Genomic DNA, 221,137 nt, shown 5'->3' with positions numbered 1-221,137 from the left:
ACAATGCCGGCATCGACGGCGTCGGCCTCGGCAAGCTCCTCGATACCCGCCAGGTGCGGAAGATGATCTCGTCCTATGTCGGCGAGAACAAGGAATTCGCCCGCCAGTATCTCGGCGGCGAGCTGGAGATCGAGTTCAACCCGCAGGGGACGCTGGCCGAGCGGATCCGCGCCGGCGGCGCCGGCATCCCGGCGTTCTTCACCAAGACCGGGGTCGGCACCAAGGTTGCCGAGGGCAAGGAGGTCCGCGAGTTCGACGGCGAGCCCTACGTGATGGAGCGCGGCCTGTTCGCCGACATCGCTCTGGTCCACGCCCATACCGGCGACACCGAGGGCAATCTCCGCTACCGGATGACAGCTCGTAACTTCAATCCGATGATGGCCACCGCGGCCAAGATGACGGTGGCGCAGGTCGAGCACCTCGTAAAGCCGGGCGAGATCGATCCGGACACGATCCACACGCCGGGCATCTTCGTGAAGCGCATCATCGACGTGGGCGTGCGCGACAAGCGCATCGAGCAGCGCACCACGCGCAAGCGCGGCGACAGCACCCCGGCCGCGGCGGCCGGCGGCGGCACGCACTGATCGGACGGGAAGGGAGCGAACGATATGGCCTGGACCCGCGAGCAGATGGCGGCGCGCGCCGCCAAGGAGCTGGAGGACGGCTTCTACGTGAACCTCGGCATCGGCATCCCGACGCTGGTGTCGAACTACATTCCCGAGGGGATGTCGGTGCAGCTCCAGTCGGAGAACGGCATGCTCGGCATGGGCCCCTTCCCCTATGAGGGCGAGGAAGACCCGGACCTGATCAACGCCGGCAAGCAGACCATCACCGCGCTGCCGACGACGAGCTACTTCTCCTCAGCCGATTCGTTCGGGATGATCCGCGGCGGACACATCAACCTGTCGATTCTCGGCGCCATGCAGGTGGCCGGCAACGGCGACCTCGCCAACTGGATGATCCCCGGCAAGATGGTGAAGGGGATGGGCGGCGCCATGGACTTGGTGGCGGGCGTCAAGCGCGTCGTCGTGGTCATGGAGCACGTCGCCAAGAACAAGGACGGCACCGAGAGCCCGAAGCTTCTGAAGGCCTGCGACCTGCCGCTCACCGGCACTCAGGTGGTCGATCTGGTGATCACCGATCTCGGCGTGTTCGAGATCGACAAGAAGGGCAACGGCGGCATGAAGCTCATCGAGCTCGCCGACGGCGTCACCGAGGACGAGATCCGGTCGAAGACCGAGGCGGATTTCACGACCGCCCTTAAGGGATGACCGATTTCGGACCGGGGCCGCGCGTCGGCGGCTCCCGTCCGGGGATGCCCGCCGATCAGGCCGCACGCACGCTATCGAGGAAACGGATCACCTCGGATCTCAGTCGATCGGCCTGACTCGACATCTCCGAGGCGGCGCCAAGGACTTGCGTGGCAGCCGTCCCCGTCTGACCCGAGGCCTCGGCAACAGCGGCGATGTTGGTCGTCACCTCTCCGGTACCGGCTGATGCTTCGCTGACGTTGCGCACAATCTCGCTGGTCGCGGCGCCCTGTTGCTCGACCGCAGCGGCGATCGTCGCCGCCACACCGTTGATCTCGCCGATCCGCGCCGTGATCGTGCCGATCGCCGCGACGGCCTGTCCGGTGGCGCACCGAACCTCGTCGATCTGCCCGGTGATCGCCGCGGTGACCTTGGCGGTCTGCTCAGCCAGAGCCTTCACCTCGGCGGCGACCACCGCGAAGCCGCGCCCGGCCGCTCCCGCCCTGGCAGCCTCAATCGTCGCGTTCAGCGCCAGGAGATTGGTCTGGCTCGCGATATCGGCAATCAACCCGACCATCTCGCCGATCCGGTGCGAGGATTCGTGCAGGGTGTTGACGAACTGCGTTGTTGCGCCGGCCTCGTCGACCGCGTTCCGGGCGAGGCCGACTGAAGCTGCGATCTGGCGCCCAATCTCCTGGATGGATGAACCGAGTTCCTCGGCAGCGGCCGCGACCGTCTCGACGTTGGCCGCCGCCTGCCCGGCCGCCGCCGCAACAGTATTGGATTGCTCGGCCGAGTCCGCGGCCGTGGCCGTCAACATCTCGGCCGTCGCGTACAGCTGCGTAGCGGAGGACGAGACCACGTCCACGACCCCGCCGATCGTCTGCTCGAACGCGTCCGCAAGTTCGCTCATGGCACGCTTGCGCCCCGCTTCGGCTGCGGCGGCGGCTCGTTGACGCATCTCGGCCTGCTCCTCGGCCTGCTGGGAAACCAACTGCTTGATATCGTCGACGGCCCGGCCCACCGCCCCGATCTCGTCGGCACGGGCCGCCTGTGGGATCGCGATCTCCACATCCCCCTGAGCCATACGCTGCAGGACCCCACGCAAGCCACGCAGCGGACCGGTGACCCCGACGCGGACGACGAGGCCGGCGACACCGATCGCAGAGAGGAGACCGAGGACGGTGGCAATGACCAGCATGGTAACGGACCGCTCGACTTCATGATCGGATTGATCACGCATTGCCTGCAGCGCGCTTTCCAGCGTTTCGAGTTGCGCACGCACGATACTGTTCATCTCGATACTGATCGGAACCGCTTCGTTGATCAGGATATTTCTAGCCGTCACGTTGTCGTTCACGAGAGCACGCGCGGACACGTGATCGAGTGCAGATAAGAAGTCAGCGAATTTTGCCCGAAGACGCACATCCGCAGCGTGTTGCGCGTCATCATCCGGCAAGGCAATCAATTGATGCAGCAATGTGTCTGCACGCGCTCGACTTTGATCGGACCGCGCCTTGTAGGCAGCCATTTCCTTATCGCCGGTCTCAATAATCAGATCCCGAACGTGCGTGGCTAGATCGCCGACCACGACCCGGAATCGCAACATCAGGTTGAGGTGCTGAGCCTCGACGTCGACGATCCGACGCATCTGAGAGGATAAGCTCAACATGTTCAGCCGCGCGTATGCGATCAGACCGCCGGAGATCACGGCGACCAGCAGAATAGGCAGCATAACCTTGAAAAATATCTTGGCGTCGCGAAGCATAGACATGACACGTCTCGCATTATGGGCTCAAACGCGCGGACACTTATGCTTCTAACAACTAGATGTCCAGCATACCTAAAAGAAATACCGCAAACTATGAGTTAAATATATTTGAATTTACTTCTCAAGTCAGGCGCATAACGAAAACAATCGGGCTTATACGATGCCCGAGTCTGTGAAATAATTTTGCACACTGGTTCAGTCGCGAGACGGCAGGTCGTGATGTCAACACAAGCGGCACGTCGTGGCGGCCGCCGTGCCTCAACGGGAAGCATGGCGGCCGCCGAACGTTGGGATTGGGTTGAGAGGGCGTCCTGCGTTCCTGCCTACATCGGCGGGGTCAGGCCATCCTTGCCGACCGCCACGAGCTTACCCTCGGCCTTGCTGCCGTCCTTGGCGACCACGGCGAAGACCTTCGAGCCGGGGGTCAGGATCGCCTTGTCGGCCGGCTCGAAGGCGACGATCGGCGCCGAGGACGGCACCACGATCTCCTTGGAGCCGTCCTTGCCGTAACTTACCGTCAAGGTGCGCTCGCCGCCCGAGGCCGCCTTGTCGGCCTTCACCGTGCCGTTGGTCATGGCGCTCTTGACCTTGGGCGCGTTCGACGTCTCGGCCTTTACGGTGCCATTGGTCATGGCGCTCTTCACCTTGGCGCCGGCGCCAGCGGTCTGGTCGGTGATCGTGTCCCAGCCGTAATGGCCCTCGCCGGTGCCGCGCATCGACTCGGGAAAGAGGACCACCTCCAGGGCAGTCATCGGGTTCTCGCCCTTGGTGGCGGTGCCGATGAAGACGCCGTCCTTGATCTGGTCGAGGCTCGACGGGACCACCCAGGCGAACTTCGCGCCGCTCACATCGACGGTCTCGGACTTCCCGTCGTCGGTCTTGATCGTGACGGTGCTGCCGTCGGCCTTGTCGACCGTGCCGCGGACGCGCTCGACCTGCGCGGCGAACGCTGCACTCGACAGAAGGGCCGTCAGGCCGGCGGCGACGAGGGTCTTGCTGAGGTGCTTCATCGAGGTCCCATCCTGGCTTCAGGAGCCGGGTTATGGGGCGCCGCGCACGGCAAACAAGGTTGTGCGCAAACGAAATACACGATCTGAAAAGCAAATGAGGCGGCGCCCGGTTGAGCGCCACCTCATGCTGTCCGGGCTGGGCCGGCGCCTCGCACCGTCATTCCCGAGCGCCGAAGGCGAGCCCGGAAATCAGAACCGCAACGGTGCCCATTCTGACACCGCGGCGGATCTGGATCCCGGGCTCCGCTGCGCGGCCCCGGGATGACGGATCGGCAGCAATCGCCTCTCCGAAAGGACCCGACCTGATCAGGCCGCGAGCGAGCGCAGCACGTAAGGAAGGATGCCGCCGTTGCGGAAGTACTCCAGCTCGTCGAGGGTATCGATCCGGCAGGTCAGCGGGACCTGCTTCACCGAACCGTCGGCGGACTTGATCTCCGCAATCAGCGTCTGGCGGGGCTTCAGCTCGCCGGCGAGGCCCTTGATGGTGACGGTCTCGTCACCCTTCAGGCCCAGCGACTGCCAGCTCGTGTCACCCTGGAAGACCAGCGGCACCACGCCCATCCCGACGAGGTTCGAGCGGTGGATGCGCTCGAAGCTCTCGGCCACCACGGCGCGCACACCGAGTAGCTTCGTGCCCTTCGCCGCCCAGTCGCGCGACGAGCCGGTGCCGTACTCCTTGCCGGCGAAGATGACGAGCGGCGTGTGCTGCTCGGCGTACTTCTGCGCCGCATCGTAGATGAACATCTTCTCGCCCGAGGGCTGGAAGAGCGTCCACCCGCCCTCGACCACGGTGCCGGTTTCGTCCCGCACCATCTGGTTCTTGATGCGGATGTTGGCGAAGGTGCCCCGCATCATCACCTCGTGGTTGCCGCGTCGCGTGCCATACTGGTTGAAGTCCTGCACGCGCACCTGATGCGACTGCAGGTAGGCGCCGGCCGGTGACGCCGCGCGGATGTTGCCCGCCGGCGAGATGTGGTCGGTGGTGATCGAGTCGAGGAACAGGCCGAGGATGCGCGCATCCGCGATGTCCTCCACCGGCTTCGGGGTCTTCTCCATGCCGACGAAGTAGGGCGGGTTCTGCACGTAGGTGGAGCCCGGGTTCCACGCGAAGGTCTCGGCCTCGGTAACCTGGACGTCCTTCCAGTTCTGGTCGCCGCCGAACACGTCGGCGTAGCGCGACTTGAACAGCGCCGAGGTGATGTTCTCCTCAATGAACTGCTGAACCTCGGCCGAGGTCGGCCAGATGTCCTTCAGGTAGACCGGCTTGCCGTCGGAACCCTGGCCTAGCGGCTCCGTGGTGATGTCGATCTGGAGCGAGCCGGCGAGCGCGTAGGCGACGACCAGCGGCGGCGAGGCGAGGTAGTTCGCCCGCACGTCGGGGTTCACGCGGCCCTCGAAGTTGCGGTTGCCCGAGAGCACCGCCGCGGCGACGACGTCGTTGTCGTTGATCGCCTTGGAGATCGCCTCCGGCAGCGGGCCGGAATTGCCGATGCAGGTCGTGCAGCCGAAGCCCACGAGGTTGAAGCCGAGCGCGTCCAGCGGCTCCTGCAGGCCGGACTTCTCCAGGTACTCGCCGACCACCTGCGATCCGGGCGCCAGCGAGGTCTTCACCCACGGCTTGGAGCGCAGGCCCTTGGCAACGGCGTTGCGGGCGAGCAGCCCGGCGCCGATCATCACCGAGGGGTTCGACGTGTTGGTGCAGCTCGTGATCGCGGCGATCACCACGTCACCGTGCCCGATGTCGAAGTTGGTGCCCTCGACCGGGTAGCGGCGCGCGAGGTCGGCGGCCTTCTTGAACTCGGTCTCCATGGAGGCCGCGAAGCCGGGCTTGGCGCCGTCGAGGAGCACGCGGTCCTGTGGGCGCTTCGGGCCGGCCAGCGACGGACGGACCTCGCCCATGTCGAGCTCCAGCGTGTCGGTGAAGACCGGGTCGGGCGTGCTGGCGTCGCGCCACATGCCCTGCGCCTTCGCGTAGGCCTCGACCAGGGCGATCCGGTCGTCCGAGCGGCCGGTGACCTTCAGGAAGTCGATGGTCTTCTGGTCGACCGGGAAGAAGCCGCAGGTCGCGCCGTACTCGGGGGCCATGTTGGAGATCGTGGCCCGGTCGGCGACCGCCATGTCGTCGAGGCCGGGGCCGTAGAACTCCACGAACTTGCCGACCACGCCCTTCTTGCGCAGCATCTGGGTGACGGTGAGCACGAGGTCGGTGGCGGTGGTGCCCTCGGGCAGCTTGCCCGACAGCCTGAAGCCCACGACCTCGGGGATCAGCATCGACAGCGGCTGGCCGAGCATGGCCGCCTCGGCCTCGATGCCGCCGACGCCCCAGCCCAGCACCGCCATGCCGTTGACCATGGTGGTGTGCGAATCGGTGCCGACCAGCGAATCCGGGTAGGCCACGTCGGAGCCATTCTCGGACTTGGTCCAGACGGTCTGCGACAGGTATTCCAGATTGACTTGGTGGCAGATGCCGGTGCCCGGGGGCACCACCGAGAAGTTGTCGAAGGCCGATTGGCCCCATTTCAGGAAGGTGTAGCGCTCACCGTTGCGCTCGTATTCCAGGGCGACGTTGTCGGCCAGCGCCTTCGGGGTGCCGAACTCATCGACGATCACCGAGTGGTCGATGACGAGGTCCACCGGCACCAGCGGGTTGATCTTCTGCGGGTCGCCGCCGAGCGCCACCATGGCGTCGCGCATCGCCGCGAGATCGACCACCGCCGGCACGCCGGTGAAGTCCTGCATCAGCACGCGCGAGGGGCGGAACGCGATCTCGACCTCGGCCTTGCCCTTCTGGTCGAGCCAGCCGACGGCGGCCTCGATATCGGCCTTCTTGACCGAGCGATCGTCCTCGTAGCGAAGCAGGTTCTCCAGAATGACCTTCATGGAGAAGGGCAGCGCGGCTGCGGAGGCGAGGCCGTTCTTCTCGGCCGCGGGAATGGAATAGTAGGTGTAGGTCTTGCCGCCGGCTTCGAGCGTCTGGCGGGCCTTGAAGCTGTCGAGTGAGGGCACGGCTGGTTCTATCCTCGCTGCGGGTTGTCGAACACGCGCAGGCAAGACCTGCGCTACGAAGTTGTGTTCGGCCTGTGTAGCGCCCGACGGGCGCGCGCCGCCCCGGGAGTGCCCGGGCAGGAGACGATGCGCGGGGGCGATTTGGACGCCCGTGGAGCCGCGCGGCGCAGCCAGGGAGGGATATAGAACTTTTCGAATCTGGCCGCTACCGGGTCGCGATGACAGGCGCGTTTTCCTGTCGGAGATACGATGGACGAGCGGAGGCGGCCGGCTGTGACACCCGTTCAGGTCTGCCGCACGATCTCGGAGCCGCATCAGCCGGTCATCCCGGGGCCGCGCAGCGGAGCCCGGGATCCAGACCCACCGAGTCGCCACAACCCGGCACCGAAAGCGGTTCTGGATTGCCAGCCTCCAGCGTGCCCCTTCGGGTCCGGGCTCGCCCGGGGCGACCCGGAATGACGGTGCGGCTGCCCTGGATTGCTTCGCTCTGCTCCAAGGACGATGGGGCCGGAGCAATCCAGCCGAAGCTATCGCGACCCTAGCCCGGGATGCTTCCCCCCGGCAGCACCTTGGACCGGTTCGGCTGGGCCGCGAGCTTGCGCAGGGATGCGACATTGGCGGCCGCCTCCTCGGGGCTCATGTCGCGGCGCAGGAGCGCCTCGGCATCGGCGAAGCGGCCTTTGAGACCCAGCACCATGGCGAGATTCGCCCGCACCCGCGCATCGGCGCCGGGCTGGTCGGCGGCGAGCCGCAGGGTCTGCTCGGCCTGGTCGAGGTTTCGCGACAGCGCGTAGGACAGGCCGAGATTGGACAGGAGCGAGGGCTCGTTCGGTCGGATCTTGAGGGCGGCCTCGTAGAAGCTCTGTGCGCGGGTCTGCTCGCCGAGCTGCGCGGAGGCCGAGCCCTGCGCCGACAGGATCCGCCAATCGGGCGCGGCCGGCGAATGGGCGTTGGCGAGCACGTCGATCGCCTCCCGGAAGCGGCCGGCCTCGACCAGCGACTTGCCGTAGGCGCCGAGGAGCGCCGTATCGCGCGGGTTGCGCAGGGCGGCCTGCTGCAGGACCGCCGAGGCCTGGCTGATCTGGTCGTTCGCCCGCAGGGCGCGGGCATAGGCGATCGCCACGCGAGCGTCGCCGGGATTGGCGTTGAAGCGCTCGGCCAGGGACGCCGTCTCCTGACGCGCGGCCGGCGGCCGTCCACCGAGCTCGCCGATCGAGCCAGTGGTCTCGGGGGAGCGGGTGTTGCAGCCGGCGAGCCCGAGGGCGACGAACATCGCCAAGAGCGTTACGCGGCGTCCGGCGGATGCCGCAGGTCCCGGGACCCGGATCAGGGCCGTCATCATCGTGCGCTCCGCCGCCAGCTCAGCCCAGGGCTCTGGCGCGTGCTTCACGCCCCCGGCCGGCCGGTGATAGAGCGTTAACCCTAATCACCGGTTAAGCCGCCGGTCTCGACGGCGCATGAGAGGCACATGACCCAGGCCGATACCCAGGCATCGACGCCCGCTCTGCTGCCCGGCGACACGCCGGCCGTGCCGGTCACCTTGGTGACCACGGCGAACTGGGCGGAGACCGAGGCTGCCCTGCCGCCGCTCCAGCGCAGCTTCGCGAACGCCGTCGGGTTCAAGCCGAAGGCGGGCAGCCTCGCCCTGCTGCCCGGCCCGGATGGCACCCTCGCCCGGGTGCTGTTCGGCCTCGGTGATCCCGAGGCGGGAGCCTACGACCGGCTGCTCGCCGGCAAGCTGCCCGGCCTGCTGCCCGAGGGCACCTTCCGCCTGGAGAACGCGCCCGAACCCGCCGAGGCCGCCCTCGCCTGGCTGATGGGAAGCTACCGGTTCGGCCGCTATCGCTCCGCGGGCGGAACCAAGGCGCGCATCGTGGCGCCGGCCGGCATCGATGCCGCCGAGGTGGAGCGGGTCGCCGCCGCGATGGCGCTGGGCCGCGATCTCGTCAACACGCCGGCCAACGATCTCGGGCCCGACGAGATCGAGGCCGCCGCGCGGGCGCTCGCCGCGCGCCACGGCGCCGCCGTCAGCGTCACGCAGGGCGATGCCCTGGAACGGGAGTTTCCGCTGATCCACGCGGTCGGCGCCGCCTCGCCGCGGGCGCCCCGTCTGATCGACCTGACCTGGGGACCGGCCGAGGCGCCGCGTGTGACCCTGGTCGGCAAGGGCGTCGCCTTCGATACCGGTGGTCTCGACATCAAGCCGTCGGCCGCGATGCTGCTGATGAAGAAGGACATGGGCGGCGCCGCCGCGGCGCTGGCCGCCGCCGACATGGTGATGGGCGCCGGCCTGAACCTGCGCCTGCGCGTGCTGATCCCCGCCGTGGAGAACGCGGTGTCCGGGAACGCCTTCCGCCCGGGCGACGTGCTGCCGAGCCGGGCCGGCCTCAGCGTCGAGATCGGCAACACCGACGCGGAGGGCCGGCTGATCCTCGCCGACGCGCTGACCCTGGCGGACGCGGAGGGCCCGGAGCTGATCCTCGACTTCTCGACGCTCACGGGTGCTGCGCGCGTGGCGCTCGGGCCGGACCTCCCGGCCTTCTTCACCGAGGACGAGGCTCTGGCCGGCGCCGTGACGGAGGCCGGGCTGCGGGCGATCGACCCGGTCTGGCGCATGCCGCTGCACGCGCCCTACGCGAGCCTGCTCGAGTCCAAGGTGGCCGATCTCAACAACGTCTCGGGCGGCCCGTTCGCGGGTGCCATCACTGCCGCCCTGTTCCTGCGCCGCTTCGCGCCGAAGACCAAGGCCCACGGCCATTTCGACCTCTACGGCTGGAATCCGTCCACCAAGCCCGGTCGCCCCGAAGGCGGCGAGGTCCAGACCGCGCGGCTGACCTACGCGCTGCTGAAGGCGCGCTACGGCGGCTGATCCGGCCTCGGCGCCGCGCGCGGGGGCATCGGTCGAGTCGTATCAGGGCCCGTGTGCGAGACGGATCACCATCGTCGTTCCGGGGCGCCGAAAGCGAGCCCGAAACCCAGAGACTCCGTGGCCCATAATCCGGCGCCTCGGCGGCTCTGGATCCCGGGCTCCGCTGCGCGTCTCCGGGATGACGGGCTGTGATGGCGAGCTTTGGGTCCTTTCGGGTATCGCATTATCGGATCGCCGCGCGCGATGACGGCGCGGCTCAGGCGAGCCCCGCCTGCCGCAGCAGCATCCCGGCCCCGGCGCACAGCGCGAGGGTCTGCAGCGTGCCGAGCTCGAAGCGGAACACCGCCAGGATGGCGGCGAGCGTCAGCGCCAGGGCGGCCGGGTCGAGGCTCGTCGGCACCGGCAGGTCGAGGCGCAGCGGCCCGAGCGGAACCGTCTCCACCTGGGCAAACAGCGTCCGCAATCCGAACCACACCGCGAGGTTGAGGATCACCCCGGCCACCGCGGCGGTGATCGCCGAGAGCGCGCCCGCGAGCCGGCGGCTGCCGCGCAGGCGCCCGATCAGCGGCGCGCCGGCGAAGATCCACAGGAAGCACGGCACGAAGGTGACCCAGGTGGTGAGGAGCCCCGCGAGCGTCCCGGAGACGAGCGGCGGCAGGGTGCCGGGCGCCCGGAAGCCCGCCAGGAAGCCCACGAACTGGAGCACCATGATCAGCGGGCCGGGGGTGGTCTCGGCGAGTCCGAGCCCGTCGAGCATCTCGCCGGGCTGCAGCCAGCCGTAATGCTCCACCGCCTGCTGGGCCACGTAGGCCAGGGCCGCGTAGGCGCCCCCGAAGGTGACGAGCGCCATCTTGGAGAAGAACAGGGCCGTCTGCCCGAAGACCGGCGGCACGCCGGGCAGGACGAGCAGCGCCGCCACTGGCAGGAGCCAGATCGCCAGCCACAGGGCGGCCACGCGCAGCGAGGCCGCGGCGCCGACGCGCTCCCGCGGCAGCGCCGCCTCGCCGATGACCACGTCCGCCTCGTCCGCGGGCGCCGCATTGGTCTCGGCGGCCGGGCGCCGGCCGCGGGCGAGGCCCAGCAGGCCGGCCGCGATGACCACCAGCGGGAACGGCACGGCCAGCGCGAAGATCGCCACGAAGGCCGCGAGGGCGACGAGCCGGTCCGTCCGGTCGCGCAGGGCGCGGCCGCCGAGCCGCCAGAGGGCGTGCAGCACGATCGCCAGCACCGCCGCCTTCAGCCCGAAGAACAGGCCGGCGACGACATCGACATGGCCGTACAGCACGTAGAGCCAGCTCAGCGCCATCAGGGCAAGAAGCCCCGGCAGGACGAACAGCCCGCCCGCCACGAGGCCGCCTGCGGGCCCGTGCATCAGCCAGCCGATATAGGTCGCGAGCTGCTGCGCCTCCGGCCCGGGCAGGAGCGTGCAGAAGCCGAGCCCGTGCAGGAAGCGGCGCTCCGAGATCCAGCGCCGCTCCTCCACCAGGATGCGGTGCATCACGGCGATCTGCCCGGCCGGGCCGCCGAACGATAGGGCCGCCACCCGCAGCCAGACCGGGACGGCCTCGGCGAGGGTCGGCAGGCGTTTCAGGCCGTGAGCGGCAGCCCCGTCTCGATCAGGCGCGCCCACAGGGAAGCCCCGTACGGCGCGGCCGCGTCGTTGAAGTCGTAATGCGGGTGGTGGAGTGAGGCACTGTCGCCGTTGCCGATGAACATGTAGGCGCCGGGGCGGCGCTCGAGCATGTAGGAGAAGTCCTCGGCGGTCATCATCGGCGCCACCGCGCGGTCGACGTTCTCCCCACCGACCACAGCCTCGGCGACGTCGGCCATGAAAACCGTCTCGGCCGGATGGTTCTCGGTGACCGGGTAGCTGCCGCCGAACTCGGTGACGCCGGTGGCGCCGAAGCCCGCGGCGATCTCGGCCACCAGGGTCTCGATCCGCGTCCGGACCTGCGTCCGCACCGCCTGGGACAGGGTGCGCACGGTGCCCCGCAGGGTCACGGTCTGCGGCAGCACGTTGAAGGCCTCGCCGGCTTCGAGGGTACAGACCGAGACCACCGCGGACTGCACCGGGTCGAGGTTGCGCGACACGATGCTCTGCAGGGCGATGATCACGTGGCTCGACACCAGCACGCTGTCGACGGCGTTCTGCGGCAGGGCCGCGTGGCCACCCCGGCCCTCGATGGTGATGGTGAAGCGGTCGGTGGACGCCATGATCGGCCCGGGCCGGACCGCGAAGGTGCCGATCTTCATGCCGGGGATGTTGTGCATCCCATAGACCGACTCGACGCCGAACCGCTCCATCAGCCCGTCCTCGACCATGGCCTCGCCGCCACCGCCGCCTTCCTCGGCGGGCTGGAAGATCAGCACGGCGGCGCCGTCGAAATCGCGGGTCTCGGCGAGGTACTTGGCGGCCCCGAGGAGCATGGTCGTGTGCCCGTCATGGCCGCAGGCATGCATCATGCCCGGGACGGTGGAGCGGTAGGGCAGGTCCCGCACCTCCTGGATGGGCAGGGCGTCCATGTCGGCGCGCAGGCCGATGGCGCGGTTGGAGCTGTGGCCCCTGCCGCGGATCACGCCCACCACACCGGTGCGGCCGATGCCGGTCACCACCTCGTCGCAGCCGAAGGTCCGGAGTTTCTCGGCGACGAATCCGGCCGTCCGCTCCACGTCGTAGAGCAGCTCGGGATGGGCGTGCAGGTCGTGGCGCCACGCCTGCATCGTGTCGGCGAAGTCGCGGATCCGTTCGAGGACGGGCATTGGGTTGGGGCTCTCGTGGCCTTCGGGTTTCGGCCTCCAGCAAAGCCGGGGCCAGAGCCGGCGTCAACGGCCGCGCTCGGCGAGTCTGCGGGGCGTCCTGTGCTGGGGTTGAGATCGGGATCCGCTTTCGCTCGACCGGCCCGTCGGAGCGGCAGCGCGGGAACCGACGCCCTCCCTCCCGGACATCCGTCGACAGGGAAAGGTGATCCGGCGCCCGACACAGGCCGCACCGTCCAGGGCCGCCTGCCGCGCCGGGCCACGTCAATCAGACAGCCCTGGACGCGCTCGATTGTCCAACCGCTGCGTTACGTATGTTGCCCAACTCGACTTACGGCATAGGGATCCGGTCTACAGCGCGCCGTAAATCGAAGTTCGGCCCGCAACCCGCGAAGGCAGACTGGGACCGACTGCAGAATGTCGGCTTCATGAGTCACCGACACCTTCGACGAGTACCCTCGGTGTACTCACCCGATCAGAGCAGTCGGAAGTCGACCTTTCAGGTCACGTCATCCCTCCGTGATGATCCGCTCCAGCGGAATGTCGTGCGACTGCGGGCAGATTGTTTCCAGGCGTCCGAGTTCGAAGCCGACACCAACGGTGCGCGGCCTCTCCGGCATTGCGGCAATGGTCCGGTCATAAAAGCCGCCGCCATAGCCGAGCCGGTAGCCCTGCCTGTCGAACCCGACCAGCGGCACCACGAGGAGGTCCGGGAAGACTGCCTCGCCCGATTCAGGCATCGGGATCTTCCAAGTTCCTTGCACCATCAGGCTGCCAGGGGACCACTCCCGGAAGACGAGCGGCTGCCCGCGTTCGACGATCACCGGCAGAGCTAGGCGTGAGCCGCGCTCCCGCATCGCGGTGAGAACGGCTCGTGGATCATACTCGCCCCGGAACGGCCAGTAGAAGCCGATCAGTCTGCCGGCGTACGGCTCGAGAGCCGCTTCCAGGGTCCGGCTGATCCTCTCGCTCCAAGCGGACCGATCCTCGGCCGAGATGCTGGTACGCCGCGCGATCAGTCGCTCCCGGGTTTCCTTGCGCCAGTCACGGATCGTCGGCCAATCCGCATTGGCGGCTGGCCATGCCGGTCCGGGGCCGGTGACCTCACACACCTCATTCACGGAACTCATGGTCTCGCTCCCGCCGCTCCCGTGTTGCTGCCTGTGAAACGCCATTGGTCAGTGCAGGTGCATCCCGTGTCGCATCGGCTATTGCCCGCCGAAGGCGCGCAAGGGTCGCCCCGCTTCCGACCGGTGCATCATCACGGCCGTTCCTGCAGCATCATCGATCGCGGCAAGCCGAGGCCCCACGGCTGCATGGAGGGACATCTCGCTGCGATCCAGAACGAGGTTGACGCGCTCGCACCATTCACTGTCCGGGCTGTTCGCTGCTTCTGCTTCCCGAAGCGCCTCGGCGATCACCTGACGGACCTCCGTCACGAGTTGGCGCGTCAAGGGCGGCCGTGTTTTAGCAGCATACGCCTCGCTGATGATGCCGGCCCACTCGTCTGCCGTTCGACCAGAGTGTGTGCCCATATGCCCTCCCTCGCGGCGCGAAATGTACTCAATATTCAAATCGAGTCCGATTGATCACACCTGCATTGAGCATCTAATACACTCATCGAGAACCGGAACCAGCTTTTGGCTACAAGAGCGATTTCACGACGAGAATAGGCCGAGGGAAGAACCGCACAGCTCGTCGTAATCCTCGAGAGGCGATTCACACAGCGGGGGCAGTCGACCCGCGCCTGTCCTCGGAACGGTTGCGGTGAGGGGAAGCCGATCTTTGTCGGCAATCGATGCGCCGACCGCGCGTCGCCTCGATTTCTCCTCCCGTTCCTCAGAACAAGATCGAGGAGGGACGAGGCTCTGCCTTTATGAACAGGCGTTCTCGACCTTTGAGAAGATGGTCGTTTCGAGCGCGATGTGACCGTCCACGGCCTTCGGCTGCGAACACCGTTCGACGGCATGGAAGACCGCGTGGATCTCCTCGGCCGTTTTTTCGTCGGCCCGGACGAGACGCCCGGTCCAGGCCGTGATTTCCTGTGGCGACGACGTGCTGGTCACGAAGCCGATGATGTCGCCCTCGGCCGTGCCGACGAGGATGCGGCTTCGACTCGTCTGCGCAAAGCCGGGATTGGCGGCGGTGTAGGTCCCGGAGACGGCCTCACCCATCTGGAGGAGGCGAAGTTCCGCGCCTGCTTGGCTCCGCCAGACACCATCGAACATCGTTGCCCAAGCCCGCCGATCGAGCGGCCGTTCGCACGGCCAATCACAAGCGATATAGCAGAATTGATATAACGGAAGCCCGAGCCCGGCAATGCTCCAGCGCGGTCTGTGTCTGGCGAGGCTCTGAGTACGGCTTCGCTACCAGAGGGCTTCGTGCGGATGGAACCGCACGACGTCGCCCGGCACGACCTCGATCCGGCCCTCCTCCAGCTCCACGAGGCCGTCGGTATCGGTGAGCGATGACAGCATGCCCGCGCCGTCGCGCTGGAACTTCCGGGCTTCCCAGGTGCCGTCGGCGTCCTGAGCGAGGCTGGCCCTGACGAACTCCCTGCGGCCCGCGCGCTTCCGATAGGAGAAGGCCGCCCTGACGGTGAATCCGCGCGGCGGCGCGTAAGCCTCGCCGGCGAGCCGGGCGAGGAGCGGCCGCACGACGAACACCAGGGTGACGTAGACAGCCACCGGGTTGCCCGGCAGGCCCAGGAACGGCTTGCCGTCGATCATGCCCATCGCGACCGGCCGTCCCGGCTTGATCCCCAGCCTCCAGAACACGAGGCGCCCGACGGTCTCGACGGCGGTCTTCACATGATCCTCGTCGCCGGTCGACACGCCGCCCGACGTCAGGATCACGTCATGCTCGGCGGCCGCCGCCGAGAGCCTCGCCGCGAGTGCCGCCGGGTCGTCACGGATGACCCCGAGGTCACGCGCCGTGACGCCCATCCGCCGGAGAAGGGCAAGCAGCAGGATGCGGTTCGAGTCGTAGATCGCGCCTGGCCTCAAGGGCGCACCCGGCTCGACGAGCTCGTTGCCCGTCGAGAACACGCCGACCCGCAGGGTGCGGCGGACCTTCAACGTGCGCAGGCCGACCGCGGTCGCCAGAGCCAAGTCCTGCGGCCGGAGACGCCGGCCGGCCGGGATGATCGACGAGCCCTTCGCCGCATCCTCGCCGGCGTCGCGGCTGTTGGCGCCGCGCTTCAGCCCGAGCGGCAAGGACACCCGGCCGTCGGGCAGGACGTGGACGTCCTCCTGCATGAAGACGGTGTCGGCCTCCACCGGCATCGGGGCCCCGGTGAAGATCCGGGCGGCCGAGCCCGCCACCGACACGCCTTCGGAGGAGCCGCCGGCCGCGACGACCGCCCCGACCGGCAGAATCGTCGCATCGGAGGCGCGCAGGTCCGCGAAACGGACCGCGTAGCCGTCGACGGCCGAGTTGGGGAACGGCGGGACGTCGATGGGCGCGACGCAATCCTCGGCCAGGATGCGTCCGTCGGCCTCCAGAACGGGAACGTCCTCGGTGCCGACGACCGCGACGAGCCGCTCGCCGAACAGCGCGTGCGCGTCCTCAATGGTCATCAAAGGACCGCCGAACGCGAAGCAGTCGTCGCTGAGCTGGGCCATCCGGCTAGAGCCTCCCGAGGACGTCTTCGAAGGAAACGGCCACCCCGAGCATCAGCCCCGTCACCGCCTCCGCGTCGTTCAAATCTACGACGGGAATGACCGATGCCGGAAATGCGACGTCGCTCGCGATGCCCACGATGGTGGTGTCCAGAGGATGGATGGGCGGGCGGCCGTTGTCGGCGCGATGGACCTCGATCTTGGGGATCGGCTCCCGCTTGTACCCTTCCACGACGATGAGGTCGCAGGGGCTGATCCGCCGCAGGAGCTGACCCAGGGTCGCTTCCTCCTCATCCCGCAGCTCGTGGACCTGGGCCCACCGGCGACCCGACGACACGAGAACCTCGCTCGCCCCCGCCCTGCGGTGCTCGTACGAGTCCTTCCCGGGCCAGTCGGTGTCGAAGTCGTGGTGCGCGTGCTTGATGGTCGCCACCTTCACCCCGCGGGCGACGAGCAAGGGGATGGCACGAACCAGCAGGTTGGTCTTGCCAGCCCCGCTCCACCCGGCAAGTCCGATTACGCGCATGCCGGACACCACTGCCCCCCCTCGTGACGTTTCCACTGCCCCGCTCGACGGCTCAGGGCAAGCATCAGCCACGCCCCGGGACGCGTGACTGCGGCCCCGCGCAAATTGAAACGCCTTCAAAAACGATATAACACCTGCGCTATAACGGCTGCCATTTGGTATGCCACGAGCGAACGCCACGCCAACGGACCCGAACGGGCACGCCATGCACGACTTCAACCTTCCCTCGATCGCGCAGGCATGAGCATGGGCGACGCATCCCCTGCGGCGGACTGGGCCGACATCGTGACGGACGCCTACTGCGCCGACGCGAAACCGCCGCTCACGCAGGAGCTCACCGACCAGGTCCGCGACGCGCTCGCGAAAGCTGTCGCTTCCCCGGCCGGAGACGCCCCGAATTCCCTGATGGACCGCCTGAACGACGCCCTCGACGCGTTCGAGACCGAGCTCCGGTCCGTCGTTGGGCCCAGGATCACGTCCCTGGACGAGGCGACAGGAGCCGTCGCGATGAAACACCGGTCCGAGGCCGGCCAGCCGCTCCGGGCCTTCGGCGGCCAGTAGATCCGATCGGACCGCGGGACGCCGCGACCACCCGCCCCAGCAGTTGAGAACCAGATACCGCAATGAGTGAGGCACCGGGGACAGTCAGGACCTTCTCGCATCCCGGCCGGGGGCGGAACAAGGCGCGCAGCGTACCCAAGGGGCGCCAGGTCGAGCCGCGGGCGAAGGTCGAGATCGAGGAGCTTCTCGGCTCCCGCTCGCGCCAGCGCGACCTGCTCATCGAGCACCTCCACCTGATCCAGGACACCTACGGCCAGATCAGCGCCGAGCACTTGGCGGCGCTGGCCGACGAGATGGCCCTGGCCTTCGCCGAGGTGTTCGAGACCGCGACTTTCTACGCGCATTTCGACGTGGTGAAGGAGGGTGACGCCTCCATCCCGAGGCTGACCGTCCGGGTCTGCGACAGCATCACCTGCGCGATGTTCGGCGCCGACGCGTTGCTGGAGACGCTCCAGCGGGAACTCGCCTCCGACGCCGTCCGCGTCGTGCGCGCGCCCTGCGTCGGCCTGTGCGACCACGCGCCCGCCGTCGAGGTCGGGCACAACTTCCTGCACAAGGCCGACCTCGCGTCCGTGCGGGCCGCGGTCGAGGCCGGCGACACGCACGCCCACGTCCCGGACTATGTCGACTACGACGCCTATCGGGCCGCCGGCGGGTACGCGACCCTCGACCGGCTCCGCAGCGGCGACCTTCCGGTCGACGACATCCTGAAGGTGCTCGACGACGGCGGCCTGCGCGGCCTCGGCGGCGCAGGATTCCCGACGGGACGCAAGTGGCGCTCGGTGCGCGGCGAGCCCGGGCCCCGGCTGATGGCGGTCAACGGGGACGAGGGCGAGCCCGGCACCTTCAAGGACCAGCTCTACCTCAACACCGACCCGCACCGCTTCCTCGAAGGCATGCTGATCGGCGCCCACGTTGTCGAGGCGCCGGAGGTCTACATCTACCTGCGGGACGAGTACCCCATCTCCCGCGAGATCCTGACGCGGGAGATCGCGAAGCTCCCCGAGGGTGGCCCGCGCATCCACCTGCGCCGCGGCGCCGGCGCCTACATCTGCGGTGAGGAATCCTCGCTGATCGAGTCCCTCGAGGGCAAGCGCGGGCTGCCGCGGCACAAGCCGCCATTCCCGTTCCAGGTCGGCCTGTTCAACCGTCCGACGCTGATCAACAACATCGAGACGCTGTTCTGGGTCCGTGACCTGATCGAGCGGGGCGGCGATTGGTGGAAGAGCCACGGCCGCAACGACCGCGTCGGGCTGCGGTCCTACTCGGTCTCGGGGCGGGTGAAGGAACCGGGGGTGAAGCTCGGCCCGGCCGGCCTCACCATCCAGGAACTCATCGACGAGTATTGCGGCGGCATGGCAGACGGCCACACCTTCGCGGCCTATCTGCCGGGCGGCGCGTCGGGCGGCATCCTGCCGGCGTCGATGAACGACATCCCGCTCGATTTCGGGACGCTGGAGAAGTACGGCTGCTTCATCGGGTCCGCCGCCGTCGTAATCCTGTCGGACCGGGACGATGTGCGCGGCGCCGCGTTGAACCTGATGAAGTTCTTCGAGGACGAGAGCTGCGGGCAGTGCACCCCCTGCCGTTCCGGGACCCAGAAGGCCCGCATCCTGATGGAGCAGGGCGTCTGGGACACCGAGCTCCTGGGCGAGCTGTCCCAGTGCATGCGGGACGCCTCGATCTGCGGCCTCGGCCAGGCCGCCTCGAACCCGCTCAGCAGCGTCATCAAGTATTTCCCCGACCTGTTCCCCGCCCCGCGCGCCGCGGCTGCCGAGTGAGGCAACCGATGGCGCCGGCGAACCCTACCCCGATGTCCGAGCCAGGAGCGGCCGCATGAGCAACGCCCCCGAACAGCACGGCAACAAGACCGAGAAGTCCGAGATCCGGGCCGACGGGCTGCAGGATGCAGGCGGCCCCGCGCAGGGTCCGAAGCCGGGGGCCGGCGGCTCCTACTCGGAAGGCGCGAAGGCGGGCGGCCAGGCGGCACCGGAGCCGTCGGGACTGCACGATCTGAAGGAGCGGCCGACCGCACCCCCGACCATCGCGTTTGAGCTCGACGGACAGCAGGTCGAGGCTGGCCCCGGCGAGACGATCTGGGCCGTCGCCAAGCGCCTCGGCACCCACATCCCGCACCTCTGCCACAAGCCCGAGCCCGGCTACCGTCCGGACGGCAATTGCCGCGCCTGCATGGTCGAGATCGAGGGCGAGCGCGTGCTGGCCGCCTCGTGCAAGCGCACGCCGGCCGTGGGCATGAAGGTCAAGACCGCGACCGAGCGCGCCACCAAGGCGCGCGCCATGGTGCTCGAACTGCTCGTGGCCGACCAGCCCGAGCGCGAGACCTCGCACGACCCGACATCGCACTTCTGGGTGCAGGCCGACTTCCTCGACGTATCCGAGAGCCGGTTTCCAGCGGCCGAGCGCTGGACCGGCGACTTCAGCCACCCGGCCATGAGCGTCAATCTCGACGCCTGCATCCAGTGCAATCTCTGCATCCGAGCCTGTCGCGAGGTCCAGGTCAACGACGTCATCGGCATGGCCTACCGCTCGGCGGGCACCAAGGTGGTGTTCGACTTCGACGACCCGATGGGCGGCTCGACCTGCGTGGCCTGCGGCGAGTGCGTCCAGGCCTGTCCGACCGGCGCGCTGATGCCGTCCGCCTATCTTGACGCCGAGCACAACACCCGGACGGTTTATCCCGACCGCGAGGTGACCTCGCTGTGCCCCTATTGCGGTGTCGGCTGCCAGGTCTCCTACAAGGTGAAGGACGAGAAGATCGTCTACGCCGAGGGCGTGGACGGCCCGGCCAACCACAACCGGCTCTGCGTGAAGGGGCGCTTCGGCTTCGACTACGTCCACCACCCCCACCGCCTGACGGCGCCGCTGATCCGCCTGGACAACGTTCGGAAGGACGCCAACGACCAAGTCGACCCGGCCAACCCGTGGACGCACTTCCGCGAGGCGACCTGGGAGGAGGCGCTCGACCGCGCCGCCGGCGGCCTCAAGACGGTCCGCGACACGCACGGCCGCAAGGCGCTCGCCGGCTTCGGCTCCGCGAAGGGCTCGAACGAGGAGGCCTACCTCTTCCAGAAGCTGGTGCGGCTCGGGTTCGGCTCGAACAACGTCGACCACTGCACCCGGCTGTGCCACGCCTCGTCGGTGGCCGCCCTCATGGAGGGGTTGAACTCGGGCGCCGTGTCGGCGCCGTTCTCGGCGGCGCTCGACGCCGAGGTCATCATCGTGATCGGCGCCAACCCGACCGTGAACCACCCGGTCGCGGCGACCTTCCTCAAGAACGCCGTGAAGCAGCGCGGCGCCAAGCTGATCGTCATGGACCCGCGCCGGCAGGTGCTGTCGCGGCACGCCTATAAGCACCTCGCGTTCAAGCCCGGCTCGGACGTGGCGATGCTCAACGCGATGCTCAACGTGATCATCGAGGAGCGGCTCTACGACGAGCAGTACATCGCCGGCTACACCGAGAACTTCGAGGCGCTCAAGGAGAAGATCGTCGAGTTCACGCCGGAGAAGATGGCCTCGGTCTGCGGCATCGACGCGGAGACGTTGCGCGAGGTCGCCCGGCTCTACGCCCGCGCCAAGTCCTCGATCATCTTCTGGGGCATGGGCATCAGCCAGCACGTCCACGGCACGGACAACTCGCGCTGCCTGATCGCTCTGGCCCTCGTCACGGGGCAGATCGGGCGCCCCGGCACCGGCCTGCATCCGCTGCGCGGCCAGAACAACGTCCAGGGCGCGTCCGACGCCGGCCTGATCCCGATGGTCTATCCGGACTACCAGTCGGTCGAGAAGGCCGCGGTGCGGGAGATGTTCGAGGAGTTCTGGGGTCAGAAGCTCGACCCGCAGAGGGGCCTCACTGTCGTCGAGATCATGCGGGCGATCCACGCCGGCGAGATCAAGGGCATGTTCGTCGAGGGCGAGAACCCGGCGATGTCGGACCCCGACCTGAACCACGCCCGTCACGCCCTGGCGATGCTCGACCACCTCGTCGTGCAGGACCTGTTCCTGACGGAGACCGCCTTCCACGCCGACGTGGTGCTGCCGGCCTCCGCCTTCGCCGAGAAGGCCGGCACCTTCACCAACACCGACCGTCGCGTGCAGATCTCGCAGCCGGTGGTGTCCCCGCCGGGCGACGCGCGGCAGGATTGGTGGATCATCCAGGAACTGGGGAAGCGCCTCGGCCTGCCCTGGAACTACGGCGGCCCGGCCGACATCTTCCGCGAGATGGCCATGGTGATGCCGTCGTTCAACAACATCACCTGGGAGCGCCTGGAGCGCGAGGGCGCCGTGACCTACCCGGTCGACGCGCCGGACAAGCCCGGCAACGAGATCATCTTCTATGCCGGCTTCCCCACGGAGAGCGGGCGCGCGAAGATCGTCCCGGCCGCCGTGGTGCCCCCGGACGAGCTGCCGGACGAGGACTACCCGATGGTCCTGTCGACCGGCCGCGTGCTGGAGCACTGGCACACCGGGTCGATGACCCGGCGCGCTGGCGTCCTCGACGCGCTGGAGCCCGAGGCGGTCGCCTTCATGGCCCCGAAGGAGCTCTACCGGCTCGGGCTGGAGCCCGGCGACACGATGAAGCTGGAGACGCGCCGCGGCGCCGTCCACCTGAAGGTGCGCTCCGACCGCGACGTGCCGGTCGGCATGATCTTCATGCCGTTCTGCTACGCCGAGGCCGCGGCCAACCTGCTGACGAACCCGGCGCTGGACCCGATGGGCAAGATCCCCGAGTTCAAGTTCTGCGCGGCCCGGGCCTCCGCCGTCCACGCGACGCCCATGGCCGCCGAGTAGGCGACGAGACCTCCGGCGGCGCGCTCAGGCGTGCCGCCGGACTTGGACAGCGGATCACAGGAAGATTCGGCGGGCAGCGCCGGAAGCAGCCGGCACCGAGCAGCAGGCTACCGGGCCGACGCACAACCTCAGGACTCTGCGCCCGATGGATGCGCGCCTCCGCGCGGTCCTCGATCCTAGGAGTCGGGCTTCATCAGCGAAGCGAGAAGATCGAGTTCGGCCGCCACGGCCTCCGAGGCGAGCCGCTCCATGCGTAGGTAACTTTCGAGGATGGTGTCGCCCGTGCTCGTCAGGACCGCCCCGCCGCCTCGGCGGCCCCCCTTGCTCGCGGAGACGAGCGGCTCCTGGAACGCCTTGTTCAACGTATCGATGAGGTACCAGGCTCGCTTGTAGCTCATGCCCATCCGGCGCCCTGCGGCGGCGATGGAGCCGGTGTCGCGGATGCCGCTCAGAAGGGCGGCCTTGCCCGGTCCCAGCAAGGTGTCCGAGCCGAGCTCGATCCGCAAACTGATGCCCGTGTCCTCGCCCAACGCACACCGCCGCTTCGCCGGAGGCCCCAGCGCCTCGCAGGCGTCCCTACGCGAAACGGCCTCGTCGATCATCCCGGCGGGCGACAGGATCGTCCGTTTCGTTCCACTGAGGTGGGTCCACCTCATCGCGGGTCGGGGGCACGCCGCCTGCGGCAAGGGCGGCAGGCCACGCGCGCGTCACGCGGTTTCTGCGGCGGGCGAGAAGCCCAGATCGCGCAGCGCGGCGGCCGTCCCGGGCTCGCCGAGCAGACTCAGGAAGGCCGCGAGCGCCGGCATCCCCTGGGCGTCCTCGCGATATGCCAGGTCGTAAGCCTCTTCCGTCAGCGGACGGAAGCCCAGCCCGTAGGCATCCGCGACGCTCGCTATGGCCACGCCCCAGTCCGCCCTGCCTTGCGAGACCGCCGCGGCGACGGCGTTATGCGAGCGCGGCTGGTTCCAGAACCCCGCCGGCCGGGCACCGTTCAGCAGCCCGTCGACAAGCAGGCGCGTGCCCGATCCGGCGTTGCGGTTGACCATCACGGCGTCGGGGTCGGCGAGCACGGCGGCGACCGCGTCCGCGGCGTCCCTACCTTCGAACCTGACGTCGCCGCGGCGAAACACGACGCCCTGGAGGCGGCGCCAGCCGGGCACGAGGGACATCCCTTCGGCGAGGAACGGGGCATTGTACCGGCCCGTCTCGGGATCGAAGAGGTGCATGGCGGCGACATCGCATTCGCCGCGTCGCAGGGCGGCAAGGCCGCCGGCCGACCCGACCCAGATGGTGCGGGCGCGGTACCCTCGCTCGGCGAGCAGGCCGACCACCCGGTCCAGACCGATGCAATGGCTGCCGACGATCGTCAGGTCGGGCGCCCGCACGCCGGCCCCCAGGCGGACCACGGCGACGCCCTCTCCGGCTTCAATGCCTGCGCGCGCGGCTGGAACCGCGAAGAACCCGTCCGCCTGCGAGAAGGCGGTGACCGAACCCGAGCCCTTCGGCAGCGGCAGAGCCATCGTCCCCTCTGGACCGAGGGCGAGCGAGGTCATCACGAACTCGGTGCGACCGAGCTCGGAGGGTACCCGCTGGGACACGCGCGCCTCGATCGTCTCGTCCTCCCGCGGCGGCAGCCCGGCAAGCGCCCGCACGAACGGGACGACGAAGTCGTGGAAGGTGAACATCGCGGAGGTGGGGAATCCCGGCAGGACAATGATCGGCTTTCCCTGAGACACCGCCACGCAGAGCGGCTTCCCGGGCTTCAGGGCCACGCCGTGGAACAGGATTCCCGGCTCGCCGAGGCGGGACAGCACACGGTGCGAGACGTCGCCGGCGCCTTTGGACGTGCCTCCCGACAGCACGACGAGGTCGCTGTCCCGGAGGGCGGACCGGAGCGCTGCCTCGAGGACGGCAGCATCGTCGCGCACGATCCCGAGCCGGATCGGCTCCCCGCCGTTCTCGGTCACCGCGGCCGCGATGATCGCGCCGTTCGAGTCGTAGATCGCGCCTTCGGGCAGGTGCTCGCCCGGTGCGACCAGTTCGTCTCCCGTGGACAGGACCGCAACGCGCGGGCGTCTGGTGACATCGACGGCCGCCAGGCCGCACGCCGCCAGCATGCCGATTTCGCGGGCGGTGATCCGCGCTCCCTTGCGCAGCACCGTCTCGCCGCGGGCCATGTCGGCCCCGGCATAGCCCACGAACTGCGCGGGCCGAACCGCGGTCAGGACATCGACGGCGAGGCTCCGGGCGTCGAACTCCGAGTGCTCGACCATCACCACCGCGTCGGCGCCACGAGGGACCATGCCGCCGGTGGAGATCGGCGTCGCCGTTCCCGGCCAGACGACGACGGTCGGCGCGACGCCGCAGGCAAGGATCTCGCGGTTCAGCGTGAGACGCCGCGGGCTCGCCGGCCCGGCTCCTTCCGTATCGGCCGCGCGCAGGGCGAACCCGTCGACCAGGGAACGGTCGAAGGGCGGAACGTCCATCGGCGAGGCGACGTCGCGGGCGAGCACGCGCCCGAGCGCGTCTTCCAAGGGCACCGTCTCGGAAGGCAGGCGCGTATGCGGGACGGCCGCCCGGAACGTTGCGAGCGCATCGTCCCGGCTCATCACCCTGAGAAACTGCTCCTGGCTCGAGGCCGCGGCGAGACGCTCGGCGAAATCCGCGTCGTCACGGTCTGCATCGCCGCTCACAGGGGCCAAACCTTCGCCTCCTCTCCAGCCCGGAAGCCTTCGCTTTCCGGCTCGACCACGATGATGCCGTCCGCCTGCACCAACCGACTGAGCGGAAGGCCGACTCCGCCGAGTGGCTCGATGCCATCCGGGCCGCTCCGGACGAAGACGACCTCGGAAAGACCGATCGACGAGACGATCTTCCGTACGAGGACGTGCTGCCGCGGCAAGCAATCCTGCGCGCCGGCGAGCCGCGCGATGAGAGGACGGCCGAGGGCCAAGAATGCGGCGAGTGCCGCCTCGGGACGCCCGGGCACCAGAAGAACCGGCCTGCCGGCTGCGGAGCCGACGGCGGTGGTTTCCCCGGGCCGCATTGCGATGCCGTGCGCGCGGACTTCCCCGGCGATGGCGAGGGCCGCAGCGCTATGGTCCGAGCGGCCGAAACCGCTTCCCCCGACCACCAGCACCGCGTCCGCTGCGCCGCCGCGGATGGCCTCGGCGATGTCCCGGACTCCCTGGGCGCGAACGGCCTCGGTCGCCCCGCCTGCCCGCGCGATCAGACGCCCGAGCAGGGGCGACACGGTATCGAGGCTGGACGACCCCGCGGTGACGACGCGCAGGAGCGGCTGACGGACGTTCACCACCTTGAGACCGACCGATTCCAAGATGAGCAGGTGAAGCGGCTCGATCCGGGTGCCCGCCTCGATCAGCCTCTCGCTGCCAGCGACGTCGTCGCCCGCTCCACACACACCTTCCCGCGGGGCGATATCCGCGACGACCATGCCGTCCACAAAGCCTTCCGGAGGCAAGACCGCATCGGTGCCGGACGGCAGCGGCTGTCCGGCTTCGACCCATGGCGGTGGCCGCCCCAGGAAGATCGGCGCGTAGGCCGATGCGCCGCCCACCGAAGCGGCATCGACCGCGAAGCCGTCCCGCATTGCCGTCAAACCCACGGGCACATCGGAGCCCGCGACGACCGCTCCTGCGGCTACGCGTCCGAGCGCCGCTGCGAGCGGAACCGTCGCGGGGGCGACAGGAGCAGCTTCGCCGCTGAGCAGGTTCGCCGCCTCCCGAAGCGGGATCAGCGCCGAGGACGCATTTCGGATCATCATGGCGGCGATGCGCCATCCGGGTTCGATGATCAAGGGCCGGCATCGTGAACCCCTGTCACCCCCGTTTCATCACATCGGCGACCGGTGCTTCCATGCCTGCTCGCGCGCTAGACGAACACGATGTCGGCGGCCACTGCCTTCAATCGATCCGGCGCGCGCTGCTTCCGCTCGGCGCAGCGGTCGACCCGGCGTGCGCCGCGTTCGAATACCGAAAGAAGCCGCGTCGGCGAGAATACGTGCGGCTCTGCCTGGAATGCGGCACGACGATGCTCCCGTGGCGAGCATGTTCCCCCGCGAAGGGTGACTGCTCGCTTCCCTGACGGACAGCGATGGCCTCGTCGAACGTCCCGACGCCACGACAACGGTCGCCTCGGGCGATATGATCACTGACTATCCGCACGCGTTTCCCTGGTAGGCATGACAGGTCCATTCCGCCGAACCTGCGTCTCGAGGTCGGACTCATCGGCTGATCGCGCCATCCGCGTCGTCCCGTTCCTGAGGACGGGCCCGGGCGCATGATGCAGACGCTTCAGGAAATCCTGTCCCGCCTGTGCAGTCTGGATCGCGACGTGCTGGCGATCGCGTGGCTGTCGCTGCGTGTCAGCTTCACCGCCGTCGGCATCGGTCTCGTGCTCGGCATACCCCTGGGTGCGTGCGTGGCTGTCGCCCGCTTTCCCGGACGCGGCGCTGTGGTCGGCCTGCTGAACGCCTTTATGGGGCTGCCGCCGGTGCTCGTCGGCCTCGCCCTCTACCTCGTCCTCTCCCGCTCCGGTCCGCTCGGACCGCTCGGCCTGCTGTTCACCCCCGGCGCGATGATCGCCGCACAGGCGACGCTCGCGACCCCGCTCGTCGCCGCCCTGACGCAGCAGGTCGTCGCCGACGCCCGGGTGCATCTCGGGGAGCAGCTGCGCTCCCTCGGGCTCTCCGCGCCGCGTCAGGCCGGGGCGATGATCTACGACGTGCGCTTCTCCCTCGTGACCGCGGCGCTCGCCGCGTTCGGCCGGGCGATCTCGGAGATCGGCGCGGTCCTCGTCGTCGGGGGGAACATCGACGGCTATACCCGCACGATGACGACGTCGATCTCGCTGGAGACCCAGAAGGGCGATCTCAGCCTCGCCCTGGCGCTCGGCCTCGTGCTGATCGGCCTCGTTCTGGTGGTGAATGTCGCCGTGGCCCTGCTCCGCCGGCACGCCGCACGGGTGTATGGATGAGCGCGACGCCGGCCATCCGCCTCGAAGACGTGGCTCTGTCCCTCGACGGGCGAACGGTGCTCGACCATCTCTGCCTGGAGGTCGCCTCGGGCAGCGTCACGGCCATCATCGGCCCGAACGGAGCGGGCAAGAGCGTCACCCTCAGGGTCATCGACGGGCTCCTGCGACCCGACAGCGGAACGGTACGGGTCGGCCCGCACCGGCGGGCCTTCGTGTTTCAGCGGCCCGCGCTGATCCGCGCAACCGCGGCCGCGAACGTCGCGCTGGCTCTCGGGGGCCTCCCTCGTCCTGCGCGCGCCGCGCGGGTGCAGGAGGCGCTCGCCCGGGTCCGCCTCGCCGAGCGTGCACGCGATGCCGCGACGCGGTTCTCCGGCGGCGAGCAGCAGCGGCTGGCGCTGGCCCGCGCCTGGGCGGTCGAACCGGACCTGCTCCTCCTCGACGAGCCGACCGCGAACCTCGACCCGGCTTCGACCGAGATCGTCGAGGGGCTGGTGTCCGCGATGGCGCGGGCGGGCACCACCGTGGTGCTCGTCTCACACAATCTCGGGCAGGTGGCGCGCCTCGCCGACACGGCGATCGTGCTGGCCTCCGGCCGCGCCGTCGAGCATGGTCCATCCCGCCAGATCCTGTTCTCGCCGCGCACCTCCGAGGCGCGGGCCTACCTCGCTGGGGAGTTGCCGTGGACCCCTTCCGTCGTCGCATCCTGACCCTGGGATTGGCTGCCCTCCTGAGCGCGGCTGGCCTCCTGCCGTCGGCTGACGCCGAACCGACCTCGATCGTCGTCGCCTCGACAACCTCGACCGAGCAGTCCGGTCTGTTCAAGCACATCCTCCCGCTCTTCCGGGAGACATCCAAGATTGACGTGAAGGTCGTCGCTCTGGGCACGGGCCAGGCGCTCGACGCAGCGCGCCGCGGCGATGCCGACGTGGTGCTGGTCCACGACCGTCCCGCCGAGGACAAGTTCCTCGCCGAGGGCTTCGCGAAAACGCGCTACGACGTGATGTACAACGATTTCGTGCTGATCGGCCCGGCCTCCGATCCGGCCGGCGTGCGCGGCCTGGGCGTGCGCGAGGCCTTCGCCAAGCTCGCGGCCAGCAAGGCGGCCTTCGTGTCGCGCGGTGACCGCTCGGGCACCCACAGCGCCGAGCTGCGCGGCTGGAAGGAGGCGGGCGTCGATCTCGCGGCCGTGCGCGGACCCTGGTACCGGGATGTCGGCCAGGGCATGGGCCCCGCGCTCAACGCGGCCTCAGCGCTCGGCGCCTACATCCTCGCCGACCGGGGGACCTGGCTCGCGTTCAAGAACCGCGCCGACTTGGTCATCCTGGTTCAGGGGGACCCGAGCCTGTTCAACCCCTACGGCGTGATGCTGGTCAATCCCGACAAGCACCCTGGCGTGAAGGCGAAAGTGGGGCAGGCCTTCATCGACTGGCTTGTCTCGCCGGCGGGGCAGCAGGCGATCGCGGGCTACAAGGTCGGCGGCGAACAGCTGTTCTTCCCGAGCGCCGGCGCGCCTGTGCCGCGCTGACCCGGTATCCGTGCGTCGGAGGGCCGGACTGGCATCGACGCGCGGCCCCGCGGGCTGACACGCGGCGACCAGGTATGTTGTGCGCTTTCCAAGGTTCGTCGTCGAAAACACCAACTCAGCAGCTCACGGCCCGATAGGCGCTCTGGCATCGCGCTCGCGGGCCGCGACAGCACCGCCGCGATGTCAGCGTCCCAGGGATCACCAGGGGACGCATTCCGGTTCCGCAACGTTCTTCTCAAGGCGCAGCGCGCGCATGTCCGCGCCAGCTCAATCGTCGACATGGCTGGGCGGCTGGGAGAACGCCTATGCCCACGACGATCAGACGCGTTGAACTCGCGCAAGCCGCTCTCGACGCTTACCTCCACGCCGAAGGCGCTGACCGGCGTTGGACCGGTGGTGTGCCCGCCTGCGAGATCGTAGACTTGATCACCGACCTGCTGCTTCTCGCGAGAACCAGAGGGTATGATCCCTGCTCAGTCCTCAGCAAGGCGCGGCATCACGTGGAAGCTGAGACTGGCGTGCGCTGCTGAATGCGCCCTGCTGCCTCTGGCCGCTCAGCGGACTGAAGGTGTCTGCTGTTCTCCGACGCGGCAGACCTGATTACTGCCTAGCCCTTATCACGCGAGACTCTGAGCCAAGCGGCGTCACCTGCGTTGCTGTCCGTCGCTTCAAATCTCGGATAAACTCGGTCCTGACGGCAAGATTTGAGACGCAGGATGGGTAGCAATACCAGCTCGCCTGTGTGGAGACCCGGCCAGGGAGAGATGGCCGAGCGCATTCGTGCTCATGATTGGGCGGCAACACCGCTCGGATCGGTCGAGCACTGGTCGCCGCGCCTCAAGCTCGCTGTCGAGATGGTGGTGGCCAACCCGCTGGTGGCCAGCCTTGTCTGCGGGCCCGATCACATCCTGATCTACAACGATGCCGCCGCCGCGCTCTACGGTGCGCACCATCCCGCAGCTCTCGGCCAGCCTCTGCCAAAAGCCTTTCCGGCCGGTTGGGTTACGACTGAACCCTTCTACCGGCGGGCGTTCGCGGGCGAGGTCGTGCAAGTCCACGGTCAGCCGCTCGACACACGCGGCGAAGGCACTCCGCAGGCCGCCGCATTCGACGCCATTCTCACGCCCGTGCGCGAGGAGGCGGGACATGTGGCTTACGTCCACATGGTGGGCACCGAGATCGGCAGGCGCACGCGCGCCGAGACGGCTCTGCGTGCGAGTGACGAGCAACTCGCCGCGATCTTCGGCAATGCAGCTGTCGGGTTGTCGGAGCTCGCGCAGGATGGCCGCTTCCTGCGGGCCAACAATGAACTCTGCCGAATCCTGGGGCGCACCCGTGACGAGGTTCTGCGCCTGACGGTCATGGATGTCACGTACCCGGACGATGTCCCACCGAGCCTGAAGGCCGTCTCCGAGGCACTCCGGACGAATCAGCCCGCTTCCCTCGACAAGCGCTATATGCGCCCGGACAGCACGTTCGTGTGGGCCAACAGCCGCGTACAGCCGCTGCACCATGGACCAGATCAGCCGAGCACGCTGCTGGCGGTCACAGCCGATCTCACAGACCGGCACGGCGCCGAGGAGCGTCTCCGGGAAAGCGAAGAGCGGTTCCGGGCCCTGGCGAGCCTTGTGCCCGTCATCCTGTGGCGCTCGGACGCAAGCGGCACGAACTTCTCGGAGAACCGGTCCTTCCTCGACTACACCGGCCAGCTGACAGGTGAGGTGGACGATTTCGGTTGGCTTGAGCCGATTCATGCCCACGACCGAAAGGCCGCCCGTGAGCTCTTCCGAAGCGGGATCGAGAGCCGGCAGCCGATCAGCATGCAGCTCCGCTTGCGCGGCCGAGACGGGCAGTACCGCTGGTTTCTGGCGCGACAGGTGCCGATCTTCGACGCGCAGGGCCAGGTGACGGAATGGTTTGGCGCGGCCATGGACATTCACGAGCTGCGCGAGTTGCAGGAGCGTCAGGCCGTGATGGTCGGTGAGCTGCAGCACCGCACCCGCAACCTGATCACGGTGGTGCGCGCCATCGCGCAGAAGACCATGGTGCAGACCGGCCCGACAGAGACGTTTTGCGAGCAGTTCAACGACCGGCTCTCAGCTCTGGCCCGCGTGCAGGGGCTGCTCTCGCGCTCCGACCAGGAGCCCATCACGCTCAGGGGGTTGATCCGCACGGAACTCGACGCCTTCGGGGTGTCTGCGATGCAGAACCGCGTGGCGCTGGAGGGGCCGCGCGTGGTTCTGCGCAAGGCCAGCGTGCAGACACTGGCTCTGGCCCTGCATGAACTGGCCACCAACGCGCATAAATACGGGGCTCTGGCCAGCGCGCAGGGCGAGCTATGGGTCAGTTGGAACACCTATACCGCCAAGGCCGGGGAGCAGCGGCTCTCCTTGCTGTGGCTTGAGGAGGGGATCCGGAAGCCTGAGGCGCAGAGCGCGGTCCAGCGCGGCTACGGGCGCGAACTGATCGAGAAGGCGCTGCCCTACGCGCTCAAGGCGCACACGAGCTACGAACTGGGTGAGGACGAGCTACGCTGCTCGATCGACCTGCCGCTTGCTGACACGCACGAGCGGACTGTCCGCTGAGGCGCGCCTCAACGGGCAAATGCGGCTACCGGACAGCATCTGACCTGAACGGCTGTCCATTTCCCCGATCAGCCCCAAGGCGCCCTCAGGCCCGGATGAGCGCGCAAAAGTCGACTGACGGTGGACGAACGCCAAAGCCGGGAGAAGCAGGCAGGTCTGCTACCCACCACCATCAATCCTCGACGTTCGTCTCGGGCCGGTCACCGCCCCGGGCGGTCTCGTCGTGCCACCGGTACTTCTCATCTTCGTAGCTGATCACAGTGTCATCGTCCGGTGCACGCTGCTCCGCTGCCGCACGTTCCGCAGCCGCATGCGCATCCTTCCGAGTTGGGAACGTCTCGGAGAACACATCACCGACTTTATACGCCCAACCTCCATCGTGCTCGACCACTTGGTACGTGACGCTTGCCATGGCGGAACCTCGCGCTTGCACGAGGCAACGCGGCACTCCACTCTTCTGTTCTAGCGGGATGCAACTCTCTGCGCATTCTGGTCGGGGGTGGCCGTCAAGCAGGCTTACCGCCGATTGTTGCCGTCCAGCGGAACCCGGCAGGATCCCGCAAGCGGACGGCGTCCGCTTGTCCGAGCGGCGGTCTGAACCGATCTACAGAGAGGCGCTTTGGGAAAGCTGCTGCGGGGGTTCAGCTGCGTTGCTCCGCGGCCGGATTGGCCGGTCCCGGGTCGCGCGCTAGGTTCGGGCACCGCGCCCCTTTGGCAGCCGTGGAGCGCACGAAATGGGTATTGCCAACCTCTCGCCACTTTCCTTCGAGGCGCTTCCACACGGGATCCGCGCGCGCTTCGTCGACGGCGTCAACGGGCTGCGCATGCACGTGCTGGAGGCCGGCCACGGCGAGCCCGGCCGCCCCCTTATCCTTCTGGTACATGGCTTCCCAGAGATCGCCTTTTCCTGGCGCAAGATCATGCCGGCCCTGGCTGCGGCCGGCTACCACGTCGTAGCCCCCGACCTGCGCGGCTATGGCCGCACGTCGAACGGCCCGGTCGGCTACGACGATGACCTCGCGCCCTACCGCCTACACAATCACCTTCTCGATCTGCTGTGTCTGGCGAGCGCACTTGGCCGGCACCGAGCCGCCGCCATCATCGGGCACGATTTTGGGTCCTGGATCGCCGGCTACTGCGCGCTGGCCCGGCCTGACGTGTTCGGAGCAGTCGTGCTGATGAGCGCGCCGTTTGCCGGTGCCCCGACGTTCGACGCGCTGGAGCGAAGTCTGCATGCCCCCGCCGACGACCCGATCCACACCGCGCTCGCGGCCCTGCCGCGCCCGCGCGAGCACTACCACCTCTACTATGCGTCACGATCGGCCGCGCCCGACATGGATGGCAGCCCGCAGGGCCTGACGGCCTTCCTGCGCGCCTATTTCCACCACAAGAGTGCGGACTGGCCGGACAACCGCCCGCACGCGCTCGCGCGTTGGACCGCCGAGACGCTGGCGGAGCTACCGACCTACTACATCATGGATCTCGGACGGAGCATGCCGGCGACGGTCGCCCCCGAGATGCCCGCCGACGCGGGTGTCAACTGCGCGTGGCTGACCGATCGGGAACTTGCAGTCTACGTCGACGCGTACGCGCGGACCGGTTTCCAGGGGGCGCTCCAGGGCTACCGCTGCCGAATGGATGGGAGCCTGGCCCGCGACCTGGCGCGGTTCGCCGGTCGGCGGATCGAGGTTCCCGCGCTGTTCGTGGCCGGGCGGAGTGACTGGGGTCCGTTCCAAGCCCCCGGCGCGCTGGAGCGCATGCAGGGGAAAGCCTGCGCGCGCATGCTCGGCTGCCACTTCGTCGAGGGGGCCGGCCACTGGGTACAGCAAGAACAACCCAAGGCCGTGATCGAGTTGATCCTCGAAGCCCTTGCGCGCGCCGCTGCATGATCCGCGCCTCGCGGGGCCCTACATCCGCCCTTGGCCTGAGACATCATCGCGAAGGATCACGAAGGCCAGACGCGGCTGGTGCGCGCCGGTTCCGGAAGCCGCCAGCGCACCGCGACGTGAGGTGCTGAAGACCGGATGCTACCGACCGTAGAATTTCGGATCGAGCGCGGCGAGCGCGAGGAGCGGTGGCGGGAGGGCAACACCGTGCATCCGCATTGTCCGCGCGGCGGAACGGCATCCGAGCTGGTCGTCGGCTGCGGCCGCGGCCTCGACCGCCGCGATGGTGGCGGCGTCCGGGTGAGGTGCCGATGCCGGCTTGGTGGCAGCCGGCGCATCCTTCGCCTGATTCGCCGGCCCGCGCTGAGCATCGGTGCCCGCCTGATTTGGCGAACCTCCCGGGGTCGGGCCACTCAGCCCGGATTTCTGCTGGACGTCGCCGCCTGCGGAAGAGGCCGTACCCTGGCTTGCCCCCGAGGGATTTGAAACAGCGGTCGCCTGTTGCGGAGGCGTCGCGGCGGCCTCCTTCGCCGGCTCCGGCTGCTTCACGAAGGCCAGAAGCTCCTGGCAGAGATTGGCTGGACGCCCGGACCGGGCGGCTGTGCCGCTCTCCTGCGCGAGCGCGTTGTCCGCTACGAGCAGGGCCCCTGCCAGACCGATTGCCTGGGCGAAAGTGCTCAGTCGCCGCTTCATCGGATGCGCTCCTCCTGAAAGCTTGGTCTCGTCGCTGCTGGCGCTCGAATGCCGGGCCTCAGGAGCGCTTCGGCTGCGAGGCGGCGCCCTCGGCTTTCCCATGCGGCTCGCCGGCGAACTCATCGGGGGACGGGTCGCCGTTCCAACGTGGGCCGACCAGGTTGGTGCCCGGCTCGGAGACCCGCGCACCCGAGGTGGCGAATGCCTGGTAGGCGAACTTCTGATTGCTCGTGAGCGCCAGCATGGCCGCGACGCCCAGGAGAACGGCGGCAAGGACGGCGGCGATGAAAGCTTTCATGTCAGCTTGTCCTGATCTGAGCCCGGCCCATCACTCGGCCGGTGCCGGGCGGGATCCGAGCTGCGGGCCGCTCGCGGTGCGAGCCTGCTCCTGCTCGACCCAGAGGTCGTGGTGCGCGCGAGCCCAGGCCAGATCGACCTGACCGCTGCCCATCGCGTCGTAGGCGCCCTTCATCCCCAGCGTGCCGATGTAGATGTGGGCCAGGATACCGGCGATGAAGACGATGCCGATCAGGGAATGGATCACCTGCATAATCTGCATCCCGTTGACGTCGAAGAGCGCGAACGGGAAGAGCATCATCAGGCCGGTGGCGCCCATGGCGGCGCCGAAGCCGGCCACCATCCAGAACACGCCCTTCTGGCCCGCGTTGAAGCGGCCCGCATGCGGGTGCTTGCTGCCGATGAAGCCGCCCCCCGCCTTCAGCCACTCCCAGTCGATCCGGTTCGGGATGTTGTCCCGGATCCAGACGACGATCATGAAGGCGACGCCCAGCATGAAGGGCCAGGCGAGATAGACGTGGCTGTACTTCGCATACTGGGCCAGCGCACCGAAGGCATCCGGCCCGATCAGCGGCATCAGCAGCCGCTTGCCGAAGATGTAGTTCAGGCCGGACAGGGACAGGATGATGAAGCACACGGCCGTCATCCAGTGCGTGAAGCGCTCGAACGCGTTGAACCGGAGGATCTTCTTGCCGGATTCCTGGCTGTGATCCGTGATGATCCGGCCGCGCCAGAGGAAGAAGAGCGCCAGGGCTGCGAGCATGCCGAGGATCACGAGCGCCCCGATCCAGGGCAGCCATCCCTCGCGGAACATCTGGTACGCGCGGCCCTGCGGCTGGATCAGGTTGGCGGCCTTGCCGTCCGGGATGCTGATGCGCCCGCTGATCTTGGGGGCCTGCCGGAACAGAAGCTCCTCATTGATCGAATCCGCCGTGGGATTCGCACCCATCGGGTTCTGCCCATCGGCCTGGATCGGGTTCTGCGCCTGCGCGGCCCCGTAGACACCCGGTGCCGTCCAGAGCGCCGCTGCCAGGACGAGAGTGCTGAGAAGCGTCCATGCCCGCCGCATCGGCGTTCCTTTCAGATCGGTCGAGCGGTCCGCGGACGCTGCCGCGGTCCCTGTTCCTGCGCGCCCCTCAGCGGAGGAGCAGCCCCACATCAGATCGCGATCGTCTCGCGATAGGCCGTCTTCCAGCCCCAGGCCCCCGAGCCGTACCCGCGCTTGATCACCCGCTGCTTGTAGATCTCGGCGATCATCTCGCCGTCGCCCGCGAGCAGAGCCTTGGTCGAGCACATCTCGGCGCAGAGCGGCAACTTGCCCTCCGCGAGCCGGTTCGAACCGTACTTCTCGTATTCGGCGGTCGAGAGATCGGGCTCGGGGCCACCCGAGCAGTAGGTGCACTTGTCCATCTTGCCCCGGGACCCGAAGTTCCCGACGCGCGGGTACTGCGGTGCGCCGAACGGGCAGGCGTAGAAGCAGTAGCCGCAGCCGATGCAGATGTCCTTGGAGTGCAGCACCACCGCGTCGGCGGTGGTGTAGAAGCAGTTGACCGGGCACACGGCCGCGCAGGGCGCGTCGGTGCAGTGCATGCAGGCCATCGAGACCGAGCGCTCGCCGGGCTTTCCGTCGTTGAGCGTCACCACCCGCCGCCGGTTGATGCCCCACGGCACTTCGTGCTCGTTCTTGCAGGCGGTGACGCAGGCGTTGCACTCGATGCAACGATCCGCGTCGCAGAGAAACTTCATGCGCGCCATGATCAGGTCGCTCCTCTCAGGCCGCTCGGATCTGACACAGGGTGGCTTTCGTCTCCTGCATGCCGGTGACGGGATCGAAGCCGTAGGTCGTGACGGTGTTGACGCTCTCGCCGAGCACGACCGGGTCGGTGCCCTTCGGGTAGTAGTCGCGCATGTCCTTGCCTTGGTACCAGCCGGAGAAATGGAACGGCATGAACGCGACGCCTTTCCCCACGCGGTCGGTCACGAGGGCCTTCACCTTCGTCTTAGAGTTGTTCTCCGCGCCCGTGACCCAGACCCACTGACCATCCTTGATGCCGCGCTCGGCCGCGTCACCGGTGTTGATCTCGACGAACATGTCCTGCTGCAGCTCGGCGAGCCACGGGTTGGAGCGGGTCTCCTCGCCGCCGCCCTCGTACTCGACGAGGCGGCCCGAGGTGAGGATGATCGGGAAATCCCGGGCGACGTTGCGCTCGACGGCCGCCTTCTGCACCGAGAACCCGATATTGGGCATGCGGAACTGACGCTCATCGGGCCGGGTCGGGTACTTGGCCACGAGATCCGGGCGCGGTGAGTAGATCGGCTCGCGGTGGACCGGCACCGGGTCGGGCAGGTTCCAGGCATTCGCGCGCGCCTTGCCGTTGCCGAACGGCGAGACGCCGTGCTCGAGACAGACGCGCTGGATGCCGCCCGAGAGGTCGGTCGCCCAGCTCACCGTGTCGGGCTTGTCGCCGCCGATCTTCAGGATCGTCGCCAGCTCGTCCGCCGTGAGATCCTTGTCCCACCCGAGCTTCTTGAACACGCCGAGGGTGAATTCCGGATAGCCGTCGGTCAGGTCCGAGCCGTTTGAGTAGGAATCCTCGGCCAGCAGGGTCTCGCCGTTGCGTTCGGTGCCGAAGCGCGCGCGGAACGTGCCGCCGCCCTCCTTTACGTGCAAAGCCGTGTTGTACAGGATGGCCGAGCCCGGATGGCGGATCTCCGGCTTGCCCCAGCAGGGCCACGGCAGGCCGTAATAATCCCCGCCGACCTCCGGGTCGTCCTTCGGCGCCCGCAGGGTGACGAGGTCGAACTTCTGCTGGTTGCGCATATGCGCCTTCAGGCGCTCGGGCGACTGCCCGCAATAGCCCGTCGACCAGCCGCCGCGGTTGATCTCCCGCAGGATGTCCTCCGCCAAGGGGACGTTATTCTCGACCTTGATGTTCTTGAACATCGGGTCGGCGAAGCCGAGCTTCTTCGAGAGCAGGTAGAGGAACTCGTAGTCGTTCTTGGACTCGAAGGCGGGCTTCACGATCTGCTCGCCCCATTGCAGGGACCGGTTCGAGGCCGTGCGGCAGCCGTCCATCTCCAGCGAGGTGCAGATCGGGAGCAGGTAGGTGTTGTCCTGCCGGGCGTCGAGCGCCGCGAAGGTGGTCGGATGCGGGTCCGCGACGACCATCAGGTCAAGCTTGTTCAGGCCTTCGAGGGCCTCGGGCAGGCGCGTGACGGTGTTGCCGCCATGGCCCGAGATCATCATCGCCCGCGTGGGGCTGCGCTGATCGATCTGGTCGGGCGGGAGGTTCACGGAGTCGAACCAGCGGGTCGAGGTGATGCCCGGGGTCTCCATGTTCTCCTTGCGGGACCGCGCCTTGCGGCCGGCAGCCGCGGGAACCTCATCGAAGCGCGATTGCAGCCACGCGTAGTCCACCTCCCAGACGCGGGCCCAGTGCCGCCAGCCGCCCTCGACGAGGCCGTAGTAGAGCGGCAGGGTCGTCACATCGAGGCCGAGGTCGGTCGCGCCCTGCACGTTCGTGTGCCCGCGGAAGATGTTGGCGCCCGTGCCCGGCTTGCCGACATTGCCCGTGGCCAAGCACAGGATGCAGAGGGCGCGCACATTGGCGGTGCCGACCGTGTGCTGCGTGTTGCCCATGCACCAGATCATGGTGGCGGGCTTCTCCTTGGCGAACTTCTCCGCCACGCGGCGGAGCTGCTCGCCCGGCACGCCGGACACGCGCTCCACTTCCTCGGGCGTCCACTTGGCGACCTCCTTGCGGACGTCGTCCATCGCGTAGACGCGCTGGCGGATGAATTCCTTGTCCTCCCAGCCGTTCTGGAAGATGTGCCAGAGCATGCCCCACGCGACCGGGATGTCGGTCCCTGAGCGGATGCGCACATAGTCGGTGGCGTGCGCCGCCGTGCGGGTGAAACGGGGGTCGATGACGATCAGGTTGGCGCGGTTGATCTCCTTCCCGGACAGCACGTGCTGCATCGAGATCGGGTGCGCCTCGGCGGGATTGCCGCCCATGATGATCATGGTCTTGGCGTTGCGGATGTCGTTGTACGAGTTGGTCTGGGCGCCGTAACCCCAGGTATTCGCCACGCCGGCCACGGTGGTCGAGTGGCAGATGCGCGCCTGATGGTCGACGTTGTTGGTGCCCCAGAAGGCCCCGAATTTCCGCAGCAGGTACGCGGCCTCGTTCGTGTACTTGGCCGAGCCGAGCCAGTAGACGGAATCGGAACCCCACTTCTCGCGGATCTGCAGCAGCTTATCGCCGATCTCGTCGATCGCCTGATCCCAGGAGATCCGCTGCCACTGGCCCCCGACGAGCTTCATCGGGTATTTCAGGCGGCGGTCCGACGAGACCAGCTCGCGGATGGCGGCCCCCTTGGCACAATGGGTGCCGCGGTTGATGGGACTCGCCCAGGACGGCTCCTGGCCGACCCACACGCCGTTCACCACTTCGGCGGTCACCGTGCAGCCGACCGAGCAATGCGTGCAGATGTTCTTCTTGATGACCGTCCCCGGCCCGACCGCCGACGAGCCGGCGGCCTCGACCTTGCGGACGGCGCCGAGCTGGATCGAGCCCGCGGCGGCGAGCGCTCCGGCCGTGAGCCCAGACTTGCGCAGGAACGCACGCCGGTCGAGCACGCCCGCCGCGAGACCGGCCGCGACCGCCTGATGCTTGCTGCGGCTGGCCTCGCCGCTCTTCCGCTTCGTCAGCATGGCAGCCTCACTTCGTCCCCGGCGCAGGTTCGGGATTTTTCAGGAGCGTCTCGTAGCCGTTGGTCCGGTAGAACGCCTTCACGTGATCGCTCAGGCGGTACCGGCTGCGCGTCTCGTCCTGGCCCGGGTCGTAGGCCTGGGCCTCCGTCGCAGCCATCGGCGACGCGACCGCGGCGGCGGCCGCCACGGTGCTTCCGCCGAGCGCCCGGAAAAACTGGCGACGACCGAGCGTCTTCGGATCCTGCCGCATCATCCAACTCCCTCAGCGACACCCGCTTGATAGCAAACCCACGTCACGCCTTTCGGTCACGCTCCGACCACCGGGCACCGCATCCCCGTCACGCATCCATCGCGAAGGCTTCCGCCTCCACCTCCATGAAGATCCGTCCCAGGCTGCCCACCGCCCGGTAGAAGCGCGCGTTCTTCGCCCGCTCAAGATCCCCGAAGAAGCGGTCCGCCCAGGGGACGAGGTGTCGGCCGAAGAAGCGCGCCTGTACATCGGGCTCGGCCGCGAACCGCCCGCCGGCGAACCCCGCCATCACCTCCATGAGGAAGGCCAGGTGGTCCTCCGGCTCGCTCATAGCCTCGGCTCGCGAGAGGCCGAGGGCCGCGAGATCCTCTCGGACCAGCGCGAGCGGGCGCTCGTTGAGGAAGCCGGTGAGATAGTAGGAGGCGTAGGGAAGCAGCTCGCCCCTGCCCACGCCGATGAACAGCGCGAAGAACTCGCGCTCGACCCCCGCGCCCGTAGCCTCTGCCGCCGCGCGGCTCAGATCCGCGACGTGCTGGCCGAGGATCCCTTCGCCGCCCGAGAGGCCGGCGAGCGTATCGAGCAGGGCCTGGCCGGGTGGACGTCCGAGCAGGACGGCCAGGAGATCGTAGTGCCGCGCGCGGAGACTGTCGACGTCGTCCACGCGGGCGCCGCCCAGCGCCTCCGATTCCACAGGTCCGAACGCCGACGCCACTGGAGTTTTCTACTCGCCCGAGATCGGACGGATCTCGCTCTCTGGAACGACAATAAGAAGGGCTCTTATCTCCCGCAATCCAAAACTCCTAGCTCGTATTGGGCATCGCGCCGCCGTGCCGCCGCAGGCGCGGTCCCGGACTCGTCTCCTTTCCGTCGACCACGGGCCCGGGATCGCGCGCGGGCGTCGGATCGGGGAAGGCCGGAGCGGCTTGCTGGACCGTGGCCGCGGGGGCCGGGAGGGCCGGCGCATGGTCCTGCGGATCGGGTCCGGGCGGAGCGGCATCGGCCACAAGGGGACATTCCGGCGCCCTACCGGGCTCCGGCGAACCTTCGGGCTGGCTATCGCGGGTCTCACCCGACGCCGGCGTCGCTTTGGCGGCCCCGCCCAGCAGACGCCGGAGCATTGCCTCGACGTCGTCGCTGGGCAGAAGCGGACCGAGACCAGGGACGCCACCCGGGCTGTTCCAGTCGTAAGCGTATTCCCGCGCCTCGCTGACGAAGTCGCGGATGGCAGGGTCGAGCGACCACATCCGGCGCAGGGCCGCGTTGCGCAGGGCCGTCGGAACGCCGGCCCGCAGGAACGGGGCGAGATCGGTCTCCGGGGTCAGGGCTTCGAGGGGCGGGAGATCCACAACCGGATCGTCCGCCAGCTCCGGTTCCGGCGGCCGCGCCTCGGATCCGGGCTGCGGCGCGATGAGATCCGTCTCGGCGGCCCCCGCGTCCGGCGCCGGGCGAGGCGCCGCGTCGGGGGCGGTCGGCGCGCCGCGTTCCGCCAGGGCGGCGGCGCGCACGGCGAGCTTGCGCCGCGTCCACCGCGAGAGAAACCCCTCGCTCATTCGCGCCGCTCCCGGGCCCCGTGCGCCCGGCGGGCCAGCGCCTCGGGATCGGCGCGATCGCGCTTGCGCTTCTCGAACTTGCGCTCGACGTGGAAGGCCTCGAAGAAGGCCAGAAGCTTCGCCTGCACCTCCGGCGGCATCGGCACCGGCTCGACGATCTCGCCGACCCCTTCGGCCATGGATTCACCCTCATACGGGTCGGCCGTGACGCTCGCGACCTCGTAGGTCTCGTCGCCGCTGTTGCGCAGGGCGACCCAGAGGGAGGGGCGCCCGGAGACGAGATTGTCGCGGTAGTGCCCGGTCTCGCCCGGATGCAGCGCGACTTCGTACGAGCCGGCATAGAAGGTCGCCTCGTCCTCGGTCTCGGAAAGCTTCGTCCAGGGCGACGCGGCGGCCGCCGCCGGCAGGGCGCCGACCGGGAGCCAGGCATGGCTCGCCCAGGGGCCGGTCAGGCGCCGCCGCGCGACGATGATGCCGACCTCGAAACGATGCTCGGGCGTCGTGGACATGTCAGGCGGCCTCCCGGCCTTCGGCGAGGGGCAATCCGACGACGAGATTATGCGGCTTGAGCTGCACGCTTCGATCCGGCGCCGCCGCGAGCAGGAGATAGACCGGGCGCTCCCCTACTGTCGGCAGGACCTGCGCGGGGTCGTCGAAGGTCAGGCTGAATACGGCGAGCACTCGCTCGCGTGTTCCGGCATCGAGCGTGTCGCCGCGCCAGAGCGCGTTGCCGATGCGCGTCCCCTCCTGGTCGAGACCGACGAACCAGCGCCAGTCGGGGTCGTCCAGCCAGTCGAGAGGTGTCACGCGCACCGCGACGTTCAGCAGGTGGCCGACGAAGGTCTCGATCACCCGCGCCAATCCCGCGCGGCTGCGGGGATCGGAGCCGAGATTGAGCGCCATCGTGAAGGCGTCCGACCGGCTCCAGTACGTCCAGGCATTCTCGGCCGTCAGCACGTCCAGCTCGTTCGCCGCCTCCTTGCCCAGCATCGTCAGCAGGGGCGAGAGCGGCGCGCTTCCCTCGCGGGCGGCGATCACCTCGGCGTCGGCCAGGAGCACGGCGCCCTCGTGGAAGCTCACGCGTTGAGGGCGGAAGAACAGCTCGGCCGCGCGCAGGACGAAGGGGTCGTCGCAGCCGTCGAGGGCGTTGCGCAGGATCAGGTGGACGAGCTGGTTCAGGAACAGGGACGGCACGCCCTGAAGGTCGCCGCGCACGAGCGACAGATATCCCGCCTCGACGGAGCGGGCCGCGAGCAGCCGGTCGCGGAAGGCGAGGATCACCGCCCAGTTCTCCCGGGCGTCGGCGTCGGCGATGGCGGCGATCTCGGCCGGCTCCACAGGCCGCCGGGGCGCGTCCAGGAGGGCGGCGTGGAGTGCGACCTCGGATGCGCAGGCGTCGTCCGGCGGCACGAGTTCGGGCCGCGCCAGATACGCGAGGATCAGTTCGTCCGTGACCGTGAGGCCGCCTCCGGCCGTGCGCTGCGTGAGGTGATGGCCGCTTGAGACCCAGAACTCGGTCATCCGGTCAGCCTCCCGCCGTCGTATCACGCAGAAGGCCGACGAGGTCGGCCTGTTCCTCCGGCTCGTCCGCGTCGGCCTCGACGAAGTGGAACGCGCGCCCGTGGGACCGGTCGATGCCGGGCCGTTGGTGCAGCGTCCGAAAATCCTCCCGGATCGCCCCGTCCGTCTCGACGCGGTGCATCGCGACGACGCTGCCGACCGGCAGATCGCAGAGGGACGCGGCGACGTCGAGTTCCTCGCGGGCGGCCGCACGGGCGGACTCCCGGTCGGGAGCCCCGAAGCGCGCGTGGATGTGGATGGCGAGGTGCTCCTCGGCCTGCGCGCGCTCCTCTTCGCGCGCCTCGCTCACCACCACCAGGGTGGAGAAGCCGAGCGAGCGGACGCCGATAAACCCCGAGCGGAAGGCCGCCAGGGCCTTGCCGGTCAGCCGCGACGGATCCCCATCGAGGAACAGGAAGGTCCCGGTGACGGCCCATTCTCCGGGTTCGGCGGCCTGCGCGAAGACGAAGGTGTCGGAGGGATCGAGCCGCAGGGTTCGGGGGAGCTTGAGCGTCACAGCCGGACCCCGCCGGTCTTCGGATCGCGCCAGTCCGGCGCCTCCAGGCTCGCGCGCAGCGGGAGGTGCTCGACCCGCCCGTCGGGCCAGGTCAGCCTCCCGTCGCCCTCAGGCTCGATCGCGGCCCGCACACCGGATTGCCGCGGCAGATGGGCGAGGTAGAGCGCCGCGACATGGCCGAAGCCGTCCTCGCGCCAGATCTCGAAGGTCTTGGTCAGGTGACGCGCGAAGCACTCGACCAGGGGCGCGCGCAGGTCCGTGCCGAAACCTTCCTCCTCCAGGGCGGTGGAATCCGGCGTGTGGCCAGGGTCGCCCGCCGCCAGCTTCGAGGCGAGCAGCATCCCCGAGAAGACCAGCCAGTCCGGCTCCTCGTCCTCGCGGCACGCTTCAGGCCAACTGAGGCGCCCCCCTCCGAGGCGCGCGCCGTTGAACAGCAGCGTCCCGGGCCATTCGAACGTCACCGGGATCTCCGGCGGTCCGAAGACGCCGACGGCATTCGCCAGGGCGACCATCCCGGCGAAATGCGCGCGGCGCGCGGTGGCGAGCGGCTCGGCCGGGGCGAGCACCACGGCGAGGTCGATCAGGTCGTCGCGCCGGCTCAGGACGAGCGTCGCCGCCTCCGCCTCGCCCGACGCGGCGAGCCGGCAGGCTTCCGCGTGCGCGTCGGAATGCGGCTCCGCTGCGCGCTCGCTGAAGCCGGGGGGCAGGACCAGCCTCGACGGGCTGGCATCGACAAGGATGGTCATGGAGCGGCTTTGGCGAGGGGCCGATAAGAGTGCGGGCCAGGGTTGCGGCCTGCGCCCGCATGCCGGATCGTTGTTTCGAATGGTTCGAGTATAAGGGACGGGCCCCGCCACGCGAAGGGGCTATCCATTCGCAGTTGTATTCGGGTCCGATCTTGTCCGACCGCCTCGTACTCGCCTGCTCCTGCGAGCGGACGATGTCCCTCGATACTGCCGCCATGGGCCAGGCCTGCGGCGGCGAGCTTCGCACCGCCGATCAGCTCTGCGGCCGCGAACTCGACCGCTTCCGGGAGGCCCTGGCCACCGGGCGGCCCGTCACGGTGTCCTGCACGCTGCAGGCGCCGCTGTTCGACGAGGTGGCCGAGGAGGCGGGCGGAGAGGACCGGGTCGCCTACGTCAAGATCCGGGAGACGGCCGGCTGGTCGTCCGACGCCGCGGCGGCCGGACCGAAGATGGCCGCCCTGCTCGCCGCGGCGGCGGAGCCGCTCCCCGACGCCGCCACCGTCTCCCTGGAAAGCCGCGGCGTGGCCCTGATCTACGGGCGGGACGAGGTGGCCCTCGAGGCCGGCCGGCGCCTCGCCGAGCATCTGGACATCACCGTCCTGCTGACCCGCCCCCGCGAGATCCCGCCGCTTCACCGCAACGCCTTCCCGGTCCTGCAGGGCACGATCCGGACCGCGAAAGGGTACCTCGGAGCGTTCGAGCTCGGCGTCGACGATTACGCCCTCCCGGCCCCGTCCTCGCGCACGCACCTCGTCTTCGGCGCACCGCGAAACGGCGCCGTATCGACCTGCGATCTCGTCATCGACCTCTCGGGCGGCGCGCCGCTGTTTCCGGCACACGCGGTGCGGAGCGGTTATCTGCGCGCGGACCCGGGCGATCCGGCCGCCGTCGAGCGCGTGCTGGCGGACGCGTCCCATCTGGTCGGCACGTTCGACAAGCCGCGCTTCATCGCCTTCCACGGCGAATTGTGCGCGCACAGCCGCTCCCGCATCACGGGCTGCACGCGCTGCCTCGAAATCTGCCCGACCGGCGCGATCGCGCCCGCGGGCGACACCGTGCACATCGACCCTTACGTCTGCGCGGGATGCGGCTCTTGTGCCGCGGTCTGCCCGACAGGGGCCGCCGCCTACACGCTGCCGACCTCCGACGCGCTGATGCGCCGGCTGCGCAGCCTGATGCGCGCCTACCGGGTGGCGGGCGGACAGAACGGCCTCGTCCTGTTCCACGACGGCGACCACGGCGAACCCCTCGTCGACGCGCTCGGCCGCTACGGCGACGGCCTTCCCGCACACGTGCTGCCGGTGCAGGTCAACGAGGTGACGCAGATCGGACCCGAAGTGATCGCGGCCCTGTTTGCCTACGGCGCGGCCGGAATTCGGGTCCTGGTCCGGGCCCGTGCCAAGCACGACCTCGAACCCCTGTACCGAACCCTGTCCCTCGGGGAGACGCTGGCGCAGGCGCTGGGCTACGGTGCGGAAGGCGGCGGGCGCGTGGTCGAAACCATCGAGACCGATGATCCGGATCTCCTGGGCGCCGCCCTCCGGCAGGCCACGCCGGGGCGGCAGGCCGCGGCGCCGGCCGGTTTGCTGTTCCTGGGGAACAAGCGCGAGGTGCTGCGCCACGCCTTCCGCGACATGCACAGCGCCGCACCGGCACCCGTGAGCCGGGTTCCGCTCGCGGCCGGCGCCCCCTTCGGCGGCCTCGATTTCCGGGTCGCGGACTGCACCCTGTGCCTGGCCTGCGTCAGCGCCTGTCCGACCCACGCGCTCTCCGACAGCGCCGAGCAGCCGCTTCTCGGCTTCGAGGAGAGCCTCTGCGTGCAGTGCGGCCTCTGCGCCGCGACCTGTCCGGAGGACGTCATCGCCTTGCGCCCGCAGGTGGATTTCGAGGCCTGGGCGGCGCCCCGTCGGGTCGTCAAGGAGGAAGAGCCCTTCTGCTGTACGCAGTGCGCCAAGCCCTTCGGCACGCGCTCGACGATCGAGCGCATCGTCGAGCGGCTGCGCGAGCGGCACTGGATGTTCAGCGGGGCGGGCGGCGAGGCACGCCTGCAAGCGCTAACGATGTGCGAGGATTGCCGCGTCGAAGTCGCGATGAATCAGGGCTTCGATCCGCACGCGGCACCGGAACGCGACAAGCCCCGTACGACCGAGGATTACCTGCGCGAACGCGCGAGCGGCTGACGGCCGCCTCAGTCAGTGGGGCGCGGTGGCGCGTTCGAGAAATTCGATGAGGGCCGCGCGGTCCGCTTGGCTGCCGATCGTCTGCTCGGGCATCTTCGTCCCGGGCGTGTAGCGGGCGGGACCGATCTCGAAGAGACGCGAGACGGTCTCGGGTGTCCAGACGAGGTCCATGCGCTTCAGCGCGTCCGAGTACCGGTAACCGGGCACGCTCGCGATCCGGCGGCCGAACAGGCCGGCCAGCGTCGGCCCGGCCCGCTCGCCCTCGTCGGACGTCAGGGTGTGGCAGGCGGTGCACGCCCCGAACACCTCGGCGCCCCGGCCGCCCTGCCGGACAGCGAGGGGATCTGCCGGGCGCCGCATGATCAGCGCGCCGATCGGTGCGCCGCTCTTCGCGTCCCAGCGCCGGATGAGGCGGTCGCCGCCGCCCGTGACGAGTTCGGCCCCGTCCGGACGCCACGCGAGCGACCAGACCGGCAGGCCGGGTCCGACGAGCCGCAGCTGGACTCGGCCGCTCGCCCGGTCGACCACCGCGATGGTCCCGCCCGCCGTCGCAGCCGCCACCCTGGCCCCGTCCGGAGACAGGGCCAGGGCGATCACCGGGTTCGGGCCGAGCTCGGCGGCGGCCCGGACCGTGCCGTCGGCGCGGACGAAGCGGAGGATCGCATCGGCCCCGGCGACCGCGATCTCGCCGTCCGCCGCGGCCGCGACGGCGTTGAGGCCCGTGGGCGCGGTGACGAGGACCTGGGATGCGCCCTCCGGGGGCCAGATCCGCACCGTCCCGTCGGCACCGGCCGTGACCGGCGCGCCGCCCGGCAGGAAGGCCACCGCGTTCACCGGCCCGCGCTGCGGATCGAGCAGCCGGCTGTCCCCTCCGGCGAGCGGCCAGATTCGCGCCGTGCCGTCCCAGGAAGCGGAGGCGAGCGACAGGCCGTCCGGCGAAACCGCGAGCGCGACGATCGGGCCCGTATGACCGTCAAGCACCCGTTCCGGCTCCGCGCGCCCGAGGCGCCAGAGAGCAATCCGTCCGTCCTCGGAGGCCGTGGCGAAACGGCCGTCCGGAAGCGCGGCGACCGCATTCACGGCGCCGTCGTGGAAGCGCAGCACGCGGAGCGCGGCACCGGTCTCGATGCTCCACACGATGGCGGATTGGTCGAAGCCGCCCGAGATTGCGAGGCGACCGTCGGCAGTCACGGCGAGCGCCCGGACCGGGCCGCCGTGGCCGCGCATCTGCGCGCGGGCCGGGGCGCCGCAGAGCAGCAGGAGGGCGGTCACGCCCAGGATCCGCGCAAAGCTGGTCATCGAGGCTCGGCTCCGAAGGGGCCGTCCACCATAGCGGAGCGCCGACCGGCCTGTCGCGGCGACTCCGGCGGTCATCGATCGCCTTCCGGGCGCGGATACAAAGCGCGCGGCATTGCCGGGGCGGCGCACAGGTCGAATCCTGATCATCAATCCGGGATGACGCATCGCTCCAGCGATGATCCGAACCGCCTCCGCGGCCCTGCTGCCGCTCCGGGACGCGCTGCCCCTGCTGTGCGGCGCCGGCGCGCCCGTGACGCGCGGGCCGGGGATCAGCGGGGTGGCGGACCGGACTGACGTCGACGCGCGATGTACCAGAGGGCAAGAACCACGACGGCCACGACCAGACTCAGCCAGACCCAGTTGAAGTCGACCGCCGCGGCCGTGGCCGCGCCCGAGCTGGATTGCGCGGGGCCCGACTCCGAGATCGGGGGTGCCGGGTGGGTCTGCTGTGCCAGCGCGCCCTGAAGGCTCGAAGCCCAGATCAGGCCGGTGAGAACGGCGCTTCGCATGACTCTCTCCCGGGCGAGGCGTGAACGCTAGAGGCGGGACTTCCCGGAGCGGAACGCCGGCGCTGCATCCAGTTGCGCCCGCGTCACGCGGACTTCGGCGCGCCAGAGCTTCTCGCCGACGAGGACCGTCGCCGGCGTGCCGCTGGGTCGCTCGGCTTCCACGGAGCCAGTCGCTTCGGTCACGCGCCCGCTATGCTGGTTCTGAACCGCACCGAGGGTATCGCGGGTGGTCCGCGCGCCCGGCATCGTGTCCGGCCCCGCCCGCGCGGCCGCCTCGGCGCCGGGCGCGGTCTTGGGCGTCACGATCGAGCTCGGGCCGCTTGTCAGCGACACATCGCTGAAATTCCAGGCGATCTGGTCGAAGGGCAGCGCAACGGATTTCTCGCCCAGTCCCAGGAAGCCGCCGACCCCGATGATCACGGCCCGGACCTGACCACCTCCGTCGACCAACACGTCCTCGATCTTGCCAACCCCCACGTGGTCCATTCCAATCACTGGAACCCCGATCATCTGCGAGGCCGGTATGGTTCCGGGCTCGGGGCCTTCGATGAACCGGGCCGCGGGTGCATCCGACGGCGCGGACGGCGATGCCGCCGCAGGCAGCGCGGCGGTGACGAGGAGGACACCCAGCATCCTGGCTTTGAGAAGGGCACCGCGCATCCCAGGCTCTCTGAACTCGTGCCAAAACAGACACGACGAGAACGATGGATTGTGCCCTTGGGTTCATCGACGGTGCGGCCGGCGGCCCGGCGATCGTGTCGTCCGCGCTCAGAGCCTTTGGAAGGCCTGCTGTGACGAACGCCCGATCAGGCATTTTCAGCTGACACCAGCGATAATTGCCGTGCACAAATATTGTCTCGCGGATACCTTGTAGTGGGGCGGCTTTGCCCGGTCCAAGCAGGGGGTCGACCAGCAATTCAATCCGAAGAAAGATTCTCGCTTTCTAAATCTTGTGCTCATTGAATGGCGACTACCACAATGTTTGGTGCCCCATCCGTCATCGGAAGCATGATTGAGGGCAGCCGGCCTAACCCGCGCTGTCATCGATCGAGCGGCGCTCCTGCGGGATCATGGCGCTGCGTTCCGGCTGTCTGGCGACCGTTCTGATCGGTTGGATGTAGCTTTGCAGCACGGTCAGGCCATCCTCGGTGATGGCCCATCGGCGCGTGCCATCTGCGGACGGATCGGGAAGAGGCGCGATCAGGCCACGACGGGACAGAGCTTTACACTGATAATCCTCAGGGCCGTACTGCCGAGGCCCCCGGGAGAGGAGCTTGAGTCGATAACGCGCGCTCACGGTGAGATGTAATCGTTCCGCTGCCACGACGGCACTCCCTCTCCCGAACGCAACTCTTCGGATGCGCTTGTTGGTCAGGATGCCTGATTGCTCGCAGCTTTGTCGACCTTGATCAGCCACTTAACTCGCAAACACATGTTGCGAAATGCACTCGGAAGCAGCGGTCTCTCCGAAGATCCCAAAACCGCAGCCGGTATGGTCAGCCGCGCCCAGTATAGCACGGACCCGCAGCCACCGTGTCACACTTCGAGGCGGAGTCCTGGAAGTGTCCCGATTTTCACCTCCGGGCTTAGTTTTGGCGCGCCGAAGCCGACGAACAGGTCACGAATGATTTACAATCAACATTTTTACGAAGATGCCGCCGATCATCCGGATCACTTCTGGCTTGTCGCTTCATCGCCGTTAATCGTCGACATCGTACGCGGTGGCGGCGTTGCTGTTCCGCCCGTCTTACCCAATCCCGCAGCTACGTTACGGCCTGTGCACGAGGGAAGGTTTCGGGCGGCATGGGATACACTAACCTCAACCGGCCAAGCTTTGAGTCGAGCGGTTTGAGCACGGCGAGGCCCGATGCCGACGGGACCCATTCGCAAGCAAATTGACCATTGATTTGAGTAAAGCATCTATAAAAGCAAGATGACCCTAAAATGCATCGCATGGCAAGCCGCCATCCGGATGTGCTTTCAACGTCAAATCGCGGGTGTCGATTTGCGCCTGGGGGCTCGCTTCAGAGAGAGGTGGCGTCGTCAACATCGTCAGCCAGAACACGCTCGTCGCGAGCCCGAGAGCGGCCAGAAACATACTTATTTTGCGCATTGATCGCCTCCGTCAGGACCCAGGCTCCGCTCAATGAATTGATTTAACGACCAATCAAATGTGTCGATCGGGATCATATCAGCACGGAATGCAGAGGTGCGCAATATAGAGATCTATTTCTGGAATCGGATAAATTATTCCTATAATACCCTGGTCGATGGACTTTACGCGCCTGCGTCTGCATAGGAGCGAAGCGTTGATTGCCTTCCCGAGCATCAGCGATCTGAGACAATCTGAATGCTAGCGCTTCCGCAACAATATCGCTTCAGCACAGCGCTGGGAGGGCAACGTCGTACGGCCGCCTGAGCGGCGAACGAGCGCTTCTCAAGCCGAGCCTCTCCAGCGCAGTGCGGCTGAAGCCGCGTCGCCGTAACGTTGAGAGGTCTTCCGGGTCGGAGCGATTCAGATCTTCATCGCTGCGGAGGACCATCCTCCGCCACACGTTCACGCACGGCACACGACGCAGGGCGGGGTCGCTCGGTTTCGCTTCTCGTTCCTCTCGGACGTGGCGGCGCTCGACAGGTTCGAGCAGCGGGGTCGAAACCCAACCGCGTAACCGCTGGATGAATTAGAGGAAGCGATCGTGCGGGCTCTGCCAGCTTGCGGCGCAGAGTGGTGCGCCACCCATGGAGATCGTCACGGGATCGGCCTGGTCAACCGCCGCATCGTAACCCGCCCGGATGCGAATGCGGACGGGGTGTTGGCGAAGCCCTGCGTGAACCCAAACCGTCCAACTCAGCTCGTTCCGAAAACGCTCAAGCGTCTGAACGACGGCCCAGACCGGCCTGTTCCAGGGACGTGGCGACCTCCCTCCGAAGAGAAGCCGCCGCGCTCACCCGGCTCTGCGCGCAGCCCCGCGTCCGGAGAGCCCGCGGCGCGATGGCCGAGGCGTAGGCGGACGGTCCGCCGCGGCGAGGTCGTCCAGGATCGGGCAGTCCGGCCGCTCGTCGCCGCAGCAGGCGCCCGCCAGATGCTCCAGCGTCCGCGCCATACCCTCCAGCTCGGTGATGCGGCGGCGCAGATCCGCGATCTGCTCCTGCGCGATCGCCTTCACGCCGGCGCTCGGCCGATCCCGGTCACGCCAGAGCGCCAGCAGGTCGGCGATCGCGTCGACGCTGAAACCGAGGTCGCGGGCGCGACGGATGAAGCGCAGCGTGTGCAGGTCGGCCTCGCCGTAATGGCGGTAGCCGGACTCGGACCGCGCGGCCGGCGGCAGCAGACCGGTCGCCTCGTACCAGCGGATCATCTTGGCCGAGACGCCGGTACGCCGCGCCGCCTCGCCGATCGTCAGGAGCGCCGCGCTCATGCGGTCCTCGGGGTGAGCGCCGCCGCCTCGGCATGGGTCGGCCGCCCGCCGGCCCGGCGCAGCCGCAGCGCGTTGCCGAGAACGAAGACACTCGAGAACGCCATGGCGCCCGCAGCCAGGATCGGCGACAGGGCCGGGCCGCCGAACGGTACCAGCACGCCCGCCGCGACCGGGATCAGCGCGGCGTTGTAGGCGAAGGCCCAGAACAGGTTCTGTCGGATATCGGCCATGACCGCCCGCGAGAGCGCCAGCGCCTCCACGAGGGCGTCCAGGCTCCCCGACATCAGCACCACGTCGGCGCTGTCCACGGCGATGTCTGTGCCGGTCCCGATGGCCAGCCCGACATCGGCCTCGGCGAGCGCCGGCGCGTCGTTGATGCCGTCGCCCACGAAGGCCACCGGCCCGTGCGCCGCCCGGAACCGCTGGACTGCCTCGACCTTCCCGCCGGGCAAAACCCCGGCGGCCACGTGGTCGATGCCGAGGCGTTCGGCGACACAAGCGGCGACGCGGGGATCGTCGCCCGTCACCATCGCGACGGTGAGGCCGCGCGCCTTGAGCGCCGCCACCGCCTCGCGGGCGCCGGCCTTCACGGGATCGGCCAGAGCCAGCACGGCGGCGTGTCGGCCGTCGAGGACCAGATGGACCGGGCTCCGTCCCGCCCCGGCCAGCCGTTCGGCGCGGTCGGCGAGCGCCGGATCCAGCACGACACCGAGCCGGTCGAGATAGCGCGGCGCGCCGAGCGCCACGGCCCGGCCGGCCACGCGGCCAGCGATGCCGAACCCGTCCATCGCCTCGAAGCTGTCCGGTTCGGGCACCCGGAGGCCGCGCTCGCGGGCGGCCGCCACGACGGCGCCGGCCAGCGGGTGTTCCGAGCGGGTCTCGAGGCCGGCCGCCAGGGCCAGAGCCTCGTCCGCCGCGACGCGGTCGGCCGGGGCGACATCCGTGACCCGGGGCCGCCCCTCCGTCAGGGTGCCGGTCTTGTCGAGGGCGACGACCCGCACGTCGCGCAGGCGCTGCAGCGCGGCGCCGTCGCGGAACAGGACGCCCCGCGCCGCCGCGCGCCCGGTCCCGACCATGATGGCGGTCGGCGTCGCCAGGCCCATGGCGCAGGGGCAGGCGATGATCAGCACCGCCACCGCGTTGACCAGCGCCGTCCCCAGCGCGGGCGCCGGCGCGAGCAGCAGCCAGGCCAGAAAGGTCACCGCGGCGATCCCGATCACCGCCGGCACGAACCGCCCTGTGACCCGGTCGACCAGCGCCTGGATCGGCAGCTTGCCGCCCTGGGCCCGCTCGACCATGGCGGCGATCTGCGCGAGCACGGTGGCGGCCCCGACCGCGTCGACGCGCAGGTCGAGGCTGCCGCGACCGTTGAGGGTGCCGCCGACCATCCGGTCGCCCGGCGCCTTGCGCACCGGCGCCGGTTCCCCGGTGATCATGCTCTCGTCGACGTGGCTGGTGCCGGAGGCCACGACACCGTCAGCGGCGACACGCTCGCCCGGGCGCACCCGGACCACATCGCCGACGCGCAGAGCGGCGAGCGGCACCTCGGCCTCCGCGCCGTCCCGGACGACCCGGGCGGTCTTCGGCGCGAGGTCCATCAGCCGGGCGATGGCCTGCCCGGTTCGCAGCTTGGCGCGAGCCTCCAGGGTCCGGCCGAGCAGGATCAGCGTGACGATCAGCACGCTGGCCTCGAAGTAGAGATGGGCCGCGCCCGCCGGCAGCAAGCCCGGCGCCAGCGTCGAGACCAGCGAGTAGAGGTAGGCGGCCCCGGCCCCGAGGGCGACGAGGGCGTTCATGTCCGGGCGGCCGCGCAGCAGCCCCGGAATCCCCTTCAGGAAGAATCGCCGGCCGGGCCCGGCCAGGATCGCGGTGGCCAGGACGGCTTGGACCAGGGCCGTCACCACGCCGCCGTGCAGGCCCGGCAGGACGTGGCCGCCCATGTCGAGGATCACCACGGGTGCGCAGAGGAGCGTCGCGGCGATCAGGTCGCGGCGCAGGGTTCGGCCCTCGGCGTCCTGTCGGGCCGCCGGGTCGACCGGCTGGGCCGCATCGATAGATCGGGCCGCGTAGCCCGCCGCCTCAACGGCCGCCACCAGATCGGCCATCGCCACGACGCCCTCGGGATGGCGGACCACGGCGCGCCCGGCGGCCAGGTTGACGCTGGCGCCGGTCACGCCCGGCACGGCGGCGAGCGCCCGCTCGACGCGGCCGACACAGCTCGCGCAGGACAGGCCCTCCAGCGCCAGCAGGCTCTGCGTCTCGGGAACGGGGTAGCCGGCATCCGCCAGCGCCGCCGCGGCGTCGGATGGCCGCGCGCCGCCGCCCAGGACGAAGCTGGCGCGGTTGGTGGCGAGGTTCACTGCCACGTCGCGGGCGCCGGGCAATGCCGCGAGGACGCGCTCGACGCGGCCGACGCAGGAGGCGCAGGACATGCCCTCGACGGGGAGGGTCAGGGCGACGGGGTCCGACATGGCGGCGGTTCCGTTCGAAGCTTCCAGGCCGAGTGAGATGGGGGTTCCCATCATGGGAAGGTCAAGGGGCGGGACTGACGCCAGAGCGATGCGCGGCAGCGCGCAGGGATTACCCAAGGCAACGGTTGTGGAATCGGCCATGTCCGGCCAGGGTCCGTCAGCAATCTTGCGGAGAACAGGGATGACCGAGCCGCTCACGATCTACGGCGATCCGGGATCCGGGAACTGTCTCAAGGTCAAATGGGTCGCGGCCCATCTCGGCATTCCCGCGACGTGGCGCGATGTGGACGTGCCGGGCGGCGGGACGCGCACGCCCGAGTTCCTGGCGCTGAACCCGGCCGGGCGCGTGCCGGTCGTGGTCCTCCCCGACGGCGCGGTGCTGTCGGAATCGAACGCGATCATCGTCTACCTGGCGGAGGGCTCCCCGCTCGTCCCGGAGACACCGCTCGACCGCGCCCGCATGCTGCAATGGATGTTCTGGGAGCAGTACAGCCACGAACCCTACATCGCGGTCCGTCGCTACCAGCTCCACTACCTCAGGCGCGCGCCCGAGGATCTGGATCCGAAGCTTGCCGAACGCGGCGCGGACGCGCTGCGGCTGATGGACGGGACGCTCGCGCGCTCCGCCTTCATGGCAGGGGACGCCCTGACGCTCGCCGATGTGGCGCTCGTCGCCTACACCCGCATGGCGCATGAGGGCGGCTTCGATCTCGGGCCGTATCCGGCTGTCCGCGGCTGGGTCGGGCGCGTCGAGGCGCAGCTCGGGATCGGCGCCTATGCCTGATCGGCCGCCGCCGGGAGCGGCGCGGCGGCGTTGTATTCCGGCAGGCTGACCCGCACGATCGTCCCCTGCCCCACCGCGCTCTCGATGGCGAGGCGGCCGCGATGGCGGTTGAGGCTGTGCTTGACGATGGCGAGCCCCAGCCCCGTGCCGCCCCGCGCCCGGCTCGACGCGACATCGATGCGGTAGAAGCGCTCGGTCAGGCGCGGAATGTGCTCGGGCGGGATGCCCGGCCCGTCATCGGAGACCGACAGGATGATGCGGCGGCCGAGCCGGGCATCCTCCTCCCGGGCCAGCCCGACACTGACTTGGCCACCGCCGTACTTCACCGCGTTCTCGATCAGGTTCTCGATCACCCGGGCAAGCTCATCGGCATCACCGGGCACCGGATAGGGGCCGGCCCCGTCCTCGAACCGGATCGACGCGCCGCGGGCCTCGGCGGGCGGCCCCTGGGCGTCGACCATCTGCCGCGCGAGGGCTCCGAGATCGACCACGGCGGTCGGCGCCACGTGCTCGCGCAACTCGATCCGCGACAGCGAGAGCAGGTCGTCAATCAGCCGCGTCATGCGCAGTGCCTGAACGCGCATGATCTCCAGGAAGCGCGCACGCGCCTGCGCATCGTCGCGGGCCGGCCCCTGCAGGGTCTCGATGAAGCCGATCAGGGTCGCGAGCGGCGTGCGCAGCTCGTGGCTGGCATTGGCGACGAAATCGACCCGCATCGCCTCCAGGCGCCGGGCCGAGGTCAGGTCGCGCAGGAACAGCACGGCGCTGACGCCGGACCCGTCGGGCATCGGCAGGGCGCCGATCTGGACCTCGAAGGTCCGCTCCAGGGGGATCCGGGTCGAGAAGGCGATCCGGCGGGGCATGCCGGAACTCAGCACCGCCTCCACGCCGTCGAGGACCTCCGGGTCGCGCAGGGCGAAGGACAGCGGCCGGGCCTGGTGCAGAGCCGGCAGGAGCGCCCGGGCGGCAGGATTGGCTTCCACCACCAGGGTCCGGCGATCGACGAGGATCACCGGGTCCGGCACATGGGCGAGCAGCGCCTCGGCGACCGCGCTGCGCGGCGCGGCCGCGGCCGGCCGCGGCGGCGACAGCGCCCGGTCGCGGCCGGCCAGCCAGCCGCCGAGGCAGACCGCGCCGAGGCCCGCGAGGATCAGCGGCAGGTCGAGGCGCCCGGCCAGGGCGGCCGCGAGCCCGAACAGCCCGGCCGCGATCGCGGCGCCCGTCCAGGCCGGGGAACCGCGCAGGCGCTCCGGCAACGGGCGGTCGGGCAGCGGGCGGTCGGGCAGCGGGCGGTCGGGCATGGCGGGCCGGCCGATCCGGTCAGCGGGGGCCGGACCCGTCGTGCCACGCCCGGCCGGACGGGCCGGCGGTGCCCTCCGGCGGTCCCGGATCGCGCGCGCCGCCCGCGCGCTTGACGATCTCGTACAGGCCGAGCATCGCCAGGGCGGTCACGAACGGAACCACGTAGTAGCAGCCCCGGAACAGGAGCAGCGAGGTCAGCACCTCGTTGCGCGGCAGGCTCGACAGGGCGAGCAGGATCGTCGCCTCGAACACACCGATGCCGCCCGGCGCGTTCGACGCGATGCCCAGCATGGCGGCGAGCACGTAGATCGCCAGGAAGGTGGTGAAGGCCAGCGTCGTCTCCTGCGGCAGCAGGACGTAGAGCACGGCCGCCGCCGCGCAGACGTCGCCGATCCCGACGATCATCTGGCCGATGGACACCGAGGCGCCGGGCAGCTCCAGGCGCCAGTGCTTGACCGTGATGCTGCGCTTCTTGGCCGAGACCCAGGCGAGATAGCCGAGCACAAGGGCGAGCGCCGCAAGGCCCACGCTCTGGTTGATCCGGATTGACGTGAAGGCGAGCCCGGCGAGCTGGCCCGCCTCGATGATCAGGCTCAGGCCCAGCACCACACCCATGCCGAGCCAGAAGGTGAATCCGGCGATCACCGTGAGCGCCGCGATCTTGGCGGTGGACAGGCCCTGCCGGGCGTAGATCCAGTAGCGGATGGTGCCGGCGGTCAGCAGGGGAAAGCCGAGGGTGAAGCTCACCGCGTAGCTCGTGAACGAGGCGAGCGCGGTGATCCGGTACGGCACCTTGATCCGGAGCTGGCGCAAGGCCAGCGCGTCGTAGCCGGTGAGGAACAGGTAGCTGATGCCGACGAACAGGAAGGCCAGGCTGAGTTGCTCGAACGTCGCCGCCTTGATGGCCGCGTGGACCTCGGCCCAGCTCACGCTCTGGACGAGCTTCCACAGCACGCCGAGGGAGACCGCGAACAGCACGATGCTGGCGCCCGTGCCGATCCAGGCATAGCGGCTGCGCCGGCTTTTCCGCGGTACGGCCGCGGGGTCGTGCTGGACCGGCTCGGCCTTCTCGGCCGCGCTCCGGTGCTGTCCCTGAAAATTCATGCCGTTCGGCGTCCGCCCTTCCGGCTGCGCGGCCCGGCCGCCGGGCATCAGCCCGTGCCGGAGTCTCCCGGACCGCGGCCCGTTGCCCCGCATGTAGGCCGAACGGGCGCGCAAGGCCAGGGAAGGCGCCGCCCGGACAGACGTTCTATCCTCAACTGGCCGGCCGACCGAGGATCGCGGCGGCCTCGGCGAGGCCGTTCCGGATCCGGGCCGGGACGTCCGGTGAGGTGCAGACGTAGGTCGGGCTCGGGTGCGGCACCCGGATTACCGGCAGGTCCGGCCGGAGCGCCGCGACAGCCGGCGCCGCCTCGCCCGCGAAGCGGCCGGCCAGCACCGCGACGGCGAGGAGCGGCAGCAGGTCGAGGAGCGGGGCCAGATAGGGCGCGGCGGCCGCGACCTCGGCCCGGCGGGGGGCGCGGTTGAGGGCGCCCGCTTCGTGGATCAGCCAAGGCACGACATTCCAGATCAGCGTGTCGGCCCGGGCGATCCCGGCCTCGGCGAGGAAACGGAACAGGTTGGCGGCGGTGCCGTTCGCGCTGTCGCGGGTGACGAAGCCGGTGCGCAGCACGGCCGGGCCGGGCGTCTCGAGGAGGAGGAGCATCCGCGCACCGACGCCGCCATCCAGGGGGTCCGGCACGGGGACCGGCGCCCCGCGTTCCGCCGCAATCCGGTCCGCGAGCGCCCGGATCGGCGCGATGTGCGGCGCCCCGATCAGGGCGCGGCGCGCCGCGAGGGCATCGGGATCGGCCAGCGCCTTCGGCGCCTGCGGCTCAGCCCTCATCGAGGCCTGGGATCGCCGCGCCGAGCCGGCCCGAGAGGCGGAAGCGCTCGATCCCCGCCTCGCGGGCCAGGCGCGCGTTCAGTCCGGCCTCGCCGCCGAACTGGAAGCCGATCTGGCTGGCATAGTCCGCGCAGGCCGCGCGCTTCCGAGCCTGCGCGTCCGGATCCAGGCGCATTTTCGCCTCGGCGAGGGTGGCGAACAGGCCGACGAGGGGCTCCTTCGGTGCGGCCTCCCGCACCGTATAGGGGAAGTCGCGCCACCACAGGACCGGCGCCGCGACGTCCAGGCTGCGGAGCGCCCGGACCACCTGCACGTGATCGACATGGCCGCCGATCGCCTGGGGCGCGAGGAGGAGATCGGGGCTCTCCGCGGCGATCAGGCCCGCGAGCGCGGGTGCGAGCTCGGCCGCGACGCCGTCGTCGGCGCGGGTGTCCGAAAAAAGCTCCGGCGCCGAGCCGTAGCCCCGGTGCGGCGCCTCCCGGAACGGTAGGTGCACGGGCGGAGCGATGCCGAGCGCGGCGGCGGCGCGAACATCCTCGTCCCGGCGCAGGGCCATGTAGTCGACATCCGGCGCCAGACCCTTGTCGAGCTGGCAGGCCAGCGCAAAGCCTTGCGGGTCGGCGACGCTGCCGGTGAACAGGGTCGCCATCACCACGCGCCAACCGGCCTGCGCGAGACTCGCCAAAAGGCCGCCACAGGAGAAGGCCGCATCGTCGAGATGGGGCGAGAGGGCGAGCGCGGTGGGCATGGTTCAGGATCTATCGGCTGGTGCGAGCTCCAACCCGTCACCTCACCCTGAGGCGCCGGAGCGAAGCGGAGGCCGCGGGTTGGATATCCAAGACTGAAGCGCCTTCAGAGCAGATGCGGCTCGGCGCGGAACCGGCAGGTCGGATCGTGGGGCAGGTCCGTCGCGAAGTCGGTGGCGGGCCGTTCGTCGCGCACCCGGGCGTAGACGTCCATGATCTGCCGCCCGACAGCATGCCAGGAATAGACCCGCCGGCATTCCTCCAGGCCGGCGGTCGCCAGACGGCGGCGCAGATCCGCATCCGTGATCACCCGGGTGAGCGCGGCGGCCTGCGCGGGCACGTCGCCGGGATCGACAAGCAGCCCGTTCTCGCCGTCGCGCAGGCAGTCCGAGACGCCGACCGCGTGGCACGACACCGTGGCGAGCCCGGCCGCAAGCGCCTCCAAGATCGTGTTGGAAAACCCCTCCGCGTAGGTCGGCGAGACGAACACGTCGGCGCGCCGGTACAGGTCGGGCACGGAGCCGTATTCGGCGTAGCCCGTGAAGGCGATCTCGCGCTCCGAGAAGGCCAGCTCCGCGGCCAGTGCCTGCGCGGGCTCCACGTCGGGACCGATGCCCGAGATGGTGGCGGCAAACGGCGTGCCCTGCTCGCGCAGGATCGCCAGGGCGTTGATGAAGTCGAGCACGCCTTTCCGGCGGTCGACCCGGCCATGGTAGAACAGCCGCACCGGCCCGGCATGAGGCGCGGGCAGCCCGTCGGGCGTGCCTTGCGCGAAGCGGTCGGTGTCCACCGCGCCGGGCACGATGGTGAAGCGGGCGGGATCCGATCCCAGCCGCTCGCAGACCTCGTCCACGAAGGAGGCGCCGCCGATCAGCAGCGCGTTGGCGTGGGCCAGGACCTCGCACATGGCGACGCGGTGCGTCTCGCAGCACGATCCGACCCAGTGACCGTCGCCGCCCTGGATCGAGACGACGCTCGGCACCCCGAGCTTGCGCGCCGCAAGCAGCACTGCCCAGCCGGTCGGGTAGCCGTACTGCGCGTGCAGGATATCGAAGGGCTTTTCGGCATGCTCTCGGGCGATGGCGTCCACCATCGTGTCGATGTCGCGCTCGAAATCGCCGGAGGTCTGCTCACCGAGCTGCTCCAGGCCGATCACCCGCACGCCCGGCACCGGCGGCGGCGGCCCGCCGCCGTAGACGCGGGTGCCGAAGGCGTCGCCTCGGTACTGCGAGATCATCGTCACGTCGTGGCCGTCATCGACCAGCTCGCGCAGCAGGTTCTGCGCGTAGACGCTCATGCCGGATATTGCCGGGAAGTAGCGACGGCTGAGGAAGAGAATTCTCATCGTTGCACGCGATGCGGAGTGCGGGCCGGTCGGAATCCCCTCTCCCTTGCGGGGAGGGGTAGAGGTGGGGGTGGTGCAGGAGGCACCCGATCGCTCGATCCTGCACCACCCCCACCTCCGGCTCCTCCCCGCAAGGGAGAGGAGAGGCGGGCCGCCATCCTCACTGCCACTGCCGCCGCGTCTCCTGCTCGCCCGCCAGCACCGGGCCGGCACGGCGGCAGCCGCGGAGGTAATCCAGCGCCTGGGGGATCATCACGTCGGCCCGGTGGCTCTCGCGGGACAGCTCGACGCAGATCAGCTTGCCGAAGCCGACTTCCTCCAGGGCCTCCAGCACGCCCGGCACGTCCATGTCGCCCTCGCCGAAGGGCAGATGAATGTGGCTGCCGCGCTTCATATCCTCGATCGCCACGGTGCCGATCCGGTCTGAAAATTCGCGCACCGCCGCCGCGGGCTCGCGCTCGCCCGTGACGAGGCAGTGGCCGGTGTCGAGGGCGAGCTTGAGCCCCGGCACGTCGAGGCCCGCATAGTCGTCGAGCGTCTCGATCAGCATGCCGGGTTCCGGCTCCAGACACGGCACGACCCCGGACTCGGTGGCGAAGGTCGCGACCTCGTGCAGCCCCTCGACCAGCCAGCGCCGGGCCTCGCCGTGATCGACGCCGGGCTTCGGCACGCCGGCCCAGAACGACACCGCCTCGGCGGAGAGCATGGCGCCGATCTCAACGGCCCGCTTGAGGAAGCCGACCCGGCGGGCGCGGCCAGAGGCATCGGCCGTCACCAGCGTCGGCTCGTGCTTGGCGTTGGGGTCGAGCAGGAATCGGGCGCCGGTCTCGATGACGCAGGTCAGCTCCAGCTTCTCCAAGAGACTCGCCACCCGGCCGGCCTCGGCCGCCCAGGTCTCAGCGAACGGATCGAGGTGGTGGATGTCGAGCGTCAGGGCCACGCCATCGTAGCCCGCCGCCTTGATCAGATGGAGCGCGTCGTCGAGGCGGTGGTTGGCCGCGCCGTTGGTGTTGTAGGCGAACCGGAGCGTCACGCCGCCCTCCCCTGCCGTTGGGCGAGGCGGAACGGCGCATGGTGCGATTCCGGCTCGCGGTACAGCGGATAGTGCCGCCCGACGATCGTCTCGGCCAGGGCCGTGTCGAACAGCGGCTGGCCGCCGAACCGCTCCAGGGCCTCCGGCGTGAGCCGCACCGGCCGCAGGGTCTCGCTCTCGGTGCCGAAGCGGATCAGGGGGTGATCGCGGTCGAGGAGCTTTCGCGTGTTGCGCTCGCCGATCCGGTAGTAGCTCATGGTCTCGACCTCGAGCCCCGGCACGATCGCCTTGACCACGCCGACCCGGCCGCCCGGCGGCGTGCAATCGACGTAGAGCACGTCGAACCCGGCCTCCAGCAGCCGGTCGCAGGCGATCTTGCCCCGCGCATGGCCGTCGGCGGCCGAGGTCGAGGGCAGCTCCGAGAACCGCTTGGTGCTCCGCTCCGAATAGACCGTGTCGGCCAGCACGCCGCGCAGGTCGGCCGCCGGCATCTCGATCCACCCGAGCATCGCCTGCAGGGCGCGGCTCTCCTCCAGGTCCAGGCTGGGGAGCGCCTTCTGGATGAACGCATCGACGTAGCCGGGCGGCGTCACCGTGGCGGCCATGTCGAGGGGGCCGTGGCCGAAGGTCTTGCGCACCCGCGCCGCCTGGAACTCCAGCAACGCCTTGCGGAGCGCCCGCTCCCGGTCCGGATCGCAGGCCTCGCCGCAGGCCGAGAGGGCGATCGGTGCCGGGGTCCGCGCCGGATCCTCGTCGTAGCCGACGACGTAGAGGTTGGTCAGCCCGAACTGGTCGGTGGCGAATTTCGGGAGCGCCCGGATCCCGAGCTCCTTCAGCTGGGCCAGCATCGCAGCGTTCTCCGGGCCGATGCCGTCGAGGTCGAGCATCACGCCCTGGTCGAGCGCCCGGAACAGCAGGCCGTTGCCGTCCCGCTGCAGCAGCTCCAGCACGCCGTGGCCCAGGGCGAAGGGCACGTCGGGCCCTGCGCCGAGCCCGTTTGTGATCAGGTTGGTGAAGGGTTTGTAGCCTTCCGACAGCTCGAAATAGTCGGTGGCGGCGATATCGAGCGGCATCAGCACGATCTCGCCCGTGGCGTGCCGGACGCTGGGCGTCCATTCGAGGACCGTGTCGCGACCGACCGGAGAGCCGGCCGGGAGGCAAAGGGTCAGCGGGTCGGCGACGGATTTGGTGCCGTAGACGCGCACGAGGTCGGCGTAGCTCGCCCGCTCCTTCGCCCGCGGGAGCACCGCGAGCGACGGCATCAGGTTCTCGGCGATCTCCGCCACGGCGCCGATCAGCGCCTCGTCGTCGGTGGCGCCGTAGCCGATGCCCGACGGCATCGCGCCGACGAAGAACGGGTCGTCGAGGAACAGGGCCACGAACCAGACCGGGATGCCGGTGCGGTCGAGGGGCGCCAGCGGGAAGCCGACGATGCGGCCCTCCGGCAGGACGTCGAGATAGGCCCTGACCGGTTCGGGCAGGCTCTCGGGCAGGCCCTCGATCGGCCGCTTGGCGCCGAAGCGGTAGGGGCGCGGCGCCTTGATCCGCTCGTGGCGGGCGCGGTCGTCCTGGTGGTTGAAGGCGTCTGCTTGGGTCAAGTCGTGTTCCCGTCTGCCGCGAGCCGTGCCCCTGTCCCATCCACCCACCTCATCCTGAGGTGTCGAAGCGCAGCGGAGGCCTCGAAGGAGGGCTCCGTGAGAGCGCCGTGATCTCTGGAACCCTCCTTCGAGGCTGCTGCGCAGCACCTCAGGATGCGGGCGCGGGTGAGATGGATCGGGTCGCGGCTCGATGTTGTGTCATCCTGTCCGGCGGTCGTTACCCCTGCCCGTAGGCGCGGGCGACGAGCCGCATCGTGTGAAGGTCCCGCGCCGCCGAGTACGCGGCCCGCTCCTCGGGCCGGCGCAGGGCCGAGCCGAAGGCGCGCACCTGCTCGGTGAAGGGCGAGCTGTCAGCGTCGAAGGCGAGCGGTTCGGCGCGCCCGCTGGCGCCGTCGACGAAGGTCAGCGACCCGCCGGCCGTCTGGCCCATCGTGTTCTCGGCGACGAGCAGGCCCTTCGTGCCGACCACCTCCAGGCGGCGGCGGGGCAGCGCGTCGGGGCAATTATAGGCAACGTGCAGGCTCGCCAGGGCACCGCCCGCGGTCTGCCCGATCAGCAGGGCGCCGTCGTCGACCGCGTAATCCTGGGCCTTGATCTGGGTCAGGGCCGCGATGGTGGTGATCGGCTCGCCGAGCAGAAAGTCCACGAGGTCGAGCCCGTGCGGGGCGAGGTCCATCAGGGCGCCGCCCCCGGCCTGGGCGGCGTCGATCCGCCAGTTCGGCTGGCCGGCCTCCGACCAGTCGCGCCCGAGCCAGCAGGCATAGACGATCCGCACCGCCGTCACGGTGCCGAGCCGGCCGGCCTCGACCTGCGCGCGGATCGCCCGGTGGGCCGGGTGATGCCGCTGGTCGAAGGCCGTCCCATAGAAGATGTTTTGCGCCTCGACGGCGTGGGTAATGGCCTCGGCGTCCTTCAGCGTCGCCGCCATGGGCTTCTCGCACAGCACCGCCTTGCCGGCAGCCGCCAGCGCTTCGACGGCGCCGCGGTGGAGATGGTTCGGCGTCGCCACATAGACCGCCTCGACCGCGGGCTCGGCGATCAGGCCGGCGAGATCGGCGTGCCCGCGAGCGCCGGCCCGCTCGGCGGCCGCGCGGCTCTCCGGGTTCGGATCGCTGACCGCCACCAGCCGGTGCCCGGCCGCGCGGATGCCCGGCTCCATGTAGTCGCGAGCGACCCAGCCGTAGCCGACGATGCCCCAGCCGACCGCATCCATTACCACCGCTCCGGGAGGTCGACGAACTCGCGCACCCGCACGCGCTGCGTCTCCGACGCATCGAGGCTTTCGTCGAAGGTCAGCGTCTCGGGTCCCGGCGAGTGCAGCGGGTAGGTGGCGCGGGGGCGGTATTCCGCCTCGTAGCGCTCCGAGGGCCAGCGGATGACGTAACCGTCGCCTTCTGGCGCGTAGAGCGGGTTGAGCCGCAGCACGGTCCCCGGCTTCGGCAGGGTCAGGCCATCGACCAGCGCGCGCGGCGCCGGGCGCATGCCGGGGCCGCACACCACCGAGAACGCCTCGCAGCTCCGCAGGGCCGCAGGCTCCTGCGGGCCCGGGGCCCGCGCCTCAACTAGCGCGCGGGTCAGCTCCGCATCGTCGTAGACCAGGGCGTCGGGAAACAGCTCGGCGATGTCCTCGGCCGTCACCGCGCGGCCGGCCGAGAAGCCCGGGCAGTCGCGGTTGTGGATGTGGCTCAGCGCCAGCCAGCCGTCGTCGCCGGCATTCTGGCGGAGGCAGTCGAGCAGCGCCGCCTTGTCGTCGAGGAAGTAGAAGGCGTCGTTGCAGACAACGAGATCGACCGGCGCCCCAGGGATCGGCCAGTGGGCTGAGCCAGCGTCGAAGCAGACGAGCTGGGCCTTCTCGGCCACGACCCAGTGGCGCGCCACCCAGAGCTTGGCGAAGACCACGTCGGCCCCGGCGACCTTGCAGCCGCGCCGCTGCAGCTCCCGCAGGTAGTGGCCGATGCCGCAGGCGAACTCGAAGACGCAAACGGGCTCGTTCCAGTGCGCTTCCAAGAGAGACAGGCCAGCCAGGAAGGTCGGGTCGCTCCACCGGTGCAGGAAGTAGTCGCCGACGCGGCCCCAGCCGAGGAGCTCGACCGCATCGCGCAGGGTCGCGGTGCGGCGTTCCTTGATCAGGCGGATGATCCCGGCGGGATCGGCCGGCGGCCCGTTCCACCAATCGTCCTGATCGACCAGCAGCGCGGCCAGCGCCTCGTCGGGCTCGCCGGCGTCGAGATGGGCGAGCACCCGCTCGACCAGGGCCGCGCGGTTGATTCGCAGGTACGGGATGCCGTCGATCACGGGCCAGCGCGCGCCGGTCTCCGCATCGCGCAGGGCGTGCGGGCCGTCGGCCTTCAGCGGGTTGCCGGTTTCCGGCGATCTGAGTTCGAACGGGATCATGGTTCTCGGAGCCGCCCGGGCAGATGGGCGACCGGGCCCGGCGATCAAGGGATGCGCATGTCGGCGAGGACACGATCGTGGAAGCCCTTCACCGGGCCGGCATGGACCAGCTCCCACTCGTCGAGCACCATCCCCATCGTGGTCGAGGCCCCGCGGAGATGCTGGGCGATCTGAAGGACCCGGTCGATGCAGTCGGCCGCGTGGAAGGCGCGGCCCTCCGCGGTGGCGTCGTCGGGCAGGATCGCACGGGCACGCTCGACCTGACCGCGCAAGGGTTCGTCGAGCTCGGCGAGCGCCCAGGCGGTGGTGGTCGCCATGATCGGGCCGAGATGGCCGCCGAGCAGCATCTCGCCGGTGAAGCCGGCATCCGGCATCGCGGCATTGTGGAAGTGGTGGGCCATCGCGGCCAGGAACACGGTGCCGGGATCGGCCCGGTAGAACGGGCTGAGGCAGACGCCGTAGACCGCTACGATCAGGCAATGCTCGGCATGGTTCTCGGGCGGCTCCAGCAGGATCCGGGCGCGGCCGGGACAGGTGACGCCCGCCCGCGGCTGCTGCGCCAGGGCGGCGACGAAGCCCGGCAGCGGCCCGGGCCGGCCCGCCGGACGCGGCGCGAGCCGCGCACGCAGGCGGTCGCGGAGTTCCGGATCGAGGTCTCCGGTGACAGCGTCGAAGCCCGCCACCAGCACCGCGGAGGCGTCCGCGTCGGAGAGCCCCGCCGCGGTCAGGAAGGCCGCGTCGAGGTCGCAGAGGCGCGTCGCCGCGAGGGTGGTCGCGGTGATATCGAGGGCGACGTCATCGGGCGCGCCGCCGCCGGTGAGGAGTCCCCATCCCTGCGCGAACAGCCGCTCGGCGATCGACCCCTGGCGGCCCGCCGAGCGGACCCGCTTAAGGTCGTTCATCTCGACCAGAAGGTCGCGCAACGCCTCCGGCGCGGCGGCGCCGGAGGGGGACGGGTGGTTCTCGCTCGGCATCGTTTCTTTCAGACGGCGTGCAGCAGTTCGGGTGCGGCCTGCACCGGACGCCCCAAGGACCCTTCCGGCTCGCCAACCGACGAAGGTTAAAGCGCGCGTCTCCTCCCCTGTGCGGGGAGGAGCGTATATTGTGGTGCGTCAGCGCCCGTTCAGTGCACGCCCAGCCAGTCGTGGAGCATCTTCTCCTGCTTGCCGAAGGCGTGCTCCGGCCCATGGCCGTTCTTGACCATCGGCGCCTTGAAGAAGGTCGAGAGCTGCTCCTGCACGCCGCCGTCGCCGCGCTTGTTGGCGAGGTCGAGGACGCGGGCGATCTCGATGACCAGCGGGGCGGCCAGGATCGAGTCCTTGCAGAGGAAGTTCACCTTGATCTGCATTCGCTGGCCCATGAAGCCGGTGACGTCAATGTTGTCCCAGGCTTCCTTGTCGTCGCCGCGCGGCCGATAATAGTGGATGTGCACAAGGTGGTCCTCGACCGGGTAGCCGAGGATCGAATCGAGCACTGTGCCCTTGGTGTTGAGCTTGGACTGCAGCGAGTTCGGGTCGTTCAGCGCTAGGCCGTCGCGGTTGCCCAGGATATTGGTCGAGAACCAGCCGTCGACGTGCAGGGCGCGCGCCTTGAAGGCGGGGGCCAGCACCGTCTTCATCATGGTCTGGCCGGTCTTGCCGTCCTTGCCGGCCACCGGGACGTTCAGCTCCTTGGCGAGGTCCAGGAGCGCCGGGACGTCCGCGGCCACGCTCGGGGTGAAGTTGGCGTAGGGGATGCCGCTCTTGATCGCCGCGTAGGCGTAGAGCATCGCCGGCGAGATCGCCTCGTCGCTCGAATCCAGGCCCTTCTCGAAGGCCGCGGTCGAGTTCAGGGTCGGGTCGTTCAGGTCGGGCCAGCGCTCGGTGGAGGCGAGGTTCACCACGACCACATCGTCGAGGTTGCTCTCCTTCTGGAAGCGGCGAAGGTCGTTGGCGATCACCGAGACCGCCTCGCGGTGGTCCTTGGCGACGATGCGGTTCTGGCCGTCGATGTTCTTGCAGAACTTGGCGCTGCCCACCGCCGGCCAGGGGGTGATGCCCTTCAGGACCTGGGCGCCGTTCTCGATGTCGTCCTTCGAGAGCACGCCGTGCCCGCTCGCCGCCGCGGCGAGGTCGTCGCCGTTCAGGTCCCAGCCGCCGAAGACGAGATCCTTGTAATCGGCCAGGCCCGCCACGGAGAGGCCGGCGAGCGGCAGCCCGTCGAGCCGGTTCGAGCCGGATTTGATCATCTCGATGCCGGCGATGGCGGTGGTGGCGACGGCGCCCCCCATCCCAACGAAGGCGACACCGACGCGGCGACCGGACTGCATGCTCATCGGAAACTGATGTCCTTGTGGGGACGCGGGTGGCGTCTTGGGACGGAAAGTTCGGCCCCCCCGGGCGGTACCTAACTGGCTCGGACGTGCAGCGTTCCAAGCCGAATGCGACAACTTTGCGCCTCCGTTCCTCGGAGCGCGGCGCGATCACGGCGTTACGGCGGCCTTAAAAAGCAGGGTTAACCCTTCGTTGACCGTGCCACGCTTGGATCACGGAGCCGTCCCATTCTGGTCACGGCCGGCGCCGATACGGCCGCCGCTTCCAAGGACCTGGCCGCCAGACGCCGGGCCGACAAAGGAAAAATCTGAAGAGGACCAGTGATGGGGGTTTTCCCGGAGCCGGCGCGTTGCGCCGACGACGTGAGCCGACTCGCGCCGACCGCGAGCCAGATCGAGGATGAAACCGTGGCGTGGCTGCCGCGGGCCGGACGCGGAACGGAGCGCCGGTCACTTCGCCGCACAGGCCAGAATGGGATCCGCCGGCTCTCCGGAACGCTGGTCCTGGGCCTGATCGCCGGGTTCGGCCTGCCGCAGGCGGCCTTCGCGCCGGCCTATTTCGCGCCCGCCGCGCAGGCTCACGACCGGGTGGACACCAGCCCGCGTGCCGCGCAGGCGCTCGCACGCTCCGCGATGGACGCCGCGCCGATCGAGGCCTCTTCCGAAGCCTACGCCGCCTGGAGCGGACTGCCCGTTCCGGAGCAGGAGCCGGCCACCACGGCGCTGATCCAGGACAACCTCGCCGCTCTGCCGCGCGTGACCCAGGAGCAGGGCGAGGCCGCCGTCCGGTTCGGCCAGCGCAGCGTGCCGGGCAAGGTGGTCGACACGATCGTGAAGGCTTCCGACGAGGCCGGTGTCGATCCCGTCTACATGATGGCGCTGGCCGACAAGGAATCGAGCTTCGACACCGACGCGAAGGCTGCGACCTCCTCGGCGCAGGGCCTGTTTCAGTTCGTCGCCCGCACCTGGCTGGAGATGATCCGCGATTACGGCGCCCGCTACGGGCTCGCCAACGAAGCCGCCGCCGTGAAGGGCCGCGGCTCCGCAATCACCGTCACGGCCGGAATGCGCACCCGGGTCCTCGGGCTGCGCAACGATCCGCGCGTGGCGGCGCTGATGGCGGCCGAGTTGATCAAGCGCGATCGCGAGCGGATCGAGGCGCGGGTCGGTCGGGCCCTCTCCACCACCGAGCTCTACCTCGCGCATTTCCTCGGCACGGCCAGCGCCGGACGCTTCCTGTCGCTCTCCTCCGAGAGGCCCGACGAGGTCGCGGGGCGGGAGTTCCGCAGCGCGGCGCGGGCCAATCGCAGCCTGTTCACCGAGAAGGCCGGCGGCAAGCGCCGCAGCCTGACCGTGGCCGAACTGCACGGGCGGATCGAGGACATGATCGACCGGCGGCTGACGCGCTACAAGGGCGTCGCGGCAGTGGCCGAGGCCCTGGATAAAACGCCGGCTCAGACCGAGGTCGCCGCCGACGAGGCAGGGCAGGCTGCGGGCAACCGCCGCGTGCAGGTCACGGAAGCGCTGCCGCCGGACGGGGTGTGAGGACCGGGTCTCCATCCTGGCGCGCAAGGGTATCGTGATTGAGGCGTCGCAGGCATCACCCCGTCATTCGGGGGCCGCGCAGCGGAACCCGGAATCCAGAGCCGCCGATGCGTCAGGTCCTGGCACGCGCGGTGTTTCTGGATTCCGGGCTCGCCTGCGGCGCTCCGGAACGGCGGAGCCGGGAGCGCGGTGCTTCCCGAGGCTGATCGTCCGCCTCAATGCCCGCCGGCCGGCGCACCGCCGCCGAGCTTGACGCTCTTCAGGCTCAGCGCCAGCGGCACCGCGCAGGCGGCGACCATGCCCAGTACCCAGAACACGTCGATATAGGCCCAGTAGGCGACCTCCGTGCTCAGCACGCTGCCGATCCAGGCCGTCGCCTGGTTCTGGGCCTCGACGCCGACATAGCCGTGCTCGGAAAAGTACTGCGTCGCCCGCCGCATCGCCTCCTGGTAGGCGGGCTCGGCCGGATTGATGCTCTCGACCAGCCGGCTCTGATGGAACTGGCTGCGATAGGCCAGGATGTTCTGGGCGAGCGAGACGCCCATCGAGCCGCCGACGTTGCGGGCGACGTTGATCAGGGCCGAGGCCTGGTCGGTCTGGTCCTTGCGGATGCCCTCGTAAGAGGCCGAGGTGATCGACAGGAACACCATCGGCAGGCCGATGCCGATCCAGACGCGCGACCACGCGAAGAACGCGAAGGTGGTCGTGCCGTTGAGCCGCGTCAGGTCGTACATCCCGAGCGCCACGATGGTCATGCCGGCGGCGATCAGCCATTTCGGCTGCACGTAGGCCGAGACCCGGCCGGTGAGGAACATCATCACCACCGTGACGATGCCGCCGGGACCGAGCACGAGGCCCGACAGGGTGGCGGTGTAGCCGTAATATTCCTGCGTGATCTGCGGAATGAACTGCGTGGTCGAGATCAGGATCGCGCCGGTGAACATCATCACCAGGAAGCACGAGCCGAACTGGCGATTGCCCAGCAGGCTCAGGTCCACGACCGGATTCTTCTTGTTCAGGAGCCACGGGATCATGGCCACGAACGAGACCACCATCAGCACGCCCGACACGTTCATCAGCGTCGAGGTGCCGAACCAGTCCTTCCGCTGCCCCTCGTCGAGGATCACCTCCAGCGAGCCGAGGAACAGGGCGACCAGAACGAAGCCGACGATGTCGAAGCGGATCCCCTTCCGGACCAGGGCGCGGCGCTCCTTCTTGGCCGCCTCGCTGTCCTCGATGAGCCAGTACATCAGCCCCAGCGCGATCACGCCCACGGGGCCGTTGATCAGGAAGCACCAGTGCCAAGAGGCGTTGTCGGAAAGCCAGCCGCCGAGCGTCGGCCCGATCACCGGCGCCACGACGATGGCGACGCCGTAGAGCGCGAAAGCCTGACCGCGCTTCGCCGGCGGGAACGAATCGGCCAGGATCGACTGGGCGAGCGGGGCCATGCCGCCGCCGCCGAGCCCCTGCAGGACCCGGAACAGCAGCAGCGATTCGAGGCTCCAGGCGAAGCCGCACAGGATCGACGAGATCGTGAACAGCCCCACCGACCACATGAAGAACGCCTTGCGGCCGTAGCGCTTGGCCAGGAAGCTTGAGGCCGTGAGCGTGATCGCGTTGGCCACGAGGTAGCTCGTCACCACCCAGGCCGCCTCGTCGGGCCCGACCGCGAGGCCGCCCGAGATGTAGCGGAGCGCCACGTTGGCGATGGTGGTGTCGAGCACCTCCATGAAGGTCGCCAGCGCCACCACGCCGGCGATCAGCCAGGGATTGTGGCCGCCCGGCGCCTTGCCCGAAGCGGACTTGCCCATCCGTGGCTTGTCCGCATTCGGCTTCCGCCCGGGCGCGGCCGACCCGCCCTCGGCGGCCATCGCGCTCACCGGACCGTTACGGTCGGAACGATCGACATGCCCGGGCCGATCGAGACGTCCGTCGGCCAGTCGCTGACGACGATCTTCACCGGGATGCGCTGCGTCACCTTCACGTAATTGCCGGTAGCGTTCTGCGCCGGCAACAGGCTGAAGGCGGTGCCGGAGCCCGGCTGCACCGAGGCCACCGTGCCGTGGATCTTGCGGTTCGGGTAGGCATCGATCGCAATGTCGACCGGCTGGCCCGGACGCATGTCGGTGATCTGCGTCTCCTTGTAGTTCGCCGTCACCCAGATGTCGTCCGGCACGAAGGTCGAGAGGGTCTGCCCGGCCTGGGCAAGCTGACCGATGCCGCCGGTCAACCGGACGACGCGGCCGGACTGCACGGAGCGGATTGTGGTGTAGCCGAGGTTCAGTTCCGCCTGCTCGACCTGCGCCTTGTCGCGGGCGAGCTGCGCCTCGGTCGAGGCCTTCTGCGCCTGGAGCGAGCCGATCTGCTTCTGCGCGGCGACCACGCTGGCATTGGCGCTCTGCAGCGAGGCCTGCCGCTGCTGCAGCGTCGAGGTCGCCGATTGCGATTGCTGGATCGAGCCCGAGCCGCGCTCGGCGAGGTCCTTGTACCGGGCTGCGTCCTCCTGGGCGAATTTCAGCGCCGCCTCGGCGGTGGCGACCTGCGCCTTCGACACGTCGATGTTGGCGTACTGCGCCTGGATCTGGGCATCGATGTTCTTGATCGCGGCGTTGTCGGCCTCGACCTGGGCTTTCGCCTGCTCCAGGGCGATCTGATAGTCGCGCTGGTAGATCTGGAAGAGGACTTGCCCGGCCTCGACGTGCTGGTTGTCGGTGACCGGCACGTCGACGAGGTAGCCGCCGACCTTGGGCTGGATCGAGATGCTGCGCGCGTCGACGAAGGCGTCGTCGGTGCTCTCGTAAGGGTGCATGTACAGGAGCCAGTAGAAGAACACGCCGACGCACAGAGCGACCACCGCGAGCGCGCCGAGCAGGAACGCGAACGGGTGGCGGCGCAGGATGTTGGGGCGGCGCTCCTCGTCCTCCCGATCGTCCGCCCCGTCGTCGGTCTCCTCCTTCGGCGCGTCCTGATCCGTCTCCTGGTCCTCGCCCTCCGCACCGGGCTTGCGCGCGGTCTCGCGCTCCTGCGCGGGCCGGCCGAGATCCAGGACATCGCGGTCGACGACATCGCGGTCGACCGCATCGACCCGGCCATCGGCCAGCCGCGCGCGCGCCGCCTCGGAGGCCTGCCGCTGATCGTCAAACATGGGAAATCGTCGCCCGGTGGGCCGGCCCCCAAAGGTGGCCGGACAGTGCATAACGCCCGCCTCGCACTGCAAAAGCCGAGCGCTGGCCCAAGGTTCCATGGTGCGGCAGTCGCCCCTAGGAACGCTTGCCGCACTGCGGCGTTCTGCGCCGGGAACCTCTGCCGCTCACGGCTGCCAAGTTCGGAGTTTCGCTATGACCAGCAGTCCGACACCGAATTCCGGCCCTACGGCCACGTCCCCGTCCGGCGTCCCGCTCGTCGGCGTCGCGCGCCTCGACGCCATGAGCGCGGCGCTCGCCCGCAACTGGTGGCTCATCGCCCTGCGCGGGGTCATCGCGATCCTGTTCGGCGCCGTGGCCTTCATCGCGCCCGGCGCCTTCGTGCTCTCGCTGGTGCTGTTCTTCGCCGCCTACATGGTCGCCGACGGCGTCTTCGCCATCATCGGCGCGGTCCGGGCGGCGCAGCGTCACGAGCGCTGGGGCTTCCTGCTGCTGGAAGGCCTCGTCGACATCATCGTGGGTGTCGCGGCGGTTCTGGTCCCGGCGGCGGCGGTCTGGGCCTTCGTGCTGCTGCTCGCCGTCTGGGCCCTGGTGACCGGCGGGCTGATGATCGCCGCCGCCTTCCGGCTGCACCTCCATTACGGCCGCTGGTGGCTCGTCCTCGGCGGCATCGTGTCGATCCTGTTCGGGATCGCGCTGATCCTCGAGCCGGGCATGTCGGCCCTGGTGCTGACGTGGTGGATCGGCTCCTACACCTTCGCCTTCGGCGTGCTTCTGCTGATCCTGGCCTTCCAGCTTCGGAGCCGGCACGGGGCCGCCGGGTCGTCCATCACCCCGACCGGGCGCTGATACGAACCGGATCCGTGGCCCGATCCACACGGCCGCGGTGGGATCGTCATCCGGGTTCGATCACGCCGCGGTGATTGCGGGACACGGGGCCTGAAGCAGCCTAGAACACCGCGTCGACCGGAGCGGCCGGTCCCGGACCCTGCAATGCGATGACGCCCGACGCGCCGGAGCGCGCCCCGACCGACGGGCCGACACCGTCAGATCCGAAGGCCGCGCGCCCAGCGAAGAGCGATGCGCCCGACCCGCGCCTAGCCGCCCGCGAGGCGCGGCGCGCTGCTCTCGACCTCCTCCGGCACCTGTGGGTCCTGCTCGCCGCGGGCGGCCGCGGGGTCGCGCGCCTCGGGGGTGCCGCATCCGCCCGCTCCGGCGCGCTCCTGGCGCGCAGGCGCGATCGGGCTCGAACGGAGGCTCGGCCGAGCGTGCCCGCCGCCGACCGGCCTGCCGCCGAAGCGGGGACGCGCTGGGGCGGACAAGTGCGGCGGCGGCCGGTCCTGCTCGCGGCCGGTGCCGCGATCCTGCTGCCGGCCCTGGCGCTGGCGCTCTACCTGCTCGCCGCGCTCCTGACCCTGCCGCCGCTCGGCGGGGCCGTCGTCGAGACCGGTCAGCGGGCGATCACCGTCGAGGCCGATGACGGGCGCGTGTTCGCCACGCGCGGAAGCTTCCGCGGCCAGAAGCTCACCGCCGCCGACCTGCCGCCGCATCTCGCGCAGGCGATCGTGGCGATCGAGGACCGGCGCTTCTACAGCCATTGGGGCCTCGACCTGCGCGGGCTCGTCCGGGCGGCGTGGCGCAACGTCACGGGCGGCGGCGTGCGCGAGGGCGGATCGACGATCACGCAGCAATATGCGCGCCTGACATCGCTCAATCAGGAGAAGACGCTCTGGCGCAAGGTCCAGGAGGCTTTCCTGGCCCTGCGCGTCGAGGCGACGATGAGCAAGGACGAGATCCTGCTCGGCTACCTCGACACCGCCTATTTCGGCGCCGGCGCCTACGGGGCGGATGCGGCGGCGCGGCGCTATTTCGGCAAGCCGGCCAAGGCCCTGAGTCTTCCAGAGGCGGCCATGCTGGCCGGTCTGGTGCGCGCGCCGTCTCAGCTCGCCCCGACCCGCAACCTCGGCGGCGCCAAGGAGCGGGCCGACGTGGTGCTTCAGGCCATGGTCGAGACCGGCGCGATCACGCAAGGAGAGGCCGACGCGGCCCGCCGGCAGAGCGTGACCCTGAAGACGCCGCCCGAGGCGCCGCCCGGGACCAATTACTTCCTCGACATGATCGCCGGCGACGTGAAGCGCCTCGCCGGCAAGGACGGCGACGTCACCGTCCGCTCGACCCTGAACCTCGACCTGCAGAGCCTCGCCGAAGGCGTCGTGGCCCGGCGCCTCGATAAGGACGGGCGGCGTCGTAAGGTCGGTCAGGCGGCAATGGTTGTGCTGTCGAAGGCGGGTGCAATCCTCGCCATGGTGGGCGGCCGCGACTACGAGGACAGCCAGTTCAACCGCGCCGTCCAGGCCAAGCGCCAGCCGGGCTCGCTGTTCAAGATGCTGGTCTACCTGACCGCCTACGAGAACGGCTACAGCCCCGAATCGGTCCTGGTCGATCGTCCGGTCCAGATCGGCAATTGGGAGCCCGAGAACGACGACGGGCGCTATCGCGGCGCAGTGCCGTTGCGGACCGCCTTCGCGCTCTCGATCAACACGGTAGCGGCCCAGCTCGGCCAGGAGGTCGGCATCCCGGCGGTGATCGCCACCGCGCGCCGGCTCGGCATCCAGTCCGACCTGCCGAACGTGCCGAGCCTCGTCCTCGGCTCCGGCGGCGTGACCCTTCTGGAGATCACCCGCGCTTACGGATCGGTCCTCTCCGGCCGAACCCCGCTCCAGGCCTACGGCATCCAGGCAATCCGCGGAGCGGCGCCGCAGCCGCTCTACGTCCAGACCGATCCGGCACCCGGCGCGACGCTCGCGCAGGAGCCGCGCACGATGATGCTCGACTCGCTTCAGGCGGTGGTCGAGTCCGGCACCGGCCGGGCGGCGCGGGTGCCCGGCCAGATCATCGGCGGCAAGACCGGTACGAGCCAGGATTTCCGCGATGCCTGGTTCGTCGGCATGACGCCGGACCTCGTGGTGGGGGTCTGGATCGGGAACGACGACGACAGCCCGATGAGCAGGATGTTCGGCGGGGAGATGCCGGCCGGGATCTTCCACGATTTCGTCCAGCGGGCGTCGGAGAAGCTCGCCAAGGGCAAGCCGCGTCCGTCGGCGGAGCGGGCCGAGCCGGCCCGGGCGGTCGCGGCCGCGGCGGATCCGCCCCCGGCCGGCGAGATCCGGGGCGTGCCGGAGGTGATCGACACCGGGACCCTGAACCTGCGCGGCCGCGTCGTGCGCCTTCTCGGGGTGGAAGGCGAGCGCGGACATCTCGCCCGGCAGCTCGCCAGCTACCTGCGGCGGCGCGAGGTGGTCTGCACGGGCGTCTCCGACGGGGCCAAGGCCCGCTGCCGCATCGAGGGCGACGACCTCGCCGGGCTGATCCTGGCGGCGGGCGGCGCCCGCGCCGCGGAGGATGCGCCGCCGGACCTGCTCGGGGCCGAGGAGCAGGCACGAGCCGAGCGGGTCGGCCTGTGGGGCCGGTAGGGCGTCAGGCCCGGCCGAGCTTGGCGAGCGTCAGCGGGTCGGGCGAGCCGCCGAAATAACGTGCCAACGCTTCGGCGAAGAGCGGCTCGTCCGGCGCGGCGGCGGCGAACAGCGTCATGCTGGAGCGGAATTTGACGTCGTCGGGCGCGCCGAAGATCGCGTGCGCCGATCGCCCGGCCACGGCGTTGACGGCCTCCGTGCAGCTGCGCAGGCGCGCGCCGAGCACCGGATGCGCGCAATAGGCGCGCGCCTCGCCCAGGGATCCGATCGCGTAACGCTGCGCCATCGGGCTGGAGCCGAGGCCGGCGATCTGCGGGAAGATGAACCACATCCAGTGGCTGCGCTTCGCCCCGGCCTGCAGCTCCGCGAGGGCGCGGGCGTACACACCCTCCTGCGCGGCGACGAAACGGTCGAGATCGTAGGGCTCGGCCATGTGGTGCTCCTCGACATCGCTCCCTGACGCACCGGCCGCCCTGGTGTATGCGGCCGCCATGCTCGGAATTCTCATCAGCTTCATGATCGCGAACCCGGCGGCGAGCCACGCGATGACGGCGGTTCTGGAGACCGCCGGGATGGCCGCGGCCCTGATCCTCCTGCGCACGCCCCGTCCCGAGGGCACCGCGGCGCTTCTGGTCTCGACCTACTATTACGGCCGCGAGGCCGGACAGCGCGAGCACGACATCAAGCATGCCGGCTGGGACGCGGTTCAGGCGCATCTCGGCGCCGAGTTCCTGTACGGCTGGTCCGTGCCGAACCTGCAGCAATGGATCGCGCCGACCTGCGCGGCCTGGGCGGTGGCGGCCGCGCTCTATCTGATCCGGTCGCGGGGAGCGCGGCTCCCGGCCGCCGCGCTGGGACGCCGCCCCTAGTCTCCCGTCGGCGCCGCGGTGCTCAGCCCCGCGTGAACGACCCGTCCGGCGGCCCGATCTCGCTGCGATCGCCGAGAAGCCGCCGGCCCGAGGCGATGATCTGCACCGTCTCCCGGCTGCCGCACTGACGCCGGGCCAGCGCCTCGATGTCACGCAGGTAGTCGATCACCGGGCCGCGCTGCTTCTCGCCGCGGCCGATCACCGGCTCGACCTTGGCGGTCACCGTTCCGGCAACCGAGTCCCAGAAATCGGCGGGGTTTCCCATGGACTTTCCGATCGAAGGCTCGTGCATCGCTCGTCCCTTCCGGCTCACGGGCGGCTTGTCGGGCCATTCGGGAGGGGCCGCATTGACCCATGTTGAAGGCCGGGCCGGGATCGCCCGTCCGCAGCGCGCGGCTCACTGCATCGTCATGGCGGGGCGGCGCTGCACGGGGTCGAGCTCGGTCCCGACACACGGCAGGGGACCGACATCCCGTCCGATGGTTTGCCAGCTCACGGCGACCTCGCACCTGGGGGACGTGCGGCTGCGAAATCCACGGAGAGCGCCCCTGCTCGATCGCCAAGGCCGTGAACGGGCGCATCGTCGGGAGCCTCGACACGCTGGCGCGGGGCCTATCTTGACGGAACCTGCCTCCTGACGGCGTGACGCGCCGTGGCCCGGACCTGCACTCGGAGATCATCGCATGCCGCAGATCACCATCGGCGGACTCTCGTTCCGGTACCTCCTCGAGGGGCCCGAGGGGGCCCCGGTCGTTGCCTTCTCGAACTCGCTGGGTGCGACGCTGGAGATGTGGGATGCCCTGCTGCCGGCACTCGGCGGGCGGTACCGGACCCTCCGGTACGACACGCGGGGCCACGGCGGCTCGGAGACGCACGACGCGCCCACGGAGATCGCCAGCCTGGCCCAGGATCTGTCAGGGCTGCTCGATGCCCTCGGCCTCGGCCGGGCCCATCTGGTGGGCCTGTCGCTCGGCGGCATGACCGTGCAGGCGCTCGCGAGCGCCGATCCCGCGCGGCCGCTCAGCGCGACCCTCATGGCGACCGCCGCCTCCATGCCGAGCGCGCAGACTTGGAACGAGCGCGCCGAGACCGTGCGGGACCAGGGAACCGCGGCGGTCGTCGAGGCGACGCTGGGGCGCTGGTTCACCGCGGATTTCTCGCAGCGCGCGCCGGAGACGGTGCAGGCGATCCGAGACCATTTCCTCGCCTGCGACCCGGCAGGTTACGCGGTCTGCTGCGGCGCGATCGGACGCATGGATCTGCGGCCGGCCCTCGCGGCCATCACGGCGCCGACCCTGGTGATCGCCGGACGCGACGATCCGTCGACGCCACCGGCGATGGCCCAGGAGATCTGCGACGGGATTCCCCAGGCCGAGCTCGTGGTGCTGCCGCGGGCCGCCCATCTGCTAGCCGTCGAGCGCGCCGAAGCCGCCGGCGGCTATCTCCGCGCCTTCCTCGACCGCAACACGTCAGGAGGTTGAACGGCTCGGCGCGATCCGGACTCTCGCGCCTCCGACCCGAAGCCGATTCTCAACCATTGACTGTCAGTCTGACGGCTGCGGGCCTGCGTCATCGGCCCGCGGAGCCCGCGTATCATGGCCCATACCGCAGCGCCTGGCGCCCCGGCTCCGTCCGGGGTGACGGCCGGCATCCCGCTCCGGGCGGCCATCGAGGGCTTGGCCAAGGCGCTGTTCGCGGCCTTCATCTTCTTCGCCTGCTTCGCCTTCTCCGAGACGTCGCCCTACGACGCCGTGGCGATCCCCACGATCGTGCTGTGGCTCTGCCTCGGCGTGCGCCTCCACCGCGGGACGGTGCCGCTGCTCGCGCTCCTGCTGCTCTACCTCGCGGCAATCGTCACGGCGCTGCTGCCGTACCTCAACGAGGATTTCCCGGTCACCTGGACGATCCAGCTGATCTACCTCACGGTCACCTGCATCTTCTTCGCGATGTTCTTCGCGGACGACACCCACGCCCGGATGGAGCTGGCGCTCAAGGCCTACACGGCGAGCTGCGTGTTCTCGGCGGCGCTCGGCATCGTCGGCTACCTGCAATGGCTCGGGATCGAGGACCTGTTCTACAAGTACGACCGCGCCTCGGGGACATTCCAGGACCCGAACGTGTTCGGCTCGTTCCTGACGCTGGGCGCCCTCTACCTGATGCACGGCCTGCTCACCGGCTCCACGCGGCGGCCGCTGGTATCGCTCGCCGGGCTCCTGATCATCGTCGCCGGCATCTTCCTGTCGTTCTCGCGCGGCTCCTGGGGCGGCAGCGTCGTGGCGGTGCTGCTGATGGTGGGGTCGGTCTACGCGGGCAGCACCTCGCCCCGCCTGCGCCGCCGCATCGCGTTCCTGACGCTCGCGACGATCGTGCTCGGCACCGTGGCGGTGATCGCCCTGCTCTCGGTCGACCACGTCCACAAGATGTTCGAGACCCGCGCCGCCCTGACCCAGGATTACGATCAGGGCGAGACCGGCCGCTTCGGCAACCAGATCCGGGGCTTCGCCATGCTGCTGGAGCGCCCGTTCGGGATGGGGCCGATGCATTGGCGGCTGATCTTCGGGCTGGAGCCGCACAATTCCTACATCGGATCCTTCGCCAATGGCGGCTGGCTCGGGGGCGCGGTCTTCATCGGGCTGGTGCTGACCACGAGCGTGGTCGGTTTCCGGCTCCTGATGCGGCCGTCGCCCGTCCGGGCGCACGCGCAGATCGTCTGGCCGGCGCTGCTGATGTTCTTCCTGCAGGCCTTCCAGATCGACATCGAGAAGTGGCGTCACGTCTACATGATGCTGGGCATGGTCTGGGCGCTGGAAGCCGCGCGGGTGCGCGCTGGCACGCCGCAGGCCGGGCGCGCTTGTAACGCGGCCGCGGCCGGGTCATCGCTGGCCCGCGGCCGAGCTGATCCCCGAGCGGCGCAGCCGCATCGGGAGGCGGTACGTGACGACACAGCCGGACATTGAGGAGGATCGGCTCGCGGCCCTGCACGCCCTGGGGATCCTGGACACCCCGCCCGAGCCGCACTTCGACGCCGTCTGCCGCACCGCCCGCCGCCTGTTCGGCGTGCGCAGCGCCTTCGTGGCGCTGATCGACGACACGCATCAATGGCTGAAGACGCCCTGCGCCGACGTTCCGGCCCAGATGCCGCGCGCGGAGAGCTTCTGTCAGCATACGATCCGCGGCGACGCCCTGCTGGTCGTTCCCGATGCCCGGCTCGATCCCCGATTCCGCGACACGGCCCTGGTGACGCGCGCGGACGGGATCCGTTTCTACGCGGGCGTCCCGCTGAGCCTTGAGAAGGGGCTGCGGGTCGGCACGTTCTGCCTCGCCGATCCCGAGCCCCGCGCCACCTTCTCGGAGGCCGACAGGGCGGCCCTGCGCGACCTCGCCGAGATCGTCGTGGCCCATCTGCGCCTGACGGAGGCCAATGCGCGCCGGGGCCGCGAGATCGAGCAGGGCGCCATCCGCGAGGCCCTGATTCGTGAGCAGCACCGCGAGATCAACGCCCGCGCCCGCGCCCAGGAGGCGGTGAACCACCAGCTCACCATGGCCGAGCAGCTCGCCAGCATCGGCAACTGGCGCGTCGAGTTCGCCGACGGCCGGCAGGTCTGGTCGGCCAGCCTCCACGCGATCGCCGGTCGCGACCTCGATACGCCGCCACCGCGCCTCTCAGACTTCGCGCAGATCTACCATGCCGACGACCGGGCCGGCGTCGAGGCGATCGTCGCGGACGCCATTGCCCACCGCAGGAGCTTCGACTTCGAGGCGCGGCTGTTGCGCCCCGACGGTCAGACTCGCCACGTGGTCGTCCGCGGGATGGTGCGCGGGGATGGCGCGGTCGGCGGCCTCGTCGGCGTGCTGATCGACGTCACCGAACGTCGGCGCGCCGAGGACGAGGTCCGCCGCAGCGCGCTGCGCTACCGCGGCCTCGCGGAGACGCTGCCGCTCCTGGTCTGGACCATGCAGGTCGGCGACGGGCAGGCGACCTACGCCAACGCGCAGTTCCACAGCTACTACGGACCGATCGGGCCGGAGCGGGCCGAGCGCCTCGTCCGCAACCATCCGGAGGATGCCGCCGCCATGGAGGCGGCCTGGAACCGGGCCGTCGAGACCGGCACGGGCTACAGCGGCCAGTGGCGGATCCGGCGCCACAACGGCGTCTATCGCTGGCACAAGATCTCGCTGATCCCGATCCGGCTCGATCCCGCCAACGGGGCGGTGGCGGAGTGGCTCGGGACCGCCCTCGACGTCGATGACATCGTCACGGCGCGGCTGGCGGTCGAGGAGGCCCGCGGCCTGCTGGGGATCGCCCTGGATGCCGCGGGCGCCGGCACCTGGGACTGGGACATGCGCACGGGGCTCGCGACTCTGAGCCCGGAGAGCGCGCGCATGCACGGCCTCCCCGATTCCGGTGAACCCCACACGCTCGCCGCGGCGGACTGGACGGCGCTCCTCCACCCCGACGATGTCGGCGATGTCTGGAACGAGATCCGGCGGGCGGTGGAGACCTCCACCACCTACACGGCCGAGTTCCGGGTGGGTGAGCGCTGGCTCTACGCCCGCGGGCGCACCGTGTTCGGGCCCGAGGACCAGCCGCAGCGCATGGTCGGCCTGCATCTCGACATCACCGAACGCAAGGCCGCCGAGGCGGCTTTGCGCGCGGCCACCTGGGACGCGGAGGCAGCACGCGCCGAGGCCGAGCGGGCGAGCGTGGCCAAGAGCGAGTTCCTGGCCGCCATGAGCCACGAGATCCGCACGCCGCTGAACGGCATCATCGGCTACGCCGATCTTCTCCTCGACGAGAGCACCATCCAGAACGAGGACCGGCGCCGCCTGGAGCTGATCCAGAGCTCGGGCGCGGCGCTGCTCACCGTCGTCAACGACATCCTCGACTTCTCAAAGATCGAGGCCGGCGAACTCGCCCTCGATCCGGTCCCTTTCCCGCTGATCTCGATCGTGGACAGCACGGTCTCGATCGTGCGCGGCAGCGCGATCCGGAGCGGCCTCGCCATCGAGGCCCAGATCGATCGGACGCTCCCGAACTTCGTGGTCGGCGACCCGGGCCGCCTGCGGCAGGTCTTGCTGAACCTCCTCAACAACGCCGTGAAGTTCACCCCCGCCGGCTCCGTCACCGTGACCGTGCAGCGGGAGGGTGAGAGCCTCGCGCCCGACGGCAGTCCCGGCGACGTCGTCCGGTTCGCCGTGACCGATACCGGAATCGGCATCGCGCCGGCGCAGCAGGACCGGCTGTTCAAGCGCTTCAGCCAGGTCGACGGCTCGATCAGCCGCCGCTTCGGCGGCACCGGCCTCGGCCTCGCGATCTCCCGCCACCTCGTCACGCTCATGGGCGGCGAGATCGGGGTCGAGAGCCGCGAGGGCGAGGGATCGACCTTCTGGATCCGACTCGTCCTGCCGCGAAGCGCCGAGGTCGCCGACGCGAACGGCGTGCCTGCCGGCGACGACACGGCCGCGGCGCGGCGATCGCCGCCGGTCGTGGAGGCCGCGGCCCACGTAGCTCCGAAAGTGGCGCCGCTCCGGTTGCTCCTCGTGGAAGACGTGCCGCTCAACCAGGAACTCGCCTGCGCGGTCCTCGAATCGCAGGGCTACGCGGTGGACGTCGCCGGGGACGGGGCCGAAGCGATCACGGCAGTCGGGACATCGGTCGCCGCGGGCCGTGCCTATGACCTCGTCCTGATGGACGTCCAGATGCCCCTGGTCGACGGGCTGACCGCCACCCGCCGAATCCGCGCGCTCGCGCCGCCGGCCTGTGACATCCCGATCGTGGCGATGACCGCCAACGTCCTGCCGGCGCAGATCGAGGAGCTGCGCGAGGCCGGGATGGACGATCATGTCGGCAAGCCCTTCCGCCGGGCGGACCTCTTCGCCACGATCAGCCGTTGGACGGCGCCGGGCGCACGCCGTCCGGCACGCTCGGAGGAGCCGCGCCGCCGGGCGCAGATCGATTCCGCCATCCTCGACGCCTCGGTGCTCGGCGAGATGGAGGTGAGTTTCGGATCCGACCGCGTGACGGCCCTTCTCGATCTCCTGGCGAATGAATTGTCGGAGCGGTTCCGGCCGAGCGAGACCGACCGGCTTCAAATCGCCCACGACGCGCACGCGCTGGTGGCGGCGGCGGGGCTCCTGGGCTTCGTCGGCCTGTCCAGCCTGTGCCGCGAGGTCGAGGCCGCCGCTCATGCGGGCGCCGACCTGATGCCGCTGATCCGGCGCCTGGAGGTCCAGCGCGCAACCGCCTTGCGCGCCATTCGCCAGCTGCGCGCGGCGTAAGCCCGGATACGGATTGTGGGCCGGAGCCCCTCCCCGGCCGATGGCTTCGCGCACAGCGGCGGAGCGACGCTATCCGGCCTGCACGACGCCGACGGGCCTCCCGAGGTCGCTCCCGACACGCGCGACAGTCACGCGCGCTTCAGGGACAAAGGGCCTCGACCGGCAGCCTCAGCCTGGATCGTCGGCGGGCTTCTCGCCGGGCGGTGCGAACAGGTCCTCCGGCGCGATCACGGTGACGCGGCGCTGTGCCAGGTCGAGAACCGGCACGAAGGCCTTCGTGAAGGGAAGGAGTGCGGTGGCGCCTCCGCCCGGAGGACGCAGTTCCAGCAGGTCGCCGCCGCCGTAATTCGGCACCGCGACGATCACCCCAATGGTCGCCCCGGCCTCATCCACCGCCGTGGCGCCGATCAGGTCGGCGGCATAGACCTCCTCGTCATCCTCAGGCGCGGCCAGACGGTCGCGGGGAACGAACAAGGCGACGCGGTTGAGCGTCTCCGCGGCGTTGCGGCCGGAGATGCCCGTGACCCGGGCGATCAGCATGTCGGGCGATGAGCCCGGAGCAGGGCGCACCTCGGCGAGCGTCAGCGTCCGCCCGTCCGCCGTCTGCAGGGGGCCGTAACCCGCGATTGCCCGCGGATCGCCGGTATAGGATTTGAGCCGGATCTCGCCGGTGAGACCGTGCGCCCGCCCGAACTCGCCCAAAAGGACGAGGTTCGGATCGGGCGGCACGGGCGGCGGCGCGGGCTTGGGGGCCGGTGCCTTGGGCGAGGTTGCGGCGCCCGGCGCAATCGCGCCGATCGCCGTGCTCGTGCGGCCACGGCGGCCGCCGTCGCGGGGCGTGGGACCTGCGGGGCGGCGCGCCATGACCGAGCGCCTTACGCGGCGGCGTCCTCGGCGGGCGCCGCGGCCTTCTCGGCGCGCTTGGCAGCACGCTCCTTGGCCTTCTCGCCCGGCTCCGCCTTCTGCGGGTTGTTGCGGGTCGGGCGCTTGGCGAGGCCGGCCTGATCGAGGAAGCGCAGGACGCGGTCGGTCGGCTGCGCGCCCTTGGCGAGCCAGCTCTGGATCTTCTCGTTGTCGAGGATGATGCGGGCCGGATCGTCCTTGGCCTTCATCGGATCGTAGGCGCCGACCTTGTCGATGAAGCGGCCGTCGCGCGGGGCGCGGGCATCGGCGACGACGATGCGGTAGTAGGGGCGCTTCTTGGCGCCGCCGCGGGTGAGACGGATCTTGAGGGCCATAATCTGACTACTTTCGCTGTTGCTCGATCTGGGACTCGTGGTCCGCCTTGATCGACTGGTGGTGCCGAATGACTTCCTTGACCACGAAGGCCAGAAACTTCTCGGCGAAGTCGGGGTCGAGATTGGCGTCGACCGCGAGCTTGCGGAGCCGGGCGACCTGACGGGCCTCCCGGTCCGGATCGGAAGGGGGGATCCCCTTTCGGGCCTTGAGCTCGCCGACCCGCTGCGTGCAGCGGAAGCGTTCGGCGAGGAGATGGATCAGCGCCGCATCGAAATTGTCGATGCTGTCCCGCAGGCGCGCGAGTTCGGGATCGACGGCCTGCGCCGCGAGCACGCTCATTTCTTCTTCCCCGGCATGAACCCACCGAGACCCGGCAGCTTCGGACCGCCGAGGCCCGGAAGCCCCGGAAGTTTGGGCATTCCGCCGCCGCCCAGGCCCGGCGGCATCGACGGCAGCTTGCCGCCGAACTGCTTCTCGAGCTGCGCGATCTGCTCGGGCGTCGGCTCCGGCATGCCGGGCGGAAGGCCGGGCATGCCGGAGCCCATTCCACCCCCCATACCGCCGCCGAGCCCGAACATCGAGCCGAGCGCCTGCCCGATCCCGCGCTTGCCCTGACCCATCGCCTTCATCATGTCGGCCATGGTCCGGTGCATCTTCAGGAGCTTGTTGATCTCCGAGACGTCGACCCCCGAGCCGGCCGCGATACGCTTCTTGCGACTGTTCTTGAGGAGGTCGGGATTCTTCCGCTCCTGCGGCGTCATCGACGAGATGATCGCCCGCTGGCGCTTGAACATCTTCTCGTCGAGGTTGGCACCCTCGACCTGCTTCTTGATCGCGCCCATGCCGGGCAGCATGCCCATCAGGCCGCCGATGCCGCCCATCTTCTCCATCTGGGCGAGCTGCATGGACAGGTCTTCGAGATCGAACTTGCCCTTGCGCATCTTCTCCGCGGTGCGGAGCGCCTGCTCGTGGTCGATGGTCTCGGCCGCCTTCTCGACGAGCGAGACGATGTCGCCCATGCCGAGGATGCGGTTGGCAACGCGGGACGGGTGGAACTCCTCCAGCGCGTCGACCTTCTCGCCGACGCCGACGAGCTTGATCGGCTTGCCGGTGACGGCCCGCATCGAGAGCGCCGCACCGCCGCGGGAATCGCCGTCCATACGCGTCAGCACGATGCCGGTGACGCCGAGCCGCTCGTCGAAGGCGCGAGCGGTGTTGACCGCGTCCTGGCCGGTGAGCGCGTCGGCGACCAGCAGCACCTCGTGCGGCCGGGTCGCGGCCTTCACCTCGGCGGCCTCGGCCATCAGGCCCTCGTCCACCGTGGTGCGGCCGGCGGTGTCGAGCATCACCACGTCGAAGCCGCCGAGGCGGGCGGCGTCCATGGCGCGCTTGGCGATCTGCACCGCCGACTGGCCGGCGACGATCGGCAGGGATTCGACGCCCACCTGCTTCGCCAGCACCGCGAGCTGCTCCATGGCGGCCGGGCGGCGCGTGTCGAGGGAGGCGAGCAGCACCTTGCGCTTCTCGCGCTCGGCCAGGCGCCGGGCGATCTTGGCGGTGGTGGTGGTCTTGCCCGAGCCCTGCAGGCCGACCATCAGGATCGGCACCGGAGCGGGGGCGTTGAGATCGACGGTCTCGGCATCGGTGCCGAGCATCGCCACGAGCTCGTCGTTGACGATCTTCACGACCATCTGGCCGGGCGTCACCGACTTGAGCACGACGGCGCCCACCGCCTTCTCGCGCACCTTGTCGGTGAAGCCGCGAACCACCTCGAGGGCGACGTCGGCCTCCAGCAGGGCGCGGCGCACCTCGCGCATGGCGGCGGTGACGTCGGCCTCGGTGAGCGCGCCGCGGCGCGTCAGCCCCGAGAGGATGCCGGAGAGGCGATCGGACAGGCCTTCGAACATGATCCTGACGCCCCGCCGTTACTGCTCGAGCCCGGCGCGCTCGACGCGGCGCGCCTGGAGGGCGGCCTCGAAGCTGCGCACGGCCTTGGCGAATTTGTCCCGGCACTCCGGGTTGCAGAAGCCCACCACGGCGCCGTTGTAGAGCGTCAGCGAGTCGGCCGAGATCGGCTTGCCCGACCACGGGCAGGTCTCGTTGATCGCGTCCTCGATCTTCAACGCTTCTTGATCTCGCGTCATGCGGATGCCTCGGCCGGCGAATCCCGTCGCGGCGGATCGAGCCAACGCCCATCGCGCCCGAGGGCGCAGACGCGCTGTCGGGCGTTGACCTCCGGTCTCATGGGACCGGTCGGCTTGGCATCGGTCGATCAGCTACGGATCGGGAGGGCGGGGCGTAGCCGCGATGGAGCGGAAAGTCAATTTTTCGTCCCGCGCGACGCCGAGCCAAGCTTGCAAGGCCCGAAACGGGGCGGCCGATCGCCATTAACTTTTACCGATCGTTAAGCATGTTGCGATTGTCTTTGCCAGGTATTCGCTCAGGACGCCTGCCGATGTCGGAACCCGCCCGCTCCACACCGCCGCTCGATGCCGGCGGGCGCTCCGCGCCCGGTCCGCTCCGCGACTGGCTCGCCGCCATGAAGTCCCAGGCTCCGGCCGAGCTGCGCGGCGACGCGCGGACCGAGGAGGCGCATTCCGAGCCGAAGGCCGGTCGCCCGGCCGAGACTTGGTCGCCGCGGCTCGTGCAACCGGCCGAGCAGCCCCGTGCCGTCGCCGAGGATGCCGACGTGTCCGAGCTGATGGCCGAGAACCTGATGCTCAAGGCCAAGCTTCGCGTGGAAGCCGAGCGCCAGGATGAACTCCAGGCGATCCTGGCCGAGGAGATCCGCACGCTGCGCGAGCATATCCGCGAAGAGATCGGCTCGATGGAGGATCTGCGGGCCGAGCAGGAGGAGATCCGTGCGGAGCGCGACGAGTTCCGCCGGGAGCGCGAGCGGTTCCGCATCGAGCGGGAAGAGATGCGGGCCGAGCGCGACCGGGCGATCACCGAGCGCGACACGCTTCGACTCGAGCGCCTCACCCTGGCGGGCGAGCGCGATGCCCTGCGCGAGGAGCGCGACCTGTGGCGGGCCCGTACGGAAGCGCTGGCCCAGCCGCTGTTCCAGAGCCAGAAGCGCTGAGAGCGCCCGGACGCGACCCTGAAAAGCCGAAGGGCCACCCGAGAGGGTGGCCCTTCCATTGCCGAACCGTGATGTCCGGCGGAACTGTCCCGAGATCGGGGCTCTGACGCGTCTTAGAACGACACGCCGGAGGCGACGGTCCAGGTCCGATGAGCCGAGACACACGGCTGATGACAATGAGACACTGGATCACCTCCTTTCGTTGGTTGCGGATGACGCGAAGGTAGGTGGCCGCGCCCGGCTTGTGAAGCCCCGTGCCTGCGCCCGTTTGTCCTCCCCCGCGCCGACGCTTTGCCGCCCGGGCGGCCGGGCGTATGACGGGCGCTCCGCAGTCAGCCCGAACCGCCTTGAACGCGCCCTTCACGAATCCGCCGCGTCCCGCCGACGAGGCCGCGCTCGATCCCGACGCGATGCGCCAGCCGCTCGGCAACGCGTGGTATTGCGTCGGCCAGTCCCGGAGCCTGGGCAAGGCGGGCACCAAGTCCGGCCTCCGGGCCGTGGCGCTGAACGGCGAGCAGATCGTGATCGGCCGCGCCCCGGACGGAAATCCGTTCGCGCTGCGCGACCGATGCCCCCACCGCGGCATGGCCCTGTCGAAGGGTCGCTTCGACGGCGACACGCTGATGTGTCCCTTCCACGGCTGGCGCTTCGGAACGGACGGGCGCTGCCGCGACGTCCCGACCCTGTCGGAGCACGACGCCGCCGATTTCTCCCGTATCCAGGTGCAGCGCTTCCCGATCCGCGAGAGCGCCGGCTTCCTCTGGGTGAACCCGCATATCGGGCCGGCAGCCGGCGACGTGCCGGCCGTTCCGGAGCTGGATTTCGCGCCGGCGGGATCCCTGGTGGTCGAGCTCGTGGTCGAGGCCTCCTTCGATCTCACGACGTTGAGCCTCGTGGATCCGGGCCACGTCGCCTTCGTCCACGATTCCTGGTGGTTCCGGCCCTCCAAGCAGCTCCGCGAGAAGGTAAAGACCTTCCAGCCGGTCACCCACGGCTTCGTCATGACGAGCCACGCCACCACGACGAGCTCGCCGGTCTATCGCCTGCTCGGCGGGGTGCCCGAGGTCGAGATCGAGTTCCGCCTGCCGGGCGTCCGCCTCGAGCGGATCCGCGCGGGGGCCAAGCGGGTGGCGAACTACACCTTCGCGACCCCGCTCACGCCGGACCGGACGCTGCTGACCAACGCCCTGTACTGGAGCATGCCGGCGCTGAACCTGCTGAAGCCCGTCGCACGCCCGCTGATGCGCCAGTTCCTGACCCAGGACCAGCAGGTGCTCCAGCACGCGCAGGACGGGCTCGACCGCAAGCCGACCATGGTGCTGTTCGGCCAGGGCGACCTGCCGTCGCAATGGTATTTCCGCCTCAAGCGCGAGGCGCTCGAATCCGCGCGCGATGATCGACCGTTCACGAACCCGCTGGAGCGTCGTGAGTTACGCTGGCGGTCCTGACGGCGGGCCAGACGTCGAACCGCACATATCCCGTGATTTAAGACCCTATTAACCATACCAAGAGCAATCATTCCGGCGCAGTACCTCTTCTGGGACGCTACGCGCCGATGCCCCGCTTCTTCATCGACCTTCATGACGGCCTGCAGCCGATCCACGACGAGGTCGGCTTCGAACTGCCGGACCTGCCGGCTGCGCGCGCCAAGGTTACCCGGATCATGTCGGCGATCGCCCGCGACATGCTGCCGGATGTCGAGCGTCAGGATTACGTGGCCTGCGTGCGCGACGGCGTCGGCAAGGTGGTCTACCGGGCGCGCCTGTCCCTCGCCGCCGAGATGGTCGACTGAGCGACCCGGCGACGGCCCCGCCCTGGGTCTCGCTGCCGCAAGGTCCGAGAACTTGACCGGAGCGCGCGATCGGCCATCTCCGGTCCATGAAACGGCGCAGCCTGCTCACGGTCGCCAGCGCGGCCACGGTAATGACGCTCGGCGGTGTCGGCTATGCCGCGCACCGGCGCGGCAAGAACCCCTATTATGGCGGACCGACCTCGGACCATTTCGATGGGCTGCGGTTCTTCTCGCCCGATCAGGCGACCGACAAGTCGCTGCCGGATGTGCTCCGCTGGCAGACCAAGCGTCAGCGCGAGCCGTGGCCCAAATCCTTTCCGAGCCCGTTTCCGGCGGACCGGCCGCCCGAGCGCGTCTCCGGGCTGCGGGTCGTGCTGATCGGCCATGCGAGCTACCTCGTGCAGGTCGCCGGCCGCAACATCCTGATCGATCCGGTCTTCGCCAAGCGCGCGAGCCCGGTCCGCTTCGCCGGGCCGAAGCGGGTCAACCCGCCGGGCATCGCGCTGGCCGATCTGCCGCCCGTCGACGCGGTGCTGATCACCCACAATCACTACGACCATCTCGACGGACCGAACCTCGCCCGGATCTGGCAGGCGCACCAGCCGCTGATCGTGGCGCCGCTGGGCAACGACGCCATCCTGCGCGGCTACGACGACACGATGCATGTCGAGACGCGCGACTGGGGCCAGTCGGTCGATCTCGGCGACGGCCTGCAGGTCCACCTGACGCTCGCGAACCATTGGTCGGCCCGAGGCGTCAACGACCGGCGCATGGCGCTGTGGTGCGCCTTCGTGATCACCTCGCCCCGGGGCGTGCACTATCACGTCGGCGATACCGGGTTCGGCGACGGTGCGCTCTTCCGCGAGATCCGGGCCCGCTTCGGGCCGCCCCGGTTGGCGACCCTGCCGATCGGCGCCTACGAGCCGCGCTGGTTCATGCGGGCGCAGCACGTGAATCCGGCCGAGGCCGTCGAGGCCTTCATGCTGCTCGGCGCCGAGCAGGGGCTCGGTCACCACTGGGGCACGTTCCAGTTGACCGACGAGGGTGTCGAGCGGCCCGTGGAGGCGCTGACGGCGGCGCTCGCGGAGGCGGCGCTTCCGCCCGAGCGGTTCGTCGCTTTGCGGCCCGGTCAGGTCTGGCAGGCCTGAACGCCGGCGGATCGGCTGCCGCCCCAATAGGCATGATGCGTGCATCATACCGCATGCAGCATGGATCCGCGGCACTGAGGTGTCCGCCGCGCGCCTGAACGGCGTGCGCCGCTCCATGCGGTGCACCCGCTTTCAGCCGAGAGACACGATGGACCTGATCAAGCCGACACGCCGCTCACTGATGGCCGGAGGCGCGGCGCTGGCTGCCTTCGGGGCGGCGGGCCGGGCCGGCGCGCAGGGCGCGGCCCCCGGCAGCCTGACCTACGGCATCTCGATGACCGACCTGCCGCTCACCACCGGCCAGCCCGACCGGGGCGCGGGCGGCTACCAGTTCACCGGCCTGACCCTGTACGACCCCCTGGTCGCCTGGGAGCTCGACGTCGCGAACCGGCCGGGCAAGATGGTCCCCGGGCTCGCCACGTCCTGGGAGAGCGATCCGGCCGATCCCAAGGTCTGGACCTTCCACCTGCGCGAGGGCGTGGCGTTCCACGACGGCTCGGCCTTCGATGCCGACGCGGTGATCTGGAACTTCGACAAGGTGCTCAACAAGGAGGCGCCGCATTTCGACCAGCGCCAGGCCGCCCAGGTCCGCCCGCGGCTGCCCGGCGTGGCGAGCTACCGGAAGCTCGACGCCAAGACCGTCCAGGTCACGACCAAGACCCCCGACAGTCTGTTTCCCTACCAGATGCTCTGGTTCCTGATCTCCTCGCCGGCCCAGTACGAGAAGGTGGGCCGGGACTGGGCGAAGTTCGCCTTCGAGCCCTCGGGCACGGGACCGTTCCGGATGGGGCAGCTGGTCCCGCGCGTGCGCCTCGAGCTCCTGCCGAATGCCGGCTACTGGAATCCCAAGCGGGTGCCGAAGCTGTCGAAACTCACGCTCACCTGCGTGCCGGAAGACCTCGCCCGGGTGAACGCGCTCCTGTCCGGCAATGTCGACCTGATCGAATCGCCGGCGCCCGATGCGGTACCGCGCCTGAAGGCCGCCGGCATGCGCGTCGTCGGCAACGACACGCCCCATGTCTGGAACTACCATCTCTCGATGCTGGAGGGCTCGCCCTGGCGGGACCTGCGCCTGCGCAAGGCCGCCAACCTCGCGATCGACCGGGCCGGGGTCGTAGAGCTGATGGGCGGCTTGGCCCAGCCCGCAATCGGGCAGGTGCAGCAATCCAGCCCGTGGTTCGGCAAGCCGAGCTTCCAGATCAAGACGGACGTGGACGCGGCGCGCAAGCTCGTCGAGGAGGCGGGCTTCTCGGTCAAGAATCCGGTCAAGGCGACGATCCTGATCCCGACCGGCGGCACCGGGCAGATGCTATCCCTGCCGATCAACGAGTTCCTGCAGCAGAGCTGGGCCGAGATCGGCATCCAGGTCGAATTCAAGACCGTGGAGCTGGAGGTGGCCTACACGGCCTGGCGCCAGGGGGCAGCGGATCCGAGCCTCAAGGGGGTCAGCGCCGGCAACATCGCCTACGTCACCTCGGACCCGTTCTACGCGATCCTGCGCTTCTACGATTCGAAGCAGATCGCCCCGAACGGGGTCAACTGGAGCCATTACCGCAATCCGGAGGTCGATGCCCTCTGCGACAAGGTCAAGGCGAGCCTCGACACGGACGAGCAGAACCGGTTGCTGGCGCGGATCCACGAGATCGTCGTCGATGATGCCGTACAGGTCTGGGTCGTGCACGACACCAATCCGCACGCGCTCTCACCGCGGGTGAAGAACTATGTCCAGGCGCAGCACTGGTTCCAGGATCTGGCCACGCTCGCCTGACCAGGCTCGAGGCGGCGGGACGGCCTCGAATCGCCGCTTTCATCCCGGGGCCGCGCAGCGGAGCCCGGGAGCCCTACAGGCCGACGCGGCAAGTTCTGAACCGCCAGTGCTTGGGGACGGCGACCGCCTCGACAGGCCGATCCTGCGGCAGGCGCAATCGATGCCCTGTCTGCCGCGGGACCGGATACTGCTTCGGCCTGCCGCATGCCTTCCGATCACTCGTCGCTTCTGGGAGGCCGGCTCACGCCGGCCTTTCCTTGTCTGTGCCGGCCCGTCCCAAGACATGGCGATCCGGGATGAATCGGCAATTTCGCACTTGCAGCAAAGCCGCTTGCGAGCTAGGACGCTCGGGCAGACAAATTCGGGAGCATCTGGCAATGGCCGTTCGTTTTATCAGTGGTTTCGCGGCGGTGACCCTCGCGCTGTCCGGCCTCTCGATCCCGGCCGCACTGGCCAAGCCGGCGACGGGTGCGAGCGCGGTCAAGATGATCGACACCGACAACGACGGCACGGTCGACCTGAAGGAAGTGGAGGCGGTGGCCTCGGCGACCTTCGATCGCCTGGAGAAGGATGCCGACGGCACCCTCGACGCCAAGGAGCTGAAGGGCCGCCTGAGCCAGGCCGGCGTGAAGCAGGCCGATCCGGACAACGACGGCACTCTCGACAAGAAGGAGTACCTCGCTGCGGTCGGCGAGCGCTTCAAGCTGGCCGATCCGGACAACGACGGCACCCTCGACGCCAAGGAGCTGAACTCCAAGGCCGGCAAGGCGCTGCTCGCCCTCATCAAGTAAGACGTCCGCGACGCTCAACGTCGCGTGCTCAAGGTTCGAGGCTCCCGCGGATTCCTTCCGCGGGAGCCTTGTCATTTCGTGGACGCGCGAGCCCACGCGCCTCACCTCAAATCCGGCAGCTCTCGAACCCGGCGCGGATCGCCGCCTCATCGAGGTTGCGCCCGATGAACACCACCCGGGAGACGCGCGGCTCATTCGGTCCCCAATCGCCCTGCACGTCCCCGTCGAGGATCATGTGGACGCCCTGGAAAACGAAGCGCTTCGGCTCGTTCGGGAAGGCCACGATCCCCTTGCAGCGCAGGATGTCGGGCCCCTGGACCTGGGTCAGGTTCGAGATCCAGGGCATGAACTTCTCGGGATCCACCTCGCCCTCGATCTTCGCCGAGAGCGACCGGATGTCGGAGTCGTGATGGTGGTGGTGCCCCTCCTCCAGGAAGTCGGGCTCCACGTCGAGGATCCGGTCGAGGTCGAAGGCATTGCGCTCCAGCACGGCGTCGAGCGGGACGGCGCAGTTCTGCGTGCGGTGGAGCTTCGCCAGCGGGTTGATGGTGCGGATCTCGGCCTCGACCCGGTCGAGGTCGGCGGGCGACACGAGATCGCTCTTGTTGAGCAGGATCACGTCCGCGAAGGCGATCTGGTTCTTCGCCTCGGGCGCATCCTTCAGCCGGTCGGACAGCCACTTGGCGTCGGCCACCGTCACCACGGCGTCGAGCCGGGCGGCCTCGCCCACATCCTGATCGACGAAGAAGGTCTGCGCCACGGGCGCCGGGTCGGCGAGGCCGGTGGTCTCGACGATGATCGCGTCGAACTTGCCCCGGCGCTTCACCAGCCCGTCCATGATCCGGATCAGGTCGCCGCGCACCGTGCAGCAGACGCAGCCGTTGTTCATCTCGAACACTTCCTCGTCCGCGCCGACGACGAGGTCGTTGTCGATGCCGATCTCGCCGAACTCGTTGACGATCACGGCGTAGCGCTTGCCGTGGTTCTCGGTGAGGATCCGGTTGAGGAGCGTGGTCTTGCCCGCGCCGAGATAGCCGGTGAGCACGGTCACCGGGATCTTCCCGGCCGTGGATCCGGCCGTGGGTCCAGCTTGGGCGGAAACGGGGCTCGTGTCGGTCATGGCGGGTTCTTCGATGGGGTCAGCGGACGGGCGCGGTGCGCCCATGAGCGTTGTCATATTGTAACAAATCCCGTCAAAGGAAGACGGAGCCACACGGTTTCGCGACCACGGCTCCCGATCGATTGCGCGTCGGACAAGCTTTGCTCTAGGCACTTGATGCCGCGCGGACTCTTCCGCGCGGTACGCCATAGAAAAGCACCGACGATCGCATTGATGTGGGCCTCGTCCCGGCGCGAATCGTACACTTGTCAGTCAACCCGGTCTCTTCGCCCGGACCCGGAAGATCATTCGCATGGACGCCCGAAATCCGCTGGACCAGGATGAGGCGATCTCCGCACCCCGCCGCAAGCGCCGGGGACCGGGGCTCCTCCTCATCCTCCTGCTGCTCGCGGCCGCAGCAGGGGCGGCGTTCGCCTTCTCCGACCGGGTTCGCGAGGCCACGTCGGGCCTCGTCGCCTCGCTGAGCGGCCTGCTCGCGCCGAGCAATCCGGATCCCGGGTTCGATGCGGAGAAGGCCGGGGCCGTGGAGCGGATCTTCAGGCCCACCAAGGAGCAGCGGGCCGCCTTCGAGATCCTGCCGGTCGCCACGCAGGTCTTCCGTCCGGAGGGCACCGCGGAGGGGCGCATCGCCCTCAACGAGGACGACAACGTCCCGGTCGTATCGCCCTATGCGGGCCGGGTGACGAAGGTGCTGGCCCGCGCGGGCGACGACGTGAAGGCCGGCGACGTGCTGCTGACGCTCGAGGCCACCGACATGGTCCAGGCGCAGAACGATTACCAGGCGGCCCTGAACAATCTTCAGAAGCAGCAGGCGCTTCTGAAGCTCGATCAGACCATCGCACAGCGCCAGCAGGAACTGTTCCAGGCGCACGCGACGGCGCTGAAGGACTACCAATCCGCCCAGAACGACGTGATCGCCGCCCAGAGCGACCTGAAGACCGCGGAAGCCGCCCTCGACGCCGTGAAGAACCGCCTGCGGCTGCTGGGCAAGACCGATGCCGAGATCGCCGCCTTCGAGAAGAAGGGCACGATGAGCCCCGAGACCCAGATCCGGGCCCCGATCGCCGGCACGATCGTCCAGCGCAAGGTCGGCACCGGGCAGTATCTGTCGGCGTCCAGCGACCCCGTCTTCGTGATTGGCGACCTGTCGACCGTCTGGCTCATCGCCAATGTTCGCGAGAGCGAGATCCCGAAGATCCGCATCGGCCAGGAGGTCGAGGCGAAGGTGGCGGGCTTCGGCGCGCGGGTGTTCAAGGCCCGGGTCAACTACATGGCCTCCAGCCTCGACCCGGCGACGCGGCGGCTCGCGGTGCGGAGCGAGGTCGACAATCCCGACCGGGTGCTGCGCCCGGAGATGTTCGCCACCTACACGATCGTCACCGGCAAGGGCGAGCCCAGCCCGAGCGTGCCGGTGGGCGCCGTCGTGTACGAAGGCGACCGCACCCACGTCTGGGTGGCGCGGCCGGACGGAGCCGTGGAGGCACGGGACATCAAGCTCGGGCTGATCAACGGCGAGAGTGCCCAGGTGGTCGAGGGCTTGCGCCCGGGCGAGCAGGTGGTGACCCGCGGCGCCCTGTTCATCGACCGGGCGGCGAGCGGCGAGAAGGCGTCCTGAGCGAGGATTCGGTCCGATGAACAGCCTGATCGTCTTCTCGCTCCGCCAGCGCGTGCTGGTGGTGCTGATGTTCGTGGTGATGCTGGGCATCGGCTACGGAGCCTATACGCAGCTCAACATCGAGGCCTATCCCGACCCGGTCCCGCCGCTCGTCGACGTCATCACCCAGAACCCGGGCCAGTCGGCCGACGAGATCGAGCGCTACATCACGATTCCCCTCGAGGTGGCGCTGGCCGGCATCCCCAACGCCCAGGTGGTGCGCACGATCTCGCTGTTCGGCCTGTCCGACGTGAAGGTCCAGTTCAACTACGAGTACACGTACGAGCAGGCCCTGCAGCGGGTGCTCAACCGCCTGTCGCAGGCCCCGACGCTGCCCAACGGCGCCACGCCGCAGATCTCACCGACGAGCCCGGTGGGCGAGATCATGCGTTACAAGCTGGTCGGTCCGGCGGGCTACTCGCCCATGGACATGAAGACCCTGCAGGACTGGGTGCTGCAGCGCCGGTTCAAGGCGATCCCCGGCGTGGTCGACGTCACGGCCTTCGGCGGCAAGGCCAAGGAGTACGAGGTCGCGGTCGACCTGAACCGCCTCCAGGCCCAGGGCCTGACCCTGGTGCAGCTGACCAACGCGCTGAACAACGCCTCGATCAACGTCGGTGGCCAGACGCTGAATGTCGGCCAGCAATCGGCGGTGGTGCGCGGCATCGGCCTGATCCGCGACATGGACGACATCCGGGATACGATGATCAGCCTCGTCAACGGCACCCCGGTGCTGGTGCGGGACGTGGCGGAGGTGCGGGTGTCGAACGCCCCGCGCCTCGGCATCGTCGGCCACGACGACCAGCGCGACATCGTCGAGGGCATCGTGCTCATGACCCGCGGCGGCAAGAGCCTGCCGACGCTGGAGCGGGTCGAGGCCGAGATCGACAAGATCAACAGCTCCACGATCCTGCCGCCCGACGTGAAGATCGAGCGGATCTACGACCGCTCCGGCCTGATCCACACAACCACCCACACGGTGATGCACAACCTCGTCTTCGGCGTGGTGCTGGTCTTCGTGGTGCAGTGGCTGTTCCTCGGCTCGCTCACCAGCGCGATCATCGTGGCGGCGACGATCCCGTTCGCCCTCGGCTTCGCGATCCTGATCCTGGTGATCCGCGGCGATTCGGCGAACCTCCTGTCGCTTGGCGCGATCGATTTCGGCCTGATCGTCGACGCCACCGTGATCATGGTCGAGAACGTGTTCCGCCACATCGCCGAGCCCGACCACGTGAAGGGCGAGGTCCCGCCGGGCGGCCTGACCGGGCGGCTGGGCACGATCGCGGTCGCCGGCCGCGAGGTGAACCGGGCGATCTTCTTCTCGGCGACGATCATCATCGTCGGCTTCCTGCCGCTGTTCACGATGACCGGCGTCGAGGGTCACATCTTCGGACCCATGGCCAAGACCTACGCGTACGCGCTGCTCGGCGGCCTGCTCGCGACCTTCACGGTCTCGCCCGCGCTCTCCGCCCTGATGCTGCCCAAGAACCTGGAAGAGCGCGACACGCTGATCGTGCGGGTGCTGCGCGTCGGCCACGAGCGCGTGCTGGCCTTCGGTCTGCGCAACCGGGTCCTGGCGCTCGCCGTGATGCTGGCGGTGCTGCTGGTCTCGGGACTGACGGCCCGCAATCTCGGCCTGGAATTCCTGCCGCGGCTCGAGGAAGGCAACCTCTACGTGCGCGGGACGATGCCGTCCTCGATCTCGCTGGAGGCCGGCAATGCCTACGTCCAGCGCATGCGCAAGATCTTCCAGGAGGTTCCGGAGGTCACCACCGTCCTGTCGCACCAGGGCCGCCCGAACGACGGCACCGACGCCACCGGATTCTTCAACGTCGAGTTCCTGGCGCCGCTCAAGCCCATCGATCAGTGGCGGAAGGGCCTCGACAAGGAGACGCTGATCCAGGACCTGAGCAAGCAGCTGGCATCCGAATTTCCCGGCATCGAGTTCAACTTCTCCCAATATATCGAGGACAACGTCCAGGAAGCCGCCTCGGGCGTTAAGGGCGAGAACTCGGTCAAGATCTACGGCAACGACCTCGCGCAGCTCACCAAGACCGCCAATGCGGTCAAGGCGGCGCTGGCCACCGTCCAGGGCGTCACCGATCTGTCGGTGTTCGAATCCCTCGGCCAGCCGACGGTCCGGATCGACGTCGACCGCCACAAGGCCGCCCGCTACGGCCTGTCGATCGGCGACGTGAACACCACGATCCAGGCGGCGATCGGCGGCCAGACCGCGGGCGACCTCTACGAGTACGGCTCGGACCGCCACTTCCCCATGCGGGTGCGGCTCGCCAAGGAGTACCGCTCGTCGCTGGCCGGGATCCGCAACATCGCGGTGGGGGCGCAGAACCCCAATGGCGGCGTGATCCAGGTACCGCTCTCCGAGATCGCCGACGTCGACCTCGTCTCGGGCGCCTCGTTCATCTACCGCGAGGACCAGGAGCGCTACATCCCGGTGAAGTTCTCGGTGCGCGGCCGCGACCTCGGCAGCGCCGTCCTCGAAGCTCAGCGCAAGGTCGCCGACGCCGTGGACCTGCCGCCGGGCTACCGCCTGGAATGGGTCGGGCAGTTCACCAACCTGAAGGAGGCGGCGGCCCGGCTCAGCCTCGTGGTGCCGCTCACGCTGCTGCTGATCGCGCTGCTCCTGTATATCAACTTCTCGTCGGTGGCCGACATGCTGCTGACCCTGTCGGTGATCCCGATGGCGATGATCGGCGGCATCTTCGCGCTGTTCCTGACCGGCACGCCGTTCTCGATCTCGGCGGCGATCGGCTTCATCGCGCTGTTCGGCATCTCGACCATGGAGGGGGTGATCCTGCTGGCCTACTACAACCAGCTCCTCGACGAGGGCTGGAAGAAGCAGGAGGCGGTCTGGCAGGCCGCCGTGGTGCGCATGCGCCCGGTTATGATGACCTGCGTGGCGGCCTGCGTTGGCCTGCTGCCGGCGGCGGTCTCCACCGGCATCGGCTCGCAGGTGCAGAAGCCGCTGGCGCTCGTGGTGGTCGGCGGCATCATCCTGGCGCCGAACCTGATCCTCGTGGTCGTGCCGGTGCTGATCTCGCTGTTCTCGCGGCGCCGCCCGAACCCGGACGCACGGGCGCGGACTGAGCATCAGGTCGCCGCGTGAGCCGACCCAGGAAGCCGGGGCAACGCGTTGCAGGGGGGCCACAACGCCTGTGCCGCGCGCGCGACCTGGGGACAGTTGCATTGACTTGGATGCGCGCCGCGCCGCTCTACCAGGGTGAGGCTTTCGGGGGCGGAATGGTGAGCTTTGGGCCGAACAGGTGCGGACGGGCGGCCGCATGGCTGACGGCCTCCCTGGCCCTGTCGGCCTGCGCGGTCGGCCCGAACTTCGTGCCGCCGGAGGATCCGCCGGTCAGCCGCTACACCAAGGAGCCGCTGAGGAACCCGTCGGCCGCCGACAAGATCCGGACCCGGCAGGGCGGCTCGGCCGACCAGAGCTTCGTCTCGGGCGCCGACATCCCGGGCCAGTGGTGGACGCTGTTCCACTCGAAGGCGCTGAACCGGGTCGTCGAGCAGGCGCTGGCCAACAACCCGACGCTGGAGGCGGCCCAGGCCTCGCTGCGGGTGGCGCAGCAGAACGTGCTTGCCCAGAAGGGCACGCTCTACCCGAGCCTGACCGCGACACCGCAGATCCAGGGCAACCTCGCCCCCGGCCTCGACCTGCAATCGCCGCTCAACAATCAGACCAACTATCTCTACAGCCTCGCCACGCCGCAGGCGGTGGTCTCGTACAATCCGGACGTGTTCGGCGGGAATCGCCGCCAGATCGAGTCCCTGGAGGCCACCACCGAGAACCAGCGCTTCCAGCTCGAGGCGGCCTATCTGAGCCTGACCGCCAACGTCGTCGCCGCCGCCATCCAGGAGGCGGCGCTGCGGGCGCAGATCGACGCCACCCGCAAGGTGATCCAGGCCCAGACCGAAGTTCTGCAGCTCTACAACAAGCAGCTCTCCCTGGGGCAGATCGCCGGCGCCGACGTCATCCAGCAACAGGCCGCGCTGGCGCTGTCGCAGCAGCTGCTGCCGCCGCTGGAGAAGGCCCTGGCCCAGCAGCGCAACCTGCTCACGGCACTCGCCGGCCGGCTGCCCTCCGACGAGGTCAGCGAGACCTTCGACCTGGCCGCCCTGCGCCTGCCGACCAAGCTGCCGGTGAGCCTGCCCTCGCGGCTGGTCCAGCAGCGGCCCGACGTGAAGGCAGCCGAGGCGCTGGTGCAGGAGGCGAGCGCCAATGTCGGCGTCGCGGTGGCCAACCGCCTGCCGCAGTTCAGTCTCACGGCCACGGGCGGCTCCAGCGCGACGCGGATCGCGCAGGTGACCAATCCGGGCGCGGCGTTCTTCACGATCATCGGGCAGGCGACGGCACCGATCTTCGATGCCGGCACCCTGTTCCGGCGTCAGCGCGCGTCGGAGGAATCGCTGACGCAGGCGCAGGCGCAGTACAAGGCGACGGTGATCACCGCCTTCCAGAACGTCGCCGACGCCCTGCGGGCGCTTCAGGCCGACGCCAAGGCGGTGGCCGCGGCCGATGCCGCGGTGAGCGCCACCAATCAGAGCCTCGGGCTGATCCGCAAGCAGTACACCGCGGGCGCGATCACCTCCTCGCAGGTCCTGATCGCCCAGCAGGGCTACCTCTCGGCCCTGGTCACCTCGGCGGGCGCGCGCGCCACCCAGTATGGCGACACCGCGGCCCTGTTCGTGGCGCTGGGCGGCGGCTGGTGGAACCGCGCCGACGTGGCGCCGCCGCCGCCCGAGAAGGACCCGCTGAAGGTGCTGTGACGCGCGGCCGGCTCAGGCGTACATCGCGATGGCGTCCTGCAGCATCTGGTCCGCGGCGCTCATGACCTTGGTGTTGGCCGTGTAGGCCTGCTGCGTCTCGATCATCTTCGAGAACTGGTCGGTGATGCTGGCGTTCGACTGCTCCACGGCGCTGGCTGTCACGGTCGCGCCGTTGAGGCCGTAGCTCGGCGTCCCGGACTGGCCGTTGGCCACGTAGGTCCCGCCGTCGAGCCCGGTCAGGTTGTCCTGCTGGCCGAACTGCGCGAGCGTCAGCGCGCCCAGCGGCAGGGTGCTGCCATCCGCTTTGGTGCCGGTCAGGGTGCCGGCCGGCGAGACGGCGAGGCTGGCCAGCGTGTTCGCGCCGGTGGGAACCGTGACGGGCGCCGTCGCGGATGGCCCGGCGAACAGGTAATAGCCCGCGCCGTTGACGAGGTAGCCGTTCGCATCCGCCGAGAAGTCGCCGCGCCGCGTGTAGCCGGTCTCGCCGGTGAAGGTCGGGCTCTGATCCGTCCCGGTATTCTCGCGGACGATGAAGTAGCCGTTGCCCGAGATGGCGAGGTTGGTCGGCACGCTGGTCGACTGCACCGTGCCCTGGATGTTCAGGCTGTTGCGGGTGCTCGTCGCCACGCCCCCGGCCTGCTGCGGAGCCTTCGCCGACTGCGCCAGCATGTCGGCGAAGCTCGTCTCCGTGGTCTTGAACCCCGCCGTCTGGGTGTTGGCGATGTTCCCGGAGATGTTGTTGAGCGCCAGCGACTGCGCCGAGGCGCCGGAAATCGAATTCGAGAGCGCGTCGTAGAGGCTCATCGGGGTCTCCGTCCGTGAGACCGGCAGAAACCGATCCGACGGGGAAGCATAAGCGCCCACTATGGTTAACCGGCCGTGTGTGACGGAGTGTTGCGGGCTTGAGACCGGGTTCGAGCACCGCCGCCGTCCGGGCGCGTGCAGCGATGACGGGACCGACGGGTCAGGCGCCGACGGCACTCAGCACGATCTCCCGCCGGTGCGGCCGGTCGCGGTGCTCGATGAGGTAGATGCCCTGCCACGTGCCCAGCGCGAGCCGTCCCTCGACCAGCGGGATGCTGAGTGCCGAATCGGTGACCAGCGTGCGGATATGGGCGGGCATGTCGTCGGGCCCTTCGGCCCCGTGGACGTAGCCGGCGTTGCGCGGCGCGAACCCATCCAGTGCGGTCATCAGGTCGGTCTGCACGTCCGGATCGGCATTTTCCTGGATGGTGAGCGAGGCCGATGTGTGCCGGCAGAACACCGTGACCAAGCCGTCGCGGATGCCGCTCGCGCGCACGAAGTCCGCGACCGCGCCGGAAAAGTCCGTGAATCCCTGTCCGGCGGTCGCGATGGTGAGGCGCCCGCTGGCATGACGCTCGATCCGGCCGGAGGCCAGGATCTCCACCGGACCGATCTTGCCCTGCCTCATGCGCTCTTCTCCAGCAGCGTCGCGCCCGGCGCGACCTCGCGCTCGCCGCGGGCGAGGATCCGTTCCAGCACGTCGATCCGGTCCGCCTCCGCGGGCGGCTTGTCCCAGCGGATGCGGCTGACCCGCGGAAAGCGCATCGCCACGCCCGACTTGTGCCGGGTCGAGCGCTGCACCCCTTCGAACGCGATCTCCAGGACGAGCCCCGCCTCCCGTCCGTGGGCGACCTCGCGTACCGGGCCGAAGCGCTTGGTGGTGTTGTTGCGGACGTAACGGTCGAGCTTGGCGAGCTCGGCGTCGGTGAAGCCGTGATAGGCCTTGCCCACCGGCACCAGCTCGTCCCCGCCCTCCGGAGCCGCGCGCCAGACGCCGAACGTGTAGTCCGAGTAGAAGGACGAGCGCTTCCCGTGCCCGCGCTGGGCGTACATCATCACCGCGTCGACGATGTGCGGCTCGCGCTTCCACTTCCACCACGGCCCCTTCGGCCGGCCCGGCAGGTAGGGGCTGTTGAGGCGCTTGAGCATCACGCCCTCGATGGCGTCGGCATCCTCGCCGGCGCCGACGGAAGCCGGATCGGCCCGGGCGGCGGCCAGCGCCTCCCAATCCGCGAAGGGCACCAGCGGCGAGATGTCGATCCGTCCGTGGTCGAGGCGCGTGACGAGGGCTTCCAGCTTCTCCCGGCGCGTTGCGAATGGTTCGGCCCGCAGGTCGTCGCCCTCCAGGGTGAGGAGGTCGTAGGCCCGCACATGGGCGGGGAACTCCTCCAGGAGCTTGGCCGTGACCGCCTTCCGGTTCAGGCGCTGCTGCAGGACGTTGAACGACTGCACCCGCCGCTCGCGCAGGATCAGAAGCTCGCCGTCGAGCGCGCCCGTGAAGGTGATCGCCTCGGCCAGATCCGGGAACGCCCCAGTGATGTCCTCGCCGGTGCGGGAATAGACTTTCCCGACCTGATGGCCGGCCCGGTCGCGACCGCCGACGAGCTGGACGCGGATGCCGTCCCATTTCCACTCGGCCGAGAACGCCTCCGCCTCCAGCTTCTCGAGATCGGCTTCCTCCTCGATCGGGTGCGACAGCATCGGCGGCCGGAACGGGGCCGGGTTGAGGGTCTCGGGCCGCTCGGCCCGGCCCTCGACCCAGGCGAACAGGGTCTCGAAGGGCGGGGTCAGCCCGTGCCAGACCTCCTCCACCGCATCGGCGTCGTGACCGCCCAGAGCGCCGACCGCGGTCTTGGCGAGACGGGCCGAGACGCCGACCCGCAGGTTGCCGGTGACAAGCTTCAGGAGCGCCCAGCGTCCGGTCTCGTCGAGGGCGTCGAGCCAGTCGGCGAGATGGCCGGGCAGTTCGCGCTTCGGGATGGTCGCGAGGGTTTCGACGACCTCGGCCAGGGTCGGGACGTGGGGCGGCGGGTTGTTGTGGCCGGGCCCGGGCTCCCGCGTCGCCTCTGCCGGGCCCGGCCAGATCAGCGCCGTGGTCTCGGCGAGATCGCCGACGTAGTTGTGCGAGAGCCGGAACAGCACCGGGTCGATCCGCGCCTCCACGAGCCCGCGGATCAGCGCCGGCTTGGCCTCCCGGAAGCTCAGCGTGCCGGTCATGGCGCCGAGCGCGAAGCCGCGCTCGGGATCGGGCGTGCGCGCGAAGTAATCCTGGAGCATGCGCAGCTTCGCGTTGCGGCGCGGCTCGTAGGCGAGGCGGTCGAGGAGATGGGCGAAGTCGTTCACGCGGCCGCCTCCGCCTCGATGCCGGGTTCGGTCTCGCCGTCGTCGCCGTAGCCCAGCAGGTGCAGTGGCTTCGCCCGGATGCCCTGCGTCCCGCACCAGTGGACCAGCGCGTCCTCCTGGCCATGCGTGACCCAGACCTCCTCGGCGCCGGTTTCGCGGATGGTGCGGCACAGGTCCGGCCAGTCGGAATGGTCGGAGATGACCATCGGCAGCTCGACGCCCTTCTGGCGGGCGCGGGCGCGCACGCGCATCCAGCCCGAGGCGAAGCAGGTCACCGGGTCGGGGAATTTGCGCGACCACAGGTCCTGGATCGACGAGGGCGGGCAGAGCACGATCGCCCCGTGCAGATCCTTGCGCTCGGCAGCCACCACCTTCGGCGTGTCGCCCAGCGGCACACCCTCGTCCTTGTAGAGGGCGGTCAGCTTCTCCATGGCGCCGTGCAGGTGGATCGGCCGGTCCCAGCCCTCCTCGCGCAGCAGCGCCATGACCCGCTGCGCCTTCCCGAGCGCGTAGGCGCCGACGATGTGGGCGCGTTCCGGGAACAGCGCCACCGAGTCGAGGAGCTTGCGGACCTCGCCGCGCGTGTCGGGATGCGTGAACACCGGCAGGCCGAAGGTCGCCTCGGTGATGAACACGTCGCAGGGCACCACCTCGAAGGGCAGGCAGGTCGGGTCCGGCGCCCTCTTGTAGTCGCCCGAGACCACCACCCGGACACCGTCCCGCTCGATGGCGATCTGCGCGGAGCCGAGCACGTGTCCGGCCGGCGCGAAGCGAACGGTGACCTCACCGATGCGGATGGACTCGCCAAGCCGCGCCTCCTGCCGCTGGCGGCAGAAATCCGCGCCGTAGCGCACCGCCATGATCCGCAGGGTCTCGGGGGTCGCCAGGACGTGGCCGTGGCCCGACCGGGCATGGTCGGCATGGCCGTGCGTGATCAGCGCGCGCTCCACCGGCCAGGTCGGATCGACGTGGAAGCGCCCGAGCGGGCAGTAGAGACCCTCGCGGGTCAGGGTCAGGAGATCGCTGGCGCGTATCGGCATCGGGCCCGTGCTACCGGTGGAGTCCGGCGGAAGCCCCGATATATAGGCGCCCCGGATCCGGCAGACGCATGGCCTCGCAGCTCAGTTCCGGCGATCTCCTCGCCGATCGCCGCTATCGTTACGCGGAAGCCTGTCTGGCGGAGGGCGACCATGCCGGGGCGGCGGATCTCGCCGAGCAGGCCCTGGAGATCGCCCCCCGCTACGCGCCCGCCTGGCTGCTCCTCGGCCGGGCCCGGGAAGGCTTGGCCGAGCCCGGCGGCGATCCGGACCTGCGGGCCGCGGCGGCCCGGGCCTATGCCTGCGCCCTCGACATCGACCCGGACGACACCCTCGGCGTGCGGGCGCACCTCGTGCGCCTGGGCAGCAGCGACGGCCTCCCGGCCCTCTCCCCCGCCTATGTCAGGGCTCTGTTCGACGGCTACGCGCCGCGCTTCGAGCGCCATCTGGTCGAGGGCCTGGGCTATGTCGGCCCGGACCTCGTCCGGGACGCGCTCCCGCCCGAGCCCCCGCATTTCGCAACGGCACTCGATCTCGGCTGCGGCACCGGCCTGATGGGCGCGGCGATCCGCGACCGGGTCGGTCATCTCGCCGGGGTCGATCTCTCGCCCGGCATGCTGGCCCTGGCCCGGGCCAAGCTCCAGAACGCGCGACCGCTCTACGATCGCTTGGTCGAGGGGGAGCTGACCGCGTTCCTGGTCGGTGAGCCGGCGGTCTCCGCCGATCTCTGCCTCGCCGCTGACGTCCTGATCTACGTGGCCGATCTCGGCCCCGTCCTGGCCGAGATGGGCCGCGTGCTGCGGCCGGGGGGCCTCGCCGCCTTCACGGTACAGTCCCACGACGGGACTGGCGCCGCCCTGGGTCCGGATGGCCGCTACGCCCACGCCGATGCCCATGTCGCGGCGGCGGCCGCCGCAGCCGGCCTCGCGATCCTGACATTGCGGGCCGCCGACGTCCGGCGCGAGGCCCGCCGTCCAGTGCCGGGGCGCGTCGTTGTGTTGCGCCGCACAGCAGCATGAAACTGCTTTGCTGTTCGTCCATTGTCAGTCGGCTGCGACAGGCGCGGCCGCTGAATCGGGGGATCAGCATGGCGAATTACGGCAGCAGGACAGGGGCGGACGCGCCCGAGCGGAAGCCCGATCCGCCGGCGGACCGCTCCTTTCCGGCCGATCCGCGCACGCGGATTCCCTTCGCCATCGCGCTCGCCACCCTGGCGGGCTGCGCCGATTCCATCGGCTTCCTGGAATTCTCGCAGCTGTTCATGTCGTTCATGTCGGGCAACACGACGCGCTTCGGCGTCGCGGTGGCCAATGCCGACTGGGAGAACGTCACGCGCGTTGCCAGCACCATCAGCGTCTTCTGCTTCGGCGCCTTCCTGGGCACCCTGATCGCCGCCTGGGTCGGACGCTGGCGCCTGGCCGTCCTGCTGACCCTGCAGGCGCTGCTGCTCGCCGGCGGGTTGCTGATGCCCTGGGGCACCTTCGCCTACCCGCTGCACGCCTACCCGATCGTGCTGGCTCTGGGGCTCCAGAACGCCACGCTCCAGGACGAGGGCGGTCGCTCCCTGGCGCTGACCTACGTCACCGGCGCGGTCGTGCGCTTCGGCACGGGCTGCGCCAACCTGCTGCTCGGCACGGTGGCGCCCTCCTTCTGGATCCAGGCGCCGCTCTGGGCCGGCCTCAGCACCGGCGCGGTGCTGGGCGGTCTGCTCGACATGCGCTACGGCGAATCGGCGTTCCTGTTCCCGGCGGCGCTCGCCGCCATCCTGGCGCTGATCGCCATCGCCCTCACCGTCGCGAAGCCGGGCAGCACCTTGGTGGCGGGCTCGGCGCCCGCGCCCGACGCGAGCCCGAAGGCCAAGGTGATCGACGCGATCCACTGAGCGGAACCGACGAGCCGGGGCCGCTCAGCCGTCCGAATCCCGGACGCTGCCCCGGCCCTGCTTGATCGTGGCGCGGTTCTTCTTGGCGCCGATGCGCCGCTCCTGCGAGCCCCGGGTGGGCTTCGTCGGCCGGCGGATCGGCGGCGGCGGCTTGGCGGCCTCGGCCACGAGATCGACGAGGCGCTGCAGGACGTCCGCCCGGTTGCGCTCCTGCGTCCGGTGCCGCTGGCCCGCTAGGACGAGGACGCCGTCCTTGGTCATTCGCCGTCCGGCCAGCCGCACGAGGTTCGCCTTGACGCGGTCGTCCACGGAGGGCGAGTCCAGGGCCGGCCAGCGGAGCTGGACCGCGGTCTCGACCTTGTTGACGTTCTGTCCGCCGGCGCCCGAGGCGCGCATGAAGGACAGCTCGATCTCGTCATCGTCGATGGCGATGCGTGGGGTCACGCGCAGGGGCATGGCGGCCTCCCCGGCACGCTAGCGGAGGCACGCCGCGCCTGCTCATCGGGTGCAGGGCCGACGACCGAGCCGGTGCAGATCGTTGCCCGCATCACCATATCGCGTTCGTGCTCCCCGTCCCGATCACCCTCCGCTGCCGGAGCGATCTGTCCCGTTATCGCGCGCGCAGCGAAGCGTCTCAGTGGAGCGCAGCGACACGCTCCGTGGCGCCGACCGGCTGGCTTGGCTGCGCGCGCGACGATGGCGTCACCTCTCGAACCCGGGCCGCACAGCGGAAGACCGCGGGCGGGCTCAGGCGGCCTCGGCCGGCGTCCGGGCCCGGAGCGCGAGGGCGTGGAGGCCGCGCTTGAACGCATCCTCCAGAAGCGCGTTCACCAAGCGGTGCCGCTCGACGCGGCTCTTGCCCTCGAAAGCCGACGCGACGATGTCGAGCCGGTAATGGGTTTCGCCCCCCGGCCGTGCCCCGGCATGGCCGGCATGCAGATGCGACTCGTCGATCACGTCGAGGCGCGCCGGCGCGAGCTGCTCGCGCAGCCGCGCCTCCATCCAGTCCCGCAGGGTGCCGCCCGCGCCCGCACCGTCCGCCATCGTGCCCTCGCGTCGTGTTCGTGGGTGCCCGTCAAGCCCGATCTCGCGCATGCGTCATCAGGCCCGGTGCCCTTGTGTCTCAGGTCCGCCCCCTCATAATCGGCCCGTCATGGATCTCAACTCGCGCCTGTTCGACAGCATCCGGATCAAGCCATCCTGCGACGAGCCGAAGGCTGCGGCCGAGGGCGTCTGCGAGAGTCCGGGCTGCACGCAGCCGGGCCTGTACCGGGCGCCGAAGGGTCGGAAGGCGGAGGGCCAGTACTGGCGCTTCTGCATCGACCATGTCCGCGCCTACAACGCCACCTACAACTACTTCGACGGCATGAACGACGCCGCCGTGCAGGCCTACCAGAAGGACGCGATCATCGGGCATCGCCCGACCTGGGCGATGGGCGTGAACCGGACCGGCGAGGCCAAGCCGGCGGACGAGCCTGTCCGCGACTGGGCGTATGTCGATCCGCTCGGCATCCTGCGCGGCGAGGGTGTCGGCGACGCGCGCCGGCGCGCCCGCCAGCCCGAGGAGCCGCGCAAGCCCAAACACTCGGCGACGGTGCGCCGCGCCCTCGACGTGATGGGACTCGAGGAGAACGCCGATTCGGCCGCCATCAAGGCGCAGTACAAGGTTCTGGTGAAGCGGTTCCACCCCGACGCCAATGGCGGCGACCGCTCCTTCGAGGAGCGGCTGCGCGACATCATCCGCGCCCACGACGTCCTGCGCGCGGCCGGACTCTGCTGAACGGCACGAAGGATGCACGCCGGTTCAATCCCAGGATAGGGAAAACCGCGCGACGGGACCCTATATGGGATCCATGCCGGTCGGTGGCGCGCGAGCGCGCCGCCGTTTAAGGATGGCTCCGCCCCGCCGCGGAGGCCCGGCTCGACGTTCTTCCGCGCGGATGCTTCACTGTTTGGCAGTGGAGCGCCCGCGCCTCACGAGGTTCCGAATGCTCTCTGACGCTACGCCCGCCGCGCTGCCCGACCGCACCGTCTCCGTCCGCGATGTCTTCGGCATCGACCTCGACCTCAAGGTCCCGGCCTATGCCGAGGCCGAGGAGCACGTGCCGGATCTCGATCCCGACTACATCTTCGACCGGGAGACGACGCTCGCGATCCTCGCCGGCTTCGCCCGCAACCGCCGCGTGATGGTCACCGGCTATCACGGCACCGGCAAGTCGACCCATATCGAGCAGGTCGCGGCCCGGCTGAACTGGCCGTGCATCCGCATCAACCTCGACAGCCACGTCTCGCGCATCGACCTCGTCGGCAAGGACGCGATCGTCCTCCAGGACGGCAAGCAGGTCACCGCGTTCCAGGACGGCATCCTGCCCTGGGCGCTGCAGAACAACGTCGCGCTGGTGTTCGACGAATACGATGCCGGCCGACCGGACGTGATGTTCGTGATCCAGCGCGTGCTGGAGCTGTCGGGCCGCCTGACGCTCCTCGATCAGAAGCGCGTGATCCGCCCGCACCCGGCCTTCCGGCTGTTCGCCACGGCCAACACGGTGGGCCTCGGCGACACGTCGGGCCTCTATCACGGCACGCAGCAGATCAACCAGGGCCAGATGGACCGCTGGTCGATCGTCACCACACTGAACTACCTGCCGCACGACCGCGAGGTCGACATCGTGCTCTCGAAGGCGACCCATTACCGGGGTGACCAGGGCCGCGACATCGTCAACCGCATGGTGCGGGTCGCGGATCTCACCCGCAACGCCTTCATGAACGGCGACCTCTCGACCGTCATGAGCCCGCGCACGGTGATCACCTGGGCGGAGAACGCCGACATCTTCAAGGATGTCGGCTTCGCCTTCCGGGTGACCTTCCTCAACAAGTGCGACGAACTGGAGCGGACGCTGGTGGCCGAGTTCTACCAGCGCGCCTTCGGCAAGGAGCTGCCCGAGAGCGCGGTGAACGTCGCGCTGAGCTGACCCGCATGGAGGACGCGATGGCGCATCCGGCCCCGACGCGCGAGGACGCTCCGGCGACTGCGCACGCACGGGTGCGGACTCGCTACGCGGACGATCTCTACACCTGGGTTCAGGAGCAGGTGGCGCTGCTTCGCGCCGGCCGGGTGGACGCGCTCGACCTCGACAACATCGCCGAGGAGCTGAGCGACGTGGGCTCGGAGCAATACGACAAGCTTGAAAGCGCGATCGATGTGCTGCTGGCCCATGCCCTCACGTGGGACCATCAGCCCGAGCGGCGCAGCCGAAGCTGGTCGCTGACGATCGCAGAGCAGCGAGTGCGGATCGACAAGCAGTTGCGCATGAATCCCGGCCTCCAGTCGCGGATCGTCGAGGCCATCTCGGAGGGTTTCAGGCTCGCTCGAATCCGGGCCGCCCGCGAGATGAAGCGCGCGCTCAAATCCCTGCCCGCGGACTGTCCCTACACCTGGGACGAGATCCTGAACCGCCCCTTCGCGTTCGAGGACGACCGGTAGCGCTGATGTCCATCTCCAACCGCAAGCCCGGCGAGCGCCGCGAACCCGTGGCCGAGCCCCTGAAGCGCTCGGTGGCCGGGTGCCTGCGCGCCATCGCCCGGCGCTCCGAGGTCGAGGTCACCTACGCGACCGACCGGCCGGCGCTCACCGGCGACAAGGCCCGCCTGCCCGAGCCGCCGCGCAAGCTCTCGGCGCAGGACGTCGCGGTGCTGCGCGGCAATGCCGACGCCATGGCTTTGCGCCTCGGCTGCCACGACGTGGCCGTCCACCGCCGCCTCGCCCCCGAGAACAGCGCCGCCCGGGCGGTCTACGACGCCGTCGAGCAGGCCCGGGTCGAGGCGATCGGCTCGCGGCGGATGGCAGGCGTCGCCAGCAACATCTCGGCGATGCTGGAGGACCGCTACCACCGCGGCGGCAAGTACGAGACCATCACCGACCGGGCCGATGCCCCGATGGAGGACGCCGTCGCCCTGATGGTGCGCGAGCGGCTGACCGGTCAGAAGCCGCCGGAGGCCGCCACCAAGATCGTTGAGCTGTGGCGCGAGCATATCGAGGCCAAGGCCGGCCCGAACCTCGACGGGCTGCTCGGCTCGATCGAGGACCAGCGCAAGTTCGCCCGCTCGGTGCGCGACCTCCTCACCTCGCTGGACATGTCGGACGAGACGCCGTTCGACGCCGAGGACGACGAGAACGACGACGAGAACGACGCCCAGGACGACGAGCAGAACCCCAGCGAGGGCGATTCGGAGGAGAAGAGCCAGGGCGAGCGCGCCGAGATCGAGACCTCTGAGGAGGCCTCCGACGAGATCGAGGACGGCGCCCAGGAATCCGCCGACGCCCCCTCGGGCGAACTGCCGGAGGAGGCCGAGGATGCCGAGTCCGAGGAGGCCTCCGAGGCGTCGCGCCCGCCGCAGCGACAAGGCAACGAGGCGCGCGGGCCCGAGTACCGGGTGTTCAACGCCCGGTTCGACGAGGTCATCCACGCCGAGGAGCTGTGCGACGCCGACGAGCTGTCGCGCCTGCGCTCCTACCTCGACAAGCAGCTCTCCCATCTGCAGGGCGTGGTCGGGCGCCTCGCCAACCGGCTGCAGCGGCGTCTGCTCGCGCAGCAGAACCGCGCCTGGGATTTCGATCTGGAAGAGGGTCAGCTCGATCCGGCGCGGCTCGTGCGCGTGGTCATCGATCCCTACCAGCCGCTGTCCTTCAAGCAGGAGAAGGACACCAATTTCCGCGACACGGTGGTCACGCTGCTGCTCGACAATTCGGGCTCGATGCGCGGCCGGCCGATCACCGTGGCGGCGACCTGCGCCGACATCCTGGCCCGGACGCTGGAGCGCTGCGGCGTGAAGGTGGAGATCCTGGGCTTCACCACCCGTGCTTGGAAGGGCGGCCAGAGCCGCGAGGCGTGGCTCGCCGCCGGCAAGCCGCCGAATCCCGGTCGCCTGAACGACCTGCGCCACATCGTCTACAAGTCGGCCGACGCACCCTGGCGGCGCGCGCGCAAAAACCTCGGGCTGATGATGCGCGAGGGGCTGCTCAAGGAGAACATCGACGGCGAGGCGCTCGACTGGGCGCACAAACGCCTGCTCGGCCGGCCGGAGCAGCGCAAGATCCTGATGGTGATCTCCGACGGCGCGCCGGTGGACGATTCGACCCTGTCGGTGAATGCCGGCAACTACCTCGAGCGGCACCTGCGCTGGATGATCGAGGAGATCGAGACGCGCTCGCCCGTGGAGCTCCTCGCCATCGGCATCGGCCACGACGTGACCCGGTACTACCGCCGCGCGGTGACGATCATCGACGCCGAGGAGCTCGGCGGGGCGATGACCGAGAAGCTGGCCGAGCTGTTCGAGGAGGACGGCGCGCCGGCGCCGACGGGCCGGATGCTGCGCGCGGCGGGCGGCCGGCGCTGACGGCCCGCCGGGCTTCGCGGACCTTCTCAGGCCTCAGGCCCGTCTCATCCAGAACCTCATCCTGAGGTGTCGGAGCGCAGCGAAGCCTCGAACGAGGCCTTCAGGAGAAACTGAGAAACCTGGAGCCCTCGTTCGAGGCCGCCCGGCATGGGCACCTCAGGATGAAGGCGCCACTGGGCCGCCCGGATCCGGCGACGTACCGCACGCAAGCGGAAACCGCCGCGGCCTCGATGGCCACGGCGGCTTAAACCGTCCGATGAGGGGCGTGAAGCCCGAAGCCTCAGGCCGCGGCGGCCGGGACCTCGGCGAGCTTCTTGTGGATCTCGCGCTTCAGGAGGCGCGCGGTCTGCGACAGGTCGCCCTCGCCGGCCTTGATCAGGAAGGCGTCGAGGCCGCCGCGGTGCTCCACCGAGCGCAGGGCATGCGCGGTGACCCGCAGGCGCACCCGCTTGCCGAGCGCGTCGGACTGGAGGGTGACGTTGCACAGGTTCGGCAGGAACCGGCACTTGGTCTTGCGGTTCGAGTGGCTCACGAGGTGGCCGACCTGAACGGCCTTGCCGGTGAGTTCGCAGCGGCGCGCCATGATAAAAAACGATCCCGTCTCGTTCCGTCCGAATAGACCCGATCGCGACCGGCGCGATCATCGTCGCAGCGGGCGGCGCCCATTGCGTGTTCCAGGTCCGGCGGAGTCCTGTTGAAGGCGCGAGCCTATAGGTGACAAAGCCGCGCCGCGTCAAGGTGCCGGCGGCCAGAGGCGGCGCCTCGGCCGTCCAACGGTCTGTTAACCACGATGCCGGGATATAGCCTTCTTCCACCTGCAGGAAGGTGCCTCTCCCGGCTCCGGGCGTCGAGAGGATGCCGACGAGCGGGTGTTCGAGAGGGTGTGTTCGAGCGGGTGTCTTGGGCCGCCCGCCCTGGGATGCGATCCGGATCATGAGCGCCACGCCAATCGGTCGGATGATCAAGCCTGTGACGAAGCACGCTGTCGGGTGCCTCGCGGGCAGCCTTCTCGCGGTCGCGGCCCTCGCGGCCCCGGCCGATGCCGCCGCGCGCGGGTCACGCGGGAAACGCGCCGCTCCGGCCGCCGCGACCGTGGCGGTGGATTACGGCATCAATCTCGCCGGCCTGCCGATCGGCACGGCGCGTCTCGCCGGATCCTTCGACCGCGACCGCTACGCGATGGACGTGTCGGCGGTGCTCACCGGCCTCGTCGGCGCGATCACCGGCGGCAAGGGCTCGGCCCGGGCCTCCGGGAGCTTCTCGGCCGCGCCGCAGCCCGGCGCCTTCGCCATCGCAACGCAGACGGCGAGTTCCGGCATCGCGGTGCGCATGGCCCTGGCGCACGGGAACGTGGTCCAGGCCGAGGTCACGCCGCCGCTCATCGACATGCAGGACCGCGTGCCGGTCACTCCGGCCAACAAGCGCGGCATCATCGACCCGGTGAGTGCCCTGCTGATGCCAACCCAGGGGCGCGGCGAGCCCCTCGATCCGGAGAATTGCAATCGGACGCTGCCGGTCTTCGACGGCGCGACCCGCTTCAACGTGGTGCTCAGCTACGCCGAGACCCGCCCGGTGCAGAAGCCCGGCTATGCCGGCCAAGTTCTCGTGTGCAACGCCCGCTATCAGGCGGTGGCCGGCCACCGCCCGGACCGGCCGGGGGTGAAGTTCATGGAGGAGAACCGCGAGATGTCGGTCTGGCTCGCCCCCGTCGAGGGAACGCGCGTCCTGATCCCGCTGCGCATCTCCGTGCTCACCACGATCGGCACCAACATCATCGAGGCCACGCGCTGGAGCCAGGGCGGCAATCCGACCACGACCGCGACGGCCGGCGCCGCCGGCGGCAGCGTCGCGCAGGCGAGCCTGGCCGGGCAGTAAGGGCGGTTTGACCGGCGGCGGCTTTCCCGGCACTTCCGCCCGGCGCGTCCGCCGCGCCAGGGAGGTCAGCCAGTGCCCAAAGGCTACATCATCGTCCGGATGACGGTCACCGACCCGGACGCCTACAAGGACTACGCCGCCATGGCCTCCGAGGCCATGCGCAAGTACGGCTGCAAGCCGCTGGTCCGGGGCGGCCGCAGCGAAGCGCTCGAGGGCGAGGCCCGTCCGCGCAACGTCGTGCTGGAATTCGAATCCTACGAGGCGGCGCGCACCTACTACTTCTCGCCCGAGTATCAGGCCGCGATCGAGAAGCGCCGGCCGGCGGGGATCGGCGAGGTGGTGCTGGTGGAAGGCGTGGATTGAGCCGCTTCCGGTTGGACCCTTCGTTTCCCACTGCATCGCGGGCACTGCGAAGCGGCGACGGAGGCCGTGGACGAAATCTTCATCCGCCGCGCGATAATCCGCGGATGCGCCCGACTGCCCTCCGAATCGCCCTCGCCCTGACCGTCCTCGGCGGCCCGGCCGCCGCGCGACCGCTGACCGCCGGCACCGCGGAATCCGGCTGCGGCGGCGACGCCTACTCATCGGCCGAGATCGTCGAGCACCGCCGCGGCCCGCTTGTGGCGATGCCCGACACGCTCTGCGCCGATGTGGCGCCCCAGCCGGGCACGCCGACGACGCAGATCGACGTCTACCCGCTCATCACGCCGCAGGTTGGACCTGGCGGCGGCGGCATCCCATATGGGGGAGGATCGATCCGGCCCTATCGTCCCTGACGCGACCGGCCGCCCCAGCATCCCCCGCTCCGCGCCCTGCCGGCGCCGCGACGGCCTTCCGGTCCAAAGGAATCGCCGACCATCGACGCCTTGCTTCGCCCCTCGCCCAGCCGCTCGCTGTCCCGAGACGCCCGCGCCCGCGGCGTCACGGCAGTCCTCGGGCCGACCAACACCGGCAAGACGCATCTCGCCATTGAGCGGATGCTCGCGCACCCGACCGGGATGATCGGGCTGCCCCTGCGGCTCCTCGCCCGGGAGGTCTACCTGCGCGTCGTCGCCAAGGTCGGCCCGGAAAAGGTCGCGCTGGTGACCGGGGAAGAGAAAATAAAACCGGACCGGCCGCGCTACTGGATCTGCACCATCGAGGCGATGCCCCGCGACCTCGACGTGGCGTTCGTGGCGATCGACGAGATCCAGCTCGCCGCCGACATGGATCGCGGCCACGTTTTCACCGACCGCCTGCTCTACGTGCGCGGCCGGGAGGAGACCCTGCTGATCGGCTCCTCGACCGTGCTGCCGCTGGTCCAGAGCCTGATCCCAAACGTCCACACCACCACCCGGCCGCGGCTGTCGCAGCTGACCTTTGCGGGGGAGAAGCGGCTCTCGCGTCTGCCCCGCCGCACCGCCATCGTCGCCTTCTCGGCCGAGGAGGTCTACGCCATCGCCGAGCTGATCCGCCGCCAGCGCGGTGGCGCCGCGGTGGTGCTGGGCGCGCTCTCGCCCCGGACGCGCAACGCCCAGGTCGAGATGTACCAGGCGGGCGACGTGGATTACCTCGTCGCCACCGACGCGGTCGGGATGGGGCTCAACCTCGACGTCGACCACGTCGCCTTCGCGGCCAACTGGAAGTACGACGGCACCCGCTTCCGCAAGCTCACCCCCGCCGAGATGGGCCAGATCGCCGGCCGGGCCGGGCGGCACCTCGCGGACGGCACCTTCGGCTCCACCGGCCGCTGCCCGCCCTTCGAGCCCGAGCTGGTGGAGCGCCTCGAGAGCCACGACTTCGACCCGTTGCGCATCCTGCAATGGCGCAACCCGGATCTCGCGTTCGGCAACCTGGAGGCGCTGCAGGCGAGCCTCGACGAGCACCCGCGCGAATCGGGCCTGACCCGCGCCCCCATGGGCGAGGACCAGCAGGCCCTCGAGATCCTGATGAAGGAGGAGGACATCCGCGACATGGCGCGGAGCGCCGCCACGGTTCGGCGGCTCTGGGACACCTGCGGCGTGCCGGATTACCGCAAGGTCCACCCGCAGGTGCATGCCGACCTCGTGGCCCAGCTCTACCGATTCCTCATGAAGGGCATGGCCGGGCGGATCCCCGACACGTGGTTCGCCGAGCAGGTGGCGATGATCGACCGCACCGACGGCGACATCGACACCCTGTCCCGTCGGATCGCCCAAGGACGCACCTGGACGTTCGTCGCCAACAGACCCGACTGGCTGCGCGACCCAGAACATTGGCAGGGCGAGACGCGTCGGGTAGAGGACAGGCTGTCCGACGCCCTGCACGAACGCCTCGCGAGCCGCTTCGTCGACCGGCGCACAAGCGTCCTGATGCGGCGCCTGAGAGAGAACACGATGCTCGAAGCCCAGATTACCGCCGACGGTGACGTCACCGTCGAGGGTCAGCATGTCGGCCACCTTCACGGATTCCTGTTCGTTCCCGATGCCAGCGCTGAGGGGCACGAAGCCAAGACCCTGAGGAGTGCCGCCGAGAAGGCGCTCGCCGGCGAGATCGAGGCGCGGGCCGACCGGTTCGGCGCCACCGCCGATTCGACCCTCGTGCTCGCGCACGACGGCACGATCCGCTGGACCGGCGCGCCCGTCGCCAAGCTCACCCCCGGCGAGAAGCTGTTCGCCCCGCAGATCCGTCTGCTGGCGGACGACAGCCTGACCGGTGCCCATCGCGAGAAGGTCGAAGCGCGCCTCGACGCGTGGCTGAAGGCCACCATCGTGCGCCTCCTCGGGCCGCTCATGGAGATCGAGACCGCGGCCGACCTCACCGGTCTCGCCAAGGGGATCGGCTACCAGGTGGTCGAGGCGCTGGGCGTGCTGGAGCGCTCGAAGGTCGCGCACGAGATGCGCAGCCTCGATCAGGACGGCCGCGGGGCCCTGCGCCGCCACGGTGTCCGGTTCGGCGCCTATCACATCTTCCTGCCGGCCCTGCTCAAGCCGGCGCCCCGCACCCTCGCGGCCCAGCTCTGGGCCCTGCGCAACGGCGGCCTCGACCAGCGCGGCCTCGACGAGATCGCGCATCTCGCCGGTTCCGGCCGCACCTCGATCAAGGTCGATCGGGAGATCGCCAAGGGCCTCTACCGCGCCGCCGGCTTCCGGGTCAGCGGCGAGCGCGCCGTGCGCGTCGACATCCTGGAGCGGCTCGCCGATCTGATCCGCCCGGCGATCGCCTACCGGCCCGGCACCACGCCGGGCGCCCCGCCGGACGGCACCGCCGACGGCGACGGCTTCGTGGCCACCGTCGGCATGACCTCGCTGGTCGGCTGCTCGGGCGAGGATTTCGCCTCGATCCTGAAGTCGCTCGGCTACAATTCCGAGGCGCGCCTCGGCCCGGCCATCACCGTGCCGCTCGTCCCGGCCGCCGCCACCGCGCCGGCCGTACCGGCGGCTGCCGCCGAGGCCGCCTCCGATGAGGCGGTCACCGCGCAGGCGGATGCCGCCGAACCGACCGACGACGAGGCCTCCTCGGAAGCGGCCGAGCGCGGCGAAGGCTCCGCCGAGGAGGCCCACGCCTCCGCGGAAGAGGTCTCCGCGAGCGGAGCCGAGGAGTCCCCCGCCGAGATCCCGGCTCCGGAAACCGAAATCGCGGCCGTCGAGGAGCCGGCGGCGGACACGCCTCCGGCCGAGGCAGGCGCTGCCGAGGTGGATCAGCCGGCCGAAGCGCCCGAGGCGCCCGTCGTGGCCGAGAGCGAGGCAGGGTCTGAGCCGGCCGAGGCCGTCGCCAAAGCGGCCGCCGACGCGGCTGGCGACGTGACCGCCGAGGCGGCGTCGGAAACCGCGCCCCCGGACGGCGAGCCGACCGCAGAGGTGCCGCAGATCGAGGTGTGGCGCCTGCAGCGCCATCAGCGCCCGACCCATCAGCGTCCGCAGAACCGTCCCCGCGGCGCCGGCCGCGGCCGCGACGGTGGCCAGCAGGGTCAGCACCCGGGACAGGGACGTCCCGAGGGCGGTCGGCCGGAGCACCGCCGGGCGGCCGAGGGCGGAGACGGCGGACCGCGTCCGGGACGGGATCGCGGCCCCCGTCGCGACCGCTTCGAGGGCGGCAGGCCGGAGCGCCGGGACGATCAGCGCGGCGCCGAGCAGCGCCATGCGGGTCCGCGGCCCGATCAGCGGCCGCCGCGGCGGGAGCGGGCGCCGGATCCGGATTCACCCTTCGCCAAGCTGGCCGCGCTCAAGGCGCAGCTCGAAGCCGGCGACGGCGGGAAGCGCTGATCCCCGCGCATGCGGGAGGACCGGCAGCGCCTCGACAAATGGCTGTGGTTCGCGCGTTTCGCGCGGACCCGGTCCCTCGCCGCGCGGCTGGCTTCGGACGGTTTCGTTCGGGTGAACGGGACGCGCGCCGACAACCCGGCGAAGGGTATCGGCATCGGCGACGTGGTGACGGTCGCCGCGCCGCACGCCACGCTGGCCGTGCGGGTTCTCGGCCTCGGCGCGCGGCGCGGACCGGCCCCGGAGGCGCGGCTTCTCTACGACGATCTGTCGGGCGGCTCCGTTCACGCGGATCCCACCGAGTGACGCGACGGGGTCACAACCGTCCTGAGAGCGATCGGCAGCACAACATGCGGCGCCCGCGCGCTTGTCAGCCCGAGAGGCAGCGTCTAGAGCCGTGGCCTTCGAAGCCCGGCTCCGCGCCGGACCTCACCGGCGTCCCCTCGCAGCGCCACCCGGGCGTGCGGGCCGTCCCCAGGCTCCGCCCGGGCCAAGTCGTGTTTTAGGACGAAGACATCCGATGACCTACGTCGTCACCGACAATTGCATCAAGTGCAAGTACACGGACTGCGTCGAGGTCTGTCCGGTGGATTGCTTCTACGAAGGCGAGAACATGCTCGTCATCCACCCGGACGAGTGCATCGATTGCGGGGTCTGCGAGCCGGAATGCCCGGCCGAGGCGATCAAGCCCGACACCGAGTCGAACCTCGACACGTGGCTGAAGCTGAACGCCGACTATGCCAAGACCTGGCCCAACATCACGCAGAAGAAGGAAGCCCCGGCCGACGCCAAGGATTGGGACGGCAAGACGGGGAAACTGGAAGCCCATTTCTCGCCCAACCCCGGCTCCGGCGACTGAACTGGGCGGCGGGTCCACAGGCTTTCCCACTGCATCTCGCCCGAGGCGACCCAGCGGGCAGAGTTTTGCCGGCAGACCATCGCGTGCGGTGACGTTGCTTGGCCTGCGTCTTACGAAGCCCTGATCCGCAGCTGCGGCATTTCTGCCCGGCTACGCCGGTGTAAAACTCTTCGTCGCCGCGCAGGGCATGCGTGTGCGTCTTCAGGTATGCTTTGATCTGCGCGCCGGATTGTGGTACACAATCGGTCTGCCGTCGCTTGCGCCTGACGTGCTTCCTCCAGCCGAAACACCTTCGATCTTCGTGGGTTAGGAGTAGTACGCGACCGACCGCTGAAGGCGACTTCGGCGGACGTTCCAGGCTTTTGCGCGGCCGCGCCGGGGAACGCCCGGGATCTCGCACTTTGGCGAAGGTCCTGGGAGCGGCGAGGCAAACCGGGTGTCCCGCCCGGAAGAACACGGTTTCGCGCGGCGTCGAAACGCTGCGCGCCAGTGGAGGCCCTTCTCGCATGACCACAGCCAAGAAGACGACGACCACAGGCCGGCAGGGCTTCAAGACCGGCGAGGCCGTCGTGTATCCGGCCCACGGCGTCGGTCGCATCACCGCGATCGAGGAGCAGGAGATCGCGGGTTACAAGCTTGAGCTGTTCGTGGTGTCGTTCGAGAAGGACAAGATGGTTCTGCGCGTCCCCACCGCGAAGGCCAACAGCGTCGGTATGCGCAAGCTGGCCGAGCCGGAGCTGGTGAAGAAGGCCCTGGACCTGCTGACCGGCCGCGCCCGGATCAAGCGCACCATGTGGTCGCGCCGCGCCCAGGAATACGAGGCCAAGATCAACTCGGGCGACCTGCTGGCCGTCACCGAAGTGGTGCGCGACCTCTTCCGCTCCGAGGCTCAGCCCGAGCAATCCTATTCCGAGCGTCAGCTGTACGAGGCCGCCCTCGACCGGATCGTGCGCGAGATCTCCTCGGTAAACCGCATCACCGAGACGGAGGCCCTCAAGCTCATCGAGCAGAGCCTTGCGAAGTCGCCGCGGCGGGCCAAGAGCGAGGCGGAGCCCGAGGCCGAAGCCGAGGGTGACAGCGAAGGCGACGACATTCAGGAGGAGGCGGCCTGAGGCCGGCCACGCCCTGAAGCAACGACAGACCCGGCCCCGGTGGCCGGGTTTTTTTTGGCCTGCTGACGCGCCCGCCGCCAGCCGGCCGGACATCTTCGAGCGATCCGGGACTGGACGGAGCGGCAGCGAAGCCCATCTGATCCCGAGAGAACACGAAATCGTGGCCGGCCGACTGTCGCATTCTGGGGCAACGCGGCGGAACTTTCGCGTTCAGCCTTCCGTTGTCGGTTGCCTGGCGTCGCCCCTCGGTGACGCCTGCGCGCCGGGCAGCAGGTCCGGCGCCGCAACAGCACTCGACAACAAGAGGCAGGCGGATGGCTGAGATCGCGGGAATTCGTCGGCAGTTCATACGGACTGCCATGGAGGCGCCCTTCCTGGCCCGGGAGGAAGAACGTGGCCTCGCCGTCCGCTGGAAGGACGATCGTGACGAGCGCGCCCTCCATCGCCTGATCTCAGCCCATATGCGCCTCGTCATCGCCCTGGCGGGGCGTTTTCGTCATTACGGCCTGCCGATGGCCGATCTCGTCCAAGAGGGGCATGTCGGCCTGATGGAGGCGGCCGCCCGCTTTGAGCCGGAGCGGGACGTTCGCTTCTCGACATACGCGACCTGGTGGATCCGGGCCTCGATCCAGGATTACATCCTGCGCAACTGGTCGATCGTGCGCGGCGGGACGTCCTCGGCCCAGAAGGCGTTGTTCTTCAACCTGCGCCGGCTGCGTGCCCGGCTGATGCAATCCACCGAGGAGCATGTCGGCGATGAGATCCACCGCCGCATCGCCAGCGCGATCGGCGTCTCGCGCGACGACGTCGCCCTGATGGATGCGCGCCTGTCCGGTCCCGATATGTCGCTCAACGCCCCGGTGGGCGAGGACAACGACGCCTCCTCGGAGCGGATGGACTTTCTGGTCGACGGTGCCGACCTGCCGGACGAGACCGTGAGCGCGACGGTCGATGGCGAGCGTCGCCTCAGCTGGCTGCAGCAGGCACTGACCGTCCTGTCCGAGCGCGAGCTGCGCATCCTGCGCGAGCGTCGCCTCGCCGAGGATCAGGCGACCCTCGAAGCCCTCGGGCAGCGTCTCGGCATCTCGAAGGAGCGGGTCCGTCAAATCGAGAACCGCGCCCTGGAGAAGCTGCGTCGTGCCCTGGCCGATCGCTTCCCGGCCGCCACCGGCAGCCCGCATATCGGCTGACCGGCACGACGCGTCGTCCCGAAGCCCGGCCTCGGCCGGGCTTTCGCGTTTTGAGGTTTCAGCTGCTCGCTGCGCCACCCTCAACGCGTGTAGCGAAGCGGCTCAGGGTTAGCGAGAGGTCAGGACCGTAGCGCGATCTAGAGCCGCTCCCGACCGCGTTGGGTCACAGGAAAGGACCGCGTCCTGGGCCGCGGTGCCCGATCCCTCCCCCTCATCCTGAAATGCCGGAGTGCAGCGGAGGCCCCGAAGGAGACCTCCAGGGATCGCGCGGCTGGCTGGAGCCTCCTTCGAGGCCCGCTGACGCGGGCACCTCTGGATGAGGGGCAGGAGTTGGACGACCGCTCTTCGAAGTGGCCTGCCGCCTGGCGCAACCCGATCAGGAGCGGCTCTCGATCGCTCCGCCGCGCTCGCAAAGACGGGTCGATTGGGCTCCCTGATCGCGCTGCCGGTTCAAGCGCTCTGGACGGCGGCGCTGTGCCGTTCCCGCCGACGGCGGCGGCGGCCGGGCTCTGGGGTTGCGTCGAGCCAGATCACCAGCGCAAGGGCGATCAGCGCCGGTAGCCCGAGGGCGAGAAACGCGCCGGTCCAGCCGACCATGCTGTAAGCCAAGCCGCCGTACCAGCTCGACAGGGCGCCTCCGACACCCTGCACCGCATTGACGCTGCCCAGCGCCGTCTGGGTCCGCCCGGAGCCCCAGGTCAGGTCGGCCACCACCACCGGCACGGCCACGCCGACGATGCCCGAAGCCACGCCGTCCAGCACCTCGGCGGCGATCAGCCAGACCGGATCGTCGATCAGGCCCGACATCAGCGCGCGGACCGGCAAGACCGCGAAGGCGACCATCAGCATCTGGCGGCGGCCCCGCCTGTCCGCAAGCGATCCGGCGAACAGCGCCACCGGCACCATCACGAGTTGCGCCACCATCACGTAGCGTGCCGTCCAGGTGGTGGCGTCCGCGGCGGTGGCCACGAGCTTCTGGCCGAGCAGCGAGAGCATGCCGCCGTTGCCCAGGTTGAACAGGGTCAGCGCCACGGTCAGCACCAGCAGCCGGCGGTTGCCGAGAACCTGCCGGATGCCGCTGCGCTCCGGCTCGTCCTCGTCGTCCTCTTTCCAGCCGACGGCCCGGCGGCGGTTCCAGGCGCCGGCCGGCGTCGTCAGCGTCGCGACGATCGCCGCGACCGCCATTCCGCCGAGGACCCAGAACGCGATGGCGGGGCCGAAATAGCCCGTTCCGAGGCTGATGCCGCCGGCCGCGATCAGGATGCCGAGATGGTTGAACGCCTGGTTGCGGCCCTGCTGCTTTGGGAAGCGGTCCTTGCCGACGATGCCGAGGGTGAGGGCCGCGACGGCCGGCAGCAGCAGGGTCCCGCCCGCCGCCGCGAGAAGCTGCGCGCACAGCACGGCGGGGAAGCTGCGCGCCGGAAGCAGCAGCAGCGTGCCCGCCAGGATCGCCCCGCAGGCCAGGGCGATCAGGAGGCGCGGTGAGCGGGAGCGGTCGACCAGGGCGCCGAACGGGCCGCTGAGAAACAGGGTGCCGAACCCGACCAGGGTGATGACGAACCCCACCCGCGCCGGGCTCCACGATGCCGCCTCCGCCAGCCAGGTCCCCAGGAACGGCCCGAGGCCACCCTGGATATCCCCGATGAACAGGTTGATCAGGGCAAGGTTAGCGGTGGGAGCCATGCGATCCTGGAGCCGTTTCGGGCCCCGGACCTGGACTTGCACCCGGTTACGGTCAAGCCCGGGCCGCCCGTCGCGGCACCAAACCGCGGCCGTATGCCGCCGGACCTGTGGACCGCGCGAATCCGCGTCGCAGGCTCAGGATTCGGAAGGTCCATACGTCATCAGGCCGTGACCGAACGACCAGTTCTCGGGCGAGACCTCGACGAGAGTGATGATGACATCTGCCGGATTCACCCCGGGATCGCGGCCGAGATTGTCGGCGATGGCGGCGTAGAGGGCCCGCTTCTGAGCGGTGCTGCGGGTGGCGCTCGCGATGATCTGGACGATCACGAGATCCACGCTGTGGCGGATGCCGACATATTCCGGGCTGAAGATGAAATCCGCCGCCGCATGCTCGTGGATGACCGTGAACAGGTCGCCGTCCGGCACCGCGTAGGTTTCGCGCATCGCGGCGTAGATGCCGGAGACGAGGGCGGCGCGATAAGCCTCCGTCGTGCCGGCGCGCAGGGAGATACGGGTCAGGGGCATCGTGACACTCCAAGGAAGCCGGGTGATCAGTGGCCGCGCGCCGCGGCGAGGCCGGGACGGGCGAGATGCGCGATCGCCACGGCCGGCGTACCGGCGGCCGGCTCGGACCGGAGCGTGAAGCGGGTCAGCCGCCAGCCCTCGGGATCGAGGCCGGCCAATGTTCCGAGAAGGCCGGGCTCGCCGGCAATGGCGCGGCCGCGCGTCCGCTCGGTCTCGCTCAGCGTGGCGAGATCCTCCTCGGGGGCGACGAGGCGTGACTCCTCCGATAGGAAACGGGCCGTGGCGGCAGGCCCGAAATCCACCGCCGAGAGCAGCCAAGTCTCGACACGCGGTCGCCCGAAGCTGTCGACGACGGCTCGGAAAGCGGGAGCGGCCAGGAAGGCGGCCGCCGCGCCGGCGTCCTGCCATAGATAGAGCGAGCTGTAGGCGTTCGTCGCCGCACCCCGGCCCCGCTCCTCGATCGTGACAGCCTTGAGGACCAGCCCCGGCATGACATCCCAGGCGGGTGCCCGCTCAGCGACGCGCGCACGGATGCGGTTCATGTCGTAGTCGGCCGGCAGGCGGTGACGGTATCGGGCGATCAGCATCGGGCAAACCTCGTTGGCGCCCGCAAGCTTGCACGACGGCTTGATAACTGCGACATATCGAAACCGATGTCTGTCATTTCATTTTTTTATGACCGTACCTCCTCTCGATCTCGACGGTGTCCTGACCTTCGTTCGGGTGGCCGATCTCGGCAGCTTCACGCGTGCCGCCGAGGCGCTTGCCACCTCGCAGGCGGCGATCAGCCTGCGCCTCAAGCGTCTGGAGGACAGGCTCGGCACGCGCCTCCTCGACCGGACGCCGCGGCACGTCGCCGTGACCCGACAGGGTGCGCAGTTCCTGCCGGCGGCCCGGCGGCTTCTGGAGGCGCATGACAGCGCGCTGGCGGAGGTCGCGGGGACGGTGCCGGCCCGCCTGAGCCTCGGCATCAGCGACCATGTCGCCGGGCCGGGCCTCCCCGCTCTGTTGAGGCGGCTCGGCCTCGACGGGGCCGGTCTCGTTACGGAGGTGCGGATCGTGGCGTCGCGCGATCTCGCGGCCGCCTTCGACGCGCCCGGCGAAGGCGGCTACGACGCGGTAATACTGCGCACGGAAGCGGCGTCCGGGCACGACGGAACGGTGCTGGCGGAAGAGCGCCTGGGCTGGTTTGCCGCGCCGGACTTTCCCGCACCACATGCGGGCGAGCCGCTGCGGCTCGCCGGTCTCGCCGGTCCGTGCAACGTCCGGGGTGCCGCGACGCGCGTCCTCGACGCGGCGGGCCTGCCCTGGACCGAGGTCTTCGTCGGCGGCGGCGTGATGGCGGTCGGGGCGGCGGTCACGGCCGGCCTCGCGGTCGCGGCTCTGGCGCCGAGCACCGCGCCGCCGGGCGCCATGGAGGTCGGCGCGCGGCTCGGCCTGCCCGAATTGCCCCGGACCTGGATCGTGCTGCGCGCCCGCCGCCTGGACGGGCGCGCCGCCCAGGCCCTGCGGGCTCTGGCGGCGGCCTACCGGAACCCCGGCGGCCGCTGACGGGCCGCCGGTGTGAGCCTCAGGAGGCGAGCGGCCCCTGGGCGCCCTGCTGCTCGATCATCTTCTGCCGGTACAGACCGACGAAATCGATCGGGTCGATGTACAGGGGCGGGAAGCCGCCGTTGCGCACCGCCTCGGCCACGATCTGGCGGGCGAAGGGGAACAGCAGGCGCGGGCACTCGATCATCACGGCCGGATGGATCTGGTCGGCCGGAATGTTCAGCAGGCGGAACACGCCCGCGTAGGTCACCTCGAAGGCGAACAGCACCTCGTTCTGGACCTTGGCGTCGCCCTCGAGCTTCAGCTCGACCTCGAAATCGGTCTCGGAGAGCTGCTGCGCGTTGACGTTGACCTGGATGTTGATCTGCGGCCCCTGGCCCTCCTTGGGCTGCAGCGAGCGCGGCGCGTTCGGGTTCTCGAAGGAGAGATCCTTCGTGTACTGCGCCAGGGCGTTGATGGTCGGTACGTCGCCCTGCGGCATGCCGCCGCCGTTGCCGTTCGCTGCCGGGGAATCGGCCATGCGGATCATCCTTCTCGATCAGCCGGCGCGGCCGGCGCGGGTTGGTGTCGCGGCGGGTGCCGCTGGATAAAGCCGCGGAACTGCCCAAACTGCAGGGCCGCTAGCACGCGGACCATCCCTGGACAAGCGAGCTGGCGCGACGCTGGCGTTGCCGGCCCGAGCGACCCATATCGCGATCAAGTCGCGCGAGCCGACTCCGCACGCGTACAACCGGCTCGCTCCTTACGCGTTGGTCGGATATGAGTCGCCAGGACCTATGCGTGCCTCAACGGCGCCGCACCGCGTCTGACCTGAGCCAACGGCACAGGGTCTTGCCGCGGCCACCATCGGATCGGTGATGCAGGACAGTTTCGACGTTACGACCATCATCTTCCTCGCGCTCGCAGTCTTCGTGATCTGGCGTCTGCGCTCGGTGCTCGGCCAGAAGACCGGAGCGGAGCGCTCCCCGTTCAAGCCGGTCGATCGCAGCCGCACCGAGCCCCAGGCGCGGTCCGACGGCGACAACGTGGTGCGCCTGCCGGGCGCCGACCGGGTTCAGCCCGCGCCGCCGCCGGCCGCGGCACCGCGCGACTGGCGCGGGATCGCCGAGCCCGGCTCCGAGATCGCGCGCGGCCTCGAGGCCTGCGTCCAGGCCGAGCCCGGCTTCGATCCGCGCGCCTTCCTGGAGGGCGCCAAGTCGGCCTACGAGGCGATCATGATCGCCTTCGCCAAGGGCGACCGGAAGACCCTGCGCGGGCTCCTGTCCAAGGAGGTCGGCGAGGCGTTCGAGCGCGCGATCGTCGAGCGCGAGCGCAACCGGCAGACGCTGGAGACCACCTTCGTGTCGATCGACAAGGCCGAGATCGTCGCCGTCGAGGTGCGCAACCGCGTCGCGCAGGTGACCGTGCGCTTCCTGTCGAACCTCATCACGGCCACCCGCAACGCGGAGGGCAAGGTGGTCGATGGCAGCGCCGAGACCGTGGTCGAAGTACCGGATGTCTGGACCTTCGCCCGCACTCTCGGCTCGCGAGATCCGAACTGGCAGCTCGTGGCCACCGAGGCCGGCGCCTGAACGCGTGGCAGCCAAGCCGTGCCGCTGCCATGCCTCCGATCCGGAACCGTTCCGGCCGCCGTCGCCGCGCTCGCCCTGACCCAGCTCGTCCTGACCTATGCGGCCAGCGCCGCACCTGAGACGGTCGGCGGCGCCGTCCTGACGCCCGTCGCCATCGAGACTCTGCCGGGCTTTCCCGGCCCGGATCCCGCCGCCGCGCGCGACGCCTTCCGCCGGGTCTGCACCGCGCCGCCCCCGGCCCTGCCGCAGCAAGCGAGTGTGGCGGGTGATCCCGCAGCCCTGGCCGAAGCCTGCGCGGCGTCCGCGGACGACGTTCCGGATGCCGCCACGTTCTTCCGCGATCATTTCGACGCGTTCCGCGTGGAGCGGCCGGACGCCGGGCAGCCCGGCTTCCTGACCGGCTATTTCGAGCCGGAGCTCGAGGGCTCCCTCGATCCCACCGCCGATTTCCCCACTCCGGTGCTCGCCCGCCCCGACGACCTCGTGTCCCTCGGCCCCGGCGAGACCCGCCCCGGCCTCGATCCGTCCCTGCGGGCCGCACAGGCCACCCCGGCCGGGTTCGCGCCCTATCCCGACCGCGCCGCCATCGAGGACGGGGCGCTCGGCGCGCAGGCACGGCCGATCCTGTGGCTGCGCGACGCGGTCGATCTGCTCGTGCTGCAGGTGCAGGGCTCAGGGCGCGTCCGTCTGCCGGACGGGCGCGCGGTGCGGGTCCTCTATGACGGGCGCAACGGCCGGCCCTACACGGCGGTGGCCAAGCTGATCGTGCAGGAGGGGCACCTGCCCCTCGAGGGCCTGACGCTCGCCCGCTGGACCGGGTGGCTGCGCGACCATCCCGACACCGCCCGCCGGCTGATCCGCGCGAATGCCTCCTACATCTTCTTCCGCCTCGCCGACGTGGCCGATCCGGCCCTCGGCCCCCCGGGGGCCGCGAACGCGCCCTTGAGCCCCGGCTACAGCCTCGCGGTGGATGCCGGCCTCTGGCGCTATGGGCTGCCGTTCTGGCTCGCCGGAAGGCTGCCCGATCGAGCCGAAGGCGCGGCGGGACGCCTCGTGATCGCCGCCGACACGGGATCGGCGATCGTCGGTCCGGCCCGCGGCGATCTCTTCGTCGGCACCGGTGCCCGGGCCGGCATCGTCGCTGGAAACCTGCGCGATGCCATCGGCTTCGTGGTCCTGCTGCCGAAGCGCAAGGCGTCCCGGGAGCGGGCGCCGTGAGGGCGCCCCGCCGCGGGCGCCGCCTCAGTGCGGGCGAGGCCCGTCTCTGGGACGCGATCGCCAAGCTGGTGACGCCGCTGCCCGGACGCGCGTCGCCGATCCCCGAGGCCGCCCCTTCCTCGGCGACGCCGACGGCCACCATGCCGGCCCTCTCGGCCCCGATCCTGAAGCCGAGCGCGGCACCGGCCGCCAAGAAGCCGCGGTCAAAGCCTCCGCCCAAGCCGGCAGCGGCACCGCCGCGTCCCGTGACCGCCGCCCCCTACCAGGCGCCGCCTCAGCACCACGCGCCGAGCGCGGGTCTCGAGCGAACCGCCAAGGTCGGCCTGCGCCGCGGGCGCCTCCCCATCGAGGCGCGAATCGACCTGCACGGGATGGTGCAGGCGGAGGCCCATGCCGCGCTCACGGGTTTCCTGCTGCGGGCGCGGGCCGCCGGACATGCCTATGTGCTGGTCGTCACCGGCAAGGGTGGACCGGGCTATTCCGAGGCCTTCGCCGAGCGCGGAGTCCTGCGCCGCAGCGTGCCGCACTGGCTCCGGGGGCCGGACTTGTGCGGGATCGTCCTCGGCTTCGAGGAGGCCGCCCGCCACCACGGCGGCGGCGGCGCGCTCTATGTGCGCCTGCGGCGCCGATAGGGCATCGCGCGTCGTTCCGGCCTGCATCCGTCCAACGGCAGGGCCTTCGGTCTCCCCCGCCCACCCGGAGGCGCCTTCTGGCCGTCTTGCTCGACCCAATGGGGCGTCAAACCGCGCGGGGCCATGCTGTTGCGGCAGGGCCCGTTCGCGCCGATATCGGGACCCGGCGCACGCGGCGCCGCACACACAGCCGTTCGAGAGATGCCGGAGCTTCCCGAAGTCGAGACCGTACGGCGCGGACTGGCCCCCGCCCTGGTGGGGGCGCGTTTCAGCCGCGTCACCCTGCGCCGGGCCAATCTGCGCTTCCCGTTCCCGGAGCGCTTCGCCGCCCGGCTCGAGGGGCGGGCCGTCACGCATCTCGCGCGCCGGGCCAAGTACCTGACCGCCGACCTCGACTCGGGCGAGACGCTCGTCATGCATCTCGGCATGAGCGGCCGGTTCGACGTGGCGCTGCCCGACGGCCGCAACCTGTCGCCGGGGGACTTCTACCTCGAAGGGGCCCAGGGCACCCCCAAGCACGACCACGTGGTGATGGCCATGAGCACCGGCGCCACGGTCACCTACAACGATGCCCGCCGCTTCGGCTTCATGGATCTCGTCCCGAGCGCGGATCTCGCCGCCTGCCGCCACTTCGCCCGGATGGGCGTCGAGCCCCTCGACGGGCTCACGGGGGCTGTGATCGCGCGGCTGTTCCGCCACAAGTCCGCGCCGCTGAAGGCCGCGCTCCTCGACCAGCGGCTGATCGCGGGTCTCGGAAACATCTACGTCTGCGAGGCGCTGCACCGGGCGCGCCTGCATCCGGAAGCGCCGGCCGGGAGCCTCGCCAAGCCCGACGGCCGCCCGACCGCCAAGGCCAACGCCCTGGCGAAGGCGATCGTGACGGTCCTGGAGGCGGCGGTCGAGGCCGGCGGCTCGACCCTGCGCGACTACGCGCAGACCGACGGCCGTTCGGGCGCCTTCCAGCACGCCTTCCGGGTCTACGACCGGGTCGGCCTGCCCTGCAGCCGGCCGGGCTGCGGCGGCGCGATCACCCGCATCGTGCAGGCCAACCGCTCGACCTTCTTCTGCGCCGCCTGTCAGCCCCCCGACTGACGGAACCGATCCGTCGACTCTCGCGCCGCGAAACGGCATTTTCGCCACAAACCCGGCTAGGGTCGGAGCCCTCGACGTGCGCACCCGGTTGCGGGCAGCCGATCCCGGCCCGCGACGCGTCACGGGTCGCGCGGGCCCAGACAGGATCCCGATGTTCTTCCGCCGCTCAAAGCCCCCCGCGCCCGAGACCACCGCGCTGGATCCGACGGACGGGCCGGCCCTGCCGCAGCGGCTCTCGCCGCGCTCGCCCGGCGAGGCGATCAAGCCGACCGCCGCCCCGCCGCCGCCGGAGAAGCCCGAGCGCGAGCGGAGCGGGCTCGTGGGCATCGTCAGCGGGGCCCTGACCTTCGCGGTGGTGATCGCCATCGCGGCGATGATCGGGATCACGCTGTTCCAGCGGCAGGTCCGCGAGCCGGGACCGCTCGCCGCCGACAAGGTCGTGGTGATCCCGACCCACAGCGGAACGTCCGAGATCGCCGACACGCTGAAGCGCGAGGGCGTGATCGACCATACCGGCCTGTTCGAGTTCGCCGCCCGGTTCGGCGGCCGGCCGGCGCTCCGGGCCGGCGAGTACGTGTTCAAGGCGCATGCGAGCATCGCCGACACGCTCGACACGATCGCCACCGGCCGCCAGGTCCAGCATGCCATCACGTTCCCGGAGGGCCTGACCTCCGAGCAGATCGTGACCCGCCTCAACGACAACGACGTGCTCACCGGGGAGGTCAACGACATCCCGGCTGAAGGCTCGCTCCTGCCCGACACCTACAAGTTCGAGCGCGGCGCCACCCGACAGCAGATCGTCAACCTGATGAAGGCCAAGCAGCGCGAGGTGCTGAACCAGATCTGGCTCCGGCGCAGCGCCGACGTGCCGGTCCGGACCCCGGCCGAGATGGTCACACTGGCCTCGATCGTCGAGAAGGAGACCGGCCGCGCCGACGAGCGTCCGCGGGTGGCGGGCGTGTTCATCAACCGCCTGAACAAGCGGATGAAGCTGCAATCCGACCCGACGATCGTCTACGGGCTCGTGGGCGGCCGCGGCACCCTCGGCCGCGGGATCATGCGCTCGGAGATCGACCGGCCGACGCCCTACAACACCTACGTGATCGAGGGCCTGCCGCCGGGCCCGATCGCCAATCCCGGCCGGGCTGCCCTGGAGGCGGTCGCCAACCCCTCGCGGACCAAGGACCTCTTCTTCGTGGCGGACGGGACCGGCGGGCACGCCTTCGCCGATTCGCTCGAGGCGCATCAGCGCAACGTCGCCCGCTGGCGGGCGGTGGAGAAGAGCCGGCAGGCGCCGCCGGACGCGGTCGATAAGGTCGAGCCCGGCCCCGATCCGGCGACGCCGGGCCGCGCCTCGGCCTACGCGCCGGGCGGCGCGCCCGCGGGGAACGGAACCAACACGAACGCGGCCTTCCTCGAAACCGGGGCGCCGAGCTCGCGGGCGTTCGACGCCTCCGAGGGCACGCGCCTCGATCCGCTGAAGAACCGCAGCTACGATCTGGGCTCGCCGAAGACCGTCCCGGCCCTCGCCGATCCGACGCCGGCGCCGCGCGGCCGGCGCTGACGGCCGGGGCCGGATCGCGGCCCCGCCGTTTCCGAGACGCCCGGCCGGACGTCGAGCCGCCTGCCGCGGAAGGGAGAGCCGGATGCCCCGGATGATCTTCGTGAACCTGCCCGTGGCCGACGTCGCGCGCGCGGCCGGATTCTACGCGGCCCTCGGGGCGGAGCGGGACACCCGCTTCTCCCAGCCGGGCACGGCCGCCGCGATGGTGTTCTCCGACGCGATCGTGGTGATGCTGCTCAGCCACGCACATTTCGCCCATTTCGCGCCGCGCCCGATCGCCGATGCCCGCACCGCCACCGAGGTGCTGATCTGCCTGTCCGAGGAGAGCCGGGCCGCGGTCGATGCGCGCGTCGCGCAAGCGGTCGACGCCGGAGGACGCGCCGACCTCAGGGCCCCGCAGGCGATGGGCGAGATGATGTACAGCCGCAACCTCGAGGATCTCGACGGCCACGTGATCGAGCTGATGTGGATGGACGCGGCGGCCGTGACGCAGGGTCAGCCCGGCGCGTGATCCCGCCGTGCCCCCCTCCTCCGGGGGCCTCGCCGGCGCCGACGAACCGACCGACCTCTTCCCCACCCGCCGATCCGTGCTACAGGCCCCGATCTTCGAGGGGGGATGGGGGTCGCCATGGCCCAGATCGCGAGCATGACCGGCTTCGCCCGCGCGGCGGGCACCACCGGGCCGGTGCAATGGGCCTGGGAAGTCCGCAGCGTCAACGGGCGCGGCCTCGACGTGCGCGTCCGCGTGCCGGCCGGCTATGACGGCCTCGGCGAGACCGCCCGCACGGCCCTCCAGAAAACCCTCACCCGCGGCCAGTGCCAGCTGACGCTGACGCTGACCCGGCCGGAGGCGACGACGCGGGTCCGGATCAACGAGGCCCTTCTGGCCAGTCTCGCGCAGGCCGTGGCCCGGGTGCCGGTTCCCGAGGGCGTGGCACCTGCCACTCTGGACGGGCTGCTCGGCATCCGCGGCGTGATCGAGACGGAAGATGAGGCGACGGACACGGAGGTGCTCACCCGGGACCTCGCCGCCAGCGTCGTCCAGTTGGTCGCGGATCTCGTCGAGGCGCGCCGCGCCGAGGGCCGTCAGCTGGAGCAGGTCGTCGGCGCCCAGGTCGCCCGGATCGCCGCGCTGACGCAGGCCGCGGAGGACAACCCGGCGCGTCAGCCCGAGGCGGTGCGCGCGCGTCTGGCGGCCGCCGTGGCGGCGCTGGGCGGCAGCGGCCTCGATCCCGACCGCCTGCATCAGGAGGCTATGCTGCTCGCCGGGAAGGCGGATGTCCGCGAGGAGCTGGACCGCCTCAGGGCCCATGTCGCCAGCGCCCAGGAGCTGCTGGCCGCCGGCGGCGCGATCGGCCGCCGCCTCGACTTCCTGGCCCAGGAATTCGGACGCGAGGCCAACACCCTGTGCGCGAAGGCCAACGACATCACCCTGTCGCGGATCGGGCTCGACCTGAAGGCCGTGGTCGAGCAGTTCCGCGAGCAGGTCCAGAACATCGAATGACCGGTCGAGACGTGAGGATATGGATGCCGAACCCCGCGGAGACACGCGCATGACCGAGCCGGCCGGCGGCGCCACCGACCCCATCGCGCGGCGTGGGCTGATCCTGATCCTGTCCTCGCCCTCCGGGGCGGGCAAGACCACCCTGACGCGGGCGATCGCGCAGGATCCGGCCTGGGCGCTCGACCTGTCGATCTCCGTGACCACGCGGTCCCGCCGCCCGTCCGAGATCGACGGGCGCCACTATCACTTCATCGATCGCGAGGCGTTCGAGGACCTGCGCAGCCGCGACGACCTGCTCGAATGGGCCGAGGTCCACGGCAATTTCTACGGGACGCCCCGCCGGCCGGTGGAGAAGGTGCTCGGGGCCGGCCGGGACATGATCTTCGACATCGACTACCAGGGCACACGGCAGGTGCGCGCGAAGCTGGCCCAGGATGTCGTGACGGTCTTCATCCTGCCGCCCAGCATGGCCGAACTGCGCCAGCGCCTCGAGCGCCGGGCCGAGGATTCGGCCGACACCATCGAGAAGCGTCTCGCCAACGCCCGGACCGAGATCCAGCGCTGGATCGAGTACGATTACGTCATCGTCAACGACGACCTGCAGAACGCCTTCAAGGCGCTCCAGGGGATCCTTGCGGCCGAGCGGCTCAAGCGCGCGCGCCGCACCGGACTGGCGCAGTTCGTCGACGGCCTGCTGGCCGAGACGCCCTAAGGACCGGGAGCGTTCCTATCGGCGGATCAGCACGACGCCGCCGATCAGGAGCCCGACCCCGATCAGGCGCGGCAGGTCGACGGATCGCTGCGCCAAGCCGAGCAGGCCGAACTGATCGAACACGATCGAGGCGAGCATCTGACCCGTCACCAGGAGGGCGAAGAAGGTCGCGGCGCCGAGCTTTGGGACGAGCAGGATCGCCAGCCCGATGAAGAGCGCGCCGAACAGGCCGCCGCTCCAGGTCCACCACGGGATGCGCCCCGCCACGCTCGCTGCCGGCACGGGATCGCGCAGGGCTCCGGCGAGGAGCGCCATGCAGGTGAGGCCGACCGCGTAGCTGGCGAATCCCGCCCACGACGCCGAGGCGAGCCCGGCGCGCAGATTCGCGTTCAGGATCTGCTGCAGGACGAGGCCGGCCCCTGCCAGGACAGCGAGCAAGGCGGGTATCGCGAGAGCGAGCATCGGGGAACGGGCCTGTTCGGAGGGGTTGATCCACCCGGAGTGACAGCCGCTCCGGCGCAGGCCGTCAAATGCCGTGCCTGCTGGCTTCATGGGAAACCCGCGCGCCCGCTGGATGGATATGCGGCGCTCAGGGCCCGGCAGAACCCTCGGGCGCGGGGCTCAGCCACGCGCGCATCGCCGCGAAGGTGGCCACCGCGGCTCCGGTCAGGACCGCTTCCGCGGCCGGATCGTCCGCGAAGATTTCGAGCCGCGCCCGAAGGGCCGCCCACATCGACCCGGCGGCCGGGCCGTGCGCCCGGTAATAGGCGAGCCCGGCGCCGGACAGGCCATGCAGGTCAGCGATATGCCGGCCGATCACTTTGCCGCCCAGCGTCGAGCCCTCCAGCACGTAGAGCGCGCCCGTGGCCGCGGCCGGTCCCCGAAGGACGGGCCCCTCACGACCGCCGAGCATCGGCAGCGGCAGCGCGGCCACCGCATCGGCACTCAGCCCGAGATGCTGGAGGTCCGCGGCCAGCAGCGCGAGGCGGCGACGCGGTGCGAGAAAAGCGTCATCGGCCAGCTCGGCGCCGATCACCGGCTCCCAGGCCGCATGGAAACCGTGGAGCCGCGCCAGCAAGGTGCGATAGCCCGGCAGCGTCGCGACGCGCGCCCGCCAGTCGAGGGAATCCTCCAGGGCCTGGTGGGCTGGCCCCGTGGCCGTCCGAAGCCTGGCATGCAGGCTGTCGCGGCCCATCGATCCCGGTGCGCTCACGCGGTGATCGTGAAGCAGGCGCCGGGATTGTTGGCGACGTCGAGCCGGGCGTTGATCTGTTCGAGCATCGCCCGGATCAGCTTCATGCCCAGGCCGGATCCCTTACCGCGGGCCTTGGCGTCGGCCCAATCGTCGGGCAGGCCGGCGCCATCATCGCAGACCCGGAGCTGGACCTCTCCGGGACCGGAGGCCGAGACCTTCACCTCGACACGGCCGCCCCCGGCCGGATTCGCGGCGTATTTGAAGGCGTTGGTCACGAGTTCCGTGGCGATCAGCGAGAGCGCGACCGCCTTGCGGTAGGGCACCATCAGGCCCGGCTCCGCGGACATATCCACGGCGTGTCCGTCGCCGGCGAGTCCCGCGAGATCGTTGCACAGGCTCTCGATGGTCTGGCCGAGATCGACCTCGTCGAAGCGTTCCGCCTGATACAGGCTGTCGTGAACCCGGGCGACGCTCATCACCCGGGCGGAGGTATCGGCGAAGGCCTGCCGGGCTTCGCCGTCGGCGATCTGCCGCCGCTGCATCTGCAGGAAGGCGGAGACGATCTGCAGGGAGTTCTTCACCCGGTGGTCGATCTCGCGGGTCAGCAAGTCCTTCTGCTCGAGCAGGCGCTCCTTCTCGGCCAGAAGGCTCGTCAGCTCGTCGATCTTGCGGCTCTGGCGCAGCACGACGCCCTCCACGGCCTCGGTCAGCGAAGCCGCGAGCTGGAGCTGCCACTCCGCCCAGGGTGCCGCGAAACCGGTGCGCTCCTCCACCCAGCGCTCGAAGGAGCGGCGCGGCAGCACGGCGATAGGGCCGCTTCCGGCGAGAACGGGCTTGCGCGGGTCGCCGCCCCACGTGACCGTGCTGGGCACTTCGGGGCGGAACCAGAGCAGCAGGTTCTCCCGCGACTCGTCGACGAAGGCGGCCAGCAGGCCGCTCGCGATCTCGCGGTGCGGCGCCGCTTCCAGGTACTCGGTGGTGAAACTGTTGCTGCTGTAGACGCTTTCCCCCGAGGGCATCCGTTCCCGCAGCCAGCCCGCGATCGCCGCCATCATGTCCGGCGGCGGCGTCCGGCCGATCTGCGTGACCCGCTCACCCGAGACGATTCCGGCGCCCGTGGCGCTGAACAGGTCGAGCAGCGTGGTCGCGCCGCCGGTCAGGGCCGCCACGAAATCGTCGGACCGGGTCAGCCCGCGCACGAGGCGCCCCTCGACATCGAGATGGGCCTGGCGCTCGTCCCAGAGCCGGCGGGACTCGATCTCCTGCACCCGCATGGCGAAGGCGTCGGTGAGCACCGTCGCGGCGGAGCGGGTCTCCGGCGTGACGTAGTGCGGACGGCGGTGGTGGCCGATCATCAGGCCCCAGAGCCGGCCCTCGACCATGATCGAGATCGACATCGATCCGTTCACGCCGAGGTTGCGCTGGTACTCCAAGTGGATCGGCGACAGCGTCCGATGCTGCGCGAAGGTGAGGTCGATCGGGGCGTTGCCGGCGGCGGGCGCCGCAATTAGACCGACCGGCACGCTGTCGCGGTCGATCACGAAGCGGCTCTTGGCCTTCGTGTAGAGGGCACGTGCCTGGGCGGGGATGTCGGAGGCGGGAAAGCGCAGGCCCAGCAGGCTCCGCGACCAATCGGGCACCTTGTCCTCGGCCACCGCCTCGCCGTTCCAGTCGCTGTCGAACCGGTAGACCAGCACCGCCTCGAAACCCGTCAGGGCGCGGATCTCGAGGGCGGCGATCCGGGCGGCACCCGCCAGGGTCGCGGCCTCGCGCAGGCGGCCGACTGCGAGTTCGACGTCGACCTGACTGGCCGTGGCGAAGTCGTCGGCTGAGTCGGGTTCCAGCTCGAGTTCGACGATGAGCCGTCCGGCATGGGCATGGGCGACAGCGTGGTAAGGGGTGCTCCGGCCCGGAAGGAGCAGCCGGCGACGCACCGAGCGGCCGTCATCCAAGGTCCCGCTCGCCAAGCGCGCCTGAACCGCCTCGATGAACGCCACCGGCAGGATATCGGCGAGCGGGCGGCCCGCCAGCGGCAGCTCGGACGGATCCACGATCTCGGACACGTTCGCCGAGTAAGCGAGCACCAGCAGGGTCGCCGCGTCGGCGGCGAGCATCACGGCATTGGGCTGGATCGAGCCGGGGATGTGGATCGGCTCGCGCTCGCAGATGCTGGCATCGACCGGCTCGGCCCGGACGCGTTGCCCGATCGCCGCCATCACGGCCTCGCGCGACAGGCCGGCCCCGAGGCTCTCAAGCGGATCGATGGTCAGCCACGTCACCGGAGCACCCGCCGCGATCGTTCCGTGACGCATATGGACCCGGGCCCGGAGCGGCTGCGGCAGCCGACCGAAGACGTAATCGAAGCTCTCGTCCAGGGCGCCGCGACGGGCGCCGGCGAGGAAGCGGCCCCGGAAGCCCGGGACGTTGGTGCCCGGCATCACCTCGCGGAAATAGTTGCGCCCCAGGACGGCGTCGCGTGACAGGCCCGAGATCGCGCTCGCGCCCTCGCTGAACGCCACGACGGCTCCGGCCGCGTCGAGACCGATGACCCCCTGATCCAGGCGGTCGATCGCGTCGGGCGCGAGCACGTCGAGGTCGACGCCGTTATCGGGGACCTGGCTCGGCGGCATCAGGAACGAAACCAGCTCATTCAATCGGATATGACGGCACGATGGACCAAGCGCAACGATTGTGGTCGCGACAAGATCAAGACCCGTAAATCTTTCGTTGAACGTCGGACATTGCGCTCATAAGTCCTTCCTCAACTGTAGGATGATATGCCGGTCTCTGGCACAGGCTCCTCACCGTGCGGCCCTCGGCAAGAACATAGATCAACAGATGCGCAAGGTGCTCCGCAGCGGGGCCCAGCATCTCGCCGCCGAGCAGCCGGCCGCTCCGATCGGCCCAGAGGCGGATGCCGCCGCGGTTCAGGCCCTCGACGCGGGCCCGCCCCTGATCGGAGAAGTCCATTCCTCCGACGACGCGGTCCTGGTCCTCGGGATCGTGAGGCGCTCCGACCACAGCAACCTGGGGGTGTGTGAACACCATGGCGAAGCCTGGAAGGGGCGCAGGGGACTCGACGGCACGGCCGGCGGCCAGGGCGGCGGCATTGGCTCCGGCGATCGTGCCCTGTCGGCTCGCCTCGTGCAGCACCGGCCGCCAGGCATCGGCATCGCCAGCGATCAGGATAAGCGCCCCTGAGCAGACGAGGCTCTGGCGGTCGAAATCCGGCACGCCGCTCGTGCCGACGCGCAGGCCGGCAGCCTCGAGATCGAGATCGGCGAGATTGGGTGACCGGCCCGCCGCGGCGAGGATGCGGGTCGCCCGCGTGACCTGCGGCTGCCCGGCACAATCGGTCCAGGCGACGCGAACGCCGTCGCCGTCCGGTGCGGCGTCTTGCACCCGGGCGCCGAGGTGCAGGTCGAACTCTGCACCGAAGATCTCGATCGCCTGCCGGTTGAGCGCAGGCTCGGACAGGCCGGCGACGGCATTGCCGGCATCGATGACCGTGACCGCGACGCCGAGCCGCGCCATCGCCTGGGCGATCTCGATCCCGACAGCGCCGGCGCCGAGGATGGCCAGCGAATCGGGCAGGTCGGGGATCTCGAACAGGGTGTCGGTGGTCAGGAGGCGCTCGCCCAATCCGTGGAGCGGCGCCGGCACGACCGGGCTCGATCCCGTGGCGATGACAGCCGCGCGAAACCGGATCTGCGCCTGATCCTGCACCACGAGGGTACGCGCATCGACGAATCGGGCACTGCCCGCAATCTGGGTGTCGTCCGGCAGCGCGTCGAGCCCCTCGAGGACACTGGCGACGAAGCGATCGCGCTCGGCGCGGAGACGTCTCAGCACGGCCGGGCCGTCGACGGTGACGCCAGCGACCCGGATTCCGAACAGATCGGTCCTGCGGGCCGCGTGCGCGGCGGCACCGGCGGCGATCAGCAGCTTGGAGGGCATGCAGCCGACCCGGGCGCAGGTGGTGCCGCCCGGTCCGCGCTCGATCAGCACCGCGCGGGCACCGGCGGCCGTGGCGGCGCGATGCGCGGCGATGCCGGCCGTTCCGGCCCCGATCACCGCCACATCGACATCGAGTTCGCGCATCATCACCCCGGACGTTCCGCCGGGGCCAAAGTCTCACGGCTCAGGTTCGTTCCACCTGCGCGCTCGCGCCTCAGTCCGATCCGAACCGGCCGGGGCCCTGCACGCGCCGTCGCCGACTGCGCAGGGCTATGGACTCAGACGCTGCGGCCGGGAGCCGTGCCGCCGAGGTGGAAAACCCGGTGCGGCACCAGCTCGCCGCGCTCCACGTCCCCCACGGCGACCAGGATTCCGGCGCAGGTCGCGAACGCCTTGCCTTCAACGGGAGCGTCGCGGCCCCGGAGGATCACCGGCTGACCCCGCATGAGGCGCAGGCCCAGATCGCGAGAGACGGCGACCTCCGGGATGGCATCGAGAGCCGTCTCGACCGGACGCAGATAGGCGAGTGCGGCTTCGGGGGTGCCCTCCGACAGCACCGAGACCGGGCACGCCTCGGCCTCCGAGAACGGGCCGACGCGGGTCCGGCGCAGGGCCGAGACGTGGCCGTAGCAGCCGAGCATGCGGCCGAGATCGCGGGCCAGGGCGCGCACGTAGGTGCCCTTGCCGCATTCCGCCTCGATCACCGTCCGCTCGCCGTCATGCTCGACGACCGCGAGCCGGTCGATCTGCACCGGGCGTGCGACCAGCTCCACGACCTCGCCCTCGCGGGCGAGATCGTAGGCGCGCTCGCCCTGGATCTTGATGGCCGAGTAGCGCGGCGGCACCTGCTCGATCGCACCCACGAAAGCCGGCAGCGCCGCCTCGACCGCCGCGCGGTCGGGCCGGGCGTCGCTGGTCGCCACGGGCCGCCCCTCGGCATCATCGGTGTCGGTTTCGATGCCCCACTGCACGGTGAAGCGGTAGGCCTTGCGGCCATCCATCACGAAGGGGACGGTCTTGGTCGCCTCACCGAGCGCGATCGGTAGAATCCCGGAGGCCAGCGGGTCGAGGGTGCCGGCATGGCCGGCCTTCTTGGCGTTGAAGGCGCGCTTCACCACCGCGACCGCGTGGGTCGAGGTCATGCCGACATGCTTGTCGAGGATCACCCAGCCCGACACGTCCCGACGCTTCGGCCGGTCCGGACGAGGTCCGCGCTGCGGGCGCCGTCCCTCCGGGCCCCGGCGCTCTGCGCCCGGAGCAGGAGCGGCGCGCTCGGCCGGCGGCTGATCTTCCATGGAAACCGTCATGTCCGCGTGTCCCCGGGGTCGATGCCCCGTCCCTTTCTGTTCGGTGACAGGGTTCAATGCCCCGTCCCGGTCTCCGGTTCGTCGTCGCGCCCGGAATCGAGGTCGCGCTGCACACGCTCGTCCCGCAGCAGCTTATCGATGCGGGCCGCCTCATCGAAGGTCTCGTCGCGGCGGAAGCGCAGCTCCGGCGCGAACTTCAGGTTCACGCGTCGGGCCACCTCCTGGCGCAGCACTTTCCGGTGCCGCTCCAGGGCCGCGATCACCGGCGCCTCGTCGAGGCCGCCGAGCGGCATGACGTAGGCCGTGGCGAGCTTCAGGTCGGGCGACATCCGCACCTCCGGCACGGTCACGACATGCGTGCCGAGCACCGGATCCTGGATGTCGCCGCGCTGGAGCACCTCGGCGAGCGCGTGGCGGATGAGTTCGGCCACGCGCTGCTGGCGCTGCGAGGGGCCGGTGGAAGTCGGTTTCTGGGCCATTCTGTCTCGGGCCGGCGCCGCTGGGGTGGCCGGATCACGTTCTGAAAAAAAGAAAAGACGGCCGCGGCGGGTGCCGCGGCCGCCCTGTCCGGACGGGTCCGGACGATCAGAGCGTGCGGCGGATCTCCTCGACCCGGTAGCACTCGATCACATCGCCCGCGCGCATGTTCTCGAAGTTCTCGAAGGCCATGCCGCACTCCTGGCCGGAGGTGACTTCCTTCGCGTCGTCCTTGAAGCGCTTGAGCGTCTTCAGCTTGCCCTCGTGGATCACGACGCTGTCGCGGATCAGGCGGACATGGGCGCCGCGCTCCACGATACCGTCGGTGACGCGGCAACCCGCGACCTTGCCGACCTTCGAGACCTCGAAGACCTCCTGGATGGTCGCCTCGCCGAGACGATCTTCCCGCAGGGTCGGCGGCAGCATCCCCGACAGCGTGGCTTTGATGTCGTCCACGAGGTCGTAGATGATGTTGTAGTACCGGATCTCGATGCCGGCCCGCTCGGCGGCCTCGCGGGCCTCCTTGTGGGCGCGCACGTTGAAGCCGATAACCACGGCCTTCGACGCCTGGGCCAGGGTGATGTCGGACTCGGTGATGCCGCCGACGCCGGACAGGAGGATGCGGGCCGCAACCTCGTCGTTGCCGAGCTTCTCCAGCGCGCCCGAGATCGCCTCGACCGAGCCCTGCACGTCGCCCTTGATGACGACCGGCAGCTCCTTGCGGCCGGCGCCTTCCTTGAGGTCGCGCATCATGTCGACCAGCGAGCGGTTGGCACCGCCGGTCCGGGCATTCTGGCGCTCGCGCTTCTGGCGGGCGCGGTACTCGGTGACCTCGCGGGCACGGGCCTCGTTCGGCACCACGATCACGCGGTCGCCGGCGTCCGGCGTGCCGTTGAAGCCCAGCACCTCGACCGGCACGGACGGTCCGGCGTACTGCACGTTCTCGCCGAGGTCGTCGATCAGGGCGCGCACGCGGCCCCACTCGGCGCCCGCCACGACGATGTCGCCGGTGAACAGGGTGCCGCGCTGAACCAGGACCGTCGCCACGGGACCACGCCCGCGGTCGAGCTGAGCCTCGATGACCGTGCCCTCGCCGTCGCGCTTCTCGTTGGCGCGCAGGTTCATGATCTCGGCCTGGATCTGGATGCCGTCCAGCAGCTCGGACAGGCCGGCGCCGGTCTTGGCCGAGACCTCGAACTCAAGGGTCTCACCGCCCATCGACTCGACCTGGATGTCGTGCTGGAGCAGTTCCGTGCGGACCCGCTCCGGCTTCGCATCCGGCTTGTCGATCTTGTTGACCGCGATGATCATCGGGACGCCCGCCGCCTTGGCGTGCTGGATGGCCTCGATGGTCTGGGGCATGACGCCGTCATCGGCAGCCACCACGATCACCACGATGTCGGTGACCTTGGCGCCGCGGGCGCGCATCGACGTGAACGCCGCGTGGCCCGGGGTGTCGATGAAGGTGATCATGTCGCCGGACGGGGCCGCGACCTGATACGCGCCGATATGCTGGGTGATGCCGCCGGCCTCGCCCTCGACCACGTTGGCCTTGCGGATCGCGTCGAGCAGCGAGGTCTTGCCGTGATCGACGTGGCCCATGATGGTGACCACCGGCGGGCGGGGATCGAGATCCTCCTCGAGATCCGGCTCGTCGGACGACAGGCCTTCCTCGACGTCGGACTCGGCGACGCGCCGCACCGTGTGGCCGAGCTCCTCGGCGATGAGCTGGGCGGTATCCGAGTCGATCACATCGGTGATCTTATGGATCTGGCCCTGCTTCATCAGCATGCGGATCACGTCCACGGCCCGCTCCGACATGCGGTTGGCGAGTTCCTGGATGGTGATCGTCTCGGGGATCGTCACCTCGCGGGACAGCTTCTCTTTCTGCTCGACATGGCCACGGCCGCTCATCCGCTGCTGGCGGCGGCGGAACGACGCCACGGAGCGCGTGCGCTCGTCCTCACCCGACGTGGCGGTCGCGATGGTCAGGCGGCCGCGGTTGCGGTCGCCACCTGGCGACTTCGGCGTCTTGGGCGGGGTGATGATCTTGAGCGGCATGCCGGGACGGCGGATCACCCGCTTGGTCTCGGACTCGTCATCGTTGGTCTGGGCGCCGCGACCGGCCGGACGCGCCGCGGCACCCGCACCGGCAGGGCGCGCCGCGGTCGTCGGCGTCGCGCTCTTCTCGGGCTCAGGCGCCGGGGCCGGACGGGCCATGAAGTTGAGGTCGCGCGGCTTGCGCGAATCGGCCGTGATGGTCTTGCGCGGTTCGCCCGTGGACGGACGGGGCGTCAGCGGCGGGCGCGGGGCAGCGGGCGAAGCCGCGGCGGGCGCGGGCCGCGCGCCGGCCGGGCGAGCGGCATCGGGCTGACGAGCCGGCGCGGCCGGACGAGCCTGAGCTGCAGCAGCCGGGCGAGCCGGCGCAGCGGCGGGCTGCGCTGGAGCCTGAGCCGGACGAGACGGCGCAGCGGCCGGCGCCTCGGCGGCAGGCGCGGCGGCCGGTGTCGGGGCAGCGGGTGCGGGCGGGGGCGCAGCAGCGGCCGCCTTGGCGGCTTCCGCCGCCTCGGCAGCGGCAGCAGCGGCCGCAGCCTTGCGCTCTTCCTCCTCGCGGCGGCGAGCCTCGGCGGCTTCACGCTCGCGGCGGGCCTGCTCCTCGGCCTCGCGGCGGCGCTCCGCAGCTTCAGCTTCCGCCTTCTGACGCGCTTCGGCTTCGCGACGCTGCGCGTCGGCGAGGGCGGCCGCGCGAGCGGCGCTCTCCTGCTCGCTCAGGGTGCGCAGGACGACGCCCGAGGCGGCGCGCTGCGCAGGCCGCGGGGGCGGCGTCGTCGGCGCGGGGGCTGCCGGACGCGGAGCGGGAGTAGGCTCACGGGCAGGGGCGGCCGGTGCCGCACCGATGACGCGGCGCTTCACCGTCTCGACCACGACCTGCTTGGAGCGGCCATGGGAGAAGCTCTGACGCACGGTGCCCGCCTCGATCGGCCGCTTGAGAGAGAGCGGCTTCGGGGAAGTCCGGTTCAGAGTCTTGTCGCCCGGGTTGTTCGTATCGCTCATTCAGCCTGAACCCTGAGGGTTTCCATCGTCCCGTGAACCGACACCCGGTGGCGCCGGTCAAAATAGTCCTGCGTCGTCAACGTGAGGCTTCGTCGATCCCGCCGATTCGGGCTGGATCGGGCTCCCCGGTCGCCGCGGCGGCGCCCTCAAAGGAGCGTAGCCGACGCCAACGCGACAGGCAGCCGGCGGCTCCGGCTCCTGCGACGAGCGCAGCGTGTATCACATGATCCCGACCTAAGGCCATGTCCAATTCGTCTTCGGACAGGTCATCGATGATCGGGATCCTTGACATGGCCCCGCCGTGACGCCTGTGCAAGGCCGACGCGATCTTCCGCCGGCCGTCCGGGCTCGCCTCAGCGGCATGAATCACCGCAATGGCGCCCGGTTGTCCGCCGATCGCCGCCTCGACCTTCGAGAAGCCCGCCACAATGCAGCCCGCCTTGTTGGCGAGCGCGATGGCCTGCCGCAGGTCGTCCCGGAGCGCGGCGGCGATCCGGTCCGGCAGGTCGGGGGCGGCCGGGGTCGGCCCCTTGAAGGCCCGCGAGAACAGGTTCTTGCGGACGGCCTCGGCGACGACCGCGCGCCGGGCGCTGACCCAGGCACCGCGGCCCGGCAGCTTGGCGCGCAGGTCGGGCACGACGCTGCCATCGGGCCCACGCACGAATCGGATCATCGCGTCCGGCGCCTGGGCGACGCGCGTGACGATGCAGGTCCGCTCAGGCGCGCGGCGGCCGGGGCCGGCATCGAGCCCCCCGGCAACCAGCCCGTCCTCGGGCAAGGTCGTGTCGACCGCGACCATCGCGCCTCCGCGCCGCCTCTCGCTCAGGCCTCGGCCTGCGCCGGCGCGGCCTCATCGCCCTCATGGCCCTCGGCGGCATCCGCGCCGTCCTCGCCTTCCGGCTCCGGAAGGGCCTCGATCCAGCCGGCCTTCAGACGGGCGGCCATGATCAGGGCCTCGGCCTCGGCGCGGGACAGGTCGAACCCGTCGAGATAGCCGGCATGGCGCACGGCCTCGGGGCCGCGGCCTTCGGTGTAGCCGACGAGGTCGTCGGTGGCGCAGCCCGCCAGATCCTCGACGCTCTTCACGTCGTTCTCGCCGAGCGCGACCATCATGGGCGTGGTGATGCCCTCGATCTCGCGCAGCTCGTCGGCGACGCCGAGCTCGGTGCGGCGAGCGTCGTGGGCCTGCTCGATCCGGGCGAGGTGGTCCTGGGCGCGGGCCTGGATCTCGGTACCGGTCTCCTCGTCGAGCCCCTGGATGCCGGACAACTCCTGGATGTCGACGTAGGCGATCTCCTCGACGTTGCGGAAGCCTTCCGCCGCGAGCAGCTGTCCGACGGTCTCGTCGACGTCGAGCGCCTCCATGAACACCTGGGTCCGCTCGGCGAACTCCTTCTGGCGGCGCTCCGATTCCTCGGCCTCGGTGAGGATGTCGATGTCCCAGCCGGTGAGCTGCGAGGCGAGGCGCACGTTCTGGCCGCGGCGGCCGATGGCCAGCGACAGCTGGTCGTCCGGCACCACCACCTCGATGCGGTCGGCCTCCTCGTCGAGCACCACCTTCACCACCTCGGCGGGCTGGAGGGCGTTGACGATGAAGGTCGCCTCGTCCTCGGACCACGGGATGATGTCGATCTTCTCGCCCTGCAATTCGCCGACCACGGCCTGCACGCGCGAGCCGCGCATGCCGACGCAGGCGCCGACCGGGTCGATGCTGCCGTCGCGCGAGATCACCGCGATCTTGGCGCGGGAGCCGGGATCGCGGGCCACCGCCTTCACCTCGACGATGCCATCGTAGATCTCGGGCACTTCCTGGCCGAACAGCTTGGCCATGAATTGCGGGTGCGAGCGCGACAGGAAGATCTGCGGGCCGCGCACTTCCGAGCGCACGTCGAACAGGTAGGAGCGGATCCGATCGCCCGGCCGGAAGGTCTCGCGCGGGATCATCTCGTCCCGGCGCACGATGCCCTCGCCACGGCCGAGATCGACGATCACGTTGCCGTACTCGACGCGCTTGACGACGCCGTTGAGGATCTCGCCGATGCGGTCCTTGTACTCGTCGAACTGGCGGGCGCGCTCGGCGTCGCGGACCTTCTGGACGATGACCTGCTTGGCCGACTGCGCGGCCACGCGGCCGAAATCGAAGGGCGGCAGGGTGTCGGAGATCACGTCGCCGACCAGCGCGCCCGGGTTGTAGCGGCGGGCCTGATCGAGGGTGATCTCGCGGGCGTCGTTCTCCACCTGATCGACGACCAGGAGGTGACGCGAGAGGCGCAACGCCCCGGTCTTGGAATCGATCTCGGCGTGAACGTCGGTCTCGGCGCCGTAGCGGGAGCGGGCCGCCTTGGCGATCGCCTCCTCCATCGCGTCGATCACGATGGAGCGGTCGATCACCTTCTCGCGGGCGACCGCGTCGGCGATCTGGAGGAGTTCGAGCCTGTTGGCGCTGACGACGGCCATCGGTGTCGGTCCTTCTCTTCCGTCAAATCTTCGGGCCGGCCGCTGGGCGGCCGACGCTGGGGTCTCAGTGCAGGGAGTCGCGGTCCTTGAGCCGGGATGCCTTGGTCACGATCGGCTTCTTGGGACCGGTCCGGACCGGATGCTTGGGCTTCGCCGCGGGGCTGGCCTTCTTCGGCCCCTGCGGGCGGAAGGGGCTTCGGGTCGGCGGCGCCGCGCGATCCTCGGCAGCTTCCTCGTCCGCGCCCCCGTCCGCCTCATCCTCGGCAGGCGGGCCGCCGCGCCGAAGCGACTCGCGGACCAACTCGTCGGTGAGGACGAGATGGGCCTCGGCAAGGTTCTTGAGCGGCAGGTCGATGCGGCTCGGCAGCCCTTCCTTGACGTCGGGCAGATCGATCGGGACCGTCAGCCCAGCCGAATCCGGCGCGCCGAGAATGCCGCGGAAGCGTTTGCGCCCGTCGAGCGGCGGGCTCAGCTCGACTTTGGCCTCGTAGCCGACCCAGCGGGCGAAATCCGAGACCCGCACCAGCGGCCGGTCGATCCCGGGCGAGGAGACTTCCAGGTTGTAGGCGCCCCCGACCGGATCATCGACGTCGAGGATCGGCGAGATCGCGCGGCTCACCGCCTCGCAATCGTCGATGGTGAAGGTGCCGTCCGGCCGCTCCGCCATGATCTGCACGGTGCAGCCGTTGATGTTGGACACCTTTACCCGGACCAGCCGGAAGCCGAGGCCCTCGAGCGGCCCCTCGATCGCCTGCGCGACGCGCGCGGCGACGCCGGCCTCTCGGACGAGGCGCTTCTCGGACAGATCCGCTTCGATCTCGGACGACATGAGTTTGAGCGCGCAACCTTCGCGGCGTTCTGCCTGGCCCGTCCGCAGCGTGCGGCCTTCAGCGGCGAGAGGCTGTGCGGCGAAAAAAAAGAGCGGACCCGGTGGGGCCCACTCCCGAACCGCAGCCTCGCGACTGCCATCAGAACTGTTGAGAGCTAGATAGCGACCCTTCGTCGGAAGTGCAAGGTGGATCCGCTGCACCGCGCGGCCCGGTTCTTCCAAATCTCGCCCTCATCCTGAGGTGCCGGAGCGCAGCGGAGGCCTCAGGATGACGGGGATGGTTGGAGATCGGATGCCTTTCAACCGCTCCTCGGCACCCGCCCCTCCAGCGGGTAGGCCGGATCGTTGTAGCCGGGCGTCGTCGGGTGGCCGGCGGCCACAAACCCGTCGACCAGCGCCTCGTCCTCGGGGGTGAAGGCGTAGTCGAGGGCGCCGAGATATTCCTGCCACTGCGCCTCGGTTCGCGGCCCCGCAATGACGCCGGTGACGAGGCGGTTGTTCAGCACCCAGGCGGTGGCGAACTGGCCGGCCGTGATGCCCCGCGCCTCGGCATGCTCCTTAAGCGTCCGGGCGATGCGCAGGGATTCCGGCCGCCACTCGGTCTGCATCATCCGGGTGTCCTGGCGGCCGGCGCGGGACTCGGCCGGCGGCGGCGCGTCGGGATCGTACTTGCCGGTGAGCACGCCGCGGGCGAGCGGCGAGTACGGCACGACGCCGAGCCCGAAATGGGCGCAGGCCGGCAGGTGCTCGGTCTCGGGCATGCGGTTGAAGGCGTTGTAATAGGGCTGGCTCACCACCGGCCGGTCGATCCCGTTCTCGTCGCACAGGCGGCAGATCTCGGCGACCCGCCAGGAGCGGTGGTTCGAGACGCCGAAATGCCGGATCTTGCCGGCGCGGACGAGGTCGGCCATCGCCCGCACCGTCTCGGCCAGCGGCGTGTCGTGGTCCTCCTTGTGGAGGTAGTAGATGTCGATGAAGTCGGTCCCGAGCCGGCGCAGGCTGTCCTCGGCGGCCTTCATCACGTGGACCCGCGAGAGGCCGCGGTCGTTGACACCCTGCCCGGTCGGGTTGGCGACCTTGGTGGCCAGGACCCAGGCGTCGCGCTCGGTCTTGATCGCCCGGCCTGTGATCTCCTCCGAGCGGCCCTCCGTGTAGACGTTGGCCGTGTCGATGAAGTTGACCCCCGCCTCGCGGGCACTGCCGACGATCCGGCCGGCCGTCGCCTCGTCTGTGGGACCGCCGAACATCATCGTGCCGAGGCAGATCGGCGAGACCTTGAGGCCGGAGCGGCCGAGTTTGCGGTACTGCATGGGATCCATCCGGTGTCCGTCCCCACGCTAATTCGCCGCGGGGACGCTGAGGTCAACCACCACGTGTAACCTGACTGTGACCGCGGCGAACCGACCCGTGCCGGCACGATACGGCCGGGCGATCGTTCTCGCCCGGAGCAAACCGCCGCCCGCCTCCCTCACGAGCGCCCTGTTCGAGACCATGATCGACCGCCTGGCCGTCCCCCTCCCCTGGCTCGACCGGGCCGGCCGCATCTCCTGGCTGAAGCTCGCGGTGTTCCTCGCCTGCATCGCGCCCGCCCTGTATCTCGCCGCCGCCTACCGGCTCGATGCGCTCGGCGCGAAGCCGATCACGGCGCTGATCCACGCCACCGGCGAGTGGGCGGTGCGCTTCCTGCTGTTCTCCCTGGCGATCTCGCCGCTGCGTCGCATCGCCGACTGGCCGAAGGTCCTGGTCGTCCGGCGGATGCTCGGCATCACCGTGATGGCCTACGCGGTGGCTCACCTCACCCTCTACGCGGTCGACCAGAACCTGATCCTGACCAAGGTCGTCTCGGAGATCGCGCTCCGGCTCTACCTGACGATCGGCTTCGTGGCGCTGATCGGCCTGATCGCCCTGGGCCTGACCTCCACGGACGCGGCGATCCGCAACCTCGGCCCCAACTGGAACCGGCTGCACCGGCTCGTCTACACGATCGCCGTGCTGGCCCTGGTCCACTACTTCCTACAGTCGAAGATCGACGTCACCGATCCGGTCTTCTCCGCCGGGCTGTTCCTGCTGCTGATGGGCTGGCGGGTGATGCGGCGCTTCCGATGGCCGGAGCGGGTCTGGTCGCTCCTCCTGCTCGCGGTCCTCGCCGCGCTCGCGACCGCAGGGCTGGAGGCGGCGTGGTACGGTCTCGCCAGCGGCGTCCCGGCGAACCTCGTCCTCGCGGCCAACCTCGACTTCTCCGGCCCGATCCGGCCGGCCTGGTGGGTGCTGGCGGTCGGGCTGGTGCTGCCCATCGTGGCGCTGGTGCGTGGTCCGAGCCCGCGCGCGGCCGGGCAGGCCCCACGCAGCCGGCCGGCCTCTCCGCCCCGCCGGGAACTCGCACGCGAGGCCGCGGGAGAGCCCTTGTCGCCGCGGGCCTGATGCCGCAGAACCCGCTCCCGGTCCCCCGCCGCCGGCGGCGCCGGGCCCAGCGGAGCTTCCAAGACGCCATGCGCGGCACGCTTCTTCTGATCGCGAGCTTGCTCGCGCCGACCGCCGCCCTCGCGGCGCCGCCCGCGAAGCCGGCCGCCAAGGCGGCGCCCGCTGCGACGGCCCAGACGGCCCCCGCGCCGGCCGCCGCATCCTGCACGCCGCCCGAGCCGCCGCCGGCCGCCGCCCGGCCGACCAAACCGGCGCTGCCGGCCAAGCCCGCCTGCCTCGACACCAAGGAAGGCTGCCCGGGCTGGGAGGCCTACAGCTACAACGACGCGATCAAGGCCTATAATCTGCAAGCGCAGGCCTTCCGGCCGATCGCCGAGGCCTACCTGCAGAAGCTCAACGCCTACGTGAAGGCGAGTTCGGAATACGCCCAGTGCGAGGTCAACGCGCTGCAGAACTAGCCGGCTGAACGGCAGCCGTCATCGCCGCACGGGGGCGGTTCAGGCAATCCGGTGCAATCTCCGGGGACGATGGCCGCGATCCCCGCGCGCCCGATCAAGCCGAGGCCCCCGTGCCCGCTCGTCGTCTTCTCGTCCGCACCGGCTTCTGCGCCCTGCTCCTCGCCGCCGGCCCGGCCCTGGCCGCCGATTTCGACGGCCCCTATCCGCCGCGCGACGATGGCGGCCTCGCTCAGGAGGACGAGCCCGAGCGCCGGCCGCCTCCGCCACCACCCCGGCCGGAACCGGAATTCCGAGGGCCCCGCTTCACCGCGGCGCCCCCCGAAGCCTGCCGGGAATTCGTACGCCGGCGGTTCGATCCGGATGGCGCGCCGGTGCTGCGCCGGGTGCGGGTTTGCGACGAACCGGTGGTCGACCGTGGGCCGCCGCCCCCTCTGCCCCCGGAGGACATCCCGCCTCGTCACTGGGGCGGCCCCCGTTGGTAGGTCCCGCCTGATCCAGGCCGCGGTCGACGCTCCGGCATCGCCGTCCGTGCGAGCAAAGCGAAACTATTCGGGAGAATGGCGGTCGCGTGCCCCGATTCTCATCGCGCTCCGTCCGTGATGACGGAGCGCGATACATCAACCGCCAGCCTCGATGTGAAGCCGGCTCAGATGCGGACCGGCGCCTTCTTGAGCGCGGCCGCGAAGGCCTTGAGCTGGCGGTTCAAATCCGCCAGTTCGTTCAGCGCGATGGTCTTGTGGCCGTCGCGGACCGCGCGCTCGATATCCTCGACCTGCAGGTCGACGAGGCGGCGGATGGCGGTGGCGACTTGTTGTCGGGTCATCGATTCGAGCGTCTCGTCCGAGCGTCCTGGCGGGCCTCAACGGACGGCCGTTTCGCGGCCGTCGACACGTTTCGGTGATAGGCAGGTAGGCTTAACCGTTGGTGTCCGCGGCCCCGCCGTGCACAGGGGACCAGGCCCTGGCCGAGGCCCTAACGGCGCTCGCGCATCTCGGTCCGGCGCATCGGCATCGCGTCGATCGTGGCGAACAGCCGCTGCGGCGCGATCGGCGCCGCTTCGGTGATCTTGGTGCCCCCGTCCTTGCCGATCAGGACCGCACGGAAGCTGTCCGCGGGGAGGCCGAGGCGCTCACGCAGGGTCCTCGCCTCCGCCCCGGAACCGACCGCTTCCAGCACCACGAGGTCGCGCTCGGCGACGCCGGTGCGGACCGAGGCCAGCGCGACCCGCTGCGCCCGGAGCTGCGCGTCCCCGGAATCGGGCGCCGACAGGACCAGCACCCGCGCCCGGCCGCGATAACCGTCGAGGGGACCGGCCAGGGCAGCCCCCGCCGCCATGGCGGCCATCGCCGCCAGCCCGAGGCCGAGTGCCGTCTCCCGCATGCCGCCGCTCCGCGCTTCCGAGCCGGGACAACGCGCGATCCTCGCATGAGATCACGCCTATGCGTTTGCCGCCGAGGCCGGGCGCCCCAGATCGGAGGCAGCCAGTCTCCGGGAGTCCGCCATGACCACCGCCATGAACCGCCGCATCGTCCTGGCCTCGCGCCCGCACGGCGAGCCGCGGCCCGAGAATTTCCGCCTGGAGGAGGTGCCGGTGCCGCAGCCCGGACCCGGCCAGGTCCTTCTGCGCACCCGCTGGCTGTCCCTGGACCCCTACATGCGCGGCCGGATGAGCGACGCGAAATCCTACGCGGCCCCCGTCGAGATCGGCGCGCCGATCACCGCCGAGACCGTGGGCGAGGTCGTCGCCTCGAACCATCCGGACCATGCCGTCGGCGACCTGCTGACCGCCTTCGCGGGCTGGCAGGAGTACTGCGTCACGGACGGCAAGGGCTCGCGCAAGGTCGATCCCGCCGTCGCCCCGCCCTCGACGGCGCTCGGCGTCCTCGGGATGCCGGGCATGACCGCCTACACGGGCCTGCTCAACATCGGACAGCCGAAGGCCGGCGAGACGGTCGTGGTGGCCGCCGCCGCCGGTCCGGTGGGATCGCTCGTCGGACAGATCGCCAAGCTGAAGGGGGCTCGCGCGGTCGGGATCGCGGGCGGTCCGGACAAATGCCGCTACCTCACCGAGGAACTCGGCTTCGACGCCGCCGTCGACCACCGCGGCGCCGACCTGCCCGGGGCGCTCGCGGCCGCCTGCCCCAAGGGCATCGATGTCTATTTCGAGAATGTCGGCGGCGCCGTCTTCGCCGCCGTGATGCCGCTGCTCAACCCCTTCGCGCGGATCCCGGTCTGCGGCCTCGTCTCGGCCTACAATGCGACCGAGGTCCCGCCCGGTCCCGACCGCCTGCCCGGCCTGATGCGCTCGGTCCTGACCAACCGGCTGCACATCCAGGGCTTTATCGTCTGGGACTTCGCCGCGCAGGCGGAGACGTTCCGCCAGGAGGTCGTCGCCTGGATCCAGGCGGGCCGGGTCCGCTACCGCGAGGACGTGGTCGAGGGGCTGGAGAACGCCCCGGAAGCTTTCATCGGCCTGTTGAAAGGCCGGAATTTCGGCAAGCTGGTCGTGCGGGTTTCATAACCCCGGCTTGCTGCCGAATTGGAACGGATGTAGAACAAACAAATCCGGCGGCGCTGCGGAAAGCGGGCACAAGCCCGTCCCGCAGGTTGCCGCTCCGGAGGCCCGGGCGCATGGTTCGCGCGCCGCCGGGCAAATGCCCTGTGAGATCCGTACGGTCAGGAGAGAGCGATGGCGGGCAGCGTCAACAAGGTAATTCTGGTGGGCAATCTCGGGCGGGACCCTGAGATGCGCCGCCTCGGCTCAGGCGATCCGGTGTGTAACCTGCGCCTCGCCACCTCGGAGTCGTGGAAGGACAAGGCGACCGGCGAGCGCAAGGAGAAGACCGAGTGGCACTCGGTCGTGATCTACAACGACAACCTCGCCCGCGTCGCCGAGCAGTACCTGCGCAAGGGCTCGAAGGTCTACATCGAGGGCCAGCTCCAGACCCGGAAGTGGACCGACAATTCCGGCGTCGAGAAGTACACCACCGAGGTGGTGCTCCAGCGTTTCCGCGGCGAGATGACGATCCTCGACGGGCGCGGCGGCGGCGGCGACTTCGCCGGCGAGGACGAGGGCGGCGGCCAGATCAGCCGCGGCGGCGATCGCGGTGGTGACCGGGGCGGCGATTTCGGCGGCGGCCGCACCCAGGGCGGCGAGCGGCGTCCGGCTCCGGCCTCCTCGGGCGGCGGTGGCGGCGGCAGCCGCGGCGGCTACGACCTCGACGACGACATCCCGTTCTAGGCCTGTCGCCAGATCCGGGAATCCAGAACCCGCCGCCTTGCGCGGCGGGTTTCTTGTTGGGGCCCATGCCGGTGCGGCCGGCGCGTCAGATCCGGTAGGGCCGCCGGGACTCGGCGCGATGCGTGAGCAGGCGGATCAGGCCGAAGCCGAGGAGCCCCGTCGCGCCGGCCAGGATGAAGGCCGGCCGAACCCCGGTCCGAACCGCGGCTCGATCGAGCGCCACCTCCAGGCCTCCGGCAATGTTGGCGACCAGCGGCACGACCTGTGTGTCGAGGAACAGCTTCGGCGCCGATGGGCCCGACGGCTTCTTCAGCAAGTAGTCCCGGCCGATCACCAAGCTAACCTCCGTTAAGGTCATCGTATTTCCGCGAACAAAGCTCCGTGGCCGCGGTTTCGATGGAGAACGCCGCGATGCAGCCGGTGTATCCCGCGACTGCAACGGCCCGGAGATCGCCCCTTGGACAAGCCCGAATTCAAGCCGTATGCCCTGCCCGCGGGCGGATGGGGCTCCGCCCTCTCGGTCGGCAACATCCTGAAGCGCGAGGGTGTTCTGGCGAGCGTGCCGGTCGTGCTGAGCCGGCACAACAAGGTCGACGGCTACCAGTGCAACAGCTGCGCCTGGGTGAAGCCAGCCAGCCCGCTGCCCTTCGAGTATTGCGAGAACGGCGTGAAGGCGGTGGCCTGGGAGCTGACCGCGCATCGCTGCACGCCGGACTTCTTCGCCACCCACACGGTCACCGAACTGCTCGACTGGGACGATTACCAGCTCGAGCAGACCGGCCGCCTGACGCATCCGCTGCGCTACGATGCGGTGAGCGACAAGTACGTGCCGGTCTCCTGGGGCCACGCCGTCGACGAGATCGCCCAGGAGCTCCGGGCCGTAGAGGACCGGAAGAAGGGCGCCGTATTCTACAGCTCGGGCCGCCTCTCGAACGAGGCGAGCTACCTCTATCAGCTCTTCGCGCGGCTCTACGGCAACAACAACCTGCCGGACTCGTCCAACATGTGCCACGAGACGACCTCGGTGGCGCTGCCGGTGAGCATCGGCCAGGCGGTCGGCTCCGTGTCGCTCGACGATTTCGGCAAGTCCGACTGCATCATGTTCTTCGGGCAGAACCCCGGCAGCAACGCGCCGCGGATGCTGCATCCGTTGCAGGAGGCGAGCCGGCGCGGCGTCCCGATCATCACCTACAACCCGCTCCGCGAGCGGGGCCTGGAGCGGTTCCTGAACCCGCAATCGCCCACCGAGATGCTCACCGGCAAGGCGACGCGGATCAGCTCGCAATACCATCAGGTCAAGGCGGGGGGTGATCTCGCCGCCATCGCGGGCATCTGCAAGGCAGTCCTCGCCGCCCATGACGCGGCGAAGGCCAAGGGCGGCTCGGTTCTCGACGAAGCCTTCATCCGCGACAACACGAGCGGCTTCGAGACCTTCGCCGACTGGCTGCGCGCCCAGGACTGGGACGAGCTCGAGCGCCGCGCGGGCCTGCATCGCGCCGACATGGAATCCACCGCCCACGTCTACTGCCATTCGCAGGCGGTGATCGGCGTCTACGGCATGGGGCTGACCCAGCACCGGGCCGGTGTCGAGACCGTGCAGATGCTGGTCAACCTCCTGCTCATGCGCGGCAATATCGGCCGCCAAGGCGCCGGGATCTGCCCGATCCGGGGCCACTCCAACGTGCAGGGGCAGCGCACGATGGGGATCACCGAGAAACCCGAGCTGTTCGATCTGGACAGGCTGGGGCAGCAGTTCAACTTCGAGCCGCCGCGCGAGGCGGGCTACAACACCGTCGAGGCCTGCGAGGCGATCCTGCGGGACGAGGTCCAGGCCTTCATCATGCTGGGCGGCAACTTCGCCCGCGCCATCCCCGACCACGGCCAGATGGAGCCGGCCTGGCGCCGCCAGCGGCTGACGGTCAACGTGATCACCAAGCTCAACCGCACCGCGCTGCTGCCGGGTGCCATCAGCTACATCCTGCCGGTGATCAGCCGCCTGGAGATCATCGAGACCGCCAAGGGCCAGCAGGTGCTCTCCATGGAGGACACCTCGGCCTGCGTGCACGGCAACCGCGGCGTGCGGCGCCCGGCCTCGCCGCACCTGATCGGCGAGATCCGGCTGATCTGCGAATTGGCGCAGCGGGTGCTCGACCCCAACCCGCGCGTGCGCTGGGACCTCTACACCGACGATTATGCCGAGATCCGGAAGGAGATCGCCGAGACCCTGCCGGCTTCGTTCTGGGATTACGAGCGGCGCATGTGGGAGCCGGGCGGCTTCCAGCGTGACCTGCCGGCGAATCGGCGGGACTGGCACACGGAATCGGGCCGGGCCAACTTCATCACGCCGACCGGTCTCGACGAGGATGCCGACATGCCTGATGTCGGGCACGACGTCCTGCGCCTGATGACGCTCCGCAGCAACGACCAGTTCAACACCACAGTCTACGGCTATTACGACCGGTTCCGGGGCATCAAGAACACGCGGAAGGTCGTGCTGATGAACCGGTCGGATATCGATCGGCTCGGCCTCAAGATCGGGCAGCCCGTGACGCTGCGGACAGTGGCCGATGACGGCATCGATCGGAAGCTCTCGGGGCTGCTCGTCGTCGCGTACAACATCCCGATCGGCTGCATCGGCGGCTATTATCCGGAATGCAATGTCCTGATGCCGATCTGGCACTACGCCATCGGCAGCAAGACCCCGGCTGCCAAGACGATTCCCGTGACGGTGCACGCCGACAGCGACAAGGTCCTGGCACCGGAGCTGGAATACGCCACCGGCTGAACCACCGGACCTCACCGGCTGCGGATTGTGCGAGACCCATTGGAACGGATACTTGTTTTCGGACATGTTAGACCCGTCATCGGTCCAGATATCCGCTGCCTTGTCGCACCGCCTCATCCGCAAGCTGGCCTACGGCGCCGTTCTCTCGGAGGAGGACCGCGCCGGCCTGATGCACATGATCCGGCACACCCGCGCCGTCGAGGCGCGGCACAGCCTCGTCCGCGAGGGGGAATCGATCCCGCGGGTCCTCGTCATGCTGGACGGATGGGCCTGCCGCTCGAAGCTGCTGGCCAGCGGCCACCGCCTGATCACCGACCTGATCCTGCCCGGCGACATCAGCCACGTGCAGTCGAACCTGCTCGGCTATGCGGATCACTCAGTGACCACCTTGACCGCGGGCGTGGTCGCCGAGATCAACCCTGCCGAGATCCCCGGGGCGCTGGAGCGCTGGCCGGGCCTCGCGCGGGCCGTACGCTGGTCGACGCTCCAGACCGACAGCCTCCTGCGTCAGGCCCTGATCAACAACGGGCGGCGTCTCGCGGCCCCGCGCATCGCCCACCTGATCTGCGAGGTGCGCGCCCGGTTGCAGGCCGTGGACGAACCCGTCAAGCGCGGCTTCGACTGGCCGCTGACGCAGGACGACCTCGCCGACGTGACCGGAATGACGCCCGTCCACGCCAACCGGTCGCTGCGGGTTCTGCGCGACAACGGCCTGATCCTGCTGGACCGGCGCCGGATGCATGTTCCGGATCCGGATCGTCTGGCCGCCTATTGCGAGTTCCGGCCCGACTACCTGCACCACGCCCATGCTCCCTCAAATCCGGTGCGCTGAGGTCATGCCGCTGTACTTCTTCCATCTGCGCACCCCCCACGGCCTGGAGCGCGACGCGTTCGGTCTCGACCGGCCGAGTGTGGAATCAGCCTATCTGGAAGCCTGCCGGACGATTCCGGACCTGTGCGTCGACCTCCTGAACGAGGGCACGGCGCCGCTGGCCTGCGCGTTCCTGATCTGCGATGCGGACGACACCGAGCTGATCGAGGTGCCGTTCAACGAGCAGTTGCACGATGGGCGCGGGCCCGGACGGCCTAATCCGGTCCCGGAGCAGTTCGCCTGCCTGGCGGAGGTCCGGAAGGGGCGGCGGCTGGTCGCCGAGATGCGAGCCCAGATCGCCGAGATGCGCGCGAGCGCGGCCGAGATGCGGGCTGCGGCGCGGCGGGTCTGCCCGAGCATCGGAGCGGCGGGTCCGGCCGAGGTCTAGACGCTTGACCTACACCCGGCCGGAGCGATGCGGCCCGATCCCTGTGAATGACCGCCTCAAACACGGCTTCACGCCGGAACGGCGATCCGGCCGGCACGTTGACCGGCGCGATCCGCTTGCGGTCACCTTGTCTCACACATCCTGTCAGAGCGAATCGGGTCACGAATGGTCGGTCAGCCACCAGGGTTCGGAAAGGCTGAGCCGCCGGACGACGGTCCGGCGGGAAGTACCGGAACGGGTCCGGCGCAGGGAACCGCGGAGGCGGCGGCCCTGAGCGCGAGCTTCAAGCGGTTCGCCGACGTCGTGCCCCTGATGATGTGGCGCTCCGACGAGAACGGCCACGCGATCCACCACAACGAGTGCTGGCTGGAGTTCACCGGGCGGCCTCTCGAAGAGGAACTCGGCCTCGGCTGGCGCAGCGGACTGCATCCTGAGGATTTCGAGCGGCACGCCAAGGTCGTCGCTGACGCCTTCGACGCGCGGCAGCCCTTCACCGTCGAGTTCCGGCTCCGCCGGCACGACGGCGAGTACCGCTGGCTGCTTGACACCGCCCGCCCCCTCGTGGAGGACGGCCGGTTCCAGGGCTATCTGGGCTCCTGCTTCGACATCACCGATCGCAAACACGCGGAGGAGCATATCGAGCATGCGCTGGCCGAGAAGGAGGCGCTGCTCGCGGAGGTCTACCATCGCGTCCGCAACAATCTGCAGGTGATGGTCAGCCTGATCGGCCTCTACGGCCGGGCGGCGCCGGATCCCTGCCGCGGCAGCTTCGAGGCCCTGGGTCAGCGGGTCCGGGCGATCGCGCTGGTGCAGCAGCACCTGCACGAGGCACCGCATATCGCGTCGATCGACCTCAAGGATTATCTGCACCGCCTTGCCTCGGGGCTCGGGCAGCTCCGGCGGGCCGGGCGGATCAGCGTCCAGGTCGGCGGTTCGGGGAACGGTCTGGTCGAGCCGCGGATCGCCAATGCCCTCGGCATGATCGTCGCGGAGATTGTGGCCGAGTGCCTTGACGCCACCGCCGAGCACGTTGCCTGCTCGATCACCATCGACATGGAGGCCGCGGGCGACGAGCCCCTGCGCCTGGCGATTGTCTCCGGGGTGAGCGAGATGGCCGCCTCCGGCCGGCCGAACGTGCCGAAGCTTGGGCCACGCCTGATCGCCGCCTATGCGGCGCAGGCCGAGATCGTTGTCCAGGGTGATGCCAGCCCGGCCGATCCCCTGCGCCTGACCTTGCCGACGCCGCGTCCCGGCGCGCAATGACCACCCGCGGCGCAGCGCCCTGTCGCCACACCGGCGCGGGCGGCCTATAGCGGCGCAGATCACTCCGGATCCGGCCGAGCATGCTTCCCCCGATCGACACCATCATCGAGAACTTCGAGATCGTCGAAGACGACGATATGCGGCTCGAGTACCTGATCGAGCTCGGCCGTGCCCTGCCGCCCATGCCCGAGGCGGAGCGGACCGAGACCAACCGTGTCCAGGGCTGCGAGAGCCAGGTCTGGATTAACACGAAGGCGGAGCCGTCGGGCGGAACGCCGCGCCTCGTCCTGCACGGCTTCAGCGACTCGTTCATCGTCCGCGGTTTCGTCGCGCTGATGGTGGCGCTCTACACCGGCAAGACTCCGCGGGAAGCCGCCGAGACGGACGGCCTGGACCTGTTCCGGCAGTTGCGCTTCGGCGCTCACGTGACCTCGAAGCGCTCGAACGGCGTGCGGGCGATGGCAGAGCGCATCCACCGCGACGCGGTCCGGCTCGCCGCGGAGACCTGAGAAGCCGCGCCGTCCTTGCGAGCGGGCGGCTCGGGGCGGCGCCCTATTGCAGATTGTAGCCGCCGACAGGGCCCTTTCACCCGCGCCACAGCCGCAATCGCCCGCGCTCAGGCCCGGTGGCCTCCCGCTCCAAGCCATAATGCTCGGCAAGCCGCCCGAGGGCGATGCGGGCCACGACCTTGGCCGACCGGGCCGGCCAGCGCCGCTCCGCCTCGATTCGCTCCAAGCCCTTCAGGAAACCGCACAGGTCGATCAGCAGGCCCGACAGGTCGCTTCCGACCGCGTCGAGAGCGCCGCGCACGCGCTGCCGGGCCGCGATCACGTGATCCGCCGCGGAGGCCGGGTCGCGTGGGCCGGCGCCATCGACGCGCGGGGCGCCGAACGCGCTTCCCATGCGCGGCAGCAGCGCCGCCGTGGTCATGTCCCGGCGCAACCGCTCTCCCGCCTCGAAGGAGGCTGCGTCGATCAGCGGCGTCCCGTCCCGGTCCCGTCGGCGCACCATCCAGGACAGGGGATTCTCCGAAGCGCTGCGCAAGATCGGCTCCGAACCGCCTTCCACCACGGTGAGGTCATGGTGCTGCGCCGGGAAAGCCATGTCGCCCGGCATGGCCTGCCGCCGCAGCCGCGCCCGGCCGGCAGCCGTGATCGTCAGCTGCGTGCCGGCGGCATTCCACGTCGCCAGATCGGCGGCCGCGAGGACTTGGCCCGATGCCGTCGCGAAGCGTCCGCTGCCGATCGAGACCCCGTCGCCTCCTCGCCGAGCCACCAGGGCATCCTCGACGAGAGGATCGGGTCGCGCGTAAGCGCCAGCCTCACCAAGCCGCGCCAGCAGGCGGGCCGCCTCGGCCGGAAGGTCGCTTGTAGCGGTACGTACCCGCTCCGCAACTACGGTCTTGGCAGACTTGTCCTCGTCCTTTTTGTTCATGTTTTGTTCCAACGGTGCTAAGCCGGGTGCGCGAGACCCTGATCTTCTCAGGAAATTTTGGCGCGTCAAGGTATATTTACCTACAACTCACAGCTATTCCGAGGCAGTCTGTGGCCGCTGCGTCGGCGGGCGGTGGAGCACATCGGCAATCTCATCTTCCGACTTGCCGCGAACCGCGTAGCCCATCGCCTCAAAGCGCTCGATCAGCGCCGCGCTGGTCGCCGCGGACCGCGCCGCCCATCTCGCGAGCAGGTCGTTCACCTGCTCCAGATCCGCCTCGGGGTGATCGTCCTGCGGATCAGGGGTCGCGACCATGTCGGCACCTCGGCGTCGAACGGCGGCCGTGATCGTCGCCACGGCCCGCGGTTCAACGCCCGAGGTTGTCACGGGCTCCCGATAAGCGTCCGGCGTTTGTGAGTCCGCGGCGGCGCCGGCGGGCTCGGGATCCGGAGGCAGCGAACGTGCGCAGGCTGGCAGCGTCAGCGGGCCGGATTCCGGGTTCCGCGGCGCGGCCTTGAAATGACCGGGCGATCCGCACGGAACTCCGCGTCTCCCATCTTCCTCCGCGACACACGCGTCGGGCCCCGGTCCTGCGCCCCTGGCGCCTTGCATCGCGGCGCCCGGCGGGACACATCCCCTCACCCGGATGTGTGGGGATCTGACGGAGAGACGATGACGGAGATCGGCCACGGCTTGCACGCTCAATCCATCGGCGCGCCGGTCGCCGAAGCCCGGCCGCGGCGCTTCAGCGTCCACGGGCAGGAGGTCACCGACCCTTACGCGTGGCTGAAGGCCGAGAACTGGCAGACGGTCCTCAAGGACCCGGCCGCCCTCCCCGAGGATATCGCCGCCTACCTCAAGGCCGAGAACGCCTTCTCCGAAGCGGCGCTCGCCGGGACCGCGGCCTTGCGCCAGACTCTGGTCGCCGAGATGCGCGGGCGCATCCAGGAGGACGAGAGCGGCGTGCCGGAGCCCGACGGGCCATTCGCCTACTACACCCGCCACCGGGAGGGCGGGCAGCATCCGCTGGTCTGTCGCCGCCCGGTGACCGCGCCGGACGTGCCCGAATCCGGGCCGGATCCGGACGAGACCATCCTCATCGACGGCGATCGCGAGGGCGAAGGCCTGCCGTTCTTCGAGATCGCCGCCGCGGTCCATTCTGACGATCACACCCGGCTGGCCTGGAGCGTCGACACCAAGGGCTCCGAACTCTACACGATCCGGGTGCGCGACCTCGCCACCGGCCTCGACACCGACGACCGCGTCGACGCGACCTCCGGCGAGGCAGTCTGGGCCGGGGACGGGAAGAGCTTCTGGTACGTGGCGGTGGACGCCAACCACCGGCCCGCCAAGGTCATGCGCCACCGCCTCGGCACCCCGCAGAGCGCGGACGAGACCCTCTACACGGAAGCCGATGCCGGCTACTTCGTGCATATCGGCAAGACCCAGTCCGGCGCGTTCCTCGACGTGACGGCGAGCGACCACGAGACCTCCGAGGTCCGGCTGCTCGACCGCCACGCGGAGGGCGCACCCTTACGCCTCATCGAGCCGCGCACGCCGCTGCTGATCTACGGGGTGGAGCATCGCGGCGACCGGCTGTTCATCCGGACCAACGCCGACGGCGCCGAGGACTTCAAGATCGTCACCGCCCCCCTCGACGATCCGGGCCGCGCCACCTGGACCGACCTCGTGCCGCACCGGGCCGGTGTGATGATCCGGCACCTGCACGTGCTCGCCGGCCACCTGATCCGGCTGGAGATCGAGAACGCCAGGCCGCGGATCGTCGTGCGCGCCCTCACCGACGACACCGAGCACACGGTTGCGTTCGACGAGGAGGCCTATTCCCTTGGCCTGCGCGCCGGGCTCGCCTTCGACACGGCGACGATCCGCTTCGTCTACTCGTCGATGACGACGCCGTCGGAGACCTGGGATTACGATTGCGCGGGCCGGACACGGACCTTGCGCAAGCGGCAGACGGTGCCGAGCGGGCACGATCCGGTCGCCTACGTGACCCGGCGGCTCTTCGCCACCGCGCCCGACGGCGAGCAGGTCCCGATCTCGCTGCTGCACCGCCGGGATCTCGCCCTCGACGGCAGCGCGCCGCTGCTGCTCTACGGCTACGGCTCCTACGGCACGTTGATGCCGGCGGCGTTCCGGACGAACCTGCTCAGCCTCGTCGATCGGGGCTTCGTCTACGCCATCGCGCATATCCGCGGTGGCACCGAGAAGGGCTGGCGCTGGTATCTCGACGGCAAGCGCGAGAAGAAGCCCAACACCTTCACGGACTTCATCGCCTGCGCGCGGGCGCTGATCGAGGCCCGCTACACGTCTGAGAAGCGCATCGTCGCCCATGGCGGGTCGGCGGGCGGGATGCTGATGGGTGCGGTGGCCAACCTCGCACCGGAGCTGTTCGCCGGGATCGTCGCCGACGTGCCCTTCGTCGACGTGCTCAACACCATGCTGGACGCGGAGCTGCCGCTGACCCCGCCGGAATGGCCCGAATGGGGCAACCCGGGGGAGAGCGAGGCCGCCTTCCGGACGATCCTGTCGTACTCGCCCTACGACAACGTCGTCGCCAAGGAATACCCGGCGATTCTGGCGCTCGGCGGGCTCACCGACCCGCGGGTGACCTACTGGGAGCCGGCGAAGTGGGTCGCGCGGCTGCGGGCCACCATGACCGGCGGCGGGCCGGTGCTGCTGCGGATCAACATGGAGGCCGGCCATGGCGGCGCAGCCGGCCGGTTCGACCGGCTCGAGGAGGTCGCGCTGATCTACGCCTTCGCGCTCATGGCGGTGGGGAAGGCGTAGAGCTCGAACGGACACCTGCGCTATTCCAAGGTCCTTGCGCCCGCGGGCGAGACACCCTCTCCCTCGGACGTACCTGGCGGATTCAGACCGAGCCGCCCGGCGGGAACGACGCGGAGGATGAGCCCGGTGTCCCCGCCTGCTCCGTTCGGCACGGTGGGGGACCGTCGCGCACGAAGGCTTCAACCCGACCGGACAGAACGCATCGCGCGACACGGTCGCCGGATGCGCCCGGGAAACCCCTTGGCTCTCCGGTGTTCCCGTAGTGCCGACCCTGGCGCACGGGGCCGCCTGTCTTCGTTCGGAGAGTCCGTTCTTGCCCGAGGCGACCTATCCACCGCTCGACGTGCTCAAGCCCGTGGCCGACGGCCTCTGGATCGTGGACAGCGGCCCCCTGCGCGCCCTCGGGATCCCGCTCCCGGTCCGGATGACCGTGATCCGGCTTCGCGACGGCTCGATCTGGCTGCACTCGCCGACGCGCTACGATCCGCAATTGCACCAGGACATTGCCGCGCTGGGGCCCATCCGCCACATGGTCGCGCCGAACATCGCCCACTGGACCTTCCTGAAGGAGTGGCAGACGCATTGTCCGGAAGCACTGACCTGGGCCGCCCCGAACCTGCGCCAGCGCGGGCAGGTCCGCCGCTCGGGCCTGCGCATCGACCAGGTGCTCGATGACGCGGCGCCGCCGGAATGGGCCACGGACTTGCGCCAGGTGGTGGTACCGGGCGGCCTTTCGTTCCGGGAGGTCGGGTTCTTCCACGGGGCGAGCCGCACCCTGATCCTGACCGACCTCGTCCTCAACTTGGAACCGGCCAAGATGCCGGCGCTCCTGCGCCCGCTCCTGCGGCTCGCCCGCATGACCACGCCGGACGGGCAGCCGCCGCCCTATCTGCGCCTCGTGATCAGGCTGCGGCGGCGCGCGGCCGTGCAGGCGGTCTCGGAGCTCCTCGCGCTGAAGCCCGAGCGGGTCGTGTTCGCCCACGGCCTGTGGTTCATGCGGGACGGCGCCGCGCACCTGCGGCGATCCCTGCGCTGGCTCGGCGCGTTCGAATGATCGCGCCAGCCCGGTCCCGCACCGGGCTCAGGGCCCGGCGGCGAGCTGCCGGATGATCCAGAGCCGCGCGGCACCGAGATCCTCGAACAGGGAGGGCGCCACCGGATTGACCGGGCCGAACCCGGCTTCGAGGAACCATTTCCCCGCATCCGCGCCGTGCTGCTCGGACAATCGGACCAGGACCGCGACGAGGAAGCCGTCCGCGAAGACGAGCTGGCTCTCGGCATCGTCGCTGTTCGTCGCGACCTGCACGGGCTGCAGGCTCAGGATCATGCGGCGATCGGCTTTCCAACAGGGATTCCGGACTGAGGACCCACCATGCTCGCGATCAGCGACACCCCTCATCCGCACCTCTTGGCCAATCAGCCCGTTTCGCCGAAGTTCCGAGCCAGTCATGCCCTGGAACACCGCCAGGACCGTCCGGTTGGCCAATCATGGATCGGCGGCGCAGAACGGGATCTTCCATGGATGATCGGACGATGGCCCGCGGGCTGGCCTGGTTCGGAATCGGCCTTGGCTTGGCCGAGACCTTCGCGCCCCGTCGCGTCGCCGAAGCGACGGGGCTGGAGGGACACGAGGGGCTCATCCAGATCTACGGGCTGCGCGAGATCGCCTCGGGTGTCGCGATCCTGGCCGCGGACGAGCCGGAGCGGCACCTCGGCCTGCGCGTGGCCGGGGACGTCCTGGACAGCGGCTTGCTGGCGGCGCGGGCCACGCCCTCCAACCCGAGACGGGGCCGCACCCTCGCGGCCGCCCTGGTAGTGGCGCCGATCGTCCTGCTGGACACCGCCTTCTGGCTGAAGGCCAAGACCCGGACCCGGCGGATCCCCAGCAGCCCGGCCGAGCTCCGCTACGTGCGCTACAGCGCCGATGTGGAGACGATCGCGGCGGACGAGGACGCGACGATCGATCGGATCGTGGAGTCACAGAAGCGGCTGCACGCCCGGAATCTCAAGACGTTCGGCCGCCCGGTACGCGCCTCGCACGGCAAGCTGCACGGCGCCGCACTGGGCGAGCTGGAGGTGCTCCCGAATCTGCCGCCCTGGCTCCGGCAGGGCCTGTTCGCGGAGCCAGGACGCTACCCCGTGGTGGCGCGACTCGCCAACGTTCCGGGCGAGATCGCGTCCGACGCGGTCGCCACCCAGCGCGGCTTCTCCTTCAAGGTCATCGGCGTTCCAGGCGCGATGCTGCCCGGGCATGCCGGCGAGCTGACCCAGGATTTCGTGCTCGACAGCGGTCCCCGCTTCGCGGCCGGGACAGCCCGGCAATTCCTGGCGAACCATCTCGCGCTGGAGCACGGCCCGCAGATCCCGGACGGCGTGAAGGCGGCCGTCTCGTCTGTGGCGCGGGCCGGAAACGCGGCCCTCGACGCCGTCGGCGCCGGCAGCGCGATGCTCGACTTCTTCGGCCATCCCCGGGTGCATCCGCTGGCGGAGGCCTATTTCTCGCAGGCGCCCCTGCGCTTCGGCGCCTACATCGCCAAGCTCGCGGTCGTTCCGGTGGGGGCCGCCCAGCGCGCCCTCGCGGACGCGACCGTCGACCCGGCCCAGGATCCGGACGCCCTTCGGACGGCCACGGTTGACTACCTGCGCGAGCACGACGCGGAATTTGACGTGCGCGTGCAGCTCTGCGCCGATCTGGATCGGATGCCCGTCGAGGATGCCAGCGTCGCCTGGTGCGAGGACGAGAGTCCCTACCAGACGGTAGGCCGGCTCCGCTTCCCGAAGCAGGACGCGTTCAGCGCGGCACGCCGTGCCTATGTCGACGAGGCCCTGTCGTTCTGCGTCTCGCACAGCCTCGCGGCGCACCGGCCGCTCGGCTCGATCAACCGGGCCCGGATGCGCGCCTATCCCGAGATGGCGCGCATCCGGAGGGAGGCCGGCGCGCATTCCGTGCGGGAGATCCGGTCCATCGCCGAGGTCCCCGCCTGACGCGGGGACGCAGCCGTCGGATCAGGCGCCGGGCGGATCCATTCCGACCGAGCCCTCCGCTCGGTTCAGGGCACTGACCCGCGGGCCGCGAAGCCCCGGGTTCTGCTGCTCAAGGGCGTCCAGCACGGCATTGGCGGCGCCGATGATCGCGCCGGGCGAGCCGCCCGGGATCTCCGGCCGGATCGCCTCGACGAGGCGCGTCAGGAATGTCTGCTCGACCTGCGGGTGTTCGGCCCCTTGAGCCTGGCGCCAATAGGCGGCGTGAACGTTCTCGGCGATCGTGCGGGCCGTCCGATCGACGCCTGGGGTGTCCTGCTCCATCGCTTACCTGCCTCGATCCCTATGCTGAGAAAGAGAAGGGTGGTCCTGAACGCGGCGCGTTCAAGGGCCGCCGGTCTCCGGGGCCGGATCGACGCCGTCGAGGGATTTGGCGAGTTCGGTCAGCACCTCCTCCACCATGGGCGGCCAGGGCGCGTTCGCCTCATCCATCAGGCGCGCGGCGCTGACCAGGGCGGCGATCTGCTCCTCGTAGACCGGTCGCCCGACGAGTTGCGCGTAGCGGACCCGGGCCGCGAGCGCCGTCGCAAGGCGCTGAACCTCCGCGATCTTCGCGTTCGGCGCGCCGGTGCTGTCGCCGTTGGTCATCCACCCACCCCCATTGGCCGCCCGCAGCCCCTTTTAGGCCATGACCGATATGCCGTCAGGAGGCGGCGCGGTCGAGCAGCGGGAACTTCCGTCGCTCGGATGCGTCGATTTCATGAAGGCAGACGCATGCCGTGTTGGGAGGTTCACATGCGCAGATCGACGATCCTCACGCTGGCCACGGCCTTTGTCCTGAGCGCCGCCCCGGCCTTCGCCCAGTCTGTCAGCCAGACGGGCACCGGCGGCGGCCCCACCTCGGCGGCCAAGGCGCCGCACACCGCAGCGACCGGCCAGACCGTGCCGAATCCGGGCGCCCTCAATCCCAACGAGACCGGAAGCATCGAGCGCCGGGACGCCACCGAGCAACGCAACGACGCCATCACCCGCGGCATCTGCATCGGCTGCTCCCGCTAAGGTCGATCCGTCGGGCCGGCGACCGGACGCGGCACCGGCCCGATGGCTGTTCATGACCGCGTCGCGAAGCATCGCTCAGGTCTTGAAGGCGCACGCGCCTTCGACCAAATCAGTGGCCCCACTCACCATGAACAGGAGTTACGGCGTGGCGAACGAGGCTGTCGAGCAGGCGACAGACAAGACCTATTACGGCCTAACACTGTCACAGCACGCGGATCGCATCAGGAAATTGGCGACGGAACGTGGCCTGACCGGTGAGGTCTTCGACCGTGTGACCGCGAAGGCTGTCGAGATGATCCCGACCATCCGGTTGAACGACGGCGGCCAGCGCTGACGCTGGACTGGGCCGGCTCACCGCTCGGCCCGTAAACTCTTGACGATGCGGCTGGCGATCTTGCGCACGGCCGCATCATCCCGCGCCTCGCCCTCGACCTTGTCCCAAAGGTGGTCGAGGCTGCCCTCGAGTTCGTCCAGCAATTCCGGATGGCGCTGAGCCAGGAAGCGGATCGTCCCGAACAGCAGATGCTCGGTGGCCATCTCGCGGCGTCGCGCTTCGACGACGGGGTCCAGGTGCGGCGTATGGGTCGGGTCGGTCATAATCGCCCAACGATCCGCCGACGCTGCGGTTCGGCGCGTCCGGCGCGGTGTGACGCCGCGGAGATCGGCCCCTCCAAGACATGGCCTGGGCGAAGACGCGAACAGGAACAGCATCCTCCCGCTCTGGTTGAATCCTGTCGAGGAACGACATCTCAGAAGGGAGAGGACGATGGGCGATACCGACCCTGCCAAACCGGGCGACGAGGCTCCTCCCGGCACGTCCGGAACCGGCGAGAATCTGTGCCGCGCCTGCGGTGGCACCGGCAAGGTCGCCGACAAGACCTGTACCGAGTGCCAGGGCACGGGCAAGGTGACCACCGGCATCGGTGGCGCCTGACCCGACACGCGGCCGTCTGATCGCCTCCAGGCATTTCGTGGTCCTTCCATCGGCCTGGAGCGCCGCAAGCGCGGACGCGGTGACGACGGTCGTTGTTCCCTCCCACGCCAGCCCGTCTAGATCGCGGCCTCCGCGGGGCGCCCCGGGCCGGCAGGACAGTCGGCGTCGCCGCGAAGATCGTCGCGGTGCCTGCTCCGCTCGGAACGGGTCCGGACCGGCTCGATTGTCTTGGAGAAACCGGGAGGATCCAGATGGCCGATGCTGCGCAGATCCAAGAACATGCCGAGGTGGTCGGCTCTGATGGGGTTCATGTCGGGACGGTCGACCATGTCGACAAAGGCGAGATCAAGCTGACGAAGCGCGATGCCGCTGCGGGCGGCCTGCACCACTATATCCCCCTCGACTTCGTGCAGTCGGTCACGGACGGCAAGGTTCACCTGGACCGGCCGGCCGACGAGGTGAAGCGCGAGTGGTCGACGTCGTGATCGGCAGGCCAGACCGGAACGCCGCGGCGGTCAGCGCCGCAGCGCACCGAACCAGGCTGTCAGCGGCTCCACGAAGGCCGCCCAGGTGCGCGCCCAGACCGTTCCGCTGCGGCCGTCCTCGGCGCCGCGACCCGACATAAGGGCCGCGACCAGCGCGTCCTCGCGGGGCTTACACTCGTCGAGGGCGTTGCGCTCGTCGCCGGCACGGCCCTGCCCTAACGGCTGGTGGGCGTAAGCCTCGCGCAGGCAGCGGTGCCAAGCCTGCTCCAGCACCCGCGGATCGGACGGGTTGGCCGCCGGCGTCGCGACCGCCGGAGAGGCGACTAGAAGGAGCATCGCGGACAGGCTGAGCACCGGCATGCGCATGCCCCTCCTATGCCCCATCGCGGCATCGTCCGGATAGAACGTATCGGCAACAGTACACCCCTCTCGGCGCGCCGGGGCTCAATCGGCCCGGTGCGATCGGGCCGCCCGGCAGCTGTGATCCATGAGATCCTCGGCACTGGCCTCCGGCATCCTGTAGGCCAGGACGATCATACCGGCTTGCGGGTTCTCGGGGTCGGCCGCGACGGCCGCGAAGCTGACGTCATGCAGCTTTCCCTGCCAGCCCGGCACGCGGGCGAGCGCCGCGAACGGATTGAAGCCCACCACCCGATCGGCCGGAACTTGGAGGGCGAGGTAGCGCGTCTCTCCGAACGGGATGGGAAACGGCGCCCAGGTCTCGCCGACCGCAAGTCCATGCGCCTTCAGGGCAACCATCACGCTCCGGCGCATGCAGTCGAGGTGGATATGCAGCTGGTCCTGGCTGCGGCCGCCCACCGAGTTCACCTCAAGGCCGACGGACGCGATGGGCAACCGGCCCTGCAGCGCGCCCGACACGGCGTGCCGGGCTGCGAGCGCCGCCCGCCAATAGGCCGCACCGCGGGGCCCCTGAAGCACGGGCGCCTCGATGCCCGACACGTTGTCGGTCGGCATCACGACCGTATGGGTCGGCTGGCCCGGCGCGCGCAGCACCGCCGTCCCCGGGCGCTCGCCATCCCCGAGATCGACGGACAGGCACGGGAAGCTCCGGCCGGCCGCCTTCTTGGCCAGCACACACCCCTGAAGCGCGACCCACAGCACGTCCCGCACCGGATTGGCCGCGCGGGCAGCCGGTCCCGACGTGACGGCGAGCAGGGTGGCGGCGATCAGCAGCCGGCGCATGATCAGGTCTTCCGGTCCTCGGCAGCCAGTATGCTACAAGCCATGGTCGACGATCACTGTAGGCTCGCGCTGTCAGTGCAATGTTACGGAGCTTCGATGCCGAGATCGGACATGCAGCGATTGGGCCTGGTGCGCACCGCGACCTGGATTCTGGTCGCCCTCATCGTCGCCGTCACCCTCGTGCCGCTCGGACTCCGGCCGGTGGTAACGGCCAATCCCAGCGTCGAGCGGGCTGCGGCCTATGCGCTGACTGGGCTGCTCATGATGGTGAGCTATCCGAAGCACTGGCGGCGGATCCTGATCGGCAGCATCCTCCTGGCCGGCGGCCTGGAGGCGGCGCAGACCTTGACCGGCACGCGCCATGGCCGGTTCGACGATTTCCTGGTGAAGGCCGGTGCCGCGCTGGCGGGTGCGGTCGCGGGCCTGGCGCTCGCAGGTCTGGCGAGCCGACGCCTGAACGCTCGGGCGGGTGGATGAGTCCGGTCCGGCGCCGGCCCGTTCAGGCGGCCGGCACGCGGCTGGGCCCGGAAACTGCCGAGCTTTCCGAGCGTTGCTCCCGCGGGGGTCACACGCGAGGTGCGGCATGTTCGGCGCAGCCAAACTCACGGGACGATTCTGGTTTCGCAAAACGTGGACGGGCAAGCTGGTCCTGCTCGTCGAGGAAGAGCGGCCGCGCTGGTTCGGGCGCGGCGGGCTGACCAAGCTTCGCTGGCGCGACGCGCGCCTGCTCGATTTGGCGGAGGCACCCATGCGGACGCTGATGACGCTGGAGCGGACCTACCGGGCAGAATACGGGGCCGGTCCGGCGCGGGTTCTTCAGGCTGTCGTGCCATCCGGCAAGCGGGGCGCCATCGCCACGCCGCTCGGAGACGCCGCCAGCGCCTGAACGCTGACGAAGGCGCGGGTCGAGCCTCAGGGACAGAGCTCGACCCGCCTGCCGTTCGGCTTCTGTCCCCAAAGCCGGAGCGGCGTCCCGACAGACCACGGCAGAGTTAACGCGCCGTAAATGTCTGCGCGCCGTTCGCTTCGTCCAACCGGACACGCTCGCCCCGGAGAACCCACGCCCCGAGCGCTTTGTAACTCATTTTATCTGCGCGCAGCGGGCCACTGATCTATGTTGGTATTGAGACGCAGATACGGTAGATAACGGCGATTATCGGTTCTCTTCTCGCAGATAAGCACTTGACTGGAGAGAAGAGACTCCACGTTCATGGCTCACTCCCGCGTGAGAGGCGCTAATGGACGACAGCACTTCAGTCCCGAACCAAGATCAGATCGATTTCGTCGAACTGACCGCCGACATCGTTTCGGCTTACGTGGCCAACAACTCCGTTCCGGTCCCTGATCTGCCGACGCTTCTGTCCGGCGTTCATGCTGCTCTGACCGGTCTCGGCCAGACCTCCGCTCCGGCTGAGCCGGAGTTCAAGAAGGCGACGCCCGCTCAGATCAAGAAGTCGATCACGCCGGACGCGCTGATCAGCTTCATCGACGGCAAGCCCTACAAGACACTCAAGCGTCACCTGACCGGCAACGGCATGACCATCGAGCAGTATCGGCAGCGTTATGGCCTTCCGCCGGACTATCCGACCACGGCGTCGGCCTATTCGGCGATGCGCGCCGAGTTCGCCCGCAATGCCGGCCTCGGCCACAAGCGCCGGGCTCCGGCCGCGAAGCGCGCCGAGGTATCCGAAACCGCCCCGGCGGCTTCGGAGGCAACCGGTCGCGGTACGAAGACCGCGAAGGGCCGGAAGTCCAGAAAGGCCGACGCCGAGGCGTGAGCGTTCCGGCCCGGCCTCTCGCGAGTCGAGGCCGGAACGCCGCCGGTCAGTGCTTCTCCTCGGCCGGGCTGTGCTTCTGCGGCCCGTGGCCGTCCTGACCGGCGTTGTTGTGCTTGTGATGATCCCGGCTCTCCTGCTGGGACTGGCTGCGCGGCGCGCGGCGGGCTGTTGCGGATCCTGGCACCGCCGCCCGCCGGCACGTTCGGCCCCTCCTTGTGCTCGATCGTCCGGATCTCGAGGTCGTGGGTCTTGGTGCCTGCCATCGGTGCCTCTCGGGTTCGTCACACCCGCCGGTGGTTGCGGCGGATGCCCGGCGGACCGCGAGACCGGGATAGTGTTCCCATGCCCGGAACGAGGCGGGCGGGCAGCCGTTGCCTCGCTTGAACGCCAGGGAGCCGCGCTTGAACCAATCGATCCCCGCCCTTCTTCTCGCCGCCGCGGCCCTCATCGGCGTCCCGGCAACGGTCGCGGCGCAGGACAGGGCCAGCCCTGGGCAGGCGCCGCCGGCCGAGGCCGCCGGCAAGCCGGCCGCCGACACGCAGGACCCGGGCAAGACCGCCACGGAGGCCGTGACCCATCCCTCCGCGGTGCCGCCCACCGAAGGCGCTGTCGGCACCGGCAAGCCGCCGACCAGCGGAGAAGCGCCGGCCTCGGGCCGCTAGACCGCGCGGCGCAGTGCGGACGGACCCGAAGCGTCCGCGCGCGAACCAATGCGGCCTTCGGGAGTCTCCCTGTCGCGGCCAAGCATCGGCTGTGGCGGGCGAGGTAGACCGGATCATGCGTCAAGACGGGGTCGTTCAAGCCCATCGCGAACCCGCCGCGCCCGATCGAGCCCGCACCCGTCCCTGGCTCCGGCACCTGCACCGGCACACGTCCGGGATCGCCGCCCCCGACCCCCGCCTCTGGGCACTCGCCCTCGCGATCGTCGGGATCGATGCCGTGTGGATGCGGATCGCCCGGATCGACGCCGAACCGGCGGGCTTCGCGCTCGCGGCGGCGGCCGTCGCGATCCTCCTGATCGCTGCAGCCTGCTTGAGCACGCTGAAGTCGGACCCGCCCTTACGCGGAATGGCCCTGGGGAGCGCGTTTCTGATCGCCTTCACGGTCCCGGTGGCGGTCCTGCACTTCCTTGCGGCGGGGCTCGCGCTGCCCTTCGTCGATGGCTCGCTGGCCCGGTTCGAGGCCGGCCTCGGCTTCGACTGGACGGGCTACGTGGCCTTCCTGGCGCGGCATCCGACCCTGTCATGGTGGCTGGCGCTCGCCTACCATTCCAGCGGACCGCAGGTCGGTCTCGTGGTGATCGCGCTGAGCGCCGCCCGCCGGCTCGGGCGGCTGTGGACTTACGTCCGGCTGTTTTCCGTGACGCTCCTGTGCGTGATCGTCGTCGCCGCGCTGCTGCCGGCGCTGGGGCCCTACGCGTACTACGCGCCGAGGATCGTTCCGGCGGAGCACCTGGAGACGGTCGGGGCGCTCTGGCACCTGGAGCCGGTGGCGCGGCTGCGGACCGGCACGCTGGACACGCTCGCGCTCGGCGACCTGCGGGGCCTCGCGACATTCCCGTCCTTCCACGTCTGCCTGGCGATCCTGACAGCCTGGGCGCTGGCACCGGTCCCGGTGCTCGGGCCCCTCGCGATCCTGCTCAACGCCGCCGTGATCGTCGCGACGATCGGCGCAGGCGGCCATTACCTGCCGGACGTGCTGGCCGGGGCGCTGCTCGCGGGCGCGGCCCTCGCGTGTCGGACCAGGGGCCGGCGCCGCGAGACGGTCACCGCACTGGAATGTCCACCGCCCACCGCCGGCGCGATCGGCGCGGCCGACGCCTGAGGGATGCGGCAGCGGGACCGCGAACCAGCGCGTATCCGGGAGATTAGCCGGACAGCGGAGAAGCGAGGGACCATGCCCCAGACCCGATGGACGACCCGCTCCATGCCGAGCCTGGCCGGACGGTGCGCGGTCGTCACCGGCGCCACCAGCGGGATCGGCTACGAGGCGGCGCTCGCACTGGCGGGTGCCGGCGCCGAAGTCGTCCTCGCCGCCCGGGACACGGCGAAATCCGAGCGCGCGATAGCATCGATCCGGCGACGGCACCCGGGCGCCCGGCTCGCATTTGAGTCCCTCGACACCGCGCGCCTCACCTCCGTCCGGGCCTTCGGCGAGCGGTGGCAATCCGAGGGCCGACCGATCGACATCCTGTTGCTCAACGCCGGCATCGCCACCGTGCCGAACCGCGAGGAGACCGAGGACGGGTTCGAGCGCCAGCTGGGCACGAACTATCTCGGCCATTTCGCCCTGACCGGCCTGCTCCTGCCCTTCATCCGACGGGATGCGGCTTCGCGGGTCGTCGAGGTCGCGAGCCTCGCCCACAGGCCCGGGCGGATCCATTTCGACGATCTCCAGCTTGCCCGCTCGTATGGCCCGCAGCGCGCCTACCGGCAGTCGAAGCTCGCGATGTTGATGTTCGGCCTTGAGCTCGACCGGCGGCTGAAGGCGGCCGGCTCGCCGATCCGGTCTGTCCCGGCCCATCCCGGCGCGGCCCGCACGGATGTCTTCCGGCGCGGCGACCGGGCCGGGCCGGTCCAGCGGCTCGCCGGGCACGCGATTTTCTCGGTGATCGGCCAGTCCGCCGCACAGGGAGCGCTGCCGCTGCTCTTCGCCGCCACCGCACCCGAGGCGGAGGGCGGCGCCTATTACGGGCCGGACGGGATCTGGGAATTGAAGGGCCATCCGACCCGCGCCGACATCGCCGCGCACGCCCGGGACAAGGGCACGGCGGAGCGGCTCTGGTCGGTGTCCGAGGCGCTCACCGGGATCCGCTGCGCCGTCTGACCCCGCACCCGCCGCGCGGCTCCGCTTGCCCGCCCGCCACCCCTTCCATAGATCCTGACGATGACAGCCCTTCCCTTCGACAACAGCTACGTCCGCCTACCGGAGCGCTTCTACGCCCGCCGCGCGCCGACGCCCGTGGCGGCACCCCGCCTGATCCGGCTGAACCGGGCGCTGGCCGAGGCGCTCGGCCTCGACCCGGACTGGCTGTCAGGCCCCGAGGGCGTGGCGGCGCTTGCCGGGAACGGTGTGCCGGACGGCGCCGATCCGATCGCGGCCGCCTATGCCGGGCACCAGTTCGGCAACTTCGTGCCGCAGCTCGGCGACGGCCGCGCGATCCTGCTCGGCGAGGTGATCGACCGGATGGGACACCGCCGCGACATCCAGCTCAAGGGCTCGGGCACGACGCCGTTCTCCCGGCGCGGCGACGGGCGCGCGGCGCTCGGTCCGGTGCTGCGCGAATACCTTGTCAGCGAGGCGATGGCGGCGCTCGGCATCCCGACGACGCGCGCGCTCGCCGCCGTCACGACGGGTGAGCCCGTGGTGCGCGAGACCCTGCTGCCCGGCGCGGTCCTCACCCGCGTGGCCGCCAGCCACATCCGGGTGGGCACCTTCCAGTTCTTCGCGGCGCGGGGCGATGTCGAGGGCGTGCGGGCGCTTGCCGACCATGTCGTGGCCCGGCACTATCCGGAGGCCGCGCAGGCGGCGAACCCTTACCGGGCGTTGCTGGACGCGGTCATCGTCAGGCAGGCCGAGCTGGTGGCGCGCTGGCTGCTCGTGGGCTTCGTCCACGGCGTGATGAACACCGACAACATGTCGGTCGCCGGCGAGACGATCGATTACGGCCCCTGTGCCTTCCTCGACGCCTATGATCCTCGAACGGTCTACAGCTCCATCGATCGGAACGGGCGCTACGCCTACGGCGAGCAGCCGCGCATCGCGCTCTGGAACCTGACGCGGCTGGCCGAGACTCTGCTGCCGCTGCTCGCCGACGACGAGAGCGTTGCGGTCGCCGAGGCGGAAGCGGCGCTCGCCGGCTACGCGGCGCGCTTCGAGGCCGCCTATCACGGCGGACTCGGCCGGAAGCTCGGTCTGGGCGAGACACGCGAGGGCGACCCTGCGCTGGCGGGCGACCTCCTCAAGCGCATGGCCGAGAACCAAGCCGACTTCACGCTGACGTTCCGGAACCTGTGCGCCGCGGCAGAGCGGTCGGAGATGGGGGCGGTGCGCGACCTGTTCGTTGACCCCACGGCCTTCGATGACTGGGCTTCCCGCTGGCGCGAGCGGCTGGCTCTGGAGGGCCGCGACCCCGCTGCCACCGCGGCGGCGATGCGGGCGGTCAACCCGGCCTTCATCCCGCGCAACCACCGCGTGGAGGCGATGATCGAGGCTGCTGTGGAGCGGGGCGACTTGACCCCCTTCGAGACGCTTCTGACCGTGCTGTCCCGGCCCTACGCTGAGCAGCCAGAGAACGCTGCCTACGCAGAGGCACCCGCGGGGGGCGGCGTCGGCTACCGGACGTTCTGCGGCACCTGACCCAGGGCGGGGTCTCGGCTCGGAGCTTCCTCAGGCGTGGGGCCAAGTATAGATTTCGTGCACGTTGCCGTCGGCCCGGAACCAGTGCACGCGGGTGGCCGGATTGAACCCATGATCCCGGTACGAGGTGGCGATCAGCGACACGAGCGCCGCCGCCGCCGAACGATCATGGATGTCATAGGCCAGGAGTTGCGGAGACCGCCCATCCATCTGGGCGAGATCGCGAACGAAGATCGAATACGACATACGCCTCACTCGGCCCGATCTTAAAACAACCTATGCGAGTATAAATCACACGGACCGTAGCCGTTCATTGCAGGCTGCCGTAAAGGTTAATCGGTTTTAACCAGCCTCCGGCGCTTTTGTCGGATCTTCGTCGAACGGGATGCGGCGAAGCTCGCGTACCGCGGGTGGCTTCACGTGATCACGCCCGGTGATCACCCTGCCCTGTTCGTGAAGCGCCGGAGCCGCGTGGAGAACCTGAGGGAATGCTGCTTCGCGGCCGGCTGCGCCCGGATTTCAGGACGCGCGCATGAATGGGATCGGCTCGCGATCCATCCCGACAGCCGTTGTCTGAAGCAGCGCCAGCATCAGCTTCATCGCCGCCGCGGCAGCCTCGACGCATTCGGCCTCGCTGTCGAGTCGGTCCAGCAAGGCACCGGCATCGGCATCCGGCACCAGATGGCTCATGGGGCCGCTGCCGAAGGCCGGTTCGAGCACGGGTCCGCACTCGACCACCTCGATGCCGGTATGGCGCAGGTCGCAGCAGATCCGGTCGAAGGTCTCCTCCACGGCGGAGGCCGGCCCTTCCAGAGCCTGCACGAAGTGCAGGCTGGCAAAGAGCAGCGCACCGGTGACGCCGGCCCCAGCATTCCGGTGCTGGGACGCCGCCACGATCGCGCCGACGATGCGCTGCACCTCCGCAGGGCTGCCCGCGATCGCGCTGCGGCTCCGGTAGACCAGCCGGAACAGGTCGGAGCGGTCCCTGGGATTCATGCGGCCTCGCGCGCGTCGACGAACGACAGGAACTCCGCTTCCGGCAGCGGGCGGCTGACGTGATAGCCCTGCACCTGGTCACAACCTGAGGCGGCCGTGAAGGCGAATTGCTCGGCCGTCTCGACGCCTTCGACGGTGATGGTCATGCCGAGGCACGCCCCCATGGTGATGATCGCCCGGACGATGGCGGCGCTCTCCGGGTCGCCCGGAAGCTGCCGCACGAAGGATCGGTCGACCTTGATCTTGTCGAAGGGAAAGCGGCGCAGGTAGCTCAGCGAGGAGTAGCCCGTCCCGAAATCGTCCATCGAGATGCTGACGCCCGCCGCCCGCAATCGGGTCAGGGTGGCGAGGGTGCGCTCTTCGTCGGCCAGCAGCACGCCCTCGGTGATCTCCAGCTCCAGGCGGTTTGCGGCAAGGCCGGAAGCGGTGAGCGCCGCCTTCACGGTCTCGGCGAGGCGGAGGTCCCGGAACTGGGCCGGGGAGAGATTAACGGCCACCCGGATGTGCGACGGCCAGCGGGCCGCCTGGGTGCAGGCCGTGCGCAGGACCCATTGTCCCAGCGGTCCGATCAGGCCCGTCTCCTCGGCGAGCGGGATGAAATCGGCGGGCGGGACGAGGCCGCGCTCCGGATGGCGCCAGCGCACCAGCGCTTCCGCCGCGGTGATCCGGCCCGAGCGCGCATCCACCAGTGGCTGATAGTGCAGCTCGAATTCCTGCACCACGATCGCGCGGCGCAGGTCCGCCTCCAGGCTGCGCCGGGCTTGAAGGCGCGCGTCCAGCATGGGATCGAACCGGCGGAAGGTGCCCTTGCCATCCGCCTTGGCCTTGTACAGCGCGAGGTCGGCGTTGCGCAGCAGCGTGCCGGGCTCGTCGCCATCCGCCGGCGCCAGCGCGGCACCGACCGAGGCGCCGACATTGACGAGCTGGCCGTCGATCAGGAACGGGCGGTCGATCAGCTCGATGATGCGCGCGGCCAGAGCCTGCACCGCCTCTGGACCGTCCGGGGCGGGCTGCAGGATCGCGAATTCGTCGCCGCCGAGCCGCGCGACCACGTCCTGCGGGCCCAGCGCCGCCGTAAGGCGCTGGGCCGTCTTGCGCAGCAGCGTGTCGCCGAGACCGTGCCCGAGGGTATCGTTCACGAGCTTGAACCGGTCGAGATCGAGAATGAAGACCGCGAAGGGCTGATCGCGTTCGCCGCAGGACGCGGCGTGGCGGGCGAGCAGGTCGTGGAAATGGGCGCGGTTCGGCAGGCCGGTCAGCGCGTCCGAATAGGCCAGCATGCGCATCCGCGACTCGGTCTGCAGGCGCTCCCGCTGATCGCGGACGGCCAGCACGGTCTGAAGCCCGCTGCCGAGGGGGACTTCGCTGCGCAGCACGCGCACCGGCACGCTCTGCCCGTCGGCGCCGATCAGCTCGGCCTCCCGCTCCTCGCGCTCGGGCAGGGCCGAGACGACGAGGCCGGGCAGGACTTCCGACAGGCGGCGGCCGCTCAGCGCACCGGCGCCGACACCCGACATCTGCTCCAGGCTCCGGTTGGCGGTCTTGATGGTCTCGCCGTCGCAGACGGCGAGACCTTCGACGGCGAGGTTGGCCAGCTCACGCAGTCGCTCCTGGTCCCGTCGGGCCTGCGCCCGGGCGCTCAGGGTCAGGCGCAGGCCGACGAGGGCCAGGGTCAGGAGCCCGAACGAGACGCACGCCACGATCGGCGCCACCACCTCCGGCGGGACCGCCTCGGCCGGCAGCGGTCGCTCCGGATCGAAGGTCAGCGTCATCGCCGCCATGCCGCCGAGATGGAGGACACCGATCCCCGCAAGCAGCAGCGGTGCCGCCGCCCGCCGCCACGGACGCCGCCGCTCGCCGGCGACCATCAGGGCCGCACCGAACATCAGCAGGCTCGCCGCCAGCGAGACGGCCACGAGGGCTGGATCCCACTCCACGGTCCCGGCGACCAGGTAGGAGGCCTCGCCGAGATAGTGCAGCGCCGCGATGCTGATCCCGAGGGCGAGGCCGGCCGCGAACCGGCGTGCCCGATCCCGCTGGCCGATCACGAATCCGATGCTGATCCCGATGCCGCCGATGGCGATCAGGAGCGACAGGGCCGTGAGGGTCGGCTCGAAGCCGGCGGGCATGCCGGGCCTGAAGGCGAGCAGTGCGACCATGTGGGTGGCCCAGGCGGTGCAGCCCGACGCCACGATGGCGGCGGCGCCCCAGGTCCAGGCGGCACGCCCCGCCGAGCGCGCCGCCTGAGCCGCCACCGAGAACGAGCCGTAGACGCCAGTGACGCAGATGCCCGCAGCGAGCAGGATGAGGCGGTGATCATGTGCCTCGGTGAGACACGTATAGACGGATCGCATGGCAAGCTCCGAGGCTTAAGGCCTAGGCTCGACCGGTTAATCAAAATCCCTATAGCCAGCAGCGAAAGTTACTCCGACCTCACGAAAGATCAGTCTTCATCCCTGATCCGTTAATCTGCGTTATGGTTCGAACTGTCGCGCAGCGAACAACACAACATGTGTTGCGGTCGAGGCCCGACGGCGCGACAATTCGCGCCAGGTCGCCGGTCTTGGACCAGCGCCGTCTCTCTGTCGCGACGCCCGCGACGCTTCGCGCTCGACGGCCTCCTCCGTCTCGGTCCTGAACCCCCTGGCGAAAAGCGCTACGGACGATCGGATGACGCAGACGGGATGTCTCACGCGATGACGAAGCGGTTTCTGGTGGGATTCCTCGCGCTGCTTCTGACGGTGGCCGGCGTGCAGGCGGCCGGCATCGTCGTGTCATCCAAGCTCGATACGGAGGGCGGCGTCCTCGGGAACATCATCCTGCAGGCCCTGAAGGCCAAGGGCCTGCCGACCGTCGACAAGATCGAGCTCGGTGCCACACCGATCGTGCGCCAAGCCCTGCTGGAGGGTCAGATCGACATCTACCCGGAATATACCGGCAACGCGGCGTTCTTCTTCGGCAAGGCAGACCTCCCGGTCTGGAAAGATCCGGAGGCTGCCTACGAGACCGCCAGGACCCTCGATCTCCAGGCGAACGACCTCGTCTGGCTGAATCCGGCCTCGGCCGACAACACCTGGGCGATCGCGGTCCGCGCGGACATCGCCCGGGCCAACGGCCTGCGGACGATGAGCGATTTCGGCCGCTATGTGGCCGGCGGCAGCCGGATCAAGCTCGCCGCGTCCTCGGAATTCGTCTCCGCGCCGGCCGCGCTCCCGGCCTTCGGCAAGGCCTACGGCTTCGCGCTGAGGCCGGACCAGCTCGTCATCCTGTCGGGCGGCGACACCGCCGGCACGATCGCCGCGGCGATGCGAGGCACCTCCGGCACGAACGCCGCCATGGTGTTCGGCACCGACGGCAGCCTCACCGTCGCGCGGCTCGTCGTCATGGCGGACGACAAGCGCGTCCAGCCGGTCTACCAGCCGGCGCCGGTGGTCCGCGGGCCGGTTCTCAAGGCGCATCCGGAGATCGCCGCGGTGCTCGATCCGATCTTCCGCAGGCTCGACCTGGCCACGCTGCAGGAGCTCAACGGCCGCGTGCAGCTCGGCGGCGAGCCGGCCTCGTCCGTCGCGGCGGATTTCCTGAGGCGGAACGGCTTCGTGCCCTAGGCGCCCTCAGCCGGAGCACGGCCTTCAGAGCCGCCCCGGATTGCAACGCGGCGGGAAACGGCTCTAGTGCGGGCCAGTTACGGCCGCGCTCGGAGCACCGGATGAGCGGACACATGGCGGCACAGGCGCGCGCCGGTTCCCGCCCGGCTCGGACGGCGGCCGACCCGCTGGGTTCGGTCTTCGTGGCCCTCCTCGGCCTCGGCCTCCTGGCCCTGCCGCTGGTGACGGCGCGCCCGAACCGGATCGCGTTGGGCACGCCCCTGATGGCGTGGTCGGCCCTGCCCCTCGGCCAAGCCCTGGCGCTCGGCGCCGTCCTCGGATGCGTCGCGCCGCTGCTCGCGCTGCGGATCGGACCGGGCCTGCGCCTCGCCGCCGGGAGTGCCGCGCTCGGGCTGCTCTGCCTCGCGGCCGGCTGGGCGGCCGATCACCTGACGCCGCCCGGCGACCGCTACAGCCGGATCTCCCTGGATGCGGGCTGGTGGCTGGCCTTCGCGGCCGCCGGCCTCGCGGCCGGCGACGGGCTGGCGCGGCTGCGGCCGAGCCCGGCGCTGCGGATCGGCGCGCTGGCGCTCGTTGCAGCCCTCGTAGGGCTCGTCCTGCGCTCCGGGTTTTGGGACAACCTCTCGGTGCTGCGGGAATATGTCGGCCGCTCCGACACGTTCGGCCGGGAGGTCCGGACCCATGCCGGCCTCGCCCTGTCCTCGGTGGCCGCCGCCGCCCTGGTCGGGATTCCGGCGGCGATCCTGGCCCGCCCGGTCCCCACCTTACGGGCGGCGCTGCTCTCGGTCCTCAACGTCGTGCAGACGATCCCGTCGATGGCCCTGTTCGGGATGCTGATCGCTCCCCTCGCCTGGATCGGCCGCACGGTCCCGGGGGCGGCGGATCTCGGCATCGCGGGGATCGGCGCCGCGCCGGCCTTCGTGGCCCTGTTCGCCTACGCGCTCCTGCCGGTCACCGCCGCGACCGTCGCCGGCCTCGACGCCGTGCCCGGGCCGGTGCGCGACGCGGCGCGGGGTGTCGGCATGACCGACCGGCAGCGCCTCGCCCAGGTGGAGCTGCCGCTCGCTCTCCCGGCCATCCTCACCGGTATCCGCATCGTGCTCGTCCAGAATATCGGGCTGGCGGTGATCGCCGGGCTCGTCGGCGGCGGCGGTCTCGGCGTGTACGTCTTCCAGGGCATCAGCCAGAATGCGGGCGACCTCGTGCTGCTCGGCGCGCTGCCGACGGTGGTCATGGCCAGCGGCGCGGCGGTGCTGCTCGATGCGGTCATAGACCTCAGTCGCGGCCGGGCGGTGGACCGGACCCCATGATCGAACTCGCGCATGTCAGCCGCGTCGTCGGCGGGCGCACGATCGTGGCCGATGTCAGCCTGCGGGTCGCGGCCGGAACGATTCTGACGGTGGTCGGCACCTCGGGTTCGGGCAAGACGACCCTGCTGCGGCTGATCAACCGCCTCGTCGAGCCGAGCGCCGGCACGATCCGGGTGGCGGGCCGGGACGTCCGGACCGTTCCGCCCCACGCGCTGCGCCGCGAAATCGGCTACGCCATCCAGGGTCACGGGCTGTTTCCCCACCGCACCGTCGCGGAGAATGTCGGCGTGGTGCCCAAGCTCCTCGGCTGGGACCGGGCGCGGATCGCCGCGCGGGTCGACGAGCTCCTCGCCCTGTTCCGTCTCGATCCGGCGCTCTACCGGGACCGCTTTCCGGCGGCGCTCTCCGGCGGCGAGCAGCAGCGGATCGGCGTCGCCCGCGCCCTGGCCGCCGAGCCGCCGATCCTGCTGATGGACGAACCCTTCGGCGCCCTCGACCCGATCATCCGCGGCCGGGCTCAGGACGATTTGAAGGCAATCCAGCAGCGCTACGGCACCACCATCGTGCTGGTGACCCACGACATGAACGAAGCGCTGCGCCTCGGCGACCGAACCGCAGTAATGGACCGGGGGCGCCTTGTGCAGGAGGCCGACCCGACGGCTCTGATCGGCGCGCCGGCGACCGAATTCGTCGGCGCCCTGCTCGGCCGCGGCGACCGCGCCTTCCAGCTCATGGCTTTGCGGATCGTGGACGATCTCGTCGAGCCCGGCTCGGCGCCGGGCGCGCCGATCCCGGCCGGCACCTCGGTGCGCGACGCCCTGGCCGAGAGCCTGTGGTCGCAGCGCCCGGCCCTGCCGGTGAGCCGCGACGGCTTCATCCTGGGCCGGGTGACGCGGGCGACCCTCGAGGCGCAGGGCGCGGGCCCGTGAGCCGGGCGTCGATCCCGAAGGCCGCGCTGCTCGTCCTGCTGGTCGCGTTCCTGGCGGCGCCGGACGCGTTCGCGGGGCTGTTCCGGCCGTTCGCGCCCGCCGGCACCCCGCCGATCTACACGCAGACCCCGCTCCTGACGCTGGCCGTCAACCACCTCCTGCTGGTCGCCGGCGCGACTTTGGCGGCCAGCCTGCTCGCCCTGGGCTCCGCAATCGCGGCGACCCGGCCGGCCGGGCGCGACGTCCTGCCCTTCGCCCGCGCGCTCGCCAATCTCGGCCAGACCTTCCCGCCGGTCGCCGTCCTGGCGCTGGCGGTGCCGATCTTCGGCTTCGGCACGGTCCCGACGCTGATCGCCCTCGTCCTGTACGGGTTGCTGCCGATCTTCGAGACGGCCCTGACCGGCCTGGAGGGCCTCGATCCGGCGCTGATGGAGGCGGCACGCGGCATCGGGATGACCGATCGCCAGCGGCTCGTGCAGGTGGAGCTCCCCCTCGCGTTGCCGATGATCCTCTCGGGGATCCGGCTCTCGGCCGTCATCGGCCTCGCGACGGCGACGATCGGCTCGACAGTCGCGGCCAGCACCCTCGGCGAGGTCATCGTCTCCGGCCTTCTCACCGGCAACACCGCCTACGTCCTGCAGGGCGGCCTCGTGGTCTCGGCGCTGGCGATCCTGATCGACGCCGGCCTGCGCGCGCTCGAAGCCGGAGCGGCGCGCCGGGCCGGGTCTCATCGGTAGGAGCGATGGGACGCCTCGGACGGGAGCCGGCACGCGCGTGCCGGCTCCGCGGCCTTCACCCGATTACCATCCGTGGTGCCAAGCCGCGTGACGCCAGCCGCCATGATGGTGCCAACCCCAGGGGCGGTGCCAACCGACGCGGCGCCAGGCCCAGGGACGGTGCCAGCCGTAGACCACCGGCCGTGCGTAGTAGACCGGGCGGTAGGCGTAGGGGCGCCAATTGGGCTTGCACCAGCCGTAGAAGCCCCTGTGGAACCCGGGGCCGCAGCCCTGCGCGGCGTCCGCCGTGCCGATTGTGGCGGTCAGGGTGCCGAGCGCGAGGAATGCGGCGCCTGCAAGCTTCATTCGCATGTCTTCCTCCTGTCAAATGCAAGCAAAGTCATCACGTGGCGACGCTCGATCGAGATGTCGTCCGTTGTTGCCCGGCCGTTTGCGAAAAGCCGGAAGTGCACCCAAAACATCCAGACAGAGAAAGCGTTTCTTCACGAATATGTGCGCAGGCCGGCCCGCGATTGAGCGCGAAGCTCTGCCGGAAACCTGCACTTTGCCCGGACGCGGCCATCCGGTTCCGACACTGTGCTTACGAGCACATGCCGGAGACCGCACCAGGGCGCGGCCGGGGGACGGGAAGCGCATCGGAGCCGTCCGGCCGGCCCGCCGCCATGCCGAGGGAGGTGCGGCCTGGAATTCTGCTCAACCAGGCGGCGCTCCTTCCGCTCCTCGATATGGAACGGAGCACCAAGGCCGCCGCTCCAGCGACCGCCGACAACCAGGACGTCGATGAGCCCCGATACAGAGCTCTGCGGCTACGGGCGCACGGTTCGCGACGCCCTCAGCCATGATCCGCGACCAGCCACGACGAACAGCTCCGGCCGTGCAGCACGATCGGGCGGTGGGCCAACGTCACCGAGAATTGCACCACCTCATGGACATGAATTCGGCCCACTCCATCGTGGGCCGAACATTGCACAACATCAGTTACATAGAATTGTTGAATATTGATTTTGTCAGCATCACTCTTCGCCTGGCGCAATCGATTCGGAGGACCAGACCTCGGAACGACGATCGGTTTCAAACGGCCTTCTCTGCGCCTGATAGGGAGGTTACCGTGACAAGAAGGGACAGACGGACAACATCGCTCGTCACCTGTACGGCGGCGACACTCGGAATGCTGCTTCTGAGTTCCGGACCGTCGGCCGCGGAGGACATGCCGCGCCAGGGCGAGTTCCGGATCACCTACACGGCGACGATTCCGGCCGCGCCGAAACCTGTGACAATCGGCGAGAACCGCATGGCGTCCGCCACGATCAACATGATGACGGCCGTCAACGAGTCCGGCGGGAAGCTCCTGCACAACATGGCCGGCCGCTGCACCTCCGCGCCGCTGATCGACAACACCGCCAAGACGGTCGAGAACCACGGCTATTGCGACTACGTCGATGCCGACGGCGACCACGTGTTCGAGAAGTGGGACTATCCGGTGCAGCCTCTCGGGGCGGCGAACGAGGGCACGGGCGAGTGGATCGGCGGCACGGGCAAGTTCGCCGGCCTGTCCGGCACGATGAAGATCCGCTCCCGCCGACTGAACACGCTCACGGACGGGGCCGTGCAGGTGGTCGGCGAGAAGCTCGGCAGCTACAGCTTTACCAACACCGTGGCGAGCGCCAAGCCGAATTGAGGGCGTAGCGTCAGGGGCCCGAGACCGCGCGTCGGTCCCGGGCTCCAGCCGGTCTCGGCGAGACGTCCCGGATCTCGCGATGAGCGGCGGGACAGACGGACGGGCTTGGCGGTATGACGGCGGCCATGAAGTCCGTGATGACGCCTGCGGACCGGGATCGGTTCGAGAAATGCCTCGTGCTCGCCGAGCACGGCGCCACGGCCGGTGAACGGACGGCCGCCCGCGCGGCCGCCGAACGCATCGCCCGCGGCGCCGGCCTGACGCTGGTCGAGGCGACCCGGGCGTTCGGGCAACGGCGAGAGGCACCGCGCTCGGAAGCCCGGCCCTCGCCGGCACCCCGCCGTCCCTACGCCTGGGCCCAGCCGAAGGAGCCGGTGAAGCCTGTCACCGTCGAGGAGCTGGCGCGCCAGAAGGCCGAGACCGAAGCTTGGCGGAAGCGGGCTTCGGCCGCTGCCGATCGCCAGAGAAAGCGGGAGCGTGCGGAACAGGACGCCTACGCGGCCGAGGAGCGGGCCCGGCAGGCCGAGCGCGACCGCGACTGGGCGCGCGCCCGCGCCGCGGCCGCGTCGAGCGAGCGCTAGACCCGTCGGTCCTGCGCGGCGGTTCAGCGGTGCCGCAGGACCGCTGTCCTGTGATGCGCGCGCTTCCCGCGATGGCGGTGCCGGACACGCGGCCTCGACACGGCCTGTGGCGCCGCGTCCGGGAGCGCCGCCGCGTTCGGCGGCGGCGCGGCGACGCCGTCATGCGCCGCGATCACGCGGCGCGCCTCCTCGACGCTCATGTCACAGGCGCTGGTCATGCCTTGCAACGCGCCCAACGCCCGATTGTATTCGGGCAGGTTGGTGCATCCGGGAACGCCCCAGGCCCGAGCCGCAACTGGCGCTCCGACCAACGCAGCGACCACGACGGCGGCAAAACCCTTCCTGAACGACAAAGCCTACCCTCCCGCGGTCGAGGCCCGAGACCGACCAAAGCCAAGAATCAACACGCGACAGCCCACGAAGGGTGCGCGCCGGGCTCAGGCGCCGCCGCACATGTGCTGCGAATCTGGCAACGTCCAGGAATCGAGAGTCCGCAGGTTGGTGGTGGTGTACATCTTCCCGCGATCGTCGCCCTTCGGACAGCCTTTCGGCAGGGCGACAAGGCAGGTGATCGCGCGGTCGCCGACCCGCGATCGCGCAACGGCTTCGACATACGCGTAGGAAATTCCGTAGACGCCGTTCTTCAGGTCGACGCTGGTTCCCTCGTCGAGGCCGTCGCGCTGCGGCTTCACCAGCCGGTCGCTGAACCGCGTCCCGATCCGCGCGATGGTGGTGGCGACGCAGGTGCCGATCCGCGTCGGGACCTGGGCCTGCGCCGCTCCTGACGGAATGCCGGTCCCGACCGCGATCCCGCAGACGACCATGGCCGCGCCGAAACAGACCCGCACGGCCTTCTGGCGGCGCCCGCCCGAACCCGCCATCAGGCGGCTTCGAGGAGGAAGTTGGTGCGGCGGAACATCAGCTCGCGACGGTAGAAGTAGACGCCGCGGTGCCGCATGGCCTCGTGTGCCGCGTCGACATCGAACCCGAACGGTCTGTCCCGCGACGTGTCGATGCAGCTCACATACATCCACTGCACGCCGTCGATCATCTGCGGAATCGGCTGATCCTGCCGAATGGCGCAGAACTGCCGGTCGTCGGTCGCCTTGACGAAGATGTAGTAGGTCTTCCGCGCGCACATCCGAACCTCCAGGGACCCGGGCGATGTATCCGCAACGCAACGGTCAAGCTATAAAGTGATTCGAGCCGAATAGTCAAGCTTTCGACACATTGTCGCCACGTATGAGGCAGCCCCTCCCCTGTAGCGACCGGCTCAGTCGGCAGCCTCCTGGAGCGGCCGGCCCTTGTCGACGACGTAGACCGACAGGATCTTCAAGGTCCTGTCGCCGACCACCGTGTAGCCGGCATGGGGGACGCCGCGCTTGTTGATCCCGCGCTCGCCCGTGGGCCGCTCCTTCGGCTCCTGACCGGGCAACTGCGCCGAGCCGCCCTCGATGACGTAGAAGGCCTCCTCGCCGTTATGAAAGTGTCGCCGCGAGGTCGCCCCTGGCGGAATCTCGACCAGCTGCATGACGATCTCCCGGCTGTCGTCGCCCGAGACCGGCATGCGGCTGAGCTCGGTCCGCTTGACCTCCTGCGCCGTCGCGGCGCCCGCGAGGATCAGGGTGCCCGCCACACAGAAGCCCGCCACAGCAAGGCCGCGCCCGCATCTCATGTCATCCTCCCGGTTTCGGTCAGAATGACACGGCCCCGCTCGGCCAGGAACGCCCGGACGGTTGCCGGTCGTTACAGCCTCGCTGATTGGATCGCCCATCGACGCACGTCTCCGCCGCCCGCGAAGCGGAAGAAGCGCACGACCACCTTCGGCACGCAGAGGTCGCCCCCGGCTACGCCGCCAAGCGTTCGCAGAGCGCCAAGGCCATCCAACTCGGCCACACGGCGGCCCGACGAACACACGATTCGCGAACGCTGCGCCGCATCGCGTGCAATTTCCTCACGTGACGCGTGACGACTTGATGGATTGTTCGGTCGGGTCGCGCGCCTTATCGTCCGATCACGATCAGCGCCCCGCAGGCACGACAGCAATCGGATCCGCATCGATCATCCGAGCGCGCGGAGCGCATCGCGCCTGACGCCGCGTCCAGTCTGCTGACGATGCTGGCAACCCACGCCTGTCGGGACCCACGCGGGAGGCCGTATCCGGGCCTCACCCGCCGGCGGCACCGATGCGCATGGATGCGCCCGACGGACCGGGTCGGCACAGAACCTGACGGGATACACACCCACCATGGCGGGCGACATCACCATCCGGTCCGGCCAATGCCATTGCGGCGCCGTGCGGTTCGAGGCGCGGCTCACGGATGACCTCGCCTCGGCCCGGCGCTGCACATGCTCCTATTGCCGGATGCGCGGGGCCGTCGTCGTCATGGCCGAAAAGGGCGGGATCCGGATCGTGCGCGGCGCGGACACGCTGACGAGCTACCGCTTCCACACCGGCGCCGCGCAGCACTTCTTCTGCTCCCGATGCGGGATCTACACGCATCATCAGCGACGCTCGAACCAGGACCTCTACGCCGTCAACGCGGCGTGCCTGGACGGGGTCAGCCCGTTCGATTTTCCGGAGGTGCCGGTGATGGACGGGGTCAACCACACGAACGATACCGGCAAGCCGACGCGCCGCGCCGGCACGTTGTGCTTCATCCCGGCCGAGTGACGCGCCGGGATCTGGAGTGGATCCTGATCAGGCGGCCGCGATCTCCGGCGCCGCTGCGGCCCAGTCGGTCCCCCAATCCTGCACGACGTGGCCGGGCGCGACCTCCCGGTAGAGCCGCTCCGGCGCCACGTAGTCGGGGGCCCGGATCGGGCTGCGGATCTCGTCGTCCGGCAGCGCGTGCCGCTCGCCCCGCCGGGCCGGATCCGGCACGGGCACGGCAGCCAGTAGCTTCTTCGTGTAGGGGTGCTGCGGGTCGCCGAAGATCGCGGCCCGGGGGCCGATCTCCACGATCTCGCCGAGATACATCACCGCCACCCGGTGGCTCACCCGCTCCACCACCGCCATGTCGTGCGAGATGAACAGGTAGGCGAGGCCGAACTCCGCCTGGAGATCGAGCATCAGGTTCACGACCTGCGCCTTCACCGAGACGTCGAGGGCCGAGACCGCCTCGTCGGCGACGATCAGGCGGGGGTTCAGGGCGAGCGCCCGGGCGATGCAGATGCGCTGGCGCTGGCCGCCGGAGAATTCGTGCGGGAAGCGCCCGGCGGTCTCCGGAGGAAGCCCGACCCGGGCCAGCAGGTCCTCCGCGCGCCGCCGCGCCTCGCGGGGCGTCGCGAGGCGGTTGATCAGCAGCGGCTCCGCCACCGCGGCGCCGACGCTCAGGCGCGGGTCGAGGCTGGCGAACGGGTCTTGGAAGATCATCTGCATGCGCTGGCGGCGGGCGCGCAGGGTCTTCGGGTCGAGGCCGGTGACGTCCTCGCCGTCGAGCAGGACCGAGCCCGAGAGCGGCTCGACGAGGCGCAGGATCGCGCGGCCGGTGGTGGACTTGCCGCAACCGGACTCGCCGACGAGCGCGAGGGTCTCGCCGGCCGCGAGGCTGAACGAGACCCGCTCCACCGCGTGGACGCGGCCGGTGACGCGGCCGAGGAGCCCGGAGCGGATGTCGAACCGGGTGGTCAGGTCGCGCACCTCCAGCACCGGGCGCTCGGCAGCCCGGACGGTGTCGGGCGTCTCGGGCGTCGGCGCCGCCAGGCCGGTGGCCCGGTCGACCACCGGGAAGCGCATCGGGCGGGGGCGGCCCGCCATGGTCCCGAGGCGCGGGACCGCGGCCAGCAGCGCCCGCGTGTAGGGCTCGGCGGGGGCGTCGAAGATCCGCGCGGTCGGTCCGGCCTCCATGGCGCGGCCCCGGTACATCACCACGGTGCGGTCGGCGATCTCGGCGACCACGCCCATGTCGTGGGTGATGAACAGGACCGACATGCCCTCCTCGTCCTGCAGGCTCTTGATGAGATCGAGGATCTGGGCCTGGATCGTGACGTCCAAGGCCGTGGTCGGCTCGTCGGCGATCAGGAGCTTCGGCCGGCAGGCGAGCGCCATGGCGATCATCACCCGCTGGCGCATGCCGCCCGAGAAGCGGTGCGGGTATTCGTGCAGGCGCGACCGGGCGGCCGGGATCCGGACCTTGTCGAGGAGCCGGAGCGCCTCCGCCTCGGCGGCGGACCGCGACAGGCCCCGGTGCCGGATCAGCGCCTCGGCGATCTGGAAGCCGATGGTCAGGACCGGGTTCAGGGAGGTCATCGGCTCCTGGAAGATCATGGCGATGGAATCGCCGCGCACCCGCCGCATCTCGGCCTCGGGGGCGGCGAGCAGCTCGCGGCCTTCGAAGCGCACGCGCCCGCCGATGCGGCTCGCGTCCCGCGGCAGGAGGCGCAGGATCGAGAGGGCGCTGACGCTCTTGCCGGAGCCGGATTCGCCGACGAGCGCCACGGTCTCGCGCGGGCCCACGTCGAACGAGACGCCGTGCACGACCTCGCGCCAGCGCCCGTCCGAGCGGAACGACACGGTGAGGTCGGAGACCGAGAGGATCGGGTCGGTCACAGGCTTCACTCCTGATCCATCCTGGTTTGGCGCCGCAAGGATCCGCCCATCCGCGCCCTCATCCTGAGGCGCCGCAGTGACGCGGAGGCCTCGAAGGAGCCCTCCAGATGTCGCCGAGATCCCTGGAATTCTCCTTCGAGGCGGCTGCGCCGCACCTCAGGATGAGGGAGGCGGATGGGAGATCCGGGAGCCGACCGCGCCATTCAGAGCACCCGCCGCGGGTCGAGGGCGTCGCGCAGGCCGTCGCCGATGAAGTTGATCGACAGCACCGTCAGAAAGATCGCGCCCCCCGGGAACAGCGCCCAGTGCGGCGCGACGTCGAGGTGGTCCTTGGCGTCGAACAGCAGCCGCCCCCAGGTCGGGATGTCGGGCGGGAAGCCGAGCCCCAGGAAGGACAGGGTCGATTCCGCGATGATCGCGGACGAGACCTCGATGGACGCCGCCACGATTACCGGCCCCAGCGCGTTCGGCAGGATGTGGCGGCGCACGAGGTGCCCGGTGGTCGCGCCCTGCGAGCGGGCCGCCTCCACGAACTCCTTCTCGCGCAGGGACAGGAACTGCGCCCGCACCAGCCGGGCGACCGGCATCCAGCGCAGGCCCCCGATCACCGCGACGATCATCAGGAACACGCCGCCCTGGCTGCCGAACACGGCCTTCAGGCTGTCGCGAAACAGGTAGATCACGAGGAGCAGCAGCGGCAGCTGCGGCAGCGACAGGAACAGGTCGGTCAGCCACATCAGCACCGGGTCGAGGAACCGGCGCGACATGCCGGCGAGCGCCCCGACCAGCACGCCGATCAGGCTCGCCACCGCCATGGCGGCGAAGCCGACCGCGAGCGAGATCCGGCCGCCGTAGACCATCCGGGCGAGCAGGTCCTGGCCGAGATCGTCGGTGCCGAACGGGTGGTCCCAGGACGGGCCCTGGAGCTGGGCCGCGAAGTCGATGTCGTCGATGGCGACCGGCCAGAGCAGGCCGCCGAACACCACGCCGGCGGCGAGGAGCGCCAGCACGCCGACGCTGGCGAGCGCCAGCCGGTGCCGCCGGAAACGCCGCCACGTCTCCCGCCCCGGCGAGGCCGGCGCGCGGGCGACGGGCACCGCCTCATCGGAGGGCGATGCGAGGGTCGAGCCAGCCATAGAGCAGGTCCGCGACGAGGTTGAACAGGATGACGAGGCCGGCGAACACGAAGGTCACGGCCATCACCACCGGCGTGTCGTTGGCCAGCATGGCATCGATCAGCAGCGAGCCGATGCCGGGGATCCGGAAGATCTGCTCGGTGACGATGGCGCCGCCGAACACCGCCGGGATCTGGAGGGCGACGAGCGTCACCACCGGGATCAGGGCGTTGCGGGCGATGTGCCGGCGAGTCACCGTGCCCTCGGTCAGGCCCTTGGCGCGGGCGGTGGTGACGTAGTCGAGCCGAGCGACGTCCAGCGCCGAGGCGCGCACGTACCGGGTGTAGGAGGCGGCCTGGAAGAAGCCCAGCACCGCCACCGGCATGATCGCCTGCCGGACATTCGCCCAGACCCAGGGCAGGCCGGAGCCCGGCAGGTCGGCCTGGTAGACGAAGGGCAGCCAGCCGAGCTTGATCGAGAACAGCAGGATGAACAGCAACCCGGTGAAGAAGGTCGGCAGCGAGAAGCCCACGAAGGCCAGGGTGTTGGCGACCTGGTCGGCGAGCGAGTAGGGCCGGCGCGCCGCGTAGAGGCCGACCGGCACGGCGATCAGCAGCGCCAGCACCTGGGAGGAGCCGACGATGAACAGGGTCGTCGGCAGCCGTTGCAGGATCAGCGTGTCGACATTCACCCGGCTGGCGAAGGAGAAGCCCCAGTCGCCCTGCAGCATGGCGGTGAGCCAGTGCAGGTAGCGGGTGAGGATCGGGTCATCGAGGCCGAACTTCACCCGCAGCGCCGCCCGGACCTCCGGGGGCACGTTCGGGTTGCTGGCGAGTTCGCCGAACGGGTCGCCCGGCGCGAGCGCCAGGACGGTGAACAGGATCAGGCTGATGCCGAGCAGGCTCGGGATCGCGATCAGGAGGCGTCGCAGGATGTAGGCGCCCATTTTTGTGCTCGACTCTTGGCGCTACGCCTCCCGCTCAGGCCTCCCTGTACCAGTCGGGCAGGAACGACAGGTCGTTGTCCCAGCCGCTGCGGGGCGCCGTGAGCGTGGCGCCCACCGCCGAGACCTCGGCGCGATGGATCAGCGGCAGCACGTTCTCGGAAACCGCGAGGTCGTTGCACTTGATGAGAAGCGCCGCCCGCTTGACCGGGTCGAGCTGGCTCTGGGCGGCGTTGTAGGCTTCGTCGTAGGCGGCGTTGCGCCAGCGCACGACGTTGCGGCCCTGCCACTTGTTGGCCTTCTGGGCCACCTCCCAGGAGGCGTACATCAGCAGCCAGATCGCCGGATCGGCCTGCGTCATGCTGTAGGCGTACATCTCCATGTCGGCGTAGAAATGCGTGCAGGTGTCGGGGTTCGCCGGGTCGGAGGAGAAGAACACCGAGCCGGTCACCGATTTCAGCTCGATCTCGATGCCGGCCTTGGCGGCCGCCTGCTTGATGATCGCCTGCGTCTTCTGGCGCGGCGCGTTGATCGAGGTCTGGAAGACCAGCTTGAGCTTCTTGCCGTCCTTGGCGCGGATGCCGTCGGAACCCTTCTTCCAGCCGGCCTCGTCGAGGAGTGCGTTGGCCTTGGCCGGGTCGAAGGCGAAGCGCGTATCCTTCGAGACGAAGCGCTCGGGGCCGTTGACCGTGTTGGCGGTGGCCTTGCCGGTGCGGCCGTAGATGTAGGTCTGGATCGACTTGCGGTCGACCAAGAGGTTCATCGCCTGGCACACCTTCGGGTCGGAGAAGGCGGGGTGCTTGGTGGTGATCGAGGCGCGCTCGCCGTCGACCTCGACGTTCGGGTCGGTGGCATTCAGCAGCAGGAACTCGAGCTTGCCGCCGTAGACCACGTCGACCCGGCCCTTGCCGCCGGACTCCAAGCGCTTGAGCACCTCGTCCTCGATCAGCATGTTCCAGGCGTAGTCGTACTCGCCGGTCTGGAGCACGGCGCGGGCGGCCGAGACCGCGTCGCCGCCGCCCTTCATCTCGACCGTGTCGAAGTAGGGGCGGTTCGGCAGGTGGTACTCCGGGTTGCGCTCGCCGCGGACGATGTCGCCGGGCCGGAACTCCACGAACCGGTACGGGCCGGTGCCCACGGGGGCGAGGTTCTGGGGCGCGTCCCGGGACTTGGCGCCGCTGTAGGGTCCGAACAGGTGCTTGGGCAGCACCATGCCGACGATGCCCACGAAGGCGTCGCACCAGTAGGGCGTCGGCTTGTCGAACAGGACCCGGACGCTGAGGTCGTCGACCTTCTCGACCTTGCAATCCTTGTAGGAGCCGGCCGTCACCGCCGCGGTGGCGGGGTCGCGGGCGTATTCCCAGGTGAAGACGAGGTCGTCGGCGGTGAGCGGCTTGCCGTCGTGCCACTTCACGCCGGGCTTGAGCGTCCAGACCACCGAGCGGCCGTCGGCGGCGAGCGCGCCGTTCTCCTTGGACGGGATCGAGGCGGCGAGCACCGGCACGAGGTTGCCGTCCGCATCCCAGGCGGCGAGCGGCTCGTAGAAGATCCGCGAGGCGTCCTGGTCCTTGGTGCCGATGGCGAAATGCGGGTTGATCAGCGTCGGCGCCTGCCACCAGAGCAGCTTGAGGGCGCCGCCGCCGCCGGCCTTGTTCGGCTTGTAGCCGGCCCGGATGTCGGCCGCCATCGCGACCCCGTTCCCGGCCAGCATCAGTCCGGCCATGGGCGCGGTGAGGCCGACAGCCACCATCCGCTGCACGAAGGCGCGCCGCGACAGGCGGCCGTCCTTCACCCGCCCGATGAGGCCGCGCAGATCCCGCTCGTCCATGTACGCATCCCGTCTACCGCCACGCGCGGCACAGCAACATTCCGGCAGCGGCCTTGGCAAGGGGCGGGCCAGTGACGGTTCAACCGAAACGTGTCGTGGCCGACTCTATCCCTGTGGTTTCCTGGCCCCGACCCTGCAACAGGACGGCCGACACGCCCTCCCGGAGATCTTCGCCATGGACAACCGCAATGCCGTGTGGCGCCACGTCGACGCGCAGACGGAGCGGCTGATCGCCCTGTCCGAGCGGGTCTGGGGCATGCCGGAGGTCTGCTACACGGAGACGCGCTCCTGCGCCGAGCACGTCGCCGAGCTGCGTCACCAGGGCTTCCGGATTACCGAGCAGGTCGCCGGCATCCCCACCGCCGTGATGGGCGAGGCCGGGGACGGCGGGCCGGTCATCGCGTTCCTCGGCGAGTACGACGCCCTGCCGGGCCTGTCGCAGGAGGCGGGCGTCGCCGAGCACCGGCCGGTGGAGGCGGGCGGGCACGGCCACGGCTGCGGCCACAACCTCCTCGGCTCGGCGGCCTTGCTCGCCGCCACCGCCCTGAAGGACTGGCTCGCCGAGACCGGCACCCCCGGCCGGGTGCGCTACTACGGCTGCCCGGCGGAGGAAGGCGGCGCCGCCAAGGCCTTCATGGTCCGCGCCGGCGCCTTCGCGGATGCCGACATCGCGATCTCCTGGCATCCCGGCAGCTTCTGGGAGGTGGCGCCGCCGGTGGCGCTCGCCAACACGCGGGCCGACTTCGTCTTCACCGGGCGCACCGCCCACGCGGCGGCGGCCCCGCATCTCGGGCGCTCGGCGCTGGACGCCGTCGAGCTGATGAGCGTCGGCGTGAACTACATGCGCGAGCACATGCCGTCCGACGCGCGGGTCCACTACGCCTATCTCGACGCGGGCGGCATCGCCCCGAACGTCGTCCAGGCCGGCGCGACGGTCCGCTACTCGATCCGGGCCCGCGACCTCCCCGGCATGCTGGCGCTGGTCGAGCGGGTGAAGAAGATCGCGCAGGGCGCCGCCCTGATGACCGAGACCGCGGTCGAGGTGCGGATCGTCAGCGCGGTGTCCAATCTGCTGGGCAATACGCCGCTGGAGCAGGCGCTGCACCGCGTAATGGAGGAGCTCGGACCGCCGCATTTCGACGATGTCGACCGGGATTTCGCCGGAAAGATCCGCGCGACGCTCACCGACGGCGACATCGATGCCGTGTTTCGCGCCATCGGGCTGCCGCGCACCGAGGCACCGCTGGCCGATTTCCTCGTGCCCCTCGACGCGCCGCGCAATCCGGCGGTGGGCTCCACCGATGTCGGCGACGTGAGCTGGGTGGTGCCGACCGTCCAGGCCCACGCACCCACGGTGGCGATCGGCACGCCGTTCCACACCTGGCAGGTGGTGGCGCAGGGCAAGACCCCCGCGGCCCACAAGGCGATGGTGCAGGTCGCCAAGGCGATGGCCGCCACCGGCGCCCGGGCGGTGACCGACGCGGCCCTGCGCGACGCCGCCAAGGCGGATCTCGCCCGCCGGGTCGGCGCGGCCGGCTACGTCTCGCCGCTGCCGCCGGAGGTCGAGCCGCCGCTGCGCATGTCGCTCGGATCCTGAGCGGCGCGATCGGCGGATCGCCCCGCCGGGTCGCCGTCGGCGCGGACCAGACCGAGGAAACGTTCGACCAGCGGCTGCCGCGGCCGGGTCCACAGCGCGTAGACGTCGGCCCGGATGTGCGGTCCCTGGATCGGCTTGTAGACGACGTCGGCATGGGCCAGCCGGGCGACGAATTCCGGGATGATCGCCACGCCGAGCCCCGCCGCGACGAGGCTCGTGAGGGACGCGGCCTCCACGGTCTGGTGGGTGATCCGCGGGACGAACCCGGCCGCGACGCAGCAATCCCAGAGGTACTTGGCGAACAGCGAGTCGGTGAGCCTCAGGAAGACGAAGGTCTCGTCCCTCAGATCCGCGAGGCTCACCGGCGCTGCCGCGAGGCGGTGATCCTTGGGCAGGACGAGGCTGACGGTCTCCCGCCACGCGAGCTCGCTCCCCAGGTCGGCATCGTGCGGCGGGCACCGCAAGAAGCTGACGTCGGTCTGACCGGATTTCAGCATCGCGATCTGTCGGTCCGGCGACATCTCGTGGATGCGCAGATCGACCCCGGGATAGGCGTTCGCGTAGCCCCGGATCGCCCGGCCGAGCGGGCCGGCGAGCATCGATCCCGTGAGGCCGACATTGAGGATGCCGGCCGTGCCCGCCCCGATGGCGCGGGCCCGGTCGACGGCCTCGCCGGCCTTCTCCAGGATGGCCGACGCCTGTGCCTGGAGATCCTCGCCCGCCCGCGTCAGCGTCACGCGCCGCGTGGTCCGCTCGAACAAGGGCGTGCCGATCTCCGCCTCGAGATCGCGGATCTGCTGGCTCAGCGGCGGCTGCGCGACGCCCAGGCTCTCCGCGGCCGCGGTGAAGCTCAGGTGCTTGGCCACGGCCAGGAAGTAGCGCAGGTGCCGGAGTTCCATGCCGATATGTTTTACATATGATTTCAGACGAAAGATATATTTGACGTCTCAATCGGCTGGAAGGATTGTGCCGAGCGCAGAGTCGACGCGTGTCCGCCCGGCACAACGCCACTGATCGGCCTCGGCCCGCCGCCGACGCCGCGAGGCCGGGTGGCACGGCAAGAGCGACCCGAGACTATCAGGGAGGTTGCGATGGGGCGCTTCTTCGCGTCGCTCTTCGGGCAGGTGGTGGTCGCCCTCGTGGCCGGCATCGTGCTCGGCATGGTCTGGCCGGATTTCGCGGTCGCGCTCAAACCGCTGGGCGACGTCTTCATCAAGCTGATCAAGATGGCGGTGGCGCCGCTGGTGTTCGGCGTCGTCGTGCACGGCATCGTCGGCGCCGGCGACCTGCGCAAGGTCGGCCGGGTCGGGCTCAAGGCCCTGATCTATTTCGAGGTGGTCACCACCATCGCGCTCGCGCTCGGCCTCGTCCTCGCCTACCTGTTCGCGCCCGGGCACGGCATGAACATCGATCCGGCAACCCTGGATGCCAAGTCGCTCGCCGGCTACACGGAGCGCGTCGGGCAGGTTACCGGCACCGTCGACTTCCTGATGAAGCTCGTGCCGACGACCTTCGTCGACGCCTTCGCCAAGGGCGACATCCTCCAGGTCCTGATCCTCGCGATCCTGTTCGGCGCCGGCCTGTCGCTGCTCGGCGAGCGGGGCCAGCCGCTGGCCGACGGCCTGGAGCGGATCACCGAGGTGCTGTTCAAGATCGTCGGCTTCATCGTCCGGCTCGCGCCCCTCGGCGTGCTGGGCGCGGTCGCCTTCACGGTGGGCAAATACGGGATCGTCTCGCTGAAGCAGCTCAGCATGCTGGTGGTGCTGTTCTACGCCGGCGTCGCGTTCTTCGTGCTGGTGGTGCTCGGCGGCATCCTGCGGCTCGCCGGCTTCAGCATCTTCAAGCTCCTCGCCTACCTGCGCGAGGAGCTGACGGTCGTGGCCGGCACCGCCTCCTCCGACTGCGTCCTGCCGCAGGTGATGCGCAAGCTGGAGCGGCTCGGCATCAAGGATTCCACCGTCGGCCTCGTGATTCCGACGGGCTACTCGTTCAACCTCGACGCCTTCTCGCTCTATCTCACCCTCGCGACGGTGTTCATCGCGCAGGCGACCAACACCGACCTGTCCTTCGGCCACCTGATGCTGATCCTCGGCATCGCGCTCCTGACCTCGAAGGGCGCGCACGGCGTGCCGGGCTCGGCCATCGTGGTGCTGGCCGCCACCCTGTCGGCGGTGCCGGAGATCCCGGTGATCGGGCTGGTGCTGGTCCTGTCGGTCGACTGGTTCGTCGGGATCGCCCGGGCGCTCGGCAACCTGATCGGCAATTGCGTGGCGACGGTGGTCATCGCCGCCTGGGAAGGTGATATCGACCGCGCGCAGGCCCGGCGCATCCTGGACGGCGAGCCGGCGACGGACACGGCGCTGATCCTCGATGCGCCCATCCCGCACCCCCAATCCGCCTGACGGCGGCGTCCCGGCCCGGCGGATCATCGGAGACCTGTCATGACCGCACCGACGTACCATCCCACCTGCGGCGGCCTGCCGGGGCAGACGTCGCTGATGACCGGCCGCGCGGTGTTCACGGAGGCCTACGCGGTCATCCCCCGGGGCGTCATGAGCGACATCGTGACGAGCTTCCTGCCCGGCTGGGACGGCACCCGGGCCTGGATCCTGGCGCGCCCCCTGTCGGGCTTCGCCGAGACCTTCGCCCAGTACCTGATGGAGGTCGCGCCCGGCGGCGGCAGCGAGCGGCCTGAGCCGGATGCGCAGGCGCAAGGCGTGCTGTTCGTGGTCGAGGGCGACCTCAGCCTGGGCCTCGAGGGCCGGACCCATGCCCTGCGGCCGGGCAGCTACGCCTACCTGCCCCCCGGGGCGGCCTGGAGCCTGCGCAACGGCGGCGCCGAGCCGGCCCGCTTCCACTGGATCCGCAAGATCTACGAGCCCGCGCCGGGCCTCGCCGTGCCGGACGCCTTCGTGACCCATGAATCCGCGATCGAGCCGGCCGGCATGGCCGGCACCAACGGCGCCTGGGCGACGACCCGCTTCGTCGCCTCGGAGGATCTGCGCCACGACATGCACGTGAACATCGTCACCATGCAGCCGGGCGGGACGATCCCGTTCGAGGAGACGCACGTGATGGAGCACGGCCTGTTCGTGCTGGAGGGCAAGGCCGCCTACCGGCTCAACCGCGACTGGGTCGAGGTCGAGGCGGGCGACTTCATGTGGCTGCGCGCCTTCTGCCCCCAGGCCTGCTACGCGGCCGGCCCCGGCCGGTTCCGCTACCTCCTCTACAAGGACGTGAACCGGCACCCGGCCCTCAGCCTGCGCGGTCCCGCGCGATGAGCGCGCAGCCGGCCACCGGCTCTGTCACGGCCCGGCCGCTGACGGCCGAAGCCTTCGCGCCGTTCGGGCAGGTGATCGACACCGCCGGCACCGCGCCGCGCCCGATGAATGCCGGCATGGCGCGCCGCTTTCACGATCTCGCCGCGATCGAGGTCGTGGGCGACGGGGCCCGCACGGTGATCGGGCTGGTCGAGGCGCAGCCCTACCCGCTGCCGCTGCGCCTGACCCTGGTCGAGCGCCATCCCCTCGGCGCGCAGGCCTTCGTTCCCTTGAGCGCCGCCCCGTTCCTGGTCGTGGTCTGCCCGGACGCGGATGGCCGACCCGGCCGGCCCCAGGCCTTCGTCACCGCACCCCGCCAGGGAATCTGCTACGCCCGCGGCACGTGGCACGGCGTGCTGACGCCGTTCGGGGCCAGCCAGGATTTCGTCGTGATCGACCGCGGCGGGCCGGGCGCGAACCTCGAGGAACACGTCTTCGCGGAGCCCTGGACAATCCACCTGCCCGGCGCGGGCTGACGGCCGGCCTTCCCGCACCGGATCGCGGAGAACGTGTATACGCGGTCGCGCGGCGCGGCTGGGCGCCGGGCGAACCGTCCGGGATCACGATGTGCAACCTCTACAGCCTGCGCACCGGACCCGCGGAGCTGCGCCGGGCCTTCGGGATCGCGGAGGACCACACCGGCAACCTGCCGCCGCTGCCGGCGATCTTTCCCGACCAGCTGGCGCCGGTGGTGCACACCGGCGCGGCCGGCCGGGACCTCGCGATGATGCGCTGGGGCATGCCGGGGCCGAAGGCGTTCGGCGAACAACCCGTCACCAACGTGCGCAACACGGCAAGCCCGCACTGGCGCCCCTGGCTGGGACCGGCCCATCGCTGCCTCGTGCCGGTCACCGCCTTCAGCGAGTACGCCGATACCAAGCCGCGCAAGACACCGGTCTGGTTCGCCCTCGATGAGGAACGGCCGCTCTTCGCCTTCGCGGGCATCTGGCGGCCCTGGACGGGCGTGCGGGGGACCAAGCGCGAGAACCCCGACCGGGTGGCGCAGGAGCACCGGGTGTTCGCCTTCCTCACCACGGACGCGAACGGAATCGTCGGCCCGGTCCACCCCAAGGCGATGCCGGTGCTGCTGACCAAGCCGGAGGAATGGGCGACCTGGCTCGAAGCGCCCACCGCCGAGGCGCTCCGGTTGCAGCGCCCCCTGCCGGACGACGCGATGCGCGAGGTGGCCCGCGGCGCGCGGTCGGACGGGCCCGGGATCGACGAGGCTTGACCGGGGCAGCCCGTCCGCGTCAGCCGCCGGCGGGATCGGCGGACGGATCTGCCGCGGCGGGCGGCCTCTCGGCGCTCCAGCCGCGGCCGCGCCAACGCGCCACTACGGCGGCGTTGAGCCGGGCGATCCGCGCCCGGTGCGCCTCCCAGAACGAGCGCGGCGTTGCCGGCACCGGGTCCGCCCGTTCCCGATGCACGGCGGCCGACGCTCGGGCGGCGAAACGGATCGGCCCGGCCGGGCGCGGACTCGCGTGGGCGAGCCGCGCCTCGGGATCGGCAAGGATCGCCTGGGCGCGGGCGCAGTAGAGCTGCGACAGGGGCGACATCACCTCGGACCCGTGTCCGGCCCGGTACTTCATCAGGGCGCGGCAGAGATCACCGTCGGCCCGGCGCCACGCCTCGGCGAGGTAGCGTACCCCGTAGCGCACGTTGATCTCCGGCGCCGCCAGTTCCGCGACGGTGCCGCGGAAGCCGAGCATCGCCGCCGTGGTGGGCCGCACCTGCATGAGCCCGACCTCGCCGACGCTGCCCACCACGGTGGGATCGTAGCCGCTCTCGATCCGCGCGACGGCGTCGGCCACCGCCAGCGGCAGACCGGTCCCGGCCGCCTCGCGGGCGATCAGTGGCAGGAAGCGGGCGCGCGCATCCGCGGCCGGCACGGGCGCCGCACTCGGCGGCACCGGCGGCAGGGCGGCTATGCCCAAGGCGTGCACCGCCAGGAAGGTCGCGGGCCGCGCCTGCGCGGGCGCGGCGCAGACCAGCAGCAGCAGGAGGAACGGAGCGCGCATCGGCCGCCACGCGGGAGGTTCGCGCTCTGGTTACGCTTCCCGCCTCAACGAAGCCTTAGCGTGCGGGGCGCCGCCGGATCGTCGCTCCGGCAGCCGCACGCGTCACTGGACCGAGCCCCCGTCCCGCGCCTGGAGCAGCCGCAGGGCTTCGCCCAGCACCGCGTGCAGATCCGCGGCGCCCTGCAGGCTGAGGGGCAGGCCGACCCGCTGGCCGTGGATCGTATCGAGCACGACGACGGCGAGATCCTCGCCGATCAGCAGGCTGGGCTTCGGCAGGCAGAGCGGCAGGACGAAATCGCCCGCGGTCTCGCCGAGGACGTCCACCGCCTCGGTCGGGCGGAAGGGCGGTTTCGGTTCGGTCATCGCATCCTCCTGTCCACGCGGTTCGGGCCGGCGCGACAGGCGGCGCCGGCCGCGCGCCTCAGTCGCGGTCACGGTCCGGCAGGCGGAGCGACCGCACCATCAGCGTGTCGATGTCCAAGGACCCGACCTGAAGGGAATCGACCCGGGCGCGGCCGACCGAGAGGCGGCCGATCGCGAAGGCGCCCAGCGCGATCGCCCCGATGGCCGCAACCCCGACCGCGAGGGCGCCCAGGGCCGAGGCTCCCACCGTTCCGGCCCCGACGGCGCCCGCCCCGAGCACGGCGGTGTCGCGGGGCGGTCCAGCTGCAGCCGCGTGGCGGCCGGCTTCCTCCGGAACCCTCGATGCGCTCATGCGGGATCCTCTCGCCATCCGTCCGTCGGAACGATCCCTATACCCGACCTTAACCGCGTTTTCACGCCGAGGGCGGAGGCTGACCACCGACCCGGACCGCGCATCCGCGGCCAGAAAGGAGCCTTTCCGTGCAGCATCTGCTCCAGGCCCTCGCGATCTTCTCCTTCGGCTGCGTGCTGATTCATGTCGGACGCCCCTACGCCCGGGCGACCACATTCCTGCTCTCGGCCACCGCGCTGATGCTGAGCGTGACTCTCGGAACCGTGCTCTGCCAGCGGATCGGCCTGCCTATGGGCACGGCCGAGGCCGGTGCGCCGTCCTGGCTGTCGCCGGGCCCGATCGATCAGTAGAGCCGCGTGCGATCGGCGTCTGCGATCGTCGCGTCCGCGACGTTGGCGGCCGCGGCCTGGTCGGAGAGGATGCGCCCGACCTGATGCGGTGGGCTGGTCTCGGTCAAGGTGGATCAGGGCCAGACACGGATCGCCACCGGGCGGCGGATCAGGTCCCGGTCGGAGGTGATGGTGCAGCCCTCGATGCGCAGGCTCGCGTAGGTCAGGAGCGCCGTATCGCCGACATCGTCGAAGTTGCGCCCTTTGGCGTCCGGATCGAGGAGTGACGGATAGGCGATGAGCGGGGCCGTCGCCGTGCAGGGGTCGTCGTAGAGGGTGGCGCCCTCCACGAGCAGGCGCGGGCTGTCCCAGGTGATCAGGTCGCGCGAGGACGTCCAGTAGAAGCCGGAGCGCGGAAACCCCTCGCCGGCCTTGGCCATGAACACGGCGATCCAGGCGCCCGAGCCCCGGTGGCGGACCACGGCGCCCACCGGCCCCGGGAACGGTCCGACCGGCCGGCAGGTGGCCGGGTTCGGGCGGGTGGCCAGATACGGGTCCGGAAAGGCTGCGCCGAAGCCGGTGCCGGTCCAGGCGCGCCAGCGGGCCGGGTCGGCCGGGTCGTCGCTGCGGAACAGGCAGACCCCCGCCTCCTGATCGCTGCCGGGGCGGGTCCAGCCCGTGGTCGAGGCGAGGAAGTAGCGCCAGCGCCCGTCCGCAACGATGTTGGACGGGTTGAAGAAGCCCCGATGCCGGCCCTGGTCGACCTCCTGCCGGAACGGGGCGCCGGCCACGACGACCGGCGGAGCCTTCCGCTTGAAGCTGCGCCCCCCATCCGCCGAGGCGGCCGCCGTGATCGTGTTGTACCAGCAGGCCATGTAGGTCCCGGCCGGGCAGCGGCCGGGATGCTCGTTGGCCTGGTACTCGTGGTGGAGCAGCGCGGCCACGTGGCTGCCGTCCTCGGTCCAGGTGGCGGTGATCCAGGACCGGTCGTCGTAGAGGGCCGGATCGGATTTCTCGCCGGAATTCAACACCACCGTGCAGTCGAGCTTGAGCTGGCCGAGATTTGGGCCCCGCAGCGCCCGGTTGCGGTAATGCAGGCCGAAGACCGCCACCGCGCCCGACGCATCGCGGAAGGCGCGCGTCGGCGCATCCGGCACGTCGACCCCGTCGCAGGCGTCGCGGCCCGCCTTGAAGACGATCGCGGGCGGGCCGACGAGGGTCAGGGCCGAGAGCGGAGGCTCGGAGGCGGCCCGGGCCGGGAGGGAGGCTACGGCAAGGACCAGCAGCAGCGTTGCGCGAGCGCGGTGCGATGCGCTCCATCCCCCCGCAGAGGAGCGACGGAAAGGCCGCTGAGCCGTGCGCTCGACTATGCACAGACGCGCGGCACCGCGACACGATCCCGCGAAGATCCGATCCGCCACGCCCATGGCCGCCACCCGGCTGCGTCCCGGCCACGCCTGGACAAACAGGGCGAGATTCGCTTGAGAACCATTACAGAGTGCTTGCACTCCACTGGCCCGTCCAAGAGTCTCCCATGGTCCTCCTGATCCTCGGGCTCGTGCTGTTCCTCGGCACGCATGCCTTCTCGATGGCGCGCTCCCGGCGCGCCGCGATCGTCGGCCGGATCGGCGAGGGCCGCTACAAGCTAGGCTACACCGCCCTGTCGCTGCTGGGGCTGGTGCTGATCGGGGTCGGCTTCCACGATTACCGGCTGAACGGCTACATCCCGGTCTGGGACCCGCCGGTCTGGACGCGCCACCTCGCCCTGACCCTGGTCTGGCTGGCCTTCGTCTGCCTCGCGGCCGCCTACCTGCCGGGTCATATCCGCGCCAAGGCCAAGCACCCGATGCTGCTCGCCGTGAAGATCTGGGCGACCGCGCATCTCCTGGCCAACGGCGATCTCGGCTCGATCCTGCTGTTCGGCGGCTTCCTGGCCTGGGCGGTCTCGGCGCGGATCAGCGCCAAGCGCCGGGCGCTCGCCCCAGGCGCCGTCGTCGCCCAGCACGCCGGCCCGGCCGTTGCGCCCCATGGCTGGCGCAACGACATCCTGGCATTGGTGATCGGCACGGCCGCGTGGTTCGTCTTCGCCCGCTACCTGCACTATCCGGTGATCGGCGTGCCGGTCTGGCCGGGAACGGCCTGAGCCACGGCCGAGAGACACCGCTGTCGCCAACCCGGCGCCCGTGTGTTAGGCGCGGGGCCCGATCGAGGTACGAGGTGGCGCGCCGATACAGGCGGGCCGGGATATGATGGCCGAGAACAACGAGTTCCTTCGCGAGGTCGACGAGGATTACCGCCGCGACCGGATCCTCCAGATCTGGAAGCGCTACAGCGGCGTGATCATCGCGCTCGCCGTGCTCGTGGTGGCGGGCGTCGCGGGCTGGCGCTACTGGCAGAACCAGCAGCGCGCGGCCGCAGAGACCGCCTCGGTGCAGTTCGACGATGCCAACCGCCTCGCCAAGGACGGCAAGGTCGCGGAGGCCGACAAGGTGTTCGACGCCCTGGAGGCGCAGGGCCCGGCAGGCTACCGCCTGCTCGCCCGGTTCCGGTCGGCTGCCGAGACCGGCAAGCGCGACGCCGCGGCGGGGGCCGCGGAGTTCGACAAGCTCGCGGACGATACCGGCCTCGGCGATGGCCTGCGCGATCTCGCGCGCCTGCGCGCCGCGTTGCTGCGCCTCGACGGGCCGAACCCGGACCCGGCGCTCGCCAACCTTCAGGGGCTGGCCGCCGGCACGCCGTTCCGCCACACCGCCCGCGAGATGCTCGGCCTCGCCGCCCTGAAGAAGGGCGACTATGAGGAGGCCGGCCGCTGGTTCGACCAGATCGTGGCCGATCCCGACACCCCGCGGAACCTGCGCGAGCGCATCGAGGTCTACGCGGCGATCGTCGCGGGCGGCCCCGTCACGGTCACCGAGGCCAAGCCCGAGGCCGCCGCGCCGCCCCCGCCGATCACGCGCTGATTTCACTTCTGACTGTTCGAGAACCACCATGGATATGCCGACCGTCGCCATCGTCGGGAGGCCGAACGTCGGCAAGTCGACCCTGTTCAACCGTCTCGTGGGCAAGAAGCTCGCGCTGGTCGACGATCGCCCGGGCGTCACCCGCGACCGGCGCGAGGGCGACGTCGCGTTCGGCGGCCTCCACTTCCGGGTGATCGACACCGCCGGCCTCGAGGAGGCCGACGCCGCGACCCTCACCGGCCGGATGCGGATGCAGACCGAGGCGGCGATCCTCGCCGCCGACGTGGTGCTGTTCGTGATCGATGCCCGCGCCGGCGTGCTGCCGGCCGACCAGCCCTTCGCCGAGCTGGTGCGCCGCGCCGGCTGCCCGGTGATCCTGATCGCCAACAAGGCCGAGGGCGGCGCGGGGCTCGCCGGCGCCTACGAGGCCTTCACCCTCGGGCTCGGCGACCCGATCCCGTTCTCGGCCGAGCACGGCGAGGGCCTGGGCGAGCTGCACGAGGCGCTCAAGGGCGCCCTGCCCCAGCGCGACGACGATGAGGAGGAGGACGCGGACGCCCCCGGCAGCCGATCCCTGAAGGTCGCGATCGTCGGCCGCCCGAATGCCGGCAAATCGACGCTGATCAACCGCATGCTCGGCGAGGACCGCCTGCTCGTCGGCCCCGAGGCCGGCATCACCCGCGATTCGATCTCCCTCGATTGGGAATGGCGCGGGCGCCGCATCAAGCTGCACGACACGGCCGGGATGCGCCGCCGCGCCCGGATCGACGACAAGCTGGAGAAGCTGGCGGTCTCGGACGGGTTGCGCGCTGTCCGCTTCGCCGAGGTGGTGGTGGTGCTCCTCGACGCCACGATCCCGTTCGAGAAGCAGGATCTCACCATCGTCGACCTCGTCGAGAGCGAGGGCCGCGCCCTGGTGATCGGCCTGAACAAGTGGGACCTGGTCGCCGACCAGCCGGGCCTGCTCAAGCAGCTGCGCGAGGATTGCACCCGGCTGCTGCCGCAGGTGCGCGGCGTCGCCGTGGTGCCGCTCTCGGGCCTCGCCGGCGACGGCGTCGACAAGCTGATGCAGGCGGTGGTGCAGGCCTCGGAGGTCTGGGACCGGCGCATCTCGACCTCGCGCATCAACGACTGGCTGAACGAGGCGACCTCCCGCAACCCGCCTCCGGCGGTCTCGGGCCGGCGGATCAAGATCCGCTACGCCACGCAGGTGAAGAGTCGGCCGCCGCATTTCGCGCTGTTCGGCAACCAGCTCAACGCCCTGCCGAAATCCTACACGCGCTACCTCGTGAACGGCCTGCGCGAGGCGTTCGACCTGCCGGGCACGCCGATCCGGCTGAGCTTGCGGACCTCGCAGAACCCGTTCGACAAGGGGTGACCCCGCCTCTGCTCGCCGTCCTTGCGAGCGAAGCGAAGCAATCCAGGTAGCGCGACGATGCCCGATGTCGCGCTACCCTGGGTCACTTCGCTCCGCTCGTGATGACGAAGCGGTTGCGGCAGCCGTGCGCAGCCCTCAGCGGACCGCCTCGGCAATCCAATCCACGGCCGCCGCGAGGGCGGCGCGCTCGTCTCTCCCCTCGGCGAGCGCCGCCTCGAAGGCCCTGATCTGCCCGTCCGCGCTGGTCCCCTCGGCGACGATCACCCGGGCGCGGGCCACATCGGCGGCGCAGCCGAGCGCGTCCGCATCCTCCTCCACCAGCGCCAGCACCGCCTCCAGCGCCTCCGCGAAGGGGACGGCCTCGCCGCGCGCCTCGTCGATCAGCGTCGCCCGCACGCCGCTGTGCTGGGCGCGCCACAGGTTCTCCGAGGCCAGGGCCCGCGAGACGCCGTCGAGACCGGCATGGAGGTCCGGCCGGCGCACGCACAGGCGCACGAGGCAGCGGAACAGGGCGGCGAGGCAGAGGGAATCGTCCAGGCGCGTGCAGGCATCGGCGATGCGCAGCTCCAGCGTCGGAAACTTGATCGACGGTCGCAGCGACCACCACAGGAAGCTCGCGTCGGCGATGGCGCCCGACCGGGTCATGATGTCGACGAACCGCGCGTGGGCGGCCGCATCGGAGAAGATCTCCGGCAATCCGGTGCGCGGCAGCTCGCCGAACACGCTGAGCCGGTAGGCCATCAGCCCCGTCGCCTCGCCCTGCCAGAACGGCGACGACGCCGACAAGGCGAGCAGGAGCGGCTGGAACGGCAGCAGCCGGTTCATCAGGTCGATGCGCGCGTCCGGATCCGGCACCTCGACGTGGACGTGCATCCCGCAGATCAGCGCCCGCCGGGCCGCGATGCCGACATCCGACAGGATCCCTTTGTACCGAGCCCCGTCGGTGGCGGTCTGGCGGGCCCAGCGCGCCAGAGGATGGGTCCCGCAGGCCAACAGGTTGAGCCCGTTCTCCGCCGCGATGCCGGCGAGCTGCGCCCGCTGGCCGCCGAGATTCTCCCGGGCGGCCTGCGCGTCGGTGAGCGGGGGCGTGCAGACCTCGACCTGCGCGGCCACCAGCTCGCGCCCGGTCTCGGGCAGTTCCGCCTTCACCCGCGCATGGAAGGCGGCAAGGTCGCCCCGCGGCGTCCCGCGGGTCTCGGCATCGGCGAGGAAATACTCCTCCTCGATGCCGAAGCGGTAGCTGTGGGCGCTCATCGTGGTCTCCGGGCGATCATCACTCCAAGATAGACGCCGCAGACGCAGTTTCGACCGCACAGGACCGAACCGATCCGGCGCGCGGGCCCGAACGTCCCGGGATCAGGTCGAATCAGGCTGGCCGGACGCTCGTGGGGTCCGGTCGCGCGCCGCGCCACAGCCACAGGGCCGTGAGGAGCAACAGGAGCGTCGCGAGCGCGCCGGCCCAGCTCAGCGCGTCCCAGCCGGCCCAGCGGCCGGGACCGATGCCGCGCACGAGCAGCGGGCCGACGATCTGTCCGGCCGCGAAGGCAGTGGTCATCCGGGCGAGCAGGGGCGTCGGATTGTCAGGCCGCGCCTCACGCGCCAATTGCAGGCCGGCCATGGTGGCGATCATGAAGGTGCCGCCCACGCAGATCGCCGACACCGCGACCGCCCAGAGGGCCTGGACGACCAGGGGCAAGGCCGTCCCGAGCGCCATGATGCCCTGGGCCGCCGCCCAGAGCCGCCGGCGTGGCACGTGGGGCAGCCACAGCGCCACGGCCGCGACCGAGACGGCCGCCGCCAAGCCGAACAGGGGCCAGGCGAGGCCGAACACGAGGGGATCCGGCGCCAGCGCCCGCGCCATGGCGGGGAGGAAGGTGGCCGGCACGATGTAGCCGAACCCAAACGTGCCGTAGCACAGCACCAGGCCGAGCTGCCCGCTCCGGCCGCCATGGGCCGTCGCCGCGGCCTCGCGCGCCACCTGCTTGTCCGAGGCCGCATCCGGGCCCCGTGGCAGCGACCAGGCGAGGAGCGCGCCCGCCGCGGCGAGCAAGCCGAGTTCGAGCCAGAGCCAATCCGCCGGCTGACGGCCGCCGAGCCAAGCCAACGTGCCGGCCAGCGCGATCCCGAGGCCGACCCCCGCGTAGATCCACGCGCCGAGCTGCGGGGCCCGGCGCCGGGCCAGTTCGGCCAAGCACCAGCTGCTCGCACAGACCAGGGCCCAGGCGCTGAACACGCCGGTCGCCGCGCGCAGACCGGCGCCCGTCACGTGCGCCGCGGCCCTGTCGGCTGCCGCCGTCGCCAGCGTCGCCAGCGCCACGCCGAGCAGGCTCAGCAGCAATCCGCGGCGCGGGTTGCCGGCAAAGCGCGCGGCCGTCAGGGCACCGACCAGATAGCCGACATAGTTCGCCGCGGCCCATTCGGCGCCCGCGTCGGCGCTGAGCGTGCCGTCGCGCATCATCAGCGGCATGAGCGGCGTGAACGCGAAGCGGCCGATCCCCATGGCGACCGCCAGGGCGACGAGGCCGCTGCCGACGACGGCAAGGGCCACCGGGTCGACGGGACGGGAGGAGAGATCGCGGGTGCTCATCGGACGGATTGAGCACGGCGCGACCCCGTTGAAAAAGTGAATTCTTCTGACGTATCGTTCTCTCGATGAGAACGATGGACCTGGACGACCTGCACATCTTCCGCTGCGTGGTGCGGGAGGGCGGCGTGACGCGGGCTGCGAACCTGCTCCACCGCGTGCCGTCGAACGTCACCACCCGGATCAAGCAGTTCGAGGAGCGCCTCGGGGTCGCCCTGTTCCGCCGCCAGGGCCGGAACCTCGTCCTGACCGAGGCCGGACGGACGCTCCTGGGCCATGCCGAGAAGCTTCTGGACCTGGCGGACCTCGCCGAGCAGGAGCTGCGCAGCGGCGTCGTGGGCGGGCTGCTGCGGCTGGGCTCCCTGGAGAGTGCCGCCGGCGCCCGGCTGCCGCCGATCCTGTCGGCCTTCCACGCGCGCTACCCCGACGTGACCATCGAGCTGAGAACCGGCACGACCCGTGCGCTGCTCCAGCAGCTGGAGCGTTTCGAGGTCGAGGCGGCCTTCGTGTCCGAACCGTTCGAGCGCGGGAAGCTGTCGTCGGTGCCGGCCTTCGACGAAGATCTGGTGCTGATCACCGGACGGACGGCCCCGCGTGGCGGCCGCTCCGCCGCGCTGGGCGGGCAGACCGTCGTGGCGTTCCCGCACGGCTGCTCCTACCGCCAGCGCCTGATCGAGTGGCTTGCCGAACAGGGCGCTGCGCCCGCGCGGATCCTGGAGATGAGCTCGTATCACGCCATCGTGGCCTGCGTGGCCGCCGGCACCGGGGTCGCGATCATCCCGACCGAGGTGCTCGATCAGGCGGTGGTGGGGCATGCGGTCGAGCGCCATCCGCTGCCGGCGCATCTGCGCCTCAATCGGACCCATCTCGTCTGGTCGGGGGAGGCCAGCGCCCCGTTGCAGGCGCTGATGGCGCTGCTTCCCCCGGCGGCCGGGGCGGCGCGGTTCGTGGAACCCGCGCCTCAGGCTGCCCGCAGCGGGCCACCGACGAGCCACGCGGGATCGAACCAGCGGTCGGCCTCGCCGTCATAGGGCAGGCGCGTGATGTCCCAGTTCTGGATGTACTTGGCGTAGACGTTCCACACGGCGATGCCGCCGCCCACAAAGATCCGCCGGCCCGGGTAGCGCTTGAGCACCTCTTCGGGATCCTCGTGGCTGCGGATCACGTCGATGGTGCGGTCCTTGAAGGCGAATTCGGGCACCGAGGCCACGGTCTTCGGCCCGGCGATCAGCACGTGGCCCATGGTGAGCGCGAAGAAGCGCGTCACGTCCTCGACGAACAGCGGGTCGGTGTTCCCCTCCCAGGGCAAGTGACCGTTGAGGCCGAGCTGGCCGCGCAGGCCGATCGCACAGATGCAGCGGACGTCGATCATTGAAGGCAACTCAGTGAAAGGAAGCCGGTTTGTCCCGTCCCATCTCTCATCCTGAGGTGGCGGGTGGGACGACCCAATCAAGCAACCGCCGATCCCGTCATTCGGGTGCGCGGAAACTCAGCACCCGGTCGGTCGGAAAGTCGTAGAGCTTGCCGGTCTCGGTCCAGTCCGGGGCGGCGAGCCGCACGAAATGCGGTGCGAGGTCCTCGGGCGTCCGCAGCGTCTCGGGATCCTCGCCCGGCATCGCCGAGCGGCGCATCCCGGTGCGCAGGGGACCCGGGTTGAGCAGCATCGCCTTGATCGCCGTGGTCTCGCTCTCGGCCGCGTAGGTGCGCACCAGCGCCTCGAGCGCGGCCTTCGAGACCGAGTACGGCCCCCAATAGGGCCGGCACTTCGACGACGCCCCGGAGGAGACGAAGATCGCCCGGCCGGCATCCGACATGCGCAGCAGCGGATCCAGCGACCGGATCAGGCGCCAATTGGCGGTGACGTTCACGTCCATCACCTGCCCCCAGATCTTCGGGGTGATGTGGCCGATCGGCATGAGCGCGCCGAGGATGCCGGCATTGCCGACGAGGATGTCGAGCCGCTTCCAGCGCGCGTTGATCGCCGCGCCGAGCCGGTCGATGGCGTCGTAATCGGCGAGGTCGAAGGGCACGAGCGTGGCGCTGGAGCCGGCGGCGCGGATCGCGTCGTCCAGCTCCTCCAGGGCGCCGACCGTGCGCGCCACCGCGATCACGTGGGCGCCGGCGCCGGCGAGCGCCAGGGCGGCGGCGCGCCCGATGCCGCGGGATGCGCCGGTGACGACCGCGACGCGGCCTTCGAGGGGTCTCTGAGACTCAGCCATGCGCAGGACCTAGCGCATTTCCGCGCGCAGGGGATCTCCGTTGGAGATCCGTTCGCGCGGAACCCCCAGATCCTGTCAGTCCGCCTCGGCCAGCATGGCGAAGCGCTTCGGCCCGGCGATGGAGAGATCCGTCAGGCCGGTCGGGTACTCGCCCGTGAAGCAATGGTCGGTGTATTGCGGGCAGGCCGCGTCCCGCGCCTCCTCGCCCATCGCCCGGTAGAGGCCGGGGATCGACAGAAAGGCGAGCGAATCCGCGCCGATATACTTGCGCATGCCCTCGAGATCGTGGGTCGCGGCGAGCAGCTTCTCCCGCTCGGGCGTGTCGATCCCGTAGAAATCCGGGTAGGTGATCGGCGGCGAGGCGATCCGGAAATGCACCTCCGCGGCGCCGGCCTCGCGCATCATCCGGACGATCTTCACCGAGGTCGTGCCGCGCACGAGGCTGTCGTCCACGAGGACGATGCTCTTGCCCTCGATCGCCGCGCGGTTGGCCGAATGCTTCATCCGCACGCCGAGCTCGCGCACCGACTGGGTCGGCTGGATGAAGGTCCGGCCGACATAGTGGTTGCGGATGATCCCCATCTCGAACGGGATCCCGGTCTCCTGCGAGAAGCCGAGTGCCGCCGGCACACCGGAATCCGGCACCGGTACGACGATGTCGGCCGCCACGGAGGCCTCGCGGGCCAGCTCCCGGCCGATCGCCTTGCGCACCGCGTAGACGCTCTTGCCGTTCACCACCGAGTCCGGCCGGGCGAAGTAGATGTACTCGAAGATGCAGGGCCGCATCGGCACGGCGTCGGCGAAGCGGATCGACTCGATCCCCTCCTCGGAGATCACCACGATCTCGCCGTTCTCGATGTCGCGCACGAAGCGGGCGCCGATGATGTCGAGGGCGCAGGTCTCGGAGGCCAGCATGTAGCGGCCATCGAGCTCGCCCAGCACCAGCGGACGGATGCCCAGCGGGTCGCGGGCGCCGATCAGCTTCTTGTTGGTCAGTGCCACGATCGCGTAGGCGCCCTGGATCGCCTGGAGGGCGTCGATGAAGCGCTCGATGATCCGCGGCTTCCGCGAGCGGGCCGCGAGGTGCAGGATCACCTCGGTGTCGGAGGTCGACTGGGTGATCGCGCCGTCGCGCACGAGGTCGCGGCGGATCGAGAGGGCATTGGTCAGGTTGCCGTTATGGGCGACCGCGAGACCGCCGCTGGCGAGTTCGGCGAAGAGCGGCTGGACGTTGCGCAGGATCGTCCCGCCGGTGGTCGAGTAGCGCACGTGCCCGATGGCGGCGCGGCCCTTGAGGCGGGCGATGGTCTCGCCGTCCGAGAAGGAATCGCCCACGAGGCCGGGCCGCCGCTCGGAGTGGAACACGGAGCCGTCGAAGGAGACGATGCCAGCCGCCTCCTGGCCGCGGTGCTGGAGGGCGTGCAGCCCGAGGGCCACGATGGCAGAGGCCTCCGGATGTCCGAAGATACCGAAGACGCCGCATTCCTCGCGGAGCGTGTCGCCGTCGAGGTCGAAATCGGCGCTGGGATTGGCGGCGTGTGACATGAGGCGGTCGATCACTCACAGGACCCGGCGGCGACGGGCCGGCGCGCCGGTCGTCGCGGATACAATCCGATCAACACCGGAACCGCTATCTAGGGGTTCCGCGCGCGCCAACCTACGGCGAATACCGCAGATCAGCGTCGCGTCGGGGTCGGCGCGGTCTCGGTGCGGCGCTGGGGCGCCGGATCGGTCTCGGCCGGCGCGTCGGCAGCCTCGTTGGGCGGCGCGCCGGTCTTCGGCTTCTTGAACTGCTTGAGGAAGCCTTCCGGATTCTCGGGCAGCTGCGCCACCAGGGCGTCGCCGGACTTCTCCAGCATCGGGCGCGAGCGCGCCTGCGCGGCCCAATCGGGCACCTTGCCCTGGACCAGCCAGGACAGGAACACCCAGCCGATCACGCAGATCAGGAAGCCGCGGGCGGCCCCGAACAGGAAGCCCAGCGAGCGATCGACCGCGCCGATGCGCGAATCGAGCACGACGTCCGAGATCTTCACCGTGATGATCGACACGATGATCAGCGTGCCGAGGAAGATCGCCGCGATCGAGGCGACCAGCGCGACGGTGTCACTGTTCACGTGCTGCTTCACGGTCGGAAGAAGCATCGGGTACAGCGTCCAGGCGACCGCGGCGGCAGCCACCCAGGCGACGATCGCCAGCACCTCGCGGGTGACGCCACGCACGGCCGCGAGCAGCGCGGAGACCGCGACGATGCCGAGCACGACGAGATCCAGGACGGTAAACGGCATCGTTGAGCTTTTTGGTACCCGCGGGGATAGCGCGTCGGCCGTGCGGCTCCCCCGGACCGCAGTGGATTTATACCAAGCCGGACCTCGGCCGTCACCCGGGGCCCGCGCCTCGGTCCGGGGCTGTGCCGTCCATGCATCAGATGGGCTCTGTAACGATGCCGCGCCGGGCCGGTCTGAGTTCCCCTTACCGCATGCCGGTCACCGACCCGTTCGGCACGTCGCGATCTCGCGCCGGTCGACCCGCGCCGTCTTTTCGAGGCGCCGCAGGCGAGCCCGGATGCGAAGGGGCACGCCGGAGGCGGGCAATCCAGAACCATGTAGTCGCCAGGACCCGATCTGTCGGCGTGTCCGGATCCCGGGCTCCGCTGCGCGGCCCCGGGATGACGGAGTGAGACGGCGGTGACCGGCAAGGCGATCCCGTGCAGAGGCGCAGCTTCGCTTCGCGGAGACCGGATGCCGACCGCATCTCGCCTTGCAGGTCCGCGTCGTGCATCCCCATTCCTCAAGGATCGGGGATTGGGAGCAGTACGGTGACGCAATCCGCAACCGACATCGGTGCCCACGGGGCCCGGCTGACGATCGACCTCGGTGCGATCGCGGCGAACTGGCGAACCCTCGCCGCGCGCGGCGGCGGTGTCGCCTGCGCCGCCGTGGTGAAGGCTGATGCCTATGGCTGCGGCATCACCCGGGTCGGGCCGGCTCTCTGGGCGGCCGGCTGCCGGACCTTCTTCGTCGCCCACCTGTCCGAGGGCGTCGCGGCCCGCGCAGCCCTGCCGGACGCCGCGATCTACGTCCTGAACGGCCTGGCCCCGGGCGCCGCCGCGGCTTTCGCCGAGCATGGACTGCGTCCCGTGCTCGGCAGCATCGAGGAACTCTCGGACTGGGCGGCGTTCTCGGCCGGCCGCGCGCCCGCGGCGCTCCATGTCGACACCGGCATGAATAGGCTGGGCCTGTCGGTGCCGGAGGCGCTGGATCTCGCGGGCGACCCGCGGCTCGCGGCGTCGGGCATCGATCTGATCCTCAGCCACTTCGTCAGCGCCGAGAAGCCGCAAGATCCGGTCAATGCCCGGCAGATCGCCGACTTCGCCCGGGTGCGCGCGGCCTATCCGGCTGTGCCCGCCTCGCTAGCGAACTCCTCCGGTATCTTCCTCGAGGGCGCGCAGCACGACCTCCTCCGGCCGGGCTACGCCCTGTTCGGCGGCAACCCGACCCCCGGAACCGCGAACCCGATGCGCCCGGTGGTGCGGCTGGAGGCGATGATCGCGCAGGTGCGCGATGTCGAGACCGGCGCCACCGCGGGCTATAACGGCCGCTGGGCCGCCGCCTCGCCCAGCCGGCTGGCGACGCTCTCGCTCGGCTACGCCGACGGCTTCCCCCGGGCGATCAGCGGACGCGGACAGGCGCTGGTCGGCGGCGTCCCGTGCCCGATCCTCGGCCTCGTCTCGATGGACCTGATCATCCTCGACGTCACCGCGGCCCCCGCGGCCGAGCGCGGCGCCACGGCCGTGCTGATCGGCGACGTTCTCGACATCGACGCGGTCGGCCGCGCCGCCGGGACAATCGGCTACGAGATTCTTACCGGCCTGGGTTCTCGTTATGTTCGAACCTATGTAGAGTCTTGCTGATTCACCCGTCGCACCGAAAAGACATTCAGTCACTGCGGGGCGCCGCAGGCGAACCCGGCATCCAGAACCGCAGCCGGGCCTTGGCGCGTCGGCGGCTCTGGATGCCGGGCTCCGCTCCGCGGCCCCGGAATGACAGCCAGTCCCGAAGGCACGCGACGCCTGGACCCGACCGAGCCATGGCCAAGATCCACCAGACCTTCGTCTGCCAATCCTGCGGGGCGGTCTACAACCGCTGGCGCGGGCGCTGCGAGGCCTGCAACGGCTGGAACACGATCGTCGAGGAGGCGCCCTCGGCTCCCGGCCAGTCCGGGCCGGCCGCGACTCGGCCGTCGCGCAGCCGCGGCCGCGTGTTCCCGCTGGAAGGCCTGACCGGCGAGGCGAAGGAGGCACCGCGCATTCCCTCGGGAATCGGCGAGCTCGACCGGGTGACCGGCGGCGGCTTCGTGCGCGGCTCCGTGATTCTGCTCGGCGGCGATCCGGGGATCGGCAAGTCGACCCTGCTGATGCAGGCCTCGGCGGCCATGGCCGGGACGGGCGAGCGGGTCGCCTACATCTCGGGCGAGGAGGCGGTCGGGCAGGTGCGGCTGCGGGCCGAGCGGCTGGGGCTCAGCGCGCTGCCGGTGCAGCTCGCGGCTGAGACCAATGTCGAGGATATCGTCGAGACCCTGAGCCAGGGTCGGCCGCCCGCGCTCGCGATCATCGACTCGATCCAGACCATGTGGACTGAGACGGTGGAATCCGCCCCCGGCACGGTCACGCAGGTCCGCTCCTCGGCCCAGGCGCTGATCCGCTTCGCCAAGACCACCGGCACGGCGGTCATCCTGGTCGGCCACGTCACCAAGGACGGCCAGATCGCCGGCCCCCGGGTGGTGGAGCACATGGTCGACGCGGTCGCCTCCTTCGAGGGCGACCAGGGCCACCATTTCCGCATCCTGCGCGCGGTGAAGAACCGCTTCGGGCCCACCGACGAGATCGGCGTGTTCGAGATGACCGATGCGGGCCTCAGCGAGGTGCCAAATCCCTCCGCTTTGTTCCTGGCGGGCCGCGACCATCAGGCGGCGGGCACGGCGGTCTTCGCCGGGATGGAGGGCACGCGGCCCCTGCTGGTCGAGATCCAGGCGCTCGTCGCCCCCTCCTCCCTCGGCATGCCGCGCCGCGCCGTGGTCGGCTGGGATCCGAACCGGCTGTCGATGGTGCTGGCCGTGCTGGAGGCCCATGGCGGCATCCGGCTCGGCAGCCACGACGTCTATCTGAATGTCGCCGGAGGCCTGCGCATCACCGAGCCCGCGGCGGATCTGGCGGTGGCGGCCGCCCTCGTTTCATCGTTGTCGGGCGCGGTGCTGCCGCCCGAGACGGTGTATTTCGGCGAGATCGGGCTCTCCGGCGCGATTCGGCCAGTCGCACAGGCCGGATCGCGGCTGAAGGAAGCCCAGAAGCTCGGCTTCGCCAAGGCGCTGATCCCGCAGGGTCGCGGCGAGGGTGAGAAGGCCCTGTCGGTGGAGACGCTGCGCCACATCGCCGATCTGGTGGCGGGGATCAGCGCGGGCGCGCCGCGGAAGGGCTCCGGGCAGCGCGGGCGGCAACAATCGCGTTACGCCGACGAAGAGGTGTGAGTGCCTCCGTCCTTGTGAGCGCAGCGAAGCAACCCGGGGACACGCCACCTTCTGGCAACGCCCGCCGCCCTGGATTGCTTCGCTGCGCTCGCAAAGACGGCTGAGGCTTTTACCCCCCCGTCACGCTCATATGCCGCGGCACGGCGGCCGGGCGCTGGCGCTCGATGACGAAGTCGTGGCCCTTAGGCTTGCGAGTGATCGCCTCGACGACCGCCTGGGCCAGCACCGCGTCATCCCGGGAGGCGCGCAGAACCGCGCGCAGGTCCGCCGAATCCTCCTGGCCCAGGCACATGTAGAGCTGGCCCGTGCAGGTCAGGCGCACGCGGTTGCAGCTCTCGCAGAAATTGTGGGTCAGCGGCGTGATGAAGCCGAGTTTCCCGCCGGTCTCCTCGACCCGCACGTAGCGTGCCGGGCCGCCGGTGCGGTCGGGCAGCGGCGTGAGGGTATAGCGGGTCTCCAGGCGCTGCCGCGCCACCGACAGCGGCAGGAACTGGTCGGTCCGGTCGGCCTCGATCTCGCCCAGCGGCATGACCTCGATCAGCGTCATGTCCATGCCGAGGCCGTGGGCCCAGGCGATCATGTCGGGGATCTCGTCGGCGTTGACGTCGCGGAGCGCCACCGCGTTGATCTTCACCTTCATCCCGGCAGCCCGCGCCGCCGCGATGCCGTCGAGCACCACCTTGAGGTCGCCGCGGCGGGTGATCTCGTGGAACTTGTCCGGGTCGAGGGTGTCGAGCGAGACGTTGATCCGGCGCACGCCGAGGCTCGCCAGCTCGTCGGCGTAGCGCGTGAGCTGCGTGCCGTTGGTGGTGAGCGTCAACTCCTGCAGCGCTCCCGAATCGAGGTGGCGCGAGAGCCGGCGGAACAGGTGCATGATGTCCCGGCGCACCAGCGGCTCGCCGCCGGTGATCCGGAGCTTGCGCACGCCGCGCGCGATGAACACGCCACAGAGGCGGTCCAGCTCCTCCAGGGTCAGCAGGTCGCGCTTGGGCAGGAACTGCATGTGCTCGGACATGCAGTAGGCGCAACGCAGGTCGCAGCGATCCGTCACCGAGATGCGCAGGTACGAGATCGCCCGCTGGAACGGGTCGATCAGCGGCGCGGGCCCGGTGGGCGCGCCGAGCGCGGACGTCTGCGGCGTCAGGGAGCTGTCATCGAGCATTGTCCGGCATATGATGCCCCAAACGGTCGCGGGCAAGCAGGTCCCGCGCCGCAGCCCCAGATTGCGTGAGGAGTGTGACCCGTGACCGAGGATCTGTGGCCGACCGAGATCCGCCTGTCGGCCGACCGGCGGAGTCTCAACGTCGCCTTCGAGGACGGGGCGCGCTACGCCCTGCCGGCCGAGTACCTGCGGGTGTCGAGCCCGTCCGCCGAGGTGCAGGGGCACTCGCCGCTGGAGCGCAAGGTGATCGGCGGAAAGCGGTCCGTGGCGATCCTGGCGGTTGAGCCGGTCGGCAACTACGCGGTGAAGCTCGGCTTCGACGACATGCACGACACCGGCATCTACGGCTGGGGCTACCTGCATACGCTCGGCCGCGAGTACGAGAGCCGCTGGCAGACCTATCTCAGCGAACTCGCCGAGCGCGGCCTCGACCGTGACACGGCGCGGCAGGCGCCGGTGAAAGGCGGCGGGAGTGGCGGGGGCTGCGGGTCGGGTTCCTGCGGGTGCCACTGAGGGCAGCCGCTCTGTTCGGTGCGGATTCTGGCATTGAGCGTCGACGTCTTCGCGAACGGAGCGCAGCAATCCAGGGCGGCGCCACGGCTATCGGCGTCGCGGATTGCTGGGCCGCCTCGCTGCGCGCGATGACGGGGTGTTGAGCTGTTCCGCCGAGGAGGCCGGAGGCTTGCATCGTGTGAGACGCGTGCCTCATCCGATCGCTCGCCATCTCTGGAGACCCCATGGCTTTCGCCTGCACCATCCCCGCTACGCCCACGATCCAGCAGGACGACGCCACCGTGCGCATCACGCGCTGGGACTTCCCGCCCGGCGGCGTGACCGGATGGCACGAGCACGGCTGGCCGTATTTCGTGGTGATGCTGGTGGACGGGATTTTGCGCGTCCATGACGGTGCGGCGGTCAGCGAGACGGCGCTCGCGGCCGGGCAATCTTACATGCGACCCGCGGGCATCCGGCACGACGTGATGAACGGGTCCGACCACCCGATCGCTTTCATCGAGATCGAAGTGAAGCGCCCGGACGCGCTGGTGACGCTGCCGGCGGCCTGAACGCAGAAGGGCCGACCTCACGGCCGGCCCTCCCCCGAAAAGCCCCGAACAAATCAGCGCTGGACGATGACCTTCGTGCCCACCTTGGCGTGGGTGTAGAGGTCCATCACGTCCTCGTTGGTCATGCGGATGCAGCCCGACGACACGGCCGTGCCGATCGTCTCCGGCTCGTTGGAGCCGTGGATCCGGTAGATCGAGCCGCCGAGATACATGGCGCGGGCGCCGAGCGGGTTCTCGAGACCGCCCTTCATGTAGCGCGGCAGGTCGGGCCGGCGCTTCAGCATGGTCGCTGGCGGGCGCCAATCCGGCCACTCGCGCTTCATCGTGATGGTCTGCACGCCGCCCCAGGTGAAGCCCGGACGGCCGACGCCGACGCCGTAACGGAGGGCCTGACCGCCTCCCAGCACGTAGTAGAGCCGCCGCTCGGCCGTCGACACGACGATCGTGCCGGCGCCGTAGGGGCCGTTATACGCCACGGTCTCCCGCGGGATCGCCGACATCTGCGGCACCGCGGCGTCGGCGCTCAGCGGGTCGGCGGGGTTGAGCGAGGCGTTGGCCACCGGCACCGCGACGGTCTCGACCGCCTGCGGGCGCACCCGCACGGTGAGTGCGTCGTTCAGCGGCTGGCGGGTCAGCGGGTCGATCTCGTAGGCCAGAGCCGGCGCGGCGCACGCGGCCGCGCCGAAAAGCCCGATCAGGGCGGGGAGAAAACGACGCATCAAAGCCTCTCGGGGCAGGCGCGGACTATGGCGGGAACGCGGCGAATACCGGGGCACGATGCCGTGCCGATCCTCGCCAAGGGGTAAACGCTCGCGCCTCAAATCCAAGCCTGAAACCGCCCGATCCAGGCGGTTCCGCCCGCCCGTGACTCGATGGCAACACTGTGGCAGCTTGGCCGTAAGAGCGGGGATGAACGGTGCGGGCCCGGGCGTTCGCGACCCGTCCCAGCGGGCGGCTCGAAGGCGCGTCGGAAGCCTTGCCGTGAGGAGGCGTCGCTGCCGTCTCGCCGCATCATCCCGGGACCGCGCAGCGGAACCCGGGATCCACATGCGTCACGGCGCCAGTACCCTGCTCCGAGCGCGGCTCCGGGTTCCGGGCCTGCCTGCGGCGACTCGGACGGTGCGCGGCCGCGTCAGGCCTCGTCGGCGGCGAGCCAGATGGCCGGCTCGCGCGGAGCCGAGCGGAGCGGGGCCGGCGCGGCGGGCAGGCCGCGCAGCTGGGCGAGTTCGGCGAGTTCCGGCGCCTGCGCGGTGTCGTCGGCGGTCAGGAACAGGCCCCGCGCCCGGGCGGCGCGGCCGAGATCGGCCCGGCTCGTCCAGACGCTCTGGGCCGGGCTCGTGAGCAGCGCCAGGGCCACGGGCGCCAACCAGAGTGCGAGCCAAAGGCTCCCGACGAGGACCAGGGCGAAGATCATCAGCGCGCCGACCACCACGGCATCGGCCTGGAGCCGGAAAGCCTCCGACCAGGAGACCTGCCGGTCATCCCGATCCTGCGTCTCCCAGCGCACCACCCGGCCCAGGAAGGTCGAGACCACGGCGCTGGCGGTGAACAGGGTCAGGACCGGCCACAGGATCACCCACACGGCCTGCTCCAGGGCGGCGCTCGCGAGCAGCGCCCGGGTGCCGCCGAAGGCCGCCCGACGCTCCGGCGCCGCCAGGACATGGCCGAGGCTCAGGAGCTTCGGCAGCGCCAGCACGGCGATGCTGAGGATCGCCAGCGCATGGGCCGCCGCCCCCTGCCCGGTCAGGCCGTAGGCCAGCAGGCCGAGATCGCCGGTCCGCGCAGCCTGCCAGGCGGCCAGCCCGACGAAAGCGATCCAGAGCGGCAGCACCCCGTAGGAGAGAATGCCGACGAGGAGGTGCCAGCGGCTCGCAGCGCGCAGTCCCGTCCAGGGCAGCACCCGCAGGTGCTGGAGGTTGCCCTGGCACCAGCGACGCTCGCGGCCGAGCAGGTCGACGAGGTTCGTGGGCATCTCCTCCCAGGTCCCGCCCATCTCGGGCAGCAACCGCACCTCCCAGCCGGCGCGCACCATCAGGGCGCCCTCGACGATGTCATGGCACAGGATCTCGCCGCCGAGCGGCTCCCGACCCGGGAGTTTGGGAAGCTGCGCGTTCGCCGCGAAGGCCTCGATCCGCAGGATCGCGTTGTGGCCCCAGTAGCTGCCCTCCGGCCCCTGCCAGGTCTCCAGGCAGCGCAGCGCCAGCGGCGCGTAGAGGCGGACGGCGAATTGCTGGATGCGGGCGAAGAGCGTGTCCCGGCCCGCCGCGTACGAGACGGTCTGGATCAGGCCGGTGCGCGGGCTCTCCTGCATCAGCCGCACGAGCCGGGTCATCGCCGCGCCCGTCATCAGGCTGTCCGCGTCGAGGACGATCATGAAGGCGTACTCGGCGCCGTAGCTGCGGCAGAACTCGCCGATGTTGCCGGCCTTGCGGCCGACATTCTCGGTCCGGCGCCGGTAGCGGATCCGCGGCAGCGCCGGGTCGGCGGCCGCCCAGGCCTGGATGCGGGCGAATTCGTGCTCCTCGACGGCGGCGATCGCGCCGTCGCGCGTGTCGGAGAGAACGAAGATGTCGATGTCTTGCGCGTCGGCGCGGGCCAGCGAGCGCGCCATCACCCGCAGGCGGGCGAACACCGCCACCGCGTCCTCGGCGTGGATCGCCACCACGGCGGCGGTGCGTCCGGCGCCTGCGATCGTGGCCTCGGCCTGCTCGGAGCGGCGCTCCAGCACCGACTTGGCCCGGTCGCCCAGGAAGCCGGCGATGAGCCCGTAGGCGTATTGGCAGGCGACGAAGGCCTGCCAGCCCATGACGAGGCTGAACAGCACCAGCACCGCCCAGGCGAGCGGGCTGACACCCGCCGGATAGGCGAGCGCGGCGAGCCACGCGAGACCGCCGGCCGCGACGAGGCTCGGGATCGCCAAGGCGAGGCGGCGAGCCCAGAGTGCGCGCGCCGGTCGCGTACCCGTCCAGACCTCGTGCTGTGGGATCCCGGTCGACGGATCGGATGTGACCGGGCCTGCGTTCCGATGCGGTCGCTCGGCAGAGGAGGGGACGCGTGGGGACATGGCGCGAGGAACTCGACCGTGGAAGGCTGCCGGCCGCCCGGCCGTCTGGAGCCGAGAACCGATGACCGTGGATACCGATGTGCGGGGTGAGGACACGGAGCCGACCCGGCCGCGTAGGCCGCCGGAAGCCGAACGGATCAATCCCCCCTCCCGGCGCCGCGTTCTTGGAACAGTCCTGACCGCGGCTGCCGGCACGGTTCTACCTAGCGCGGCCGATCTGAATGGGTCCAGAACGTGGGCCGGGTCGGCGCTTCCGCCGCAGGACGGCCCGATGACGTTCGAAACGCTGTCGGATCAGGCGGCGCGCCTGGCCTCCGCCCCCTACACCGCGCCGCCCGAGGACCTGCCGGCGGCGCTCGCAGGCCTGGATTACGACCGCTACCGGGCCATCAGGTTCCGGCCGGACGAGAGCCTGCGCCTCGGCAACAACTTCAGTGCGCAGTTCTTCCACCGCGGCTTCCTGCAGCGCAAGCGCGTGGCCCTCCACCTCCAGCCGCAGCGCGGGCCGGCGCACCGGATCCCCTACGAGAGCCGCCTGTTCGACCTCGGCCCGACGCTCGCCGGGCAGACCTTCGCGCCGGATCTCGGCTTCGCGGGCTTCCGCCTGCACTACGCATTCCCGGACACGCCCTCGTGGCGCCCCAAGGGCTTCCAGGAGGAATTCCTTGTCTTTCTCGGCGCCTCCTATTTCCGGCTGCGGGCGGCGAACCAGGAATACGGCCTCTCCGCCCGCGGGCTCGCGATCGGCACGGGTGCCCCGGAGGGCGAGGAATTCCCCGACTTCATCGCCCACTGGATCTGCGAGCCGGAGCCCGAGGCCCGCAGCCTGACGGTGATGTCGCTCCTCGACAGCCCGAGCGTGGCCGGCGCCTACCGGTTCGAGATCACACCCGGTGACCCGGCCCGGATCGCCGTCACCGCGGCGCTCCATCCGCGTC

General features: G+C 70.2%; 212 protein-coding genes (2 of these 212 only partly in view). 99 read left to right on the top strand and 113 right to left on the bottom strand.

Annotated features, from left to right (window positions below):
• Nucleotides 1-584, top strand: partial view of a CoA transferase subunit A gene (locus tag AC3WSN_RS27505; protein ID WP_192706370.1) — the 3' portion only. It extends 157 nt beyond the left edge of the window; the window shows 584 of its 741 coding nt (coding positions 158-741); its start codon lies beyond the left edge, outside the window; it ends in the stop codon at nt 582-584.
• 24 nt (nt 585-608) lie between these two features.
• A complete protein-coding gene (locus tag AC3WSN_RS27500) occupies nt 609-1,271 on the top strand; it encodes a 3-oxoacid CoA-transferase subunit B (RefSeq protein WP_192706369.1) in 663 nt (220 codons plus the stop codon).
• 55 nt (nt 1,272-1,326) lie between these two features.
• On the opposite strand, the gene AC3WSN_RS27495 is transcribed toward AC3WSN_RS27500, so the two are convergent.
• From AC3WSN_RS27495 to AC3WSN_RS27480, 4 genes are all read right to left on the bottom strand, one after another.
• Nucleotides 1,327-3,024 (bottom strand): methyl-accepting chemotaxis protein, encoded by a 1,698-nt coding sequence (locus tag AC3WSN_RS27495; RefSeq protein ID WP_492542285.1) that lies wholly within the window; start codon nt 3,022-3,024, stop codon nt 1,327-1,329.
• A gap of 320 nt (nt 3,025-3,344) precedes the next feature.
• Complete coding sequence (locus AC3WSN_RS27490) at nt 3,345-4,031, bottom strand: metal ABC transporter permease (RefSeq protein ID WP_238194802.1); 687 nt, start codon at nt 4,029-4,031, stop codon at nt 3,345-3,347.
• Nucleotides 4,032-4,337: 306 nt separating this feature from the next.
• The gene (acnA, locus tag AC3WSN_RS27485) at nt 4,338-7,037 is read right to left on the bottom strand and encodes an aconitate hydratase AcnA (protein ID WP_192706366.1); all 2,700 of its coding nucleotides are present in this window, start codon (nt 7,035-7,037) and stop codon (nt 4,338-4,340) included.
• Between the two features lie 538 nt (nt 7,038-7,575).
• On the bottom strand, nt 7,576-8,379 hold the full coding sequence (locus AC3WSN_RS27480; protein WP_492542282.1) for a tetratricopeptide repeat protein: 804 nt from the start codon (nt 8,377-8,379) through the stop codon (nt 7,576-7,578).
• A 126-nt stretch (nt 8,380-8,505) separates the two neighbouring features.
• Between AC3WSN_RS27480 and AC3WSN_RS27475 the strand changes: the two genes are divergently transcribed.
• A complete protein-coding gene (locus tag AC3WSN_RS27475) occupies nt 8,506-9,906 on the top strand; it encodes a leucyl aminopeptidase family protein (protein ID WP_492542281.1) in 1,401 nt (466 codons plus the stop codon).
• 256 nt (nt 9,907-10,162) lie between these two features.
• Here AC3WSN_RS27475 and chrA read toward each other — a convergent pair whose 3' ends face one another.
• The 7 genes from chrA to mobB all read right to left on the bottom strand — a co-directional run bounded on the left by chrA (nt 10,163) and on the right by mobB (nt 16,809).
• The gene (chrA, locus tag AC3WSN_RS27470; protein WP_492542279.1) at nt 10,163-11,536 is read right to left on the bottom strand and encodes a chromate efflux transporter; all 1,374 of its coding nucleotides are present in this window, start codon (nt 11,534-11,536) and stop codon (nt 10,163-10,165) included.
• On the bottom strand, nt 11,494-12,666 hold the full coding sequence (locus tag AC3WSN_RS27465) for a M20 aminoacylase family protein (RefSeq protein WP_192706362.1): 1,173 nt from the start codon (nt 12,664-12,666) through the stop codon (nt 11,494-11,496). Before AC3WSN_RS27465 ends, chrA begins: the two co-directional genes overlap by 43 nt.
• A 506-nt stretch (nt 12,667-13,172) precedes the next feature.
• The gene (locus tag AC3WSN_RS27460) at nt 13,173-13,793 is read right to left on the bottom strand and encodes a 5-formyltetrahydrofolate cyclo-ligase (protein WP_492543288.1); all 621 of its coding nucleotides are present in this window, start codon (nt 13,791-13,793) and stop codon (nt 13,173-13,175) included.
• A 78-nt stretch (nt 13,794-13,871) separates the two neighbouring features.
• Nucleotides 13,872-14,198, bottom strand: a complete 327-nt coding sequence (locus AC3WSN_RS27455) for a hypothetical protein (protein ID WP_492542277.1) — start codon at nt 14,196-14,198, stop codon at nt 13,872-13,874.
• Between the two features lie 339 nt (nt 14,199-14,537).
• Nucleotides 14,538-14,891 carry an avidin/streptavidin family protein gene (locus AC3WSN_RS27450; protein ID WP_492542276.1) on the bottom strand — a complete coding sequence of 118 codons (354 nt, stop codon included), beginning with the start codon at nt 14,889-14,891 and terminating at the stop codon, nt 14,538-14,540.
• A 138-nt stretch (nt 14,892-15,029) separates the two neighbouring features.
• A complete protein-coding gene (locus AC3WSN_RS27445) occupies nt 15,030-16,286 on the bottom strand; it encodes a molybdopterin molybdotransferase MoeA (RefSeq protein WP_492542274.1) in 1,257 nt (418 codons plus the stop codon).
• Between the two features lie 4 nt (nt 16,287-16,290).
• Nucleotides 16,291-16,809, bottom strand: coding sequence for a molybdopterin-guanine dinucleotide biosynthesis protein B (gene mobB, locus AC3WSN_RS27440; protein WP_492543286.1), 519 nt, complete (start codon nt 16,807-16,809; stop codon nt 16,291-16,293).
• A gap of 246 nt (nt 16,810-17,055) precedes the next feature.
• Here mobB and AC3WSN_RS27435 point away from each other — a divergent pair, with 246 nt between their 5' ends.
• The 3 genes from AC3WSN_RS27435 to fdhF all read left to right on the top strand — a co-directional run bounded on the left by AC3WSN_RS27435 (nt 17,056) and on the right by fdhF (nt 22,179).
• Nucleotides 17,056-17,370: a hypothetical protein gene (locus AC3WSN_RS27435; RefSeq protein WP_192707325.1), complete on the top strand. Its 315-nt coding sequence runs from the start codon at nt 17,056-17,058 to the stop codon at nt 17,368-17,370.
• Nucleotides 17,371-17,432: 62 nt separating this feature from the next.
• The gene (locus AC3WSN_RS27430) at nt 17,433-19,151 is read left to right on the top strand and encodes an NAD(P)H-dependent oxidoreductase subunit E (RefSeq protein ID WP_492542272.1); all 1,719 of its coding nucleotides are present in this window, start codon (nt 17,433-17,435) and stop codon (nt 19,149-19,151) included.
• Nucleotides 19,152-19,206: 55 nt separating this feature from the next.
• Nucleotides 19,207-22,179 carry a formate dehydrogenase subunit alpha gene (gene fdhF / locus AC3WSN_RS27425; protein WP_492542270.1) on the top strand — a complete coding sequence of 991 codons (2,973 nt, stop codon included), beginning with the start codon at nt 19,207-19,209 and terminating at the stop codon, nt 22,177-22,179.
• 176 nt (nt 22,180-22,355) lie between these two features.
• On the opposite strand, the gene AC3WSN_RS27420 is transcribed toward fdhF, so the two are convergent.
• The 3 genes from AC3WSN_RS27420 to AC3WSN_RS27410 all read right to left on the bottom strand — a co-directional run bounded on the left by AC3WSN_RS27420 (nt 22,356) and on the right by AC3WSN_RS27410 (nt 25,960).
• A complete protein-coding gene (locus tag AC3WSN_RS27420; protein WP_492542269.1) occupies nt 22,356-22,781 on the bottom strand; it encodes a winged helix-turn-helix domain-containing protein in 426 nt (141 codons plus the stop codon).
• A gap of 105 nt (nt 22,782-22,886) precedes the next feature.
• Nucleotides 22,887-24,872, bottom strand: a complete 1,986-nt coding sequence (locus AC3WSN_RS27415) for a molybdopterin biosynthesis protein (protein WP_492542267.1) — start codon at nt 24,870-24,872, stop codon at nt 22,887-22,889.
• A complete protein-coding gene (locus tag AC3WSN_RS27410; RefSeq protein ID WP_492543284.1) occupies nt 24,869-25,960 on the bottom strand; it encodes a molybdopterin-binding protein in 1,092 nt (363 codons plus the stop codon). The genes AC3WSN_RS27415 and AC3WSN_RS27410 overlap by 4 nt, the downstream gene beginning before the upstream one ends.
• A gap of 518 nt (nt 25,961-26,478) precedes the next feature.
• Between AC3WSN_RS27410 and AC3WSN_RS27405 the strand changes: the two genes are divergently transcribed.
• From AC3WSN_RS27405 to AC3WSN_RS27390, 4 genes are all read left to right on the top strand, one after another.
• Nucleotides 26,479-27,174 (top strand): ABC transporter permease, encoded by a 696-nt coding sequence (locus AC3WSN_RS27405; RefSeq protein ID WP_492542265.1) that lies wholly within the window; start codon nt 26,479-26,481, stop codon nt 27,172-27,174.
• Nucleotides 27,171-27,881 carry an ATP-binding cassette domain-containing protein gene (locus AC3WSN_RS27400; protein WP_192706352.1) on the top strand — a complete coding sequence of 237 codons (711 nt, stop codon included), beginning with the start codon at nt 27,171-27,173 and terminating at the stop codon, nt 27,879-27,881. The genes AC3WSN_RS27405 and AC3WSN_RS27400 overlap by 4 nt, the downstream gene beginning before the upstream one ends.
• The gene (locus AC3WSN_RS27395; protein ID WP_492542263.1) at nt 27,854-28,699 is read left to right on the top strand and encodes an ABC transporter substrate-binding protein; all 846 of its coding nucleotides are present in this window, start codon (nt 27,854-27,856) and stop codon (nt 28,697-28,699) included. Before AC3WSN_RS27400 ends, AC3WSN_RS27395 begins: the two co-directional genes overlap by 28 nt.
• A 764-nt stretch (nt 28,700-29,463) precedes the next feature.
• Complete coding sequence (locus AC3WSN_RS27390) at nt 29,464-31,284, top strand: PAS domain S-box protein (RefSeq protein ID WP_492542261.1); 1,821 nt, start codon at nt 29,464-29,466, stop codon at nt 31,282-31,284.
• 172 nt (nt 31,285-31,456) lie between these two features.
• Here the strand turns inward: AC3WSN_RS27390 and AC3WSN_RS27385 are convergent, their stop codons facing one another.
• Complete coding sequence (locus tag AC3WSN_RS27385; protein ID WP_192706349.1) at nt 31,457-31,696, bottom strand: DUF2188 domain-containing protein; 240 nt, start codon at nt 31,694-31,696, stop codon at nt 31,457-31,459.
• Nucleotides 31,697-32,018: 322 nt separating this feature from the next.
• Between AC3WSN_RS27385 and AC3WSN_RS27380 the strand changes: the two genes are divergently transcribed.
• A complete protein-coding gene (locus AC3WSN_RS27380; RefSeq protein WP_492542259.1) occupies nt 32,019-33,173 on the top strand; it encodes an alpha/beta hydrolase in 1,155 nt (384 codons plus the stop codon).
• 138 nt (nt 33,174-33,311) lie between these two features.
• On the opposite strand, the gene AC3WSN_RS27375 is transcribed toward AC3WSN_RS27380, so the two are convergent.
• The 12 genes from AC3WSN_RS27375 to AC3WSN_RS27320 all read right to left on the bottom strand — a co-directional run bounded on the left by AC3WSN_RS27375 (nt 33,312) and on the right by AC3WSN_RS27320 (nt 43,497).
• The gene (locus AC3WSN_RS27375; RefSeq protein WP_492542257.1) at nt 33,312-33,863 is read right to left on the bottom strand and encodes a hypothetical protein; all 552 of its coding nucleotides are present in this window, start codon (nt 33,861-33,863) and stop codon (nt 33,312-33,314) included.
• Between the two features lie 58 nt (nt 33,864-33,921).
• Entirely contained in the window at nt 33,922-34,161 is a 240-nt protein-coding gene (locus tag AC3WSN_RS27370) for a hypothetical protein (RefSeq protein ID WP_192706346.1), read from the bottom strand.
• 30 nt (nt 34,162-34,191) lie between these two features.
• Nucleotides 34,192-35,229: a formate dehydrogenase subunit gamma gene (locus AC3WSN_RS27365; protein WP_492542255.1), complete on the bottom strand. Its 1,038-nt coding sequence runs from the start codon at nt 35,227-35,229 to the stop codon at nt 34,192-34,194.
• Between the two features lie 89 nt (nt 35,230-35,318).
• On the bottom strand, nt 35,319-35,915 hold the full coding sequence (gene fdh3B / locus AC3WSN_RS27360; RefSeq protein WP_012320149.1) for a formate dehydrogenase FDH3 subunit beta: 597 nt from the start codon (nt 35,913-35,915) through the stop codon (nt 35,319-35,321).
• Nucleotides 35,916-35,931: 16 nt separating this feature from the next.
• Complete coding sequence (locus tag AC3WSN_RS27355; protein WP_192706344.1) at nt 35,932-38,874, bottom strand: formate dehydrogenase subunit alpha; 2,943 nt, start codon at nt 38,872-38,874, stop codon at nt 35,932-35,934.
• Between the two features lie 7 nt (nt 38,875-38,881).
• A complete protein-coding gene (locus AC3WSN_RS27350; protein ID WP_492542252.1) occupies nt 38,882-39,124 on the bottom strand; it encodes a formate dehydrogenase in 243 nt (80 codons plus the stop codon).
• A gap of 88 nt (nt 39,125-39,212) precedes the next feature.
• Nucleotides 39,213-39,836 (bottom strand): TorD/DmsD family molecular chaperone, encoded by a 624-nt coding sequence (locus AC3WSN_RS27345; RefSeq protein ID WP_492542250.1) that lies wholly within the window; start codon nt 39,834-39,836, stop codon nt 39,213-39,215.
• Nucleotides 39,837-39,924: 88 nt separating this feature from the next.
• Nucleotides 39,925-40,674 (bottom strand): DUF3306 domain-containing protein, encoded by a 750-nt coding sequence (locus AC3WSN_RS27340; RefSeq protein WP_492542248.1) that lies wholly within the window; start codon nt 40,672-40,674, stop codon nt 39,925-39,927.
• Nucleotides 40,671-41,183 (bottom strand): DUF3305 domain-containing protein, encoded by a 513-nt coding sequence (locus AC3WSN_RS27335; RefSeq protein WP_091785514.1) that lies wholly within the window; start codon nt 41,181-41,183, stop codon nt 40,671-40,673. Before AC3WSN_RS27335 ends, AC3WSN_RS27340 begins: the two co-directional genes overlap by 4 nt.
• A gap of 1 nt (nt 41,184) precedes the next feature.
• Nucleotides 41,185-42,195, bottom strand: coding sequence for a DUF6352 family protein (locus AC3WSN_RS27330; protein WP_492542246.1), 1,011 nt, complete (start codon nt 42,193-42,195; stop codon nt 41,185-41,187).
• Between the two features lie 4 nt (nt 42,196-42,199).
• Nucleotides 42,200-42,751, bottom strand: a complete 552-nt coding sequence (locus AC3WSN_RS27325) for a DUF6505 family protein (RefSeq protein ID WP_492542244.1) — start codon at nt 42,749-42,751, stop codon at nt 42,200-42,202.
• Nucleotides 42,748-43,497 carry a biotin/lipoate--protein ligase family protein gene (locus AC3WSN_RS27320; RefSeq protein ID WP_492542242.1) on the bottom strand — a complete coding sequence of 250 codons (750 nt, stop codon included), beginning with the start codon at nt 43,495-43,497 and terminating at the stop codon, nt 42,748-42,750. The genes AC3WSN_RS27325 and AC3WSN_RS27320 overlap by 4 nt, the downstream gene beginning before the upstream one ends.
• A gap of 194 nt (nt 43,498-43,691) precedes the next feature.
• Between AC3WSN_RS27320 and AC3WSN_RS27315 the strand changes: the two genes are divergently transcribed.
• On the top strand, nt 43,692-45,677 hold the full coding sequence (locus tag AC3WSN_RS27315; protein ID WP_492542240.1) for a 4Fe-4S binding protein: 1,986 nt from the start codon (nt 43,692-43,694) through the stop codon (nt 45,675-45,677).
• Between the two features lie 12 nt (nt 45,678-45,689).
• Here the strand turns inward: AC3WSN_RS27315 and AC3WSN_RS27310 are convergent, their stop codons facing one another.
• The 4 genes from AC3WSN_RS27310 to AC3WSN_RS27295 all read right to left on the bottom strand — a co-directional run bounded on the left by AC3WSN_RS27310 (nt 45,690) and on the right by AC3WSN_RS27295 (nt 48,809).
• Nucleotides 45,690-46,976, bottom strand: coding sequence for a c-type cytochrome (locus AC3WSN_RS27310; protein WP_492542238.1), 1,287 nt, complete (start codon nt 46,974-46,976; stop codon nt 45,690-45,692).
• Between the two features lie 269 nt (nt 46,977-47,245).
• Nucleotides 47,246-47,485 (bottom strand): hypothetical protein, encoded by a 240-nt coding sequence (locus tag AC3WSN_RS27305; protein WP_192706337.1) that lies wholly within the window; start codon nt 47,483-47,485, stop codon nt 47,246-47,248.
• 27 nt (nt 47,486-47,512) lie between these two features.
• Nucleotides 47,513-48,145, bottom strand: a complete 633-nt coding sequence (locus tag AC3WSN_RS27300; RefSeq protein ID WP_492542236.1) for a PRC-barrel domain-containing protein — start codon at nt 48,143-48,145, stop codon at nt 47,513-47,515.
• Nucleotides 48,146-48,512: 367 nt separating this feature from the next.
• The gene (locus AC3WSN_RS27295) at nt 48,513-48,809 is read right to left on the bottom strand and encodes a hypothetical protein (RefSeq protein ID WP_192706335.1); all 297 of its coding nucleotides are present in this window, start codon (nt 48,807-48,809) and stop codon (nt 48,513-48,515) included.
• Nucleotides 48,810-49,998: 1,189 nt separating this feature from the next.
• Here AC3WSN_RS27295 and AC3WSN_RS27290 point away from each other — a divergent pair.
• On the top strand, nt 49,999-50,154 hold the full coding sequence (locus tag AC3WSN_RS27290; RefSeq protein WP_492543282.1) for a hypothetical protein: 156 nt from the start codon (nt 49,999-50,001) through the stop codon (nt 50,152-50,154).
• A gap of 276 nt (nt 50,155-50,430) precedes the next feature.
• Here AC3WSN_RS27290 and cueR read toward each other — a convergent pair whose 3' ends face one another.
• Both cueR and AC3WSN_RS27280 read right to left on the bottom strand, forming a co-directional pair.
• Entirely contained in the window at nt 50,431-50,904 is a 474-nt protein-coding gene (gene cueR / locus AC3WSN_RS27285) for a Cu(I)-responsive transcriptional regulator (RefSeq protein WP_192706334.1), read from the bottom strand.
• Nucleotides 50,901-53,375, bottom strand: coding sequence for a heavy metal translocating P-type ATPase (locus AC3WSN_RS27280; protein WP_492542234.1), 2,475 nt, complete (start codon nt 53,373-53,375; stop codon nt 50,901-50,903). The genes cueR and AC3WSN_RS27280 overlap by 4 nt, the downstream gene beginning before the upstream one ends.
• Nucleotides 53,376-53,556: 181 nt before the next feature.
• On the opposite strand from AC3WSN_RS27280, the gene AC3WSN_RS27275 reads away from it, so the two are divergent.
• Nucleotides 53,557-54,159, top strand: coding sequence for a glutathione S-transferase family protein (locus tag AC3WSN_RS27275; RefSeq protein ID WP_492542232.1), 603 nt, complete (start codon nt 53,557-53,559; stop codon nt 54,157-54,159).
• On the opposite strand, the gene AC3WSN_RS27270 is transcribed toward AC3WSN_RS27275, so the two are convergent.
• The 11 genes from AC3WSN_RS27270 to AC3WSN_RS27220 form a co-directional block, all read right to left on the bottom strand.
• On the bottom strand, nt 54,150-55,415 hold the full coding sequence (locus tag AC3WSN_RS27270) for an ATP-binding protein (RefSeq protein WP_492543280.1): 1,266 nt from the start codon (nt 55,413-55,415) through the stop codon (nt 54,150-54,152). The genes AC3WSN_RS27275 and AC3WSN_RS27270 overlap by 10 nt on opposite strands.
• A gap of 64 nt (nt 55,416-55,479) precedes the next feature.
• Nucleotides 55,480-56,565 carry a lysylphosphatidylglycerol synthase domain-containing protein gene (locus AC3WSN_RS27265; protein WP_192706330.1) on the bottom strand — a complete coding sequence of 362 codons (1,086 nt, stop codon included), beginning with the start codon at nt 56,563-56,565 and terminating at the stop codon, nt 55,480-55,482.
• A gap of 151 nt (nt 56,566-56,716) precedes the next feature.
• Entirely contained in the window at nt 56,717-57,346 is a 630-nt protein-coding gene (locus AC3WSN_RS27260; RefSeq protein WP_492542229.1) for a uracil-DNA glycosylase family protein, read from the bottom strand.
• On the bottom strand, nt 57,336-58,094 hold the full coding sequence (locus AC3WSN_RS27255) for a PIG-L deacetylase family protein (RefSeq protein ID WP_492542227.1): 759 nt from the start codon (nt 58,092-58,094) through the stop codon (nt 57,336-57,338). Before AC3WSN_RS27255 ends, AC3WSN_RS27260 begins: the two co-directional genes overlap by 11 nt.
• A gap of 104 nt (nt 58,095-58,198) precedes the next feature.
• A complete protein-coding gene (locus AC3WSN_RS27250; protein WP_492542225.1) occupies nt 58,199-59,437 on the bottom strand; it encodes a glycosyltransferase family 4 protein in 1,239 nt (412 codons plus the stop codon).
• Nucleotides 59,438-59,597: 160 nt separating this feature from the next.
• Complete coding sequence (locus AC3WSN_RS27245; protein WP_492542223.1) at nt 59,598-60,470, bottom strand: sugar phosphate isomerase/epimerase family protein; 873 nt, start codon at nt 60,468-60,470, stop codon at nt 59,598-59,600.
• Entirely contained in the window at nt 60,467-62,068 is a 1,602-nt protein-coding gene (locus AC3WSN_RS27240) for a YcaO-like family protein (RefSeq protein WP_492542221.1), read from the bottom strand. The genes AC3WSN_RS27245 and AC3WSN_RS27240 overlap by 4 nt, the downstream gene beginning before the upstream one ends.
• Nucleotides 62,069-62,285: 217 nt before the next feature.
• The gene (locus AC3WSN_RS27235; RefSeq protein ID WP_492542219.1) at nt 62,286-63,281 is read right to left on the bottom strand and encodes a Gfo/Idh/MocA family protein; all 996 of its coding nucleotides are present in this window, start codon (nt 63,279-63,281) and stop codon (nt 62,286-62,288) included.
• Nucleotides 63,281-64,462, bottom strand: coding sequence for a class I SAM-dependent methyltransferase (locus AC3WSN_RS27230; protein ID WP_492542217.1), 1,182 nt, complete (start codon nt 64,460-64,462; stop codon nt 63,281-63,283). Before AC3WSN_RS27230 ends, AC3WSN_RS27235 begins: the two co-directional genes overlap by 1 nt.
• Before the next feature lie 44 nt (nt 64,463-64,506).
• The gene (locus tag AC3WSN_RS27225; protein WP_492542215.1) at nt 64,507-65,436 is read right to left on the bottom strand and encodes a hypothetical protein; all 930 of its coding nucleotides are present in this window, start codon (nt 65,434-65,436) and stop codon (nt 64,507-64,509) included.
• 149 nt (nt 65,437-65,585) lie between these two features.
• Nucleotides 65,586-66,776 (bottom strand): inositol-3-phosphate synthase, encoded by a 1,191-nt coding sequence (locus tag AC3WSN_RS27220; RefSeq protein ID WP_192706321.1) that lies wholly within the window; start codon nt 66,774-66,776, stop codon nt 65,586-65,588.
• A gap of 321 nt (nt 66,777-67,097) precedes the next feature.
• Here AC3WSN_RS27220 and AC3WSN_RS27215 point away from each other — a divergent pair, with 321 nt between their 5' ends.
• Nucleotides 67,098-68,318 (top strand): transglycosylase SLT domain-containing protein, encoded by a 1,221-nt coding sequence (locus AC3WSN_RS27215; protein ID WP_192706320.1) that lies wholly within the window; start codon nt 67,098-67,100, stop codon nt 68,316-68,318.
• A gap of 215 nt (nt 68,319-68,533) precedes the next feature.
• Here the strand turns inward: AC3WSN_RS27215 and AC3WSN_RS27210 are convergent, their stop codons facing one another.
• Both AC3WSN_RS27210 and AC3WSN_RS27205 read right to left on the bottom strand, forming a co-directional pair.
• Nucleotides 68,534-70,129, bottom strand: coding sequence for a DHA2 family efflux MFS transporter permease subunit (locus tag AC3WSN_RS27210; protein ID WP_492542212.1), 1,596 nt, complete (start codon nt 70,127-70,129; stop codon nt 68,534-68,536).
• Nucleotides 70,130-70,194: 65 nt separating this feature from the next.
• On the bottom strand, nt 70,195-71,463 hold the full coding sequence (locus AC3WSN_RS27205; protein WP_492542210.1) for an HlyD family secretion protein: 1,269 nt from the start codon (nt 71,461-71,463) through the stop codon (nt 70,195-70,197).
• A 193-nt stretch (nt 71,464-71,656) separates the two neighbouring features.
• Here AC3WSN_RS27205 and AC3WSN_RS27200 point away from each other — a divergent pair, with 193 nt between their 5' ends.
• Together AC3WSN_RS27200 and AC3WSN_RS27195 are read left to right on the top strand one after the other, a co-directional pair.
• Nucleotides 71,657-72,310, top strand: a complete 654-nt coding sequence (locus AC3WSN_RS27200; protein ID WP_492542208.1) for an HdeD family acid-resistance protein — start codon at nt 71,657-71,659, stop codon at nt 72,308-72,310.
• Between the two features lie 149 nt (nt 72,311-72,459).
• Entirely contained in the window at nt 72,460-74,934 is a 2,475-nt protein-coding gene (locus AC3WSN_RS27195; RefSeq protein WP_492542206.1) for a PBP1A family penicillin-binding protein, read from the top strand.
• Between the two features lie 4 nt (nt 74,935-74,938).
• On the opposite strand, the gene AC3WSN_RS27190 is transcribed toward AC3WSN_RS27195, so the two are convergent.
• Nucleotides 74,939-75,367, bottom strand: a complete 429-nt coding sequence (locus AC3WSN_RS27190) for a DUF1810 domain-containing protein (protein ID WP_492542204.1) — start codon at nt 75,365-75,367, stop codon at nt 74,939-74,941.
• 58 nt (nt 75,368-75,425) lie between these two features.
• Here AC3WSN_RS27190 and AC3WSN_RS27185 point away from each other — a divergent pair, with 58 nt between their 5' ends.
• Nucleotides 75,426-75,803: a hypothetical protein gene (locus AC3WSN_RS27185; RefSeq protein ID WP_492542202.1), complete on the top strand. Its 378-nt coding sequence runs from the start codon at nt 75,426-75,428 to the stop codon at nt 75,801-75,803.
• Between the two features lie 22 nt (nt 75,804-75,825).
• On the opposite strand, the gene AC3WSN_RS27180 is transcribed toward AC3WSN_RS27185, so the two are convergent.
• On the bottom strand, nt 75,826-76,068 hold the full coding sequence (locus tag AC3WSN_RS27180; RefSeq protein ID WP_492542200.1) for a hypothetical protein: 243 nt from the start codon (nt 76,066-76,068) through the stop codon (nt 75,826-75,828).
• A 418-nt stretch (nt 76,069-76,486) separates the two neighbouring features.
• Here AC3WSN_RS27180 and pcaD point away from each other — a divergent pair, with 418 nt between their 5' ends.
• The 3 genes from pcaD (at nt 76,487) to AC3WSN_RS27165 (ending at nt 82,082) form a co-directional block, all read left to right on the top strand.
• Nucleotides 76,487-77,284 (top strand): 3-oxoadipate enol-lactonase, encoded by a 798-nt coding sequence (pcaD, locus tag AC3WSN_RS27175; protein WP_492542198.1) that lies wholly within the window; start codon nt 76,487-76,489, stop codon nt 77,282-77,284.
• A 114-nt stretch (nt 77,285-77,398) separates the two neighbouring features.
• Nucleotides 77,399-78,760 (top strand): O-antigen ligase family protein, encoded by a 1,362-nt coding sequence (locus AC3WSN_RS27170; protein ID WP_492542196.1) that lies wholly within the window; start codon nt 77,399-77,401, stop codon nt 78,758-78,760.
• Entirely contained in the window at nt 78,738-82,082 is a 3,345-nt protein-coding gene (locus AC3WSN_RS27165; RefSeq protein WP_492542194.1) for an ATP-binding protein, read from the top strand. The genes AC3WSN_RS27170 and AC3WSN_RS27165 overlap by 23 nt, the downstream gene beginning before the upstream one ends.
• Nucleotides 82,083-82,250: 168 nt before the next feature.
• Here AC3WSN_RS27165 and rimM read toward each other — a convergent pair whose 3' ends face one another.
• From rimM to AC3WSN_RS27140, 5 genes are read right to left on the bottom strand one after another with little or no spacing between them, the layout of a single operon-like run.
• The gene (gene rimM, locus AC3WSN_RS27160; RefSeq protein WP_492542192.1) at nt 82,251-82,946 is read right to left on the bottom strand and encodes a ribosome maturation factor RimM; all 696 of its coding nucleotides are present in this window, start codon (nt 82,944-82,946) and stop codon (nt 82,251-82,253) included.
• 11 nt (nt 82,947-82,957) lie between these two features.
• Nucleotides 82,958-83,320, bottom strand: a complete 363-nt coding sequence (gene rpsP, locus AC3WSN_RS27155; RefSeq protein ID WP_192706308.1) for a 30S ribosomal protein S16 — start codon at nt 83,318-83,320, stop codon at nt 82,958-82,960.
• A 7-nt stretch (nt 83,321-83,327) separates the two neighbouring features.
• Nucleotides 83,328-83,660, bottom strand: coding sequence for a chorismate mutase (locus AC3WSN_RS27150; RefSeq protein ID WP_192706307.1), 333 nt, complete (start codon nt 83,658-83,660; stop codon nt 83,328-83,330).
• Nucleotides 83,657-85,228: a signal recognition particle protein gene (ffh, locus tag AC3WSN_RS27145; protein ID WP_192706306.1), complete on the bottom strand. Its 1,572-nt coding sequence runs from the start codon at nt 85,226-85,228 to the stop codon at nt 83,657-83,659. Before ffh ends, AC3WSN_RS27150 begins: the two co-directional genes overlap by 4 nt.
• 18 nt (nt 85,229-85,246) lie before the next feature.
• Nucleotides 85,247-85,465: a glutathione S-transferase gene (locus AC3WSN_RS27140; RefSeq protein WP_192706305.1), complete on the bottom strand. Its 219-nt coding sequence runs from the start codon at nt 85,463-85,465 to the stop codon at nt 85,247-85,249.
• Nucleotides 85,466-85,776: 311 nt separating this feature from the next.
• Here AC3WSN_RS27140 and AC3WSN_RS27135 point away from each other — a divergent pair, with 311 nt between their 5' ends.
• The 6 genes from AC3WSN_RS27135 to lanM all read left to right on the top strand — a co-directional run bounded on the left by AC3WSN_RS27135 (nt 85,777) and on the right by lanM (nt 91,902).
• Nucleotides 85,777-86,403 (top strand): ATPase, encoded by a 627-nt coding sequence (locus AC3WSN_RS27135; RefSeq protein WP_492542189.1) that lies wholly within the window; start codon nt 85,777-85,779, stop codon nt 86,401-86,403.
• Between the two features lie 410 nt (nt 86,404-86,813).
• Nucleotides 86,814-87,851: an aromatic ring-hydroxylating oxygenase subunit alpha gene (locus AC3WSN_RS27130; RefSeq protein WP_492543278.1), complete on the top strand. Its 1,038-nt coding sequence runs from the start codon at nt 86,814-86,816 to the stop codon at nt 87,849-87,851.
• Nucleotides 87,852-87,958: 107 nt separating this feature from the next.
• Nucleotides 87,959-88,195, top strand: a complete 237-nt coding sequence (locus tag AC3WSN_RS27125) for a DUF6894 family protein (protein WP_192706302.1) — start codon at nt 87,959-87,961, stop codon at nt 88,193-88,195.
• 86 nt (nt 88,196-88,281) lie between these two features.
• Complete coding sequence (locus AC3WSN_RS27120) at nt 88,282-89,343, top strand: MBL fold metallo-hydrolase (RefSeq protein WP_492542187.1); 1,062 nt, start codon at nt 88,282-88,284, stop codon at nt 89,341-89,343.
• 148 nt (nt 89,344-89,491) lie between these two features.
• A complete protein-coding gene (locus AC3WSN_RS27115) occupies nt 89,492-91,111 on the top strand; it encodes an ABC transporter substrate-binding protein (RefSeq protein ID WP_192706300.1) in 1,620 nt (539 codons plus the stop codon).
• A gap of 377 nt (nt 91,112-91,488) precedes the next feature.
• Nucleotides 91,489-91,902, top strand: a complete 414-nt coding sequence (gene lanM / locus AC3WSN_RS27110) for a lanmodulin LanM (RefSeq protein WP_492542185.1) — start codon at nt 91,489-91,491, stop codon at nt 91,900-91,902.
• Nucleotides 91,903-92,008: 106 nt separating this feature from the next.
• On the opposite strand, the gene AC3WSN_RS27105 is transcribed toward lanM, so the two are convergent.
• A complete protein-coding gene (locus AC3WSN_RS27105) occupies nt 92,009-93,022 on the bottom strand; it encodes a CobW family GTP-binding protein (RefSeq protein ID WP_192706298.1) in 1,014 nt (337 codons plus the stop codon).
• A gap of 292 nt (nt 93,023-93,314) precedes the next feature.
• On the opposite strand from AC3WSN_RS27105, the gene AC3WSN_RS27100 reads away from it, so the two are divergent.
• The 3 genes from AC3WSN_RS27100 to AC3WSN_RS27090 all read left to right on the top strand — a co-directional run bounded on the left by AC3WSN_RS27100 (nt 93,315) and on the right by AC3WSN_RS27090 (nt 99,473).
• A complete protein-coding gene (locus tag AC3WSN_RS27100) occupies nt 93,315-94,637 on the top strand; it encodes an efflux RND transporter periplasmic adaptor subunit (protein WP_492542183.1) in 1,323 nt (440 codons plus the stop codon).
• Between the two features lie 16 nt (nt 94,638-94,653).
• Nucleotides 94,654-97,803, top strand: a complete 3,150-nt coding sequence (locus AC3WSN_RS27095) for an efflux RND transporter permease subunit (RefSeq protein ID WP_192706296.1) — start codon at nt 94,654-94,656, stop codon at nt 97,801-97,803.
• Nucleotides 97,804-97,937: 134 nt separating this feature from the next.
• The gene (locus AC3WSN_RS27090) at nt 97,938-99,473 is read left to right on the top strand and encodes an efflux transporter outer membrane subunit (RefSeq protein WP_492543276.1); all 1,536 of its coding nucleotides are present in this window, start codon (nt 97,938-97,940) and stop codon (nt 99,471-99,473) included.
• Between the two features lie 12 nt (nt 99,474-99,485).
• On the opposite strand, the gene AC3WSN_RS27085 is transcribed toward AC3WSN_RS27090, so the two are convergent.
• From AC3WSN_RS27085 to AC3WSN_RS27070, 4 genes are all read right to left on the bottom strand, one after another.
• Nucleotides 99,486-100,277: a flagellar hook basal-body protein gene (locus AC3WSN_RS27085; protein WP_492542181.1), complete on the bottom strand. Its 792-nt coding sequence runs from the start codon at nt 100,275-100,277 to the stop codon at nt 99,486-99,488.
• Between the two features lie 160 nt (nt 100,278-100,437).
• Nucleotides 100,438-100,905 carry a secondary thiamine-phosphate synthase enzyme YjbQ gene (locus AC3WSN_RS27080; RefSeq protein WP_492542179.1) on the bottom strand — a complete coding sequence of 156 codons (468 nt, stop codon included), beginning with the start codon at nt 100,903-100,905 and terminating at the stop codon, nt 100,438-100,440.
• Entirely contained in the window at nt 100,902-102,620 is a 1,719-nt protein-coding gene (locus tag AC3WSN_RS27075; RefSeq protein WP_492542177.1) for a cisplatin damage response ATP-dependent DNA ligase, read from the bottom strand. The genes AC3WSN_RS27080 and AC3WSN_RS27075 overlap by 4 nt, the downstream gene beginning before the upstream one ends.
• Entirely contained in the window at nt 102,617-103,660 is a 1,044-nt protein-coding gene (locus AC3WSN_RS27070) for a ligase-associated DNA damage response exonuclease (RefSeq protein WP_492542175.1), read from the bottom strand. The genes AC3WSN_RS27075 and AC3WSN_RS27070 overlap by 4 nt, the downstream gene beginning before the upstream one ends.
• Before the next feature lie 68 nt (nt 103,661-103,728).
• Between AC3WSN_RS27070 and AC3WSN_RS27065 the strand changes: the two genes are divergently transcribed.
• Both AC3WSN_RS27065 and AC3WSN_RS27060 read left to right on the top strand, forming a co-directional pair.
• Nucleotides 103,729-104,676 carry a class I SAM-dependent DNA methyltransferase gene (locus tag AC3WSN_RS27065; protein ID WP_492542173.1) on the top strand — a complete coding sequence of 316 codons (948 nt, stop codon included), beginning with the start codon at nt 103,729-103,731 and terminating at the stop codon, nt 104,674-104,676.
• Between the two features lie 68 nt (nt 104,677-104,744).
• The gene (locus tag AC3WSN_RS27060; protein WP_192706290.1) at nt 104,745-105,539 is read left to right on the top strand and encodes a YoaK family protein; all 795 of its coding nucleotides are present in this window, start codon (nt 104,745-104,747) and stop codon (nt 105,537-105,539) included.
• A gap of 24 nt (nt 105,540-105,563) precedes the next feature.
• Here the strand turns inward: AC3WSN_RS27060 and arfB are convergent, their stop codons facing one another.
• Together arfB and AC3WSN_RS27050 are read right to left on the bottom strand one after the other, a co-directional pair.
• A complete protein-coding gene (gene arfB / locus AC3WSN_RS27055; protein ID WP_192706289.1) occupies nt 105,564-105,995 on the bottom strand; it encodes an alternative ribosome rescue aminoacyl-tRNA hydrolase ArfB in 432 nt (143 codons plus the stop codon).
• Between the two features lie 291 nt (nt 105,996-106,286).
• Nucleotides 106,287-106,583, bottom strand: a complete 297-nt coding sequence (locus AC3WSN_RS27050; RefSeq protein WP_192706288.1) for a BolA family protein — start codon at nt 106,581-106,583, stop codon at nt 106,287-106,289.
• 109 nt (nt 106,584-106,692) lie between these two features.
• Between AC3WSN_RS27050 and AC3WSN_RS27045 the strand changes: the two genes are divergently transcribed.
• The 4 genes from AC3WSN_RS27045 to cobT all read left to right on the top strand — a co-directional run bounded on the left by AC3WSN_RS27045 (nt 106,693) and on the right by cobT (nt 110,936).
• Entirely contained in the window at nt 106,693-107,319 is a 627-nt protein-coding gene (locus tag AC3WSN_RS27045; RefSeq protein ID WP_192706287.1) for a J domain-containing protein, read from the top strand.
• A gap of 208 nt (nt 107,320-107,527) precedes the next feature.
• Nucleotides 107,528-108,511, top strand: a complete 984-nt coding sequence (gene cobS, locus AC3WSN_RS27040) for a cobaltochelatase subunit CobS (protein ID WP_192706286.1) — start codon at nt 107,528-107,530, stop codon at nt 108,509-108,511.
• A 17-nt stretch (nt 108,512-108,528) separates the two neighbouring features.
• A complete protein-coding gene (locus AC3WSN_RS27035; RefSeq protein ID WP_492542169.1) occupies nt 108,529-109,023 on the top strand; it encodes a DUF29 domain-containing protein in 495 nt (164 codons plus the stop codon).
• Nucleotides 109,024-109,028: 5 nt separating this feature from the next.
• A complete protein-coding gene (gene cobT / locus AC3WSN_RS27030; protein WP_192706284.1) occupies nt 109,029-110,936 on the top strand; it encodes a cobaltochelatase subunit CobT in 1,908 nt (635 codons plus the stop codon).
• A 280-nt stretch (nt 110,937-111,216) separates the two neighbouring features.
• On the opposite strand, the gene rpmB is transcribed toward cobT, so the two are convergent.
• Nucleotides 111,217-111,519, bottom strand: a complete 303-nt coding sequence (gene rpmB / locus AC3WSN_RS27025; protein ID WP_492542167.1) for a 50S ribosomal protein L28 — start codon at nt 111,517-111,519, stop codon at nt 111,217-111,219.
• 374 nt (nt 111,520-111,893) lie between these two features.
• Here rpmB and AC3WSN_RS27020 point away from each other — a divergent pair, with 374 nt between their 5' ends.
• From AC3WSN_RS27020 to AC3WSN_RS26985, 8 genes are all read left to right on the top strand, one after another.
• On the top strand, nt 111,894-112,811 hold the full coding sequence (locus AC3WSN_RS27020; RefSeq protein WP_492543274.1) for a DUF3108 domain-containing protein: 918 nt from the start codon (nt 111,894-111,896) through the stop codon (nt 112,809-112,811).
• Between the two features lie 72 nt (nt 112,812-112,883).
• The gene (locus AC3WSN_RS27015; protein ID WP_192706283.1) at nt 112,884-113,174 is read left to right on the top strand and encodes a DUF1330 domain-containing protein; all 291 of its coding nucleotides are present in this window, start codon (nt 112,884-112,886) and stop codon (nt 113,172-113,174) included.
• 104 nt (nt 113,175-113,278) lie between these two features.
• The gene (locus AC3WSN_RS27010; protein WP_492542165.1) at nt 113,279-113,587 is read left to right on the top strand and encodes a hypothetical protein; all 309 of its coding nucleotides are present in this window, start codon (nt 113,279-113,281) and stop codon (nt 113,585-113,587) included.
• A gap of 90 nt (nt 113,588-113,677) precedes the next feature.
• Complete coding sequence (locus AC3WSN_RS27005; RefSeq protein WP_492542163.1) at nt 113,678-117,034, top strand: helicase-related protein; 3,357 nt, start codon at nt 113,678-113,680, stop codon at nt 117,032-117,034.
• Nucleotides 117,035-117,043: 9 nt separating this feature from the next.
• Complete coding sequence (locus AC3WSN_RS27000) at nt 117,044-117,337, top strand: RNA-binding S4 domain-containing protein (RefSeq protein ID WP_192706281.1); 294 nt, start codon at nt 117,044-117,046, stop codon at nt 117,335-117,337.
• 214 nt (nt 117,338-117,551) lie between these two features.
• Nucleotides 117,552-117,890, top strand: a complete 339-nt coding sequence (gene fdxA / locus AC3WSN_RS26995; protein ID WP_192706280.1) for a ferredoxin FdxA — start codon at nt 117,552-117,554, stop codon at nt 117,888-117,890.
• Nucleotides 117,891-118,396: 506 nt separating this feature from the next.
• Nucleotides 118,397-119,002 carry a CarD family transcriptional regulator gene (locus AC3WSN_RS26990; RefSeq protein WP_192706279.1) on the top strand — a complete coding sequence of 202 codons (606 nt, stop codon included), beginning with the start codon at nt 118,397-118,399 and terminating at the stop codon, nt 119,000-119,002.
• 314 nt (nt 119,003-119,316) lie between these two features.
• The gene (locus AC3WSN_RS26985) at nt 119,317-120,192 is read left to right on the top strand and encodes an RNA polymerase factor sigma-32 (protein ID WP_192706278.1); all 876 of its coding nucleotides are present in this window, start codon (nt 119,317-119,319) and stop codon (nt 120,190-120,192) included.
• A 450-nt stretch (nt 120,193-120,642) separates the two neighbouring features.
• Here AC3WSN_RS26985 and AC3WSN_RS26980 read toward each other — a convergent pair whose 3' ends face one another.
• The 3 genes from AC3WSN_RS26980 to AC3WSN_RS26970 form a co-directional block, all read right to left on the bottom strand.
• Entirely contained in the window at nt 120,643-121,875 is a 1,233-nt protein-coding gene (locus tag AC3WSN_RS26980) for an MFS transporter (RefSeq protein WP_192706277.1), read from the bottom strand.
• Nucleotides 121,876-122,010: 135 nt separating this feature from the next.
• Nucleotides 122,011-122,403, bottom strand: coding sequence for a tautomerase family protein (locus tag AC3WSN_RS26975; protein WP_492542160.1), 393 nt, complete (start codon nt 122,401-122,403; stop codon nt 122,011-122,013).
• A gap of 26 nt (nt 122,404-122,429) precedes the next feature.
• Nucleotides 122,430-122,990, bottom strand: a complete 561-nt coding sequence (locus AC3WSN_RS26970) for a DUF4865 family protein (RefSeq protein WP_492542158.1) — start codon at nt 122,988-122,990, stop codon at nt 122,430-122,432.
• Nucleotides 122,991-123,078: 88 nt separating this feature from the next.
• Here AC3WSN_RS26970 and AC3WSN_RS26965 point away from each other — a divergent pair, with 88 nt between their 5' ends.
• Entirely contained in the window at nt 123,079-123,954 is an 876-nt protein-coding gene (locus AC3WSN_RS26965; protein ID WP_192706274.1) for a LysR family transcriptional regulator, read from the top strand.
• A 19-nt stretch (nt 123,955-123,973) separates the two neighbouring features.
• Here the strand turns inward: AC3WSN_RS26965 and secB are convergent, their stop codons facing one another.
• Entirely contained in the window at nt 123,974-124,474 is a 501-nt protein-coding gene (gene secB / locus AC3WSN_RS26960) for a protein-export chaperone SecB (protein WP_192706273.1), read from the bottom strand.
• A 337-nt stretch (nt 124,475-124,811) separates the two neighbouring features.
• Between secB and AC3WSN_RS26955 the strand changes: the two genes are divergently transcribed.
• The 8 genes from AC3WSN_RS26955 to gmk all read left to right on the top strand — a co-directional run bounded on the left by AC3WSN_RS26955 (nt 124,812) and on the right by gmk (nt 132,247).
• Complete coding sequence (locus AC3WSN_RS26955; protein ID WP_192707318.1) at nt 124,812-125,525, top strand: Tim44/TimA family putative adaptor protein; 714 nt, start codon at nt 124,812-124,814, stop codon at nt 125,523-125,525.
• Between the two features lie 24 nt (nt 125,526-125,549).
• The gene (gene mltA, locus AC3WSN_RS26950; protein WP_492543272.1) at nt 125,550-126,743 is read left to right on the top strand and encodes a murein transglycosylase A; all 1,194 of its coding nucleotides are present in this window, start codon (nt 125,550-125,552) and stop codon (nt 126,741-126,743) included.
• Nucleotides 126,740-127,375 (top strand): Smr/MutS family protein, encoded by a 636-nt coding sequence (locus tag AC3WSN_RS26945; protein ID WP_492542155.1) that lies wholly within the window; start codon nt 126,740-126,742, stop codon nt 127,373-127,375. Before mltA ends, AC3WSN_RS26945 begins: the two co-directional genes overlap by 4 nt.
• A 201-nt stretch (nt 127,376-127,576) precedes the next feature.
• The gene (mutM, locus tag AC3WSN_RS26940) at nt 127,577-128,467 is read left to right on the top strand and encodes a bifunctional DNA-formamidopyrimidine glycosylase/DNA-(apurinic or apyrimidinic site) lyase (RefSeq protein ID WP_192706270.1); all 891 of its coding nucleotides are present in this window, start codon (nt 127,577-127,579) and stop codon (nt 128,465-128,467) included.
• A 151-nt stretch (nt 128,468-128,618) separates the two neighbouring features.
• Complete coding sequence (mltG, locus tag AC3WSN_RS26935; RefSeq protein WP_192706269.1) at nt 128,619-130,031, top strand: endolytic transglycosylase MltG; 1,413 nt, start codon at nt 128,619-128,621, stop codon at nt 130,029-130,031.
• A gap of 82 nt (nt 130,032-130,113) precedes the next feature.
• Nucleotides 130,114-130,542 carry a VOC family protein gene (locus AC3WSN_RS26930; RefSeq protein WP_492542153.1) on the top strand — a complete coding sequence of 143 codons (429 nt, stop codon included), beginning with the start codon at nt 130,114-130,116 and terminating at the stop codon, nt 130,540-130,542.
• Between the two features lie 117 nt (nt 130,543-130,659).
• On the top strand, nt 130,660-131,535 hold the full coding sequence (locus AC3WSN_RS26925) for a YicC/YloC family endoribonuclease (RefSeq protein WP_492542151.1): 876 nt from the start codon (nt 130,660-130,662) through the stop codon (nt 131,533-131,535).
• 49 nt (nt 131,536-131,584) lie between these two features.
• Nucleotides 131,585-132,247, top strand: a complete 663-nt coding sequence (gene gmk / locus AC3WSN_RS26920) for a guanylate kinase (protein ID WP_492542149.1) — start codon at nt 131,585-131,587, stop codon at nt 132,245-132,247.
• 15 nt (nt 132,248-132,262) lie between these two features.
• Here gmk and AC3WSN_RS26915 read toward each other — a convergent pair whose 3' ends face one another.
• The 11 genes from AC3WSN_RS26915 to AC3WSN_RS26865 form a co-directional block, all read right to left on the bottom strand.
• Nucleotides 132,263-132,709 carry a DMT family transporter gene (locus tag AC3WSN_RS26915; RefSeq protein WP_192706265.1) on the bottom strand — a complete coding sequence of 149 codons (447 nt, stop codon included), beginning with the start codon at nt 132,707-132,709 and terminating at the stop codon, nt 132,263-132,265.
• Between the two features lie 127 nt (nt 132,710-132,836).
• Nucleotides 132,837-133,442 (bottom strand): biliverdin-producing heme oxygenase, encoded by a 606-nt coding sequence (locus AC3WSN_RS26910; RefSeq protein WP_492543270.1) that lies wholly within the window; start codon nt 133,440-133,442, stop codon nt 132,837-132,839.
• Nucleotides 133,443-133,456: 14 nt separating this feature from the next.
• The gene (locus AC3WSN_RS26905) at nt 133,457-136,072 is read right to left on the bottom strand and encodes a histidine kinase dimerization/phosphoacceptor domain -containing protein (protein ID WP_492542146.1); all 2,616 of its coding nucleotides are present in this window, start codon (nt 136,070-136,072) and stop codon (nt 133,457-133,459) included.
• Between the two features lie 76 nt (nt 136,073-136,148).
• Entirely contained in the window at nt 136,149-137,543 is a 1,395-nt protein-coding gene (locus AC3WSN_RS26900) for a dihydrolipoyl dehydrogenase (RefSeq protein ID WP_492543268.1), read from the bottom strand.
• Nucleotides 137,544-137,677: 134 nt separating this feature from the next.
• Nucleotides 137,678-138,694 carry a tRNA pseudouridine(55) synthase TruB gene (gene truB, locus AC3WSN_RS26895; protein ID WP_492542144.1) on the bottom strand — a complete coding sequence of 339 codons (1,017 nt, stop codon included), beginning with the start codon at nt 138,692-138,694 and terminating at the stop codon, nt 137,678-137,680.
• Between the two features lie 65 nt (nt 138,695-138,759).
• Entirely contained in the window at nt 138,760-139,185 is a 426-nt protein-coding gene (gene rbfA, locus AC3WSN_RS26890) for a 30S ribosome-binding factor RbfA (RefSeq protein ID WP_192706262.1), read from the bottom strand.
• Between the two features lie 106 nt (nt 139,186-139,291).
• Nucleotides 139,292-142,237 (bottom strand): translation initiation factor IF-2, encoded by a 2,946-nt coding sequence (gene infB, locus AC3WSN_RS26885; protein ID WP_492542142.1) that lies wholly within the window; start codon nt 142,235-142,237, stop codon nt 139,292-139,294.
• Nucleotides 142,238-142,313: 76 nt separating this feature from the next.
• Nucleotides 142,314-143,036: an RNA-binding protein gene (locus AC3WSN_RS26880; protein ID WP_492542141.1), complete on the bottom strand. Its 723-nt coding sequence runs from the start codon at nt 143,034-143,036 to the stop codon at nt 142,314-142,316.
• Nucleotides 143,037-143,059: 23 nt separating this feature from the next.
• A complete protein-coding gene (gene nusA, locus AC3WSN_RS26875; RefSeq protein ID WP_192706259.1) occupies nt 143,060-144,694 on the bottom strand; it encodes a transcription termination factor NusA in 1,635 nt (544 codons plus the stop codon).
• A 64-nt stretch (nt 144,695-144,758) separates the two neighbouring features.
• The gene (gene rimP / locus AC3WSN_RS26870; protein WP_492542138.1) at nt 144,759-145,523 is read right to left on the bottom strand and encodes a ribosome maturation factor RimP; all 765 of its coding nucleotides are present in this window, start codon (nt 145,521-145,523) and stop codon (nt 144,759-144,761) included.
• A 299-nt stretch (nt 145,524-145,822) separates the two neighbouring features.
• Nucleotides 145,823-146,833, bottom strand: a complete 1,011-nt coding sequence (locus tag AC3WSN_RS26865; protein ID WP_492542136.1) for an aldo/keto reductase — start codon at nt 146,831-146,833, stop codon at nt 145,823-145,825.
• A 181-nt stretch (nt 146,834-147,014) separates the two neighbouring features.
• Between AC3WSN_RS26865 and msrQ the strand changes: the two genes are divergently transcribed.
• The 3 genes from msrQ to AC3WSN_RS26850 all read left to right on the top strand — a co-directional run bounded on the left by msrQ (nt 147,015) and on the right by AC3WSN_RS26850 (nt 148,884).
• On the top strand, nt 147,015-147,944 hold the full coding sequence (gene msrQ, locus AC3WSN_RS26860) for a protein-methionine-sulfoxide reductase heme-binding subunit MsrQ (protein WP_492543266.1): 930 nt from the start codon (nt 147,015-147,017) through the stop codon (nt 147,942-147,944).
• Nucleotides 147,945-148,012: 68 nt separating this feature from the next.
• A complete protein-coding gene (locus AC3WSN_RS26855; RefSeq protein ID WP_492542134.1) occupies nt 148,013-148,402 on the top strand; it encodes a hypothetical protein in 390 nt (129 codons plus the stop codon).
• A 110-nt stretch (nt 148,403-148,512) separates the two neighbouring features.
• Entirely contained in the window at nt 148,513-148,884 is a 372-nt protein-coding gene (locus tag AC3WSN_RS26850; protein ID WP_192706254.1) for a hypothetical protein, read from the top strand.
• A gap of 164 nt (nt 148,885-149,048) precedes the next feature.
• Here AC3WSN_RS26850 and AC3WSN_RS26845 read toward each other — a convergent pair whose 3' ends face one another.
• A complete protein-coding gene (locus tag AC3WSN_RS26845) occupies nt 149,049-149,225 on the bottom strand; it encodes a hypothetical protein (protein WP_192706253.1) in 177 nt (58 codons plus the stop codon).
• A 149-nt stretch (nt 149,226-149,374) separates the two neighbouring features.
• The gene (locus tag AC3WSN_RS26840; RefSeq protein ID WP_492542132.1) at nt 149,375-149,782 is read right to left on the bottom strand and encodes a DUF4174 domain-containing protein; all 408 of its coding nucleotides are present in this window, start codon (nt 149,780-149,782) and stop codon (nt 149,375-149,377) included.
• 121 nt (nt 149,783-149,903) lie between these two features.
• Between AC3WSN_RS26840 and curA the strand changes: the two genes are divergently transcribed.
• Nucleotides 149,904-150,923 (top strand): NADPH-dependent curcumin/dihydrocurcumin reductase, encoded by a 1,020-nt coding sequence (gene curA / locus AC3WSN_RS26835; protein ID WP_492542130.1) that lies wholly within the window; start codon nt 149,904-149,906, stop codon nt 150,921-150,923.
• 168 nt (nt 150,924-151,091) lie between these two features.
• On the top strand, nt 151,092-151,643 hold the full coding sequence (ssb, locus tag AC3WSN_RS26830) for a single-stranded DNA-binding protein (protein WP_492542129.1): 552 nt from the start codon (nt 151,092-151,094) through the stop codon (nt 151,641-151,643).
• An 85-nt stretch (nt 151,644-151,728) separates the two neighbouring features.
• On the opposite strand, the gene AC3WSN_RS26825 is transcribed toward ssb, so the two are convergent.
• A complete protein-coding gene (locus AC3WSN_RS26825; protein WP_492542127.1) occupies nt 151,729-152,001 on the bottom strand; it encodes a hypothetical protein in 273 nt (90 codons plus the stop codon).
• A gap of 99 nt (nt 152,002-152,100) precedes the next feature.
• Between AC3WSN_RS26825 and AC3WSN_RS26820 the strand changes: the two genes are divergently transcribed.
• The 5 genes from AC3WSN_RS26820 (at nt 152,101) to AC3WSN_RS26800 (ending at nt 157,459) form a co-directional block, all read left to right on the top strand.
• Nucleotides 152,101-154,428, top strand: a complete 2,328-nt coding sequence (locus tag AC3WSN_RS26820) for an FdhF/YdeP family oxidoreductase (protein WP_492542125.1) — start codon at nt 152,101-152,103, stop codon at nt 154,426-154,428.
• Between the two features lie 100 nt (nt 154,429-154,528).
• Nucleotides 154,529-155,260 carry a Crp/Fnr family transcriptional regulator gene (locus tag AC3WSN_RS26815; protein WP_492542123.1) on the top strand — a complete coding sequence of 244 codons (732 nt, stop codon included), beginning with the start codon at nt 154,529-154,531 and terminating at the stop codon, nt 155,258-155,260.
• Nucleotides 155,261-155,264: 4 nt separating this feature from the next.
• A complete protein-coding gene (locus AC3WSN_RS26810) occupies nt 155,265-155,687 on the top strand; it encodes a DUF6894 family protein (protein WP_492542121.1) in 423 nt (140 codons plus the stop codon).
• Nucleotides 155,688-155,852: 165 nt separating this feature from the next.
• Nucleotides 155,853-156,950, top strand: coding sequence for a sensor histidine kinase (locus AC3WSN_RS26805; protein WP_192706246.1), 1,098 nt, complete (start codon nt 155,853-155,855; stop codon nt 156,948-156,950).
• A gap of 80 nt (nt 156,951-157,030) precedes the next feature.
• Nucleotides 157,031-157,459 (top strand): SufE family protein, encoded by a 429-nt coding sequence (locus AC3WSN_RS26800; protein WP_192706245.1) that lies wholly within the window; start codon nt 157,031-157,033, stop codon nt 157,457-157,459.
• A 76-nt stretch (nt 157,460-157,535) separates the two neighbouring features.
• On the opposite strand, the gene AC3WSN_RS26795 is transcribed toward AC3WSN_RS26800, so the two are convergent.
• The gene (locus tag AC3WSN_RS26795) at nt 157,536-158,384 is read right to left on the bottom strand and encodes a DUF6456 domain-containing protein (protein ID WP_492542119.1); all 849 of its coding nucleotides are present in this window, start codon (nt 158,382-158,384) and stop codon (nt 157,536-157,538) included.
• A 93-nt stretch (nt 158,385-158,477) separates the two neighbouring features.
• Nucleotides 158,478-158,699, bottom strand: coding sequence for a hypothetical protein (locus tag AC3WSN_RS26790; RefSeq protein ID WP_492543264.1), 222 nt, complete (start codon nt 158,697-158,699; stop codon nt 158,478-158,480).
• Nucleotides 158,700-159,056: 357 nt separating this feature from the next.
• On the opposite strand from AC3WSN_RS26790, the gene AC3WSN_RS26785 reads away from it, so the two are divergent.
• Nucleotides 159,057-161,192: a S9 family peptidase gene (locus AC3WSN_RS26785; RefSeq protein ID WP_492542117.1), complete on the top strand. Its 2,136-nt coding sequence runs from the start codon at nt 159,057-159,059 to the stop codon at nt 161,190-161,192.
• Between the two features lie 313 nt (nt 161,193-161,505).
• Nucleotides 161,506-162,246 carry a DUF4336 domain-containing protein gene (locus tag AC3WSN_RS26780; protein ID WP_492542116.1) on the top strand — a complete coding sequence of 247 codons (741 nt, stop codon included), beginning with the start codon at nt 161,506-161,508 and terminating at the stop codon, nt 162,244-162,246.
• A gap of 27 nt (nt 162,247-162,273) precedes the next feature.
• Here AC3WSN_RS26780 and AC3WSN_RS26775 read toward each other — a convergent pair whose 3' ends face one another.
• Nucleotides 162,274-162,519 carry a hypothetical protein gene (locus tag AC3WSN_RS26775; protein ID WP_492542114.1) on the bottom strand — a complete coding sequence of 82 codons (246 nt, stop codon included), beginning with the start codon at nt 162,517-162,519 and terminating at the stop codon, nt 162,274-162,276.
• Between the two features lie 191 nt (nt 162,520-162,710).
• Here AC3WSN_RS26775 and AC3WSN_RS26770 point away from each other — a divergent pair, with 191 nt between their 5' ends.
• Nucleotides 162,711-164,177 (top strand): catalase family protein, encoded by a 1,467-nt coding sequence (locus AC3WSN_RS26770; RefSeq protein ID WP_492542112.1) that lies wholly within the window; start codon nt 162,711-162,713, stop codon nt 164,175-164,177.
• 21 nt (nt 164,178-164,198) lie between these two features.
• On the opposite strand, the gene AC3WSN_RS26765 is transcribed toward AC3WSN_RS26770, so the two are convergent.
• Nucleotides 164,199-164,498 (bottom strand): hypothetical protein, encoded by a 300-nt coding sequence (locus AC3WSN_RS26765; RefSeq protein ID WP_192706240.1) that lies wholly within the window; start codon nt 164,496-164,498, stop codon nt 164,199-164,201.
• 60 nt (nt 164,499-164,558) lie between these two features.
• Nucleotides 164,559-164,822 carry a hypothetical protein gene (locus tag AC3WSN_RS26760; RefSeq protein ID WP_492542110.1) on the bottom strand — a complete coding sequence of 88 codons (264 nt, stop codon included), beginning with the start codon at nt 164,820-164,822 and terminating at the stop codon, nt 164,559-164,561.
• A 147-nt stretch (nt 164,823-164,969) separates the two neighbouring features.
• Here AC3WSN_RS26760 and AC3WSN_RS26755 point away from each other — a divergent pair, with 147 nt between their 5' ends.
• Complete coding sequence (locus AC3WSN_RS26755) at nt 164,970-165,233, top strand: hypothetical protein (RefSeq protein ID WP_492542109.1); 264 nt, start codon at nt 164,970-164,972, stop codon at nt 165,231-165,233.
• A gap of 145 nt (nt 165,234-165,378) precedes the next feature.
• The gene (locus AC3WSN_RS26750; protein ID WP_192707312.1) at nt 165,379-165,567 is read left to right on the top strand and encodes a hypothetical protein; all 189 of its coding nucleotides are present in this window, start codon (nt 165,379-165,381) and stop codon (nt 165,565-165,567) included.
• A gap of 17 nt (nt 165,568-165,584) precedes the next feature.
• Here AC3WSN_RS26750 and AC3WSN_RS26745 read toward each other — a convergent pair whose 3' ends face one another.
• On the bottom strand, nt 165,585-165,944 hold the full coding sequence (locus AC3WSN_RS26745; protein WP_492542106.1) for a hypothetical protein: 360 nt from the start codon (nt 165,942-165,944) through the stop codon (nt 165,585-165,587).
• A 55-nt stretch (nt 165,945-165,999) separates the two neighbouring features.
• On the opposite strand from AC3WSN_RS26745, the gene AC3WSN_RS26740 reads away from it, so the two are divergent.
• The gene (locus AC3WSN_RS26740; RefSeq protein WP_192706236.1) at nt 166,000-166,167 is read left to right on the top strand and encodes a hypothetical protein; all 168 of its coding nucleotides are present in this window, start codon (nt 166,000-166,002) and stop codon (nt 166,165-166,167) included.
• 251 nt (nt 166,168-166,418) lie between these two features.
• A complete protein-coding gene (locus AC3WSN_RS26735) occupies nt 166,419-166,652 on the top strand; it encodes a DUF2171 domain-containing protein (RefSeq protein ID WP_192706235.1) in 234 nt (77 codons plus the stop codon).
• A gap of 30 nt (nt 166,653-166,682) precedes the next feature.
• Here AC3WSN_RS26735 and AC3WSN_RS26730 read toward each other — a convergent pair whose 3' ends face one another.
• Nucleotides 166,683-167,018 carry a hypothetical protein gene (locus tag AC3WSN_RS26730; protein ID WP_492542104.1) on the bottom strand — a complete coding sequence of 112 codons (336 nt, stop codon included), beginning with the start codon at nt 167,016-167,018 and terminating at the stop codon, nt 166,683-166,685.
• Between the two features lie 78 nt (nt 167,019-167,096).
• The gene (locus AC3WSN_RS26725; RefSeq protein ID WP_492542102.1) at nt 167,097-167,855 is read right to left on the bottom strand and encodes a CDP-diacylglycerol diphosphatase; all 759 of its coding nucleotides are present in this window, start codon (nt 167,853-167,855) and stop codon (nt 167,097-167,099) included.
• Nucleotides 167,856-167,966: 111 nt separating this feature from the next.
• On the opposite strand from AC3WSN_RS26725, the gene AC3WSN_RS26720 reads away from it, so the two are divergent.
• The 7 genes from AC3WSN_RS26720 (at nt 167,967) to AC3WSN_RS26690 (ending at nt 173,992) form a co-directional block, all read left to right on the top strand.
• A complete protein-coding gene (locus tag AC3WSN_RS26720) occupies nt 167,967-168,332 on the top strand; it encodes a hypothetical protein (protein WP_192706232.1) in 366 nt (121 codons plus the stop codon).
• A gap of 106 nt (nt 168,333-168,438) precedes the next feature.
• Nucleotides 168,439-168,741 carry a hypothetical protein gene (locus AC3WSN_RS26715; RefSeq protein WP_192706231.1) on the top strand — a complete coding sequence of 101 codons (303 nt, stop codon included), beginning with the start codon at nt 168,439-168,441 and terminating at the stop codon, nt 168,739-168,741.
• 352 nt (nt 168,742-169,093) lie between these two features.
• Nucleotides 169,094-169,633, top strand: a complete 540-nt coding sequence (locus AC3WSN_RS26710) for a Ros/MucR family transcriptional regulator (RefSeq protein WP_192706230.1) — start codon at nt 169,094-169,096, stop codon at nt 169,631-169,633.
• A gap of 401 nt (nt 169,634-170,034) precedes the next feature.
• The gene (locus AC3WSN_RS26705; protein WP_492542099.1) at nt 170,035-170,295 is read left to right on the top strand and encodes a hypothetical protein; all 261 of its coding nucleotides are present in this window, start codon (nt 170,035-170,037) and stop codon (nt 170,293-170,295) included.
• 115 nt (nt 170,296-170,410) lie between these two features.
• Complete coding sequence (locus AC3WSN_RS26700) at nt 170,411-171,457, top strand: phosphatase PAP2 family protein (RefSeq protein ID WP_492542097.1); 1,047 nt, start codon at nt 170,411-170,413, stop codon at nt 171,455-171,457.
• A 72-nt stretch (nt 171,458-171,529) separates the two neighbouring features.
• Nucleotides 171,530-172,459, top strand: coding sequence for an oxidoreductase (locus AC3WSN_RS26695; RefSeq protein ID WP_492542095.1), 930 nt, complete (start codon nt 171,530-171,532; stop codon nt 172,457-172,459).
• Between the two features lie 60 nt (nt 172,460-172,519).
• A complete protein-coding gene (locus AC3WSN_RS26690; RefSeq protein WP_492542093.1) occupies nt 172,520-173,992 on the top strand; it encodes a protein adenylyltransferase SelO in 1,473 nt (490 codons plus the stop codon).
• Nucleotides 173,993-174,022: 30 nt separating this feature from the next.
• Here AC3WSN_RS26690 and AC3WSN_RS26685 read toward each other — a convergent pair whose 3' ends face one another.
• From AC3WSN_RS26685 to AC3WSN_RS26675, 3 genes are all read right to left on the bottom strand, one after another.
• Complete coding sequence (locus AC3WSN_RS26685; RefSeq protein WP_192706224.1) at nt 174,023-174,238, bottom strand: hypothetical protein; 216 nt, start codon at nt 174,236-174,238, stop codon at nt 174,023-174,025.
• A 273-nt stretch (nt 174,239-174,511) separates the two neighbouring features.
• Entirely contained in the window at nt 174,512-174,988 is a 477-nt protein-coding gene (locus tag AC3WSN_RS26680) for a BLUF domain-containing protein (RefSeq protein WP_492542091.1), read from the bottom strand.
• Nucleotides 174,985-177,342, bottom strand: coding sequence for a putative bifunctional diguanylate cyclase/phosphodiesterase (locus AC3WSN_RS26675; RefSeq protein ID WP_492542090.1), 2,358 nt, complete (start codon nt 177,340-177,342; stop codon nt 174,985-174,987). Before AC3WSN_RS26675 ends, AC3WSN_RS26680 begins: the two co-directional genes overlap by 4 nt.
• Nucleotides 177,343-177,684: 342 nt before the next feature.
• On the opposite strand from AC3WSN_RS26675, the gene osmF reads away from it, so the two are divergent.
• The 4 genes from osmF to AC3WSN_RS26655 all read left to right on the top strand — a co-directional run bounded on the left by osmF (nt 177,685) and on the right by AC3WSN_RS26655 (nt 181,569).
• Entirely contained in the window at nt 177,685-178,593 is a 909-nt protein-coding gene (gene osmF, locus AC3WSN_RS26670) for a glycine betaine ABC transporter substrate-binding protein OsmF (protein WP_492542089.1), read from the top strand.
• Between the two features lie 101 nt (nt 178,594-178,694).
• Nucleotides 178,695-179,903 (top strand): ABC transporter permease, encoded by a 1,209-nt coding sequence (locus AC3WSN_RS26665; protein ID WP_492542088.1) that lies wholly within the window; start codon nt 178,695-178,697, stop codon nt 179,901-179,903.
• Nucleotides 179,900-180,832: an ABC transporter ATP-binding protein gene (locus AC3WSN_RS26660; RefSeq protein ID WP_492542087.1), complete on the top strand. Its 933-nt coding sequence runs from the start codon at nt 179,900-179,902 to the stop codon at nt 180,830-180,832. Before AC3WSN_RS26665 ends, AC3WSN_RS26660 begins: the two co-directional genes overlap by 4 nt.
• Nucleotides 180,829-181,569, top strand: coding sequence for an ABC transporter permease (locus AC3WSN_RS26655; protein WP_492542086.1), 741 nt, complete (start codon nt 180,829-180,831; stop codon nt 181,567-181,569). The genes AC3WSN_RS26660 and AC3WSN_RS26655 overlap by 4 nt, the downstream gene beginning before the upstream one ends.
• Before the next feature lie 63 nt (nt 181,570-181,632).
• On the opposite strand, the gene AC3WSN_RS26650 is transcribed toward AC3WSN_RS26655, so the two are convergent.
• Nucleotides 181,633-181,920, bottom strand: a complete 288-nt coding sequence (locus AC3WSN_RS26650) for a GCG_CRPN prefix-to-repeats domain-containing protein (protein ID WP_492542085.1) — start codon at nt 181,918-181,920, stop codon at nt 181,633-181,635.
• A gap of 817 nt (nt 181,921-182,737) precedes the next feature.
• Between AC3WSN_RS26650 and AC3WSN_RS26645 the strand changes: the two genes are divergently transcribed.
• Nucleotides 182,738-183,247 (top strand): hypothetical protein, encoded by a 510-nt coding sequence (locus AC3WSN_RS26645; protein WP_192706217.1) that lies wholly within the window; start codon nt 182,738-182,740, stop codon nt 183,245-183,247.
• A 125-nt stretch (nt 183,248-183,372) separates the two neighbouring features.
• Complete coding sequence (locus AC3WSN_RS26640; RefSeq protein WP_492542084.1) at nt 183,373-183,828, top strand: hypothetical protein; 456 nt, start codon at nt 183,373-183,375, stop codon at nt 183,826-183,828.
• 23 nt (nt 183,829-183,851) lie between these two features.
• Here the strand turns inward: AC3WSN_RS26640 and AC3WSN_RS26635 are convergent, their stop codons facing one another.
• The 4 genes from AC3WSN_RS26635 to AC3WSN_RS26620 form a co-directional block, all read right to left on the bottom strand.
• Entirely contained in the window at nt 183,852-184,046 is a 195-nt protein-coding gene (locus tag AC3WSN_RS26635) for a hypothetical protein (protein WP_492542083.1), read from the bottom strand.
• 219 nt (nt 184,047-184,265) lie between these two features.
• Nucleotides 184,266-184,709, bottom strand: coding sequence for a hypothetical protein (locus AC3WSN_RS26630; protein WP_492542082.1), 444 nt, complete (start codon nt 184,707-184,709; stop codon nt 184,266-184,268).
• Nucleotides 184,709-184,969, bottom strand: a complete 261-nt coding sequence (locus AC3WSN_RS26625; RefSeq protein ID WP_192706216.1) for a hypothetical protein — start codon at nt 184,967-184,969, stop codon at nt 184,709-184,711. The genes AC3WSN_RS26630 and AC3WSN_RS26625 overlap by 1 nt, the downstream gene beginning before the upstream one ends.
• Before the next feature lie 132 nt (nt 184,970-185,101).
• Complete coding sequence (locus AC3WSN_RS26620) at nt 185,102-185,503, bottom strand: cupin domain-containing protein (RefSeq protein ID WP_492542081.1); 402 nt, start codon at nt 185,501-185,503, stop codon at nt 185,102-185,104.
• A gap of 573 nt (nt 185,504-186,076) precedes the next feature.
• Between AC3WSN_RS26620 and AC3WSN_RS26615 the strand changes: the two genes are divergently transcribed.
• A complete protein-coding gene (locus tag AC3WSN_RS26615; RefSeq protein WP_492542080.1) occupies nt 186,077-186,502 on the top strand; it encodes a GFA family protein in 426 nt (141 codons plus the stop codon).
• A 27-nt stretch (nt 186,503-186,529) separates the two neighbouring features.
• Here AC3WSN_RS26615 and AC3WSN_RS26610 read toward each other — a convergent pair whose 3' ends face one another.
• From AC3WSN_RS26610 to AC3WSN_RS26595, 4 genes are all read right to left on the bottom strand, one after another.
• Nucleotides 186,530-188,380 (bottom strand): ABC transporter ATP-binding protein, encoded by a 1,851-nt coding sequence (locus AC3WSN_RS26610; protein WP_492542078.1) that lies wholly within the window; start codon nt 188,378-188,380, stop codon nt 186,530-186,532.
• Between the two features lie 203 nt (nt 188,381-188,583).
• The gene (locus tag AC3WSN_RS26605; protein ID WP_492542076.1) at nt 188,584-189,516 is read right to left on the bottom strand and encodes an ABC transporter permease; all 933 of its coding nucleotides are present in this window, start codon (nt 189,514-189,516) and stop codon (nt 188,584-188,586) included.
• Nucleotides 189,482-190,441 (bottom strand): ABC transporter permease, encoded by a 960-nt coding sequence (locus AC3WSN_RS26600; RefSeq protein ID WP_179697525.1) that lies wholly within the window; start codon nt 190,439-190,441, stop codon nt 189,482-189,484. The genes AC3WSN_RS26605 and AC3WSN_RS26600 overlap by 35 nt, the downstream gene beginning before the upstream one ends.
• Before the next feature lie 34 nt (nt 190,442-190,475).
• Nucleotides 190,476-192,266 carry a peptide ABC transporter substrate-binding protein gene (locus AC3WSN_RS26595; RefSeq protein ID WP_492542074.1) on the bottom strand — a complete coding sequence of 597 codons (1,791 nt, stop codon included), beginning with the start codon at nt 192,264-192,266 and terminating at the stop codon, nt 190,476-190,478.
• A gap of 175 nt (nt 192,267-192,441) precedes the next feature.
• Between AC3WSN_RS26595 and AC3WSN_RS26590 the strand changes: the two genes are divergently transcribed.
• Nucleotides 192,442-193,863, top strand: coding sequence for a M20 family metallopeptidase (locus AC3WSN_RS26590; protein WP_492542072.1), 1,422 nt, complete (start codon nt 192,442-192,444; stop codon nt 193,861-193,863).
• Here the strand turns inward: AC3WSN_RS26590 and AC3WSN_RS26585 are convergent.
• Nucleotides 193,803-194,762, bottom strand: coding sequence for a LysR family transcriptional regulator (locus tag AC3WSN_RS26585; protein ID WP_492542070.1), 960 nt, complete (start codon nt 194,760-194,762; stop codon nt 193,803-193,805). The two genes, AC3WSN_RS26590 and AC3WSN_RS26585, sit on opposite strands and share 61 nt — an antisense overlap.
• Before the next feature lie 192 nt (nt 194,763-194,954).
• Here AC3WSN_RS26585 and AC3WSN_RS26580 point away from each other — a divergent pair, with 192 nt between their 5' ends.
• The 4 genes from AC3WSN_RS26580 (at nt 194,955) to AC3WSN_RS26565 (ending at nt 198,414) form a co-directional block, all read left to right on the top strand.
• A complete protein-coding gene (locus AC3WSN_RS26580) occupies nt 194,955-196,265 on the top strand; it encodes a dicarboxylate/amino acid:cation symporter (protein WP_492542068.1) in 1,311 nt (436 codons plus the stop codon).
• Nucleotides 196,266-196,304: 39 nt separating this feature from the next.
• Nucleotides 196,305-197,144, top strand: a complete 840-nt coding sequence (locus AC3WSN_RS26575) for a bifunctional allantoicase/(S)-ureidoglycine aminohydrolase (protein ID WP_192706206.1) — start codon at nt 196,305-196,307, stop codon at nt 197,142-197,144.
• Nucleotides 197,141-197,659 carry an ureidoglycolate lyase gene (locus tag AC3WSN_RS26570; RefSeq protein WP_492542066.1) on the top strand — a complete coding sequence of 173 codons (519 nt, stop codon included), beginning with the start codon at nt 197,141-197,143 and terminating at the stop codon, nt 197,657-197,659. Before AC3WSN_RS26575 ends, AC3WSN_RS26570 begins: the two co-directional genes overlap by 4 nt.
• An 89-nt stretch (nt 197,660-197,748) precedes the next feature.
• Nucleotides 197,749-198,414, top strand: coding sequence for an SOS response-associated peptidase (locus AC3WSN_RS26565; protein WP_192706204.1), 666 nt, complete (start codon nt 197,749-197,751; stop codon nt 198,412-198,414).
• Between the two features lie 19 nt (nt 198,415-198,433).
• Here the strand turns inward: AC3WSN_RS26565 and AC3WSN_RS26560 are convergent, their stop codons facing one another.
• The 3 genes from AC3WSN_RS26560 to AC3WSN_RS26550 form a co-directional block, all read right to left on the bottom strand.
• Nucleotides 198,434-199,201 carry a lytic transglycosylase domain-containing protein gene (locus AC3WSN_RS26560; protein ID WP_492542064.1) on the bottom strand — a complete coding sequence of 256 codons (768 nt, stop codon included), beginning with the start codon at nt 199,199-199,201 and terminating at the stop codon, nt 198,434-198,436.
• 102 nt (nt 199,202-199,303) lie between these two features.
• On the bottom strand, nt 199,304-199,564 hold the full coding sequence (locus tag AC3WSN_RS26555; RefSeq protein ID WP_192706202.1) for a hypothetical protein: 261 nt from the start codon (nt 199,562-199,564) through the stop codon (nt 199,304-199,306).
• A gap of 58 nt (nt 199,565-199,622) precedes the next feature.
• Complete coding sequence (locus AC3WSN_RS26550; RefSeq protein WP_492542062.1) at nt 199,623-199,916, bottom strand: hypothetical protein; 294 nt, start codon at nt 199,914-199,916, stop codon at nt 199,623-199,625.
• Between the two features lie 128 nt (nt 199,917-200,044).
• Here AC3WSN_RS26550 and AC3WSN_RS26545 point away from each other — a divergent pair, with 128 nt between their 5' ends.
• On the top strand, nt 200,045-200,266 hold the full coding sequence (locus tag AC3WSN_RS26545; RefSeq protein ID WP_192706201.1) for a hypothetical protein: 222 nt from the start codon (nt 200,045-200,047) through the stop codon (nt 200,264-200,266).
• A 113-nt stretch (nt 200,267-200,379) separates the two neighbouring features.
• On the opposite strand, the gene AC3WSN_RS26540 is transcribed toward AC3WSN_RS26545, so the two are convergent.
• Nucleotides 200,380-201,672 carry a hypothetical protein gene (locus AC3WSN_RS26540; RefSeq protein WP_492542060.1) on the bottom strand — a complete coding sequence of 431 codons (1,293 nt, stop codon included), beginning with the start codon at nt 201,670-201,672 and terminating at the stop codon, nt 200,380-200,382.
• A 107-nt stretch (nt 201,673-201,779) separates the two neighbouring features.
• Between AC3WSN_RS26540 and AC3WSN_RS26535 the strand changes: the two genes are divergently transcribed.
• From AC3WSN_RS26535 to der, 3 genes are all read left to right on the top strand, one after another.
• Nucleotides 201,780-202,388 carry an NnrU family protein gene (locus tag AC3WSN_RS26535; RefSeq protein ID WP_492542058.1) on the top strand — a complete coding sequence of 203 codons (609 nt, stop codon included), beginning with the start codon at nt 201,780-201,782 and terminating at the stop codon, nt 202,386-202,388.
• Nucleotides 202,389-202,494: 106 nt separating this feature from the next.
• Entirely contained in the window at nt 202,495-203,205 is a 711-nt protein-coding gene (locus AC3WSN_RS26530; protein WP_192706199.1) for a tetratricopeptide repeat protein, read from the top strand.
• 28 nt (nt 203,206-203,233) lie between these two features.
• Nucleotides 203,234-204,583 (top strand): ribosome biogenesis GTPase Der, encoded by a 1,350-nt coding sequence (gene der / locus AC3WSN_RS26525; protein WP_492542056.1) that lies wholly within the window; start codon nt 203,234-203,236, stop codon nt 204,581-204,583.
• A gap of 135 nt (nt 204,584-204,718) precedes the next feature.
• On the opposite strand, the gene AC3WSN_RS26520 is transcribed toward der, so the two are convergent.
• Both AC3WSN_RS26520 and AC3WSN_RS26515 read right to left on the bottom strand, forming a co-directional pair.
• The gene (locus AC3WSN_RS26520) at nt 204,719-205,837 is read right to left on the bottom strand and encodes a carboxylate-amine ligase (RefSeq protein WP_492542054.1); all 1,119 of its coding nucleotides are present in this window, start codon (nt 205,835-205,837) and stop codon (nt 204,719-204,721) included.
• A gap of 112 nt (nt 205,838-205,949) precedes the next feature.
• Nucleotides 205,950-207,170 (bottom strand): YbfB/YjiJ family MFS transporter, encoded by a 1,221-nt coding sequence (locus tag AC3WSN_RS26515; protein ID WP_492542052.1) that lies wholly within the window; start codon nt 207,168-207,170, stop codon nt 205,950-205,952.
• Nucleotides 207,171-207,244: 74 nt separating this feature from the next.
• On the opposite strand from AC3WSN_RS26515, the gene AC3WSN_RS26510 reads away from it, so the two are divergent.
• Nucleotides 207,245-208,198, top strand: coding sequence for a LysR family transcriptional regulator (locus AC3WSN_RS26510; protein ID WP_492542051.1), 954 nt, complete (start codon nt 207,245-207,247; stop codon nt 208,196-208,198).
• Here AC3WSN_RS26510 and AC3WSN_RS26505 read toward each other — a convergent pair.
• The 4 genes from AC3WSN_RS26505 to AC3WSN_RS26490 all read right to left on the bottom strand — a co-directional run bounded on the left by AC3WSN_RS26505 (nt 208,129) and on the right by AC3WSN_RS26490 (nt 211,671).
• The gene (locus AC3WSN_RS26505) at nt 208,129-208,539 is read right to left on the bottom strand and encodes a dihydrofolate reductase (RefSeq protein WP_043759157.1); all 411 of its coding nucleotides are present in this window, start codon (nt 208,537-208,539) and stop codon (nt 208,129-208,131) included. The genes AC3WSN_RS26510 and AC3WSN_RS26505 overlap by 70 nt on opposite strands.
• A gap of 97 nt (nt 208,540-208,636) precedes the next feature.
• Nucleotides 208,637-209,386: an SDR family NAD(P)-dependent oxidoreductase gene (locus tag AC3WSN_RS26500; RefSeq protein WP_192706194.1), complete on the bottom strand. Its 750-nt coding sequence runs from the start codon at nt 209,384-209,386 to the stop codon at nt 208,637-208,639.
• A 75-nt stretch (nt 209,387-209,461) separates the two neighbouring features.
• A complete protein-coding gene (gene purF / locus AC3WSN_RS26495) occupies nt 209,462-210,931 on the bottom strand; it encodes an amidophosphoribosyltransferase (RefSeq protein ID WP_192706193.1) in 1,470 nt (489 codons plus the stop codon).
• Between the two features lie 131 nt (nt 210,932-211,062).
• Nucleotides 211,063-211,671, bottom strand: coding sequence for a CvpA family protein (locus AC3WSN_RS26490; protein ID WP_192706192.1), 609 nt, complete (start codon nt 211,669-211,671; stop codon nt 211,063-211,065).
• 530 nt (nt 211,672-212,201) lie between these two features.
• Here AC3WSN_RS26490 and alr point away from each other — a divergent pair.
• On the top strand, nt 212,202-213,296 hold the full coding sequence (gene alr / locus AC3WSN_RS26485; RefSeq protein WP_492542047.1) for an alanine racemase: 1,095 nt from the start codon (nt 212,202-212,204) through the stop codon (nt 213,294-213,296).
• 176 nt (nt 213,297-213,472) lie between these two features.
• A complete protein-coding gene (gene radA, locus AC3WSN_RS26480) occupies nt 213,473-214,909 on the top strand; it encodes a DNA repair protein RadA (RefSeq protein WP_238194646.1) in 1,437 nt (478 codons plus the stop codon).
• Nucleotides 214,910-215,018: 109 nt separating this feature from the next.
• Here radA and moaA read toward each other — a convergent pair whose 3' ends face one another.
• Nucleotides 215,019-216,071, bottom strand: coding sequence for a GTP 3',8-cyclase MoaA (moaA, locus tag AC3WSN_RS26475; protein WP_492542045.1), 1,053 nt, complete (start codon nt 216,069-216,071; stop codon nt 215,019-215,021).
• An 81-nt stretch (nt 216,072-216,152) separates the two neighbouring features.
• Here moaA and AC3WSN_RS26470 point away from each other — a divergent pair, with 81 nt between their 5' ends.
• Together AC3WSN_RS26470 and AC3WSN_RS26465 are read left to right on the top strand one after the other, a co-directional pair.
• Nucleotides 216,153-216,584, top strand: a complete 432-nt coding sequence (locus tag AC3WSN_RS26470; RefSeq protein WP_192706188.1) for a gamma-butyrobetaine hydroxylase family protein — start codon at nt 216,153-216,155, stop codon at nt 216,582-216,584.
• Nucleotides 216,585-216,808: 224 nt separating this feature from the next.
• Entirely contained in the window at nt 216,809-217,135 is a 327-nt protein-coding gene (locus tag AC3WSN_RS26465) for a cupin domain-containing protein (protein ID WP_192706187.1), read from the top strand.
• Nucleotides 217,136-217,188: 53 nt separating this feature from the next.
• On the opposite strand, the gene AC3WSN_RS26460 is transcribed toward AC3WSN_RS26465, so the two are convergent.
• Both AC3WSN_RS26460 and mdoH read right to left on the bottom strand, forming a co-directional pair.
• Nucleotides 217,189-217,854, bottom strand: coding sequence for a L,D-transpeptidase (locus AC3WSN_RS26460; RefSeq protein WP_492542043.1), 666 nt, complete (start codon nt 217,852-217,854; stop codon nt 217,189-217,191).
• 413 nt (nt 217,855-218,267) lie between these two features.
• Nucleotides 218,268-220,199, bottom strand: coding sequence for a glucans biosynthesis glucosyltransferase MdoH (gene mdoH / locus AC3WSN_RS26455; protein ID WP_492542041.1), 1,932 nt, complete (start codon nt 220,197-220,199; stop codon nt 218,268-218,270).
• 271 nt (nt 220,200-220,470) lie between these two features.
• On the opposite strand from mdoH, the gene AC3WSN_RS26450 reads away from it, so the two are divergent.
• Nucleotides 220,471-221,137 carry the 5' portion of an OpgD/OpgG family glucan biosynthesis protein gene (locus AC3WSN_RS26450; RefSeq protein ID WP_492542039.1) on the top strand. 848 nt of this gene lie beyond the right edge of the window, so only the first 667 of its 1,515 coding nucleotides appear in the window; its start codon is at nt 220,471-220,473; its stop codon lies beyond the right edge, outside the window.

The sequence above is a fragment of the Methylobacterium sp. FW102-HT35C08 genome, from assembly GCF_058790235.1.
The sequence above is the reverse complement of the archived record's forward strand: the minus strand, read 5'-3'. Positions and strand labels throughout refer to the sequence as shown.

What these genes read in the sequence shown, in the direction of transcription:
- AC3WSN_RS27500 (WP_192706369.1), top strand. Translation starts at nt 609, where the DNA reads ATGGCCTGGACCCGCGAGCAGATGGCGGCGCGCGCCGCCAAGGAGCTG.
- AC3WSN_RS27495 (WP_492542285.1), bottom strand. Translation starts at nt 3,024, where the DNA reads ATGTCTATGCTTCGCGACGCCAAGATATTTTTCAAGGTTATGCTGCCT.
- AC3WSN_RS27490 (WP_238194802.1), bottom strand. Translation starts at nt 4,031, where the DNA reads ATGAAGCACCTCAGCAAGACCCTCGTCGCCGCCGGCCTGACGGCCCTT.
- AC3WSN_RS27480 (WP_492542282.1), bottom strand. Translation starts at nt 8,379, where the DNA reads ATGATGACGGCCCTGATCCGGGTCCCGGGACCTGCGGCATCCGCCGGA.
- AC3WSN_RS27475 (WP_492542281.1), top strand. Translation starts at nt 8,506, where the DNA reads ATGACCCAGGCCGATACCCAGGCATCGACGCCCGCTCTGCTGCCCGGC.
- AC3WSN_RS27465 (WP_192706362.1), bottom strand. Translation starts at nt 12,666, where the DNA reads ATGCCCGTCCTCGAACGGATCCGCGACTTCGCCGACACGATGCAGGCG.
- AC3WSN_RS27460 (WP_492543288.1), bottom strand. Translation starts at nt 13,793, where the DNA reads ATGAGTTCCGTGAATGAGGTGTGTGAGGTCACCGGCCCCGGACCGGCA.
- AC3WSN_RS27455 (WP_492542277.1), bottom strand. Translation starts at nt 14,198, where the DNA reads ATGGGCACACACTCTGGTCGAACGGCAGACGAGTGGGCCGGCATCATC.
- AC3WSN_RS27450 (WP_492542276.1), bottom strand. Translation starts at nt 14,891, where the DNA reads ATGTTCGATGGTGTCTGGCGGAGCCAAGCAGGCGCGGAACTTCGCCTC.
- AC3WSN_RS27445 (WP_492542274.1), bottom strand. Translation starts at nt 16,286, where the DNA reads ATGGCCCAGCTCAGCGACGACTGCTTCGCGTTCGGCGGTCCTTTGATG.
- mobB (WP_492543286.1), bottom strand. Translation starts at nt 16,809, where the DNA reads ATGCGCGTAATCGGACTTGCCGGGTGGAGCGGGGCTGGCAAGACCAAC.
- AC3WSN_RS27435 (WP_192707325.1), top strand. Translation starts at nt 17,056, where the DNA reads ATGGGCGACGCATCCCCTGCGGCGGACTGGGCCGACATCGTGACGGAC.
- AC3WSN_RS27430 (WP_492542272.1), top strand. Translation starts at nt 17,433, where the DNA reads ATGAGTGAGGCACCGGGGACAGTCAGGACCTTCTCGCATCCCGGCCGG.
- fdhF (WP_492542270.1), top strand. Translation starts at nt 19,207, where the DNA reads ATGAGCAACGCCCCCGAACAGCACGGCAACAAGACCGAGAAGTCCGAG.
- AC3WSN_RS27420 (WP_492542269.1), bottom strand. Translation starts at nt 22,781, where the DNA reads ATGATCGACGAGGCCGTTTCGCGTAGGGACGCCTGCGAGGCGCTGGGG.
- AC3WSN_RS27410 (WP_492543284.1), bottom strand. Translation starts at nt 25,960, where the DNA reads ATGATCCGAAATGCGTCCTCGGCGCTGATCCCGCTTCGGGAGGCGGCG.
- AC3WSN_RS27405 (WP_492542265.1), top strand. Translation starts at nt 26,479, where the DNA reads ATGATGCAGACGCTTCAGGAAATCCTGTCCCGCCTGTGCAGTCTGGAT.
- AC3WSN_RS27400 (WP_192706352.1), top strand. Translation starts at nt 27,171, where the DNA reads ATGAGCGCGACGCCGGCCATCCGCCTCGAAGACGTGGCTCTGTCCCTC.
- AC3WSN_RS27390 (WP_492542261.1), top strand. Translation starts at nt 29,464, where the DNA reads ATGGCCGAGCGCATTCGTGCTCATGATTGGGCGGCAACACCGCTCGGA.
- AC3WSN_RS27385 (WP_192706349.1), bottom strand. Translation starts at nt 31,696, where the DNA reads ATGGCAAGCGTCACGTACCAAGTGGTCGAGCACGATGGAGGTTGGGCG.
- AC3WSN_RS27380 (WP_492542259.1), top strand. Translation starts at nt 32,019, where the DNA reads ATGGGTATTGCCAACCTCTCGCCACTTTCCTTCGAGGCGCTTCCACAC.
- AC3WSN_RS27375 (WP_492542257.1), bottom strand. Translation starts at nt 33,863, where the DNA reads ATGAAGCGGCGACTGAGCACTTTCGCCCAGGCAATCGGTCTGGCAGGG.
- AC3WSN_RS27370 (WP_192706346.1), bottom strand. Translation starts at nt 34,161, where the DNA reads ATGAAAGCTTTCATCGCCGCCGTCCTTGCCGCCGTTCTCCTGGGCGTC.
- AC3WSN_RS27365 (WP_492542255.1), bottom strand. Translation starts at nt 35,229, where the DNA reads ATGCGGCGGGCATGGACGCTTCTCAGCACTCTCGTCCTGGCAGCGGCG.
- fdh3B (WP_012320149.1), bottom strand. Translation starts at nt 35,915, where the DNA reads ATGGCGCGCATGAAGTTTCTCTGCGACGCGGATCGTTGCATCGAGTGC.
- AC3WSN_RS27355 (WP_192706344.1), bottom strand. Translation starts at nt 38,874, where the DNA reads ATGCTGACGAAGCGGAAGAGCGGCGAGGCCAGCCGCAGCAAGCATCAG.
- AC3WSN_RS27350 (WP_492542252.1), bottom strand. Translation starts at nt 39,124, where the DNA reads ATGCGGCAGGATCCGAAGACGCTCGGTCGTCGCCAGTTTTTCCGGGCG.
- AC3WSN_RS27340 (WP_492542248.1), bottom strand. Translation starts at nt 40,674, where the DNA reads ATGAGCGAGGGGTTTCTCTCGCGGTGGACGCGGCGCAAGCTCGCCGTG.
- AC3WSN_RS27335 (WP_091785514.1), bottom strand. Translation starts at nt 41,183, where the DNA reads ATGTCCACGACGCCCGAGCATCGTTTCGAGGTCGGCATCATCGTCGCG.
- AC3WSN_RS27330 (WP_492542246.1), bottom strand. Translation starts at nt 42,195, where the DNA reads ATGACCGAGTTCTGGGTCTCAAGCGGCCATCACCTCACGCAGCGCACG.
- AC3WSN_RS27320 (WP_492542242.1), bottom strand. Translation starts at nt 43,497, where the DNA reads ATGACCATCCTTGTCGATGCCAGCCCGTCGAGGCTGGTCCTGCCCCCC.
- AC3WSN_RS27315 (WP_492542240.1), top strand. Translation starts at nt 43,692, where the DNA reads ATGTCCCTCGATACTGCCGCCATGGGCCAGGCCTGCGGCGGCGAGCTT.
- AC3WSN_RS27310 (WP_492542238.1), bottom strand. Translation starts at nt 46,976, where the DNA reads ATGACCAGCTTTGCGCGGATCCTGGGCGTGACCGCCCTCCTGCTGCTC.
- AC3WSN_RS27305 (WP_192706337.1), bottom strand. Translation starts at nt 47,485, where the DNA reads ATGCGAAGCGCCGTTCTCACCGGCCTGATCTGGGCTTCGAGCCTTCAG.
- AC3WSN_RS27300 (WP_492542236.1), bottom strand. Translation starts at nt 48,145, where the DNA reads ATGCGCGGTGCCCTTCTCAAAGCCAGGATGCTGGGTGTCCTCCTCGTC.
- cueR (WP_192706334.1), bottom strand. Translation starts at nt 50,904, where the DNA reads ATGAGCGCGGCGCTCCTGACGATCGGCGAGGCGGCGCGGCGTACCGGC.
- AC3WSN_RS27280 (WP_492542234.1), bottom strand. Translation starts at nt 53,375, where the DNA reads ATGTCGGACCCCGTCGCCCTGACCCTCCCCGTCGAGGGCATGTCCTGC.
- AC3WSN_RS27275 (WP_492542232.1), top strand. Translation starts at nt 53,557, where the DNA reads ATGACCGAGCCGCTCACGATCTACGGCGATCCGGGATCCGGGAACTGT.
- AC3WSN_RS27265 (WP_192706330.1), bottom strand. Translation starts at nt 56,565, where the DNA reads ATGAATTTTCAGGGACAGCACCGGAGCGCGGCCGAGAAGGCCGAGCCG.
- AC3WSN_RS27260 (WP_492542229.1), bottom strand. Translation starts at nt 57,346, where the DNA reads ATGAGGGCTGAGCCGCAGGCGCCGAAGGCGCTGGCCGATCCCGATGCC.
- AC3WSN_RS27255 (WP_492542227.1), bottom strand. Translation starts at nt 58,094, where the DNA reads ATGCCCACCGCGCTCGCCCTCTCGCCCCATCTCGACGATGCGGCCTTC.
- AC3WSN_RS27250 (WP_492542225.1), bottom strand. Translation starts at nt 59,437, where the DNA reads ATGAGAATTCTCTTCCTCAGCCGTCGCTACTTCCCGGCAATATCCGGC.
- AC3WSN_RS27235 (WP_492542219.1), bottom strand. Translation starts at nt 63,281, where the DNA reads ATGGATGCGGTCGGCTGGGGCATCGTCGGCTACGGCTGGGTCGCTCGC.
- AC3WSN_RS27230 (WP_492542217.1), bottom strand. Translation starts at nt 64,462, where the DNA reads ATGATCCCGTTCGAACTCAGATCGCCGGAAACCGGCAACCCGCTGAAG.
- AC3WSN_RS27225 (WP_492542215.1), bottom strand. Translation starts at nt 65,436, where the DNA reads ATGCCGAGCGAGAACCACCCGTCCCCCTCCGGCGCCGCCGCGCCGGAG.
- AC3WSN_RS27220 (WP_192706321.1), bottom strand. Translation starts at nt 66,776, where the DNA reads ATGAGCATGCAGTCCGGTCGCCGCGTCGGTGTCGCCTTCGTTGGGATG.
- AC3WSN_RS27215 (WP_192706320.1), top strand. Translation starts at nt 67,098, where the DNA reads ATGGGGGTTTTCCCGGAGCCGGCGCGTTGCGCCGACGACGTGAGCCGA.
- AC3WSN_RS27210 (WP_492542212.1), bottom strand. Translation starts at nt 70,129, where the DNA reads ATGGGCAAGTCCGCTTCGGGCAAGGCGCCGGGCGGCCACAATCCCTGG.
- AC3WSN_RS27205 (WP_492542210.1), bottom strand. Translation starts at nt 71,463, where the DNA reads ATGTTTGACGATCAGCGGCAGGCCTCCGAGGCGGCGCGCGCGCGGCTG.
- AC3WSN_RS27200 (WP_492542208.1), top strand. Translation starts at nt 71,657, where the DNA reads ATGACCAGCAGTCCGACACCGAATTCCGGCCCTACGGCCACGTCCCCG.
- AC3WSN_RS27195 (WP_492542206.1), top strand. Translation starts at nt 72,460, where the DNA reads ATGACGCCCGACGCGCCGGAGCGCGCCCCGACCGACGGGCCGACACCG.
- AC3WSN_RS27190 (WP_492542204.1), bottom strand. Translation starts at nt 75,367, where the DNA reads ATGGCCGAGCCCTACGATCTCGACCGTTTCGTCGCCGCGCAGGAGGGT.
- AC3WSN_RS27185 (WP_492542202.1), top strand. Translation starts at nt 75,426, where the DNA reads ATGCTCGGAATTCTCATCAGCTTCATGATCGCGAACCCGGCGGCGAGC.
- AC3WSN_RS27180 (WP_492542200.1), bottom strand. Translation starts at nt 76,068, where the DNA reads ATGGGAAACCCCGCCGATTTCTGGGACTCGGTTGCCGGAACGGTGACC.
- pcaD (WP_492542198.1), top strand. Translation starts at nt 76,487, where the DNA reads ATGCCGCAGATCACCATCGGCGGACTCTCGTTCCGGTACCTCCTCGAG.
- AC3WSN_RS27170 (WP_492542196.1), top strand. Translation starts at nt 77,399, where the DNA reads ATGGCCCATACCGCAGCGCCTGGCGCCCCGGCTCCGTCCGGGGTGACG.
- rimM (WP_492542192.1), bottom strand. Translation starts at nt 82,946, where the DNA reads ATGGCGCGCCGCCCCGCAGGTCCCACGCCCCGCGACGGCGGCCGCCGT.
- rpsP (WP_192706308.1), bottom strand. Translation starts at nt 83,320, where the DNA reads ATGGCCCTCAAGATCCGTCTCACCCGCGGCGGCGCCAAGAAGCGCCCC.
- AC3WSN_RS27150 (WP_192706307.1), bottom strand. Translation starts at nt 83,660, where the DNA reads ATGAGCGTGCTCGCGGCGCAGGCCGTCGATCCCGAACTCGCGCGCCTG.
- ffh (WP_192706306.1), bottom strand. Translation starts at nt 85,228, where the DNA reads ATGTTCGAAGGCCTGTCCGATCGCCTCTCCGGCATCCTCTCGGGGCTG.
- AC3WSN_RS27140 (WP_192706305.1), bottom strand. Translation starts at nt 85,465, where the DNA reads ATGACGCGAGATCAAGAAGCGTTGAAGATCGAGGACGCGATCAACGAG.
- AC3WSN_RS27135 (WP_492542189.1), top strand. Translation starts at nt 85,777, where the DNA reads ATGTCGGAACCCGCCCGCTCCACACCGCCGCTCGATGCCGGCGGGCGC.
- AC3WSN_RS27130 (WP_492543278.1), top strand. Translation starts at nt 86,814, where the DNA reads ATGCGCCAGCCGCTCGGCAACGCGTGGTATTGCGTCGGCCAGTCCCGG.
- AC3WSN_RS27125 (WP_192706302.1), top strand. Translation starts at nt 87,959, where the DNA reads ATGCCCCGCTTCTTCATCGACCTTCATGACGGCCTGCAGCCGATCCAC.
- AC3WSN_RS27120 (WP_492542187.1), top strand. Translation starts at nt 88,282, where the DNA reads ATGAAACGGCGCAGCCTGCTCACGGTCGCCAGCGCGGCCACGGTAATG.
- AC3WSN_RS27115 (WP_192706300.1), top strand. Translation starts at nt 89,492, where the DNA reads ATGGACCTGATCAAGCCGACACGCCGCTCACTGATGGCCGGAGGCGCG.
- lanM (WP_492542185.1), top strand. Translation starts at nt 91,489, where the DNA reads ATGGCCGTTCGTTTTATCAGTGGTTTCGCGGCGGTGACCCTCGCGCTG.
- AC3WSN_RS27105 (WP_192706298.1), bottom strand. Translation starts at nt 93,022, where the DNA reads ATGACCGACACGAGCCCCGTTTCCGCCCAAGCTGGACCCACGGCCGGA.
- AC3WSN_RS27100 (WP_492542183.1), top strand. Translation starts at nt 93,315, where the DNA reads ATGGACGCCCGAAATCCGCTGGACCAGGATGAGGCGATCTCCGCACCC.
- AC3WSN_RS27095 (WP_192706296.1), top strand. Translation starts at nt 94,654, where the DNA reads ATGAACAGCCTGATCGTCTTCTCGCTCCGCCAGCGCGTGCTGGTGGTG.
- AC3WSN_RS27090 (WP_492543276.1), top strand. Translation starts at nt 97,938, where the DNA reads ATGGTGAGCTTTGGGCCGAACAGGTGCGGACGGGCGGCCGCATGGCTG.
- AC3WSN_RS27085 (WP_492542181.1), bottom strand. Translation starts at nt 100,277, where the DNA reads ATGAGCCTCTACGACGCGCTCTCGAATTCGATTTCCGGCGCCTCGGCG.
- AC3WSN_RS27080 (WP_492542179.1), bottom strand. Translation starts at nt 100,905, where the DNA reads ATGAGGCAGGGCAAGATCGGTCCGGTGGAGATCCTGGCCTCCGGCCGG.
- AC3WSN_RS27070 (WP_492542175.1), bottom strand. Translation starts at nt 103,660, where the DNA reads ATGCCGATACGCGCCAGCGATCTCCTGACCCTGACCCGCGAGGGTCTC.
- AC3WSN_RS27065 (WP_492542173.1), top strand. Translation starts at nt 103,729, where the DNA reads ATGGCCTCGCAGCTCAGTTCCGGCGATCTCCTCGCCGATCGCCGCTAT.
- AC3WSN_RS27060 (WP_192706290.1), top strand. Translation starts at nt 104,745, where the DNA reads ATGGCGAATTACGGCAGCAGGACAGGGGCGGACGCGCCCGAGCGGAAG.
- arfB (WP_192706289.1), bottom strand. Translation starts at nt 105,995, where the DNA reads ATGCCCCTGCGCGTGACCCCACGCATCGCCATCGACGATGACGAGATC.
- AC3WSN_RS27050 (WP_192706288.1), bottom strand. Translation starts at nt 106,583, where the DNA reads ATGGCGGACGGTGCGGGCGCGGGCGGCACCCTGCGGGACTGGATGGAG.
- AC3WSN_RS27045 (WP_192706287.1), top strand. Translation starts at nt 106,693, where the DNA reads ATGGATCTCAACTCGCGCCTGTTCGACAGCATCCGGATCAAGCCATCC.
- cobS (WP_192706286.1), top strand. Translation starts at nt 107,528, where the DNA reads ATGCTCTCTGACGCTACGCCCGCCGCGCTGCCCGACCGCACCGTCTCC.
- AC3WSN_RS27035 (WP_492542169.1), top strand. Translation starts at nt 108,529, where the DNA reads ATGGCGCATCCGGCCCCGACGCGCGAGGACGCTCCGGCGACTGCGCAC.
- cobT (WP_192706284.1), top strand. Translation starts at nt 109,029, where the DNA reads ATGTCCATCTCCAACCGCAAGCCCGGCGAGCGCCGCGAACCCGTGGCC.
- rpmB (WP_492542167.1), bottom strand. Translation starts at nt 111,519, where the DNA reads ATGGCGCGCCGCTGCGAACTCACCGGCAAGGCCGTTCAGGTCGGCCAC.
- AC3WSN_RS27020 (WP_492543274.1), top strand. Translation starts at nt 111,894, where the DNA reads ATGATCAAGCCTGTGACGAAGCACGCTGTCGGGTGCCTCGCGGGCAGC.
- AC3WSN_RS27010 (WP_492542165.1), top strand. Translation starts at nt 113,279, where the DNA reads ATGCGCCCGACTGCCCTCCGAATCGCCCTCGCCCTGACCGTCCTCGGC.
- AC3WSN_RS27000 (WP_192706281.1), top strand. Translation starts at nt 117,044, where the DNA reads ATGCGGGAGGACCGGCAGCGCCTCGACAAATGGCTGTGGTTCGCGCGT.
- fdxA (WP_192706280.1), top strand. Translation starts at nt 117,552, where the DNA reads ATGACCTACGTCGTCACCGACAATTGCATCAAGTGCAAGTACACGGAC.
- AC3WSN_RS26990 (WP_192706279.1), top strand. Translation starts at nt 118,397, where the DNA reads ATGACCACAGCCAAGAAGACGACGACCACAGGCCGGCAGGGCTTCAAG.
- AC3WSN_RS26985 (WP_192706278.1), top strand. Translation starts at nt 119,317, where the DNA reads ATGGCTGAGATCGCGGGAATTCGTCGGCAGTTCATACGGACTGCCATG.
- AC3WSN_RS26980 (WP_192706277.1), bottom strand. Translation starts at nt 121,875, where the DNA reads ATGGCTCCCACCGCTAACCTTGCCCTGATCAACCTGTTCATCGGGGAT.
- AC3WSN_RS26975 (WP_492542160.1), bottom strand. Translation starts at nt 122,403, where the DNA reads ATGCCCCTGACCCGTATCTCCCTGCGCGCCGGCACGACGGAGGCTTAT.
- AC3WSN_RS26970 (WP_492542158.1), bottom strand. Translation starts at nt 122,990, where the DNA reads ATGCTGATCGCCCGATACCGTCACCGCCTGCCGGCCGACTACGACATG.
- AC3WSN_RS26965 (WP_192706274.1), top strand. Translation starts at nt 123,079, where the DNA reads ATGACCGTACCTCCTCTCGATCTCGACGGTGTCCTGACCTTCGTTCGG.
- secB (WP_192706273.1), bottom strand. Translation starts at nt 124,474, where the DNA reads ATGGCCGATTCCCCGGCAGCGAACGGCAACGGCGGCGGCATGCCGCAG.
- AC3WSN_RS26955 (WP_192707318.1), top strand. Translation starts at nt 124,812, where the DNA reads ATGCAGGACAGTTTCGACGTTACGACCATCATCTTCCTCGCGCTCGCA.
- mutM (WP_192706270.1), top strand. Translation starts at nt 127,577, where the DNA reads ATGCCGGAGCTTCCCGAAGTCGAGACCGTACGGCGCGGACTGGCCCCC.
- mltG (WP_192706269.1), top strand. Translation starts at nt 128,619, where the DNA reads ATGTTCTTCCGCCGCTCAAAGCCCCCCGCGCCCGAGACCACCGCGCTG.
- AC3WSN_RS26930 (WP_492542153.1), top strand. Translation starts at nt 130,114, where the DNA reads ATGCCCCGGATGATCTTCGTGAACCTGCCCGTGGCCGACGTCGCGCGC.
- AC3WSN_RS26925 (WP_492542151.1), top strand. Translation starts at nt 130,660, where the DNA reads ATGGCCCAGATCGCGAGCATGACCGGCTTCGCCCGCGCGGCGGGCACC.
- gmk (WP_492542149.1), top strand. Translation starts at nt 131,585, where the DNA reads ATGACCGAGCCGGCCGGCGGCGCCACCGACCCCATCGCGCGGCGTGGG.
- AC3WSN_RS26915 (WP_192706265.1), bottom strand. Translation starts at nt 132,709, where the DNA reads ATGCTCGCTCTCGCGATACCCGCCTTGCTCGCTGTCCTGGCAGGGGCC.
- AC3WSN_RS26910 (WP_492543270.1), bottom strand. Translation starts at nt 133,442, where the DNA reads ATGGGCCGCGACAGCCTGCATGCCAGGCTTCGGACGGCCACGGGGCCA.
- AC3WSN_RS26905 (WP_492542146.1), bottom strand. Translation starts at nt 136,072, where the DNA reads ATGCCGCCGAGCCAGGTCCCCGATAACGGCGTCGACCTCGACGTGCTC.
- AC3WSN_RS26900 (WP_492543268.1), bottom strand. Translation starts at nt 137,543, where the DNA reads ATGCGCGAACTCGATGTCGATGTGGCGGTGATCGGGGCCGGAACGGCC.
- truB (WP_492542144.1), bottom strand. Translation starts at nt 138,694, where the DNA reads ATGGAAGATCAGCCGCCGGCCGAGCGCGCCGCTCCTGCTCCGGGCGCA.
- rbfA (WP_192706262.1), bottom strand. Translation starts at nt 139,185, where the DNA reads ATGGCCCAGAAACCGACTTCCACCGGCCCCTCGCAGCGCCAGCAGCGC.
- infB (WP_492542142.1), bottom strand. Translation starts at nt 142,237, where the DNA reads ATGAGCGATACGAACAACCCGGGCGACAAGACTCTGAACCGGACTTCC.
- AC3WSN_RS26880 (WP_492542141.1), bottom strand. Translation starts at nt 143,036, where the DNA reads ATGGTCGCGGTCGACACGACCTTGCCCGAGGACGGGCTGGTTGCCGGG.
- nusA (WP_192706259.1), bottom strand. Translation starts at nt 144,694, where the DNA reads ATGGCCGTCGTCAGCGCCAACAGGCTCGAACTCCTCCAGATCGCCGAC.
- rimP (WP_492542138.1), bottom strand. Translation starts at nt 145,523, where the DNA reads ATGTCGTCCGAGATCGAAGCGGATCTGTCCGAGAAGCGCCTCGTCCGA.
- AC3WSN_RS26865 (WP_492542136.1), bottom strand. Translation starts at nt 146,833, where the DNA reads ATGCAGTACCGCAAACTCGGCCGCTCCGGCCTCAAGGTCTCGCCGATC.
- msrQ (WP_492543266.1), top strand. Translation starts at nt 147,015, where the DNA reads ATGATCGACCGCCTGGCCGTCCCCCTCCCCTGGCTCGACCGGGCCGGC.
- AC3WSN_RS26855 (WP_492542134.1), top strand. Translation starts at nt 148,013, where the DNA reads ATGCGCGGCACGCTTCTTCTGATCGCGAGCTTGCTCGCGCCGACCGCC.
- AC3WSN_RS26845 (WP_192706253.1), bottom strand. Translation starts at nt 149,225, where the DNA reads ATGACCCGACAACAAGTCGCCACCGCCATCCGCCGCCTCGTCGACCTG.
- AC3WSN_RS26840 (WP_492542132.1), bottom strand. Translation starts at nt 149,782, where the DNA reads ATGCGGGAGACGGCACTCGGCCTCGGGCTGGCGGCGATGGCCGCCATG.
- curA (WP_492542130.1), top strand. Translation starts at nt 149,904, where the DNA reads ATGACCACCGCCATGAACCGCCGCATCGTCCTGGCCTCGCGCCCGCAC.
- ssb (WP_492542129.1), top strand. Translation starts at nt 151,092, where the DNA reads ATGGCGGGCAGCGTCAACAAGGTAATTCTGGTGGGCAATCTCGGGCGG.
- AC3WSN_RS26825 (WP_492542127.1), bottom strand. Translation starts at nt 152,001, where the DNA reads ATGACCTTAACGGAGGTTAGCTTGGTGATCGGCCGGGACTACTTGCTG.
- AC3WSN_RS26810 (WP_492542121.1), top strand. Translation starts at nt 155,265, where the DNA reads ATGCCGCTGTACTTCTTCCATCTGCGCACCCCCCACGGCCTGGAGCGC.
- AC3WSN_RS26805 (WP_192706246.1), top strand. Translation starts at nt 155,853, where the DNA reads ATGGTCGGTCAGCCACCAGGGTTCGGAAAGGCTGAGCCGCCGGACGAC.
- AC3WSN_RS26800 (WP_192706245.1), top strand. Translation starts at nt 157,031, where the DNA reads ATGCTTCCCCCGATCGACACCATCATCGAGAACTTCGAGATCGTCGAA.
- AC3WSN_RS26795 (WP_492542119.1), bottom strand. Translation starts at nt 158,384, where the DNA reads ATGAACAAAAAGGACGAGGACAAGTCTGCCAAGACCGTAGTTGCGGAG.
- AC3WSN_RS26790 (WP_492543264.1), bottom strand. Translation starts at nt 158,699, where the DNA reads ATGGTCGCGACCCCTGATCCGCAGGACGATCACCCCGAGGCGGATCTG.
- AC3WSN_RS26785 (WP_492542117.1), top strand. Translation starts at nt 159,057, where the DNA reads ATGACGGAGATCGGCCACGGCTTGCACGCTCAATCCATCGGCGCGCCG.
- AC3WSN_RS26775 (WP_492542114.1), bottom strand. Translation starts at nt 162,519, where the DNA reads ATGATCCTGAGCCTGCAGCCCGTGCAGGTCGCGACGAACAGCGACGAT.
- AC3WSN_RS26770 (WP_492542112.1), top strand. Translation starts at nt 162,711, where the DNA reads ATGGATGATCGGACGATGGCCCGCGGGCTGGCCTGGTTCGGAATCGGC.
- AC3WSN_RS26765 (WP_192706240.1), bottom strand. Translation starts at nt 164,498, where the DNA reads ATGGAGCAGGACACCCCAGGCGTCGATCGGACGGCCCGCACGATCGCC.
- AC3WSN_RS26760 (WP_492542110.1), bottom strand. Translation starts at nt 164,822, where the DNA reads ATGACCAACGGCGACAGCACCGGCGCGCCGAACGCGAAGATCGCGGAG.
- AC3WSN_RS26755 (WP_492542109.1), top strand. Translation starts at nt 164,970, where the DNA reads ATGCGCAGATCGACGATCCTCACGCTGGCCACGGCCTTTGTCCTGAGC.
- AC3WSN_RS26745 (WP_492542106.1), bottom strand. Translation starts at nt 165,944, where the DNA reads ATGCTGTTCCTGTTCGCGTCTTCGCCCAGGCCATGTCTTGGAGGGGCC.
- AC3WSN_RS26740 (WP_192706236.1), top strand. Translation starts at nt 166,000, where the DNA reads ATGGGCGATACCGACCCTGCCAAACCGGGCGACGAGGCTCCTCCCGGC.
- AC3WSN_RS26735 (WP_192706235.1), top strand. Translation starts at nt 166,419, where the DNA reads ATGGCCGATGCTGCGCAGATCCAAGAACATGCCGAGGTGGTCGGCTCT.
- AC3WSN_RS26730 (WP_492542104.1), bottom strand. Translation starts at nt 167,018, where the DNA reads ATGCGCATGCCGGTGCTCAGCCTGTCCGCGATGCTCCTTCTAGTCGCC.
- AC3WSN_RS26725 (WP_492542102.1), bottom strand. Translation starts at nt 167,855, where the DNA reads ATGCGCCGGCTGCTGATCGCCGCCACCCTGCTCGCCGTCACGTCGGGA.
- AC3WSN_RS26720 (WP_192706232.1), top strand. Translation starts at nt 167,967, where the DNA reads ATGCAGCGATTGGGCCTGGTGCGCACCGCGACCTGGATTCTGGTCGCC.
- AC3WSN_RS26715 (WP_192706231.1), top strand. Translation starts at nt 168,439, where the DNA reads ATGTTCGGCGCAGCCAAACTCACGGGACGATTCTGGTTTCGCAAAACG.
- AC3WSN_RS26710 (WP_192706230.1), top strand. Translation starts at nt 169,094, where the DNA reads ATGGACGACAGCACTTCAGTCCCGAACCAAGATCAGATCGATTTCGTC.
- AC3WSN_RS26700 (WP_492542097.1), top strand. Translation starts at nt 170,411, where the DNA reads ATGCGTCAAGACGGGGTCGTTCAAGCCCATCGCGAACCCGCCGCGCCC.
- AC3WSN_RS26695 (WP_492542095.1), top strand. Translation starts at nt 171,530, where the DNA reads ATGCCCCAGACCCGATGGACGACCCGCTCCATGCCGAGCCTGGCCGGA.
- AC3WSN_RS26690 (WP_492542093.1), top strand. Translation starts at nt 172,520, where the DNA reads ATGACAGCCCTTCCCTTCGACAACAGCTACGTCCGCCTACCGGAGCGC.
- AC3WSN_RS26685 (WP_192706224.1), bottom strand. Translation starts at nt 174,238, where the DNA reads ATGTCGTATTCGATCTTCGTTCGCGATCTCGCCCAGATGGATGGGCGG.
- AC3WSN_RS26680 (WP_492542091.1), bottom strand. Translation starts at nt 174,988, where the DNA reads ATGAATCCCAGGGACCGCTCCGACCTGTTCCGGCTGGTCTACCGGAGC.
- AC3WSN_RS26675 (WP_492542090.1), bottom strand. Translation starts at nt 177,342, where the DNA reads ATGCGATCCGTCTATACGTGTCTCACCGAGGCACATGATCACCGCCTC.
- osmF (WP_492542089.1), top strand. Translation starts at nt 177,685, where the DNA reads ATGACGAAGCGGTTTCTGGTGGGATTCCTCGCGCTGCTTCTGACGGTG.
- AC3WSN_RS26665 (WP_492542088.1), top strand. Translation starts at nt 178,695, where the DNA reads ATGAGCGGACACATGGCGGCACAGGCGCGCGCCGGTTCCCGCCCGGCT.
- AC3WSN_RS26660 (WP_492542087.1), top strand. Translation starts at nt 179,900, where the DNA reads ATGATCGAACTCGCGCATGTCAGCCGCGTCGTCGGCGGGCGCACGATC.
- AC3WSN_RS26650 (WP_492542085.1), bottom strand. Translation starts at nt 181,920, where the DNA reads ATGCGAATGAAGCTTGCAGGCGCCGCATTCCTCGCGCTCGGCACCCTG.
- AC3WSN_RS26645 (WP_192706217.1), top strand. Translation starts at nt 182,738, where the DNA reads ATGCTGCTTCTGAGTTCCGGACCGTCGGCCGCGGAGGACATGCCGCGC.
- AC3WSN_RS26640 (WP_492542084.1), top strand. Translation starts at nt 183,373, where the DNA reads ATGAAGTCCGTGATGACGCCTGCGGACCGGGATCGGTTCGAGAAATGC.
- AC3WSN_RS26635 (WP_492542083.1), bottom strand. Translation starts at nt 184,046, where the DNA reads ATGACCAGCGCCTGTGACATGAGCGTCGAGGAGGCGCGCCGCGTGATC.
- AC3WSN_RS26630 (WP_492542082.1), bottom strand. Translation starts at nt 184,709, where the DNA reads ATGGCGGGTTCGGGCGGGCGCCGCCAGAAGGCCGTGCGGGTCTGTTTC.
- AC3WSN_RS26625 (WP_192706216.1), bottom strand. Translation starts at nt 184,969, where the DNA reads ATGTGCGCGCGGAAGACCTACTACATCTTCGTCAAGGCGACCGACGAC.
- AC3WSN_RS26620 (WP_492542081.1), bottom strand. Translation starts at nt 185,503, where the DNA reads ATGAGATGCGGGCGCGGCCTTGCTGTGGCGGGCTTCTGTGTGGCGGGC.
- AC3WSN_RS26615 (WP_492542080.1), top strand. Translation starts at nt 186,077, where the DNA reads ATGGCGGGCGACATCACCATCCGGTCCGGCCAATGCCATTGCGGCGCC.
- AC3WSN_RS26605 (WP_492542076.1), bottom strand. Translation starts at nt 189,516, where the DNA reads ATGGCTGGCTCGACCCTCGCATCGCCCTCCGATGAGGCGGTGCCCGTC.
- AC3WSN_RS26600 (WP_179697525.1), bottom strand. Translation starts at nt 190,441, where the DNA reads ATGGGCGCCTACATCCTGCGACGCCTCCTGATCGCGATCCCGAGCCTG.
- AC3WSN_RS26595 (WP_492542074.1), bottom strand. Translation starts at nt 192,266, where the DNA reads ATGGACGAGCGGGATCTGCGCGGCCTCATCGGGCGGGTGAAGGACGGC.
- AC3WSN_RS26590 (WP_492542072.1), top strand. Translation starts at nt 192,442, where the DNA reads ATGGACAACCGCAATGCCGTGTGGCGCCACGTCGACGCGCAGACGGAG.
- AC3WSN_RS26585 (WP_492542070.1), bottom strand. Translation starts at nt 194,762, where the DNA reads ATGGAACTCCGGCACCTGCGCTACTTCCTGGCCGTGGCCAAGCACCTG.
- AC3WSN_RS26580 (WP_492542068.1), top strand. Translation starts at nt 194,955, where the DNA reads ATGGGGCGCTTCTTCGCGTCGCTCTTCGGGCAGGTGGTGGTCGCCCTC.
- AC3WSN_RS26575 (WP_192706206.1), top strand. Translation starts at nt 196,305, where the DNA reads ATGACCGCACCGACGTACCATCCCACCTGCGGCGGCCTGCCGGGGCAG.
- AC3WSN_RS26570 (WP_492542066.1), top strand. Translation starts at nt 197,141, where the DNA reads ATGAGCGCGCAGCCGGCCACCGGCTCTGTCACGGCCCGGCCGCTGACG.
- AC3WSN_RS26565 (WP_192706204.1), top strand. Translation starts at nt 197,749, where the DNA reads ATGTGCAACCTCTACAGCCTGCGCACCGGACCCGCGGAGCTGCGCCGG.
- AC3WSN_RS26560 (WP_492542064.1), bottom strand. Translation starts at nt 199,201, where the DNA reads ATGCGCGCTCCGTTCCTCCTGCTGCTGCTGGTCTGCGCCGCGCCCGCG.
- AC3WSN_RS26555 (WP_192706202.1), bottom strand. Translation starts at nt 199,564, where the DNA reads ATGACCGAACCGAAACCGCCCTTCCGCCCGACCGAGGCGGTGGACGTC.
- AC3WSN_RS26550 (WP_492542062.1), bottom strand. Translation starts at nt 199,916, where the DNA reads ATGAGCGCATCGAGGGTTCCGGAGGAAGCCGGCCGCCACGCGGCTGCA.
- AC3WSN_RS26540 (WP_492542060.1), bottom strand. Translation starts at nt 201,672, where the DNA reads ATGGGCGTGGCGGATCGGATCTTCGCGGGATCGTGTCGCGGTGCCGCG.
- AC3WSN_RS26535 (WP_492542058.1), top strand. Translation starts at nt 201,780, where the DNA reads ATGGTCCTCCTGATCCTCGGGCTCGTGCTGTTCCTCGGCACGCATGCC.
- AC3WSN_RS26530 (WP_192706199.1), top strand. Translation starts at nt 202,495, where the DNA reads ATGGCCGAGAACAACGAGTTCCTTCGCGAGGTCGACGAGGATTACCGC.
- der (WP_492542056.1), top strand. Translation starts at nt 203,234, where the DNA reads ATGGATATGCCGACCGTCGCCATCGTCGGGAGGCCGAACGTCGGCAAG.
- AC3WSN_RS26520 (WP_492542054.1), bottom strand. Translation starts at nt 205,837, where the DNA reads ATGAGCGCCCACAGCTACCGCTTCGGCATCGAGGAGGAGTATTTCCTC.
- AC3WSN_RS26515 (WP_492542052.1), bottom strand. Translation starts at nt 207,170, where the DNA reads ATGAGCACCCGCGATCTCTCCTCCCGTCCCGTCGACCCGGTGGCCCTT.
- AC3WSN_RS26510 (WP_492542051.1), top strand. Translation starts at nt 207,245, where the DNA reads ATGGACCTGGACGACCTGCACATCTTCCGCTGCGTGGTGCGGGAGGGC.
- AC3WSN_RS26505 (WP_043759157.1), bottom strand. Translation starts at nt 208,539, where the DNA reads ATGATCGACGTCCGCTGCATCTGTGCGATCGGCCTGCGCGGCCAGCTC.
- AC3WSN_RS26500 (WP_192706194.1), bottom strand. Translation starts at nt 209,386, where the DNA reads ATGGCTGAGTCTCAGAGACCCCTCGAAGGCCGCGTCGCGGTCGTCACC.
- purF (WP_192706193.1), bottom strand. Translation starts at nt 210,931, where the DNA reads ATGTCACACGCCGCCAATCCCAGCGCCGATTTCGACCTCGACGGCGAC.
- AC3WSN_RS26490 (WP_192706192.1), bottom strand. Translation starts at nt 211,671, where the DNA reads ATGCCGTTTACCGTCCTGGATCTCGTCGTGCTCGGCATCGTCGCGGTC.
- radA (WP_238194646.1), top strand. Translation starts at nt 213,473, where the DNA reads ATGGCCAAGATCCACCAGACCTTCGTCTGCCAATCCTGCGGGGCGGTC.
- moaA (WP_492542045.1), bottom strand. Translation starts at nt 216,071, where the DNA reads ATGCTCGATGACAGCTCCCTGACGCCGCAGACGTCCGCGCTCGGCGCG.
- AC3WSN_RS26465 (WP_192706187.1), top strand. Translation starts at nt 216,809, where the DNA reads ATGGCTTTCGCCTGCACCATCCCCGCTACGCCCACGATCCAGCAGGAC.
- AC3WSN_RS26460 (WP_492542043.1), bottom strand. Translation starts at nt 217,854, where the DNA reads ATGCGTCGTTTTCTCCCCGCCCTGATCGGGCTTTTCGGCGCGGCCGCG.
- mdoH (WP_492542041.1), bottom strand. Translation starts at nt 220,199, where the DNA reads ATGTCCCCACGCGTCCCCTCCTCTGCCGAGCGACCGCATCGGAACGCA.